188 protein-coding genes and 1 pseudogene are annotated in these 218,678 nt (G+C 49.3%); 40 read left to right on the top strand and 149 right to left on the bottom strand.

Features of this window, described 5'->3' with window-relative positions:
• Positions 1–429 precede the first annotated feature (429 nt).
• The 12 genes from cydC to KB559_RS16215 form a co-directional block, all read right to left on the bottom strand.
• Entirely contained in the window at positions 430–2,202 is a 1,773-nt protein-coding gene (cydC, locus tag KB559_RS16160) for a thiol reductant ABC exporter subunit CydC (RefSeq protein ID WP_211022980.1), read from the bottom strand.
• Positions 2,199–3,986 carry a thiol reductant ABC exporter subunit CydD gene (gene cydD / locus KB559_RS16165; RefSeq protein ID WP_211022981.1) on the bottom strand — a complete coding sequence of 596 codons (1,788 nt, stop codon included), beginning with the start codon at positions 3,984–3,986 and terminating at the stop codon, positions 2,199–2,201. The genes cydC and cydD overlap by 4 nt, the downstream gene beginning before the upstream one ends.
• On the bottom strand, positions 3,986–4,999 hold the full coding sequence (cydB, locus tag KB559_RS16170; protein WP_211022982.1) for a cytochrome d ubiquinol oxidase subunit II: 1,014 nt from the start codon (positions 4,997–4,999) through the stop codon (positions 3,986–3,988). Before cydB ends, cydD begins: the two co-directional genes overlap by 1 nt.
• Positions 4,989–6,392, bottom strand: coding sequence for a cytochrome ubiquinol oxidase subunit I (locus KB559_RS16175; RefSeq protein ID WP_211022983.1), 1,404 nt, complete (start codon positions 6,390–6,392; stop codon positions 4,989–4,991). Before KB559_RS16175 ends, cydB begins: the two co-directional genes overlap by 11 nt.
• A gap of 203 nt (positions 6,393–6,595) precedes the next feature.
• Complete coding sequence (locus tag KB559_RS16180; protein ID WP_211022984.1) at positions 6,596–6,970, bottom strand: nitrous oxide-stimulated promoter family protein; 375 nt, start codon at positions 6,968–6,970, stop codon at positions 6,596–6,598.
• An 87-nt stretch (positions 6,971–7,057) separates the two neighbouring features.
• On the bottom strand, positions 7,058–8,713 hold the full coding sequence (locus tag KB559_RS16185; protein ID WP_211022985.1) for a hypothetical protein: 1,656 nt from the start codon (positions 8,711–8,713) through the stop codon (positions 7,058–7,060).
• Positions 8,714–8,716: 3 nt separating this feature from the next.
• Entirely contained in the window at positions 8,717–9,532 is an 816-nt protein-coding gene (locus KB559_RS16190) for an ABC transporter ATP-binding protein (RefSeq protein WP_211022986.1), read from the bottom strand.
• A 126-nt stretch (positions 9,533–9,658) separates the two neighbouring features.
• The gene (locus KB559_RS16195) at positions 9,659–11,149 is read right to left on the bottom strand and encodes a catalase (RefSeq protein WP_211022987.1); all 1,491 of its coding nucleotides are present in this window, start codon (positions 11,147–11,149) and stop codon (positions 9,659–9,661) included.
• Between the two features lie 289 nt (positions 11,150–11,438).
• Positions 11,439–12,425, bottom strand: coding sequence for a siderophore ABC transporter substrate-binding protein (locus tag KB559_RS16200; protein WP_211023176.1), 987 nt, complete (start codon positions 12,423–12,425; stop codon positions 11,439–11,441).
• 72 nt (positions 12,426–12,497) lie between these two features.
• Complete coding sequence (locus tag KB559_RS16205; RefSeq protein ID WP_211022988.1) at positions 12,498–13,256, bottom strand: iron ABC transporter ATP-binding protein; 759 nt, start codon at positions 13,254–13,256, stop codon at positions 12,498–12,500.
• Positions 13,250–14,200, bottom strand: coding sequence for an iron chelate uptake ABC transporter family permease subunit (locus tag KB559_RS16210; protein WP_211022989.1), 951 nt, complete (start codon positions 14,198–14,200; stop codon positions 13,250–13,252). The genes KB559_RS16205 and KB559_RS16210 overlap by 7 nt, the downstream gene beginning before the upstream one ends.
• The gene (locus KB559_RS16215; protein WP_211022990.1) at positions 14,190–15,152 is read right to left on the bottom strand and encodes an ABC transporter permease; all 963 of its coding nucleotides are present in this window, start codon (positions 15,150–15,152) and stop codon (positions 14,190–14,192) included. The genes KB559_RS16210 and KB559_RS16215 overlap by 11 nt, the downstream gene beginning before the upstream one ends.
• A gap of 391 nt (positions 15,153–15,543) precedes the next feature.
• Here KB559_RS16215 and KB559_RS16220 point away from each other — a divergent pair, with 391 nt between their 5' ends.
• From KB559_RS16220 to KB559_RS16230, 3 genes are all read left to right on the top strand, one after another.
• Entirely contained in the window at positions 15,544–17,262 is a 1,719-nt protein-coding gene (locus KB559_RS16220) for an ABC transporter ATP-binding protein (protein ID WP_247681902.1), read from the top strand.
• Positions 17,259–19,193, top strand: coding sequence for an ABC transporter ATP-binding protein (locus KB559_RS16225; protein WP_211022992.1), 1,935 nt, complete (start codon positions 17,259–17,261; stop codon positions 19,191–19,193). Before KB559_RS16220 ends, KB559_RS16225 begins: the two co-directional genes overlap by 4 nt.
• Before the next feature lie 100 nt (positions 19,194–19,293).
• Entirely contained in the window at positions 19,294–19,422 is a 129-nt protein-coding gene (locus KB559_RS16230) for a DUF4023 domain-containing protein (protein WP_211022993.1), read from the top strand.
• 85 nt (positions 19,423–19,507) lie between these two features.
• Here the strand turns inward: KB559_RS16230 and KB559_RS16235 are convergent, their stop codons facing one another.
• The 3 genes from KB559_RS16235 to KB559_RS16245 form a co-directional block, all read right to left on the bottom strand.
• On the bottom strand, positions 19,508–19,693 hold the full coding sequence (locus KB559_RS16235; RefSeq protein WP_211022994.1) for a hypothetical protein: 186 nt from the start codon (positions 19,691–19,693) through the stop codon (positions 19,508–19,510).
• Positions 19,694–19,781: 88 nt separating this feature from the next.
• Positions 19,782–20,510, bottom strand: coding sequence for a DUF6081 family protein (locus KB559_RS16240; protein WP_211022995.1), 729 nt, complete (start codon positions 20,508–20,510; stop codon positions 19,782–19,784).
• A gap of 54 nt (positions 20,511–20,564) precedes the next feature.
• Positions 20,565–21,488 (bottom strand): prenyltransferase, encoded by a 924-nt coding sequence (locus KB559_RS16245; RefSeq protein WP_211022996.1) that lies wholly within the window; start codon positions 21,486–21,488, stop codon positions 20,565–20,567.
• A gap of 210 nt (positions 21,489–21,698) precedes the next feature.
• Between KB559_RS16245 and KB559_RS16250 the strand changes: the two genes are divergently transcribed.
• On the top strand, positions 21,699–22,208 hold the full coding sequence (locus tag KB559_RS16250; protein ID WP_211022997.1) for a hypothetical protein: 510 nt from the start codon (positions 21,699–21,701) through the stop codon (positions 22,206–22,208).
• 426 nt (positions 22,209–22,634) lie between these two features.
• Here the strand turns inward: KB559_RS16250 and KB559_RS16255 are convergent, their stop codons facing one another.
• Together KB559_RS16255 and menA are read right to left on the bottom strand one after the other, a co-directional pair.
• Positions 22,635–23,750, bottom strand: a complete 1,116-nt coding sequence (locus tag KB559_RS16255; RefSeq protein WP_211022998.1) for a Gfo/Idh/MocA family protein — start codon at positions 23,748–23,750, stop codon at positions 22,635–22,637.
• A 189-nt stretch (positions 23,751–23,939) separates the two neighbouring features.
• Positions 23,940–24,887 carry a 1,4-dihydroxy-2-naphthoate polyprenyltransferase gene (gene menA, locus KB559_RS16260; protein ID WP_211022999.1) on the bottom strand — a complete coding sequence of 316 codons (948 nt, stop codon included), beginning with the start codon at positions 24,885–24,887 and terminating at the stop codon, positions 23,940–23,942.
• A gap of 254 nt (positions 24,888–25,141) precedes the next feature.
• On the opposite strand from menA, the gene KB559_RS16265 reads away from it, so the two are divergent.
• The 3 genes from KB559_RS16265 to KB559_RS16275 all read left to right on the top strand — a co-directional run bounded on the left by KB559_RS16265 (position 25,142) and on the right by KB559_RS16275 (position 28,949).
• Entirely contained in the window at positions 25,142–27,808 is a 2,667-nt protein-coding gene (locus tag KB559_RS16265; RefSeq protein ID WP_211023000.1) for a putative bifunctional diguanylate cyclase/phosphodiesterase, read from the top strand.
• Positions 27,809–27,889: 81 nt separating this feature from the next.
• Entirely contained in the window at positions 27,890–28,183 is a 294-nt protein-coding gene (locus KB559_RS16270; protein ID WP_211023001.1) for an FXYD domain-containing ion transport regulator, read from the top strand.
• Between the two features lie 97 nt (positions 28,184–28,280).
• Positions 28,281–28,949, top strand: coding sequence for a DUF559 domain-containing protein (locus tag KB559_RS16275; protein WP_211023002.1), 669 nt, complete (start codon positions 28,281–28,283; stop codon positions 28,947–28,949).
• Positions 28,950–29,289: 340 nt separating this feature from the next.
• Here KB559_RS16275 and KB559_RS16280 read toward each other — a convergent pair whose 3' ends face one another.
• The 34 genes and pseudogenes from KB559_RS16280 to KB559_RS16440 form a co-directional block, all read right to left on the bottom strand.
• A complete protein-coding gene (locus KB559_RS16280) occupies positions 29,290–30,690 on the bottom strand; it encodes a sensor domain-containing diguanylate cyclase (protein ID WP_211023003.1) in 1,401 nt (466 codons plus the stop codon).
• Between the two features lie 125 nt (positions 30,691–30,815).
• Positions 30,816–31,376 (bottom strand): DUF4956 domain-containing protein, encoded by a 561-nt coding sequence (locus tag KB559_RS16285; protein WP_247681905.1) that lies wholly within the window; start codon positions 31,374–31,376, stop codon positions 30,816–30,818.
• Between the two features lie 137 nt (positions 31,377–31,513).
• Positions 31,514–32,224 carry a polyphosphate polymerase domain-containing protein gene (locus KB559_RS16290; RefSeq protein ID WP_244861348.1) on the bottom strand — a complete coding sequence of 237 codons (711 nt, stop codon included), beginning with the start codon at positions 32,222–32,224 and terminating at the stop codon, positions 31,514–31,516.
• Between the two features lie 2 nt (positions 32,225–32,226).
• On the bottom strand, positions 32,227–35,361 hold the full coding sequence (pelG, locus tag KB559_RS16295) for an exopolysaccharide Pel transporter PelG (protein ID WP_211023005.1): 3,135 nt from the start codon (positions 35,359–35,361) through the stop codon (positions 32,227–32,229).
• Positions 35,342–36,775 (bottom strand): GT4 family glycosyltransferase PelF, encoded by a 1,434-nt coding sequence (gene pelF / locus KB559_RS16300; RefSeq protein WP_211023006.1) that lies wholly within the window; start codon positions 36,773–36,775, stop codon positions 35,342–35,344. Before pelF ends, pelG begins: the two co-directional genes overlap by 20 nt.
• Before the next feature lie 5 nt (positions 36,776–36,780).
• Positions 36,781–38,616, bottom strand: coding sequence for a DUF2194 domain-containing protein (locus KB559_RS16305; protein ID WP_211023007.1), 1,836 nt, complete (start codon positions 38,614–38,616; stop codon positions 36,781–36,783).
• On the bottom strand, positions 38,600–39,508 hold the full coding sequence (locus KB559_RS16310) for a tetratricopeptide repeat protein (protein WP_211023008.1): 909 nt from the start codon (positions 39,506–39,508) through the stop codon (positions 38,600–38,602). Before KB559_RS16310 ends, KB559_RS16305 begins: the two co-directional genes overlap by 17 nt.
• A complete protein-coding gene (locus KB559_RS16315; RefSeq protein WP_211023009.1) occupies positions 39,501–41,690 on the bottom strand; it encodes an NAD-dependent epimerase/dehydratase family protein in 2,190 nt (729 codons plus the stop codon). Before KB559_RS16315 ends, KB559_RS16310 begins: the two co-directional genes overlap by 8 nt.
• Before the next feature lie 226 nt (positions 41,691–41,916).
• A complete protein-coding gene (locus tag KB559_RS16320; protein ID WP_211023010.1) occupies positions 41,917–43,953 on the bottom strand; it encodes a DUF1565 domain-containing protein in 2,037 nt (678 codons plus the stop codon).
• 579 nt (positions 43,954–44,532) lie between these two features.
• Positions 44,533–44,718: pseudogene (locus KB559_RS16330) on the bottom strand (solute carrier family 23 protein); the annotation flags it as partial.
• 387 nt (positions 44,719–45,105) lie between these two features.
• Positions 45,106–45,423 carry an RHS repeat-associated core domain-containing protein gene (locus KB559_RS16335; protein ID WP_348772933.1) on the bottom strand — a complete coding sequence of 106 codons (318 nt, stop codon included), beginning with the start codon at positions 45,421–45,423 and terminating at the stop codon, positions 45,106–45,108.
• 177 nt (positions 45,424–45,600) lie between these two features.
• Entirely contained in the window at positions 45,601–46,257 is a 657-nt protein-coding gene (locus tag KB559_RS16340) for a P-loop NTPase family protein (RefSeq protein ID WP_211023013.1), read from the bottom strand.
• 62 nt (positions 46,258–46,319) lie between these two features.
• The gene (locus KB559_RS16345) at positions 46,320–46,511 is read right to left on the bottom strand and encodes a hypothetical protein (protein WP_211023014.1); all 192 of its coding nucleotides are present in this window, start codon (positions 46,509–46,511) and stop codon (positions 46,320–46,322) included.
• Between the two features lie 291 nt (positions 46,512–46,802).
• Entirely contained in the window at positions 46,803–47,333 is a 531-nt protein-coding gene (locus tag KB559_RS16350; RefSeq protein ID WP_211023015.1) for a hypothetical protein, read from the bottom strand.
• A gap of 60 nt (positions 47,334–47,393) precedes the next feature.
• The gene (locus KB559_RS16355; protein ID WP_211023016.1) at positions 47,394–48,509 is read right to left on the bottom strand and encodes an RHS repeat-associated core domain-containing protein; all 1,116 of its coding nucleotides are present in this window, start codon (positions 48,507–48,509) and stop codon (positions 47,394–47,396) included.
• 198 nt (positions 48,510–48,707) lie between these two features.
• The gene (locus tag KB559_RS16360; RefSeq protein WP_211023017.1) at positions 48,708–49,247 is read right to left on the bottom strand and encodes an RNA 2'-phosphotransferase; all 540 of its coding nucleotides are present in this window, start codon (positions 49,245–49,247) and stop codon (positions 48,708–48,710) included.
• 7 nt (positions 49,248–49,254) lie between these two features.
• Positions 49,255–49,677, bottom strand: coding sequence for a hypothetical protein (locus KB559_RS16365; RefSeq protein WP_211023018.1), 423 nt, complete (start codon positions 49,675–49,677; stop codon positions 49,255–49,257).
• Positions 49,678–49,688: 11 nt separating this feature from the next.
• Complete coding sequence (locus tag KB559_RS16370; protein ID WP_211023019.1) at positions 49,689–50,855, bottom strand: RHS repeat-associated core domain-containing protein; 1,167 nt, start codon at positions 50,853–50,855, stop codon at positions 49,689–49,691.
• Between the two features lie 131 nt (positions 50,856–50,986).
• Positions 50,987–51,478, bottom strand: a complete 492-nt coding sequence (locus tag KB559_RS16375) for a hypothetical protein (protein ID WP_290405428.1) — start codon at positions 51,476–51,478, stop codon at positions 50,987–50,989.
• A complete protein-coding gene (locus KB559_RS16380; RefSeq protein ID WP_247681891.1) occupies positions 51,472–52,026 on the bottom strand; it encodes an RHS repeat-associated core domain-containing protein in 555 nt (184 codons plus the stop codon). The genes KB559_RS16375 and KB559_RS16380 overlap by 7 nt, the downstream gene beginning before the upstream one ends.
• A complete protein-coding gene (locus KB559_RS25200; protein ID WP_247681892.1) occupies positions 51,950–52,228 on the bottom strand; it encodes a hypothetical protein in 279 nt (92 codons plus the stop codon). Before KB559_RS25200 ends, KB559_RS16380 begins: the two co-directional genes overlap by 77 nt.
• The gene (locus tag KB559_RS25390) at positions 52,203–52,328 is read right to left on the bottom strand and encodes a hypothetical protein (RefSeq protein WP_282103172.1); all 126 of its coding nucleotides are present in this window, start codon (positions 52,326–52,328) and stop codon (positions 52,203–52,205) included. Before KB559_RS25390 ends, KB559_RS25200 begins: the two co-directional genes overlap by 26 nt.
• A 122-nt stretch (positions 52,329–52,450) precedes the next feature.
• Positions 52,451–53,188, bottom strand: coding sequence for an ATP-binding cassette domain-containing protein (locus tag KB559_RS16385; RefSeq protein WP_211023021.1), 738 nt, complete (start codon positions 53,186–53,188; stop codon positions 52,451–52,453).
• Positions 53,170–57,876, bottom strand: a complete 4,707-nt coding sequence (locus tag KB559_RS16390) for an RHS repeat-associated core domain-containing protein (protein WP_211023022.1) — start codon at positions 57,874–57,876, stop codon at positions 53,170–53,172. Before KB559_RS16390 ends, KB559_RS16385 begins: the two co-directional genes overlap by 19 nt.
• A gap of 11 nt (positions 57,877–57,887) precedes the next feature.
• On the bottom strand, positions 57,888–58,229 hold the full coding sequence (locus KB559_RS16395; protein ID WP_211023023.1) for a WXG100 family type VII secretion target: 342 nt from the start codon (positions 58,227–58,229) through the stop codon (positions 57,888–57,890).
• Positions 58,230–58,241: 12 nt separating this feature from the next.
• Positions 58,242–58,517, bottom strand: coding sequence for a WXG100 family type VII secretion target (locus KB559_RS16400; protein WP_211023024.1), 276 nt, complete (start codon positions 58,515–58,517; stop codon positions 58,242–58,244).
• A gap of 2 nt (positions 58,518–58,519) precedes the next feature.
• Positions 58,520–59,314: a hypothetical protein gene (locus KB559_RS16405; protein WP_211023025.1), complete on the bottom strand. Its 795-nt coding sequence runs from the start codon at positions 59,312–59,314 to the stop codon at positions 58,520–58,522.
• 27 nt (positions 59,315–59,341) lie between these two features.
• Positions 59,342–60,706 (bottom strand): protein kinase family protein, encoded by a 1,365-nt coding sequence (locus KB559_RS16410; RefSeq protein ID WP_211023026.1) that lies wholly within the window; start codon positions 60,704–60,706, stop codon positions 59,342–59,344.
• A gap of 20 nt (positions 60,707–60,726) precedes the next feature.
• Positions 60,727–61,017: an EsaB/YukD family protein gene (locus tag KB559_RS16415; protein WP_211023027.1), complete on the bottom strand. Its 291-nt coding sequence runs from the start codon at positions 61,015–61,017 to the stop codon at positions 60,727–60,729.
• A gap of 19 nt (positions 61,018–61,036) precedes the next feature.
• Positions 61,037–61,789, bottom strand: a complete 753-nt coding sequence (locus KB559_RS16420; protein ID WP_211023028.1) for a vWA domain-containing protein — start codon at positions 61,787–61,789, stop codon at positions 61,037–61,039.
• An 85-nt stretch (positions 61,790–61,874) separates the two neighbouring features.
• Complete coding sequence (locus KB559_RS16425; protein ID WP_211023029.1) at positions 61,875–62,147, bottom strand: WXG100 family type VII secretion target; 273 nt, start codon at positions 62,145–62,147, stop codon at positions 61,875–61,877.
• Positions 62,148–62,248: 101 nt separating this feature from the next.
• Entirely contained in the window at positions 62,249–66,280 is a 4,032-nt protein-coding gene (gene essC / locus KB559_RS16430; protein ID WP_211023030.1) for a type VII secretion protein EssC, read from the bottom strand.
• A 201-nt stretch (positions 66,281–66,481) separates the two neighbouring features.
• Positions 66,482–66,751 carry a hypothetical protein gene (locus KB559_RS16435; protein WP_211023031.1) on the bottom strand — a complete coding sequence of 90 codons (270 nt, stop codon included), beginning with the start codon at positions 66,749–66,751 and terminating at the stop codon, positions 66,482–66,484.
• Between the two features lie 14 nt (positions 66,752–66,765).
• A complete protein-coding gene (locus tag KB559_RS16440) occupies positions 66,766–68,157 on the bottom strand; it encodes a Tle-like phospholipase domain-containing protein (RefSeq protein WP_211023032.1) in 1,392 nt (463 codons plus the stop codon).
• Positions 68,158–68,287: 130 nt separating this feature from the next.
• Between KB559_RS16440 and KB559_RS16445 the strand changes: the two genes are divergently transcribed.
• From KB559_RS16445 to KB559_RS16455, 3 genes are all read left to right on the top strand, one after another.
• A complete protein-coding gene (locus tag KB559_RS16445; protein ID WP_211023033.1) occupies positions 68,288–68,626 on the top strand; it encodes a hypothetical protein in 339 nt (112 codons plus the stop codon).
• Positions 68,627–68,673: 47 nt separating this feature from the next.
• The gene (locus KB559_RS16450) at positions 68,674–69,009 is read left to right on the top strand and encodes a hypothetical protein (protein WP_211023034.1); all 336 of its coding nucleotides are present in this window, start codon (positions 68,674–68,676) and stop codon (positions 69,007–69,009) included.
• Positions 69,010–69,576: 567 nt separating this feature from the next.
• Positions 69,577–69,918: a hypothetical protein gene (locus KB559_RS16455; RefSeq protein ID WP_211023035.1), complete on the top strand. Its 342-nt coding sequence runs from the start codon at positions 69,577–69,579 to the stop codon at positions 69,916–69,918.
• A gap of 357 nt (positions 69,919–70,275) precedes the next feature.
• On the opposite strand, the gene KB559_RS16460 is transcribed toward KB559_RS16455, so the two are convergent.
• The 19 genes from KB559_RS16460 to KB559_RS16550 form a co-directional block, all read right to left on the bottom strand.
• Entirely contained in the window at positions 70,276–70,722 is a 447-nt protein-coding gene (locus tag KB559_RS16460; RefSeq protein ID WP_211023036.1) for a hypothetical protein, read from the bottom strand.
• A gap of 376 nt (positions 70,723–71,098) precedes the next feature.
• On the bottom strand, positions 71,099–71,467 hold the full coding sequence (locus KB559_RS16465; RefSeq protein ID WP_211023037.1) for a DUF7674 family protein: 369 nt from the start codon (positions 71,465–71,467) through the stop codon (positions 71,099–71,101).
• 14 nt (positions 71,468–71,481) lie between these two features.
• Positions 71,482–72,063 (bottom strand): hypothetical protein, encoded by a 582-nt coding sequence (locus KB559_RS25205; RefSeq protein ID WP_247681893.1) that lies wholly within the window; start codon positions 72,061–72,063, stop codon positions 71,482–71,484.
• An 8-nt stretch (positions 72,064–72,071) separates the two neighbouring features.
• A complete protein-coding gene (locus KB559_RS16475) occupies positions 72,072–72,755 on the bottom strand; it encodes a pre-toxin TG domain-containing protein (RefSeq protein WP_211023038.1) in 684 nt (227 codons plus the stop codon).
• A 77-nt stretch (positions 72,756–72,832) separates the two neighbouring features.
• The gene (locus KB559_RS16480) at positions 72,833–75,850 is read right to left on the bottom strand and encodes a DUF5704 domain-containing protein (RefSeq protein ID WP_247681894.1); all 3,018 of its coding nucleotides are present in this window, start codon (positions 75,848–75,850) and stop codon (positions 72,833–72,835) included.
• Positions 75,851–76,173: 323 nt separating this feature from the next.
• Positions 76,174–77,334: a copper amine oxidase N-terminal domain-containing protein gene (locus tag KB559_RS16485; RefSeq protein WP_211023040.1), complete on the bottom strand. Its 1,161-nt coding sequence runs from the start codon at positions 77,332–77,334 to the stop codon at positions 76,174–76,176.
• Between the two features lie 109 nt (positions 77,335–77,443).
• Entirely contained in the window at positions 77,444–78,427 is a 984-nt protein-coding gene (locus KB559_RS16490; RefSeq protein WP_211023041.1) for a hypothetical protein, read from the bottom strand.
• Complete coding sequence (locus KB559_RS16495; RefSeq protein WP_348772931.1) at positions 78,414–78,977, bottom strand: hypothetical protein; 564 nt, start codon at positions 78,975–78,977, stop codon at positions 78,414–78,416. The genes KB559_RS16490 and KB559_RS16495 overlap by 14 nt, the downstream gene beginning before the upstream one ends.
• Positions 78,974–79,360 (bottom strand): hypothetical protein, encoded by a 387-nt coding sequence (locus KB559_RS16500; RefSeq protein ID WP_211023042.1) that lies wholly within the window; start codon positions 79,358–79,360, stop codon positions 78,974–78,976. The genes KB559_RS16495 and KB559_RS16500 overlap by 4 nt, the downstream gene beginning before the upstream one ends.
• Positions 79,361–79,422: 62 nt before the next feature.
• Entirely contained in the window at positions 79,423–79,908 is a 486-nt protein-coding gene (locus KB559_RS16505; RefSeq protein ID WP_211023043.1) for an ABC transporter permease, read from the bottom strand.
• 17 nt (positions 79,909–79,925) lie between these two features.
• A complete protein-coding gene (locus KB559_RS16510) occupies positions 79,926–81,992 on the bottom strand; it encodes a hypothetical protein (RefSeq protein WP_211023044.1) in 2,067 nt (688 codons plus the stop codon).
• Positions 81,985–83,904: a P-loop NTPase family protein gene (locus KB559_RS16515; protein WP_211023045.1), complete on the bottom strand. Its 1,920-nt coding sequence runs from the start codon at positions 83,902–83,904 to the stop codon at positions 81,985–81,987. Before KB559_RS16515 ends, KB559_RS16510 begins: the two co-directional genes overlap by 8 nt.
• Entirely contained in the window at positions 83,905–84,744 is an 840-nt protein-coding gene (locus KB559_RS16520; RefSeq protein ID WP_211023046.1) for a hypothetical protein, read from the bottom strand.
• A gap of 1 nt (position 84,745) precedes the next feature.
• Positions 84,746–85,429 (bottom strand): hypothetical protein, encoded by a 684-nt coding sequence (locus KB559_RS16525; protein WP_211023047.1) that lies wholly within the window; start codon positions 85,427–85,429, stop codon positions 84,746–84,748.
• An 11-nt stretch (positions 85,430–85,440) separates the two neighbouring features.
• Positions 85,441–86,469, bottom strand: a complete 1,029-nt coding sequence (locus KB559_RS16530; protein WP_211023048.1) for an SAF domain-containing protein — start codon at positions 86,467–86,469, stop codon at positions 85,441–85,443.
• Positions 86,470–86,775: 306 nt separating this feature from the next.
• Entirely contained in the window at positions 86,776–88,026 is a 1,251-nt protein-coding gene (locus KB559_RS16535; RefSeq protein ID WP_211023049.1) for a hypothetical protein, read from the bottom strand.
• A gap of 2 nt (positions 88,027–88,028) precedes the next feature.
• Positions 88,029–89,108: a nucleotidyl cyclase domain-containing protein gene (locus tag KB559_RS16540; protein WP_211023050.1), complete on the bottom strand. Its 1,080-nt coding sequence runs from the start codon at positions 89,106–89,108 to the stop codon at positions 88,029–88,031.
• 514 nt (positions 89,109–89,622) lie between these two features.
• Positions 89,623–90,147, bottom strand: coding sequence for a hypothetical protein (locus KB559_RS16545; protein WP_211023051.1), 525 nt, complete (start codon positions 90,145–90,147; stop codon positions 89,623–89,625).
• Between the two features lie 389 nt (positions 90,148–90,536).
• On the bottom strand, positions 90,537–91,829 hold the full coding sequence (locus tag KB559_RS16550) for an NCS2 family permease (RefSeq protein WP_211023052.1): 1,293 nt from the start codon (positions 91,827–91,829) through the stop codon (positions 90,537–90,539).
• 228 nt (positions 91,830–92,057) lie between these two features.
• Here KB559_RS16550 and KB559_RS16555 point away from each other — a divergent pair, with 228 nt between their 5' ends.
• Complete coding sequence (locus tag KB559_RS16555; protein ID WP_211023053.1) at positions 92,058–92,807, top strand: SDR family NAD(P)-dependent oxidoreductase; 750 nt, start codon at positions 92,058–92,060, stop codon at positions 92,805–92,807.
• A 176-nt stretch (positions 92,808–92,983) separates the two neighbouring features.
• On the opposite strand, the gene KB559_RS16560 is transcribed toward KB559_RS16555, so the two are convergent.
• Positions 92,984–93,961, bottom strand: a complete 978-nt coding sequence (locus KB559_RS16560; RefSeq protein ID WP_211023054.1) for an aldo/keto reductase — start codon at positions 93,959–93,961, stop codon at positions 92,984–92,986.
• A 98-nt stretch (positions 93,962–94,059) separates the two neighbouring features.
• Positions 94,060–95,103 carry a YeiH family protein gene (locus KB559_RS16565; RefSeq protein ID WP_247681895.1) on the bottom strand — a complete coding sequence of 348 codons (1,044 nt, stop codon included), beginning with the start codon at positions 95,101–95,103 and terminating at the stop codon, positions 94,060–94,062.
• 204 nt (positions 95,104–95,307) lie between these two features.
• Between KB559_RS16565 and KB559_RS16570 the strand changes: the two genes are divergently transcribed.
• Positions 95,308–96,195 carry a LysR family transcriptional regulator gene (locus tag KB559_RS16570; RefSeq protein WP_211023186.1) on the top strand — a complete coding sequence of 296 codons (888 nt, stop codon included), beginning with the start codon at positions 95,308–95,310 and terminating at the stop codon, positions 96,193–96,195.
• Between the two features lie 282 nt (positions 96,196–96,477).
• On the opposite strand, the gene KB559_RS16575 is transcribed toward KB559_RS16570, so the two are convergent.
• The 6 genes from KB559_RS16575 to KB559_RS16600 all read right to left on the bottom strand — a co-directional run bounded on the left by KB559_RS16575 (position 96,478) and on the right by KB559_RS16600 (position 104,722).
• Positions 96,478–96,933, bottom strand: a complete 456-nt coding sequence (locus tag KB559_RS16575) for an ArsR/SmtB family transcription factor (protein WP_211023056.1) — start codon at positions 96,931–96,933, stop codon at positions 96,478–96,480.
• 2 nt (positions 96,934–96,935) lie between these two features.
• Positions 96,936–97,361 (bottom strand): SRPBCC family protein, encoded by a 426-nt coding sequence (locus KB559_RS16580; protein ID WP_211023057.1) that lies wholly within the window; start codon positions 97,359–97,361, stop codon positions 96,936–96,938.
• Between the two features lie 183 nt (positions 97,362–97,544).
• Positions 97,545–99,656 (bottom strand): glycoside hydrolase family 36 protein, encoded by a 2,112-nt coding sequence (locus tag KB559_RS16585; protein WP_211023058.1) that lies wholly within the window; start codon positions 99,654–99,656, stop codon positions 97,545–97,547.
• A gap of 140 nt (positions 99,657–99,796) precedes the next feature.
• Positions 99,797–101,116 carry an extracellular solute-binding protein gene (locus tag KB559_RS16590; protein WP_211023059.1) on the bottom strand — a complete coding sequence of 440 codons (1,320 nt, stop codon included), beginning with the start codon at positions 101,114–101,116 and terminating at the stop codon, positions 99,797–99,799.
• Between the two features lie 137 nt (positions 101,117–101,253).
• Complete coding sequence (locus KB559_RS16595) at positions 101,254–102,903, bottom strand: response regulator transcription factor (protein ID WP_211023060.1); 1,650 nt, start codon at positions 102,901–102,903, stop codon at positions 101,254–101,256.
• Complete coding sequence (locus tag KB559_RS16600) at positions 102,896–104,722, bottom strand: sensor histidine kinase (protein ID WP_211023061.1); 1,827 nt, start codon at positions 104,720–104,722, stop codon at positions 102,896–102,898. The genes KB559_RS16595 and KB559_RS16600 overlap by 8 nt, the downstream gene beginning before the upstream one ends.
• A gap of 206 nt (positions 104,723–104,928) precedes the next feature.
• Here KB559_RS16600 and KB559_RS16605 point away from each other — a divergent pair, with 206 nt between their 5' ends.
• The 3 genes from KB559_RS16605 (at position 104,929) to KB559_RS16615 (ending at position 108,893) form a co-directional block, all read left to right on the top strand.
• Positions 104,929–105,816 (top strand): carbohydrate ABC transporter permease, encoded by an 888-nt coding sequence (locus tag KB559_RS16605; protein ID WP_211023062.1) that lies wholly within the window; start codon positions 104,929–104,931, stop codon positions 105,814–105,816.
• The gene (locus tag KB559_RS16610; protein ID WP_211023063.1) at positions 105,816–106,646 is read left to right on the top strand and encodes a carbohydrate ABC transporter permease; all 831 of its coding nucleotides are present in this window, start codon (positions 105,816–105,818) and stop codon (positions 106,644–106,646) included. The genes KB559_RS16605 and KB559_RS16610 overlap by 1 nt, the downstream gene beginning before the upstream one ends.
• Before the next feature lie 1,197 nt (positions 106,647–107,843).
• Entirely contained in the window at positions 107,844–108,893 is a 1,050-nt protein-coding gene (locus tag KB559_RS16615; protein WP_211023064.1) for an LLM class flavin-dependent oxidoreductase, read from the top strand.
• 71 nt (positions 108,894–108,964) lie between these two features.
• Here the strand turns inward: KB559_RS16615 and cobA are convergent, their stop codons facing one another.
• The 4 genes from cobA to nirB all read right to left on the bottom strand — a co-directional run bounded on the left by cobA (position 108,965) and on the right by nirB (position 113,489).
• Positions 108,965–109,756, bottom strand: coding sequence for a uroporphyrinogen-III C-methyltransferase (cobA, locus tag KB559_RS16620; RefSeq protein ID WP_211023065.1), 792 nt, complete (start codon positions 109,754–109,756; stop codon positions 108,965–108,967).
• Complete coding sequence (locus KB559_RS16625) at positions 109,753–110,637, bottom strand: formate/nitrite transporter family protein (RefSeq protein WP_211023066.1); 885 nt, start codon at positions 110,635–110,637, stop codon at positions 109,753–109,755. Before KB559_RS16625 ends, cobA begins: the two co-directional genes overlap by 4 nt.
• An 18-nt stretch (positions 110,638–110,655) precedes the next feature.
• Entirely contained in the window at positions 110,656–110,973 is a 318-nt protein-coding gene (nirD, locus tag KB559_RS16630; protein WP_211023067.1) for a nitrite reductase small subunit NirD, read from the bottom strand.
• Positions 110,974–111,047: 74 nt separating this feature from the next.
• Positions 111,048–113,489 carry a nitrite reductase large subunit NirB gene (nirB, locus tag KB559_RS16635; protein WP_211023068.1) on the bottom strand — a complete coding sequence of 814 codons (2,442 nt, stop codon included), beginning with the start codon at positions 113,487–113,489 and terminating at the stop codon, positions 111,048–111,050.
• Positions 113,490–113,929: 440 nt separating this feature from the next.
• Between nirB and KB559_RS16640 the strand changes: the two genes are divergently transcribed.
• The gene (locus KB559_RS16640; protein WP_211023069.1) at positions 113,930–114,556 is read left to right on the top strand and encodes an ANTAR domain-containing response regulator; all 627 of its coding nucleotides are present in this window, start codon (positions 113,930–113,932) and stop codon (positions 114,554–114,556) included.
• 103 nt (positions 114,557–114,659) lie between these two features.
• Here the strand turns inward: KB559_RS16640 and KB559_RS16645 are convergent, their stop codons facing one another.
• Positions 114,660–115,802 carry a family 8 glycosyl hydrolase gene (locus KB559_RS16645; RefSeq protein WP_211023070.1) on the bottom strand — a complete coding sequence of 381 codons (1,143 nt, stop codon included), beginning with the start codon at positions 115,800–115,802 and terminating at the stop codon, positions 114,660–114,662.
• Positions 115,803–115,902: 100 nt separating this feature from the next.
• Positions 115,903–117,318: a glucuronate isomerase gene (gene uxaC / locus KB559_RS16650; protein ID WP_211023071.1), complete on the bottom strand. Its 1,416-nt coding sequence runs from the start codon at positions 117,316–117,318 to the stop codon at positions 115,903–115,905.
• Between the two features lie 100 nt (positions 117,319–117,418).
• Here uxaC and KB559_RS16655 point away from each other — a divergent pair, with 100 nt between their 5' ends.
• From KB559_RS16655 to KB559_RS16665, 3 genes are all read left to right on the top strand, one after another.
• Entirely contained in the window at positions 117,419–118,105 is a 687-nt protein-coding gene (locus KB559_RS16655) for a GntR family transcriptional regulator (RefSeq protein WP_247681896.1), read from the top strand.
• A gap of 66 nt (positions 118,106–118,171) precedes the next feature.
• The gene (uxuA, locus tag KB559_RS16660; protein ID WP_211023073.1) at positions 118,172–119,278 is read left to right on the top strand and encodes a mannonate dehydratase; all 1,107 of its coding nucleotides are present in this window, start codon (positions 118,172–118,174) and stop codon (positions 119,276–119,278) included.
• Positions 119,262–120,116, top strand: a complete 855-nt coding sequence (locus tag KB559_RS16665; RefSeq protein ID WP_211023074.1) for an SDR family oxidoreductase — start codon at positions 119,262–119,264, stop codon at positions 120,114–120,116. The genes uxuA and KB559_RS16665 overlap by 17 nt, the downstream gene beginning before the upstream one ends.
• A 157-nt stretch (positions 120,117–120,273) precedes the next feature.
• On the opposite strand, the gene KB559_RS16670 is transcribed toward KB559_RS16665, so the two are convergent.
• The 22 genes from KB559_RS16670 to KB559_RS16775 all read right to left on the bottom strand — a co-directional run bounded on the left by KB559_RS16670 (position 120,274) and on the right by KB559_RS16775 (position 143,762).
• Positions 120,274–122,340, bottom strand: coding sequence for an alpha-glucuronidase family glycosyl hydrolase (locus KB559_RS16670; RefSeq protein WP_211023075.1), 2,067 nt, complete (start codon positions 122,338–122,340; stop codon positions 120,274–120,276).
• Positions 122,341–122,546: 206 nt separating this feature from the next.
• The gene (locus KB559_RS16675) at positions 122,547–123,560 is read right to left on the bottom strand and encodes an endo-1,4-beta-xylanase (protein ID WP_211023076.1); all 1,014 of its coding nucleotides are present in this window, start codon (positions 123,558–123,560) and stop codon (positions 122,547–122,549) included.
• 1 nt (position 123,561) lies between these two features.
• The gene (locus KB559_RS16680; protein WP_211023077.1) at positions 123,562–125,127 is read right to left on the bottom strand and encodes a glycoside hydrolase family 43 protein; all 1,566 of its coding nucleotides are present in this window, start codon (positions 125,125–125,127) and stop codon (positions 123,562–123,564) included.
• Positions 125,127–126,074 (bottom strand): carbohydrate ABC transporter permease, encoded by a 948-nt coding sequence (locus tag KB559_RS16685; RefSeq protein WP_211023078.1) that lies wholly within the window; start codon positions 126,072–126,074, stop codon positions 125,127–125,129. The genes KB559_RS16680 and KB559_RS16685 overlap by 1 nt, the downstream gene beginning before the upstream one ends.
• A gap of 2 nt (positions 126,075–126,076) precedes the next feature.
• Entirely contained in the window at positions 126,077–127,036 is a 960-nt protein-coding gene (locus KB559_RS16690) for an ABC transporter permease (RefSeq protein WP_211023079.1), read from the bottom strand.
• A gap of 77 nt (positions 127,037–127,113) precedes the next feature.
• Positions 127,114–128,820, bottom strand: coding sequence for a type 2 periplasmic-binding domain-containing protein (locus tag KB559_RS16695; protein WP_211023080.1), 1,707 nt, complete (start codon positions 128,818–128,820; stop codon positions 127,114–127,116).
• 125 nt (positions 128,821–128,945) lie between these two features.
• On the bottom strand, positions 128,946–130,487 hold the full coding sequence (locus KB559_RS16700) for a response regulator transcription factor (RefSeq protein WP_211023081.1): 1,542 nt from the start codon (positions 130,485–130,487) through the stop codon (positions 128,946–128,948).
• Between the two features lie 3 nt (positions 130,488–130,490).
• On the bottom strand, positions 130,491–132,308 hold the full coding sequence (locus KB559_RS16705) for a sensor histidine kinase (RefSeq protein ID WP_211023082.1): 1,818 nt from the start codon (positions 132,306–132,308) through the stop codon (positions 130,491–130,493).
• A 15-nt stretch (positions 132,309–132,323) separates the two neighbouring features.
• On the bottom strand, positions 132,324–133,871 hold the full coding sequence (locus tag KB559_RS16710) for a response regulator (protein WP_211023083.1): 1,548 nt from the start codon (positions 133,869–133,871) through the stop codon (positions 132,324–132,326).
• Positions 133,872–134,129: 258 nt separating this feature from the next.
• Positions 134,130–134,606 (bottom strand): small multi-drug export protein, encoded by a 477-nt coding sequence (locus KB559_RS16715; RefSeq protein WP_211023084.1) that lies wholly within the window; start codon positions 134,604–134,606, stop codon positions 134,130–134,132.
• A 28-nt stretch (positions 134,607–134,634) separates the two neighbouring features.
• A complete protein-coding gene (locus KB559_RS16720) occupies positions 134,635–135,618 on the bottom strand; it encodes an aldo/keto reductase (protein WP_211023085.1) in 984 nt (327 codons plus the stop codon).
• A gap of 116 nt (positions 135,619–135,734) precedes the next feature.
• Positions 135,735–136,346: a flavin reductase family protein gene (locus tag KB559_RS16725; protein WP_211023086.1), complete on the bottom strand. Its 612-nt coding sequence runs from the start codon at positions 136,344–136,346 to the stop codon at positions 135,735–135,737.
• A 30-nt stretch (positions 136,347–136,376) separates the two neighbouring features.
• Complete coding sequence (locus KB559_RS16730) at positions 136,377–136,985, bottom strand: alpha/beta hydrolase (protein ID WP_211023087.1); 609 nt, start codon at positions 136,983–136,985, stop codon at positions 136,377–136,379.
• The gene (locus KB559_RS16735) at positions 136,982–137,932 is read right to left on the bottom strand and encodes a ring-cleaving dioxygenase (protein WP_211023088.1); all 951 of its coding nucleotides are present in this window, start codon (positions 137,930–137,932) and stop codon (positions 136,982–136,984) included. Before KB559_RS16735 ends, KB559_RS16730 begins: the two co-directional genes overlap by 4 nt.
• Before the next feature lie 13 nt (positions 137,933–137,945).
• Entirely contained in the window at positions 137,946–138,566 is a 621-nt protein-coding gene (locus KB559_RS16740; RefSeq protein WP_211023089.1) for a nitroreductase family protein, read from the bottom strand.
• A 22-nt stretch (positions 138,567–138,588) separates the two neighbouring features.
• A complete protein-coding gene (locus KB559_RS16745) occupies positions 138,589–138,990 on the bottom strand; it encodes a DoxX family protein (RefSeq protein ID WP_211023090.1) in 402 nt (133 codons plus the stop codon).
• A 167-nt stretch (positions 138,991–139,157) separates the two neighbouring features.
• Entirely contained in the window at positions 139,158–139,601 is a 444-nt protein-coding gene (locus KB559_RS16750) for a MarR family winged helix-turn-helix transcriptional regulator (protein WP_211023091.1), read from the bottom strand.
• A gap of 136 nt (positions 139,602–139,737) precedes the next feature.
• The gene (locus KB559_RS16755; protein ID WP_211023092.1) at positions 139,738–140,505 is read right to left on the bottom strand and encodes a GNAT family N-acetyltransferase; all 768 of its coding nucleotides are present in this window, start codon (positions 140,503–140,505) and stop codon (positions 139,738–139,740) included.
• A gap of 23 nt (positions 140,506–140,528) precedes the next feature.
• Complete coding sequence (locus KB559_RS16760) at positions 140,529–141,068, bottom strand: GyrI-like domain-containing protein (protein ID WP_211023093.1); 540 nt, start codon at positions 141,066–141,068, stop codon at positions 140,529–140,531.
• A 53-nt stretch (positions 141,069–141,121) separates the two neighbouring features.
• Positions 141,122–142,120: a helix-turn-helix transcriptional regulator gene (locus KB559_RS16765; RefSeq protein ID WP_247681897.1), complete on the bottom strand. Its 999-nt coding sequence runs from the start codon at positions 142,118–142,120 to the stop codon at positions 141,122–141,124.
• Between the two features lie 422 nt (positions 142,121–142,542).
• Positions 142,543–143,295 carry an SDR family NAD(P)-dependent oxidoreductase gene (locus tag KB559_RS16770; protein WP_211023094.1) on the bottom strand — a complete coding sequence of 251 codons (753 nt, stop codon included), beginning with the start codon at positions 143,293–143,295 and terminating at the stop codon, positions 142,543–142,545.
• Between the two features lie 41 nt (positions 143,296–143,336).
• Positions 143,337–143,762 carry a MarR family winged helix-turn-helix transcriptional regulator gene (locus KB559_RS16775; RefSeq protein WP_211023095.1) on the bottom strand — a complete coding sequence of 142 codons (426 nt, stop codon included), beginning with the start codon at positions 143,760–143,762 and terminating at the stop codon, positions 143,337–143,339.
• Between the two features lie 253 nt (positions 143,763–144,015).
• Between KB559_RS16775 and KB559_RS16780 the strand changes: the two genes are divergently transcribed.
• On the top strand, positions 144,016–144,735 hold the full coding sequence (locus tag KB559_RS16780; protein WP_211023096.1) for a 3-ketoacyl-ACP reductase: 720 nt from the start codon (positions 144,016–144,018) through the stop codon (positions 144,733–144,735).
• 58 nt (positions 144,736–144,793) lie between these two features.
• Here the strand turns inward: KB559_RS16780 and KB559_RS16785 are convergent, their stop codons facing one another.
• The 17 genes from KB559_RS16785 to KB559_RS16865 form a co-directional block, all read right to left on the bottom strand.
• The gene (locus tag KB559_RS16785) at positions 144,794–145,186 is read right to left on the bottom strand and encodes a heme-copper oxidase family protein (protein ID WP_211023097.1); all 393 of its coding nucleotides are present in this window, start codon (positions 145,184–145,186) and stop codon (positions 144,794–144,796) included.
• 93 nt (positions 145,187–145,279) lie between these two features.
• Positions 145,280–147,574: an ATP-dependent DNA helicase gene (locus KB559_RS16790; RefSeq protein WP_211023098.1), complete on the bottom strand. Its 2,295-nt coding sequence runs from the start codon at positions 147,572–147,574 to the stop codon at positions 145,280–145,282.
• A 265-nt stretch (positions 147,575–147,839) separates the two neighbouring features.
• Positions 147,840–148,295, bottom strand: coding sequence for a DUF6630 family protein (locus tag KB559_RS16795; protein ID WP_211023099.1), 456 nt, complete (start codon positions 148,293–148,295; stop codon positions 147,840–147,842).
• A 28-nt stretch (positions 148,296–148,323) separates the two neighbouring features.
• Positions 148,324–149,298 (bottom strand): hypothetical protein, encoded by a 975-nt coding sequence (locus KB559_RS16800; RefSeq protein WP_211023100.1) that lies wholly within the window; start codon positions 149,296–149,298, stop codon positions 148,324–148,326.
• A 10-nt stretch (positions 149,299–149,308) separates the two neighbouring features.
• Positions 149,309–150,745, bottom strand: coding sequence for a hypothetical protein (locus tag KB559_RS25210; RefSeq protein WP_348772932.1), 1,437 nt, complete (start codon positions 150,743–150,745; stop codon positions 149,309–149,311).
• 267 nt (positions 150,746–151,012) lie between these two features.
• A complete protein-coding gene (locus KB559_RS16810; RefSeq protein WP_211023101.1) occupies positions 151,013–151,483 on the bottom strand; it encodes an SMI1/KNR4 family protein in 471 nt (156 codons plus the stop codon).
• A 20-nt stretch (positions 151,484–151,503) separates the two neighbouring features.
• Positions 151,504–154,152 carry an HNH endonuclease gene (locus KB559_RS25215; RefSeq protein WP_247681898.1) on the bottom strand — a complete coding sequence of 883 codons (2,649 nt, stop codon included), beginning with the start codon at positions 154,150–154,152 and terminating at the stop codon, positions 151,504–151,506.
• Between the two features lie 15 nt (positions 154,153–154,167).
• Positions 154,168–155,103, bottom strand: coding sequence for a DUF4176 domain-containing protein (locus tag KB559_RS16820; protein ID WP_211023102.1), 936 nt, complete (start codon positions 155,101–155,103; stop codon positions 154,168–154,170).
• 25 nt (positions 155,104–155,128) lie between these two features.
• On the bottom strand, positions 155,129–155,401 hold the full coding sequence (locus KB559_RS16825; protein ID WP_211023103.1) for a WXG100 family type VII secretion target: 273 nt from the start codon (positions 155,399–155,401) through the stop codon (positions 155,129–155,131).
• A 629-nt stretch (positions 155,402–156,030) separates the two neighbouring features.
• Positions 156,031–156,549: a hypothetical protein gene (locus tag KB559_RS16830; protein WP_211023104.1), complete on the bottom strand. Its 519-nt coding sequence runs from the start codon at positions 156,547–156,549 to the stop codon at positions 156,031–156,033.
• A 1-nt stretch (position 156,550) separates the two neighbouring features.
• Positions 156,551–156,760: a CdiA C-terminal domain-containing protein gene (locus tag KB559_RS16835; RefSeq protein ID WP_211023105.1), complete on the bottom strand. Its 210-nt coding sequence runs from the start codon at positions 156,758–156,760 to the stop codon at positions 156,551–156,553.
• Between the two features lie 981 nt (positions 156,761–157,741).
• Positions 157,742–158,011, bottom strand: coding sequence for a hypothetical protein (locus tag KB559_RS16840; RefSeq protein ID WP_211023106.1), 270 nt, complete (start codon positions 158,009–158,011; stop codon positions 157,742–157,744).
• Between the two features lie 15 nt (positions 158,012–158,026).
• Entirely contained in the window at positions 158,027–158,386 is a 360-nt protein-coding gene (locus KB559_RS16845) for a hypothetical protein (RefSeq protein ID WP_247681899.1), read from the bottom strand.
• Positions 158,387–158,707: 321 nt separating this feature from the next.
• Complete coding sequence (locus KB559_RS16850; RefSeq protein WP_211023107.1) at positions 158,708–159,229, bottom strand: hypothetical protein; 522 nt, start codon at positions 159,227–159,229, stop codon at positions 158,708–158,710.
• The gene (locus KB559_RS16855) at positions 159,230–161,083 is read right to left on the bottom strand and encodes a CdiA C-terminal domain-containing protein (protein ID WP_211023108.1); all 1,854 of its coding nucleotides are present in this window, start codon (positions 161,081–161,083) and stop codon (positions 159,230–159,232) included.
• A gap of 278 nt (positions 161,084–161,361) precedes the next feature.
• Complete coding sequence (locus tag KB559_RS16860) at positions 161,362–161,982, bottom strand: CPBP family intramembrane glutamic endopeptidase (RefSeq protein WP_211023109.1); 621 nt, start codon at positions 161,980–161,982, stop codon at positions 161,362–161,364.
• A 16-nt stretch (positions 161,983–161,998) separates the two neighbouring features.
• A complete protein-coding gene (locus KB559_RS16865; RefSeq protein ID WP_211023110.1) occupies positions 161,999–162,547 on the bottom strand; it encodes a GNAT family N-acetyltransferase in 549 nt (182 codons plus the stop codon).
• A gap of 129 nt (positions 162,548–162,676) precedes the next feature.
• On the opposite strand from KB559_RS16865, the gene pdxR reads away from it, so the two are divergent.
• The 4 genes from pdxR (at position 162,677) to KB559_RS16885 (ending at position 168,603) form a co-directional block, all read left to right on the top strand.
• Entirely contained in the window at positions 162,677–164,158 is a 1,482-nt protein-coding gene (gene pdxR, locus KB559_RS16870) for a MocR-like pyridoxine biosynthesis transcription factor PdxR (RefSeq protein WP_211023111.1), read from the top strand.
• A gap of 109 nt (positions 164,159–164,267) precedes the next feature.
• Entirely contained in the window at positions 164,268–165,620 is a 1,353-nt protein-coding gene (locus KB559_RS16875; RefSeq protein WP_211023112.1) for a GH1 family beta-glucosidase, read from the top strand.
• A 185-nt stretch (positions 165,621–165,805) separates the two neighbouring features.
• A complete protein-coding gene (locus KB559_RS16880) occupies positions 165,806–167,011 on the top strand; it encodes an MFS transporter (RefSeq protein WP_211023113.1) in 1,206 nt (401 codons plus the stop codon).
• Positions 167,012–167,268: 257 nt separating this feature from the next.
• Positions 167,269–168,603, top strand: a complete 1,335-nt coding sequence (locus KB559_RS16885; RefSeq protein ID WP_244861346.1) for a helix-turn-helix domain-containing protein — start codon at positions 167,269–167,271, stop codon at positions 168,601–168,603.
• Between the two features lie 192 nt (positions 168,604–168,795).
• Here the strand turns inward: KB559_RS16885 and KB559_RS16890 are convergent, their stop codons facing one another.
• From KB559_RS16890 to KB559_RS16915, 6 genes are all read right to left on the bottom strand, one after another.
• The gene (locus KB559_RS16890) at positions 168,796–171,321 is read right to left on the bottom strand and encodes an ABC transporter permease (protein WP_211023115.1); all 2,526 of its coding nucleotides are present in this window, start codon (positions 171,319–171,321) and stop codon (positions 168,796–168,798) included.
• Between the two features lie 3 nt (positions 171,322–171,324).
• The gene (locus tag KB559_RS16895) at positions 171,325–172,017 is read right to left on the bottom strand and encodes an ABC transporter ATP-binding protein (protein WP_211023116.1); all 693 of its coding nucleotides are present in this window, start codon (positions 172,015–172,017) and stop codon (positions 171,325–171,327) included.
• A 134-nt stretch (positions 172,018–172,151) separates the two neighbouring features.
• Positions 172,152–173,186 carry a sensor histidine kinase gene (locus KB559_RS16900; RefSeq protein ID WP_211023117.1) on the bottom strand — a complete coding sequence of 345 codons (1,035 nt, stop codon included), beginning with the start codon at positions 173,184–173,186 and terminating at the stop codon, positions 172,152–172,154.
• The gene (locus KB559_RS16905; protein WP_211023118.1) at positions 173,170–173,868 is read right to left on the bottom strand and encodes a response regulator transcription factor; all 699 of its coding nucleotides are present in this window, start codon (positions 173,866–173,868) and stop codon (positions 173,170–173,172) included. Before KB559_RS16905 ends, KB559_RS16900 begins: the two co-directional genes overlap by 17 nt.
• Before the next feature lie 213 nt (positions 173,869–174,081).
• Positions 174,082–175,218, bottom strand: a complete 1,137-nt coding sequence (locus tag KB559_RS16910; RefSeq protein WP_211023119.1) for a hypothetical protein — start codon at positions 175,216–175,218, stop codon at positions 174,082–174,084.
• 23 nt (positions 175,219–175,241) lie between these two features.
• Complete coding sequence (locus KB559_RS16915) at positions 175,242–177,791, bottom strand: DUF2339 domain-containing protein (RefSeq protein ID WP_211023120.1); 2,550 nt, start codon at positions 177,789–177,791, stop codon at positions 175,242–175,244.
• 236 nt (positions 177,792–178,027) lie between these two features.
• Here KB559_RS16915 and KB559_RS16920 point away from each other — a divergent pair, with 236 nt between their 5' ends.
• The gene (locus KB559_RS16920; protein ID WP_211023121.1) at positions 178,028–178,627 is read left to right on the top strand and encodes a YkoP family protein; all 600 of its coding nucleotides are present in this window, start codon (positions 178,028–178,030) and stop codon (positions 178,625–178,627) included.
• A 190-nt stretch (positions 178,628–178,817) separates the two neighbouring features.
• Here the strand turns inward: KB559_RS16920 and KB559_RS16925 are convergent, their stop codons facing one another.
• Both KB559_RS16925 and KB559_RS16930 read right to left on the bottom strand, forming a co-directional pair.
• Entirely contained in the window at positions 178,818–179,372 is a 555-nt protein-coding gene (locus tag KB559_RS16925) for a class I SAM-dependent methyltransferase (RefSeq protein WP_211023122.1), read from the bottom strand.
• Positions 179,373–179,493: 121 nt separating this feature from the next.
• A complete protein-coding gene (locus KB559_RS16930; RefSeq protein WP_211023194.1) occupies positions 179,494–181,074 on the bottom strand; it encodes a bifunctional metallophosphatase/5'-nucleotidase in 1,581 nt (526 codons plus the stop codon).
• A 213-nt stretch (positions 181,075–181,287) separates the two neighbouring features.
• Between KB559_RS16930 and KB559_RS16935 the strand changes: the two genes are divergently transcribed.
• From KB559_RS16935 to KB559_RS16965, 7 genes are all read left to right on the top strand, one after another.
• On the top strand, positions 181,288–182,286 hold the full coding sequence (locus KB559_RS16935; RefSeq protein WP_481856467.1) for a phosphate/phosphite/phosphonate ABC transporter substrate-binding protein: 999 nt from the start codon (positions 181,288–181,290) through the stop codon (positions 182,284–182,286).
• Between the two features lie 3 nt (positions 182,287–182,289).
• Positions 182,290–183,063, top strand: a complete 774-nt coding sequence (phnC, locus tag KB559_RS16940; RefSeq protein ID WP_211023199.1) for a phosphonate ABC transporter ATP-binding protein — start codon at positions 182,290–182,292, stop codon at positions 183,061–183,063.
• A complete protein-coding gene (phnE, locus tag KB559_RS16945) occupies positions 183,060–183,875 on the top strand; it encodes a phosphonate ABC transporter, permease protein PhnE (RefSeq protein WP_211023123.1) in 816 nt (271 codons plus the stop codon). Before phnC ends, phnE (KB559_RS16945) begins: the two co-directional genes overlap by 4 nt.
• Entirely contained in the window at positions 183,872–184,678 is an 807-nt protein-coding gene (gene phnE / locus KB559_RS16950; protein WP_211023124.1) for a phosphonate ABC transporter, permease protein PhnE, read from the top strand. Before phnE (KB559_RS16945) ends, phnE (KB559_RS16950) begins: the two co-directional genes overlap by 4 nt.
• 73 nt (positions 184,679–184,751) lie before the next feature.
• Positions 184,752–184,934: a DUF2524 domain-containing protein gene (locus KB559_RS16955; protein WP_211023125.1), complete on the top strand. Its 183-nt coding sequence runs from the start codon at positions 184,752–184,754 to the stop codon at positions 184,932–184,934.
• Between the two features lie 189 nt (positions 184,935–185,123).
• Positions 185,124–186,383 (top strand): MFS transporter, encoded by a 1,260-nt coding sequence (locus KB559_RS16960; RefSeq protein WP_211023126.1) that lies wholly within the window; start codon positions 185,124–185,126, stop codon positions 186,381–186,383.
• A gap of 382 nt (positions 186,384–186,765) precedes the next feature.
• Positions 186,766–187,146, top strand: coding sequence for a DUF5684 domain-containing protein (locus tag KB559_RS16965; RefSeq protein ID WP_247681900.1), 381 nt, complete (start codon positions 186,766–186,768; stop codon positions 187,144–187,146).
• Positions 187,147–187,258: 112 nt separating this feature from the next.
• On the opposite strand, the gene KB559_RS16970 is transcribed toward KB559_RS16965, so the two are convergent.
• The 9 genes from KB559_RS16970 to rlmN all read right to left on the bottom strand — a co-directional run bounded on the left by KB559_RS16970 (position 187,259) and on the right by rlmN (position 199,643).
• Complete coding sequence (locus KB559_RS16970; protein WP_211023127.1) at positions 187,259–189,169, bottom strand: beta-N-acetylhexosaminidase; 1,911 nt, start codon at positions 189,167–189,169, stop codon at positions 187,259–187,261.
• 88 nt (positions 189,170–189,257) lie between these two features.
• Positions 189,258–189,752 carry a DUF2798 domain-containing protein gene (locus tag KB559_RS16975; RefSeq protein ID WP_211023128.1) on the bottom strand — a complete coding sequence of 165 codons (495 nt, stop codon included), beginning with the start codon at positions 189,750–189,752 and terminating at the stop codon, positions 189,258–189,260.
• Between the two features lie 162 nt (positions 189,753–189,914).
• Positions 189,915–192,236, bottom strand: a complete 2,322-nt coding sequence (gene yicI, locus KB559_RS16980; protein ID WP_211023129.1) for an alpha-xylosidase — start codon at positions 192,234–192,236, stop codon at positions 189,915–189,917.
• Between the two features lie 31 nt (positions 192,237–192,267).
• A complete protein-coding gene (locus KB559_RS16985; RefSeq protein ID WP_211023130.1) occupies positions 192,268–193,245 on the bottom strand; it encodes a 2-hydroxyacid dehydrogenase in 978 nt (325 codons plus the stop codon).
• A 40-nt stretch (positions 193,246–193,285) separates the two neighbouring features.
• A complete protein-coding gene (locus KB559_RS16990; protein WP_211023132.1) occupies positions 193,286–194,119 on the bottom strand; it encodes a carbohydrate ABC transporter permease in 834 nt (277 codons plus the stop codon).
• A complete protein-coding gene (locus KB559_RS16995; RefSeq protein WP_211023134.1) occupies positions 194,120–195,049 on the bottom strand; it encodes a carbohydrate ABC transporter permease in 930 nt (309 codons plus the stop codon).
• Between the two features lie 89 nt (positions 195,050–195,138).
• Positions 195,139–196,395 carry a sugar ABC transporter substrate-binding protein gene (locus tag KB559_RS17000; protein WP_211023136.1) on the bottom strand — a complete coding sequence of 419 codons (1,257 nt, stop codon included), beginning with the start codon at positions 196,393–196,395 and terminating at the stop codon, positions 195,139–195,141.
• A 191-nt stretch (positions 196,396–196,586) separates the two neighbouring features.
• Positions 196,587–197,621, bottom strand: a complete 1,035-nt coding sequence (locus KB559_RS17005) for a LacI family DNA-binding transcriptional regulator (protein WP_211023138.1) — start codon at positions 197,619–197,621, stop codon at positions 196,587–196,589.
• Between the two features lie 948 nt (positions 197,622–198,569).
• Positions 198,570–199,643, bottom strand: a complete 1,074-nt coding sequence (gene rlmN, locus KB559_RS17010; RefSeq protein WP_211023140.1) for a dual-specificity RNA methyltransferase RlmN — start codon at positions 199,641–199,643, stop codon at positions 198,570–198,572.
• Positions 199,644–199,891: 248 nt separating this feature from the next.
• Here rlmN and KB559_RS17015 point away from each other — a divergent pair, with 248 nt between their 5' ends.
• Complete coding sequence (locus KB559_RS17015) at positions 199,892–200,233, top strand: heme oxygenase (protein ID WP_211023142.1); 342 nt, start codon at positions 199,892–199,894, stop codon at positions 200,231–200,233.
• Positions 200,234–200,319: 86 nt separating this feature from the next.
• On the opposite strand, the gene KB559_RS17020 is transcribed toward KB559_RS17015, so the two are convergent.
• Positions 200,320–201,060, bottom strand: a complete 741-nt coding sequence (locus KB559_RS17020) for a Bax inhibitor-1/YccA family protein (RefSeq protein WP_211023144.1) — start codon at positions 201,058–201,060, stop codon at positions 200,320–200,322.
• A 55-nt stretch (positions 201,061–201,115) separates the two neighbouring features.
• Positions 201,116–202,372, bottom strand: a complete 1,257-nt coding sequence (locus tag KB559_RS17025; RefSeq protein WP_211023146.1) for an acyltransferase family protein — start codon at positions 202,370–202,372, stop codon at positions 201,116–201,118.
• Positions 202,373–203,004: 632 nt separating this feature from the next.
• Here KB559_RS17025 and KB559_RS17030 point away from each other — a divergent pair.
• Positions 203,005–203,676 carry a hypothetical protein gene (locus tag KB559_RS17030; RefSeq protein ID WP_211023148.1) on the top strand — a complete coding sequence of 224 codons (672 nt, stop codon included), beginning with the start codon at positions 203,005–203,007 and terminating at the stop codon, positions 203,674–203,676.
• Between the two features lie 615 nt (positions 203,677–204,291).
• Here the strand turns inward: KB559_RS17030 and KB559_RS17035 are convergent.
• Complete coding sequence (locus tag KB559_RS17035; RefSeq protein WP_211023150.1) at positions 204,292–205,704, bottom strand: hypothetical protein; 1,413 nt, start codon at positions 205,702–205,704, stop codon at positions 204,292–204,294.
• A 233-nt stretch (positions 205,705–205,937) separates the two neighbouring features.
• On the opposite strand from KB559_RS17035, the gene KB559_RS17040 reads away from it, so the two are divergent.
• Together KB559_RS17040 and KB559_RS17045 are read left to right on the top strand one after the other, a co-directional pair.
• On the top strand, positions 205,938–208,094 hold the full coding sequence (locus KB559_RS17040) for an S-layer homology domain-containing protein (protein WP_211023152.1): 2,157 nt from the start codon (positions 205,938–205,940) through the stop codon (positions 208,092–208,094).
• Complete coding sequence (locus KB559_RS17045) at positions 208,091–208,987, top strand: GNAT family N-acetyltransferase (protein WP_211023154.1); 897 nt, start codon at positions 208,091–208,093, stop codon at positions 208,985–208,987. The genes KB559_RS17040 and KB559_RS17045 overlap by 4 nt, the downstream gene beginning before the upstream one ends.
• On the opposite strand, the gene KB559_RS17050 is transcribed toward KB559_RS17045, so the two are convergent.
• Complete coding sequence (locus KB559_RS17050; RefSeq protein ID WP_211023156.1) at positions 208,974–209,525, bottom strand: hypothetical protein; 552 nt, start codon at positions 209,523–209,525, stop codon at positions 208,974–208,976. The genes KB559_RS17045 and KB559_RS17050 overlap by 14 nt on opposite strands.
• Positions 209,526–209,537: 12 nt before the next feature.
• Positions 209,538–211,052 carry a sensor domain-containing diguanylate cyclase gene (locus KB559_RS17055; RefSeq protein WP_211023158.1) on the bottom strand — a complete coding sequence of 505 codons (1,515 nt, stop codon included), beginning with the start codon at positions 211,050–211,052 and terminating at the stop codon, positions 209,538–209,540.
• A 212-nt stretch (positions 211,053–211,264) separates the two neighbouring features.
• Here KB559_RS17055 and thrC point away from each other — a divergent pair, with 212 nt between their 5' ends.
• Positions 211,265–212,656 carry a threonine synthase gene (thrC, locus tag KB559_RS17060; protein ID WP_211023160.1) on the top strand — a complete coding sequence of 464 codons (1,392 nt, stop codon included), beginning with the start codon at positions 211,265–211,267 and terminating at the stop codon, positions 212,654–212,656.
• A gap of 169 nt (positions 212,657–212,825) precedes the next feature.
• A complete protein-coding gene (locus tag KB559_RS17065) occupies positions 212,826–213,389 on the top strand; it encodes a DNA-3-methyladenine glycosylase I (RefSeq protein ID WP_211023162.1) in 564 nt (187 codons plus the stop codon).
• Between the two features lie 137 nt (positions 213,390–213,526).
• Here the strand turns inward: KB559_RS17065 and KB559_RS17070 are convergent, their stop codons facing one another.
• Both KB559_RS17070 and ypfJ read right to left on the bottom strand, forming a co-directional pair.
• Positions 213,527–213,808, bottom strand: a complete 282-nt coding sequence (locus KB559_RS17070) for an alpha/beta-type small acid-soluble spore protein (protein ID WP_211023164.1) — start codon at positions 213,806–213,808, stop codon at positions 213,527–213,529.
• 74 nt (positions 213,809–213,882) lie between these two features.
• Complete coding sequence (gene ypfJ / locus KB559_RS17075; RefSeq protein ID WP_211023166.1) at positions 213,883–214,716, bottom strand: KPN_02809 family neutral zinc metallopeptidase; 834 nt, start codon at positions 214,714–214,716, stop codon at positions 213,883–213,885.
• 178 nt (positions 214,717–214,894) lie between these two features.
• On the opposite strand from ypfJ, the gene KB559_RS17080 reads away from it, so the two are divergent.
• Positions 214,895–216,004 carry a C40 family peptidase gene (locus KB559_RS17080; RefSeq protein ID WP_211023168.1) on the top strand — a complete coding sequence of 370 codons (1,110 nt, stop codon included), beginning with the start codon at positions 214,895–214,897 and terminating at the stop codon, positions 216,002–216,004.
• A 277-nt stretch (positions 216,005–216,281) separates the two neighbouring features.
• Here the strand turns inward: KB559_RS17080 and KB559_RS17085 are convergent, their stop codons facing one another.
• On the bottom strand, positions 216,282–217,256 hold the full coding sequence (locus tag KB559_RS17085; protein WP_211023170.1) for an Abi family protein: 975 nt from the start codon (positions 217,254–217,256) through the stop codon (positions 216,282–216,284).
• A 121-nt stretch (positions 217,257–217,377) separates the two neighbouring features.
• Entirely contained in the window at positions 217,378–217,965 is a 588-nt protein-coding gene (locus tag KB559_RS17090) for an NAD(P)H-dependent oxidoreductase (protein WP_211023172.1), read from the bottom strand.
• Between the two features lie 131 nt (positions 217,966–218,096).
• On the opposite strand from KB559_RS17090, the gene KB559_RS17095 reads away from it, so the two are divergent.
• A complete protein-coding gene (locus tag KB559_RS17095; protein WP_211023174.1) occupies positions 218,097–218,534 on the top strand; it encodes a MarR family winged helix-turn-helix transcriptional regulator in 438 nt (145 codons plus the stop codon).
• The last annotated feature ends 144 nt before the right edge of the window (positions 218,535–218,678 follow it).

The following is a 218,678-nucleotide window of genomic DNA, read 5'->3' on the forward strand; positions in this document are numbered from 1 at the left end:
TACATTGAGTTCTTTTACAACCGCAAGCGCTCAAATAGCACAATTGGTTACATGTCACCGGTGCGCTTTGAACAGATGTACTACCAATTTACAGCTTAAGGGTGTCCACTTTGTTGACAGAAGAGCAAACCTACATGTAATATCACCAGTTTAGCCGAATTGGGCTCAAACGAGTGAAATTAGCGGGAGTTTTTACAGTTAATTCTCCGATTTATTCTCTCGGGCTAAAAATAGCTGCAGATTTTACACTTAATATACGGTTGGGTTGACCGTCACCGTGTGACCAAGCACCGCGCGCCGGAAAGGCGGTTAAGGCCTTGGCCGGCGATCTGGCCCGCGATCTGTTCGACGATCGGCCCGAAGACCTGTCCGGCGATCTGTCCGGCGATCGGCTCGGTAATCGAACCGCCGGACCGATTACCAATCCACTTATTCTCCCGGGCGGTCCAAATGGTACAGGTTGCGATACCGCGGTTCGCGTTCCATCAGTTCGGCATGGGTACCGCGCATCAGAATGCGGCCGTGCTCCATGAAGATGATCTCGTCCATCTCCTCCGCTCCCACCAGATGGTGGGTCACCCACACGAGCGTCTTGCCCGCCGTCGACCGGAATATGGTCGACAGCAGCTCACGCTCGGTACGCGGGTCGAGCCCGACGGTCGGCTCGTCGAGGATCAGCACCGGCGTGTTCTGTAGCAGGACGCGCGCCAAGGCGACGCGCTGCCGCTCCCCGCCGGAGAAACGCTGGCCGGTCTCCCGCATCGGCGTGTCCAGTCCACGCGGAAGACCGGCGACCAGCCCGCCGAGCTGCGCCTGCTCTGCCGCGCGGGCAATCTCCTCCATCTCCGCGTCCGGACGCCCGAGCCGGATATTGTTCGCCACCGTGGTGTCGAACAAGTGCGGGCTCTGGTTCAGCACGGAGATGATCCGCGGAATGCCGTCATCGCCGAAATCGGCGGCCGGCATTCCGTTAATCGTAACCGCGCCCTCCGAAGGCGCGATAGCCCCCTGGATCAGCTTCAGCAGCGTCGACTTGCCCGCTCCGCTGCGGCCGATCACCGCAACACGCTTGCCTTGGGGAATGTCCAGCGTTACGCCGTCAACGGAATTGCCGTCTTCGGCTCCGTAGGCAAAGCGGACACGCTCCAGCTTCAGGTGCGCGCTGGAAGCGGCCTTGGCAATCGTCTCCGGCGAAATGGAGTTATCGCCGCCGCCATCGCCTCCCGCATGCCCGCCACCCGAAATCCGATCGAGCCGGTTCAAGGACTCCCGGTATTCGGGAAGGCGCTGAACCGCCTCCGACACCGGGAGGAACGCATCGGCCAGCGGAAAAATAACCAGTACAAAAGCAGCGATTAGCGTATAGTCGATTCGCCCGTCCGCCGCTTGGCCGCCAGCCCAATAAATCATCGATACGACCGCGAGTCCGACCACCAACTGGCCGATTAACATCCGCCAGCGGGCCCAGGATCTGAGCTTACGCTCCTTGCGCATGACGGCGGCTTCATCCCGTTCGTACTCGCGCAGGAAATCGTCCGATCTTCCGCTGATGACCCAGTCACCGATGCCCATCACGGCATCGGTCAGCTTCTGGTACAAGCCGTTCCGCTCCCGCTTCACTTCCGTGTCCATCCTCCGGGTCAGCTTCAGCGAGATATATGGCAGGACGGCAACAAGAACGAAAATATACAAGGCGATCAATAAAGCAAACGTCCAGTCAAAGAAGCCGAGCGCGATCACCGCCGCGGCATAGAGCACCAAGGCGATGAGACTCGGGAACACCGTGCGTATATAGACATTCTGCAATTGTTCGATATCATCGGCCAGCGCCCCGAGAATGTCTCCGGTCCGATAGCGGGACCGGATAAACAAAGCTTGCGGTTCGAGAATGCGGTACAAACGGACCCGCATTTTGGAGAGAATCCGCAGCACCGCATCATGACCGACCAATCGCTCCACATAATGGATCACGGCGCGCCCTATACCGAAGGCCCGAACGCCGACGATCGGCACATATACAAGCAGGACGTTGTACGGCATGGTCGCCGATTTGGAGATCAGAAAGCCGGAGGTAAACATCAGCATCGACGCCGCGAGGAGCGTCATTACGCCGAGAATCAGGTAAAGAGCAAACCGGCCGCTATACATCCGGAAATAAGGAGTAATCCACGGTTCTTGTCTCTGCTGTCCCTGAGCCTTCATCGCAATCCCTCCCGCTGCAATGCCGTCAATTCATAATAAGCGCCTTGGCGTGCCAAGAGCTCTTCATGCGTGCCCGTTTCGGCAACCCGCCCCTGCTCCATGACAATGATCCGTTCCATGTCCTGCATCCAATGCAGACGGTGGGTTGCCAGAATGACGAGCTTCCCTTCGAAGAGGGGCAGCATCGTCTCCTTCAGTTCATATTCCGTCTCGATATCAAGATGCGCCGTCGGTTCATCAAGCAGGATGACCGGCCGTTCGCTCAGCAGCGCCCGAGCCAGCGCCACGCGTTGCTCCTGACCGCCGCTAAGCGGGCGTCCGCCGCCGCCGATAGGCTCGTCCAGCCCACATGGGAGGCTGCGGATCAGCGCGCCGAGTCCGGCGGCCTCCGCGGCTTGCTCCACCTCAGCCGATGAAGCATCCGGCTTGTTGAAGCAGATGTTATCCGCCAGCGAGCCGCTGAAAATATAAGGCTTCTGCGGAATATACGTAATCTGCTCCCGCCACGCCTCCGGGCTCAAATCGCCAAGCACCGTACCGTTCAGTTCAATGCTTCCTGTTGTCGGGCGCAGGAATCCGCCCAGCACATCGATCAGGGTCGATTTGCCGGCGCCGCTCTCGCCGATCACGCCGATCCGGCCCATTCCGCGAATCTCCAAATCCACGCCCTCCAAGGAAGGCTTGGCTCCCGATTCTATCGCATCATCTTCACCTTGGCCACCATCAGCCTGGCTTTCCTCAGCCTCATGTTTCACGCCCAATCCCCGCAGCACCAATGTGCTTTGCGGCGTCCAGCGCAAATCGGCTCCCGCCGGAACCGGCGCCGTCTTAGACGCCTCTTCCTCCGCTGCGGCGATGATAGATTCCATCGCTGCGCCAGCCTCTTTGCCGTCGAGGGTCGCGTGATAATCCGCGCCGACCATCCGCACCGGCAAGAAGTACTCCGGCGCCAAAATCAGCACCGTCAGCGCGGGCAGCAGCTCGATCCGGCCCTCTACCAGCGGCAGTCCCAAGCTTACGGCCACGGAGGCTACGGACAGCATTGTAAAGAAATCCAGCGCAAACGAAGACAGAAACGCCACGCGGAGCGTCCGCATCGTTGCAGAACGATAGGAATCGCTGACCCGCTCGATGGAATCAATGTGCGTTTTGCTGCGCCCCAGAAATTTCAGCGTCTCCAACCCGCGCAGCGAATCGACGAAATGATTCGACAGCGTACGGTAAGTTTGCCATTGCCGCTCCGTCTGTTTGCGGGCAGCCAAACCGATCAGAATCATAAAAATGATCAGAATCGGCAACGTCACCAATAAGATGACCGCCGAGGTTTTGTTCAGGGTAAAGACGTACAGCCAAACCAGCGCCGGGGTGATCCCCGTCGCCAGCATCCGCGGCAGAAAGAGCTCCAGGTAGTTACGAAATTTCGTTACGCCCTCAAGAACGAGGGTAACGAGATTGCCCGTACCTTCCTGCCCGGCAAACCGGGGCCCAAGTTCAAACAGCTTGGACAGCACTTGCTTCCGCAGGGATTGCCCGGTCTGCTCGGCAAACCGGTAGGCCGTCTTCTGCATCAGCACTCCACATCCCTGCCGGACCATAAAAGCAAGCAGGAACATGCCGATTCCACCGGCCTGTTCCTGCAGCTTAGCGCCGGCAAACAGGGCGGAGATGACCTCCGCCAGCCATTTAGCCTGCAATATAATTGCTATTGTTTGAATCAGGGTCAAGCCCGCCATAACGGCCATTACCGGCTTGATCCCTTTGTATTTCATTAGTCCCTGGCCCATTAGTACTCCAAATGCTCCTTTTCGTGAACACGTTTATGGAAAACAAAGTAGCTCCAGATCTGATATCCCAGTACGAACGGCAGCAGTGTCAAAGCAACGATCGTCATAACCTTCAACGAGTAATGACCGGAGGCCGCGTTATGAATCGTAAGCGAAAATGCCTCACTAATCGAGCTGACCATCACCCGAGGGAACAACCCGACGAATACGCCCGAGATCGAAAGCACGGTCAGAGCGCCCGTCATGCCGAATGCCCACCCGTCTTTGCGCTTGGTCATGAACATTCCCGCAAGCAGGAAGCAGACCAGACCCACTACGGCCATCAAACCGAGAGGCAAAGCTCGAACTTCGAATACATCCGTCTGGAAGTAAGTCATGACAGCAAAGATGACGAACAAGGCGGCCAGCGGAATCAGCAGCTTATGTGCCAGCTTCCGGGCGCGATCCCGTAAATCTCCGGTCGTGCGCAGCGAGGTGAACATGAGGCCATGCACCAGGCAAAGCACAACTACGGTAATACCGCCTACTAATGTATATATATTAACCATATCGAACAGTCCAGCCTTCATTTCCATGTCGCCGTCAATCGGCAAGCCCTTAAGCAGGCCGGAGAAAACGACGCCGAGCAGGAACGGAGGCAGCAGGCTGCCGAGGAAAATAGCGACATCCCACGTTCCCTTCCACTTTCCATTGTCGACTTTTCCGCGGAATTCAAACGCTACCCCGCGCGCAATTAAGGCAAGCAGAAGAACTACGAGCGGAGTATAGTATCCGCTGAACATGGTGGCGTACCAGTTCGGGAATGCCGCGAACATCGCACCCCCGGCGGTCAGCAGCCACACCTCGTTAGCGTCCCAGAACGGACCGATCGAGTTAATCAGGACGCGGCGCTCCATATCATTCTTGGCGAGAAAACGGGTACTCATTCCGACCCCGAAGTCAAATCCTTCAAGGAAGAAGAAACCGATGAACAATACGGCCACTAACACAAACCAGAGTTCATTAAGAGACATGGTGGTATCCCTCCTTCGAGAATGGATCTGACGAATGGTCATCAGAAGCGGCTATGGCGTTCGGACCCTTCTTGATTGTTTTCACGAACAGGTAAACCATCACGATAGCCAATGCAGTGTAAATTAAGCAATAAGCAATCAGGGAGAACAGCAGCTGCCCCGATGTAACGCTTGGCGAAATGCTGTCTTTCGTTTGCATCAATCCGAATACCGTCCAAGGCTGACGCCCGAATTCTGTCATAACCCAGCCCGCCGTATTGGCGATAAACGGAAGCGAGATCGCCCAAAGCATGCAACGGTAGAAAAATTTATTCGGCTGCTCCAGTTTTTTGCGCCATGCCAGATAGGCGCCGTACATCCCAAGCACAATCATCAGACATCCGGCGGCAATCATAATCCGGAAGCTCCAGAAGGTCGTGCGTACCGGAGGAATATAGTCCCCGGGACCATAAGTTTGTTCATACTCCGCCTGCAGCTGATGCATGCCTTTGACTTCGCCCGAGAACGAACTGTACGACAAGAAGCTGAGCAGATAAGGAATCTTGATTTCAAAATTGTTCTTTTCATTTTCAGAATCGATATGTGCATAAACCGTCCAAGGTGCAGGGTCGCCGCTCTTGCCCCACAAGCCTTCGGAAGCCGCCATTTTCATCGGTTGCGTTTCTACCAGATATTGCGCCTGCTGGTGCCCGAACAACGCGGTGGAGAAAGAAGCCACCAGGCCGACAATGACCGCAATCGTGAACGACTTTTTGAAAAATTGAACATCCTGCTTACGCAACAATTTATAGGCACTGATGCCGGTAATCATAAACGCGCCGGTGGCGAATGCACCGAGCACGGTATGCGGAAATTCTACCCACAACTGGCCGTTGCCGATCAAGGCGAAGAAATCATTCATTTCTGCGCGTCCGTTGTTGATCTCGAAGCCAACCGGTCTTTGCATGAACGAGTTGGCGGCCAGAATCCAGAACGCCGACATGGTCGTTCCGAGCGCTACCAGCCAAATGCAGAGCAAATGGACTTTTTTGGACAAGCGGTCCCAACCGAAGATCCACAATCCGATAAAAGTAGACTCCATAAAGAAAGCAAACAGGGCTTCCACCGCCAGAGGCGCTCCGAAAACGTCGCCTACAAACCGTGAATAGTCCGACCAGTTCATGCCGAACTGGAATTCTTGAATAATCCCCGTGACGACGCCCACCGCAAAGTTAATGAGGAATAGCTTGCCCCAGAACTTTGCCATCTTCTTGTATTCCTCTTTGCCTTTGACGACATACATCGTTTCCATGATGGCGATCAGAAGAACCAGACCGATGGACAAAGGCACGAAGAAGAAGTGAAAAATCGTCGTCGCCGCAAATTGAAGTCTCGCAAGCACTAACGGATCCATAATTTTTCTTCCCTACTTTCTTCAAACAAGATTAATTCTTAACTAATGTGAATTCTATCACGGAATTATGAAGATAGACGGGTAAAAAGTAATAATTTTGTGACAAGAATCACATGATAGATGTCACATTAGTGAACAAAGTCCTAAAAGCCCAGTGCTGGCGCGACTTTGCTTCTTATTTGTAGGGTTGTGAAAAAAATGTGTCAGCTAGTCACTGCTTTGGATTTCCGTCCGTCCAGCATGTGCCGGATCGTCAGCACGGGGTGGGACCACAGCATGCGGGGACCGGAATAGCGCATTACTTCCTTAATCATTTCTCGGGGATCCGGAGCATAGCAATGAACCGGACAGTCCACACAGGTGGACTTCTCTTCCCCGAAACGGCAGTAAGTCAGCCGGTTCATCGCATAACGGTGCAGCTCGCGGCAATCTTGGCATAAACCGCCTTCCTTCGTAACCTCTCTGTGCTTTCCTTTGCAAAAAATCAAAATCATATGCCCGACGGTTGCCTTCTCCCGGCTGATTCTAGGCCCGGCCTGGCGTCGTTCCTGCCCCGAGCCTTTAGTCAATGTGTCCATTTCCAACCCCCGCTTAAGTAATGTGAATTTGTGGGATAACCTCTGCCTTTTTCGTAAAAAATCCTAATTTGTGTTGCACGGGCTCCCTCACGGCAATTTAACGGAAAATGCTCTTTGCCATAAAACCCAGTTGGCCGCAAGCAGCAACGCTGCATATACATATACGCCAAAGCTGACCAAAGTCGCCGCATAATGCACCAGAGCGAAGCCCCCCAGAAGCAGCATCAGCGGAATCATGCGCATACCTTCACCCTGCTGCGCTGTTTCCAACCGTTCGGAGAATGGCAGCGCCTTGCTCAGATAAGCAAAACTAAGCACGGAATAGGCTAAGATAGCGAGGCCGGCCACAATCAAATCGGGTACAATTTCGGCCCCGAAAAGGATGACAAACACGACGGCCTCTACCGCATACAGAGGCAAAATGAGCCGGACCACAGCCGCCATCAGGGTTCCCCGGTATACCGGAACGCGATCGCCGATCGGCAGAACCCGGTAAATCCATGCCGCCTTGTAGCTGCGCGAATATTTCAGCATCAATATGACGTTCGGAACCAACAGGGCGCAAAAGTAAATGAACAGATGCAGCTTCGTCCCCGGTAATCCGGATAATCCGCGTTCCCTGCCGCTCGTAAACAAAAAGATGAAAGGGAAGATCAGCGAGAAGCCGATAGAGGGGTACACTTTAAGCTTAAATTCCCGTTCATTCCCCATCATCGTCCAGGCAAATCTGAAAAATACCTCTTCTTGCGGACTTGAGCCTAGCAAATGTGAAATGGATTTCAGCCATTTTCCGGCGCCTTCCTTTTTACGGCTCCCCGGGTCAGCAAGCTTTTGCAAATTCCTTTCCAGCGACGGCATCAGTTTAATGTACAACAGAAATGTCAGGATCGGCACGCATAAAGCCAGCAGCGAAAACAAAAGGTACGATATACTGTTGTCTCCGTGCAGCAGTGTCTCAAACGGCGCGCCGAACCAAACCGGGACGATGACAAATTGCCACCATTTCGGCTGAAACACCGCTTGCTGCAAATCAACAAAGTCGAAGAGCCTGATAAGCAACTGATACCCCAGCGCGATAACGATGGTGAGTCCGATTTGCACATAGTTGATGAAGTCCTTCAGCTTCTCGCCATCAAAAAATTTAAGCACAGCCAGGTAAATCAACGCCGTAATCACGACGATTAAGAGGTCCATCAAAATTAACTCGGCCACGAACAGCAGAAAGAATCCTATTCCATGCCGGACGAGTCCTACACCCAGCGGAACGATCGCAATTGCCCCTGTCAGGAAAAACATATAGAAGCAGATATGCAGCATCTTGGCCATCGCAATCGTTCTGCGGTTCACCGGCTTCGTGGACAAAATGTTCCGGTCCCGGATATCCAGCAGCACGGATGAGAAATCTGAAATCAGTGAGGTCATGATCATAAACATGAATATGCCGAAAATCAGGCTCATCTGAAAAATAAAGTTGTCGCCGAGCCCCACAAACATGGAGCTGAACGCACCGAAAATCAGATACAGCCACAAAGAGCTGAAAAACTGGTTTTTCTCCGTTCCGTTTATCTTTCCGCGGTCAGCCTGATCTTTGTTCCTGGCCTTGCCGATAATAGTGGGCACTCTTCTACCGTCCATCGTCAGCTTGATTTGGAGAATGCGGCGCATCACGGGGTAATCTACTCCAAATTTTCCGAAGACGCCTTTGAACCGGTCCAGCACCCATAACGTTCTCATCTCTTTCATCGGCTACACCTCTTGCACGATCGCCACAAATTGCTCCGCGATCTCTTGATGCTCGTTAAATCCGGTCAACTGATTAAAAATCTGCTCCAGCGACCCCTCTTGGCTCTGTCCCTTCAGCTCTTCAAAGCTGCCGTCCGCCACAATGCGCCCTCCGTCCAACAGAATGATGCGATCGCTGATCTTTTCCACGACGTCCATGATGTGAGACGAATAAAAGATCGTTTTCCCTTGGGCAGCCAGCAGGGCGAGAATTTCCTTCACCACCATCACGCTGTTGGCATCCAGGCCGCTTAACGGCTCATCCAGAAACAGAATATCCGGATTATGCAGGAGGCTGGAAATAATCAGCACCTTCTGTTTCATTCCTTTGGAAAAGGTAGCGATCCGGACGTTAAACACATCCTTCAACCCGAACATCTCCAACAGTCGCCTCGCTTTGCTCTCCGCATCCGCTGGCTTCAGGCCGTACAGCTCGCCTATAAACGTTAAATATTCTCGTGCCGTCAACGTATCGTACACTTCTGCAACCTCCGGCACATAGCCGATGCGCTTCTTGTAATCCACGCCCCCGTCGCTCGGGCTTTCGCCGAAAACCCGGACTTCGCCGGTATAGCCTTCCACCAGGCCAAGCATAATTTTAACGGTCGTACTCTTGCCTGCCCCGTTAGGGCCGATGTATCCGATAATTTGACCGGGGTTCACATCCAGATCGATGCCGTTCAAGACGTATCTGTCCGAAAATCTCATTCTTAAATCTCTAACGGTGATAACAGGACTGTCAGTCGATTTGTTCGATTTGTTCGAGTTGTTCGAGATCATATTCCCACCCTTTCCGTTTTGAATCTTCTCTTAACAGGAGGTCCCTTATATAACATTACTGCAAAAAAAGACGGAACCCTTCACGGATTCCGTCTTTTCTATTCTTCATATTGATTTCAATCCCGTTTATGCCTCTTGTTCTTGGCTTCCCGCAGCCGGAGCGGCCGGAATGAAACCGCTGATGTCCACGCCCAATCCTTGCGCAAGGCGCATGCCGTACTCGACGTCGGCGCGGAAGAAGTTGCAGATGGCGCGCAGCCGGGTTTGTTCCGTCGTCTGCCGCAGATCGTTCACCAGGTTACTGATCAGGTTAGCCTGCTCTTCAGGAGTAAAGCTGCGATACAATTCGCCGGCTTGCGTAAAGTCATCGGTCTTGGCGATTTTCTCGCGGCCGATATGCCCGGTTACAGGAACGACGCTATCCTGGTAACGCGGGTCTTCCTTCGGACTTTCTTCCAGGCTGTTCGGCTCATAATTAACCGGCGACGGATCCTGCATGACATTCATCAAGCCGTCACGCTGATGATTGCGGACCGGCGCATACGGGCAGTTGACCGGAATTTGCAGATAGTTCGCGCCGAGCCGGTAACGCTGAGTATCCGGGTAAGAGAACAGCCGGCCTTGCAGCAGCTTATCTTCGGACGGTTCAATACCCGGAACCAGTACGCTTGGAGAAAATGCCGATTGCTCTACTTCGGCGAAGAAGTTCACCGGATTGCGGTTCAGGGTCATCGTGCCGACTGGAATGAGCGGATAATGCGATTCCGGCCATACCTTCGTCGGATCCAGCGGATCGAAGCTCCAAAGATCGAGATCCTCTACCGGCATCAACTGCACATTCAGCTCCCACTGCGGGAAGTTCCCTTGCTCGATGTGATCATGCAGATCCCGTGTCGCATGGTTAAAGTCTCGCCCTTGTACTTCACGCACCTCATCCGCCGACAGATTGACGACTCCCTGTTTGGACTTCCAGGTGTATTTCACATAAGTAATCTTGCCTTCCGCATTGATCCACTTGAAGGAGTGAACTCCGAAGCCGTCCATTTGCCGGTAGTTCGCCGGCGTCCCGTTATCCGAGAACACCCAGGTCATCATGTGGGTGGATTCGGTCGACAGGGACATGAAGTCCCAGTACCGGGCCGGATCCTGAATGTTCGTATCCGGCGCAGGCTTCAGTGAATGAACCATATCCGGGAACTTGATCGCATCGCGGATAAAGAATACCGGCAGATGATTGCCGACGAGATCATAGTTACCTTCCTCCGTGTAGAACTTTACCGCGAAGCCTCTAGGATCGCGCGCCGTCTCCGGCGAGCCCTGACCGTGGATAACGGTCGAGAACCGAACGAACACCGGAGTTTCGCGGCCAGCCTCCTGCAGGAAATGCGCCTTAGTAAACTCGGACATGCTCCGCTCCGTAACGAACACCCCGTGAGCGCCGGCTCCTCTCGCATGAACGACCCGTTCCGGAATACGCTCCCGGTCAAAATGCGCGATCTTCTCCAGCAGATGGTAATCCTCCAACAAAGTCGGACCGCGTTGTCCTGCCGTCCGCGAATTCTGATTATCTCCCACTGGCGCTCCCTGATTCGTCGTCAATCTGTTGTTGCTGTTCATCTATAAATCATCCTTTCGGCTTTGATATTGTATTTAGACTTAATCTAAGTTCTGAATTAAATTCTACCATGCCCGCATGAAAAAGTGCATGAAGGTTAGATGAGGAAATCATGAACGCTCGAACTCCTGACTTCCGATTTCTCACTGCCATTATATAAGTAATCCCCGGTGAATATTCCAAGCGGACCCAAGGCTGATAAGTAAGACAAAGCCCAAACGCAAAAAAGCAAACCCTGCGCATAAGAGCGTAGGGCTTGCTTGCTGCATCACAGATATGGCCTGCGTTATATTACTGAATTCCTTCTTGCACTTCTTTCAACATTTCCGGTACGGACAACAGGCCGCCCCCGGAAAGGTACCAGTAGTTAGCGTCCAGGTAGACGATCTTGCCGTCTTTGTAGGCGTTCGTCTTTTTCACGAGGTCGTTCTCAACCAGCTTAGCGGCCGGTTCGGCTTGCTTGCCTTCTTCAGTTACGACAGCATCGCGGTCTACGACGAACAGATAATCCGGGTTCTTCTCCGCTACGAATTCGAAGGAGATGGAGTCCCCGTGCGTATCGGCTTTAAGATTTTCATCGACTGCTGGGATACCGAAAACATCATGAATGATTCCGAAGCGCGAGCCCGGTCCATAGGCGCTGACTTTGCCGCCAGTCGTCAGGATAACAAGCCCCTTTTTCCCGCTGGAAGTCGCCACATCGTTCAAAGCTTTGATCGAATCGTTAATCGCCGTAAGCTCTTGTTCTGCTTCAGCCTCTTTGCCGAAAATTTCGCCGAGCGTTTTCACGTTTTCCGTGAACGAGCCTATATAATTGGCAGTATCTACGCCCATAAAGATCGTTGGAGCGATCTTGTTCAACTCTTCATAAGCCTCGGAAGAACGGCCGGAGATGAAGATGACATCCGGGTCCAATGCATTCAGGCCTTCAAAGTCCGGCTCAAACAGCGTACCCGCATTTTTGTACTTGCCGTCTTCGTATTTCTTCAAATGGGTAGGCAAACTGGCTTGTGGTACGGCCGCCACTTCCACACCAAGCTTGTCGAGCGTTTCCAGCACGCCCATGTCGAACACAACCACTTTGGCCGGGTTCTTTTTGACCTTGGCTTCGCCCAGCTTGTGCTTGATCGTAAGCTCTTCATCCTCGGCTGGCGCGGCAGCTGCCGGCTGCGTAGTATCCGTGCTTCCAGTAGCTCCAGCGTTGCCGCCATTGTTTCCGCTATTTTTGTTCGCTCCGCAAGCGGCCAATACAAGAACCATAACCAGAGTAGTAAACATTAACGCTAACTTTTTGCTATTCACCTGAATTCCCCCATATTTTCACAATTTAAAGTCATTTCGAAAGAATGCTTAAGCAAAATACACGCATATTTTGTTGCCGCCGATCTCCTGGACCGGAATTTCCATATCGTAAACTTCACGCAGCACGGACGGTTCGATAATTTCATCGGTCGTGCCTTCCTTGACCACCTTGCCATCCTTCAGCGCGACAATATAGTCGGAATAGCAGGAGGCAAAATTGATGTCGTGGATCACCAGCACTACCGTTTTGCCAAGCTCATCGACCAATCTGCGCAGTACCTTCATGATTTGCACAGAATGATTCATATCCAGATTGTTGAGCGGCTCGTCGAGCAGCACGTACTCCGTGTTTTGCGCGATGACCATGGCGATGAACGCCCGTTGCTTCTGACCCCCGCTGAGTTCGTCGAGGAATTTATTCTGCATCGTTTCAAGGTGCATATAGCGAATCGCCTCGTCTACATAGGCTTCGTCTTCCTTATTCAAGCGTCCCTGCGAATAGGGAAAACGCCCAAAGTTTACGAGATCCCGCACCGTCAACCGAATATTGATGTGATTGGATTGCTTAAGAATTGAAATCTTTTTGGCAAGTTCCCCGCTTTTCCATTGCCCGATTTCACGGTCTTCGATCAAGACTTCGCCCTCGTCCTTGGCAATCAGTCTGCTGATCATGGACATCAACGTGCTCTTCCCCGCCCCGTTCGGCCCGATAAAGGAAGTAATCTTTCCTTTCGCGATCTCCAGCGAGACATTGTCGACGACCTTTTTACCGCCATATTGTTTGGAAACTCCTCTGACCTTTACCACGATTTATTCTCCTTTAGCAGCAGATAGATGAAGTACACCCCGCCGATAAAGTTGATGATGACGCTTAGCGAAGTGGAGAAGGTAAACACTCTCTCGATGATCAACTGACCTCCGGTTAAGGCGATAAAGCTGACCAGGGAAGCGCCGAGGATCAACGTTTTGTGACGGTAAGTATTCAGGAACTGATAAGACACATTGGCCACAAGCAGCCCCAGAAAAGTAATCGGTCCGACTAAGGCAGTCGAAATCGATATCAGGACAGCGACGACGATCAGCATCCGCTTGACGACATATTCATAACTGATGCCCAGGTTGACGGCATGATCCCGACCCAAAGCAAGCACATCCAGATACTTGGTAAACCTCGCAAAATAAAGCGCCACAAGCATCACGCCGACGAGCGACAGCCAAAGCAGATCGGAATTGACATTATTGAAGCTGGCGAACATTTTATCCTGGATGACCAGAAATTCATTCGGATCAATCAGCTTTTGCAGGAACGAGGTCACACTCGAGAAAAAAGTTCCGAAAATGAGCCCGATCAGCAGCAGATGATAAATGTTACGCCCTTCCCTGCGAAACAGCATTCTGTACAGCAGCATGGCGAACACGACCATCAGTCCGACCGCCAGTACAAAGCGCAAATTTTTGCTCATCATGGTTAAGGCCGTTCCCCCGATCAGGAAAACGATCACCGTTTGAAGGAGCATATACAGTGAATCCAGACCGATAATACTCGGCGTCAGGATCCGATTGTTCGTAATCGTTTGGAACACCACGGTAGAAAAAGCGATGGCTGTTCCTGTAAGGAGAATGGCGATCAGTTTTCTGCCCCGTCTTGGCAGTATGTAATCCCAATGTCCGCCCGCCTCGATCGTCATAAAGACGACGGCAAGCAGAACGGCGATACCGGCAAGGATCCATAGTTTGGTTTTATTGCTCATATGTCTTTCTCCTCAACAGCAGATACAGGAAGATACCGCTTCCGATAACCCCGACGGTCAGTCCGATCGACACCTCATACGGATAGATGATCAACCGTCCCAGAATGTCGCATGCCAGAACGAAGACTGCGCCCAGTAAAGCCGTGTAAGTCAGGTTTCCCTTCAGGTTGTCTCCGCGGAATATCGTGACCAGGTTTGGAATAATTAATCCTAGAAAAGGAATCGACCCGACCGTCAGCACGACGACCGAAGTAACGAGCGCCACCAAACCTAACCCGATGTTGACGACCTGCTTGTAATTCAAACCGAGGTTGACGGAAAACTCCTCGCCCATGCCCGCGACCGTAAACTTGTTGGCGTAAATATAGGAAACCGCCACTAGAGGCACGCTGATAAACAACAGCTCGTAACGGCCCTGCATGATCATGGAGAAATCCCCATACAGCCACGCGGACATGCTCTGAATCAAATTGTATTTATACGCAAAAAAAGTAGTTGCCGAACTGACGATTCCGCCGAACATTAACCCGACGAGCGGGATAAAGATCGTGTCCTTGTATTTCACCCGGTTCAGAATTGCCATGAATATATAAGTTCCGAGAAGGGCGAAGACAAAGGCTATGGACATTTTGACGAGCGCTCCCGCCGATGTAAACAGCAGCAGGGCCACCATAATGCCGAAGCTGGCGGAGTCCATCGTGCCCGCCGTCGTCGGCGACACGAATTTATTCCGGGTCAGTTGCTGCATAATCAAACCGACGATGCTCATGCTGACTCCGGCGATAATGATGCTGACTAGCCGGGGAATCCGGCTGATCCACAGCAGTTCCCAAGCTTCCCCGCCTTCCGGCCCGAACAGGTCAAACAGTGACATGCTGGAAGCTCCGATAAACAGGGATGTAATAGAGAGTACGATTAATAGTGCTATTAGAATGGTGAGAGTTTTCTTCATTATGAGATCGTCCTTACTTTGCCTCCTCTGGCCTGGAGGAAGCCCAAGTGATTCGCTGCCGGCAGGACAGACGATGAACAATTAATAATGATATTCATTATCAATTAGATTGAATTATACCGTGCGTATTTTCACACTGTCAACCGTTTTAAAATTTAAATTATTATAAGAGGCTCTTTATTTTGCTGCTGAAATCCTATTGTACGAACATATGTTTTTGTATAAAATAAATTGGAGAATATTAGGAACGGGCATAAAATTGACGCTCCTAGATTGAATGTACATCGATGCATGAATGGAAGGGGTGTCCGGCTTGGCTGAACAATCAAATGAACCGAACGAAAACAACAAACGAAGGACGAGGACGAAATCCTTGGGCCATTACCGGGAAATGCTGGGCCGGTACGTATTTACTCAACGCAGGCTGCTGATTTGGTTAGCGGTGCTGCTGCTGGTGTCCATCGCCCTGCAGCTCGTGAATCCGCAGGTGATCCGTTATTTCATCGATACGGCTCAAGGCGAAGGCAGCTTGAATGCGCTTTATTATGCTGCCGCCATCTTTATCGGATTCTCCCTGATCCAGCAAGTGATTTCCGTATGCGCGGCCTATTACAGCGAAAACCTGGGCTGGACGACGACCAATCGGCTGCGGGCCGATCTCGTTGAACACTGCCTCTCGCTCGACATGACCTTCCACAAATCTAACACCTCAGGCACCTTGATAGAACGGGTCGACGGCGACGTCAACGCGTTAGCCAACTTTTTCTCCAGCTTTATGATCCACCTGCTAGGCAACATTTTACTCATGTTAGGCATTTTACTTCTGTTATTCCGTGAAAATATTTGGATAGGCGCAGCGATGTCCCTATTCGTGGTAGGAGCTGTTTTTGCCATCCAGTGGATCCGCAAGTTCACCGTACCGGTTTGGACGAAATGGCGCGCCCAGAACGCCGAATTGTACGGCTTTATCGGCGAGCATCTGGAAGGAACGGAAGATACCCGCGCCAACGGGGCGGCCGGCTATGTCATGAATCGTTTTTACGACCTGTCGCGGCGGATGTTGCCCGTACGCATCCGGGCTTTCATGGGCTTCGGGATGATGTGGAGCACTACCATCTTCGTCTTCGCCCTCGGGAATGCCGCCGCCTTCCTCGTCTGCGCCTGGCTCTGGAAACGGGGCGAGCTCACGATCGGATCCGTCTATCTGGTCTTCTATTATACGGAGCTGCTGGCAAAGCCAATCGAGAAGATCCGCACCCAGCTTGAGGATTTGCAAAAAGCCGATGCCAGCCTGATCCGTGTCCGCGATTTGCTTAGCACGAAGCCGCAGATCACCGACGGCCCGGGAGCCCCGCTTCCCGCAGGGCCGCTGTCCGTGCAATTTAACGGTTTGACATTCTCTTACGAGGCGGATGGCGAGCCGACGCTGCGCCACTTGAACCTATCGCTGAAGCCGGGCCAAACGCTCGGACTCCTGGGCAGAACCGGCAGCGGCAAATCGACGCTGGCCCGCCTGCTGCTGCGCTTCTATGATCCCCAAGAGGGATCGATCGAGCTGTCCGGAGTCGATATCCGGGACTGCAAGCTCCATGAACTGCGCAGCGGCGTAGCCATGGTGACGCAAAATATTGAGATTATGGAAGGTACCGTGCGCGACAACCTCTCCCTGTTCGATGAAGAGATTAGCGATGCTGAAATTCTCTCCGTCCTGAAAGAGCTGGGCCTGGAAGAGTGGTTCGCTTCGCTTCCGGATGGCCTGGACACGGTGCTGGCCTCCGGCGGAGGAAGCTTGTCGGCTGGTGAAGCCCAGCTGCTCGCCTTCGCCCGGGTATTCCTGAGCGATCCGGGGCTCGTCATTCTGGACGAAGCCTCCTCGCGGCTTGATCCATTAACGGAGAACCGGATCGAAGCGGCGATCAGCCGGCTTCTGGAGGAGCGGACGTGCATTATGATCGCTCACCGTCTATCAACGGTACAACGGGCCGATCAGATTTTAATTCTGGAGAACGGGCAGATTGTGGAAAACGGCCCTCGGGCTGAACTGGCTCGCGATCCGCAGTCCCGGTTCAGCCGGATGCTGGCCGTCGGGCTTGAGGAGGTGCTGGCATGAATACAAGACATTTTTTCTGGAGATTACTCCTTTATCGCCCTGTCTTCTATTTCTCCAACCTGTTTGCGTGGATGGTCATACATATGGCCCCGCTGCTGCCGGGGTTGATTACGAAGGCTTTCTTTGACCACCTTGAGGGCACTTATGATTTCCCTTACGGAATTTGGGGGATCGCCGCCCTGCTGGTAGGCGCCGCGCTAGCCCGAATCGCGCTGATCGCCGGCGGCTTCTGGACGGACGCCAACTTCCGGTTCCGGATTAGCACCCTACTGCGGAGAAACATGTTGGCCCATGTGCTGAAGGAGCCCGGCGCCAAAGCGATTCCATGTTCTCCCGGGGAAGCGATCAGCAACTTCCGCGACGACGTCGATCATACGGAAGAAGCGATGAGCTGGTCTGTCGATATGTTCGGGCTGATTGGATTCGTAATCGTCTCGAGTTATATTCTGATCTCTATCGATGCGCAGATGACGTTCTTCGTGTTCGTGCCGCTGATTCTGGTCGTTACGGCGGCGCAAATCGCCACGACGCGCGTCCAGAAGTACCGCGCGGCGAGCCGGGCCGCGACGGCCAAGGTCACGAGCTCGATCAGCGAGATGTTCTCCAACGTCCAGGCGATCCAGGTCGCCGGGGCCGAGACGCGGATCGTGCGCCGTTTTGAACGGTTAAGCGATGAACGCCGCCAATCGATGGTCAAAGACAAGCTGATTACCGAAGCCTTGTCATCGGTGTTCACGAACTCCGTAAATCTTGGGACCGGCCTGATTCTCGTGCTTGCCGGTTATAAAATGCGCAGCGGTTCGTTTACGGTCGGCGACCTGTCCTTATTTATTTACTATTTGACCTTCGTTACCCAATTGATTTCGAATGTAGGTAACTTCATGACCTATTATAAGCAGATGGCCATCAGCTTCGGACGGCTGAAGGATATGCTGCAAGGGGCGTCCGCCCGGATTCTGACCGCGCCGGCCTTCATCGGGCTCGGCAAGCGGCGTGAAGCTGCGGCTGCCGCGGGTGCCGGGAGTGCGGGCACTAGGAGCGTGCGTGGCGGGAATGCAGGCGGCGAGGCTGTCGCTGGGACGACCGTTGGCGGTACGAAGAGGACGGGGGTGAAAGCGGCGACAGGGGTGAAAGCTAGGCGCGAGGAGGACCGACTCGGCGCCGATGTAGCGGGGACGGTACAGGCGGACCCGCTGCAAGTCCTGGAGGTGCGCGGCCTGACGTACCGTTACCCCGAGACGGGCCGGGGCATCCAGGGGATCGATCTGCGCCTTGAGCGCGGATCGTTCACCGTGGTCACCGGCATGATCGGCTCGGGGAAGACGACGCTGCTGCGCGCACTGCTCGGCCTCTTGCCGGCCGAAGGCGGCGAGATCGCCTGGAACGGCCGGCGCGTGGAGGCGCCGGCGGACTTCTTCGTTCCGCCGCAGAGCGCGTATACAGCGCAGATTCCACGCCTGTACAGCGACAAGCTGCGGAACAACATCCTGCTCGGGCTGCCGGGCACCGATGGCAGCCTGGAGCAGGCGCTGCACGCCGCCGTCATGGAAGACGACGTGGCGCAGCTCCAGCACGGCCTCGACACGATGGTCGGGCCGCGCGGGGTGAAGCTCTCCGGGGGCCAGGTCCAGCGGACCGCGGCCGCCCGGATGCTCGTGCGCGACGCACAGCTGTACGTGTTCGACGACCTGTCGAGCGCGCTCGACGTCGAAACCGAACGTAAGCTGTGGGAGCGGCTCTTCCGCGACAGGGGCGAGGCCACCTGCCTCGTCGTGTCGCACCGCAAGGCCGCGCTCTCGCACGCGGACCACATTATCGTGCTCAAGGACGGCACGATTGAAGCCGAAGGCACGGCGGAGCAGCTGCTCGCCGTGAGCCCCAGCTTCCGCCAGCTCTGGCACGGCGAAGAGAGCCATGCCGGAGCGAAGTAAAGCTCCGGCTCCAAGCCCCCTCCTTCCGGGATGAAACCGTCCCGATTGTGGCATAGTAACGCAAGAGATTTCATCATGTTCTTGCGAAGGAGGAAATTCTGTGGAGAACCTGCATGAGTTTGTCGAAAAAGTCCATGATAAGCAGGACAAGGACGAACGCAACCGGAAACGGGGCAAAGGAAATCCCGCCGGCCAACTGCCAACCAAACAGCATGGAACCCAGAAATAAATTGCACTATTAAACAAGAGCCGTCCCCTTCAGCACATTGCTGAGGCGGACGGCTCCTTTGATTCTTCAGGACAAATTAATAATTTTAGTGATCGTAAAGATCCTCGCCGGAGATGTACTCATTCGGAACGTCATCCCCCGGGCTAGCATGATTCTTGATTTGGCTAAGTCGCCCTGCCCGGCCTTCTCCGCCGTTGCCTGTTGAAGCATTTTGGGCGTTGCTGCTGCCGTTGCCGACCCGCCGGTTGTGCTGCTCGCGTTTGCTCGCCATGTCTGTAACCTCCCGATGTCAACTTCATCCTGTTGCATGTTGAAGCAGGCATCCTGCCCGTTTCTAGCCTTTGACATCGGGCCGGTTTTTATTCCTTAATCGTTACCGTTACAGGCGACCATTCCGCAATTACGGTTTGACCGTGAACCGATACGCTGCCTTCCGGGGTAAGGTCTTTTTCCGTCATAATTCCGAGCGCGATGGTAAACCGGTTGAATTTGATCGGTACCCCGCTCTCTCTGCGAATTTCCGTGCCGTTCACGTAGAAGACAACTTCGTCGTTCCCGCGGTTGTAAGTAATTTTATAAGTGTTGAATTCCCGCGCTTTGAAGTCCGTATCTTCCTTAAACACGCAAAAATACTTCGTCTTGTCGCTGGCCGGCACTTCCACGCCCGGGAAAGGCAAAACGGCATAGACGCTCGCGTATTTGTCGTTGCCCGCAAAGAAATCGAGCGCCGCGCCGGTCGTGAAGTCAAGCAGGTTCAACGATACATAGCCATCGTACAAATCGCCGGGCGCCGTATTTTGCGAGCGGGCACGGATTTGCAGCTCAAAGCTGACCTCGCCGGACTCAGGAACTACGACGTCCTCCACGGAATAGTACATATGCTTGGCATTGTCCAAAATTTGAATTTGATGATTCTGACGGCTAAGCGGAGCACGGCAGTACAGAATACCGTTACGAACGATAACTACGGCCTCCGGCTCGCGATATTCCCAAAATGACCCGTCGGGCAGCGGGAAGCCGCCTATTTTCCAAACTTGTCCCTCATTCAATATCGTATGAAAATCGCCGAATACTTTTTGTTGTTCCATGAATTGTCGCCCTCTCTCTTAGAAGTGATTTTTGTGAATGAGATTATTATAGTGTTAAAGCTGGATCAGTCCTTGCACCAACAGGGCCGCCATCATAATCAGCCCGCAGCGGATCGAAGCCTGCAAAGATGCACCCATCAGCGGCAAGTAGGCCGCGGAAGGATTATGCTCTTTCAGCCGACCGTACACCCGATACACGGGGATAATGGTGAATAGCGCCAACAGAGAATAAAGCGGCAAAGTCCCGATCACCGCGCAAAGAATCAGAAAGGCATAGGCCAGAAAAAGCATCATTTTCGAGAAGTTCAGCGCACGCTTTTCGCCCCAGACGACGACCAGCGTGTTTTTCCCGGCCTGCTTGTCCGCCTGCCAATGCAAAAAATGGTGGTTAAACAGCACCAGCGTCGTCAGCAAGCCGATCGGCATGGAGAGCAGCACGGAATCGATGCTTAAATCCTGTGTCTGCACATAATAAGCCCCCATTACCGGTAGCACGCCAAAAGACAGCAAAATAGCCACTTCACTCAGCCCTTTGCCCCGGTATCCAAACCGGATTGGCGGAGCCACATAAAAATAAGCGATTAACCCGCCCAACCCGCCAAATACGAGTACCGGCCAGCCGCTGTACACGCTGAGCACCACGCCGCACAGTACGGCCAGTCCAAGCAGCGACCAAGTAATCGCCGAAAAGGTCCGCTCGGACATCAGTCCGCCGGACAGAAAACCGGAGTTCGTCGAGATCACCTCCGGTGTTTCTTTGGCCGCGACGTCGGCTCCATTTCGGTAATCCCATAAATCATTGATCATATTCGAGAACAGATGGGCCGCCCCCGCACCGATCAGTGTAATGACAAACAGCACCGGGTGAAACACGCCTTTCCACATAAAGGCCCCCAGCGCGCCGAGAAATACAGGAACCAGCATCACGGGAATCACTTGAAACCGGGATGCTTTCCTGAAAGTTGTCCATATGTTCACCGGTTAATTCACGCTCCCATGTTATAGTGTGTTAAAAATATCACTATTCAATTATACATGATCTTTTTCATAGACGAGCGGGGAATTTTTAGAAAGCCACGAACTGGACCAAAGTCCAGGTTTTTACTTCCCCATAGACTGAAGATACCTGGCAATTTTTATAGTATGCTGTGAGAAGATGAATACATAGACGAAGGAGATACGATACGCATGAATAAAAGATCTTGGATCGGCCCCGTACTGATCCTGCTCGGCTGCTACTTATTTTTCTTCCGTAAGGAAGCAATGAGCACGGGCTCATTATTCGGGCATTTCTGGCCTACCATGTTCATCATACCGCTCGGACTGTTTTTCCACTGGCTCTACTTCTCCTTAACGGAACGGAGAGCCATCGGACTGCTGATTCCGGGAGGCATCCTGTTTACCGTCGGACTGGTTTGCCAGTTATCCACCCTGTTCGACAGCTGGCAGTATCTGTGGCCCGGTTTTATTTTAGCCCCCGCCATCGGACTGTTTGAGTTCTATTGGTTTGGAAATCGCAACAAATACCTGCTGATCCCAATCAATATTCTGGGCGCGCTTTCCCTACTATTCTTTGCCGTCTTCTCGCTCGGAACACTGTATAACCGGATGATTCTCGGGCAGCCTCTGCTGGCGATCGCCCTGATCATAATCGGCGCCGGCGTCATGATCGCCCCGAAATCAAAAAGACGCTTTTAGAACTCTCTACGAAAACCAGCCCCCGCGGTGTTGCTGCGGAGGCTGGTTTTTTAGCTTTTTGGGCGAAGGTTAAGGGACTCTCATCAACATTTAGCATATTTCATAGACTATTTCTCAATTTGTTCTCTTGTAGAGGACAAAATAGGAAAATGTCCACCAAAAGGTGGACACAAGCCTAAAATGGTTCCTCGATTATTTACTACTATATTTAGCATCGAATCCTCGATCACCTACCATATACAGACATCCATTGAAGGGGAGCAGTATATGTCTTCTACTGAATCGTGTCCACTCTTTGAAAGACATTTTCGTCAGTTTTGTTCGCCTCGAGAGGACATTGGGTTGTTCCTAGGTTCGGTTACGTATTAAGACTTGGTTTGGATCTGGTTCGGAGCTAGTTAAGACTTGATTCATATTAGTTCTGTCTTAACCGCGATCCGCCTTTATCGCCCACGGTTGCCGGACAGAGGTAACTGTCTTTCCGGTATTAATCGCTTCGGCCATAAGCAGGCTCAAATATTGATCCTGTGAGGCTTCCGCCAAGCTGTAGAAGGATGGTCCGCCTTCGATATATTCGCCCATGTTTCGCAGGCTGGTGGCGATGGCGATTTCCTCGTCGCTTAGACGGGCCAAGGGGAAGGGATTCCGGTACATCCATTCGGCCCCGGCAAGGATTCCTTCATGGAAATAACCTTCGAGGTTGCCGTCCTGACCGGCGTCGATCCTCCGGAGCTCCATCGTCACCGGCGTCCGGAAATCTCGAAGGTAGCGGACCTCCCGCCCTTCGAGCTCGCCGCGGTGCCCCCGGACGAGTACCCTATTCCGCCGGATCCAGGAGAAGTACTGGTCGTAGGTGAAATCAAACAGGGCACTGCGCCCGCCGAAGCTGAGCAAGGCCAAGTCCTGTTTGGAGTCGGCCAGTGTTTCTCGCTCCGGCAAGCCACGGCGGCTCGGCCCTTGCGTCAGCGGCGTCACGATTTGCCGGCCGCTGATTTCGGCGTCCTCGAAGCCGACTCCGAGCAGGTGCCGGATCAGGCTGATCCCGTGGTATCCATGGCCCGCCGATACCTGGACGTGGGATATTCCGCCCAGCAGCCCGGAGCGGACTACCGCCAGCCTTGCGGCATGCATCGGCTGGTAGATAAACTGTTCGGCCACCTGTACAAGATTGGTGCTGCCGACTTTATCGTGCAGCCGGAGCAATTCATCCAGGCTTCCCCCAGGCGGCGTCTCCGTGAGCACCGGAATCCCCCTGCCGGCCAGCTTTGCTATGTACTCCGCCGCTACGCTTCGGGATAAGGTCAATACAGCAAATGAAAAGTCTCGCCGGCCCAAAAACCCGTCCAGATCGGAGGTTGTTTTAATACCCCAGCGGCTTTCCATCTCCCGCGCTTTGGCTTCGTCGCGCATCCAGATTTCGCTGACCGCGAATTCCTCGGGAAGCGCCTGCGCAATCCGCAAATAAAATTCGGCCCGCCAGCCTCCGCCCATGATACCGAAGGTGATTTTCCGTTTTCTGTCACCCTGCTGTTCCTCGCCCATGTTCTCCATCTCCTTTACTTTTTTTCCATCCGAATAACCTCAAGCAAAGCTATCTTTTCATTTTACTACAAAAAACCGGAAGACCGCACGAACAGCGGTCTCCCGGTATTAGCTTCGATATGGACCCGCCCCAAGTCATCCGCATCTTCTCGCAGATTTCAAACCAAGGTCGGTCTTGCTGTAAGTAAGTTACATCGTGATCAGAACCGCAAGTCCCAATACCGCGATGCGCGCCAGGTTAGTTAGAACAAAGTTTTGCACCGATAACGCAAAGGTAAATTGTTTGGTCGGCATCTCCGAGAATTTGCGAATATTTTTACGGACAGGGATCAACGTCAACAACGCAAGCACTAGTAGGAATGGAGATACGCCTAAGAATAACAAGACCAAGATATCAGCGTAAGCCGCATAGTACAGAATCCGGAACAGCCGCAAAGCATGATTGCGTCCGATGTAGACCGGCAGCGTGTAGCGTTTATTCTCAATGTCCTCCTCCAGATCGCAAATGTTGTTCGCCAGCATGATATTTGCAATCCCCAGAATCGCAGGAATAGAGACGAGGAAAATCAGTATCACCTCCACAAGCTGAACCTGCAGCAGAACGGTCCCATTTTCAAGAGTCAGAGAAGCCAACTTCTCCTCCACATGGATATAAGCCGAGATAAACATAATGACAAATCCCATGAACAGCCCGGAAAAAATTTCGCCCAGCGGCATGCGGGAGATCGGGATCGGCCCGAACGAATACAAAATTCCGACCGCAAAGGACAATCCGCCAAGCAGGAGAATCAGCAGTCCTGTTTCCAAAAACAAAGCGATCCCCGCCCCAATGGCTATGCTCAGCAAAATAACAATAATGGCAACCACCGCACCGGGATTCATATTATACTTGACGATCGCGTTGTGGACCTCATATCCATACCCGTGCTTTTTGGAAGCTTTTCTAAAATCGTAATAGTTGTTGATCGCGGTTGTAGCCATATCAAAGCTTAGCAGTGAAAGCAGCATCAGAACGAAGTGTCCGACCTGGAATTCTTGAAAACGAAACAAGGCGTAGACCGTTCCCAACAAAAAGGGGATCATGCTGGCCGCTTTTGTCTGAATCTCCACCAGTTTGAAAAATTTTCGTATCGCCATCTCCATCATCCTTTTACTTATCTTAAAAAGATGATATCTAATTTTTGAAATATCTTCTGTTTTAAAAGTCCTTGACAATCCCAATCGGAAGTGTTTTCCATTTGAATTGTCAGAAAATAAAGGATATTCCGGGTTTGTGTAGAAAGAAGTTAGGTACTAAGCACTGCATCGTAACACTTTGTACCTCTTATCTCCTACTCACCTGAATCTAACCATTACTCTCACCACTTTTCGCTATAGGGGGATCGTCAGGTATGACGCTAAAGAGATTATCGTCTCTACTTCTGCCGGCTTTATTTCTGGCAGGACTAGCGCTCGCTCTGTTTTGTGAGTCTCACGAGTTGCACCTTATCTTCGGATTATCGCTGACTTTTACGAATATGGTACTATTACTGCTCACCCGGTATTATGGAACCATTTACGGATTCTCCGCTGCGACCGCCGTTTATGCCGTATCCATATTTGTTTGGGACAAGCCGTATTCCCAAGCTATATTCCTTCTGGAATTGATCGTACTCGGCTTGCTGATGCGCTGGTCCAAGCGGGACCGGATAGTTCTGGCGGACGGCCTGTTTTGGCTGTTGATCGGTGCCCCTGCCATGCTGTGCGTTTATTATCTTACCTATCAAACCATCTCTATAGAAATTGGTCTGATGGTCATTATATTGGCGGCCAACGGATTGTTCAATGTTCTGTTCGCGGATATTTTGTGGAGGTACCTGCCTAATCGACGGCTAAAAAAGGGCTTAGCCTTTCAACAAAGACCGCTTTATTTCAGCACGGTTCTTTTCCATATTATGATCGTTTCGATCGCCCTGCCCTTTCTGTTCTACATCGTCAATAATAGCTGGAATACGTATGCCTCGTTGTCCAACTATTCGCTTCAGCTTGCCTCAAACACCGGGAGACACATCTACGAGGAAATACGAAACTTTGAAGCGAATACTATGCAGCTAACATCCCCGGACACGCCGGAAGCCCGAAATTTGCAAACTCTTGCCCAGCGGTACGCGTCCGAAGACCAATATCGGATCATCATTACCAGCCTATCCGGGGAAGTGCTCGCGGATAGCGGAAACAACGACAATGCCGCGGCTTTGGCCCGTTTTGAACCCGCCGATTCGGACTATAAAATTCAAGATAACTTTTACTTGCACGTTCCTGAGAAAAAGGTCCGGATTCTGCCTGATCAGGAATGGCATGAAGCCGACTATATTTACAATACGGATCTGGGCCCGCTGCCCTTGCACCTGACGGTTCTGGTGCCTATGCGGCATTATCAAGAGCAAGTCTACGGGCAGTACACAGGCCAATTTGCGTTCCTGATTCTCTTCTTTATTAGCGCAGCTATTGTTGGCCAAATCATAAACCGCCAGCTGTTACGGGGTTTGACTGGACTGACGGCACTGACCACGAATCTGCCGGGAAAACTATTCACCGCCCACAAGACGGAATGGCCAAAAAGCCGGATTTATGAGATTCGGTCGCTGATCCGCAATTTCCGGGGAATGTCGAACAAGCTTGTCCATATGGTCCAGGATTCCGAGCATAACAATCTGCTGTTAAAAGAACAAACCAACCGTCTGCAGCAATCGGAAAAGAAGCTGCACAGCCTCGCCTACTATGACGAGCTGACCGGCCTGCCTAACCGGTTGCACTTTTTGGAGTACACCAAATCGCTGGATCTTGACAACTCTGACCGCACTTTGCCTTTTGCCGTGATGTTTGCCGACTTGAACCGCTTCAAGCAGGTCAATGACACGCTGGGCCATACCGTGGGAGACAGACTCCTGAATAAGGTCGCCGGCCGCTTTTCCGGCATCGTTTCCGAACAATGCAAAGTATTCCGGCTAAGCGGGGACGAGTTCCTGTTCGTCCTGCATTATGAGAATATTTCGGATGTTCAGCGGACCGCCCAAGTCATTTGTGACTGTCTGGATGAGCCATTTGATATTAACGGAAGAAGCTTATATATGTCCGTAAGCGTCGGGATCAGCGTATTTCCGTTCGACGGCGACGAAATGGATCAGATTATGCGCAACGCGGATATTGCTATGTATGTTGCAAAGGAACAGGGCGATGGATTCTACCATTTTTATGACAGCCTGATCGAAAATCAGCGCGCGGAAAATATGCAGCTCGAGAACGATTTGAAAAGTGCGCTGCACGGCGGGCAATTCACGCTGTATTATCAGCCTAAGATCGATGCGGGAAGCGGCGAAGTAATCGGCGCCGAGGCGCTGATCCGCTGGATGCACCCGGACTTTGGCGTCGTTTCGCCGGCGAAATTCATTCCTCTGGCGGAAAACTCGGGAACCATCCTCGACATCGACGAATGGGTGCTTCGCGAAGCCTGCCGGCAAAATAAATCGTGGCAATCCCAAGGACTCGCCAAGTTTCCGGTAGCGGTAAATATATCGGCGAGACATTTTTATCAAAGCAATCTTATTCCGATGATTACCCGCATCCTTAATGAAACGGGCCTGGCGCCGGAATGCCTTGTCCTGGAGATTACCGAGGGTACGCTGATCCATAATGTCGAGTACGGTGTACAGGTCATGGAAGACCTGCGCAAGATGGGCATTCATATCTCGATGGACGATTTCGGTACCGGCTATTCCTCGCTCAGTCAATTGGACCGTCTGCCGATCAACGAAATGAAGCTGGACCGTTCCTTCATTCAAGGCCTGGTGGAGGATTCGAAGAAGTCATCCATCGTCCGTGCGGTCATCGAGCTCGGCCATCATATGGATTTGCGGGTCGTGGCCGAAGGGATCGAGTCGCCGGATGAACTTAGATACTTGACCGAGCTGGAGTGCGACCAATTCCAGGGCTATTATTTCAGCAAGCCGCTGCCTAGTCAGGAATTCTCCTCGTTCGTTCGGCAATGGGACGGATCTGCTTTGATCCAGATCCCATGAATACTGAATTGCGGGGCTATCTCTCATAAGATACAATGCTTACAACAGACTCCATCCTAAATAAAGCGAGGTATCTGCATAATGGGCTCATTCCAAAGAGAAGATCTTATCGGCTCATTGATCTTTTTCCTTATCCTGGTGATCCTTGCCTGGATCAATCTGCGCAAATTAAGAACAGGAGATTATGATTATAAAGCGCTCCGCAAGCGGGGACTGATGTGGACGGAGATCGCTGTAGTCCTGTTCCTCATGCAGTTTATTTTACGCAAAGGGGACAACCGGTTTCTGCTGGTGCTGGGAATGTTCGTGCTGTTCGCCGCCAGTCAGTGGCTCGGCGCGATTTATTATGACCGCAAGAATAATGGGGAGCGATAGAATAATCCAATATAATAATCCAAAATGGCGAAGAACGCCCCGATTCATTCCATAAGAGTGAAGATGGGGCGTTTTATCTTTTTAGGAGGGATATCGTATGAGTTTTGAGACCGCACATGCAGCTTATGTTAAGCATCATTTACAAAGTCGGACCGGAGAACGTAAAGGCCGCTTGGAGCGAGGTCACCGTGAAGCTGAAAAACTATTTTGCAGCAACGTCTGGTGGCCACTACGGGGAGACTTTTCCGGATTGCATCCGGAATACGAAGTACTGGATTGGCGTGGATTTTCCTATTTCTGCGATTTTGTATTTCTCACCGAGCATATAAAGCTAGTCATTGAAATCAAGGGTTTCGGGGCGCATGTTCGAGATATGGACAGGCAAAAGTATTGTTATGAATTGAATAGGGAAACATTTCTGACGGCTTTGGGGTTTCATGTTATCTCTTTTGCCTACGACGACGTCGCTCATCGGCCTGACCTATGTATTACTTTACTAAGAATGGTGCTAAGTCGTTTTCACCCAGAAACTTCCCCCGTCAGTATCAGAACTGTAGCGGAACGAGAAACCCTACGGTTGGCCTGTCTTCTTGCGCGTCCTGTTCGTCCTATCGATGTGGAAACCCATTTAAGTGTGAACCATCGAACAGCAGTGCGAATTCTGCATTCTCTATGTTTGGAAGGGCTGCTCTCTCCTGTAACCGGAGCAGAAGGAAAATATGTCGTCAGATACGAGCTACAGCCCCATGCCTTGTCGAGATTATAAACCGGATTATGGAGTAGAATTGGAGGATAAATACTGCAATTATACATCCTTCGATCCGATTAACCCTTATATCGTAGAGCATTTCTGCAAAAATACATCATTTTTACCAAAAAGGCTCTTTTTACAGCGGTTGTGCTTGGAAATCCTGTACAAATGCAGAAATCCTTCTCTTACGACCCGATCCGGGGAATAATAGCTGCACTATCGCATCATTTTCTCATCTGCATAGCGTGGCTTAGCGCGAACTAGAATAATGCATATGATCTAGCACGACCTAACCCAAAAAGACCCAGTTTCAGCTCAACTTGCTGAGCTAAAACTGGGTCAATTGACTTTAAACTCAAGGATATGAACTCATACTGGAAAGAGCCGAATGTATAAAATACCGGTTGCGACCTTCCCGTTTCGCTTCATACATCGCCTCGTCGGCTTCCCGGATGAGCTGGTCCAAATCACATGGACCGCCCTCATATACGCAAATCCCTATACTTGGCGTAGCGATGAGTGAATAGCCTTGATAATTGAAAGGAATGGAAAGACTTGAAATGATCCGCTCTGCTACCTTGGAGGCATGCGTCGAATCGCTGTGGGTTAGCAGCAGTAAGAACTCGTCTCCACCAAGCCTGCAGACCATATCGGTATCCCGAATATGTCCGGTCAATCTTTCGGCAATTCCCCTCAAAAGTAAATCACCAGCACTATGGCCAAAAGCATCATTTACCTCTTTGAAGTTGTCCAGATCGATAAACATAATCGTTAGAGGATTCATACCTTCATTTATGTATTGTTCAAACCGCATATTGAACATGGCCCGGTTGGGCAAGGCGGTCAGTTCATCATGGTAGGCCAGGTATTCTACCTGTTCCTCCAGCCTCTTCCGCTCTGTTATGTCTATTATAACTCCCGCTAATCGCTCAAGATGCCCGGTACTGTTAAAAAAGGGGTTCCCCCGGATCTGCGTCCACCGGTACTCTCCATCGCTGCGGACAATCCGACATTCTACCGTAATGCTTTTCTTGTCCAAAACCATTTCTTTTTGGGCCTTCATAATCCGCGATTTGTCCTCAGGCAATACAATATCTGTCAACATCCGATAGTCGCCCTCAAAAGCTTCCGCAGGCATTCCGGTAATATGAATGATACCTTCGGACAGCTGCATGACGCCTCCGCTCAAATGATATGACCAGGTGGCGATTTCAACATTCTCCAAAATGTTGCGGAGTTGACTGCCGCTCTGTTCTGCCTTCAGCCAGAGAGATTTGATGAATTTGGTGAAATAGAGACAGAATGCGGTTGCAAACAATCCAAAAACGACGACATAGGCAATATCGCTGCGGTCAACTCCCGCAAACATTTCATCGTGCAGCACATTGAACATATAAATAGCGGTTGCAAGGTACAAAGCACCAGCGAGTAAGACAGCCCGATAATCAAGATATATTAAAGCAAACAAAGGAATCAGGCCTAGAAAAATGAAGTTGACCAAATAAGGATAGTTTAAAGTAAGCGCCAGCAAAAACACATATAACGAAGTAATCATCAAAAACATCGTCAGTTCCGAGAAACGTTTGCTTGCCACTAGCAGCAGCAAAACAATACCCAGCCCCAGGCCGACGGGGGGATATAGGACATAGATGCTCTGGTCCACAACCAGATTTACCACTAGAGAAATTGCATAGAAGCCCCACAGCAGCTTCAGTATCAATACATTTCGCCGGTGAATTTCTTGTTCCCTGTTCATAATCTAATTCACGTCTCCAAAAATAGTAATAAAGAACTAGATTTTCTTACTTCCATATTACACCTTTGGGAATTATAAGGGTACTGTTTTGTGAAAAATTATGATTTTCAGCAGTTTTATCTGCCTTATTGAGCGTAATCACCGGAATAATTGATCAAAGAAGCATCCTGAACTCCATTAATATCGGAAATCGAATGAAGGAACGCCGTATTGTCGTCCCTAAGTCGCAGTTCAACCGTAAGTTCGGTAAATTCCCTTCTTACCGTTTTTGACTTTAGGCGATACGGTAACTTGCGCAGTTGCTCCCTAACCTCATTCGCAGCCTCTTCTGTGTGGCGGATGATCAGCAGGAAAGGCTGCTCTCTGATTTTGCGGCGAGATAGCCATAACAAGGTCATTCCAATTAGTAACGAACCGAATAAGGCAATCGGATACAACTTCGCCCCCGATGCAATTCCTGCCGCAAGAGCCCAAAACATATATACGATATCCAGAGGGTCTTTTACAGCGTTCCGGAATCTCACGATGCTCAAGGCCCCTACCATTCCGAGCGAAAGCACGATATTCGTACTGATCGTCATGATGACCAATGCTGTAATCATCGTCATTAGAACAAAGGATACATTGTAGTTGTAACTATACACAACTCCTCGAAATGCCTTTTTATAAACCCAAAAAATAAACATCCCGATAATAAAAGCACATAGAAGTCCTAAAAAAACGTCAATATAAGATATATTACGAAAAGCCTCCAGATTTAGAACGCTCTTTTTGATAATGTTATCAAAATTCAGGTTATCTCCCACTTTGTTTCCCCCTGTAATTATTCTTTAAAGTGCCGATACCGGGCTTCCCGACAAATGACATACTTTGAAATAGAAGAACGGACATGTTTTTCCGTCTCAATGATTTGACGGACATGAACGGGCAAAAATGAGTCGTACTTCACTTCCATAATGGTCAGCGGGCCCATAATCGCTTCTCTTAACACCATGGCGTCGTCAAACAAGTCTACGGTATTAACACCTGCCGAAAGCATTTTATCGAAGGTAATTCTTACATTACCCAGATCGTATACATAAGCTTCCCTAATATAATCGACGATTACAACGGGGCGAAACGCTCGATGCACCAACGCTGTCCGAAATTGCTGTACCAACGCTTCTTCCCTCTTTGAGAGAATTTCTGCGTCTCCGTTCATGATAGACTCGTATTCCCTGTGTGTTAGCCGGGCTGCATCCTTACATACATAATCACCGTACTTACTTTTCCGCTCCAAAGAAATATGGTCCTTACTTCCGTTATATATGCGGATCCTGTACTTCTCTCGCGCAAAAACTCCATTGTTCTTATCGTGCAACGAATGGTCATGAACCCCGTCGAAATACAGGCTGCGTATGCCGTAGCCCTCCCGGCCGGGCGAATGGCTGTCCATCCGAAGCAACGCCGCGGCCTTTTGGCTGAGAGAAAGGTATTCGTGTGTGTTCAAATAATATTTGAATTCATGACGCAGCTTTCTTCCTTGAAATTGCACAGTTATTCCACCTCAAATTCCCTTATTCCATAATAGGGCTGTTCCTCAGTATCGAAATATTTGTCGAAGGCGATCTGCGAATGCCCCTGAGTATCACGCACGATTACCTTCCAGTAATAGATTCCTTTCGGCAGCCCGTCCAGCGTGACAGTATTATTAGAAAGGTCCTTTTTAGTAGTGACAACCTGAGTAAATTCAGGGTCTTTAGCTACGGATAAGTCATATAGAAGGTCATCCCCTTGGAAGTCATAAGACAACCCCCAACTATACGTCTGTTTACCGTCGGCTTCGGTCTTCACATCGTCCAAATAAAATGGCTTAGGCTTCTCCAAATCTTCTAGAAACAGCTTTTTCCCCATCTCCGGAACCTGGGCGATATACTCCATCTCCTCCGATAATCGGCTCGTCATTTGCGGCAGAAACTTAATATCAGGTGCGCTTTCCAAATAAGGTTTGACCGTACCTTCATAAAGCTTCATTTGGGCGGTCACCGTATCCTTATTAATGTATTTGGACACTTCTTCGATCTTATCCTTGAGCTGCTGAATATGAGCCTCACTTCGGAAATAACGATTGTGAAGTACGCTTCCCCAATAGTTACTGAGCCCGTTCTGGTAATCACTGATACTCTTCTCCATTCGCTGGACACCCCAAGCCCCGTCATAATCCCACGGGAGAAAGTACCATTTGTCCGAATTTAAAGGAGAATACAGATAGAAGTTATTCGCGTCCGTATCCATATTGTCCGTCAATATATTTACGGCCAGCCAGGTCAGGTAATTATCCAAATCAAAATGCTCTTCAATGACTTTATCAATAGGTATCGACATATCGTTGACATCGTTCAGCATAGCAATAAGCTTGTCATGGTCCTCATATCCTTTAATCTCGAGAATCGACTCAAAAGCTGCCTTGTCATACCCTGGGTCCGATAGTTCTTTGATTTGATCCGGATAACGAAAAAATTCGAAGAAAGCTACTTTATAAAGCTGACCGTAAGGGTCAAGCCAATGCGATTTTAAAAACATTTCATTCGGTTGTTCGATTTGAGTATAGAGTCCGTAATTTTCGTAGCCGCCAGGATTAGCCCCTTCGGATAAGTCCTTCACATACAGATGGACGAATTGAGTTCTCAAACTGGTGATATCCGGAACCTTCTCCAAGAGGTCGAACGTCAGTTTATTGCGAATTCTTGAGAAGTCAAAGGCATGTTTGTTCAAATTAATCGTCCGCTGGTTCAACCAGGTTCCCGCTTCTTCATTCAGGCGAATCTTATAAGACTTCTGCGAAGCATACCGAGCCGTATTACCACGCAGACTAATTTTGCCGTTGAACTCGCTGATTCCGTAACCGAACATCCCCTGCTGCGGTCCGCTGCCGTCGACGGCCCCCTCCTGAACAATGACCTTCATATTATCCTGACTGTAATGATCGGTAATCCGATTCAATGCATACCAATTGAGCCCGGTCTTCGCTTTCTCCTGGTTCTGCGGCAGAACCGTTACATACAACGCTTTTATCGAAGAATCTTCATCCCGTTCATAAACCCGCTTATCTTCTTGAAGACGACTGATATCCTGCTCCATCTTCTCCGATCCGACGACGGAGGCTGCTACCGCTTCGCCCGAGACAGTGCCGGAATCAATTGATGATGTTGCTGTACAAGCGCTCAGCAAAACAGCGAGTAGCGAGACCGAAACAATAATAGAGAGCGACTTTCCGGGAATTTTGCGGAATGTCTGGTTCTTTGGCCGCATAGTGTGCATGGGCTGCATACAGAAGGTAAAGTAATCAATATTGCCAAGCACTTGCATCAGCCTGTAGATCGCCGCAGCTAACCCTAAAAAGGAGGCGATAAACATCCCTAATCCGTCACTGTCTGTTTTATAAGTCGCATAAGAAATGGCCACGTTCAGAACGACGAACAATAGGCTAATCCAAAGAACTCCTTTGCGATCATCAAAGTACATTAACAAATGCAATAGGACGAACATGATGATGAATAGGAAATAACCAAGGGCCAGAATCGTAAAGATATCGATCTGCTCCATCGTAAATCCCGTTCCCGGCAGGAATTTCATTCCCAGAGCAAGCGAGATTATCGTAAACAACAACTGCACTTCGGTCAGAAAGCTGATTTCCAGCATCAAGGTTCTCTGCATCTCCTTCTTGGCCCTGCTCATCTCCTGATAAGTTCCGCCATGAATTACCTGATTGTAATACGTTCTGAATTTCTCATAAAAGCGGGTCTCCACAGAGACCACGAAGGTGACCAAGGTGGGAATGACCGAAACAAAAGCATAAAATACCGGCAAGTCATAAAACGGCGACGTCCAAAATTGATCTCTAACCAGCGTCCCCTTAGAGCTAAACCAGTACACAAAGCAGTGAACATAGATCCCGGCATACATAAATGTGCCGATAAAGAACAAGGACGGATACTTCCTAAAATACGAGAAGAAAGCAAAATAAAGCCGCTCCTGTCTCGCTGGAAATACCTGTTCAAAATGAAAGGATGACAACAGTGCGATTAGCACGAATCCAACATCAATGGCGACCAATGCCGCCGTTGCCGGGTTTATTTCCGTATAACTTAGCAGAATCCAGCCTGCGACTACCGAGACTAACACTCCAACAGCGAAGGTTCGCACTATTCTTACGTAATCCTTGAGAGCCGACAAATAAACCGACTGAAACCAGATCACTACCAGAATCATAAAAAATAAATACGCGGCTAATTTATAACCCGGAGTCGCCGCTACGCCCCGAAGAAAGAGCCAGGCCGTTAATCCGCTGAAAGGAAGACACACGGCTAAGGCCCCATAATAAGACGATAGGATCCGGTCATATTTCTTTTGGAAGATCATATCCGCGATATACCGGGTCAATACCATAGATAAACCGCTCGTAATAATAATCGAGAATATGAAGGCGTATTGCACCGTGGCAATGTACAATTCCCAATCCAAGTAGCTCGCCTCATTGAAGGTCATCAACCGTTGCAGCACTACAATCAGAAACATGCTTAGGATCATGGGCCCGACAGTAGTCAAGGCTGAGAATGCATAGGCCTTTACGTTGTTGAGAAGTCCTTGTTCACGAAACAACTTTCTTAATTCAAACCCGATGCCGGCCATAACGCACCTCCTTCAAAGAAGCGTATAAATTTCGGTAATTTTCAATAAAGTCGCGGTGCTGATAATGAAGCGTCACTCTTTGCAATGCGTTTCTCCCCATCTCTTCCCGAAGTTCCCGGCTCCTGCAAAGTTCGATAACCCGCTGGGCCATAAATTCATAATGCATGACGGGTACTATGAAGCCGGCAGGCCCGATGCCGTCATCAACTCCATAGAGAAGTTCCTTGCAACTACCCACGTTAGTGGATACGAACGGCTTGCCGCTGGCCATGCCCTCCAATACAGCCAAAGGCTGTCCTTCGCTAATACTGGAAAGCAGGAGAATATCCATATGCCCCAGATAATCCTTCACTTTGACTTCACCTGTAAACTCGATATCCTTAACCTGAAGGGATTCCACCATTTGAAGACACTCTTGGAAGTAGGTGTCGTCCTCTTCTGTTGGACCCATGATAGTCAATGTGGCATTCGGCACCTCGCGTTTAATCAAAGCAAAGCTTTGGATCATCGTTTTGATGTCTTTGATCGGAACAACGCGGACAACAGCGCCGATTCTTATCGTTTGTTCATCCGAATTTTGATTATTGGTATAGCCGCTATCTATGTGGACTCCATTCGGAATGATGGCGATCTTCGAACCGTCGCAGCCAAGTTCCATTTCAATTTCCTTATTGCGGTTAAACAAGGTAACCACTTGGTCCGCCGCTTCATAAATACTGCTCGACAAGGTATAGAAATACTTGATCCATAAATCTTTAAAATATCCCTTTACCCAATCCGCCTTAATGATTTCCTCTTCCCGTTCCCGTGAATAAATGCCGTGCTCCGTCAAAATAAGCGGTTTTCCATACAGATGCTTGGCTAGCGTTCCAATAACACCTGCATAACCGGTCGAGACGCTATGATAGATATCCGCCTCGGGAACTTCGTTTCGAATCGTAAGAAAAAGCGGGAGGATCATCGAACGAATCGTCCAAAACATTTCGGTAAACGGCACCAGTTCATACTCCGTCCGGCAAATCTCCTCAACCATATCGAAATAGTTCTTACTGGACAAAAAATCAGCCGTATGGTGAAATTGGCGGGAGCGAATCAAATCAAAAAATCCCCCCCAATCCACTGTCGCCCTGCCGCTGATTAGCGAACTCAAAATCTCTTCTTCCTGCTTGCTAATCCGGAATCGGCTTCCCCATTCGCCCGTTTCATCCAGATAGGCATCCAGAAACACTTCCTTCACCTCGATGATATTGGCCGGAAGCTGATATTTGAATTTTCCCCGATTTTTGCTCTGTGCCCCAATCGAATAAATAATGAATTCATGTTCCGACAACTGCGACGTCAAACTATGAATCCAGCTGGACACCCCTCCGGTGATATAGGGATACGATCCCTCGGCTATTATACAAATTCTCATAATGTTCAATCGCCCAATCCTATTTCAAATTTGTCCTCGGTCACTGTCACTAGAAATACCTGATCGTCGATTTTTGTTACAGTACAATTCTGAAGCCGGCCTATACGGCGCTCAGTCCGCAAAATGAAGAAATTATCCTGCTCAAGGTGGGATACTTCTCCCTTAATGCTGTTTGCGCCCTTCTCCCAACTCACTGTGGAGCCCAGTACATCCTCCATATCCAAGGCAGCTTCTGTGGAAGTCATGGCCCGGAGCCACGGATAAGTCGTCCGGAGTCGCTCCAATTTCAATGTAAATCCCTTATACAATTCCTCCCACGATAAACTTTGGCCTCTCATTTCATCGAGGATATCGTCAGGGTGAATAAAGTGTGAGTAGAACCCGAGAGAGGTAATCGCGTTTGCCTCCGCCCACTGTTCGAATGGAGAATCCATATAACCCGAAGAAATTCTCGGCATTTCAATAATTCCGTCCGGAGCGACCTCGAATTCTTGAACGTAAGACACCTTGTTAATATCTTCTTCGTACAAAGAAGAAATGACCGTTAAATTGGGCCAAGCCTGCTTCAAGGCTTCGCGTCCTACCGAATCCAGCATATTGGAAGGAGGAATATAGGACATGATCTGGTAATTAGGAAAAGCGCGATGCGCAAATTCCAGCACCTCGGCTACGGCTTGCTCCATCTTCTCTTGGGACTTCCAGACCTTATACTCGTAATAATCCGCAATTCGCAGATCCGTCTGAAGTGATTGGTGGTTATAGCCGTGAATTCCGATTTCACCGCCGCTCTTAATGACCTCTCGCCCGTACGAAATCAAGTTGTAACGATCTTCATCCGCAGGATATTGAAAAGGCCCTTCCACATCGTTCTGATATGATTGAATAATTCCCGCCGTATACTTTAACCCGGCTCTCTTGGCAGCCTTCAGCATGTCAGGCCACCAGATCTCCCTATAAAATTGCTTGATATCCTTGTGATAGACGTCATAGATGGAAGGCACGCTCCCTTCCGGGATGGGAGAAGGAAAATCGTCGATATAGATCAGCTTAGAATTAAAAACCGGGTAAATATAATCCGGTTCCAGCATGCTGATCGCCCCTGAGAATAACCCACGGTTCACCTTCTCCTGCAGCATCGTCCCGTTCATAACCAGGAATGCACCGTCGCCGTATTCCGTTCTCCAGATCAGCGGATTGCCGTCCATCGCCGACGCCAGTAATTCTGATCTCCCGTCGATTTCAACCACGTTAGAGATGTTTACGAAATAGGGATCATTCGACTTATAGCCCTTTTCTCCGATTAATATATTGGAATTCAGCTCAATCCCTTTAGCAGGATAAGTCCCCCCCACCGAAACGATGCCTAATTTCCGATATAATTGATAAAAGGCAGAGTCTGTCTCCAACTGGCTTGTAAACAGCACATAACCACCCTGTTGCACATAATCAGAAACAGCCAATATGTTTCCGATCGGATCCAGTTGTTGATTCGTTATGATAGCAGCCGCACAGCCCTCTAGACGGATCGCTGAGCCTGAGGATGTGTCCGTAACCGCTGTGTTCTTCTTCATGTACTGCAGCATCCGGCTCGTGTTATTCTTGACACTTACACTGTATTCATCCTCGGAATCATAGAAGATGCAGTAATCCGGACCCGAGAACTCCAGCGCCTGAATCTCCTCTGCAGTCGCCACGCGGAGTTGCCGTTCCTCCGCCATACTACCATTGCGGCTGAATTGCAGAACATACTGGGAACGGGCAATTTGCAGCGCCAATGCCAACACGATAACGGCAGCCAAGATGACGTAAACGTTTCGTTTTAAATTAAATCCGTCTTTCACTGTAGGCGCCTCCTGACCAATACCTCACCAGCGTTAAAGCCCGATTGGAAAGTGTAAGCGGCGATTTCTTCAGTAACTCCAGAACGGTTTGTACATTATCATAGGATCGCATATGATAGTAAATCTTTACCAAGCCAAGATACGCCTCCTCGCTTTGCGGGAATCTCTCCAGGTACAACTGCGCGGTACGCTCGGCTTCCCGCAAGAGCCCAAGCTCCAGCTCCGACTCCATTTTCCCTTGATAAGCCGATTCCATCCCCGGATCAATTCCGATCAATTCATCCAGGACTTGAATATAGGAGACTCTATAGTTTCTCAGCGTCTTCTCATCCAGAAACCCGCTATTCATATATTGATCCAGCACTTCTCCGTATGCCTGCAGCACTGCTGGATCCTGTTTATTCGATTCATATTGGACGGAGAGCTCCTGCATGGAAAGAGTCAGCTTTCTTTTGATTTCCATTACGGCGCTCACAGCATAATGAGAAGTCTCGGTATCTTCATTACTGATTGCCTTTTTAAGAATATCCATGTACTTAAAGGCGTCCTGTTTCAGCACTTGAATCATAACTCTGCGCCGGTCTGCATGCTCATTAACCAATAGCGCCTCCTCAATAGAGACCACGTTCAGTTCCTCCGCGGAATTAAACTCCATTTGGATCGCCGATAACTGCTGCCCCTTCCCGTCATGCTCGAACAATTCCTCCATTTGCTCCGGGCTCGCCGGCCGCAACCATGATTTAGGCCAAAATAACGGAAACAACCACCCGATCAGAGGGAAAGCGGCGACAAGCACCCATCTCAGAACCCAGTTACGCGGCGTTTGACGATAGCGTACCCATAACAAGATACCCGAGATGAGTATGTATACAATAAGCACCCACTCAACCATAGGTAACTTCCTCTTCAAGTATTTTCAAGAATATATTCCGTTCCGCGAAACGTTCCAAAATCCGTGCAACGTCCTCAGGTCCCGTATTCGATAACAGAATCATCAGCTCATTCGCCGCTCCGAGTCCGATATAATCCGTTTCCCTCAGCAGGCCTTTAAGCTTATTTGAAAAGTCTCTGAGTGAATCAACGTGACCGCTTTGGATTAGAAGTGAATAATTGATGTTAAGCTTCTCTTTGGCCATTCTCTTATTCCTCAGAATCGACTGAAACACTTCATTCGTCAGGATCGAAGAGTCTTCCACATAACGCAAACTTTCAGTCGCCTCCACATAAGAGAATGCTCTCGATAGAGAGGAGGATACCAGTTCAACCGTAATCTTGAACAAGTTTTGATAATACAGAGAAAAGTTCTCGAACGGAATATCGTCCAATGCAATGATGGCTACCGTCTCGCCGCGTCTTTGAACCGGAGCGACCATTAGTGGAACGCCAGGTTTGAGTTCCCGGTTGACATAAATCTGGTCGCCGAGAAACACTCGACCGACATAATCATGTTCCTCCACTTTCAGCGATTTTGCCGTTTCCTCACCGATATTCATTGAATGCGCCACCAGCCTCAAGTAGTCGCGATTCGAATTTGCGATGTAGATGGACACGGCCCGTGTATTCATAATAGATTCGATCACATTGACCGTAGAAACAAAGATTTCATCCGGTTCCAAGCTGTCCAATTCTTTGGTAATCGAGTGAATTTTACCGAAGCTGTCCCCGCTATTCATAATTCGCTGTTGCAGCTCGTTCTTAACTTCCCGGACCTCCCGGTACACGCCGTTAAGAAATTCATATTTCTCGCCAAGCTCTTTAATTTCGATATCTTGGGAGGCAATCTTACCGTTTTTGCGTTCAACCGCATAACCGACCACAAGGCCGATGCATAAATAAATGGCAATTTGAAAGAAAAAGTCCGTATCGTACAGCATGGAGACGAGTTCATGTCCATTAAGCAGCCGCTGATAGGTCAACAAACAAACGGACAACGCAACAGCCATAATCGACTGACGATTGCCATACAAAATTCCGATGATGGTTATGTAGAACATCTTGATGTCAATGAATGAATAGGCCATATCCCACTGACTTAAAGTGAGCCAAGATATCAAAATGAAAGCGAGTAAATTCTCAAGATAGGGTTTGAATACTTGGATAAAATAGCGAGTACGTGATGTGGGGGTTGGTGCTTGGTGTGTAGTTTCAAGGGATGCGGAGTGTTGCTGTTTAAACCATTCGTACGTTTTGGTTAAACCTTGCCTGAGCCCGTACATTGGCGTCCAGTCAAGGTCCTTCTTGATATTCTCGTTACTGAGCACGGACCGATGAATATCCCCGCTTCTGGCACCCTGATAAATAAGGTCCGGCTCCGTGCCGTGCAATTCTTCAAACAATCTGATCAGACTGTTTACAGAAGTCTCTGTTTGGGTAGATAGGTTATATACACCCATAAGCTGCGAATACGACGCCCTATAAATAGCATCGGCTATATCTTCTACATAGATAAAATCCCGGGTTTGCTCTCCATCGCCGTGGATATGTATGTTTTGTCCTGCAATGATCCGGTCTGCAAAAATCGAAATTACTCCACCTTCTCCAATGCTGTTCTGGCGCGGGCCATATACATTGGAAAACCGGAAACACAGCGTTTCAAGGCCGTACAGATCTCTCCACTTCTGACAATAAGTTTCGCCCACCCATTTGCTCATTCCGTAAGGCGAAATAGGGCTGCATGGTGCTGATTCCGGCAGAGGGACATCCTCGCTTGTTCCATAAACCGCGGCTGAGGAGGCAAATATAAACTTCTTGGCGCTATATTTACTTGCCAGACTGAGCATGTTTATCAGACCTAAGACATTCGATTTGGCATCCTGCCTGGGATTCTCAACAGAGGTAGCCACATTTACCTGTGCGGCCAGATGAACGACGGCATCAAATCGATTTGAAGAGAAGATTTCCTCGCATTTTTGATCCTCGACGGATAACTGATACCCCCGGTGCTTGAAGTTAACATTGTTCAGTTTACCGGAGGACAGGTCATCGATAATAAAGACCTCGTAACCCTCTTTATGAAACCTTTCCGCAACATGGGATCCGATAAAGCCATATCCGCCTGTTACTAAAACTTTCATTCTACCACCTCTTCTTACTGAGATCGTCAACTGAAATCTTCAATTTTGTAATATTTGTCACTGTCTTTGAATCCATATAATATCATAGATGTTAAATATGCACTACCAATTTTTAACTACAAAAACCCGACTCCAGACGGATTTCAGAAAAAAGACATATCCTGATCCGTCCAAAACCGGGCCAATTTATTCAGGTCCATTCAACTATTTTGAGGGAAGATCAAAGTTATTTGAGAATCTCCTGAACCGCGGTCATATCTCCGCTCTTGGGCAGCTTATATTTATCAGAGTCGTTCCATACGTAGCCTATTTTTACAATACTGTTTTGCGTGAGTTTTCCAAGGTCACTCCAGGGCAAGTAAACTTCCAACAGATCATCCGAGAGAAAATAATTCGGCGAATCTGAATAGCTCTTCAAAAATTCCCACTTCCAAACCGTGCCGTTCGATCCGTTATACCGGTACAATCTGCCGTTCTCAAGCAGATAATCCGCTCCGCTCGATTTCCAATAAGGCGCTTTAAATCCCGTATTTATATTATTATCCGTATTGATGAACAACTGGCTCTTGGTGGTTAAATCGCTCCCTTGAACAAGAATATACAAAGAGGAGGCATCCTTTGCCGCCTTCATCGACGAAGTTTTACCTGATCCAGTAGAATGTACAGCGATCTTGCTCCAGTCCTCGGCATCGCCGTCAATCGTAATTAACGGGGCGGGAGTGACAACATTCGACCCAGAGAACTCTACAGCTCCGATATCGATGGCTGTTCCTCGAATTCTGACGGATCCCGTCAGATCATATTCTCCCGGATTCAACGCCGACCCTTTATCGATGGCAGGCGAGCCCTTTTTCAACTGAATATCATGGGCCGCTTTATTCGCAAACAGCGGATTTCCGAACAAGGATCGGGTATCATTTCCCGTACCTTGTTTGAAAGAAGCCAGCGAGCTATAGCTCTTTCCGACCCATCTCCACTGGCTGCCCGCCGTTCCTGTCGAGTTATAGTACAAGTTATAATCAAATTGATTATTCGATCCGCTGCTATTCAGTTTATTAACCGACAGCTTTCTCGAATTACTAAAAATAATGTTGTTCTTGAACTGATTGTCGGTATTGTTCCATTGCAGGGTGATATCCCCATATCCTTGTCCCAAACTGTCATTCTCCACGAAAGTGTTGTTCACAATTACATTCTGCGACGCTCCGCCGTTGCTCGAGCTTGAGCCTCCCATAATCAGTCCGGCGCCGTAGTTGTCGTGAATATAATTATTTCTAACAACGATGCCGCTAGTCGTTTTCCCTCGCTTTTCACTGGCAAGTTCAATCCCAAAATCACTATTATAAATCTCGTTTCTCTCGATGATCACCTTAGTCGCACCATCGGCGTATATTCCACCTGCAGCGTGAATCCCGGTTCCATAAGCTTTATTCCCGGAGGAATCGATGCGGTAAACTATATTCCCGGAAACTACCCCATTTCGGGTCTGATCCACGCATGAACCAGAGCAAGCCCTATAAAATCCGGCTAGTTCAATGCCAATATTGTTATTCTCATAAACCCGGTTATTCGTTACCGAGAACCCATCGATATTGCCGCTTAGTGTCAGTGACTCGCTCTTTCCAGTTATCAAATGATGGACCTGATTTCCGCTGATCACCAATCCTGTAATTGCATTGGATGTATTCCCAAGTACGTGGATACCGTGCCCGTTTCCATCTTTGGAGGTATTCTCAATATGGTGAACATTATTATTCAGTATTTCAATCTGGCTGCTTCCGTCCTTTACCCGAATACCGGCCGGATCTGCTGAGGAGCTGGACGTGGATAAGTTTCGAATTTCAAAGCCGGCGATTGTAACAAAATTAACATTAGAAAGCTGCACCAAGGCCTGACTTCGCGATAACGAGAGCCCTGTCCCGTCGATAATCGGGGTTTCCTTTTCATAATTTCGAAACGTAATCCGGCCGGATTCCGCCGACCCTGAGACCTTAATGTTAACGAATTCGTTGTACACCCCACCCCGGACATACACGGTATCACCCGGTCTGACAGAATCCGACGCTTTCTGGATAGTTCGCCAGGGTGCCGACAAAGTTCCCGGATTGTTGTCATTTCCCGACGTAGCCACATAGTAGACGGTTCCCACTGCGTCAGCAAATACACTGTTGGATTCGCTTATATATAATGAAGCAGGATGATTGGCAAATAGAAGTAAGGCGAGGCACAATGCTCCGGAAATCCACCTTTTTAAAGTTCCCATCTCTCACACCTCTCTTCTTTGTTTCCTAGAAAATACCATCCTCATTTAGAGTTGTCCATAGGCAATGACTTGCCTCAATTAAATTCGGGTTTATTACCGAATGCGACTGTGTAAGTTCAAACGTAGGTTGTTAAGCTATATCTCATGAAAAATCCCCTTTCTCTCAGCAAGAAAGGGGATTCCTATACTTATGCCTTATATTCTTTCATATTCCTGCTCAATATATACTTGCTTAAGGCACGTATTGCTGGACGATGCTTGTTACCTGCCCGTTCTCTATCGTCAAATGATACGGAAACTCTCTTACATCGAGAACCCCGGTGTTCTGGAATAGGCTGAACAGCTTCTCCAAGCTTATTTGTTCATTCCACGAAATATCGACATCCTCAGGATTTCCTGTATGATCATAGATTTGCATAAGGACCTGGGCATTCGCAGCGACCGGATAGCGTTCCAGTCGGTCGTCCTCATTTACGATATAATAGCCGTCAGGCGGACCGTCGATGCCGGCATCCGGTTCCATTTTGGCGAACACGTCCTCGGCTTCCTTCCCGGAGTACCATTCTATAGGATCAACCGTGAGCACACCGCCGTCCGGCCGCCGGCAGCAACGCAGGTAGTCGATTCGATGAACGCGGTCGTCGGGCTCGTGCCGAACATGGAGCCGACCGTCGTTGCCGTTGCATCCGCCAGCAAAGCCGATTTGGCGCGCGGGAACTCCCCGTTCTACATGGTGCCGGTTTGTTCCGCCATGCCGATCAGAGTGTAATGCCCCCAAAGTCAAGAGACGATATTTCGAGGAATAAGTTAATCTTCCTCGTTTTGTAATCTATCAATTTAGGATGCGATTTGTCAGTTGAATGGGCATAGAATTGATCTGGCTTGGCGCCGCCAAGAGATTTATGAGGCCGTTCCTGATTGCAAAATTGGATATAACGCCAAAGTCTTTTGGATAATGACCCTGTGTTCCAGGTATCCGTCTATACCTCCCATCTTCCTTAAATAAATCCTGCCCCGGATACTTCTGTTCAGCACCTTGAAAATTCTGCCCTCTACCAAATTGGTCATTTTAATACTCGATGATGTATTTTTTCTGACCATTAAAATCATATTCATATACTCTTCTATCATTCGCCGAGTTTTTATAGTCTTTTACTTGCCCCTGCTTCGTAGGAGTTGCTGAATCAGGTTTAGCCTGATTAAAGGCTTGTTTTTTCTAGTAGTTTCACCCGTCCCCTCAATCTTACACTTAAACAACCCCAACGGATCCACATAACCCACCGGATCTCCGTTGACATAAACGAACCGGTTCAAGGTTTGCCCGTCGGTCAGGTCGCCGAGGATGACGTCGCGGTTCAGGAACCGTTTCAGTTGCGAGTCGTAGTACCTTGCCCGCATGTAGTACAGACCGTTAGGGTCGGTCATGACTCCGTCTCGGCCGTTGTATTGGAACGGTTGGTGAAGTGCTATCTAATCATAATAAATCTGTCATTAGGCATAAGGAGACCCAAAAGAAAAAGAGCCTTAATGGCATGAAACCAATCAAGGCTTATAGTGATTATCTTCTTCTAAACTACTTAATAATATAAGGCAACAGTGGCAACAGTTTTTCTTCACTAATTTCTCTTATACTTATTCCAAACTACTTTATGAAGACCTACTTTTCAAGAAATGTTCTACGACTTCTTTTGCTCGTTGAGAAGGTAAATGTCTAGAATTGTGAAGATATACGACTTCATCCACAAAAAAGTCTAAACTTTCTGCCATTTGAGTAGGGAGAATAATAATCGCTCCAGAACTTTTCAGCACCTCAATACAAATATGAATGCTACTATTCAGTATTAGGTCGTTAATCCACCCGGTACTCATCCAAGGGAAACAAAATATTTGTTTACCATAGGCATAACCAATTGCTACGGAAGCTCTCCATCTTTCCCAACTAAGCTCCTCTAATTTTAGGTTTAAACGATCTTGAGACAAATTGAAAATTTTAATAATCTCCTCAATACTGTGGGTGGCACCATTAGGATTCTGCTTAATTGCTTCCTGTAATTGATTAATAACACTATTACTTTTTAAGAAAAGCCTACGATTGGGTATTCCTTCTCCTACGTACCAGCCAATTTTCCGTAGTTCAGCTAACGTTATTATATTCCCATCAATCTTAATTTCCCCAGTAATAAACTGTTCTCTGCCTATTAAATTGTAAGATAGCCCCCAACCACCCTCTCCACACTGACCGATAATCCCATAAGATCTACCCTTTTTAAAAACATGATTGAAGTCCTTGATGTTATCGATCATTTGACCATAATTCTCCATCTCAGGATGATACAAGGCGTTTTCAATATTAACCTCAATTCGATTTACTCCCAGAACTCCCACCATCCTTTCTTAAATCCAACCTCTTTAACATCAAAAATATCAATTGGAACCCTCTGGGTATCTATAGTTTGTACAGTTATATTCTTTATTTTTGGGTTTACTATACCTACATCAGGTTCAAATGAAGCATTTGTGATGTTATAAGTATAGCGTGAGTTTCCTGATCTTACCAAGCGACTCCGGGCATCATATTCTACGAGGCAATGGATTCTCCGTTGCTCGCATATCTCCATTTTGTACTCCTCACTAAAAAAGAAACCTCAATAGGCAAAAGCCAATCAAGGTTATACGACCATTTATTATTCATACAACTTCCCGACACTTCCAACCATTAGAATCACTTCTCGTCCGCAAGCTTGTATAGCTAATACTAAAACATTTATGCATTTGTTTTTTATTAAAGTAGCCCGCAGGTTACAGCTGTCGGGGGAATAATACTGATATACAGAGTTAATGAAACATCATCATTTAAATATTTTTTTTAGCACTTTAAATATTAAATTATTACTTTTGTCTTTATAACGATAGAATTCTTTACCAGGCGGCAACTTTGTATTCAGTATATGAATATTTTGTTTTTTGAAGTTATCATATTTTTCACTATAGATAGACATAATATCCTCAATGAATACGTTGCTATCCTTAATTGAATAATAGTCCTTTAATGCTGGATAACTTAAGTGTATAGGACTAACTTCGTTATTTAAACTCCTTGCAAAAGAAACCATTGTATCCAATCCTTGTGGATACCATGATAAGCATCCTTGCAGTGTTATTGCTAATACAGAATTATTTTCACTAATCAATTCAATAATTATTGAATCATCGAATAGGTATTTGTCTATACCGATTTTTCTAGCTCCCTTTCCTTTTATATAAAATTCAACATCGTTAATTATTAGGTTTGTATTTCCAACAAATCCCCTACCACCAGCTTGCTTTTCTTGTTTTACTCCCTCAAAAACTAAATTTATAAAATAACTCTCTACACCCATTTACCCTCTTCCTTTTACACAATTATTAATTACTAGCAATTAGAAATTATCTTGTTATTGTCAATAATTAATTTTTTTTAATTTGACTGGAACATTTTTTAGTCCCAATCTTTTAGCTGCTTCCCATCTATGGTGACCATTTTGAATTTCATAAGTTCCATCTAATAATTTTTTCACTACGATAGGCCCATCAGTTACATCAATCTTTCCGTTTTCTGCAATATATTTCATATGTTTTGATATGGCTCTGTCTGAAGGACCAATGTGAGGCATAGAAAATTCGTCTAACGGATTTGCTACTAGTTTATCTGTAGATAATTTTTTTGTTGTCAACCGTTCCCATAAACTAGGCTTTGCATATTCACGTGGAGGATTACCCACAACATCGCACTTAAACAACCCCAACGGATCCACATAACCCACCGGATCTCCGTTGACATAAGCAAACCGGTTCAAGGTTTGGCCGTCGGTCAGGTCGCCGAGGATGACGTCGCGGTTCAGGAACCGTTTCAGTTGCGGGTCGTAGTACCTCGCCCTCATGTAGTACAGGCCGTTAGGATCGGTCATGACTCCATCTCGGCCGTTGTATTGGAACGGTTGGTGAGTGCTGCCTTCATGCTGCTCTAGTTCGCCATAGATTCCGTAGGTGTAACGGTCCGTTACGCTTCCTTGTTCATCGGTCAACAGCGTGGTGCTGCCGCGGATATCGCTGTGGTAACACACGTAGTTGCCGTTAGCATCCTCCCGGCCGATGAGGCCCAGGCCGTAGACATAGAAGGCTGTAGGCGTTCCTGCCTCGTCCAGTTCCATGAGTACCCGGCTTAGTTCTCCCAGATCGTCCACGACGTACTGCGTGGTCTTTCCCCTCCAGCTCATGGAGGTTCTCGTCCCCAGCATGTTATAAGTATAGCGTGCTTTCCCTGATCTTACCAAACGATTCCGGGCATCATATTCGTACGAAGCCATGGATTCCCCGTTGCTCTTGTACAGCAGGTTCCCATCGGCATCCATCTCTACCGGGTAGTCTTCAAGAGCGAGCAAGCGATTGTCGGGAGCATACTGGAAGGTTGTGCCCCGACTGTTCATGGAATCCTGGATGTGCGTCAGGTTGCCGCCCAAATCATACTCATAACTTACTATTCGTCCCTGGGAAGCGCCCGAGCTTAGACGCCGCATGTAATGGAGCGGCGTCAATTAAGTCAAATGCATTTCATGTGCGAAGAACCGAAATGATGGAATCTTCTTACAGGTATCACATGGGTTATATGTGCTATTGGTAGAATAATAAGTTCACTCGGTACTGGTTCAACCCCCACCAACAAAGAAACCTTGAAAGGCATTGAGCCGATCAAGGTTCACATTACTAATTTTAAACTAAATTATAGAGATGAACCTTGAAGGAACAAAATCCGCCAACCAAACTATATTATTGCCTTGGTAAAATCTGACCCCCTCAATTGAAGCCTTCTCCGCTTGAATTTTTAGAAGTACAGGGGTCGTATCCTTACGTTTTCCAACTAAATTGGCGGTATTAATATCCACTGATAAATGAACATACTGCCTTTCCATCGGTAGAAGCCCATCATTAAAAATTTGTTCCACTAAATGTCTTGCAGTCCCATGATACAGGAATGAAGGTGGCGTTGCTGCAGTTTTTATTATTTTTTGAGGTATAGAATGACCATAAATCGCTCTAATTCTACCATTCAAAATTTCATGTCGCTTTTTATCAGCCACTTCAATCATATTAACTAAATCGGTCTCTTTAACGGATTTCCAATGTTCATTTAATTGCAATCCAGTTAACAGTTGACGAATCTCCACCCACCCCTCATTATCTAGTTCAAGTTCATATTCCCAAGGTGCATGGCGTAATGCATAAGATATCTCCTTGCTTAATAATGAATAATTCATTCTCTCGTCAATCCCCTAATGTTATTTTCGTTTGATGGATAGGCAAGTTTTTGATTAAATTAATATCGTTTACAACATTTTCGGCAATAAACTCGTAGCATCCATAATCCTCAAAAAAGATTAAATAGTGTTTAAAGTTAAATTCTTCATCACCTCTAAAATTATTTTTCGTTTCTTCTATCCACCATGAATTTATAACTTCAACTAAAGTATCAAGTGTTCCAAGCATATATTCTTTTAAACAATCTTCACTGGTTACTTTAAAAGAAATTGTATTTTTAAACGTTAATCCTGCCCATTCATACGTCCCTATCTCCGTTTCGTAATCGTGCAATAACACAATATCTCTTCTCGCAGTTTTAATTAGTTGGGGGGCTTCAATGAATTCCTGCGAAGCCCCATTAATCTTTAATACAGATTTAAATTCCATAACTGCACCTCTTATTTCAGATTACTAGCTTTTCCACCAGCGCCCGTGATTCTTATTGTATCTGTTCCTGCACTTGTTAATCCATTTTTCGCTAATCGCTCAGTTATCTTAATTTCAAAATAAGAATCACCTGTTCTATTTACGAAAGTCCACTCACTCTCTGGAATACCTGCGCGTTTTAATGCTAGTGATGATCTAGTATTAATTAATAACTTATTTCCATCTCTCATTAGATATTCAACTGGTAAGTCACTAGCTTGTAGTTCTCCATTTCTTAGTTTTTGAGCGACCTCTCCATTGGTCATATTGGCAAACTTGCCATCTTTACTGAAATTAACTGATGCTGTAGTTTGAGTGAACTTCCCACTATCACCCTTCCCCCCAACATCACACTTAAACAACCCCAACGGATCCACATAACCCACCGGATCTCCGTTGACATAAGCGAAGCGGTTCAAGGTCTGGCCGTCGGCCAGGTCGCCGAGGATGACGTCGCGGTTCAGGAACCGTTTCAGTTGCGGGTCGTAGTACCTCGCCCGCATGTAGTACAGGCCGTTAGGATCCGTCATGACTCCGTCTCGGCCGTTATATTGGAACGGTTGGTGAGTGCTGCCTTCATGCTCCTCTAGCTCGCCATAGATGCCGTAGGTGTAACGGTCCGTTACACTTCCTTGTTCATCGGTCAACAGCGTGGTGCTGCCACGAATATCGCTGTGGTAACTCACGTAGTTCCCGTTAGCAGCCTCCCGGCCGATGAGGCCCAGGCCGTAGACATAGAAGGCTGTAGGCGTTCCTGCTTCGTCCAGTTCCATGAGTACCCGGCTTAGTTCTCCCAGGTCGTCCACGACGTACTGTGTGGTCTTTCCCCTCCAGCTCATGGACGTTCTCGTTCCCAGCATGTTATAAGTATAGAGTGCTTTCCCTGATCTTACCAAACGATTCCGGGCATCGTATTCGTACGAAGCCATGGATTCCCCGTTGCTCTTGTACAGCAGGTTCCCATCGGCATCCATCTCTACCGGGTAGTCTTCAAGAGCGAGCAAGCGATTGTCGGGAGCATACTGGAAGGTTGTGGCCCGACTGTTCATGGAATCCTGGGTGTGCGTCAGGTTGCCGCCCAGGTCATACTCATAACTTACTATTCGTCCCTGGGAAGCGCCCGAGCTTAGACGCCGCATGTAATGGAGCGGCGTCAATTAAGTCATGGTTATATGTGCTATTGGTTGAATAATAAGTTCACTCGGTACTGGGTAGCCCCCACCAACAAAGAAACCTTGAAAGGTATTGAGCCGATCAAGGTTAGTTAGTGTCAATAACTTTCTAATTCTTCCATTTGCAGCTGAGCAATTTTTCTAAACGGTTCGTATAAAACAGATATTTTTCTTTGAAAATCAGTGTCCTCTATGAGAATTTCATTCTTTTTTAAGTCACCGCTAATTGCATAAAACTCTTCACATTCAATAGATGCACCTTCACCACCATCTGCCTCGTCCCCGGACTTCAGTAATAACTCTTGAAGAGTAATTTTCTTAGACAAGTAATTGAGGTAAAAATATCCAATAACTGCATCGCTAAAAGGTGGAATATTTTTCATATAGTCTCTCTCTAAAATCATTAGATCACTCAAGACTTTACTTAATATATCAATATTACTTGCTAAAGAAACATCGATTAACCAAGGCTCTGGTCTTGTCAGACGAAGTATGCGTTCGTCAGCCCAATTTTGCCAATCTGCCTTACTATAATATTCGCTAAAAGCGATTGCAAACAAATAATGCGCAATAGGAATAATTTTTACCACCTCGGAGTTTCAGGATATATTCCCGGTGTACCTGGCCCATGTTGTCTTGGATTATACCATGGATTTGGATGGTAATGAGGAACTGTATGAGAAGGTACGTCCGACCGCCCATGATTAGTATAATCGTTATTACCTATCCTTCTGCCAAATTGATCAAAAATTGTTTCCCTCTCGTATAACTCACCAGTTTTACCATTGATCTTTTGATCAATGATACTTCTTGTACCTGGTGCCGTGTATGATCTTTCCCTTGTGGTAGGCTCGCCTTTATAAATTTCCTTATAGTCTTGTTCCCAGTATCTTTCATAACGAGCTGCTTCTGATGGGTCCATTTGTTCAACAAATGATTTCCCCGTCCCCCCAACATCACACTTAAACAACCCCAACGGATCCACATAACCCACCGGATCTCCGTTGACATAAGCATACCGGTTCAAGGTCTGCCCGTCCGTCAGGTCGCCTTGAATAACGTCACGGTTCAGGAATCGCTTCAATTCCGGATCGTAATAGCGGGCCCGCATGAAATACAAGCCGTTCGGGTCGGTCATCACCCCATCCCGGCCATTGTACCGGAACGGTTGGTTCGTGATTCCGATGTGCGTACCAGTCCGTGACTCGGCCGTTCTCGTCGGTGAGCAAGGTCGTGCTGCTCCGGATGTCGCTGTGGTAGCTGACGTAGTTGCCCTCCGCATCTTCCCGGCCAATGAGCCCCAGCCCGTACACATTAGGCTTTCGGCGTCCCGTCTTCATCCAGCTCCATCAGCACTCGGCAGTTCCCCCAGATCGTCCGTGGACGGTGCATGGTGTGGGCGGGTATAACCTCGGATTGAAAAGAAACCTTGAAAGGCATGAAGCCAATCAAGGTTAGTAATACTATTAAATCCACTTAATCATCTTTGTGGGCCCCGGATGGTTCCAATTAAAGATAGGCAACCGTCTTATTAGATAAATTAATTTCTGATCTAAAGGCTCTTACGTGCTCCTATTCCGCTTTCCTTCAAAATACTGCTCAACAAATTCTTTGGCCCGTGGGGAGGGGGTATGCTTTTCATTGTTCAAATGTATTATCTCATCGACAAAAAAATTTACACTTTCTGACTTTTGGGTAGGGAAAATGATGATTGCCCCTGCATTTTTTAAAATATCAATACAAATATGTATACCGCAATTCAGTATCAGATTATTTACCCAACTAGCATCACACCAAGGAAAACAGAAAATTCGCTTGCCATGAGCAAACCCAATAGCGATTGAAGCTCTCCACTTTTCCCAACTTAACTCTTCGAGAGGATAATGGATTCTATCTTTTGATAGGCCAAATAAATTGGTGATATCCTCTGCAGTAAAATTACTGCTCGTTTGTACTATACCTTCTTTGATCTGTCGATAAATAGTTTTTCTTTTTCTTATTAATCCTTTTGAAGTGATTCCGTCACCAACATACCAACCGTAATATTCTAGGATTTTCTCATCCGCTGCCTGCCCATTTAGCAATACTTTACCCTCATACGGTTTATCTCGTCCAGTTAAGATATGGGACAATGTCCATCCGCCTTCGCCACAGCCTCCTATAATGCCATATACTTTGCCACTTTGAAAACTTGTTGATAGGTTATTACAACTATCTGGCATTTTTCCATAGTTTTTTAGGAAGGGATAACCTCCAGCTGTCAGATTATCTATTTTAATCTCTATTTCCAAAATTTCCACCTACTTTTCTTAAATCCTACTTCCTTGACATCAAAAATTTGTATTGGAATATGTTGTCCATCTGTGGTTTCTACTGCAATATCTTTGATTTTTGGATTCACAATTCCACGATCAGGTCCAAATGAAGCATTAGTTTTAAATTCAAGCACAGTTTCAGTTCGACTTCCGATTCCAGCAGCTTTAGCTTGTGATTTAGTCGGTTGTTCTTTCCACGCAAAAACTCTCGATTCCCATAGGTTTCCTGGCCTTCCTAACGTCTGGGACTCCATGATTTCTTTAGCAGATTCTTTAGTCGTTACATGATAATAAGTTTTAGCATCACCCGTCCCCTCAACGTTACACTTAAACAACCCCAACGGATCCACATAACCCACCGGATCTCCGTTGACATACGCGAACCGGTTCAAGGTTTGCCCGTCGGTCAGGTCGCCGAGGATGATGTCGCGATTCAGGAACCGTTTCAGTTGCGGGTCGTAGTACCTCGCCCGCATGTAGTACAGGCCGTTAGGGTCGGTCATGACTCCGTCTCGGCCGTTGTATTGGAACGGTTGGTGAGTGCTGCCTTCATGCTGTTCCAGCTCGCCATAGATCCCGTAGGTGTAACGGTCCGTTACGCTTCCTTGTTCATCGGTCAACAGCGTGGTACTGCCGCGGATATCGCTGTGGTAGCTCACGTAGTTTCCGTTAGCATCCTCCCGGCCGATGAGGCCCAGGCCGTAGACATAGAAGGCTGTTGGCGTTCCAGCTTCGTCCAGCTCCATGAGTACCCGGCTTAGTTCTCCCAGGTCGTCCACGACGTACTGCGTGGTCTTTCCCCTCCAGCTCATGGACGTTCTCGTTCCCAGCATGTTATAAGTATAGCGCGCTCTCCCTGATCTTACCAAACGATTCCGGGCATCGTATTCATAAGAAGCCATGGATTCTCCGTTACTCTTATACAGCAGGTTCCCATCGGCATCCATCTCTACCGGGTAGTCTTCAAGAGCGAGCAAGCGATTGTCGGGAGCATATTGGAAGGTTGTGGCCCGACTGTTCAGGGAATCCTGAGTGTGCGTCAGGTTGCCGCCCAGGTCATACTCATAGCTTACTATTCGTCCTTGGGAAGCGCCCGAGCTTAGACGTCGCAATTGGTCGTACGTATACTGCTTGTCTTCTTCCTGAATAATTTGACTGATCTCGTTGTAGGTGAATCGGAATTGTTGGAGCATTATCCCATGCAAATTGCTGTCCTGGATCCGGACTAATCGACTGGCAGCGTCATACGATCTTCTCTCCCGAGTCCCGTTCGCCCGCGTCGTCTCCGCCAGTTTTCCGCTACGGTCATAGCTGTAGCGGGTCAACCGTCCCCGCCAGTCCTTGACTTCCACCATTTCTCCGGCGGCGTTATACCGGTAGTGAACCTGTTTACCATCCGGATAAGTAAGCATCGTAAGGCGGTCAGCAGCGTCATACGCATAACTGATCGCATGTCCCATCGTGTCTGTACTGGAAATCAAACGGCCGGCAGCATCATAGACACGAGACAACACGGACTCCCCTTCAGCGAGAGAAACAACACGCCCATTGGCATCATAGTCGAGTTGAATTTGGCCTACCTCGTCCTCAAGGCCGATCAGCCGGCCGGCAGCATCATAGCGGTAAGCAGTAGATTGCCGCCTTGCATTGACCCGCATGGCAAGAAGTCCCCGCAGATCATACTCATAAGCGATTCCATTGCCGGATGCATTCTTCACCTCAACCAGGAGACCCGTGCTATCGTAACGCAATTCGGTCCGGTTCCGGTTGGCATCCTCGTAAGCCGTAATTCTGCCTTCTGCATCATATTCCTGACGATAGAAGGCCTGTTCCGCTTCCACCACTTCCGCCAATCTAGCCAGTGCGTCATACTTAAACCGGGTTACACGTCCCGCAGCGTCGTTCTCCTCCGTAATCTGATGATTATGATTGAAACGGTAACGGTTCGTTTGGCCAAGCCCGTTCGTGACGGCAACCGGATTCCCCGCCGCATCATAAGTCAGTTGTTTAACCAACCGTCCTTCTCCGTCTATAACAGCCTGCAATCTTCCGGAATTATCGTAATTATAGTGAGTCTCCCGATCCAATGGATCAAGTACTGTAATCAGCCGGTCAACGGCGTCGTATTGGAGCTTTGTTGTGTCTCCTATCGGATTGACTTCAGAAACGAGCCGGTCCGCTTGGTCGTAGTCGTATTGAATAGTATGTAATAACGGGTTCGTAACACTCGCCAATTTCCCAGAAGCGGTGTAGGTATACATGTGTGCGGCTCCAGAGGGATCCTTGGACCCTACCAAGTGGTCGTCCGCATTATATCGGTACTCCCAGGTATGACCGAGTGCGTCGCTAGTGCGGATTAAATTGTCATTTCCGTCATATTCACGAGTGAACTCGAAGCCAAGCGCATTCTCCACCCTTGTGATCCGGCCGGCGCCATCCAGTCCTACCTTGGTCAGCCGTCCTTCGGCATCCTCCCATGCCTCTAGCTCTCCATTATTCTTATAATAGAATCTTCCGACCGATCCGTTAAAATCACGATAAAAAGACTTCTGCCCTTCTGCGGTATATCCCGTCTCCGAGGTTCTACCATCCGCTCTAGTGACTCCTATGAGACGAAGCTGTTCATCATAATGATAGGCCGTTGCTTGTCCTTCCGCATCCACTTCTTTGATGAGCAGATCATGTTCGTCATAATAGAAGTGTGTTTGATGCCCCAGTTCGTCCGTATACTGAACCTGACGTCCCCGTTCATCATAAAGGTAGGAGGTGCCAGTTCCATCCGAGTATCTCCGATCGACTTCCTGCCCGTACTCATTATATGTATAGTTAACTTTGCGGCCGTCCGGGTACTCGATTTCCTGTAACAGACACTGTTCATCGTGAACATACTTCGTCTGATGCCCCAGCGGATTAGTCCAGGTGGTCACCGTCTGCCCAGGGATGGATTCCGTATCATACTGCAGATGAGAAAGATGTCCATTAGCATCACGCTGAGCCACAATTCGGTGCTGGGCATCGAAGGTATTCTCGAATTGAAGCTGTCCGTCAACCGTCACGGACAAAATTCTGCCTTCCTCGTCGCAAATCATATCCGTAGCATTTCCGTTCGCATCGATAAAACGAGTCATCTGCGACTTGTCGTTATATACAAATCTAACTGTCCGCTCTGTATCTTTCACCGAAGTAAGCAATCCGGATTCATCATAAACAAAGCCCAAACTTCTCCCTGTAATCTTGTCAGTTAATTGCTCGATCCATCCCCGTTCATTATAAGCAGCATTTAACGCTTGTCCATCTTGATTCACATGCTCCAACAGCACCCCGGTCTCGGAAAAAAGGAATGTTTCACGATTCTTGCGGCATTCCAGCTTATATCCCTGTTCAACCGGATGGAGTTCGTCAAACCTGGCATCGATATCTTCTGTCCTGAATACTCCATCAGTATCCATACGATACTTGTTCAGTCTGGAAGCATTCCTGAAGACTGTAACCTCGGGGCTGTCCGATGAGGTTCCCTCCTCAATTTGCAAAGACATAGCATAATTATGGGTCCATGCGGCCCCCATTTCACTATACTGAAGCAAACCGGAGTGATAATGAATAACAAAAGGCCACGTAGCCGCTCCATATAACTTAAGCGCTGTATGGCTAATTAATTGATCCCCCGTGCCCATGTGGATCGGGTCACCGCCCAAGCTATCGCAATTACGGCCAGCGAGATCCTGGGTTTGTTTGCGCGTGGCGTCAGCCGTACCGGAGACCGCACTAGATCCGGCCTTCTTGGCATCATTCATATGATCTAACGTCTTGCTCGTTTGACTCGCCGCATCACCTACCGCCTCCACGGCTTTACCTGATTTCGAGGCTCCTGAAATAACCGCGCCTGCAGCTAACCCAGCACCGCCCGCAGCCGCAAGCGCGGCCGCTGTCTCCTGCCCCGCCTCACTCAGGACTTCTCCTGTCTTGGCAACGTTCCCGACATGGCTTCCCGTGCTGGCTACATCTGCCGTTGAATCGGCTAACTTGGAAGCATCGCTTAGTGCTTCGGTAGCATTATTCGCTTTGTTCGCCAGACCGGCGATGTCGTCGCCATAAGTTAGAACTTCCGCAGCGTCGTCCGCTTTACCCGCTAAGCCTGCTATATCATCGCTATGCTTAGCGACAAAATTGACTCCGTCCACAACCTCGTCGGCGAACTTTACTACCTTGACCCCGTTACGAACCGTCTTACCCAGCGGACCCACAACAGCCAAAGCACGTTCCCAAGGAGCCAGCTTGTCCCCCGTAATTAAATCCCGGCCAGTAACCGCTTCTACAAGTCCTTTAACATTTCCTATAATCGGACAGAAATCCAATGCTATGCTAACGCCCGTCTTGAATACGCTCCACCATTTACCGGTGTTAATCTTCTGACCGTAAGCGTCATCTTCCGCAAACTGCTCTCCTTTACGTACCGCCAGTTTGGAGAGCTCGGTCAGTTCCCTGTTCAGCTCATCGAGCCGTTGGTTGATCAACCGGAAATTGCTGTCCACGTCGGAACGCCTCCGGCTCTCCATCGTCAATCGACTCATCGCTCGCTGCAAACCGGATTGAATATCTTCAATTTCCCTGACTGCAGAACTTAAAGTTTTACCGGTTTGTTTCAAACTGGCAACATCCACTTCGATTTTCAAACCGCATCCCCCTATTTCCTCTTGCTTGCCGTCGAGCGAGCAGCCGCTTCACGTTCCCGCCGGGCTCTCTCCTCGGCTTCGCGTCTTCGATCTTCCTCGAGATCCGCCTGACGGAATGCTTCCGCAATTCTCTCCAGTTGATCCGCAAAGGCATCCATCTGTTCGCTGGTTCTCTTCAGTTTGACTTCGGTCTCCTGGAATCCCTTAGTAAACCTCTGATAGGAATTACCGGCCCACAGCATGATCTGCACGCTATTATGCATGCGTGATCCCTCGCTCTGCAATTGCCTGCTTCCGCTGCGGACTTGTCTGGCTATACTCTCCAACACCCCAACATCGACACGAATGGGCATGAAATTCCCTCCTTATGTACTCGCATCCGTTTTTCTGAACCTTTCGGATATGGCCTTGAGTTCATCCCCTACACTCTTCAGCAATGTAGAGACACTTTCCAATTGCTTATGCGCATCTTGATAGGAAGAATAGAACCTTTCACGCGATTTCCCCTCCCAATTTCCCTCCAGTCCATCGATTAGTGATTTCAACTCTTTAGCCATCTGCAGATTCTGCTCGCAACACTGCAGGAAACGATCCCCGATATTCTTAATCTGTTCCGGCTCGATTTTGATGCGATTTCCCATTCTTATGCCCCCTCATTGACCAAATCGAATTTTGCCGCCAATTGTTCCAACGCTGTAAGGACTGGCTCCGGGCGGTACTCCCTGATGCATAATTCCTTCTCGTCCGGCTCTGTAATTAAGAGAAGGTCGCTCCCTCGCTTACTGTAGCGGTAACTTTCCGTCTCCCAACCAATACCGTACCTGCTCCAGAATGACATCGTCGCTAACCGTTCCGGCACGGTCTCAACGCTAAGAATATCGGTCATTACATCCAATTCAATCTCCCTTGCCTCCAAAAGTTCCCTTTTTTCCTGGCTGCTCAAAGCATCCCAGGTACTTATGTTCATTTCATCCAATATGATATGGATCGGCTTCTCACCACGCACAGTAAGAGGGAGGAATCTCGCCAGGATATTCATGGTCAGTTCTGCATTGGCTACAGGTGTTAGGGCAATCCCATCTCTGTCCGACGTCCGCTCCACGACCAAATTAGGCGTAAAATGAAGGAAGGCCTCGTAGTCCCCGATCTCATGATCATTCTTCTTTAAGTAGACAGCCGTATCGGAACCGCAGCAGGTCAAGCAAAGCCCCAGCAATTCATCCATTTCCAGCTCATCCAATCCCTCAATCGGGATCAAAAATCCCCTGTCCATGAGACGTTGTCTCACCTTTTGATATTCTTCTTCAAGCTCTTCCATCAAATAGCCCTGAAAGGGATCCCCAAAACCGGCAATGTAGTTGATGCCCAGCATTTGAGTAAGAAAAAAGAATTCTTCTTGTGATAAATGAAAGATGATCTCTTCTTCCGATGTTGTCATCCCGTTCTCTCCTCCTTTTAAGGAAAGTTATAGTAAATACGTCAATAGAGCGACGATAATAATGACCACGGATGCTCCAAGCAGCACAATCCACAGCTTGGCATAAAGATTGTCGCCCCCGTCCGTCGTCGCCTTATACTGCTCCCGAATCTTGCCGATGTTCGTAATTTGTTCTTCTTCAGGTTCATCCAGCTTCTCTTGAATCAAGGAAATCACGATTTCGATTTCTCTATGCAGTGAGGATCCCGGCGGAATACCATCGATTAACCTGCCATATTCCCACAGGGCAGCGGTCAGCTTGCCTTGTTGTTCAATACTCCGGGCTCTAGCCAACCGATTCTCCCCTTCTGCGTCGAGCAAATGCTCCCTAGACTTCCTTCGCCCTTCGACAGCATTCTCATCATCATGAAAAAGGAAGGAGCTTGGTTCAACGCCCGGCGAATCTTCTTCGGATTCATCCGAATCCATTGCCACGGGGACCGCCGGCGCAGATAATGCTTCAAGAACAATGGACCATTCCCCGAAAGAAGGGCATTGCTGAATCTGCTCCGCATTCCACAACCGTTCAAATAATCCCGAGACCGGCAAGCCGTACAATTTCTCCAAAGTCTGAATCATTATGGACTGCCGCTCATTCTCCTGCTGCAATTCCCCTGGTGCAAAGAAGCTGTCCCCCCAGCATTTCTCGCGTATGCCCGGTTCGCACCAGGTCAGCATCTCGGCTATCAGGATTCCCCCAGAGAACCGGTCTACATAGGGGCTCCATTGCATATCCTGTTCGAGAAACGGCGCTCTATAGCCGTCGATTCCATCCGGCAAATCATCCGGCTCTTCAAGCTGAGGAGAGTAAAGGTCCTCCAAATCAACCAATTGAAAATTTAATTCTCCGGCGGTGGACTCTATCATGACATTGGAAGAGGACAGATCGGTATGCGCCAGGCCATGCTCTTCCAATTCCATCATGGTGCCGGCAAAATTCCCGGCCAACTTCCTGCAATTCTCCACTGAAAGTTCACGTCTCGATGTTAAAATATCGTTCCAAGTTTCCGCTTCAATCCAAGGCATTACTACAGCATAGAGAAGTTCAGGGTATGTACTGAGCAGTTCTTTACTCTCCTGTGGATGAATGATCCTTCTGGAGCCGGATTTTAGTCCCGCGAGGCTAGAATACCTTGAAATAACCTCCGATTTCTTCATAACCGTAGGATATCTGAAGGAAGGACGAAACACCTTTAAGGCAAAGCTCTCGTGATCTTCCTGCCGTACTATTTTGTATACCGTTCCTTGTCTGCCTTCTTGTCCGTAAGGTACGCCCGCAAAGCGGGGATGCTCTTCGATCCGGTAATCCTGGCCCAAGAGCGAAAACAAATAGTTATGTTCGGGTGGAAACAATTTGCGTCACCTTTCCTGCTTTAATCCTGAGAATGAGTTGAATAACTTTGTCTTTTTTCAAGTCTGATATAGGAACCGTCCATAACTCCCAGCTCGTTCAAGGTACGCCCCGGATCAATCGGCTTCCAGCGCTGATCCCCGTTGCTGATCAAATATTGATACTCCGTGTCCGTAAAAGGATACGGCCCCCATTCTTCCAGTCCCGGAAGCACCTTGGCAAGAACTTCTCTCAACGGCACTTCTCCCGGTAATTCCAAATCTACTGATCGTCCTGACGATTCTATGATCAGGGTTACCATTGTCGTATTCATCCGATTCTCCTTTCGCCCCTTACCCTATCGGCGTAGCAGCAGACATTTGGAATCCCAAAGCGATTAAATCTGCACTGGTACCGGGCAGCATCATTAGAGCTCCTTGCCTCAGGGAATAGGAAGACTCTATCATCATCTCGCGATAGGATTCCGGAAGTACGGAAGACATCCGCTTCAACTTCTCGGTGTATGGATCCCCGGAGAAGCTTCCCGGCTGCATACCTCCCCATGCTTTGATATCCCGAATCTTCCCTCCTACGGCCTCGTCCGTTATAAAAATATTCTCAACCAATACACGGCCATCCGGCACTTCCATCGCCTTGATCCGTTCGGCGATCGGCTCCGGATCTTCTCCCGTGTATACACCGTCAGTCATATGGCACACGAGAGGGGCCGGACTGTACTGCAAATTCGGTAGCTCCGACTGCAAGATCTTCTCCGCTTGTCTGAACGCTTTTGCCGTGTCGGTGAAACGTTTGGGATATAGCTGGGGCAGGCTGCCGCTATTGGCTATCCGGTCGATCGATTTCACGCCGTCCAGAAGGTCATAGACCTCATCGCTATAGGCCAAGATGGCTATTCTATATCTCGGGGAAAGCCTGGAGCCTTTCGTCGAACGGTAAACGATTTGGCGGATTGCTGTATTTAGCGCTTCATTAACGATATCCATTCTCCGCCTGCCTTCAAATTCCAATGTCATAGATCCGCTGATGTCCAATAAATAGATGATTAAGGCAGGGGTTTCGCTGGTTGCCTGAATTTGATAGCTCACAAGCGTTCATTCTCCTTTTATTGCGTACTGCAAATAAAGTAAAGACCAGGTAAACCAATACCTGGCCTTCTGTTTTGTAACTCGCTTAGCCTTGTTGATCCGCTTCTCTGAAGCGTGCGGCAATTTTGGTCAGATCAGCGGAAACTTCCTTCAACATATTTATGTATATCTCCATATTCTTCTTGTCTGTCTCATATCTTTGGAAGAACTTTTGTTGTGTCATACCGTCCCATTGACCTTGCATCGACTGGATCGCAGAGTTAAGCTTGCTGGCTAACTCTTGGCTTTGCTGGGCCCCCGTATTAAATTGTTGTGCTACCTTGTCAATCTCTTCCGGGGTAATTAAAATTCGTGCCATTCCATTTCCTCCTTAAGTATCAATAAATTAATAGAATATGCTAAAATAGTACCAATAACGCCAGTATTTATCAATACAAAATTTGGTAAATTGTGTCGAATCTATGACTGACTCACACTCTCGAACCATGCCGAATTCACTAGATGGACTTGCTCGACAAACCGCTCGTTCCCGTGGGCAAATGCATGAGCTATTTTGACACGTTCATATTTGCGCTTAATATAAAACCCTTCGCCTGGAGGCAAGATCTTCCCGCTTTGGTCGTACGGAATCTTGATATTGAACAGTTGGGCCTCGTTCAAATCTGTAGTTCCAAGCAGCCACCCCACTTGGGCGGATTTAACCTCCTTCAGCCAAGCATCCCAGTTCTGGTTCATGTCATTCGCTTGGCCCGCCGCGATAATATAGACCCCATTCTCCCGGCCATATCTAGTGATATACTCAAGTTGCTCCGTCAATGCAAAATTGGAGGAGATCCGCTTAGCCATCACATCTGCATCGTCTATCAACAGCATAAGACGCGGTAATCCGGGTATTGACGCTTCTGCCTGTGCCCGCTTTTCGATTTCCAGCTTCAAATCGCCGATGATCTTCTCCAATGTACGTTCGTCTGATGCAAAGCCCTGCGTATGGGCCAAGTCCTTTAGAGAACTGAGTCCCGGTGAAGAACGACGGATATCAAAAAGATACAGATGAAGTTCTGCTGGAGTGAAGTTCCGCGAAGCCATGATTCCAAGCGTCATCAACATCGAGGTCTTTCCGCTTTCCATCCGACCACCGAGAGTAAAATACGGACCGTCCTCCATACTCCACAAAAAGCTTTTTAAGTTTGAAACCTGAAGCCCCAAGGTTAAAGAATCTTTCTTGTCGTCCGTTTCTTGTTCCCATACTTCTTCCAAATAAACCGTGTCCGGTAGAATCCGGATCGGCATAGGCCTTGTTCCTTGCCAATTGGCATCCATGTGGTGAAAATGCTCTTTAACTTGTTTGGCACGTGTGGACTCATTGACCGCATCCAGCGATAAAGCCGTTTGAAATTCATAAGGAGGAAGATGGCCCTTAACGAACCCGCGCCCCTCGGGAAGTTGCCCTGGTGCTTTGGATAAACGCCCTACAGCATAATGATAATCACCAGCATCCGCAAGCAGGAAAGAAACCGCATTCGGGAAATTGCTTCGGATTTTGTCATAGATATCGGATACCCGGTTGGCCGTGAGCATAAAGTAGATTCCATATCCGGATCCTTCCCGGAACAATATTTCCAGCTTGTCATGAAGGGTTTCATATTGTGTCTTAAAGCTGACATATCCATCAATGATAATAAGGAAAGCCGGCAGTTTATGATGGGTATCCGCACAATAGGCCTGTCTCGACTTCACGCCCGCTTCCGCGAACAGAATTTTCCGGTTGGACAATTCTTCTTCGAGGAAAGCCACCAAACGGATGAGCTTCTCTTCTTCGTCATCAAGAAGAACATCGCCCGTATGCGGCATGAGAAGGTAATCCTTAAGCATTCTGCCGAAATCCAGCGCATAGATGTGCAGGTCTTCCGGAGTACAATTTCCGGCAAGAGAGTATAGGAGTGTCTGAATAAACGTAGTCTTCCCCGTACCCGGCATGCCGTGTACAATCCAGTTTCCCGACTCGATATCAAGCTTCAACGGAAACTGGGTCTGATTAGCAACATCATCCACCAATCCCACGACCGGATGTATGATTTTGTCCCCGATCTCCGCCGTTTCCGGAATTTGATCCAAAGTTAAGTATTGCGGTAATGGAGGCAACCACGGTCCTGGCAGACGGCGGATTCCTGCTTGTTGACAGTGATCGGCAATATAACGGATAAGAACGCTTAGCTGCTTCTCTTCAATACCAAAGTCATTATTCGCTTCTTGCTTCTGTCCGGATGAAACCTCATCTAAAGGATTACTGATTTTGGCTCTTCTTCCGTCAAGACTTAGCCTGTACGCCGTAAAGCTGGTTTGTTGAACCGATTTGTTCGGGTTATACGGCGCGCCGCTCCAAGCAAACTGCACCAGTTCGAACACTTCATTGCTCCCCACCTGCAGATAACCCCTACCGGGAGTGGTTATGTATGCCGCATCGCTGATTTTAAGCATTTCGCGGCTGTCCGCCTCATCCTGCACCCGGAGACAGACCCGGTATCTGGAGTTGCTCCAGATCTTGTCATCCACAATCCCGCCAGGTTTCTGTGTCGCAAGAAGAAGGTGAACGCCCAAAGTTCTGCCGATTGCCGCAATGGACACCAATTCGCTCATAAACTCCGGCTGGTCCTTCTTAAGCTGGGCGAATTCGTCAATCACGATGAACAAGTGCGGTAACGGTTCCTTTGTTCTCCATTCGGTCTTGTAGTACTCATCAATATGCTGCACATTGCCTGCCGCGACAAACAGCTTCTGTCTGCGATTCAATTCCGCCTTTAATGAAACCTTGGAGCGTTCGATCAGCCCCTCTTCTTCGAGGTTGGTGATCGTAGCGATGACATGGGGCAGATCCTCAAAGGTGTTCGACATGCCCCCGCCCTTGTAGTCAATAAGCATTAAAGCCAGATCATGCGGGTGGTATTGTACGGCCAACGAGGCGATCATAGACTGAATGACTTCACTTTTCCCCGAGCCGGTTGTACCGGCCATCAAACCGTGGGGGCCATGCCCTTTTCTCTCAATCTTATCGTGAAGATTCAGCAGAACAGGCTTCATCCCACCGCGAACTCCTACCGGGAAAGGAAGCGTATTGGGAAATCTTTGTTTGTCCCATTTGCCGGCGATATCCAGTTCATTGATCTTCTGAATGCCATATAAATCAAATAAGGTTAGAACATTGGCCACCTCATCCGCCGAGCTTGTCTTCACCCGGTACGGAGCGATTTGACGTGCAAAATGGTCCACTTCCCCCGAGGTCATATGATCGGGCTTAAACGACTGAACATAAGGCACTTCGTCTTTAGGCTTGGCATAAGCCGCTCCCGCTAAGCCACCCGTTACGTTCGTGGATCGCATAACAGCTTCGTCTCCATGCAACTCAACGACCAGTTGGCACTCCTTAGGAAGCAGGTCCCTTTGAGCGGCCAATACAATCGAAGTCGCGCCGATGCTGTCTCCGTCTTTCATTAACAACGGCAGGATAGGTTCATGTTCAAGCATTTCAATATAAGGAAGCAAACATACGAAGAAAGGAAGCGCCTGAGTCTGTTCCTGTTCTTTCATCCATGATCGGCGTTGAAGCAGTGAATGGAGTTGCTCCAGGACTTGAGTCTGATATCCGCCATCCTGAAACAAGTATCTGCCGGACCGCTTATCATCCCAAATATGCGGTAGCCAGCGTAGCCAGTCCCATTCCCCCGTTTGCATCTTGCTCATAAATGCGGCAAGCTTCACCTCATCCGGCGAATGGTGAGTTGCGATCTGGGTTACCAAGGCCCTGCAAAAGCCCTGAAGCTCCTCTTCGTTGCCAACAATCCCTACAACCCTGTACTTATTCAAATCCAGCAATGCAGGCGCATTGGCAATTGTAGAGAATCGCTCGGCTAACTCGTTGGCCTTCTCAACCAATGGGTCTTTCTCGATGCCTTCGCGCTTCGGGACCGTAATATCGAACCCGCTCGGTACCGTACCGATGCCGGCACGTATTTTCAAGAAGTCAAAGTCTTGCGGAATTCGATCCCATATCGAAGAACTTCTCTCGCTCATGGCTTGAATACAAAACAAGGGCTCCAGATGAGTCTGATGCCAATTTAGGATCAGCTCATTCTTCCAGCTCTGAAGCTTCTCCCGCTGTTCATTCAAATGCGCATCGTAGCTCTGATTACGTTTCTTGATAGTTCGTTTGTGCTTCCCCTTCTGCTGCAAATGCACCAGAATCGGTACAAAGTAGGAAACGACCATGGTGCAAAGCGAGATCATCTGGACAATAACATACGAACCGTTACCGGCCCTTTTATAGAACATCATCATAGCGGCCGAGCCCGCAACCGTAACGATGATAGGAACCATAATAGAGATCAGGTTCAGAGTCGGCGGCTGGGGAATGGAGGGCGGCCGAAAAACTTCAAGCTGGCGTTCGCCTTGATCTTTAATAATCCGGGGGGATCTGCGATAGTAAAAAGAAGACATGCCTCGAACAACTGCCTTTCATTAAAAATTTAAGAAATTTTACCTAAGTCAATAGTCATAAAAAATTATACCACCTAATTTCTGAGAAAAATGTCGAAACATGTAGCTAATTGTTTATTTGTGATAAACGAGAAAGAAAAAGCCTTGAAGGGAACTTGACCCTCCAAGACTCATTGTTGTAAGACTATAACACGGTAAATATTATGCCTGCTGATCCAATTGCTCCATCTTGTAGGCATACCTTGCTAATTCCACTTTCTGTTCCTCGATAAGCTGAATTTGTTTCATTAAGCCGTTGAAAAAAGACTCCAGCCTTTTTCGCAATTCATCCGCTGCACTCCCTGTCCAGTCCCGAATTCCGTCCGTAACGGTTCGGACATGCCGTTCATTGTCCCGGAGTGTTTGGAGCAATTGATTCAGTTCTCTCTCTGCTTTCATCAAATCCACAAGTTCGACAACAATTCTGCTCATGTATCCCCCTCCTGTCAACCCTGATCGGCGCGAATAAAATCATCGGCTTTTTTGTTGATGTAGTCCGCAATTTGCTGCCCCTCACCTACATACCATCTATTAAAAGTGAGCAAAGTTTGAGTCAGTCTCTCCGCGATTGGTTGGAGAGATCGGCTGCTGCTCGTCTCCACCAAATGCTGAATACTCCGAATCGCGGAAGGCAGCTCAGCCTGAAATTCTTGAACATGCCGGTTCAAGGTCTGTCCTGCCTCTTTAAGGGCTTCGGGTCGAAGCTGAATCTTAACTCCCGTAGCGGTCGCGAGAATGGTCCCGAATTTCCCCCAATTACTCCCGTAGCGGGCAATCAGATCCTGAACCGCTTCCTTCATTAATGTCTGATTAGCCATGCTCTCTTCATAATATTGTAATCTGGGCGATCCTGAGATTGGCTCCCCATCCATTGTGAACAGTGCATTCGATATATTCCCCGCCTCATCAAACTCGAAACGTTCAAGAGCATGTGTTCCTTCGCCCATAATCGAATTAAAAAATTTTGAAACCACTCCGAAATTCACCAGATCGTAAGTAACTGGTACAAATTTAATCCGAAATTCAGGGCCAAACAGGAAGTCTTGAAAGGAATTTGCTCTTTTTTCAGTTGTAATCAGAGGATAGTAAGCGGTTGAAGAATATTGGTACCTCTTATTGGCTTCTTCATAAGTTGAGTATGTATAAAAAGTTGAACCAACATGTCTATCAGCCTCTCTCAACCCTGAGCCTATGGCATCCCCAGGATCCACATAAGACACATTCGTTTTATCGAAAACGCCTCTGTTGCTCTTCTCCTGTAGTTCATCGGAAAGAAGATGATTGATACTGGGGGCATTGAAGGTAGTGGATGAAAGCCCGTTTCGAACCGCAACGTATTCTGCTTCTGCCCCGCCCAACGAATGTCCTGTTGTTGTAATCTGCGCGTTGGGATATGCCGTCCTGACCGTACGGTAAAGCTCCTCAGCTTGATGAAACTGATTGGTTTGGTAATCGTACTCCATCTTTTGATAAGTCCGAGCCGCTTCGGGCTGAGATAGAATCCAGGGGTTGTCTTTGATCTTCTCATACGATTGGTGAAACTCTTCTAAACCCTTGATTCTCCCACCGACCACATCCATCCCGTCCGTACCATAGTCCATAAACATACTCCAGAGAGGACGACCGAAAGGTTCCGTTCCCCGGTAAGCGATGATAATATCATCCGTATTTTTATTTTTAAACACCGTAGCATCGAATCCCGAGCCATTGGTATCATGCAGCAAAGCGCCATCGGGTTCGATGACTTCCCAGTCGGGGTTTGGATTATAAATTTGCTTCCCCCTGTTATATGCAAGGTTTGATAATTTCCAGTTTAACTGGTCATTTATATATCCCATAAACCCTCCGCTAGTTCCACAAAATTCAATATTAGTATATTATATTATAGTAATATATTACCATACTTAATTATTGCCTTATCACCAAATTATAAATAGGTAAATCTTCTTATGAATCGAGGCTATGACAATGAAAAAAATAAAAATATTCTTAATTGCTTTTATTCTTTTAATTTCGCTCAATGGATGTATGTCTAAATCTCAAAAGGAAGCCATTTATAACAAAGCTGTACCTATCGCAACTGAATATATGAAAACCCATTTTGATTCATCCATTGTTATTTCTAATGACTTTGATATTAACGACCCCGCAAATTCAACTATTGTTTTATATGGATATTTAGATAATCAGCCTGAGGCAACCTTCTCGATAAGTATTAGCCACAAAACCTACGAGGTCGCTCAAGTTGCCGGGTCAAGAGAACTATGGAATCATCAAGTTAACTCCGATAAGGATAAAACTCAATAACCTCACGGGTAGATGGGACAATCTCTAAATCTAGGAGGGGATGTCATGTGAGCAATAATCTTAAGATCTTATCTATCTTTATTCTGTTAATTCTTCTCTCGGGATGTATGACGAAGTCTCACAAGGAGAACATTTACAACAAAGCTGTACCTATCGCAACTGAATATATGAAAACCAATTATAACTCCGATGTATTTTTCACCCGAGACTACGATATTAATGACCCCGTCGACTCGGCAATTGTCTTATACGGATATCTTATTGAAGATGAGGACATTACATTTTCTCTTTATATGAACCATAAAACCTATAAAGTCAATTTTGTTATGGGACCTCAAGCCCTTATGGATAAAAAGGTTAATTCAGAAGATGTGGGCCCCTAATGTGCAACATCGATTACATTTTTGATCTTCTCATAAGACTCATGAAACTTCTCCAAAACCTTAATGCCAAAATATCTATTTATAGTATATGACTAATGGTGCTAAAGTTTAGTAATTTCATGTGACTGCGAATTGAGAAATGGAATTAAACTGTTAGTGAGGAAGCGGGGCGAGTATGAATAAATTCACAAAGGTATTTTATTTGATATTTATGCTCGCACTTATAGTCTTAATTAGTGGGTGCATGTCGAATTCTAAAAGAGAAACTATCTACAAAAATACCGTACCGATTGCAATAGAATATATGAAGGTCCACTATTATGCTTGAGGTGGTTATAGACAAATATTATGAAGTCAATGATCCTATGATTTCAGAAATAATGCTTTACGGTTATCTGGCGGACGAACCGGAGGCGAACTTTTTTATAAGTATCAATCATAAAACTCTTAAAGTCACTTGATGTGGGCGGATCAAGCAAAGTTTTAAATCGTAAAGTAGAAATTGAAAAGGCAACACCGTGAATTTAACTTTGAACTTTATAATCTGAATACATGTAGGTGTCTTTCATGGCTAAGAAACTAATTATCTGTTTCTGTGTTATTCTGTTAATTTGTCTTCTCTCGGGATGTATGTCAAAGTCTCAAAAGGAAGCCATTTATAACAAAGCTGTACCTATCGCAACTGAATATATGAAGACCCACTATAACGTAGAAGTGATCATTTCTGATTACTACGAAATTAATGATCCGGCAAACTCTGAAATCGTATTGTATGGACATATTGTCGAAGATGCAGATGCAAGTTTCACCGTCGGCATAAATCATAAGAGCTACAAGATTAATAGAGTGGGTGTGTCTAGCAAATTAAAAGACAGTAAAGTTATGACAAATGAGAATCCCACCCCCTAGGAATAACTCCGGCTAATTCATCCGTCTCTCTCAACACTATATCCATCGGGATATATATTCTCAAAGTTACGATTGTTTTCAAAAAATCTGTGAGTAAACGAAGATAACAAAAAACAGGTCAATTTCGGTGGTATCTGACCATAATCAACCTGTTTGATGTAAAGCAATAGCGTAATTTAGGTTATAAAGTTACAGCATTTGATGTGCGTACAATCAAAATGACGAAATCTTTATAAGGGTATCACAAGGGTTATTCATGTTATTAATTGAATGGTGGGTTATTCAACAATGGGTAGCCCCCCACCAAAAGTGAAATTTTAAGACGAAACCAATCATGGTATAAGGTACTATCACTAACTATTGCGGTAGAGTTGGTAACATAGGGCGTTTGTTTTCCAATTCAAACCACATTTCAATATGCTTACATAAAGAAGGGATATCTGCTATGGCTTGTTCACACAAAGTTTCATAACTTTCTCCTAAAATCCCTTTTAAATTATAGTTTACAGCATATTCATCACTTAATTTCGCCCTATAAACTTTAATTGGCTCAATAATATAATTCTTATGACGTGTGTTATTGCTGACATTTATGCACCACTGAAGTATACCTTTAAAAGCATTGATACAATCTTCTAAACGTGTATATACTTCATTCTTATTATGAAATCGAAAATAAAAACCCGCTGGACGGTCATAAATATTATCTGGATTATACATTGAAGTTCTTTGCCATTCAAATGACCCTAGTTTTGAGATAGTATAAGCCATTAATTCAGGATACGATACCTCTCCATTTTCCATAAAATAAATACTCTTAGAGGACATTGTTTCTCACCTACTTAAAATTTGTGTACTTACAGATATCTTTCCACCATTCAACTCACCATTATTGTAATAATTTCACCTTTACCTCCTGCCGCTTGCGCTAAATCTTCTGCTATTTCAGAACAATCATATTCTAAATTCGACTTGTATTTACCAGCATTGGCGGACATTTCACTAGAAACTTTCAACATCCCATTTAGCATTATTTGAGGAAGTAGTTCAATTCGATTTACATCGGTTATATGTGTTATTGGTTGAATGATAGGTTTATTTGGCACTGGCCCTCTCTGAATATAGCAAAACGGTTATCCATTACGGATAACCGCGTCAATATTTTATGAGTCTTTGCTGACTAGATTCTACCCAATGCCCTATCAGCTTCTATTTGAAGTTGTATCGTTTTAGTTCCCATGTATTTCTGTGCAATCCCTAGAATTGATCTGTCATTTCCAAGTGCTTCTAGCACCGTAATTGAAAAAATGTTCTTTAAGTGAGCATCTTCATCATTAGATACTTCTTCAAAATATTTAAAAATTCTTTCTAACAAATTGATGTTATTTTCCTCACTTAAAAGTTTAATTATTTCAGGAATGAAGATGTCCTCAATTATCACTGTTTCCAGTGCCTCACCGTAATTTGCGATTGATTTTCTATACGCATCGTTAGCAGACGGTATGAAATCCAACATTCTTCTCAAAAATTCTTCCGATTTTTTATTCATAACCACCAACTCCTCTATTCAAATAATCTTATTGCTTTCTCTAAATCATCTATTAAAGCATCAAGTATATCTAAATCATTAAGACTAAGTTTTTCAGATTTTGCTAGTGCATTTAACTGTTTTACCCGATCCTTTGCTTTTTGTAGGTGCGTTGAAGACCCCTCGTAAAACTCCTTTGTTAATATAGAAGCAGTTCCGCCATCTCCAACTGTTGCACCTGGTCTATAAAGTTCACTTACTATTTTTCTTAAATCTTTATTTTGAACAGCAGATAACAATTTTTCTCTAGTAGAACCAGTAAATTCAGGCATTTTGTCTAAAAGATTAGTAACTCCATCTACACCATTACCCGTCCCCTCACCCTTAATCAGCTGCACCAAGTCACTGGCACTCGAGCCTAAGTTGCCTGCTCCTTTTGTTGCTGTACTTACGCCGTGGGCAGCCAATGCGGCGGAGGCTATCATCCCCGGAACTCCAGCTATAGCCCCAACTCCGGTTGCATCAAGAACTACAGATCCAGCCTCCCCACCTAGCCCCGTTAGTGTCTCTAAAGCTCCAAATACAGTGGAGACGGTGTGTCCGGTCACTTCTCCCACCTGCGCCGCTATAGGATGATCATACGCCCTTTCCCGATCCGGCCCATGGTTATATCTTCTTGAATAGCGCCTTTTGCCCCTTGGATAAAATCCCAGCCTATACCCAAGCCCTCTTGGATGTTCTCTTTCGTATTCTCCCATACTGCCGGAATGCCCGCGATCACTTCCCCGGCCTGCCTGGTAACATAGCGGATTCCCCCGGCTAATTCATCCGCCACTCCCAAGAGTTTGGCCCCTTCATTAATTCCTTTGCCTAGCCGGCCTAACGATTGCAAGGCTCGTTCCCAAGGCTCCAATTTCTCCCCAGTCTCCAGCACTCTCCCCGTTACCGCCTCAACGATCCCCTTTATATTCCTAATCACAGGCATAAAGTCCAGAGCCTTGCCTAGATTCTTTATCCATTTCCAACCACTTGAGGTTTCAATGTGCTGACCGGAAGCATCATCCTTCGTGAACTGTTCCCCTTTTTGAAGGGCGAATTGGGACCACTGCTTCAGCTCCTTCTCTAACTCTCCCAGACGTTGATCTATGTACCGATAGGAACCATCCACATCCCCACGAGCCCGGCTCTGCATGGTTAAATTACTCATCGATCTCCGCAAGCTGCTCCGGATTTGATCAATGCTATGAACGGCGGAAGTCATCGTCTGACTGGTCTGCTTCAGACTGTTTACATCCAGTTCTATTTTCAAAGAGCCATCCCCCATTCTCTTATAGAACAAGAGGCCTCAATCTTCTTGAGACCTCCTTGTTCCGAACGAATATACCCTTAATGCGGTACTTGAGAGCTAAAGTCATCCCGGCTGGATTTATCCGCATGATAGAACACGACATCCCCGTACTCCAGCTTGAATAGGTTACCGTAAGAATCCCGGATCAGAGGTTGATATCCTTCCATCTCCCACTGATTCTGTTTCCACTTATTCATCAAGGGCGCATCAATGTACTGGAGATGAGGATCACTCAGTTTCCCGTCCCGGATTGTCTCCACATTGAAGTTGACGATAATATACCCGTCCTTCTTAAATATCGGAGATTTGTCATCCAGTCCCCCATGCGTCCGGCCGTATTCCGCAATGTTAGTCCCTGCCTCCACGACATAGGGATTAGCCGGTAAGCTGTACTCCCCATACCATTTTTGAATCGCGGCATTGGCACGTAACTCATCCACGGATAATGGCAAATTGGTCTTCGGTCCGATGAAGGTCCGCACTTGTTCGGGGAGTAACAGCAGACTGTAACTTCCCACCGGCGTTTTCTGTTTGGTCAGCTTCTCCAAGTACTGCTTCTCAAACTGCCATTTGGTCAGGCTCCCCGAGGTACCGTACCGCTCAAACTTGTAGTTGGCCGTATCCTCCAGTTCCTCGGTTGTCACATTTCTCAGCCGGTCATTCAGGATCACATAACGTTTCACCTGGTCTTCCGTAGAGCCAATCCTGACGAATTGCCTTGTGTTTGTCTTATAATACAAATCTACCGGGAATCGCTGTTTACCGTCCTTACTGACAAAATAAAAACTCGGGGTAATCCGGATCCCATCCTGTTTGCCAAACATATTGCCTTTGGTTTTGAAATCGAATTTGAAATGGTAGCCCGTTTTAATCGCTACATTCTTATAGCCTTTCAACGGGTGGCTGCCAGGATGAATAGGCAGGGTATAGATAGCTTTGTTGCCCCGCGGATCGCCGTCAATTTCCTGTTGTCCGATCCAATAGGAAATTCCTCTTAATTCTTTGCTTCCTTTTGCTGTACGGAAGACGGATTCCCAGTTATAGTCGGCAATATCCGTGACTTCAAAATCGTAGACCCGCCCGATCACTTCCACGGATACCTCGTCGGTAGCCATGTGATGAATCAAATTCAGGTTGGCATCCGGTTCGCCTTGATTCGTGTAATCGTACGGAGCATTTTCAGCTATATTCCTGAAATACACTTGATAATCGCCTTCATCCACCCATACCGGTAAAAAAAAGTTTGTATCTAGTTGATCCACCGGGATATCAATCCAGGTGTACTTCGGTATGAACTGGCTTCTGTCCTCGTTATACACATCAAAAGGGAACAATACCTGCTTTGCCCTGTAGTATTTGGCATAGTCCCGATCGCCGTATCCCGGGTACCATCCTTCGTTCAGATGTTGTCCGTTCGTAGGGATCCTAACCGTGAACGGACGCTCCAAAATTAAGGCTGACCTTTGCAGATTAGGAACGGTCTTCTGATTATGCGCCTGATCGTCCGAAACCGAAGAGTAATTGACGACAGGGGTATGAACCGTGACCGTATTGATTCCGTTGATATCAAATTCCAGGTCAGATCCTCCGTTTACGTTCTCCGGCAACAGATTATAGTAAATGGTTCCATAGCTCTCCGTATCGGCTTTATTCAGCAGCATGCTGCTGATCCACTGGCCGCCTTCGTAAAGCACGTAATCGTCAATACGCTCAGGGTAAGGAATTTCAGTGGGCTCCGGCCCATCGTTGACGACTTTGGAGTCGTCCATAATCGTTTCTCCATTAAAAATCAGCAAATCATTTTGCACTTCAGGATCCTCAGTTTGCGATTCGGCAATTGCCTTCAGTGCCTCCGTATCATCAGGCGCATCCGCTTCCGTAGGCTCCTGATTACCCCCGTCAATCTCGGTCGGGGTGAAACTGATCGTACCTGTTTCCTTTGGAAAAACATGATCCTCTACGGATTCACTATTGATTAGCTCCACCGAGGGTGGAGCATATCCATTCGGGTACAGCGTAACTTGTCCACCGGGCAAGGCATAGTTCTCCATTCTGGCCTGATCAATCTGGAAGACCTCCAGTTGATTGATTTGCCAGTAAGAATACTCTCGGGGATCCAGTTCAAACTCGTAAGTGATATCCAGTGTACCCGTTCTCGGAATCGGATCCTGCTGAACCGGATTCCCGTCCGGTCCTGGGATTGGCTCTTGCTCTTCCTCCCACTTCGTTGGATAAGTCACATCGACGGAGCACTTGTAAATAACCTCTCCTTCCATGTTTCCGAACGTATGCTGAAAAAGATAGTTCAATCCCCAAGCTTGGGCATACAGGTTTTCCGAAGTAGGAATCGCTCTTATGGCATCAAAATGCAAACCGCCGTTGGCTCCATCGTCCGCCAATATGTCTCCCGTTGCATTCGGGTCCATGACGGACGCTTCAGGTGCGGCAACTTGCTGCGGTGGTCCGATGGTAAAAGTGCATTCCCCTTCGCCGTCTGGGGGTTCCGAATCAGGTGGTTTAATCCTATACTGGGCTACCATGTTAACTCCCCCGACAAACACGTTAAAATTCCGCTGCACAACCTTTGGATCGCCCGCATCCTTTTTCTGGATATAGAATCGATCGCCTGGCCTTAGAACAGGAGACAGCCATGAAGTATAGATCTCGTACTCATTTTGTCCGACTGTTATTTTTTCAGGAAATGATTTTGTAATTTCATGTCCTGCTTTATATTTTCCTATCAACTTCTCCTCAAATACCGATCCATTAGACAATTTTAGGATCATGTTGACGGGGTATTCCCTTCCCTTAAAGGTCATCTCTACATCAAAATATTGCCTAAAGTCCGACTTATTTGCCCAAGACTCCGCATTCATTATGCCTTGCAAGGTATGGAACGGTCCCTTTCTTGGGGTCGGATTATCTCTTGGCCCGGTCACGGATCGCATGATAGCACTTGCGTAGATTTTTTGACCCTGTGAAAGTGCCTGCTCAAGCCTGGCTTTACCGATCGCATCTTCAACTTCATCCGCAGTCCATCTAAAAGTAGTGATCATATACTCACCTGTTGGATCCTCAACATTAGAAATTACATGACCCTTCCCGTCATCCTGCAATTTGAAATACTTATTGACTCCCAATTTTGTTGGATCGCATTGAGCAGTATAATCATACTTATCATCTGAAGTGCATGTATCTTTCAGATGTATATACCACCCAATAGTTTGGAAGCGGATGTTGGTAGTTGCCTTTGTGGATTTGGCAGTAAAGAAAAAGTTACCATCATCATCAAAGTCTGTATCCGGAGCGGCATACCCAATTTGAAAGGAAAACAAACTTAGTAAGATACTTGCTACTAGTATGGCACTTATTTTTCTCATCACTGTTTTACTTCATAAAGCTTGCAATTTTCGAATATGCTAGAAAAACTATTTGTTTTTAACGTATCATTAAAGGCATTGACATAATTCGTGGATATTTTTATATCGGCATAACCCTCATACCAAACACCCTTTTTCAGTTTCAAATGCTTTACAGACCACATATTATCGATAAAAACATCTTCGACATCATTAAACTTCGTATAGTTAATTATTTTAAACCTGACCTTTGCGCGAATATATCTCGCCCCTCCAGTATTAAAAATCATGGTTGGTTCAGGATCTACTGATCCCACAAGCTGAACCTTATTTCCTTTCAGTTTTTGTGCATACTCTTCCAGGTCCTGAACTCGGACGGAGATGGCTTGATTCTCATATTGAAATAAATTGGTCGCAAATGTTTTGGGATTCAGCGTTTTATAATCTACGTTAAGCCGCAATGCATATGCATCCTTTACACGAGTTACTAAGCCAAAGGTCTGCTCACTTGTCCACTTCACCCGTTGATCTAGTTCCGCTGCTGTATCTGCACCAGGTTCGTAGTGCATATACGGAGAAACCTTCATCTCATACATCTCGTTCGGAATATCCTCCAGAATATAGGGATAGTCCTTATAATTCTTCGGCAAGTTTGTAGTGCGGATTTTACGGCCAAAGTCGTCGACCGGGCCCAGATCGATGCCTGGAGTGAGAATATTAACAATCCCTTTATCCTCATCAATCTTAACTTCAGCAGACAATTGGTCCTTTACCAGATTCAACGGAATCATAGTATTTCCATCTCTTTGGGTTACCCGGCTATCCAGGATTACCGAAGAACCATTCATCATCGCCGTAGAGGAACCTACCGTAAGCACGATGTTATTTCCGTTTTGCTTGATTGTTAACGTTTTAGACTTAGCATCCCAATTTGATTGGATGCCTAACTTCCCGGAAATCATCCGGAACGGAATCATGGTTACCCCGTTATCAGAGTAGGGATAACCGCCAGTTAAAGGGTATTTGATTCCATCCATATGTACTTGAACCGGGACTTCTTCTGCCTTAACATTGCCAGCGAATACTACGAGCATCAGGAGAAAGGCTAAAGCCATTCCTAAGCTCTTAATCCATCTCGCTTGTGCTTTCTTTATTGTTCTATCAGAAAAATTACTTTGCATTATTATTCCCCTCTCTATCTTTCCATACGTTAAAACGATGTACGGAGAGTATACTTAGTGAGCTTCAATACACTACAAATAATGCCAACCCCACCCCCCTGACCCTCACCTATTCATTCACGCATTCCTTAGGGAAATAGCCGGCAGCGGCAGCGTCCTTGGCATTGTCGAAATTCTCTTCAGGGTCGTAAGGAAAGCTACACCTTGCTTTGTAGTAATATTTAATGCCTGTCTGCGGGTCTATAGCGCCAATGATATTTGTCTTCTTAACAAGACGTCCCCCGCCAAATGCGTAATTATTGTACGTCTGATGCCCGACGGGCATCCCTTGTATGAAAGCCATGATCCCAATGTCGCTGATCGTATTCGTCCATTCCTCTTGGGAAATCTCGGGGAGCTTAAACGTATAGCTAATCCCGTAACGCGTGGCATATTCGTTATAGGCATTAATGAAATAAGCAAAATCCTCTTGCATGCTTCTCACAATCGTACTGCGCCGGACCGTATCAAAGTTTGCGGTATCATTTAATAGCGGAATTGAAGTTTCCCCTGCAAGATCCTCCCGATACCCTTGAATCCACTCTCTTTGGTCAGCGTCATAAGCATATACATAGCTATCCAGGGTGAAGTTGATCGTATTGCCGCGGCTGTCGGAATAGGCGTATGGCTTCTTGGGTCGCCACATTGGTCTTGCTATCGTCTGTCCGGTCGTATCGGTATATTCGGTCATCGTATATAGATAGTAACCATCATAATCTGTGATCCCGATGACAGGGATATAGGAAGCAAGTGTACCTTGACCAATAGGATCGTTCTCCACGCCAAAATTTAAATATAAGGTTCGGAAAAAGGTATCCAACGCCAGTTCCTTATTCACTTTAAAGAACTTGTCCGACTCGTATGCCGCTTCATATTCCTGAAGTTCATTCATGTTCAGAACCTTGCCCGCATCCTGAATGGCCGTTCGCAATGCAGCCGAATACTGGACTTCCAACTGAAGCACCGTCTCCTGGTCTCTCGTACGCATATCCAAAACCAGCATAAACGGCAAGAATATGCAAACGAATAGAATGGCCAGATTAGTAATCTTCATTAATTACCATTCCTCCATACGGCATGTAGATCTTGGTGTTATCCCCCGTATTGCCGCTCAGGAAAAAATCCTGCAGAATCGTTGCCATAGTCCGGTTGATATTCTTAACCTTCACGGTAAAAAAATCGCCCTCAGCCATCACGTATCTCCGCTTTGGATCATCGATCGCCAGTGTGTTGTCGGGAAACAGCCTTTTCATAATTTCGTCTGTGTAATGACCGTCAAAGTAAGTCGTAAAGCTGTTCTTAAAGCCGGTGGGGTCCGCCGGATCTACATATTCTGGCATGTACTTCTTATGCAAATGCTCCATTGTAATATCATATTGATTACCGGTCGCCCCTAATTTCCGGGTCAGATCCGAATACATCGTCGGGGTAATATAGCCTTTGGTCCGGGATGCATCCACAAATTCGGTAACCGCCGATTGAGCTACGATTTGAGACAGATTATCCTGACGTTGCGCCTGCTGGTACAGCGGATATCCAAACATCAGAATCAATGCAATAAATACGCCCAGTATTTTTGATAATGATAATTCCAGTCCACTCACCCTCTAGAAAAAACAATAGTCTGAAGCGCTCCACTTGAATCGTAAATATAGTCGACCTGATAGGTTTGCCGCAGCGAGATCATAGAGGTATCCATCTTCTCAACCTCGGTATTTCGGGAAAAGTAGGTTCCGCTCACGCTAATATCCGCACCCAGCTCATGAATATGATAGAGGCTCATCAGCACCTCGGCCCCCGTGTAAGTCTCCTCGCCCTTATCCTTCAAATCCGTAAACAGCCGCCGCTCCTCTAACTCAGTTGATCTATGGGCAGCTTGAATCGCTTTGTCCTGAAGATTTATTCCGCCGATGGCAAACATACAAGCCGTAATGAACAGAAATACCTCCACGATCCAAAAAATAGACTTTTCAACGGTATCGCTCATCAAATCCCACCTGTGCAGAAGGGGATCCCTTTTATGAGAGAAAAGGGATCCCGGATTAGGGTTTATTGCTGCGTAAATACAATGCCACGTATCATATTGTTCGAGTCCCTAACAATATATGAATCGAATTTCCCACTTGGATTGATATATTCATCGGCAGATTCATTTAATGCATCCTCGATGGCGATATTTTTATTATCATCACTTCCTATAGAATCAATAAGGCCACCTTTCACAGAAAAAGTGGTGCCATAGATTTTAGACGTATTTTTAGCATTTTGCTTTCCAGTTGTTACTTGAATTCCAAATTGTTTTAAATTCATATACTGTCTTACTGCATTAAGCACCTGGCTTCCAGACAACGTCGTATTGTTGTATGTATTAAACTCCGTATCCGAAAGCTGGGTCGTGATCGAAGCCATCTTCGTCTGCCCCTGCTTGGCGGCGTCCTGGGATGAAATCGTAATAATAACAACAATCGTGATCAGCATGATGGTGAGGAATATCCCCGCCGCAACTCGTATACCAACGCCAGTATTCTCTTCCATACTTATCAATCTCCTTATTAAATAGTTTGTATTTTTGAAGATAGATCACTTAATTGACCAAACGACATGTACAGGAACGGAAAGACCAGATACAGGGCAATTAACAGCGCCCCTGGAGTCCAACCGATCATTTTACCCCATGACGTCTTCTTGCGGATCAGCCGCTCCAGCCGTTCCTTCTTCTGCTCCGCATAATATTCCTGCTCCATTTCCAAATCGTCGAACGCATCATGAATGGAAATCTTCTCGACCGCTTGCAGCAGCCTTCGCACAATTCGTTCAAAGGATTCAAACGGGGCTTCCTGCTGTAATGTCTTGAGCGCTTCTTCGGCGCCGCTGTCAAAGGTCAGCAGTGCACGCTGGATCGCAGGTTTAAAGATGATCCCGTAGCGCTCCATCCATTCCAGCACGGATTCTACGGAGATGCGTTCAAATTCGGACAGAATCGAGATCAGGACATGGAACTGGTCCACCTCGTTCTGCATTTCCAATGCACGCATCCTTCGCTGGAATTGAAGTATCCACAAGGGCAGATAATAACCCGCTGCGCCAACGGCTATAGCGATCAGCAATTCCCACCACTTGAGATATTCGTTATTGATGACCTGTATCTTGTCCATAATCCGATTTACGGTATTATTCAGGGTAACGTCTTCCAAGGCCCCATTTTGCTGGACCTCAGCTACAACCCGTTCCCTTGAAAGATCCCGTACATCCTTTAGCTCCTTGATCATGGAGTTATCCGCTTTCGTTAACTCCCGGGCCTCCTGAATCTCATTTTCATTCATGTAGCCCAATATGTTCATGTCTACCTTTGTCGGATCGGTAAAGATATGATGTACGGCGTTCCAATGCAGGAATAATGAAATCAGAATAACCGCTGCAAACCCGGCAACACTGACCAGGACCCGATGCAGAAAGAACCATTCCATCGTCAGCGGAGAGTTAGCCTCCTTCAAGAGAAGATCCAGCCGGTAATGCTGGCGGGTGTGCTTGGCAGGCACCAGACGATCCACAACCCATTGAAGAGGCGGCCATGAATAGACCTTCTTCTCCCATTGCTTCCGCTTACCTTTGGTAACATACTTAGCCTCATCATTCTCAGCTAACTTACGGATGAGGACGTAGCTAATAATGGCTATCGCAAATATGGATAATTGAATAATGAATCCAATCCGTCCTTCATAAAAGTCCTTCGTAATCGGAAAGTAATTCTCACCCCACCGTTTGAGGGGAAAAGAAAGAAGGATAGGCGCAAGTGCGATCATCGTCAGTCCGCCGAGCTTGTAACGCAATCGCTGCCGCCTCAACAAGTCGTATCTGATTTCCTGAACCAGCTTGTTGATCGCGTTCAAGTACATCGAGCCCTTTTGCAAAGTTCGGTCTCCATATTCCTGAACCAGATGCGAAATTCCCGAGAATACCTTCAAATATCGATTGGGAGCTACCGCATAATAAGCTTCCAACCCTTTGGTCGGATCATTCGAGGTTAGAATCTCGTGGATCTTCTCCACCTGCAGCTTAACTTCGTGAGCAGATGCCTGAGCAGCCTGATAAATCGATTCATCTACCATCCGATGTTCCTGATAATAATGGCGGTTATCCTCCAGAAATTGCGAAAACTGCTTTAACTGCTTATCCTCGATCCGGTTGACGAACAGATCCAGAAACATCTCGTTGACGACCACAGCAACCAGCACGCCGAAAAACACCGCTATCCAACTCCTGCTGAAAATGCCCAGCAAAACAATGACAAGCAAAAGCAAGCACAAGGAGAGAAAGGTAATTCGCATCGTTTCTTTGCGAAGTGTGTACTCATCATACGTATTGATCGCTGACAGCCTCTTGCGAATGCGCTTAATCTGATTGGCGAAAATAGGAACTTTCTGCAATTTGACATATGACTTTTGATAAAATCTAAGCAGCTGAGGGTGGGTTGCACGCCTATTCAGTGCTCCGGAATTCCAGACGCTTCCGAAATTCTTCTTGCGCCTTCTTTCCTTTAGAATCGTATAGATCAAGAATAAGCCCGAGCTGAGAATGGCTATTCCGCTGATTAGAAGGATCCAGAACCATTTATTCATGGCCATCCCCCCAATGCTGATCCAGAAATTGTTGAAAAAGAATCCGGTCTTCCGCGTTCATATTAAACATCATGTTCTCGATCTTGTCGCTGGAGATCGGGGATGTCGCCACATATTCTCCATCCCGATATTCGATGATATTACGGGCGACCCATACTCTCCCATTTGTTCGCCTGTAGACCTCTCTTTGTAGTTCCACCAGAGTGTCCAGCTTACTCTCCAGAGTATCCCCAGGATGCGAAGACCCGCCTCCTTCAAGCAGTTCCAAATCATAAGTAACAGGCATGATCTCGGTAATTCTCTCGACATAACGTCTTCCGTCGTTTTCCTTACGCAGATGGATATCCCACTTAACGGCATTCACCACCTGCTCCTCAGCAATTCTTTCATTCTGGAAAACGCCCGTCTTCAACAATGAATTTCTAAGCGACCAAATCAACTCTCTAGCAGATGTTGCATGGTGCGTAAATACTGTGAACAAACTGGCGACCTGAGACATCTGAATCATCCATGCAGCCACGGGATCGGTAGCGACCTCTCCCAGAATATTGACGGAACCGTCGGTCTTCTTCTGTAAGTCCAAACCGGCTTGTCCGGAGATACTATCCGTCTCCCTAAAGGAAAGCGTATTGCGTTCCGGGTAAAGTCTTCTCAAATGAAGCTCGAACGTCATCTCTTGGATCCGAAGCGTTAGTGTCGCGTATATGTACTTTACGGCAGCCATCACCAAACTGGTCTTCCCCGAGCCCTGCGGTCCGGTAAATGCGGTAACCTGTGCCCCCTTCATTAGAAACTTGATCATCTCTCTTGGAAGTTCAGCATTTTGCGCTTTCCGGGAGGAGATCAAGCTCTCGAGATTCATGTTGGGAAGGTCAAACTTCCGAACAAAGAAGGCCCAACTTTCCGCAAAAGGCGGACGAACGACAACCACGCGCGAGCCGTCCTTCATTTCATTTACTTTATAGCCGTTCGTTTCAGTTAATTGTCCCGGATTATCATACTTGTAAATATTCTGGCATACCCGTTTCAATTCGCTGTCCGAGCCAAAGCTCAGAAATGACAAATGAATGGACTTTCCTCGAAAGAATATCCAAACGCTTTGATAGCCGGGATGCTTGGATTGCTTCATTCCTTGCAGAAGCTCCATCTCATCCTCAATGACCTGCATACTGGTCGGAATACCGGAAACCCCGCCGGACACGCCGTCAATCGACATATCCCGAATATCATCAATAACTCCGAAGCCTTTGTAATACTGGTAAATCCGCTGAACCACAATATTAAGCTTATCTTCGTAGTCCATGGTGCTCTTGTATTCCCTTTTGAAGATCCTGTCGATTTCCTCTCCCGTAATAATGTAGGAATCCACGGTTCGGTCTTCGATAACCTTCTTCGGTACATCCAGTTCATACTTATCGATCCACTTGGTGAGCCCCTGAAATCCGTATTGCTTCTTGTATAAATGGAGCATGATATCAAATTTATCCTGATGCGTCAGTTTATCGATATCATCAAAGGGAATAACCCGGTTAATATTGTCTCCATTAAACCCGTAATTACGGTCAAGCAGGTCGTAAATGTACTGTTTTAGGTATACCTTCTCCTGGATGTCGCCGGAGGTCGCGTTCTTCATCGCACTTCTCAATTCGGAAACAATGGCCTGTCTTCGGTGATATTCTTCTCCCGTAAGCCCCATATCCAGAAGATTACTATTTACGTATTCATTGATCGTCCGTTTGACATAATCCAGAATACGGTCAAATTTAAAATAGTCTTGATCGATATTCTTCTTTGCCTTTGAGCCATGCTCGGCGGACGAGGGCTTTTGATTGAATTTCACGATCAGGAAAACGATCAGCATAATTAATATAAGTACGATAATCGTGAAGTTTAGAATAAAGGAAAGCCTCATCTATAAGGCCCTTCTTTCGTTCTGGTTGTCCGATATATAAACATCGGTTCGTTCCAGGATACGCCCGGCAATTTGACGGATTTCCTTCATAAAGACATTGTTCTCATGTTGCTTGTTCAAATTCTTGCTTCGCGAGAAGAACCCTCGGATATCGCCATCATTCAAGTGATCCCTGAAATCCGTATTGTAAGACAGCGGGAGAATCTCTCCTTTGTACTTATACTTGGCGGCAATATTTCTTAATTTATATTTGGAGCTATGATCATACTGCCCGATCACTAATAGATGAGGGATATGATGCAGGGCCTCCGGCCAGTATTTCTTCGACGGATCAAAGTATTTGTCTAACACATTCACATCCTGATTCAGACAAACCACAATCAGGTCGGAATTCTGCAGCAACGTGTTTGTTACCGATTGATCGGTTCCGCTTTGGCCGTCCAGAAGAATGACTTCGTAATATTCTTCGGCCTTGTCGAAGATGATCTCCATAACCTGATTGTCGCAATGCTGCTTGCCCGGCTTCTCGGAGGTCTGGAGTAAGTCCAGACGCCCGCGTTCAATAGGGAGTGTATGGTTCCTGACCGTGTCCTTCTCCAGTTTGTTGCTACGGGCGGCCCGCTCCAAAGCATCGATTCCCCGGGCGGATACCTCGGCAAACTGCTTGTTATACCGGGAAATCGCCCTGCCGAAGAATTTTTCTAAGGTAGTATCCCAGCACTGCGGCTGCGAGACTAATGTATGATTCTCATATTCAGATCCGATGAAGGCCGCGGTAGCTGCCGTTAAGCTTGTCACGCCCAAACCGTGCTGCATTCCCCAAAATGTCACTCTTCCCATCCTATTTACTCCTTTCTGCCTTTTTCCATAATGCGTTGATCTGGCCCGAATCCAGCTCCAAAATCGATTCTACGACGCTCTTGATCACATTCTTATACTCCGAAGAGAGCTTCTTGAGCTGTAGAGTATTGGAGAATTGATTATGGATTTTGCGGCTGATATTCCCTTCTTCCAGCAAATAAATCAGCGACTCCTCCCAATAGATCGGCAGATGATCATAGAGCTGAACCAGATAGTCTTCAGTAAAAGTACCGTTGGACTCGCATATCACCTTCGTCATCGGTAACGGGCGTCGTTCTTCTGGAAGGGACTGAACCAACGATTCAAGCAAAAGCCGGTTTCCCTGCATCACCGGATTCTCATAGGTAGTGACGAGGTAGAAGGTATCGGAAGCAACCACTTCACCTATCCTCGCCGGATCATCGGCATCAATGATGACGTAATCATATGAAGATAAATCGACCCGACCCTCCAATTCGGCAACTTTGTCCAATGATTCGGTAACATCGAAGTTGTCATACTGTTGGACGTTCTGATCGATATCTAATTTCGGATAGGCATAGCGGTACCGGCCAGAATCGGTCATATCCGCCAGCAACACTGTATGGTCCATACCAAGCAGCTTGCATACATAAAACAGAAAGTCTGTCTTGTCGTAATCTCCTATAAAAACTACCTGCTTCACTGTTCTCAACCTCACTTCTTGATGGGGACTGACTCATTATTGTCATTGAAAATTTGTTCACTGCTTCTTTGTGAAGTAGACTGGTTCATTCCTGAATTCTCGCCTTCCAAGCCTCCTGATCCGCTGTCCATCAGAGAATTCTGCTGAGTACCTTCTCCCTCTTCACCAGTTTCGATATTATACTCATAGGCCTTGGCATCGGTGGCGCTCTTACCGTTGATATAGCTCTGAACATCCTCCGGTTCCATCGATTTCAGATCCTGCTCGAGTTTGTCCCGGACTCTGCGTTCCATCTCAAACTGAGCTTTCTCCACGATATTGGGATCGGATGCTATCAGATCCTGAACCAATGGATTTGGAGGATAAGTAATGAACGCTTTCTCTTGCATGTACGGGTCAACATAGCTCAGGGCATAAATAGAAGCGTCGTTAATATAGGCATCGACAATGGCGCTGGACATCGTCAGAATCTCTTGCTCGTTCATTTCGTACCATACCGTACCGGTAAGAAGGTCTTCTACCTTCTTCTTGGACAAGACAATGTAGTCCTGACCTGTCGGAAACTTAATGCGAACATCGACAAATTCATCCTTCTTCAGCTTCAGCGGCAATTCGATCATTCTGAACTCCTGCATGCGCAGGTCATCGGGCGTAACGCCTTCTTCAAAGAGCATGGAGCCCGTTACAACGGCCTTCTCCTGAAGATCGATCTTGACATACTTGCCGACAATCGACGGCTTATCCACCACATCCGCCGGCACCGAACTAACCGGAACACGAATGGTTTGCAAGTCGGTTTCCAGCAGCCGTTCCCCGGCCAGTACACTTCGATTCACGACCGTCACGTCCACCCGTTCCTCATTGAGTTGCTTCTCAGCCGCCTCCAGCTTCAGTTCGATCTCGGACGTGTGCTTCTCGTATTTGCTATGTATATGATTGAAAACAAGATAACCGATAACTAAACAAATTAGTAAAACAACGGAGCCGCCGATAAGTGAGGCAATCAGCAACCTTTTTTGTCGAAATCGAATCCTAGACATTCTTCTGCTCCTTCCACATGTTCGGGTATGCTATTTTGGGGCTGATTATGTGTATAATCATGTCAACTTCATACAGCCTACCTCCATACGCGCTCCTGCCTCCTTCATGAAATACCTCCAATATACCTAGCAACAACCTAAATACAGGAAAATTATATCATAAGGGATTTGCAAAATTTGTCGATTATTGTATATTATTATGACTTCGAAGAAAAATTTAGGAGATTCGGACCGTGACATTAGGCCGATATAACAAAAAACACCAAATTCCGCATGAATCCGAAATTTGGTGTACGATTTAGAAGCTTATAATTTTATAAGAAGCACAATAACTAATAGAACGATGATCAGGATACATACCCCAATCACGCTATAGAGTATGTTTTTCGTGGACGCCTTCTTCTTCTCACCCATATATTTCTTAAGAAGGTTATTCATAAGAGCATCGCTGTCCGATTGGTTCTTATACGGATCCGGGTGAGGCGGGATACGATAGATCAAATTACCCGGCAGTTCTTTGCGGATATCCTTGATCCCCAACTTCTCGATAAAGGGAATGCAATAAAGCCAGTTGGACTGATCCATATGCTTATATCTCTCCCGAAACCGGATTAGTTGAGGCTGCCTCCATTCGCTGCCTGCTCCCAAAACAAGCTGTACACCCGCCCTGAAAAATTCCTGTCCCCAATCATTCTCGTCTACGGACCCGATATCAAGAATTAAATAATCATACCCAAGCGCAATCAATCCGCTCATGTCCTCGGAACTACTGCTCTTAAAATAATCAACGCCATTAATGCTAAAGCGGGTGGTTTGACTTTCGAAGTCTTTAATTCCTTCATAAGCGTGCTCAATCCGGGTGAAATCACGGGAATGATTAGCTTCTTTTAGCGCAACCCTGTATCCCTTGCTGCTTAAATAGTTGGCTATCATGAGACTGAAATGCGTGGCGCCCATTTTGGATTCCACTCCAATTACAGCAACTGTAATCGTTCCTATAATCCGATCCTTCAGAATGACACGTTCTTGGACCGGCAGGTCAGGTAGTTCCATTTCCATGATGTCTTCCCCGTATAACGGACGCGACTTCAGATTCGACGTATATCGATAAATGCGTTCCTTAACTCTCTCCAGATTAAATTCCGGGTCCTCCGCCGATAAGGGTGCCTGCGGTTGACCATTGGCCGGCTGAAGCTTAGACAAAGCGCGGACTATAGGCTTAGGGGACGTCCCGGGAGCGGTCGTAATTACCGTGATTCCCATATCCGCCAATTGATGAATGACCCCGTCATCATCCTGCCGATCCAGAGCAATTACAATGATCGGAACCTGGCTCCGATACGATTTATACTGCCGGATTCCTTCCATAAATGCCTTGGACTCCACGCAATCTAAATCCGTAATAAACGTCGAAATATTGATTCTTGCGGCCGCCTGGCAATGTTCCCAGTATTGTTCGGGAGTAAATCTCCCTACCTTCTCAAAACTGATATCTGAATTTCCGATGGCTTCGAGGACATAAGGTGCCGATTTGTTAGATATAATGATCGCGTTCATTGCTACACCCCGCCGTCCGTCAAAATTCTGCTTTGTTCCAATCCGTACACCTTATTCATTCCGTTCAATCTGGAACGTTCCGCCGACTTCTTCGCTTCCTCGATCACCCGTTCCAGATCAGCCTCGTCTCCAATCAGCATGATCCCGGTAAAGACACCCCCCGGCAGTTCCGTTTCAAGTCTCATCCGAATCCGTTCTGCCAAGTCCCCAATTTCAACATCAGGTTTAGTGATCAGAACCGTAATTCCTCCTTGATGATAGCGTCCGGAAAAGCCGTATTCCGAGGTATATTTTCTGATCACCGTTCCCACATTCTTGATTAGATTATCTTCAGAGGTCTGAGCTACCTCCTCCAGAGCGATATCAATGTAGATCAACCCCCGGGCCTGTTTACGGTTCAGCGAAAATTGGGCCTGCTGCATGAAATGCTTGCGCGTAAACAACCCTGAAATTTCGTCCCTTGTTGAAGTATAAGTGGCCGCCTGCATAATCCCGACAATCCGCTCAAAGAGCAGTGTAAACATTACGAGTAAAGACAGGATTAAGAATAAGTTACCGAACAAGAGCAACCGGTGGACTTTCGTAATCCCCCAAATAAACAGGCATAACACATAGACCGCAAATAAACCGATCGTAAGGGAATTCCTCATTCTCATGGCACTATCCTCGAATAGCTTAAACACGCAGTAAAAACCCAATCCCGAGACAATTAGAAGAAGTAAGAGAGAGGTCATCTCCAGTGGGAGAAATAGGGATGCCGCTGCAGTTAGCACACTTAAAAAGGTAGCCCCTAGATGAAAATACAGCTTGTCATCCCGCTTCGTATGAAATAATCGAAAACTATTTATTTGCTGCATCACGAAACCGCAGGTAAATAAAGATACAAAAAACAAATAAATCGCATTCGGTCTATGAGAAAAAATAGCCATGCCCATAGAGGATATCGCCGCCAGTAATGCGGCACCCGTGAAATTCAGATATAGCCGATTCTTCCACCTAAAATACATTAATCCGGTCATCAAAAATAAGACAAGGCTCATTCCAATAGCCAAGCCATCCTGTAAGGCCTGAAAATGATCCATTGAGGTATTCATCTCCTTGTGTCTTTAGTCATGGGGAGATTATACCACCTAATTAATGAGAAATTTGTCGAATTATGATTGTTGCTGTTTGATTATGAAAAATCAGGTCTAGAGATAACTCGATTGCTAGCGCTATCAATTATATGAATTCGCACTAGAGGATGCCGAATGAATAAAATACCGGTTTCGGCCTTCCCGCTTCGCTTCATACATCGCCTCGTCCGCCTCCCAATAGCCCGATTCGGCAAGCCGGTCAGTTCATCGAGGTAGGTTAGATATTCTACCTGCTCCTCCAGTCTCTTCCGCTCGGTATTGTCGATAGTGACACCTTCCAGCCTCAGGTAATGACTCGCCTATATAAATTCGGGTTTTTACAGACTTTGGTAGCACGTATAATTTCTCATGAAAAATCCCCTTCCGATCAACAAGGAAGACCATCCTGACAGATGTCTTCATATTCTTGTCTACTAGAAAGGGGACTCTATACTTATGCATTTGCTCAATATATACTTGCTTAAGGCACGTATTGCTGGACGATGCTTGTTACCTGCCCGTTTTCTATCGTCAAATGATACGGAAACTCTCTTACATCGAGAACCCCGGTGTTCTGGAATAGGCTGAACAGCTTCTCCAAGCTTACTTGTTCATTCCACGAAATATCGATATCCTCGGGATTTCCTGTATGATCATAGATTTGCATCAAGACCTGGGCATTCGCAGCGACCGGATAGCGCTCCAGTCGGTCGTCCTCATTTACGATATAATAGCCGTCCGGCGGACCGTCGATGCCGGCATCCGGTTCCATTTTGGCGAACACGTCCTCGGCTTCCTTCCCGGTGTACCATTCTATAGTATCAACCGTGAGCACACCGCCGTCCGGCCGAAGTTCCAACCGATCGATATAGACAGTTAAATTTTGTAATTCCCGGACAACATCCGGCGACTTATCCGACTTGGCGGCTCCAGAGCTGGACGTAGTTAGCGAAGACATTACGACGACAAGGAATATGGGGAGCAAAACCGTCATTAATTTTCTCATTGCTTAGTTCCCGCCTTTCCGGTCTTCGGCATGATCGCGAATGCACTTTCGCTTAACTCCGGGATTATGCCTTTTAGAGGTTGTTCAAAAAGTCATCTTTCCATGACGATGCAGACCATGAAGAGGGCTCGACGTCGAATCTTGAATTCAGCCGGGCCTTCCGTTGCTCACGTACCCCATGTACGCTCCGCTACTCAGTCCCTAACTTCATCCAACCTTCTTGGTCCTGAAAACCTGACTTATTGAATTCGTACTTTAAGTATAAATAACCATTTCCCAAACAATGAAACATAGCGTGTTGCTTCTATATTCATTATATGACCCGCCAAAGGGAAAAGGATCACAATGAGGTTAAATCTGGTGACAAAATTTTATTCATTGTATCCGTTTTAATGCGCCGGGAAGAATGCCAGCTGAATAATAAAGATCACCCCGAATACATAAAGCAGGGGATGAACTTCACGTCCTTTTCCGCTAACCAGCTTCATCACAGGATAGGTGATAAACCCGACGGCGATACCGGTCGCGATGCTTGCCGTCAGCGGCATCATCAGCAAAATGGCAAAGGCCGGAAAAGCCTCGTCAAACGATTTCCATTGAATACGGGCCAATCCTTCCATCATAAAGCAGCCGACGATGATGAGTGCCGGAGCGGTGATGGCCGGGAGGGAGGAAATCGCCCCCATCAGCGGCGACACAAACATCGACAGCAGGAACAGAACCGCCACGACCAGCGAGGTCAGGCCCGTCCGCCCGCCGGCAGCGACGCCGGTAGTCGATTCGATGAACGCGGTCGTCGGGCTCGTGCCGAACATGGAGCCGACCGTCGTTGCCGTTGCATCCGCCAGCAACGCCGATTTGGCACGCGGGAACTCCCCGTTCTGCATGGTGCCGGTTTGTTCCGCCACGCCGATCAAAGTGCCGGTCGTATCGAACAGCGTCACGAGCAAGAAGGCGAATACGGTGGAGTATAAGCCTTGAGTGAAGACACCGGCAATGTCCATGTCGAAGAAGACCGGCGTCGGAGGCGCCGAAACGAGGCCGCTGTCAAAATGGAGCTGACCCGTAAAATAGCCGATCAACGCGGTCAGCGCCATACCGATAAACAGGGCGCCCGGTATCCGGCGTGCCATGAGCACGAGCGTAACGAAGACGCCGAAAATCGTCAGCAGCGTTACCGAACGGTGCAGATCGCCAAAGGTGACGAGGTTGTCCGGGCTGGCGACGACGATGCCGGACATTTTCAGGCCGAGAAAGGCGATGAATAGCCCGATGCCGGCAGTGATGCCGAACTTCAGCGAGTCGGGAATCGCGCGGATCAGCGCCTCTCTGAGCCGGGTGAGGCTTAAGAGCAGGAACAGGACCCCGGCAATAAATACGGTGCCGAGCACGATTTGGTAAGTCAAGCCGGTAGATGCGACCACGCTGGTGAAATAAGCGTTGAGCCCCATCCCCGGAGCAATGGCGATCGGATGATTTGCGAACAGCGCCATGAACAGCGTGCCGACGACGGCAGCGATGACCGTCGCCATGAACACCTGGTCGAACGGGATCCCGGCGGCATGCAGAACGGCGGGATTGACGACCAGAATATACGCCATGGCCAGAAAGGTGGTCAGCCCTGCCAGCAGTTCGGTTTTCACATTGGTGCCATGCTGTTTTAATTTGAAAAATTTATTCATGTGGCTCTCCCTTCTTAGGTAAACATTTCATGTTGTTCAGCCCTTTAGTATTCTCCATCTATCCCCTATCGTCGTCAAGCGATTCGTGATTAATTCCACAAGACCTTCGATTTTAACAATTATTTATAAAAAAATAACTCCCTCCCCATGAAAATCAATGATATATTGGTCCTTATGAAATATTAACCAGTTTCATTTTCTATTTAGAGTCAAAGGAGACCGATTACTATGATCAGCAATGAAGCAAAACCTAAGGTCGCCTTGATTACCGGCGCCAGCCGGGGAATCGGCAAAGCGATCGCACTTGAGCTCGCCAAAGCTGGGCACCACCTGTTCATCAACTATTACGGTGATGATAAGGAAGCCGCCGACGTTCAGCGGCAAGCGGAAGCCCACGGCATACGGGCCGAAATCTACAACGCCGATGTCAGTGATCCTGTTCAGGTGCAATCCATGTTCGCCGCGCTGGACAGCGCGTTCGGCCGGATCGATATCCTCGTCAACAATGCGGGAATCGCCCAAACCTCCAGCCTGACGGAGATGACGAACGAACAATGGGACCGGATGATCAAAATTCATCTTTACGGCGCCTTTTATACTTCGCGCGAAGCGGCCCGCCGGATGCTGGAACAGAAGTCCGGCAAGATCATCAACGTCACCTCGGACCTTGCCAGCCAAGGCGCAGCCGATCTGTCGCACTATGCTGCGGCCAAGGGCGGAGTGACCGCCTTCACTAAGTCGCTCGCTCGGGAGCTTGCCCCTTATGTGCTCGTGAATGCTGTCGCTCCGGGCGGCACGTTCACCGATGTTCGTTCCTCTCTGGAGGAAAGCGACAAGAACGATGCCCGCTATTTGCTCGGACGGCTCGCATTCCCGCAGGAGATCGCCAAATCGGTGCTGTTCCTCGCCTCGGACGATGCGAACATCTATACCGGCCAGGTGCTCGGCGCCAACGGCGGCAGCGTTATGAACGGATAACAGGCTAACTGTTACCTCCTCGAATATACGTGATAAAACGAACAAATCCCGATAAGCATTCGCCTTTCCGGCGGAGCCTATCGGGATTTGTTCTATTGTTGCAGCATAAATTTATGTCGGCTGTTACGGCTCCCATATTACGGTGGGTAGCCCTTAACTGCTTATCTAAATTGAGATTACCAGGCGTATGCCTTTGGCGCCTCTCCGCCCGGTCCCGGGAAAATCTCATCCAGCGCCTTCAAAGTATCCTCGCTCAGCTCCAGTTCAACGACGCGCAGCGTATCCTCAAACTGCTGGAGCGTACGCGGCCCGATGATCGGCGCGGTTACCGCCGGATGGGCCAGCGTCCAGGCCAGAGCCACGTTCGCCTCCGACTCGCCGAGTTCCTTGCAGAGAGCAGTGAAACGCTCCAATTGCGGGCGCAGCTTCTCCTGGCGCTCGCCCTGCTTTGCCGTCCGCGAGCCCGGCTGCGGATTCCAGTTGCCGCCGAGCAAGCCTCCGTCGAGCGGGCTCCATGGAATGACGCCGATGCCAAGCTCCTCGGCGGCCGGGAGAACCTCCAGCTCCGGCAGGCGGCAGAGCAGGCTGTATTTGTGCTGCTCGGAGACAAGCCCCAGCAGACGGTGATCTTTCGCTTCGTATTGCGCTTTGACCAGATCGCGGCCGGCAAAGTTGCTGGAGCCGACATAACCGATCTTGCCTTGCTTTAACGGTATATCAAAAGCGTTCCAAAGCTCGCTCCAGGATACGCTCCGGTCTACGTGATGCATCTGATACAGTTCAATATGGTCAGTTTGAAGCCGGCGCAATGAGTCTTCGAGATGCCGGCGGATCTTATAGGCGGACAGCCCTGCGCCGCCGTTCGGGTCCTCATTCGGGTCACCCATTCCCCCATAAACCTTTGTCGCAAGCACTACCTTTTCTCTTCTTCCGCCGCCTTGGGCAAACCAGCGTCCGATAATTTCCTCGGTCCAGCCCCGGTGCGGCGTTCCGCCATACACATTGGCGGTGTCAAAAAAATTCACTCCTGCATCCACGGCCGCGTCCATGATTTTGAACGCTTCCTTTTCCTCGGTACTCGGTCCGAAATTCATCGTTCCTAAACATAGACGGCTTACTTTCAAACCGCTTCTTCCTAAATTCGCGTACTTCATCGTTACAACCTCCTCGAAATATGATGGCTGGCATAACAGAAGCAGACTACTTCTCCATTATATACCTGAGGGAGGCTTGAACAAAAATAACGGTATGTTTACGCGAATCCGAAGAGATGGACAGTCACGAGCCCGAGCCCGGACAGCACCAGCGAACCGAGCAGAGCGGCCCAGAAAGGCCGGATGCCTAATTTGCGAAATGCCGAGAAATCGACGCCCAGCCCCAAACCGGCCATTGCCATGGCGATCAGGAGATAGGCCGCAGTTACGATCATGCTTGCCGCCTGCGGAGGAACGATTCCCCAAGTATTTATGCCGCTCATCAGAAGAAAGCCGAATATAAACCAGGGGATGGTGCCGACAATTCCACTTCGCGCGGTTTCCCCTTGGTCCTCTTGGCGCGAACGCCGAGGGGTTTTGCGCTGCATCCAGGCTCCCACTAAAAGAGCCACTGGAACCAGCATCGCTACACGGGTGAGCTTCACCACGACCGCCAGGTCGACAGCCGATTCCCCGCCGGGTGCGGCCGCTGCGATAACGTGCGCAATTTCATGGAGCGTCCCGCCCGAGAAAACCCCGTATCCTTCCGGGGTAAGCCCCAGGATCGGATAGAGCAAAATATAGGCCAGCGTAAACATCGTTCCAAGGATGGCTACGATCGCGGCACTGATTGCCGTCTCTTCGTCTCCCGCATCCACTTGCGGGGCGATGGCCACAACGGCGGCCGCCCCACAGATTGCGGTGCCGCAGGCCGTCAGCACACCTAACTTGCGGTCAACTTTGAGCCATTTTGCAAGCCCGTATACGACGAGCAGCGTTACAGTTATATGAAGTAATGCAATGACGAACACACCGGGTCCGGCCCGGACGATATCTCCTAAGTTCAGCCGCATGCCGAGAAGAATGATTCCGAAGCGGAGACATTTTTTGCTCGAAAATGAAACGCCTCCCGCAGCCTTGACCGGAACGCCAAACACGGCCCGCCAAACCATGCCCAGGATAATCGCAATTACAAGCTGGCCCATAATATTTAAAAACGGAATTAGCGACAAGCATTTAGCTGCCGCCGCAAGCAGCAAGGTCAAGCCAAGTCCCTGCACAAAACCTGATTTTTGACTCCGTTTATACGGTCGTGCTTTCATTGATGTCTGTACCGTTTGTGCCATGTTGTTCACTCCAAGCCTGTTGAGTTAGAAAGGATCCGCGCGGTCTGTACGTTCATGTTATCTCCGCAGGCCAGGAAAGTGAAATACGAATCAGCTATCCCTATCATCAGAAATACTAATGATTGGATTGTTGCGATCATGGGGTAGAGATAAAATGGAGTGAGAGAGGAAGTGAAGGACTTGATCGTGGAAACACTTCGCGTATTTGTAACGGTGGCCGAGCAGTGCCATTTCTCCCGGGCGGCCGAACTGCTAAACTTGTCCCAGCCGGGGGTCAGCATGCATATCCGCAATCTTGAAAATGAATTCGGAGCCCAGCTGTTGAACCGCTCCCCTAAGCATGTGAAGCTGACGGAGGAGGGCGAGATCTTGTACCGCCAGGCGAAGCAGATTCTGGCATTGTATGAGGATGCGAAACAGGAAATCCGGCTGCTGCATGAGATTGTGACCGGCTCCATTCATATCGGCGCCAGCTTTACGATCGGAGAATATATTTTGCCGCGTCCGCTGGCGGAGTTTGCCGCAGCCTATCCGGAAGTGGAATTGCAAGTCATGATCGGCAATACGGAGGAGGTCACCCGGGACGTCCGGCTCAGCCAACTCGATCTCGGTCTGGTGGAAGGCGAAGTTCCCGATCAATCCGATCTGCAGGTTACGCCTTACATGAAGGATGAAATGATCGTGGTGGCCGCTCCCGAGCATCCGCTGTCCTCGCTTCGCCGGGCGGAATGGTCCGATCTGCAGGACAGAGTCTGGGTTTTGCGGGAAAGCGGCTCCGGCACCCGGGCATTCAGCGACCGTTTCTTGCAGGAGCGCGACCTGAGCATGAGACATTCCTATGTCTTCAATAGCAGCCAAGGCGTAAAGGAAGCGGTCGCCGCCGGTCTCGGCATCGCCCTGCTCTCCCGCTGGGTCGTCCGTAAAGAGCTCGCCGTAGGTGAGTTGCTCGAAATCGAAACCAACGGCGCTCCTTTGCAGCGCAATTTCTCCCTGATCCGAAATAAGCAGGCTTCCCCCACTTTAGCCGTGGATATGTTTCTTCAGAAACTGTTGCAGAAGGGTAACTAGCAGAACACTAGAAGGATTATGTACATAGGCGGCGCATAAGTCGGCTTTAAGAAAAATAACGGGAATTTCTGCAGTTAATTTCACCCGATCTCTAGATAAGAAAAAAATAACTGGAAAACCTCCAGTTATTTTTTGTGTTTTTATTACTTTGGGCTAAATACGCTCGGAATAACTGTAGGTTCTGCAGCTAATTCGGCAAATGAAGCATTTACGGACCAATTAGCTGTAGATTTTCCCGTTAATTTAATTCGTTGGCAGGCCAAGATTCAGTCGCGGAGCTATTCACTCCCCGGATCTCTCCTCGTTGTCCGATTGCGGCAATGTTGCCTTATTAGCCGGAGCCTGCAAAGACGAGGGCGAAGGCCCTGCCTCGGCCAGACGGAGAGGAGCGGCCGCTTCCGTTGCCATGCCGCTGTCCGAGTCCGCTTCGACATAATGCTTCAGCATAGAGAGCTTGTTCTCCCAGAAGCGATCGAAGTAGGACAGCCAGCGCTTCAGCTCTTGCAGCGGATCGGCGTCAAGCCGATAACGGGTCTCCCGGCCAACCTTCCGTTCCCTTACCAATCCGGCATCCGTAAGAACGCGCAGATGCTTGGAGACGGCAGTCCGGCTCATCGGAAAATGGCCGGTGAGGTCCTTTAGCGGCAGCTCGCGGTCGCCGAGCAGGCTCAACAATTTGCGCCGGGTCGGATCCGCGACCGCCTGGAACACATCCTGCTTCGGCGCGGCGGCCGGCATCGTCAACCCCCGACGTAGGCGGACAGCTTGTTGACCAACCCGCCCCAGCCTTGGTCCATACGGTCGCGCACGATTGTATGAGGCTCGCCGAACTCCGTAACCTGATCCGCCGTCCAGCCGCCATGAATCACCGTAAACTCAATTTGCCCCTCTATTTCCACCAGTTCAAAAGTAAGCGTCCAGTCTTTGCCCCAATTAAAGGACAACTTGTTCGGAGGATCTACTAGCGTTACTTTACACGGGGACTCCCCGAAAGGACCTGCCTGCAAATGAAACTCATGCCCGACCACCGGCTTAAGATCATTCGGCATAAACCAGGAGGACAACCCCTCCGCAGTTGCTACTGCTTCCCAGACCTTCTCTGCCGTTGCATGCAATAAAATCGTATGCCGGATGTCCGGCAATGTGCTGTTTGCGTTATGTTCCATAAATATAAATTCTCCCTTCAGATTGATATCAAAACCAGAACACACAAACCAGAAATCTAAAATTAGAAACCATTTGGTTTCATTTCGTGATTTCATTATATGAAACCAATTGGTTTCATGTCAACCCAAACGAAAGACCGTATTCCCCCATAGGTTGTGAATACGGTCCTTTCTTCATTCCGCTTATTCTTTTATGCGGATTTCAAACAATCTCGCCGTCTTCACGGCCGGCAAGCTGACTTTCAACTCCCCGTCCGCCGGGTTCCAATGAAACTCACCCGCAAAGCCCTGAGGATAAGCACAATGTACATCCAGCTGCTTACCCTTCAGCCAATTCAGCGGGATGACCTTCTCCGCCCGACTGCCCGACTCTTCGGACCGTACCCGCCAGACGGCCAGATACACGCGGTCATCCTTGCGGAGTCCGAGACTGACCCAATCGTCCTGCTGCGTCGGCAAGCCGAGCGGCCAGAACGGCAGCGCCTCCGGAATATCGCCGCGGATCGTTTTGTAGTAATCGAGCGCTTCCTTGACCAGCTCCCGGCGCCGCGGGCTCAGTTCGGCAAGATGTCCGCTCTGATGGACACGAAGCAGCAGGGCGTTCACCATGTTGAACACGACCTCTTCGTCATCGCCCTCCCGCAGCGGATACGACCAGATCGCCGATTGCTCCGGAGTCAGCGCGGACGGTGATGCCGCTGCAATGGCCGCATAGTTCACGTAGTCCTCCTGATCCGAGGTGGACTGGATGCTGTGCCGGCTAAGCATGGCATAGTCCATTCGCATACCACCGCTGGAGCAGTTCTCGATGACCAGATCCGGGTAGCGGGCGAAGATTCCGTCCAGCCATTCCAGATAGGCCCGGTTATGCTGCAGAAGCCCGTCTCCGAAGCTGTCCGCTTCGCGCTCGGTCCCGATTCCCGCATTAATGTTATAGTCCATCTTGATATAGCCGACCCCGTAATCCTCGACCAGGCGGCGGATCACTTCCGTCGCGTGCGCGGTCACCTGCGGATTGCGGTAATCCAGTTGATAGCGGCTCCGGTCCTTAACCCGTTTGCCATGCCGCATGAAAAACCAGCTGTCATCCGTTTCCTTCAGCTTCGGACTGTTGATGCCCATGACCTCCAGCTCCAGCCATAACCCCGGGATCATTCCTTTGGTGCGGATGTAATCCAGCACGTATTTGATTCCCTCAGGGAATCGTTCCTCGGACGGCAGCCATTCTCCTACGCCATCCCACCATTCACCCGGCGCATACCAGCCGGCATCGATACAGAAATACTCACTCCCTACCTCAGCGGCAGCATCAATAAGCGGCAGCAGCTTGGCCGTTGTCGGGCTGCCCCACAGGCAGTTCATATAGTCGTTGAAGATGACGCGCAGCTTACGGTTATCTTCATTGGGTCGGCGAATCACCCGCCGATACCGGGTCAACGCCCCGATCGCTTGCTCAAAGCCTCCGCTTACCGTCCCCACAGCAACCGGTACACTTACAAATTCTTCTCCAGGCTCAAGCTGAACCCACCAGTGATTATCATGCTCAGTCGGGCCGCTGATGAGCAAATTAAGATGATTATACTGATCGATGATTTCCCAGTGCCAGGAGCCGTTATGCTCAATTTGCCAAAAGAGACTCGATCCCGCTTCCTCGTTTTCCAGCACCGCCATCGGGATGTGCTCGGCGGCCGACCAGGAGCCGGTATTGCTGCAGGACACCCGCTTAGAAGTACGGTCCGTCAAATGCGACAAACCGAGCTCCGGAAGACGGTAGGATCTCCATTGAAGTTCGCTCTGCCACCCGGTGTGCGGAAGGAACAGCTTCATTTTGTCATCCCGGGAAGCTTGGCCCTCTTTATCGATCCCAGTCAATGCAAAGCTGGAAACGTACTCCACGCCCAAGGCTTCCGTTCCGTCATTGCTCAAGACCGCCCAGACCCGCGCAACCGGAATTCCATCATAAAATTGAAAATGCTGAACCGCCCGCAGCGAAGTCACCGGGTCCTTCAAGCTGATTTCCAGCTTGCGCCCGATTGAATTCCGGGTATCCTCATGACCGTCATATTGCATGCGCAAGCCCGGATAGGTCGCCCGATGCGTTCTTCCGTGATACTCCGCTCGGTCTTCTCCGGTAAGCTGCAGTTCCATCAGCCGGAAGCCCGGCTTTTGCGCTTCAGTCACCGTCTGCGCATCATAGGGAGTTGCCCCGAAATGAAGCAGCCGCACATCTTTCTCCCCGGTCACTTCGAGAACCAGATAAAGTCCGTTTTCCGAAAAATTATAAATTTGGGACATTGTCGTTCACACCTGCCTTCTTTGTAATCCTCCGTAAAGGTGACGTAATCCTATGAAGCTAATTTTATTACTACCGTATCCAAAAATAAACAAAACGCAGCACCGCCCGGTGCTGCGTTTTAGTTTAAGCGGCCTTTGTGTTATTGAGCAGAGCCCAATTGCACCCAAGCTTGCTCGATTTCAGTTACGGCTTGGTCTTTGTTTTTGCTGCCGCCGATGTATGCTTGCATAATTTCACCGAATTTTTGATGGAACGTATCCAGCGAGTAGTTGATGGCCAGATCGCCCGACGCTTGAGTCTTCAAAATTTCGTCCATTTGTTTCGGCATATCCAAATCCGGAAGCGGAGCATCCTTGATTGGAGGAATTACTTTGGCTACGCCGGAGAACCAGTTTTTCCCGTATTCCGAAGTGTACAGCCAGTTAAAGAATTCGATCGTTTCTTTAGCGACCTTGGAATCTTTGTTAATCCGCAGCGCTTGGTCGGCACCGGTAATAATCATGGATTGCTCGGCCTTGTCGCTGACAGGGTAACCTGCGATGCCGATTTGGATGTCCGGCGTAATTTTCTTGATCGCTTCTTCATCCCATGCGCCTTTACCGTTCAGAATCGCGGCTTTACCCGAAGCAAAGTCGCTGACTTGCGCGTTGCTGTCGCGTTCGAGCGGCTTATCCGTACCATGTTTAATCGTAGTGTCTACATAAGCGAAGAAGTTGTTGTAGAGAACCGGATAATCTTTGATTTTTGCGTCACCGGCAATGAACTTGTCAACGAGCTCTTTTGGAGTCACGCCTGCGTCTTGAGCGGCGGCATCAACAAAATGTTGGAAAATGTGTTTCCATACCCACCATTCTTTATAAGCATTGGCGAAAGGCGTAATTCCTTTGGCTTCCAGCTTGGAGATGGCGTCGTCCATTTCAGCTGTTGTTTTTGGGAACTCCGTAATTCCCGCTTCGTCAAAGAGCTTCTTGTTGTAAACCAGCGAGAACAGATTGCCCTTAACCGGAAGTCCGAGCACCTTGCCGTCCGTGGAGCTCATGTTGGCGCGAACGGCGTCGGTCATGGCTGCCGCCAGCGGCTCATCGGTAAGATCTGCGCTGTACTCGGCATAGGTGTCGATGTCCCCGCCTGCCGTCGTCTGGAATACGTCAGGCGTACTGCCTGCTGCGATTCTCGACTTCAGCACCGTGTTGTAGTCGGCTTGCATGATTTCCAGATTAATCGTAACGTTCGGTTTTACCTTTTTGTATTCTTCGATGTAAGCATTAAACGCATTCGTATATTCCGGAGAAGCGGTGAACATGTTGATCGTAACTTTCTTGTTGTCGTTAGCGGCACCGTTGTTTCCGGTATTTGCTCCGTTTGCCCCTTCATTGGCACCGTTATTGCCGCCGCAAGCGGACAACAGTCCCATGATCAGAGTCAAGCTGAAAAGGCCGGCCCAAATCTTCTTTTTCATAAATTCAAACCCCGCTTTCTTGTGTATGTTGTCTAGAGGCCTTGCCTGCTATGGTCCTTATTCTAATGAAAAGGCAGCAGGATAAAAATGTAGATAAGTGATGATTTAAGGGTAAAAAAGTGAAGTTGTCATCCAGTTCACTTTTTGCCCTCTCCGGCACGTTGATTTCGGTATTCGGACGGCGAAACGGAATAATAATTCCGGAAGGCTTTGCTGAAATAGTTCTTATCCTTGTACCCGAGCATCTCTGAAATGTCCTGAATTTTCAGGGATGAATCGTCAAGCAATTGCTGGGCCTTGTCCATCCGAACCTTTTGCACATATTCATGAATTCCGTAACCGAACTGCTGCTTAAACAGCTTCATCAGATACTCCCGGCTGAGAAAGTACTTCTCCGTAAACATGGAAATCTTAATATCCTCAAAATAGTGGTTATCAATATACTCCTTGATATCATCCACGTTGAACGAGCGATCCCCGGCTATCGACTTGCGGATTTGCTCGCTGTAGTATTCCAGTATTCGCATGAGCAGGCTCTCGAATTCATCGAAAGTAGCGAAATCGGTTTGCAAACGGAAGGACCGAAGTGCCCGCTCTCCTCCGGAAGAAGGCATTTTGTCGGCAGGCACGCCCAGTTCCAGCGCGATATCGTTAAAAAGCACCACCATCTCGCGGATCATGCGATCGGCATCCCCCAAGCTGAACAGCCCGGAAGTCCTTACTTTCTTAATAAATTCTCCGAGTATGGTTTTTGCCTGATTCAGGTTCCCGGCTTCCAGTGTACTGCGCAGTATCGATACCCGCCCCGTCAAGGAATGAACATCCCGGTTCGGCAGCTTGTCCTGAGGACCGATAACCGCCTTACCTGTCAGCTTCAACAGATCGACCGCCTGCACCGAGGAACTGGCCGCTTCATAAGAATCGGCAAGCTCCAGGGCGTCGGAACAGGGCGTCCCCACCCCGCCAGCCGAGATAATGCCGAATAGCGAGCTTAAGGTCGACACCACTTTTTTTAATAATTGTTCCGATTGAAACAGAAGCTCTTGAGGATATCCGCCACGTGAAGTATAGACGGCTATGACTTCCCGCTCCTGCTTGGGATTCGCGAAGCTGAAGCACTGCAGACGATCGTCCGACATCTCGTTAATGACATTGGCGACGGCAAAATACAGCAGCTCGGTATCGGAGTTAAAGCGGCTGTCGCGGATCGACTCCATATTAAGAATGCGCAGCACAAACGCTCCGTAACGGAGGTTTTCGTCCTCCGCCCCGATCAGCGCCAGAAAGGCTTTGTTGCTCTGTTTTTTCAAACTGCGTTCTATAATCGATAAATAAATTTTTTCCTTCAGCTTCGGCAGCGACATATTGTAGGCGATATTGCGGGTAATGGATTCACTTCGAACCTGCCGCTTCGCCTCCAAAAGCCCGATCGCTTTGCGCAGCGCCTGATTCAAATCCTGCCGGTTAATCGGCTTCAGCAAATAATCGACCACCTTGGAGTGAATGGCCTGCCTGGTAAATTCAAAATCGTTGTACCCGCTGATGACGATCGTCAGCAGCTCCGGGTATTCCGACTCCACGATCCGCAGGAATTCCACCCCGTTCATCTCCGGCATTTTCATATCGACGATGACCAGATCCAGCTTGTGCGCCTTCAGCATTTCCAGCCCGGACACTCCATCCGTCGCTTCCAATACCTCGTCAACCTGCAGCCCTTCCCAATCGCCAAGAATTGAAATCGCCTCGCGCAGCGGCTCCTCGTCATCAATGATGAGCACTTTATACATGACTCTGGCCTCCCCGCGGAATCAGCATCCTCATTTTCGTTCCGTTTTCTCCGCTCTCTATCTCTAAACCGGCCTCTTCCCCATACAGCAGCTTCAGCCGGGTGTTCAGATTCTTCAGTCCGATATTCTCTCCTTCTTGCTCCTCCCATTCCGTGCGGAAGGACTGCAATACTTGTTCCATACGAGCCGGAGAAATACCGGGGCCGTTATCCTCCACTAGGATTACCGCATGACTCTCTTCCAGCCCGGCGCTAATTTTGATCGTGATTCCTATCGACACCTTTTCAACTGCGTGCTTGATCGAATTTTCAACTAACGATTGGATTGACAGTTTTGGAATTTGCAACTCCATCAACGACTCGTCCCACTCGACTTCAACCTCGAGCCGGCTGCCGAATCTCGCCTTTTGCAGAGCCAGATAACGGTCTATATGCCGCAGCTCTTCCTTAGCGTATACGATGTCTTTCCCGCTTATGCAATATCGGAGCGTGAAGGCCAGCGCGTCCACCATTTCCGCAACGTCATCATCCCCGCTCTTTAAGGCTTTGGTGGAAATGGCCTGAAGCGCATTATACAAGAAATGCGGATTTATCTCGGCTTCCAGCGCTTTCAGGATCGCGTTCTTCTCCACCAGCTTCATCTTGTACCGTTCATTGATCAAGTCGTTGGTGCGGGTGACCATCCGGTTGAAATGCCGGGACAGATAAGCCAACTCGTCACGTCCCTTCACCGGCGCCGTCACATCAAAGCTCCCTTCGCTGAAACGCCTCATTTGGCGGGACAGCTTCTTAAGGGGCTGAGTTATCGCGTTAGAGATCAACGTCACAAGAATTACGGATATTAAAAGAAACAATAAGCCTATGAGGTAATTCAGGTCCCGCGTTTTTCGCGCCGCCTCGTAGATGTTGCTGTAAGGGATCGGTTTGATCAGCTTCCACCCGTCCTGTTCACCGACGTTGTACACGATCAGGTACTTCTTATCCCCCGTAGTCCAGGTGATCGGCTCCCGCTCCTTCTGCTGCTCCAATCGAGGCAGCAAGTCCGCCTGCTTCATGCGGTTATAGAATTCCAGGTCGTCCGAGTGAAACGGGACGTTGTCGGGATCCAGGAACAAGAGATGCTCCCCGTTCTCAAACGGGATATCCTTCATAATTTCATTCTTCATGGTTGGCTTCAAATAAAAAGAAATAACCGCCCTGGGCTCCCTGGAAGCGATAGACCGGATCACGCGGTGATAAGCCATAAACCCGGGGTCGGTAATCGCGGAATACCCCGGGTTCTCATTCGGGTCGGCAAAGGATTGGTAGGACCGGTTGTTCGGACTTTCCATGGCATGCTTGTACCAGTCCTGATAAGGGATTTGAGCCTCATAGCTAACCTTCAGCTTGGTATCGTAAGCCTCCTGGGTAATTGAATAGTATTTTCCCTGGCCAATCAGGTAGATGTAGATACTGTTTAAATCATTGCGTGAATAAAAAAGGTTCCGCAGGTAATCCTCCAAATACATTTTGGAGGCGTAATCCTCATCTTCATTGATAATGGCCCGGACCAGATCGTCATAACGTATCTGCGGCAACGACAACTGCTCGATCCCGTCCAAATAATCCTCCAGGTTCTGATTGACCAGCTTTAAATTGTTTGCCGTACTGGACATATTGTGGTCGACGGATTCCCGTTGAATGATCTGATAGGAAATTATGGTCAAAGATCCGACAACGAGGATAATTATCGTGGAAAAAAACAAAATAAGCTTATTGACCAGCCGGCCCGACATTATGTCGACCAGGCTTCTGAAAGCTCTTCTTATGCGTTCGATCATGGCGCTCATCCTTCGGCGTAAAGCTTCGTGTTCACTCTTTTACAGTTCACCTTTTTACCCTTAACTGTTTTCTTAAATCCATTTAGGGCGGATTATTCCCTGCTCTATAATACATTATAGACGATGTTCAAAAAGTCAACTTTGAACCCGACATAAAGAAATCCATAGGCGACGCTACGTGTCGCCGGGAAAAAAGAGGTGCATTTATGTTTAAACAAGGGAGAAGACGGGCCGAAAGACTTGAATTCGGAGCATTTACGCTACCGATCCTGATTTGTGTAATCGCTGTATTTTATTATCCGTTCATTATGACGATTCGCTACTCCCTGACCAAATGGAACGGGATCTCCAAGCATCCGAAATTCGTCGGACTTGACAACTTTAAGCAAATTTTTATGGGAGACGCGAACTTCACGCACGCCGCCTGGTTCACCGTGAAATATGCCGTTCTCTATATCATTCTGGTTAATGTACTGGCCATTCTGCTGGCTTTGGTGCTGGACATGAAGCTGAAATCGACGAACTGGCTGAGAGCCGCTTTCTTTATTCCGTACATTCTCAGCTTGGTCATTGTCGGCTTTATCTGGAAATTTATTTTTATGCAAGGCTTCGAATCGTTGGGGGCAAGCACCGGCTGGGGCATTTTCCAGCTCAGTTGGCTCGGTGAACCGGGGCTCGCATTTATCTCTGTACTGTTCGTCTCCTTATGGCAATCGATCGGTTTTTACCTGGTCATTTATATTGCCGGTCTGCAATCGGTGCCGGATGACTTGAAAGAAGCGGCCACCGTGGACGGGGCCGGCCCGGTTCGCCGGTTCTTCAATATTACGCTGCCGCTGCTGGCACCATCCATTACGATTTCCGTATTTATGGCGCTGACCAACTCGATCAAAGTATTCGACGTCATCCTGTCGTTGACCGGAGGCGGACCCGGCGGAACTACTTATTCCGTGGCTTACGATATCTACCGCGACACTTTCCAGAACAATCTGTACGGATACGGCACAGCCAAAGCGCTTATTCTGTTCGTGGCCGTTCTCGTCATCACCGTCATTCAATTGACGATCTTCAAACGCAGGGAGGTTGAGGCCTAATGAAAACCAACAGAGCCGGACGCATCGTCCTTGAAGTCGTGATGGTCATTTTGTCCTTGATATTCCTGTATCCGTTGTTCCTGACCATAATCAATTCCTTAAAAAGCTTCTCCGAGGTCATGACCGACGTTATCGCGCTTCCGAAATCCCTGGTGTTCGAGAATTACTCATACGTTTGGAATTTCATCAACTACCCGCGGCTGTTCCTGAACAACGCCGTGATTACGATCCTGGGCCTGGCAGGGATCATTCTGGTCTCCTCCATCGCCGCTTATAAACTGGCACGGACGAAATCCAGAACAAGCTCGATCATCTATTTCCTGTGCATTATGCCGATGCTTATTCCGTTCCAGTCCATCATGCTGACCGTCCTCCAAATGGCGAAAAACCTGCATCTTTCTGAAAGTACCTGGGGACTGGGTATCATGTATTGGGGCTTCGGCGCACCGCTGGCTCTGTTCATCTATCATGGTTTCGTAAAAGGCATCCCTAAAGAAATCGACGAAAGTGCCACTATCGACGGCGCATCCGGATTCCGGCTGTTCTTCAGCGTAATCTTCCCGCTGCTCAAGTCCGTAACGACCACGATCATCATCATCGACGTCATGTGGATCTGGAACGACTTCCTGCTTCCACTCCTGATGGTCAACGGCTCGCCGGACACCAAAACGCTGACCCTGGCTGCCTACACCTTCGTCGGGCAGTACACCTCGGACTGGCAGTATGCAATGACCGCCATGGTGATGGCCGTCCTGCCTTCCATCGTCGTATTTATCTTCCTGCAAAAATACATCGTCAAAGGCGTTGTCGCCGGCGCGGTGAAAGGCTGATCCCTCCCGATCCGCTCTCGCGGATTGGAGAGAATGGGTTGGTGGATCGAACCGAATGGATTGAGAGAATAAGTAAAAGAAAAAGGATTGGCTAAAAACGGCTCAAAAGCACTTGGTGCTTGGCGGGCCGTTTTTTTTGTTGCGTAGGGTCGCTCGGTATATAGGACATTTGGGAGCTTGCTTAACAATCCGTTAGCCGACTTAAGATAAAGGCGGAAATCCCCGGACACACTTGGGACAAGTCCTTCGGGTGAGGGGATAGTTGCTTGGTGGCGGTGAGGTTGTTCGGGAGTGGGATAGTTACTTGATGCGGTGAGGTTGTTCGGGAGTGGGATAGTTACTTGATGCGGTGAGGTTGATCGCGAGTTGGACAGTTGCTTGATACGGTGAGGTTGCTTGGGAGCGGATAGTTGTTTGGCGGCGGTGAGGTGCTCGGGGGCAGGATAGTTACTTGATACGGTGAGGTTGCTTGGGAGGGGGATAGTTGCTTGGTCGGCGAGGTTGAATTGGAGGAGGATAGTTGCTTGGTGCGGCAAGGTTGAATTGGAGGAGGATAGTTGCTTGGTGCGGCAAGGTTGCTCGGGAGGAGGATAGTTACTTGATACGGTGAGGTTGCTTGGGAGGGGGATAGTTACATCGAGTAATTAGATTACTTTGGAACTGGCGCAAAGCCAATGCCTAACTAGCTTGGTGCAAAGTTGGAACTCAGGGATGATTATCCCTGCCTCAGGAGAAATTAACTGGATATTCTACAGTTAATTTCACTGATTCAGGCCAATATAACTAATTAGCTGTAAAACCTGCAGTTAATTCCCGCAATTAGCCTGCTAAACTGTAAAACATGCTAAATTAGCTGTAGGTTTTACAGTTATTTTTCTCAATCATTCCCTAATCCAAAAAATAGCTGCAGGTTTTACAGTTAAATTTGTTCATAAGGGGAGTTTTGCCCCATATAGACACGTACGCGCGGGATGCAAGCACTCAAACTTTGTGCAACTGCGCCAAACATCACCAACACAACACTAAAAACAAGGCATTTGCCTTTGGTTCCAGCCCATAACTTTCAATTCCCCAGTTACTTTTGGTATGATAGTGATCTAAAGTTCGTGAAGAGTGCATACCTTTCCTTAAACCGGAACCTAAAGTATGATCCCGCTGTTCACTAGCAAAACTAACTTATCAGGAGGTATCGAATTCATGTCTGATCTTAATTATGGTCTCCATTCCGCTACCGATTCCAATAACAGACGGCTGTCCACGATTCCCCTGTCCATATTGGATCTTGCACCGATTACCGCCGGAAGCACGGCGACTCAATCTCTGCAAAATACGCTCGACCTCGCTCAGCATGCCGAAAAATGGGGCTATCTCCGCTTCTGGCTTGCCGAGCACCACAGCATGCCCGGCATCGCAAGCTCGGCTACGTCCGTGGTGATCGGCCATGTCGCCGGCGGAACGAGCACGATTCGGGTCGGTTCCGGCGGCATCATGCTGCCGAACCATTCACCGCTCGTGATCGCCGAGCAGTTCGGCACGCTCGAGTCGCTGTACCCGGGCCGGATCGACCTCGGCCTCGGCCGGGCGCCGGGCTCCGACCAGCTGACCTCGCAAGCGCTGCGTCGCGGGCCCGGCAGCGACGGCCAGGATTTCCCGGAGCGGCTGCGCGAGCTCCGCGATTATTTCCAGCCCGTATCCGGCTCGTCGATGCGGGTCCGGGCCATTCCCGGCGAAGGCTTGAACGTCCCGATCTGGCTGCTCGGCTCCAGCGGCTTCAGCGCCCAGCTGTCCGCCGCGCTAGGCCTGCCGTTCGCCTTCGCCAGCCATTTTGCGCCGGATTACTTGCTACCGGCGTTCGATCTGTACCGCGGCCATTTCCGGCCGTCGGAATTTTTGGAGAAGCCGTATGCGATGGCCGGCGTCAACGTTATCGTAGCCGATACCGATGCTGAAGCACGCAGGCTGGCGACATCTCAGGAGCAGCAGTTCCTGAACCTGATCCGCCGCCGGACCGGGCAGCTCAGCGCCCCGGTCGACAGCATGGAGTCGATCTGGACACCGCAGGAAAAAGCGCTCGTTCAACGGCAGCTAGGCTTCGCCGCCATTGGCTCGCCCAAAACGGTACGCGCCCGGCTGGAGGAGATTATACAGGAGACCCAGGCCGATGAATTGATCGTCGCCGCCCAGGTATACGACCACAAGGCCCGCCTCCGTTCGTACGAACTGCTGGCCGAAATCAAAAACGGATAAGCTTTCGCAGCAAACACAAATAGACTCAAAATGCGTCTTGTACACAGATGCATTTTGAGTCTATTTTTTCACTAACCGATCCTAACCGCCGCTTGATGCTGAAGCTGGCGAAGCTGCTCCCGGATCGCAGCTGCTTCGCCAACCACGATCAGCGCCGGGTTGCTCAACTGGACGGCGGCGGCCAGCTTATGCACTTCCGCCAGCGTGCTAACGAACGTACGCTGGCGGCCGGTCGTGCCGCTCTCGATCAGCGCCGTCGGCGTGGTGCCGGCCTTGCCGTGCTTCAGCAGCTCGGCGCGGATCTCCCGCAGCTGGCCCACTCCCATGTAGATCACCAGCGTATCGACGGCATGGGCCAGCAAATCCCAGCGGATGGGCGGTCCGCCTCCGCCCGGCCCATCCGTTCCCCCCGGGCAGCGGCTGCCCGTAACGCAGGCGAACGACGCCGCTACGCCGCGATGTGTCAGCGGTATGCCGCTGGCCGCCGCCGCGCCGATCGCCGAGGTGATACCCGGGATCACCTCGTACGGAATTCCGCGGGCGGCCAGTGCCAGCGCCTCTTCCCCGCCGCGCCCGAAGACGAACGGATCGCCGCCCTTCAGGCGAACCACCCGTTTTCCTTCCAGGGCGTAATCGATCAGGCGCCGCTGAATCATCTCCTGCGTCATCGCGTGTTGTCCCGGCGACTTGCCGCAATAAATCCGCAACGCCCGGGCATCGGCGTACGAGAGCAATTCCTCGTTCACGAGGCGGTCGTACAGGATCACTTCCGCCCCGCGAAGAGCTTTGAGCGCCTTGACCGTGATTAATTCAGGGTCGCCAGGACCCGCGCCTACGATACTTACCAACCCCGGCCGGATCATACCCCATCCCCCGTTCCGGGCGCCGCCGCCGGAGTCAACCGATGATCCGGCACTTCCGGGGTACTGCGGACAACCGCAAGCTTGGAGCCAGAAGCAGCTTTCTTTTTATAAGAGACATACAATCCCAGTCCCGTAAACAACACGCCGCCTACAAGGTTACCGACCAAAACGGGAAGCTGGTTCCACAGCCACCAATCGGACAAACTGACATCCGCCCCCAACATCATTCCCGCTGGGATGACGAACATATTGACGACCGCGTGCTCGAAGCCTTGGCCAAAAAAGATTAGAATCGGCAGCCACATCGCCACAATTTTTCCTGTCGTAGAACGTGAGGTCAACGCCATCACCGCTCCCAGCGTGACCATCCAGTTACACAGCACCGCCTTGATAACTACCAGCCCCATGCCCGACAAACCCATGGATGCATAACCGATCGTTTTGGTCTCGCTGGCCTGGATCAGAGTCTGCACCATGGGGTGACTCATATCGGTACCCATTTTCGTAATGGTCAGGCCATACAGAACCGCATATACAGCACAACCCAGCAGATGACCGAGAATGACCCAGCCGAAATTCGCCAGCATCCTTGAGAATGTTGTCTTTCGTTCCAGAACCGCGAGCGGGATGAGCGCAAAGCTGCCGGTCACCAACTCAAGCCCGAGCAGAATGATAATCACGAAACCGACGGGAAAAATCAGCGCTCCCACCATCCCCAGCGAAGTCTGTGCCGTAGCGGTAAAAGCAAGCGTCGTGGCAAAGGCCAAAATCGCTCCGGCCAGAAACCCTTTGACAAGCATCTGAGAAACAGTCAACGAAGCTTTGTTCGCCCCTGTCTCAACCATCGATTCCAGCACTTCGGCAGGCTTTACATAATCCATCGGTCTCATCCTCCTTCTTTAATCCACGGTGATATATACGGAGCCGGTCTCGGCGTCCACTTCGGTCTCATAAACGGTTACCATTCCATGATCCGGCTCTTGAACTCGGCCCGTGTGCAGATTGATTTTCCAATCGTGAAGAGGGCAGTGAACCGAAGAACCGCACACCATCCCCTCCGAAAGCCGCCCCCCTTTATGAGGACAACGGTTCTCGATTGCCCGAACGCTCCCGTCGCTAAGCCGGAATACGGCGATTTCCTTATCCCCGACCGCAAGCGTACGCGCTCCTTGCCCATCAATCTCCTGCAATTGGGCCACCTTAATTTTCGTTATCATCGCCGTTCCCCTCCTATACAATATGGATAACACTTTCCGTAACAAGCCCGTTCGTTCCTCGAGCCGCCAATCGGTTATCCGATTACCGGCTGAACACTGGCCAACGGCTCAAAGTTTTTGCGCAGCGACTCAGTTTCGATAATCTCCTTCCAAGGGTCTGTCGTGCGGCTTAGCGTCTCTTCGATCCGACCAGCAAGCTTCTCCCGTTCCTCGCGGTTCTCCAGCACCGCCTTGATCGTACCGAGCCCGACACGCTCCACCCACTGTGCCGTACGTTCGTTCCAGCTGGCCTGCTCCCGGTAATACTGCAAGTAGGCGGCCGTCCATTCCATGACTTCATCCTCCGTCTTCACCGTGCAGAGCAAATCCGACGCCCTTACTTTCACGCCGCCGTTTCCGCCGACATAGATCTCCCAACCTCCATCGATGGCCACGACGCCCAAGTCCTTGATCGTTGCCTCTGCGCAATTACGCGGACAACCGGAAACGGCAAGCTTCACCTTCCCCGGCGTGTTAAGCCGTTCAAAAGCTTTCTCCAACCGAATTCCCATGCCGATCGAATCCTGGGTGCCGAACCTGCAGAAGGTCGAACCTACGCAGGTCTTCACCGTACGCAATGCTTTGCCGTAGGCGTGGCCGGAAGGCATATCCAGCTCCGCCCATACTTTAGGCAAATCTTCTTTCTTCACCCCAAGCAGGTCAATCCGCTGTCCTCCGGTAAACTTCACCATGGGAACATCATATTTTTCTGCAACCTCCGCGATTTTTTTAAGGTCGGCCGGTGAAGTCACGCCGCCATAGATGCGGGGCACAACTGAGAAGGTGCCGTCTTTTTGGATATTGGCATGGTAGCGTTCATTTACGAATCGGGACTCCTTCTCATCCACGTATTCCGTCGGCCACAGCATCCCCAAGTAGTAATTCAAGGCAGGCCGGCATTTGGAGCAGCCTTCCGGCTGGTGCCATTCCAGTACGTTCATGACCTCTTTGACACTTTTCAAGCCCATCGTTCTGATGCTCTCCACGATTTCTTCGCGGCCCAAAGAGGTACACCCACAGATTCCTTCTTTGACCGGTTCACCGGATATTCCATCTCCGTACAACTGGAGCAGCCCCTCCACCAGCGGCTTGCAGCCGCCGCAGGAGCCGGAGGCCTTCGTGCAGGTCTTAATTTCACCGACCGTACTGCAACCGCCTTTCACCGCTTCGACAATCGTGCCCTTGCTGACACCGTTACAGCCGCAGATGATTTCATCGTCGGCCATAGCCGATAATCTTGCCGCTTGGGATTCTCCTCCAGCACCGGCACCTCCCGCAGGAAATCCGAGCAGAAGCTCCTTTTCCTTTCCGGCAATCGACTCCCCATTCTTAATTTTCGAGAACAGGGAAGCTCCGTCTGTGGTATCTCCGAACAGGACGGCCCCGACCAGCCTATCGTCCTGCAATACGATCTTCTTATAAGTTCCGTCCAGATCATCTTGAATCCGCAGCGACCGCGTTCCGGGCACATCTTGGAAGAACCCTGCCGAAAACACATCCACCCCGGATACCTTCAATTTCGTAGAGGTGACAGAACCCTCATACCCGCGTGTCTCCACCCCGGCCAGCCGTTTGGCAAGGACCTGGCCCTGTTCATACAATGGAGCCACTAGTCCGTAAGCGATCCCCCGGTGCTCCGCGCATTCGCCGACAGCGTATATGCCCGGCATGCTCGTTTCCAGATAATCATCGACCACAATTCCGCGCTCCACTTTCAGGCCCGACGCTTTCGCCAATGCTACATTCGGCTTAATACCTACGGCCATCACGACCAAATCGGCCAACAGGGAGCTGCCGTCCGCAAAATCAAGTCCCTCGGCCCGACGATCTCCCCGTACACCGGCAGTTTGTTTTTGCATTATAAATTTCATGCCTTGGGCTTCCAGCTCCAGTTGCAGCATTTTGGCCGCAGGCTCATCCAGCTGACGTTCCATTAAATAAGAGTGAATGTGGATCACCGTTACATCCATCCCGAGATGAAGCAGTCCTCTGGCCGCTTCCAATCCGAGCAACCCGCCTCCGATAACGGCCGCTTTTTTATATTTCTTAGAGGCTTCCATCATCCGGTTACAGTCCTGAATGTCCCGGAATCCGATCACTCCCTCCTTATCCGCACCGGGGATCGGGAGAATAAACGGATTGGAGCCTGTCGCCAGAATCAGTTCATCGTATCCCGCTTCCACGCCCGCTTTGGAAATGACCTTCTTATTCCCGGTATCAATTCGGGTAACAGCGTCCCCAGTGTAGAGTCGGATCCCATTCTCTTTGTACCAATCCCAGTCGTTGATCACGATGTCCTTCATATTGGACCCGCCCGCGAGTACCGATGACAGCATAATCCGGTTATAGTTCGGATAAGGCTCCGCTCCGAAGACAGTAACATCATAAGTATCCGGCGCCAATTTCAACACATGCTCAATCGTACGTACACCCGCCATCCCGTTTCCTACCAGTACCAATCTCTTTTTCTCACCCATATCCGGTTCTCTCCTCCCGATCTTTCCTCTTCCCGCGAACTAATAAGAAACAGAAAAAGCCCGCTCCGCCTGGGAACAGACATGAAAATATATCCTTCATGCTGATCCCTAAATTGCGAAGACAGGCTCCGTTGCCGCTTCATACCGACACGTCATTGTGTCCGTAAAGAATATTAAATTTAATTTATTGAGGTTAATATAACCAACAATTTAATCCATGTCAATATATATAACACAAATTAATAATTCACTGGAAATCATGTCACATTTTATAACATAAAGTACAAATTATTGGCTTGATGATTCATTCCCAACTCAGAAAAATAGCGAGAAAATATAAAGAAAGTTTCCTACAGGTTGATTCCATGTTAGGTTTGTTGCCTTTCAAATGATCTCGAAATGAAAATCGGCCAATGAAATAAAGAGGAGGCATCCTTCCGATGAATTTCCTGCTGATTATCCGCGATCAGACCTCCCCGATAGGAGAAAAAGCGTCTCCTCCGAGTGCTTCCGCTCCCTTTTGCGAGCCTGAACGCATACTGAAAGCTTACGGATACGATGTATTGGCCTCCAGTGTGGAGAGGGATATTCGCCGGAAGATCAGGGAGGCGGACGCAGTCGTCCTTCAAATGCCTATTCCTGGCATCCGTGTCTGGGCCAATCTAACGGCAAAGTTGAAGGCTGTCCCCTTAATGTGGTGGTGCAGTGAAATGACAGCTGTTTCGTCCTTAGCATCGAGTAAGAATGAGGGTGAGGGCGAGGACGACATTCCGGTTGACGGCATCCTGACTCCTTCCATGTCCGCCAATGAGCTTCATTGGGCGCTTCATCTCGGTGCCAAGCATTTCTTGGAACGCCGGCAATGGATGGAGGAGCGAACACAACTCGTATCCCGACTGGAGGAAAGGAAGTGGATCGATCACGCTAAAGGGATTTTGTGTGAAATAAACCGGATCTCCGAGGCGGAGGCTTACGAGGTGCTGCGTAAACGGGCGATGAATGAGCGTAAGCGAATCGTCGACATCTCGGCCCTAATCGTTAAAGCGCATCAACAATTAAAAACTTAGCCTGCAACCTGGGAGTATCTAGCCGCCACTATCAGACTGGATTCCTAACTAAACAGAAAAAAACGGGAGCCATAGGCTCCCGCTCTCCGTTTTCTATAGACTATCACGGCATCCAGATACGGAAATTTCCGCTTAGGGCAAGCAAGGCAAACAAATATAAACAGTTATCGTAATATCTGCGCACCCCTGTCCGTAGCGGCGTGTTCCAGAACAGTTCCACACTCGCCCGAGCGTTTGGCCCTTCTGCCGCAAGCGAAGCCATTGCATTCGTGGCAAGAAGTCCGACGGGATGCAGCGCTTTTTCCTCGAAGGGTTCTCCTTCAATTGTGTATCTGCGGTAATCGTCCGGCTGTTTATCCGCGAAAAACGCCTGAATCCGGTCCGCCGCTTCCCGTTCCCAACCATCCGCCCCAAACCATTCCCAGTCCAGCCCCAAATTGGCGGCCACTCTGTAAGAATCGCTGAAGAAGTGTCCGAAGCCCCGCACATGGTTCGGTGTCCCGTCATAGTGGGCATATTCCGGAGCTAGACCGGTAACGGGATGGCAAGCCTTTTTCAAATAATCGCGGCTGGCTTCGGCTGCCTCTTTCCAGAACGAACGATCTTCCGGATAGGCCCACAATGCGAACAATTCGTAAAAATGCGGCAAGTGATATGACGGGTCGGAAAATTCGCAGTTCGGAATGAACTTGATCAGCTTATTATCCGGGTTCCACATCGGGTAACCTACGCCGTCTTCACCCCGGTGAATACATGTCCGAAGCAAATCCCGGGCTTGAGTACCGTAATCGAACGGCGCTTCCCGATCTCCCCAGCGGTGGGACGCGAAAAATAACGCCATCGCGAAATACTCCTCCCCGTCCGGCGCCGGCCCGTCCGACAACCGCGAGCCATCGGTAGCGCAGGACCAGGCAAAATAGCCTGCATTTTCACCGGTCGTCATATACATATAAGTCATCGTCCATTTCCAGAGCCGGTCGAACACATCCTGGCGATCCATTTGGACGGCCATCATCATGCCGTAAGACATTCCTTCGGTACGCGCATCCAGGTTACCCGTATCCATCATGTAACCCATATCCTCACCGGATTCATGATAGATTCGCGTATCTTCGTCTCCCTCGAACATCTCCTGCCAGGTTTGTTCCAACCGTTCGGTGATCTCCTGCTCGCCATAGCCGTACTCCGCCAGCAGATTCCGGTATTGCCCTGTATAAAAAGCCCCCGATTGTTCCTTAGTGATCATAATTGTGCACCCTCTCCCTGTCCTGATGATAACGCTATCATCAAAGTACCAAACGATGCCGCTGCATTCCATGTGCAGATCGCGCCGAATTTTACCCAAATCAAGCTTCGTTCACCGGAATGCCGAAATAGCGCTGTGCATTGTGGAAGCAGATGTCTTGAACCATCTCCCCGATGTAATCGTAATCGGCGGGCAGCTCCCCCTCGTCGATCCATTCACCCAGCAGCCGGCAAAGGACCCGGCGGAAATACTCATGACGTGGAAACGACATGAAGCTGCGCGAATCGGTCAGCATGCCGACAAAGGTACTGAGCACCCCGGTCGAGGATAGCGCCTTGAGCTGCTGAAGCATGCCCTCTTTCTGATCGTGAAACCACCATGCCGCGCCCAACTGGAGCTTCCCGGCGATTTCCCCGGTTTGAAAATTTCCGATCGTTGTGGCGATAAGCTCGTAATGGTAAGGATACAAACTGTAGACGATCGTTTTAGGAAGACGATTCATTTTGTCCAATTCATTCAAAAAGGCATTTAAGGCCGCGCCCAGATGATAGTCGAGAATCGAGTCGAAGCCGCTGTTCTTGCCAAGACGCCCGGTCATCCGGTCGTTGTTATTGCGTATGGCACCGATATGCAGCTGCATGGCCCACCCGCGCGCATTATACATTTCACCCAGACGCAGCAAAGTTAAGGTGCGGTACTTCCGTTCTTCCAGAGCTGTTATGGCCTCTCCTTGAAGGACTTTAGCAAAAATCGTCCGGACTTCCCGCTCCGTGGCGGCTTCATACGGAAAATCTCCGAAGCCGTGATCCGCTAACCGGCATCCGTTATGGTGGAACTCATCCATCCGAAGACCTAGCACTTGAATTAGGTCGTCATAATCTTCGATCCGGAGCCCCGCCCGCCGCTCCAGTTCCTTTATGTATTGCACGAAATCCATAGCCTGAATGTCCAGCGCCCGATCCGGCCGGAATGTAGGCGCTACGGTAGTAAAGCTATCGCCTGTTCGGCGTAGCTTCTGATGCGCCTCCAGCCCATCCGCCGGATCATCGGTCGTACAGGCTACGCGAACATCGAACCGCCGCAAAATGCCGGCGGCATGAAGGGAAGTATCGGCAAGCTGTTCATTGCAACGGTGCCACACTTCTTCCGCATTGTCTCCGCTGAGCCGCTCCTTGATTCCAAAATGGCGCTGCAGCTCCAAATGACTCCAGTGATAGAGCGGATTGCCCGCCAACTTCGGCACAGCGCCGGCCCAGGCTTTGAATTTGGCCAGATCGTCGCTCTCCCCGGTAATCAAGGACTCCTCTATACCCAGCCAGCGCATGGCGCGCCATTTGTAATGATCGCCTTCCAGCCAAAGCTCGGTCAGATTGCGAAAGCGCCGGTTGGCGGCAATATCATCCGCATTTAAATGATTGTGATAATCGTAAATCGGCATCCCCGCTGCAAAGTCATGGTATAAGCGTTTGGCGCTTACTCCGTTCAACAGTAAATTTTCCAAATCCCACGGCTGCATTCCCCAACACCCTCCCTGGTACAGTAAAAATATATTCAACTTTTCAGTTCCATACTACCATACAAGTATGGTAGTATGGAACAAAATAGGAGGTGATCGTTTGAAGGAATTGTTGCATGCCCCGGCAGGCTCTGCGGGAAACAATGTTTACGCGCAATTAAAACAGCAGATCGTCAGCCTTGAATTGCCACCGGGAACGACCTTATCGGAAAAGGAAATGTCGATAGCCTTCCAAGTCAGCCGGACCCCGGTTCGCGAAAGCTTCGTGCGCCTGGCCCAGGAAGGACTACTTCTGGTCCTGCCTCAGCGGGGTACAAAGGTTTCGTTAATCGACCCCGACCTGGTCGAGGAGGCGCGATTTATGCGGGAGCAGTTGGAGCGCGCCGTGATCAAGCTTGCCTGCCAGAGCTTTCCGGAGGAACAATTGACCGCTTTGGAACGCAATCTGGAATTGCAGCAGGAATCTCTTCGCTTACATGATGGCCGGTCCATGTTTGAGCTGGACGAGGAGTTTCACCGCATTCTGTTCGAGGGCTGCCGCAAGCTCGGCACTTGGTCGGTGATTCAGCAAATGAACGCTCATTTAAACCGCAGCCGGATCCTCTGGCTGAAGACTGACCCGCATTGGGAGCATTTATATGATCAGCATCGGCAAATGTTCGAAGCGGTGCATCTGCGGGATGAAAGCCGGGCCGACAGCGTGATGCGCGAGCATCTGACTTTAAGCATCGCGAATCTGAGCGTGCTCAAAGAGAAATTCCCGGACTTTTTCGTTACCGTGCAGTAACTCCAATTTTCCCGACACATATTGTCATTCACATATTCATTCATACATTCATAAGGCGGTGGAATCATGCGTATGGTATTTCGCTGGTTCGGCGAGGGCAATGATACGGTTTCGCTGGATCAGATCAAACAAATTCCCGGCGTGGAAGGTATCGTTTGGGCGCTTCATGATATTCCGGCGGGAGAAGAGTGGCCGATGGAGCGCATTATGGAGATCCGGCGGCTGGGAGATCAATACGGTCTACATACTGAAGTAGTGGAGAGCGTAAATGTACATGAGGACATTAAGTTGGGTCTGCCTTCCCGCGACCTCTATATTGGCAACTACATCCGGACGATTGAAAAGCTGGCCAAGGCCGGCGTAAAAGTCATTTGCTACAACTTTATGCCCGTGTTTGACTGGGTTCGTACGGATCTGCACAAAGAGATGGAGGATGGCTCAACCGCCCTCTTTTTCGAGCAGGCTAAAATTCGTGGCGTCGATCCCTTGGAACTCGTACGTCTGATCAATCAGAACAGCGCCCTGACGATGCCGGGTTGGGAACCGGAACGGCTGGAGCATTTGACCTCGCTGTTTGAAGCTTATCGCCAGGTATCGGAAGAAGATCTCTGGGAGAACCTGAAGTACTTCTTGGATGCCGTCATCCCTGTAGCCGAACAAAACGGAATTTTAATGGCCATCCATCCGGATGATCCGCCGTGGCCGATTTTCGGGCTGCCTCGGATTATGACGAATCAGGCCAATTTCCGAAGATTTCTGTCCCTGCATGACAGTCCTTCCAACGGCATCACGCTGTGCACCGGATCTCTCGGCTCCAATCCGGACAATGACATCGTATCTATGATCCGCGAATTCCAAGGACGGATTCCTTTCACGCATATCCGGAACGTCCGCGTTTATGAGAACGGAGATTTCATCGAAACCTCCCACCGGACATCGGACGGCACGGTCGATATTAGCAGCATCGTCAAAGCTTATTATGATAGCGATTTCAAAGGCTATTGCCGTCCCGATCATGGCCGCCACCTATGGGGAGAGGTTTGCCGTCCCGGCTACGGCCTGTATGACCGCGCGCTTGGCATCATGTACTTATGGGGTCTGTGGGACGCCTTTTCCTCACAAAGCACGGGGTCTTCGTTAAAGGAGGAGCATGATCATGTGCCCACTGCCTAAACACAGTTCATTGGATGGAAAAACGGCGGTCATCACCGGAGGCGCAGGCGTGCTGTGCCGGGCGATGGCGCTGGAGCTGGCCCGCCAAGGAATGAAGGTGGCGATCCTGAACCGCACGCTGGAGCGGGGCGAACAGGTTGCGGAAGAAATCCGCATGAACGGCGGCTTGGCGATTGCGATTGCCTGCGATGTAACGGATGCCGCTAGCGTCCAGGAAGCGGAGCGCCGGGTGCGCGGGCAGCTCGGGCCATGCGATATTTTGATCAATGGCGCGGGGGGCAATCAACCCAGCGCCAACACGACCAACGAAACGTTCAAGAGCAGCGACCTGGTTGACCCGGGTGTGACGACCTTCTTTGATCTCAGCCTGACGGGAGTACGTAACGTCATGGACCTTAATTTCGTCGGAACCCTGATTCCGACGCAGGTGTTCACCAAAGAAATGATCGGGCGGCCCGGAGCGACCGTGCTTAACATTTCTTCGATGAGCGCACCGTCCCCCATGACCAAGGTACCCGCCTATAGCGCGGCCAAAGCGGCGATCAATAACTTTACCCAATGGCTGGCCGTACATCTGGCCGAGTCCGGCATTCGCATCAACGCCATGGCCCCCGGCTTTTTCCTGACGGAACAGAACCGCAGCCTGTTGACGAATGAAGACGGGTCGCTCACCGAGCGCTCCCGCAAAATCATCAGCCACACACCGATGCGCCGTTTCGGGGTTCCCGAAGATCTGCTCGGTACGCTGCTCTGGCTGGTCGACGCCGACACTTCCGGCTTCGTTACCGGCACCGTCATCCCGGTGGACGGCGGCTTCATGGCATACTCCGGCGTATAACTATTGCAATAGTAAAATAAAAAAGCAGCACCCGGAAATGCATCTCCGGGTGCTGCCTTTTGCATCGTCCTCCTCAGGAGGGACTTTGATTTAGATATCCCTTTGTCCTCCTTTTAGGTGGACATTTTTCGTTTTTGTGCGCCTAGGAAAGACAAAATTAATAAATTTGTCTCCCCTGCTCATCCGGTACCCCGGACTTGCGGTAGAAGTACGTATTAATCACGTCCCGCCAATGCTTGGCGTGTTCAGCCTGCTCCGCCAGTCTTGCCTCGACTGCTTCAAAACGCTCGGCATCGACCCGGTCTTTCAAGACAGACCAGACCATTCCCAATCCTTCCGCCGCTTCAGCTCCGGCAAAATGCGTATCATAAATATGCTGAATAACCGTGCTGCCGGAGTGTAAGCGATGGCTGTAGGGCACGTGGTGGAAAAATAACAGCAGTTCATCCGGACAATTCTCCAGCGAATCGTACATCTCCCGATTCGGGCTAAAGTATTGAGCGGTATAGCCCGTACCCGAAGCTACGGTGCGGTCGACGCCGATACCATCGCGGTCAGCGAAATGGTAGGTCCCCCACCGCGAGTACTCGTAGCCGTCTACATCCGGACCGTAATGGTAATGAGGAACGACCATCCAACCGACGCCCAGAGGGGACGTATAGCTTTCATAAATTGACCAGGAGGCCATCAGCATATGTAACACTTTATCGATGACAACCTGGTGATTGCCAAAGGTCAGCCTCGCCCACTCCTCCGCAATCTCCTCGGCGGAGAGGTCGGGATTCCAGATTAAGCGTCCATATCCGTACAGATTAGCTTGGGCAAGCGGATGCCCGGTCCAGCACTCATCGTTCCCGATGTTGGACACCGCCGCCACCCCGCTGATCTTCATGCCGAACAGCGAGCCTTCCACGATATTCTTGACTTCTCCGCCGCTAGTTACCGCATGCGTGTCAAAATCCAACACCTGCTTCCACTGCGGAACCAGGTAACACAAATGCCGCTGCTGCCCGGTGTACTCCTGAGTAACCTGAAATTCAAGCACTTGATTGGTTCGGGTCAAAGCCCCAAACAGCGGAGATACCGGCTCCCGCACCTGAAAATCCATCGGGCCGTTCTTGATCTGGAGCAGCACATTGTCGCGGAACTTTCCGTCAAGCGGCTTAAAGTGGTCATAGGCAGCACGCGCTCGGTCCGTGGACCGGTCCCGCCAGTCCTGCATGCAGTTATAGACGAAACAACGCCAGATGACGAGCCCGCCGTGCGGCTCCAACGCTTCAGCCAGCATATTCGCTCCATCGGCATGATCGCGGCCGTAAGCAAACGGTCCCGGCCGGTGCTCGGAATCGGCCTTGACCACAAATCCGCCGAAATCGGGAATATGTCGGTAGATCCGATTTGCCGTCTCTACCCACCATTGCCGGACTTCGTCATCCAGCGGATCAGCGGTGCCGACACCTCCAATTGCAAGCGGTGCCGCAAAGTTAATGCTGAGGAACAGCGCAATGCCGTATTCCCGGAACACGTCCGCTACGCGGGCTACTTCAGGCAACCCCTCTTCCGTTATGAACCGGGTTTCTATTTCATGCACATTCACGTTATTAATCGAAATCGCGTTGATTCCTACCGAAGCGAGCATCCGGGCATAATCGCGGATGCGCGACGTATCTTGGACGATTTCCCCGCCTTCATAGAAGATCGAGTTGCCCGCATAGCCGCGCTCAATCGATCCATCGGCATTATCCCATTGGTTGATCATCCGCAGCCGGTTGACCGGCGCTTCCTCCGCCGCAAGCTCTTTCGGATTCAGCCCGAGAGCAATGGCCCGGAGCAAATAGAATACACCGTACAACACGCCTGAAGAGGAGCCCCCTGTCAGCTCAAGCCGAAGACTATCGTCTGCCGAGAGCCCTTTCAACGAAAAAGCCTCTTCTTCCTTCCCCCAGGCAGAGACCGCCCGATCCTCGCTCGAGGCTCCTCCCGCCTTGATTCCGATCCGTAAATAAGAACCGCTGGAGGGAGCCGCGTTCATAAATTCAGGATTTATTCCCAGCATGGACTTGGTGCCTAGTTCGAGTTCGCGCAACGCCGCGGCAAAAGCTCCCGAGGATTCCCCCGCAACGACGATCCGGCCAAGCAATTCTCTGTACATGCCGCGAAATCCATTCTCCCCGGCTTCGTTATACTGAAGCCAAGTTCTATACAACGTACTCCCCACTCCCATGCTGTTTTCCTCCTGCAAAATAAATTATTTATAAAATGGAAAGAAACACCCCTTTAGGGGGCGCTCCTTTTTACTGTACAGCTATTCTAATATCCTACTTTGGTCTCCTGCTCTGATTTTCTAATCAGATCTTCTATTCAGATTTCCTATTCAAAATCTCCTAGTCAGATCTCTTAGTCAGATCTCCTGCTCTGATCTCATAGGGATCAGTTCCCGGCGAGGTTGACCAAACGATCATAGGCGGGTTTGGGCTGATGCTGTTCGTCAAACAGGAACGGCCAGTTTTTCCGGCCGCGCACCGGGAAATCGTCCAACCACGTATAATCATCGGCGGCTCCCCAGAAAGTAACCGCGCTGATCACCTCGCGGTACTCTTTCAATAGCCGGAATACAGCCTCATACCGTTCGGCCTGGCGTTCCAGCATGCCCGGGGCAGGCGCCTGGAGATCGGTCCGCTTGTCCTCAAACTCGAATACCGACATATCCAGCTCGGTCAGCTGCAATTGCAACCCCAAGGAGGCGTACTTCTCAATAGCCGCCCGGATGTCATCCAGAGAAGGATCGAACAGGTTCCAATGGGCCTGTAAACCGATCCCGTGAATCGGAACTCCCTGTTCGAGAAGCGACTTGACCAAAGTATAGATCTTGTCGCGTTTGTGCGGATGAGATTCGTTGTAATCGTTATAAAACAACAGCGCATTGGGGTCTGCCTCATGAGCGTATTCGAACGCTTTGGCGATAAAATCAGGACCGGCAATATCGAGCCATTTCGATGGGCGGAGCAAAGCGTCGCCTTCATCGGCGATCACTTCATTGACCACGTCCCAGGCATAAATATCCTGCTTGTAGCGCCCGACCACGGTTTGGATATGGGAGCGAAGCCGTTCCATAAGCAAGGCTTTGCTCGCAGGTCCGCCCTGGCTATCCTTGAACAGCCAGTCACCGGTTTGGTTATGCCAAACCAGGGTATGGCCGCGCAAGGCCATACCGTGCTTGCGGGCGAAGGCGGCGAGTTCATCGGCTTCATCGAAGGTATAGGTTCCTTCCTCCGGATGCACGCTGACAAACTTCATTTCATTCTCTGCAGTAATACTGTTATAGTGACGTGCCAATAAATTCTCCTGCGTCCGGATCGTGCGCGGATTGACCGCCGCACCGATCCGGAAATCATTTGCAAACAAATCCTTAAGAGCAGGCACCGTCAATTCGGATGAACTCACTTCAATTACCTCCTCTTATCTGCCGGGTCACAAACCAGTCGAAATGGGCCTTGCCTGAAGCGATTTTTCCGTTCCCGCTGGCGTAAAGGCCGATGACGATACCGGTAAAACACATTTTATTTACAAAGTCTTCCGGTGCCAAGGCCCGGGCAGGCCCGCCGCTGAGCCTAATCCATTCCTGTCCGTCCAACGAGTAGTACATCGAATACTCAGTGACATCAGAGCGGATTTTTAAATATACCCCGTCAGAATCCGTAGGCACTTCGGCCGCCATCAACCATTCGCCCCTCACCGTCAGCCTGACACCGATCGTTCTCAGTCCGGCCTCCTGCTTCATGAAGATCTCGTAGTGGGCATCCTCATCTCTTCTGGCGCAAATTCCGGCCTCTTCCCCGTCCATGATCGAACCATAATCAAGATAGGTGCTCCATTCCGCTTGTACATGCTGCTGTCTTCTGCCGACAAAAGCCACCTGGCCGACATCACTCAGCCCTGCGGACTGTCCGCGCAAAGTAAGCCAACCTGGCCGCTCCTCCAAGGACCAGCTTCCCTCTGCAGGATTGCGAAGGAACGTCCAACTATGCGATAACCCGCTTTTATCAAAATCGTCGCTGCCTTCCGAAAACGCCGTCGTCCGCGCCTTTGTCGACGAACCCCCCGGCAGCCGCGTTACCCGCATTTCAAGGTTCACGGTGCCCTCATTGTTATCGATCATCGGCCAATCCTCTTCATTCCAGATCACCGGCGCGAGGAAAGTTTCTCTTCCAAGCACGCTATAGCCCGAATCGACGAGACGCACTCCAAGGAATACGGCCCACCAGTCTCCATTGCCGTCCTCCACCAGATCGGCGTGTCCCAAATATTGAATCGGATGTTCAATGCCGCGGTGTGTCAAAATCGGATGTTCATACAATTCGAACGGCCCATAAGGGCTGGAGCCCCGGCCTATAATCTCCCGATGCTCCTTCGCGGTGCCTCCGGAGGCGGTCATGATGTAATACTTCCCGCCTATTTTGTACAAATGGGGCCCTTCCGTCCACGGCCCGCCATCGCCTCTCCATATGACGACCGGCTCGGACAAAGCCTTACCTGTAGCAATGTCGATCTCATACTGAATCGCATGCGAGTCATAGTCCGCGCCTTGCTGAGCAGTTACATACACTTTGCCATCATCGTCAAAGAACAGGGACGGATCAATGCCGCCATACGGAACAAGGATCGGATCCGACCAAGGACCCGCCGGATTCGTAGCCGTTACATAAAAGTTGCCGATCCCCCGCACATCCGTGGTAATCATATAGAAAGTGCCGTCATGATATCTTAGAGTCGGCGCATAAATACCGTCCGAGCTTTTTCGGTCCGCTACATTTAACTGGCTGGGCCGATCCAGCACATGCCCGATTTGCTCCCAATGAATCAAATCCCTGCTGTGAAAGATCGGCACTCCTGGGAAGTATTCAAAGGAACTGCATATCAAATAATAATCATCCCCGGCCCGAGCGATGCTCGGGTCGGGGTAGAATCCCGGAAGTACCGGGTTGGAATAGGTTATCGATGGTTTAGTCATTATTCTTTTACGCTCCCTACGTTAAGTCCGACTACAAAGTATTTCTGCATGAACGGATATACCAAAAGGATTGGCACAGAGGCTACGACGGTTACCGCGGCACGGATCGAAATCGGCGTAACCATGTCGGTTTTCACTCCGATGCCGTTAGCAACTGACGGATTACTGTTCGAGTTCATACTGGATGATAACAGCTTCATCAATTCATATTGCAGCGTACTCAGCTCTTGATGAGATGAAGTGTAAATGAATGCATCAAACCAGGAGTTCCAGGCACCTACAGCTACGAACAACGCAATGGTAGCCAACACCGGTTTACAAAGCGGGAAGATAATCCGGATGAAGATTTTAAAATCTCCGGCCCCGTCGATTCTCGCCGATTCAACCAAGCTTTCCGGAATCGTTCCGATATAGGTCCGGATGACGATCATATTAAATGCGCTGATCATCGATGGAATAACGTATACCCAGAAGGTATTAAGCAAATGCAAGTCTTTCATCAGGAAGTACCCCGGAATCAGACCGGCGTTAAAGTACATTGTCAGGATAAAAACCAGGGTAATCGGCTTGCGGAACACATACTCCTTCCGGCTCAGTGTATAAGCCAGCATGGTCGTCAGACCCAGATTGAGCAGCGTCGAAAGCACCGTTCTCGCCACGGAAATCCAGAATGCGTTATAGATCGTTCCCGAAGCGAATACCGCCTTGTAGTTCTGCCAAGTAAATTCTCTCGGCCAGAGGTAGATGCCACCGCGGATCGTATCGTTCCCTGCGTTCAAGGAAACGACGATCGTATTCAGGAAAGGATATAGTGTAACAATAACAAGACCAATCATAAACAAGGTATTAAACGTATTAAAAAGAATTGGTTCAAGTCTGCTTCTTCCGATAGGTCTAGACACTGCGGCAGTTGATGCCGGTCCAGGGCTGATGGTTTGGTTTGCCATAACTATAATAGCCTCTCTTCCCCTAGTCGTTTGGAGACTCCGTTTGCAATCAGGAGCAACGTCACACTAACGACCGTTTTAAATATACCGGCAGCAGTTGCTAAGGAATAGTTGCCTTGAGCGAGCCCGTATTTCAGGACGAATATATCAATCGTTTGCGACCAGTCGACAACGAGACCGTTGCCAAGCAAGTACTGAATTTCAAAACCCGCCTCCAGAATATGGCCGACCTGCATAATCAACAGAATAATAATTGTAGGCTTGATACCCGGCAATGTTACATGGAACATTTTCCGGTAACGGCTTGCACCGTCAATATCCGCGGCTTCATAAAGCGCCGGATCAATGGATGACATCGCAGCCAAATATATAATCGTACTCCAGCCGACTTCTTTCCAAACATTCGACACCCCGACGATTCCCCAGAAGTATTTGCCATGACTGAGCCATTGGATCGGCTCACTAATCAGGTGAAGCTTCATCAGAACATCATTGACGATCCCGTCCGAAGCCAAGCTTGTCGCCACAATCCCGGTAACGATAATCCAGGACAAAAAGTGCGGAAGATAGGAAATCGTTTGTACGGTTCTTTTCCAAAATATTTTTTTGATTTCATTCAACAGTAACGCCAATATAATAGCGGTTGTAAACCCTAGAATCAGGTTAATGACACTCATCGCCAACGTATTGCGTAACACCTGCAAGAAATTGTCGTCTTTAAATAGAAACTCGAAATGCTTAAATCCTACCCATTTCTGATCGCTAAAATCCTTAGCCGGTTTGTAGTCCTGGAAAGCCATTGTCCAGCCCCAGATCGGATAATAGGCGAACAATAGGATGTACGCCAGCAGAGGCACGGACATATAAATCAGCTGGCTCTGATCCTTGATGAGGGACCAGGTGATTTTCTTATCTTTTTTCGGCGTCCGATCGGCTCGATTTTTCTTCAAGGTCTGCTCCATAGTTTTTTTCTCCCCAAAACCTATTATTTCGGAAAGTGGAAGGCTTATGACCGCCTCCCACTTTCCAATTCAAAACCTTATTTCACTGTCCAAGAGTCCTTTCTCCATTGCAGCACTTCATTAATACGGTCTTCGTAGGCTTTGATGTTGACTTTGCCGATTTCATTGACATAGTCAGCCCATACGCTGTCGAACTCTCCCGGTTTTGCCAGGATTGCCTTTGGCAAGAACTTCGTTTGCAACTCGTTTAGCTTCGTGTTTGCGATTTTTGCCTCAGATCCGTCAACCAAATCAACAGACCATGCCGGGTAGGCAATATCGTTCTCAGGAGCCGGGCTGAAGAAGTCAACATAAGTGCTGTATCCGTATTTGGAGAGGAATTCCTTATCATAATCTCTCAAAGCAGCCTGCATTTCCTCAGGCTGAGCAGCGCCGTCGGTAGCATTTCCGTCCGAGAATAAACCCTCCATTTTTGGAGCTTGACCGAAGAAGGAATCGGCTTTATTCGCCAGTTTCCAGGTTGCATCGGTAAACTGATCGCGTTGTTCTTGCGTTTTCATGAAGCGGCCGTCTTTGACAATGTAATCTTCGCCTTCGATACCCCAGGCCAAGATTTTTTGCCAATCTTCTTGAATCAACGTATCCAACAGCTTGATGATTCTAATTTGTTGTTCTTCGGATGCGTTGACAGTAATGCCGAAACCGTTATTCAGGTTCAGAGCCGGACGATCTTTGTAATGATCCTTGATGCTTTCATCAAATACAAGCGGAAGACCGACGTAGGTGCGATTATCTTTCTTTTGGGTAATCAGTACGTCTTCTGCTTTTTGGAAGTTCCAGTGTTGGTCAAACATACCCAGAACTGCGCCGCTGGAGAGTTTGGCCATATATTGGTCAAAGTTTTGAGTGAACGTTTCTTTGTCAATGACGCCTTCGGCATTCATTTGGTTCAACTTTTGATAATAACGTTTTGCAAAGTCCTTATCGGCGAAAATTTCTGCTACTCCGTCTTTAACGACTACGCCGCCATCATTCGGATGACCGATCAAATGCTGAGGCGGGTTAAACAGACCCCAGTTTTTCCAGTCATAGTTCAGAATTTCAAAGCCAACCGTCGGCGTTCCGTCGATTTCCGGATGTTTTGCCTTGTATTCTTTAATCAGGTCAAAGTATTGATCCAATGTTTTAACTTGTGGATATCCTGCTTCTGCCAAAACGTCCTTTTGAATCCAGAAGGCTGGACCAGAATACCAGGAAGAATTAACGTCTGCATTCGTCGCACCGTAGTTAGGAAGATTGTAAATGTGACCGTCGTTAGGGTCTTTCATCATGTTCCAGTACTTCTCATAATGCTTCTTCAAGTTCGGAGCATGTTCTTCAATCAAATCTTCGAGCGGGATAAACGCGCCTGCCGCCGTCAGCTTTTGATTCGCTGTCATCATGTCCGGATAGTCGCCGCCTGCGATCATAACGCCAAGCTTTTGGTCAATGTCGCCTGCCAGGAACTCGAATTTAAAAGATGCGCCAGTCTTTTCTTTAATTAATTTGTAGATCTTGTTGTCGGGTGTTGGTTGCTGGTCGGGCTGACCAATGAAAACAGAAATTTCAAACGGTTCCACTCCATTTGCGGCATTCTCCCCGGTTACTTGTCCGCTATTGCCGTTATTGCCTTTTCCGGAATTTGCAACTTTGTTATTTCCGCCGCCGCATCCCGACAGGATAACACTGAGCGATAACAACATGATTACGCCAAGCCGGAAAATCGATTTGGACTTGCCCCCCATGTAAAGCACCTCCGAATATATTTGTTACATCTAGACTTGAAAGCCCTTTCATGTAACTTATCTTTATTGTAAAAGCGCTGCCAAACTGGAACTATATCGCAATTAAAGCATTACCCCTAAAAATATTAGTTCCTGTTTTTGAATTCATTTGGGGACATACCCATCCTTTTTTCGAACTGTTTTAAAAATTGGCCGTAATTGGCGTAACCTACTTTCTCTGCGATTTCACTGTTTTTTTGCCGATTTTGCTTAAGGTGTGTGACGGCTTCTTCGATCCGAAGGTTGTGGACGAACTCGTTAAAGCTAATGCCGTTCTTCCGCTGCAGAAGCTGCCCCAGGTATACCGGATGCAAATAGAAAACCTCCGACAGCCTTTTGATGGTCAGAGCTTCCCGGTAATGTCCGCGGATGTATTCATTGATCTCCTGAATAATGCCTTGCGACTTGAGCGACTGTTCGCGGTGCATCATTTGGATTGTATCCCTGCCGCAATTAAGCAGATGGCCCATTAAGTCATCCAGGAGAAGCACGGCGTCCGACAGCCCCGAAAGCAGAAGATTATATTTCGCTAACAGGGACTCGACCTGTTCCCCGTCCGATTCCCGTAAATACTCCATGATTTTGTACATCAAATGAATCACGATTTTCTTGACGATCTCCGGTACAATCTCCATCTCCCGGAAACTTCGCGCCGCCGATTCCACCGCCTCCTCAAAACCGGAGACATCCAGCAGATTCATCGCGCCCGCTATGCCGTCGATCAGCCGGATCTGGTCGTAGTCGTACTGAAATCGGCAGCTCCTGACCGCCTCATACTCCTTGATGGCGGCGTATGCAGGATCGTAAAAGTTATGAACGATTGCTTCTCTAGCCGTCCTATAGCAGTTTTGCAGATGGAACAGCGATGATTCGCCGGCCCCAACAGACATAAAGACGTGATAAGAGGAGTAGATCTGTGACAGCTCCCTTAAAATTTCCCACGATTCGTCCCTCTGTCCCCTTGCAGGATCATACCCGAAAACAATACCGAAGCAATGCATCTCAAGATCAATCAGATAAATACCTTCCCGATCGGACAACAACGAAGCCGCCGTTTCCCGTAGCTGCGAGTAGACCGGCGGATCGCATTTCACCAGGCAAAGATTCCAGGTCTCCCGGATGCCGGACAAACGTTCCAGAACCGTCAGCTCGCTCTGGGTAGGCGGCTCTTTGGTTACCAATTTCTTTAACAGGCCGACAGTTTCTTCATAAGAGGCAACTTGGCTGATCTGTTGGCGTTCGTATTCGTGCAGAATTTCCTGATAAACGGTCTGCAGCTCCTTCTCGGCTTCATCCTGGTCGATCGGTTTCAGTAAATAATGCAGGATGCCGAAGCTCATTGCTCTCCGCGCATAGTCAAATTCGCTGTATCCGCTCACTATGACAAAGTTGACCTTCCGATCACCGTTCTTCTGCCAAGCGCCGATCATTTCCAGTCCGTCCATCAGCGGCATATTCACATCGGTGACCACGAGGTCCGGCTTCAGCTCCTCAATGCTTCTTAAACCTTCGGCCCCGTTGCTGCAGGTGCCGCATATTTCAAACCCGAGCTTCTCCCAATCGATCCATAACTGCATGCCTTCCAACGCAGCGGGTTCATCATCGATCAAGATCACTTTAAAGCGCATGCTTTATTCCCCCTTGTCCAGTCCTTCTTGTTGGTTTAGTTGTTTGATGGGAATTTCAAAGGAGACCTCCGTTCCTTTATTCGGCTGGCTCACAATGTCAAAACGGACCAGATCGTCATAATAAAGCTCCAGTCTGCGGTACACATTCCGAATTCCGATGCTGTTGCCGGAGACATTCTCGCTGCGAACGGCAAGAATCATTTCTCTTAGCTTGACCGGCTCGATCCCCTTTCCGTTATCGGAAACGGCAATTCGAAGCCGACCGTCGGCGAGCTCCGCGCTGATCGTGATGATTCCCGCCTCGTCCACGGCCTGAATGCCGTGCTTGCAGGAATTTTCAACAAGCGGTTGAATGCTCATCTTCGGAATCTTGTAATGCAGCACATCCTCTGATATATCAAACCTGTATTCAAATTTATCCCTGAATCTGAACTTCTCGATCTTGAGATACATTTCGGTGAACAGGATCTCTTCCTCCAGGGTCACCAGATCTTCCTTCCAGCTAAGCAGTCTCCGGAGCAGCTTGGACAGGCTCTTGATAATATCCGTAACTTCGGAATACTCGTATTTCGTACAGACGACGAGAATTGCATTCAGCGTGTTGAACAGAAAGTGCGGATTCATCTGGCTTTGCAGGAAATTCAACTCCGCCCGTACCCGCTCCATCTCCAGGCTTTTCTTCTGAATCTCCAATTTATAAACATTGTTGATCAGGGAGTTGATCCGCGCGGTCATCATATTGAAATTCTGAATCAATCCGCCGATCTCGTCGCGGCCTTCATCGATCCGAATCAGGTCGAACTTCTCGTTCGTGACCTTCTGCATGTGCCGGGACAGCCTCTTCACCCGGTAATTATAAGATCTAAGCATGATATAAATAAAAACGGACGTAAACAACGTAATTACCGCGGCAAGCACGCCGATCGATACTTGCATTTCGAACATGGCCTTCGCCACTCTCTTGCCTTGTGGGACGCCGACCAGCTTCCAGCCCTTTACGTACCGGGCCGTACCGATAGACACCGTACGAACGTCTTTATCCTTCTGATCGCCGGTTAACTGAAATAACGGATAGTTATCGGTAACTTCCCGCTGATAGCCGCTCTCTGCCGACATAATGATTTCGTTATGTTCGTTGACCAAGTACAGATCCAAGTACTTCTGCTCCCGGACAATTACGTCATAAATTTTACTGAGGTCGATATCGATACGAAGCAATTTGAAATATCTATCGTAAACGTCGAAGTAATCCAATTCCTCGATCACGCTTAAATAAGGGACCGTTGAGGTCCGGTTACTCACTTCGGTTGCCCGGTAGGCGGCCACCAGAACCGGGTCGCTGGATTCATTCCATAACCGGTACCAATCGCTGTTTCGAACCTCATCATCAATCACATGGTAATTGCCCCCCGACACGATCGTGGGATTGTTCGTGTAGATGCCGATCCGTTGGAGCTGATTGTTTACCGGAATATAGCTGCTTACCCGGTTGCGAAGCTGTTCATCGAACGTCTCGTAGAAATCCACCTCGGATTTATAAGTCCGGTCCATCATTTCATAGAGCGTCTTATCCGTATTCAGGGCATGGCTGACGGCCACTCCGCCGTCCATGAAATCATGGATGTCCTTTCTGGCCCGTTCCAGCGAGATTTCAAGGTTCTGCTGCTCCCGAGCCTTAATGAGGTCAGACATGCGGTTCATCACAACGAGATTAATAATGATAATGGGCAGCAGTACGCCGATCAGGTAAATCAGAATAAATTTATAATTCAAGGGTATGTCGTTTACAATTTTTCTGAACTTGAATCGCCTCTTCAACATTTGCGCACCATCCTGCTATTGATCTGCCTGTTTCTTCTCAGCCTCGTGTTTATATGCCGAAGGCAGCATCCCGGTGCTGCTCTTAAATTTGCTAATAAAATAATCCGTATTCGGATAGCCCACCTGCAGCGCAACCTCGGATATTTTGATCTGCGTTCGCTTGAGCAGACTTTTCGCTTCCTCAATCCGCTTCTCATTCAGATATTCGTTGAACGGCTTGCCGGTTTCTTTCTTGAATAATTGCCCCAGATAAGTGGCGTTCATATGAAAATGTTTAGCCAGGTCCTGAAGCTGCAGCTTGTTCTTGTATTCCCGTTCCACGTATTGGATGACATGAAAAATCGTGTTGTTCTCATTTTGCAGGTCTAGCCGGGAAAGGAGCGAGGCCGCCTCCAGACATAGAGCTTGCACGTACTTCTTCAGGCCGGGATAGTTGTCTATGCCTGTCAAGCTGCCGTACTGTTCCCACATGCTTTTCATTAAAGCATCGGGTTCCCCGTTCTTGGCCGCAACCCGATTGCACAGCGTCAGCTCCAGATCGGCAATATGGGACTTGGCGATTTCGATGCTGTACAGCCCGGATACAAAAAAGGCCTGTAATTCATCAACCAGACAGCGAATCTTGTCCTTATCATCAGCAAGCACCTTTTCGATCAGCTGCTTTACTTTCTCTTTGAAGATATCGTCCGCTCCTGCCGGTTGTTTGCAATATTTATAGTAAAAGACGCCCTCTTTGCCATGACTGCGCTTACATTTAACGACCTCCAGCGCCTGCAAATACAATTCCCGAATGGACGGGATTCCGTCCCGTGAATCGCTAAACGTTATAATGACAGGCCGATTCAAATCGGCGGAAAGCTCCCTGTGCATCCGCAGGCCAATTTCCTCCAGGCGCGCCGAAGAGTAAACATCCACCGGGAGGATCACCCCGACTCTTCCCGCGCTGTCCAGAAACGACCGGTCCCTCTCTTTCGAGAAATATTCCCGTACCCGATGTCTTAAATCATCCGTACCAGGAACGGCTTCAATCAGTACGCAGGTTAGCTTGGCTCCAGGCTCCAAATCCAGCGAGCGTACCGCCTGCCGTTCCAAATTCTCGTTATATTCCCCTTGGATGAACCGGTTCAGGAGATTATTCGTGAACAGGAACTGCACGCGGCTCTGGTTCTGTTCCGTGGCAAGCTCCTCCCGGATCGTTCTCCCTACCCGCTCCAATATAGTTCCGATCTCTTCCTCGTCGATCGGCTTAAGCAAATACTCCGTAACCTTGTGTCTCATTGCTGTAAGGGCGTAGTTGAAATTGTCATACCCGCTTAATATGACAAATTTGGGTGGCCGTGTCAGCGTCTTGTTGGATTGTTCCACAAGCTCCAAGCCGCTCAGAACAGGCATATTGATGTCGGTAACGACAAGCTCAGGCCGCAGTTCCTGGATCATCTTGAGCGCATCGGGCCCGTTCAGAGCTTCCCCGCATACCTGAAACCCGTGAGTCTCCCAATTCACCATGGTGCGGAGTCCCTCCAGCACCCAGGGCTCATCATCTACCAAAAGCACATTCATCATTTTTTATCCGCCCCTTCAGTTGAACTTTTCAATTCCCATGAAAGCGTACTCACAAGTTAATGCTACCATACTTGTATGGTAGTGAAAACTAAAACATGCAGCGAACCTGGCTGGAGGAAGGCACCTTTTGGTTCGTCAGGCACCAAGAATATACAAAATGGCGGTGCATAGATTATCTATATCTCCATAGCACCGCCATTTGATTTTCTTTATTTACTTTTCGGTAAGCCTATGGTTTGCGCTCATCGGGTCATGCGGTCAGATCCAGTTAATATAACTGAATCCATACACGGACCCCAGCGTCATGATGACCGTCCAAACCGCCAGGCTGACACCCATCCAGCCGATCACCCGGGTGCGTGAGGAGCCGAAGGTCAACGCCATCAAAGCCGCAAGATCCGTGCCTACGAGCACCGGCGCCAGCAGCGCCAACCCCGGAAGACCAAAGCGCTCCCACAGGTTCTTCGCTCTCGTCTCCCTTTTGCTCTCCTCAACAATTCCCTTCTTCAACCTTCGCTTATCCCGCCAATTCCGGTAAGTATGAAATAGTAGTCCCAGCAGTACGATCATGATAAAGTTGCCTGCAAAACCGACGACCGCGACGGCGACAGGCGATAACCCCCATACAATACCGGCCGGAACGACGATAAATACATCCAGCCAAGGCGCCGCCGCCAACAAGAATAGCGCGACGTATTGCCAGATTCCGTCCGTCTGTTCTGCCCATTCCAGCATTCGTTTCTCTCACTCCCTCTTGTATATCTTAATATGCTCCGCGAATATGCTCTGCCACCTGGCTGAGATAATAATCACGTAAGCGTTCCAGTTCTTCAGGAGTAAAAGACGGTACCTCCAGCGTACCCAAATTGTCTTCGACCTGGCGAACGTTCTTGAAGCCCGGGATCACACAGCTGACTTCCGGATGATCCAGAATCCAGCGCATCGAAGCGCGGGCCATGTCGCCCCGGCCTTCGGCGATCCAGGACAACCCGGATGCCAGCTCCACGCCCTTGGCAAACGGCAGCCCCGCGAACGTCTCGCCCACATTGAATGCCTCGCCGTTGGCGTTAAAGTTCCGGTGATCGTTCGAATTGAACGTCGTCTCCTTCGTAAACTTGCCGGTCAGCAGCCCGCTGGCCAGCGGCAATCGGACAAGAATGCCGACCCCCGACTGCTCGGCCTTAGGAAGCAGCTGCTCGGCCGGCTTTTGCCGGAACAGGTTAAAGATCACCTGCAGCGCCTTCACGCCGGGAACATCAAGACAGAATAACCCTTCCTCCACCGTCTCGACGCTCACGCCGTAATGGCGTATTTTGCCTTCGGCCTGAAGCTTATCCAATTCCTCAAACACCCGGCCATCCTTCAATATTTCAAAAGGAGGACAATGAATTTGGTACAAATCGATGCGCTCCCGTTGCAAGCGCTTTAAACTGCGTTCGCAATACTCACGGATCGAAGCTTCGGAGTAGGTGCGGGGGTCATGAATGTCTCCTGCCCGGCAGAACTTGGTGGCGATATGTACTTCGTCTTCCTTGCCCTTGGTCGCCTTCGCCAGCAGCTCCTCCGCATGACCTCCGCCGTAAACGTCCGCGGTATCGAAGAAATTGACGCCCTGGCCAATGGCATAATCAAGGCCCCGCAGCGCCTCGGCATCATCCGAGCCTCCCCAGTCTCCGCCAATTCCCCACGTCCCGAAACTGACCTCGCTGATCTTCAGCCCTGTATTTCCCAATGTCCGATACTTCATCTGTCTTCCCTCCTGATTTAAATCTTCATAATTTAAAGCTCGTTCTCTATGAGATTAATCAAAAAAACGTTTTCCTGCAACCACGGCTACAGGAAAACGCTGCTTGACTTACAATCTTATTCCGGCCGGCGAATGGAGAAGACCGGCCCAAGGGCGGCGTAATCGTTGCCCGCGAGCCGGCTTATCGCCTTCAGCTCCGCGGCAGTAATCCGCCCGCCCTCATACACGGATTCGGCGATATGGAAGCGGACCACCCGCCCGATCAGCAGATCGGCCGCCGGGTGCTCCGCCGTGCCGCCGAGCTGAATCGCCCGTTCCAGCACGCATTCCATCCGGACCTTCGCCTCGGCGACGCCCGGAACCGGAATGCTCTCGCTCGGAACCGGTGTTAATCCCGCCAAGGCGATCTCGCTCTCATCCGGAGGCAGCGCGGCCGCCGCCTCATTGATCTGCTCGATGTTGGACTCATCCGAGATGTGAACGACGAAGGCGCCCAGCTCCATCGCATTCCGGGCCGTGTCCTTGGGGAGACCCTGTTTGCGCTGGACCGATACCGAAATCATCGGCGGGTCGGCCGTCACGATGTTGAAATAGCTGAATGGCGCCGCATTTAACACGCCGGTCCCGGACAGCGTAGTTACAAACGCAACGGGTCTAGGGATGATGCTGCCCGTCAACAGCTTGTAATTGTCCCGCTCGCTTTGCAGATTCGGATCGATGGATAGCATGGTGGATTCACTCCTTACGGTACGGTTACGTTACGAAAAAGTCCGTTGGTACCAGGCCGATGCGGCGTCGATTTCCGATCCGGTCAACTGGTGGCCGGTGGACTCCCAATGGAGGTTGACGACAGCTCCCGCTTCGCTCAACAACTGTTCCAGATCTTCCGATTCCTGCGGCGGACAGATCGGGTCATTGCGTCCAGCTCCCATAAACACGGGCACTCCCGAGAGATCCGGCAGTTGAATGCCCCGACGCGGCACCATCGGATGGTGCAGAATCGCCCCGCGCAGCGCATCGCTATAATGGAACAGCAGGCTTCCGGCGATATTCGCGCCATTGGAGTAGCCGACGGCCACCAGGTTGCGGCGGTTAAAACCGTAAGTTTCGGCCGCCTCATCCAGGAAATCATAGAGCTCCTTCGTGCGGAGCACGAGATCCTCCTCATCGAATACACCCTCCGCCAGCCGTTTGAAGAAGCGCGGCATGCCGTTCTCCAGCACATTCCCCCGGATGCTGAGCACCGAGGATTGCGGCGAGATCATCCCGGCCAACGGAAGCAGGTCCCGTTCCGTTCCGCCGGTACCATGCAGAAGCACCAGCACCGGCGCTTCCGCATTGGTTCCTTGCTGATAAATATGCTTCATTCCTTATCCTCCTTCAATATACGAACCTCGATCGGTTCCAAGTTCGCTTCGATCAGCGCCCGCTGTTCCTCGTACCAATCCGGCAGCATCAGCTTCTCGCCAAGCTTATCTGCAGGTTCATCCCGGGCAAATCCCGGCGGATCGGTGGCAATTTCAAACAGGATGCCTCCTTCCTCACGGAAGTATACGGCATTGAAATACTGGCGGTCGACAATCGGCGTGACATGATACCCGAGGCTCGCCAATTTATTTCTCCAAGCGACGTGATCCCCGTCATCCTTGGCTCTCCAGGCGATATGATGGACGGTTCCGGCACCACCGGCACCGTATTCCATGGGCTGGATGTTGATATCGATAATATTACCTAAATTCCCCTCCGATTTAAATCGTGCATAGGACCCTTCTTGTCCTATTTTTTCCATCCCGAGCTCTTGCTCCAGAAGATGGGCCGTTTTTTCGGGCGACACGCTGTAAAGGACAGCTCCCCCAAACCCTTTAATCGCTTTATCGACAGGGACGCCGCCGAACGCCCAAGTGCTTGCGGGGCCTTCCGCCCGTTCAACAAGCTCCAACAGCAATCCGGAGTTGTCCCGGAAAAGCAAGGTTTTCTCGGAGAAACGTTCTCTTGTTTCGACGGACACATGAAATTTCAGCAATCGTTGATGCCAGAAATCAAGAGTATCCTCTGGTACGGCATAGGTGGTAACCCCGACCTGACCTCCCCCGATCCGGCCACGCCGCGATCCCGGCGCCGGGAAGAATGTAATGATGGTGCCCGGGCTTCCCTTCTCATCGCCAAAATACAGATGATATACCTCCGGAGCATCAAAGTTTATAGTTTTTTTAACGAGGCGCAAACCAAGCACCCCTGAATAGAAATCGACGGTTTCCTGAGCATTTTGTACAAAAGCGGTAACGTGATGAATTCCTGCTGTGCGTTGTGACATATTGTTTTCCTCCTTATAGGTATTTAACGAATTCGGCGACCGGCTTCCGGTAGCCGCGCGGACGCTGACTGGATGTGTCTTCTTTGCCAATGGCGACAAGCATGACCGGCACGTAATCACTCGGAATCTCCAGTGCTTCTCTCAAAGCATCCGGATCAAATCCGATCATCGGACAAGTATCCCAACCCAGCTCCTTGGCAATCAGCATCATCTGCATTGCGGACAGGCTGGCGTTGCGAATCGCATCCTCCCGTTGGAACGTCTCTCCCCGCTCCTCGTAGAATGCGAGCGTCGATTCAACCGTCATATCATATTCTTGTTTATTGATGACTCCTAAATTCAACAGCCCTTCATTTAACGCAGCTACGTCCTTGTAAGCCTTAGGATCTCCCAGAACGGCGATCACGGCGGATGCGGTACGCACCTTATATTGTTTATTGGCGACTTCGTATACTTTTTCCTTAAGCTCCGGGTCCTTGACCACGACATAACGGGTATGCTGCAAATTGAATGCCGAAGGCGCGTACTTGACCAGATTGAAGATCGTATCCAGATCCTGCTCCGGGATTTCCACGTCTTTCAAAAATTTGTTGGCCGACCGGCGTTTTTTTACTAAATCAATAAATTCGCTCATTTCACAGTCTCCTCTTTCCGAATTAGAACAACAGAGCGTCCAGCGAGTAATCGCCGGCACCGATCAAAGCTACGCCAAGGGCAACCGCGATAATGAGCAAGTTGTATTCATACCCGTTCGCCGTGGACCAGTATCCGTTCTTGCCGTGCACCGTAACGATCGCCATGATCATCGTAATCACAATCAACGCAGCGCCGAGAGGAGTAAGCAATCCCGCCGCGAACAGCAGCCCGCCGATAAATTCTCCAGCTCCAGCCATTACGGCCATCAGCACCCCGGGCTTCAATCCCAGCGATTCCATCCATCCCCCTGTCCCCTTCGGACCGTAGCCGCCAAACCAACCGAACAGCTTTTGCGCCCCATGCGCCATAAAAGACAACCCGACCACCAACCGTAAAATCAACAAGCCCAATGCTATACTCATCATTCATTTCTCCTTTGATTATAATTTTAAATAAAGAATCTTGATATTAAGATATATGATCTAAAAAGAGTCCCCAAGCCTTCCTTCCTCCGGGCCAATCCCGGCTCTGTATCGACTCGGGGTTCGTGTTTTTTTTCTAATCGACTCACCCGCTAACCCGCCGGCCGCTATTTGAAGCCCTCCTGGGCATACTTCCCCAGCTTTTTCAGCAGGTCTGAAGCGATCTTCTTCTCTTCTGCATTCAGTCCCTCAGTTGCCTTAGCGATCACTTCCGCATGCTTGGGAAATACCTCTTCAATGAATCTCGAGCCTTCCTCCGTGATTTCGGCAAAGGTCTGGCGGCGATCTTCCTCACAAGCTCTTCTGCGAACATAGCCTTTCTTCTCCAGCTTGTCGACGACATAAGTAATGTTGCCGCTGCTCATAAGTACTTTACCGCCGATTTGCTGAATCGGCTGAGAGCCTTTATGGTAGAGCAGTTCCAAAACGCCGAATTCCGTACGGGTTAAACCGTGCTGCCGGATATCCCGGTCCGTATGGGCATTCACCCATTGGCTGGCCCGCGATAAGGCGATATGAAGATTCAGGGCATCCTCCTGATTATAAGTCATGCTGCATTCCTCCTTTGCGTATGCTCAGCGTTTATCTCAATTTGTTTTATCTCGATGTCATTTATCTTGATATTAAGATAATTTATTTTCGGTCTATTGTCAAGCGCTATTTAAAAAAAGAAGCCTAAGCGGCTAATTATTGATCCCCGCCAGGCATCCCATCAAGCATCCGTTCGAACTTTCCCCGGCTCATCATTTCATGGCTGACATACTGTCCATTATAGAAGAAGGCGAAGGTCGTCCACGGTACCGGTGCCCGCTGCGCTTCCTCCCTGGATTTCAAGAGATGCGCACAAAAGGGAATTCCTCGTTCTGCTGCTGTATCTCTCCATTCTTGCAATACGCCGAAGGCAAACGGGCACTGTTGCGTATAGTAAACGACGATCCCGGGTTGATCCACGGCAAGCGACCTGGCCTCCTGGCGAAAAAGCGGCTGCGGCGCGGAATCGTTCCATTGCAGCACGGCCAATTGATAGTAAGGGCCTGCCTCGTCAACGATCCGAAAGCCATGGTGCAGGAAAAACTTGCGTTCGCTCAAATAAGGCATTTTTTTGCCGGCAAGCACATGCACAATCCCGTCCATCCCCCTGTTCCGGGCATCTTCAATGCAATGCTCCAAAAGACGGCGTCCATAGCCCTGACCTTTATATTTTCCACTAACCCACAAACAATTAATCATCATAAAATTGGGGGCATCCACAGGAACCCATGCCGCTTCAGCCGGAAGATATTCGATGAACACTTTGGCACGCTCATTTAACCTGTAGAAGACGAGACCTTCAGCCATCCGGTCCTTCAGCCAGCTTTTTTTGCCGCTTACCGCTTCTTCATAAGCTTTGGCGCCCAAGGCGCAGCAAATATGCTCCGTCTCCAGCAGCTCCGGCGTCATGGTCATGAATTCCATGCTTAGTCCTCCCTTATCCAAGCTTAGGATTGTACTGCAATATATATCGAAACGACCGCATTCCCGGGATCGAAGTCCCTCAAGTCGTAAAGCTCATAATCTCCGGTAAAAGCCCGCTTTTCCTGCGCATCCTCAAAATAAGCCCATATCCGTCCCCAAGCTTCCGCCACTACGGTTTGTACCGGACCCCTGCGGGTCTCGAATACGATAAATTCGGAGGCCGGTATAACGGCTTGCAGCAAGCCGCTCTTAGTGAGATCGGTGTATTCAATTCCGGACTCGTGCAGCTCTTGATCCCCAGCTTTCTCTGTCCCTTGCTCATGACCGATGATCACCGTGTATGCTCCCGAAGCGTCGCTCTCATAATCGGTATAAAGCGCATAGAGCGTATTATTTCCCGTTCCGTTCTCTCCGGCAGCCGCCGCGATGATCTCCCTCTCCCGAAAATAACGGTCCCACAACTCCGGAAGGCGTCCATTCGGCCCTGCTTCCTCCGCATTCGTCGTCCGTACGCTGATCCCGGTCAGTCTGATATCTTTTTGTTGAACATAGGTTTTTGGCATCTTATATAGTCTCCCTTCATTCCTACGCCCATTGTAATTCGGGAATGTGGACATCAGTATGTCCAGTTAGAAATCGGAGGATCGCTCTCATACAGCCGGACAATCCGCTCCGCCCGCAATTTCATTTCCTGTACCAGCGAACCGGGGGTCAACACCCTGACCAGATCGCCAAAACTGAGCAGCATGGAGTAAAACCACTCATCCCGGGAAAACACCCCTTGGACAAGGATATTCCCGTCCTCCTGCAGTCGAATCTGTTCCGGGAGAAACACGTCCCCTATGCGGTAGCGGGCTTCGGGCCGAAAGATCAGACTCACCTCGCACTCATCTTTGCGGGACCAGGCCGGATCCCAGCTATAACCGTCCAATACGGGAGCCTCGCGAGGATTAAAGCACTCCTGCAACAAGGAAAATTCCATGACCCGCGAAAGGCGGAACACTCGAAAATCACCGCGCATCCGGCAATAAGCCTGCAGGTACCATACCGAGCCTTTCATAATTAAGGATGCCGGCTCAACGACGCGGATATGTTCAGTTCCGTCCTGATGTATGTAAATTAAGCGGACCAATCGCTTGTCCACAATCGCCTGTCTTAACATGGCAACGTTTTGCTTTATCGCCGGCCCTTGACCCCAGGGTTGAAAGTCAAAAACCAGTTCGGAACCGCCGGACTCCCAGGCGGTCTTCCCGGAAGGCTGCAACAGGGCTTTGAATTTCTCAAGCAGATCCGCATAAGTCCGGTCCTCTAACGCTTGGCTTGCCCCTCTGAGGGCCGCAAGCAGCGAGGCGATCTCCCCTTGCGAGACCAAGTGCCGGTCCAGCGTATATCGATCCATGATCTCAAAACCGCCGGCCGTCCCTTGCAGGGCCGTTACGGGAATTCCCGCCAGGCTTAGGGTTTCCATATCTCTATAAATTGTCTTGACGGACACCTCGAACCGTTCGGCGAGCTCTCTGGCGCTCATCCGCCCCCGGTTCAGCAGCAGGACCGTCATGGCTAACAAGCGTTCCGTTTTCACCTCAGTATGCACCTTCTCTACTCGGGTACTCAATCATGTCATGAAATCATGTCACGAATCATGGCGTGAACTTACACCCTTTAATTTCGTCCCTTGATGGCTGAAATCCTATTTGAGATTAACATTTAACTGTATTTCCTCCAGCTAATTTGTTTCTAAATGGGGTAGGGGGCTAATTTAGCTGGAAAAGATGCATCTAATTTGGCCCTGTTGCACAATATTCCATATAATCCGAGAAAATAGCTGGAGGTTTTACAGTTAATTCAGTGAATTTGATGATAACTGCGGAATTAGCTGGAGGTTTTACAGTTATTTATATTTAATACCGTGCGCCAGCACCAGCCTCAATATAAACTTACATTTTCTAACCTTACACATCCTGTATTTATTAAAAAAGAAAGAACCCGGCACCTATGCCGGGTTCTTATCCCATAAAAGTATATATCGTAATTCATTTACTTGGCCGTGTAACCGCCATCGATCGGAAGCTCGATTCCGGTAATGTACGAGGACTCGTCCGAAGCCAGGAACAGCACGCCGGCAGCAATGTCTTCCGCCAAACCAAGACGCGGAAGCGGAGTTACGGAGTTGAACCAGGCTTTCATCTTCTCGTCCTTCATCAAGCCTTCTGTCATCGGAGTTTGAATAATCCCCGGATGCACCGAGTTGGCGCGGATGTTGTGTTTCGCAAAGTCTACGGCCGTCGCCTTCGTCAGCATGCGGACAGCCCCTTTACTTGCGGTGTACGGGCCTGCCCCGTTGCCGCCGGTCAAGCCGGCGATCGAGGAAATGTTGACGATCGAACCGCCGCCGCCTTCGATCATATGCGGAATTACATATTTTTGACCCAAGAACACGCTCTTGATATTAATATCCATAACTTTGTTCCAGAGCTCGACCGTAGTATCCATCATTGGGGTAGGACTGGAGATGCCTGCATTGTTGACCAGAATGTCGATCTTGCCAAACTTAGCGATCGCTTCTTCTACTACACGCTTCCAGTCTTCTTCGGAAGTGACGTTGTGAACTACGCCGAGAGCCTCACCGCCATTTTGATTGATTTCTTCCGCTGCGGCCAGAATCTTTTCTTCCTGGATATCCGTAATGACTACCTTGGCACCCTCTTTGGCAAAAAGAAGCGCATCGGCCAATCCCATGCCGCCGGCGGCACCCGTAATGATTGCTACTTTATTATCTAATCTTCCCATGTTCAGTTCCTCCTGATGAGTTATTTCGAATCTTTTGGTTTTCATTTTGAATCCGAATCCGGATCCTGGCTTTGGATGTGTTGAAAGCTGTCGATCATCTTCTGGTAAGATGCCAATAACAAATCCAGCTCCTGCTCCGTAAAGTTGGACCACATTTGCTGAGTAAGCTCTTTATATCTGGCCACAAGCCGCCTTTCGACTTCCCGGCCCTGATCCGTTAAATGCAGATTTACGCTCCGCCTGTCCGCATCGGATGTCCTCCGTTCAAGGTACCCTTTGCGAACTAATTTATTCGTTAGATTCGTTATGGCAGGCAAAGTTACGTCCAGCTCTTCCGCCAATTCCGAGCTATTGCGCTGCCCGGTACCGCTTAAAATCTGCAGAATCAGATACTGCTGAGCAGTAACATCGGGATCGAGCAGTTTACCGTACGAAACGACAAACTTGGTCATCTGCTGCGATAACATGAACGAAAGTAAATCGCCCTTTTCCAGCCTCGATCACCTCTATCTTTAAATAATAATTATTAGCTTTTAATAGTTAATACCTCTTAACTATTATGCTCTAATGATACTTCTGATATACATAAGAGTCAAGAATCTGTCAGAAACTGCCTTGGTTATCGTCCGGCATCGTTCCTTGAATAGAATTTCAGTCGGGCAATCCATTATAATGGAGGAGCAGCAATGAATCGAAATCAATTATCCAGGAGGTAAAAGAATGGAACTTCAAAATAAGAAAGCCATTATTACGGGAGCGGGCAAGGGAATCGGTAAAGCGCTGGCCATCGCGCTCGCTAAGGAAGGCGTACATCTCGGCTTGATCGCTCGGACAACTGCGGATTTGGAGACTCTGCAGCAACAGCTTGGCAGCGAGTACGGGATTAAAGTACATATCGCCTCCGCCGATATCTCCGAACAAAGCGAAGCGACTTCCGCTGTTTCGAAGCTGATTGAAGAACTCGGTTCTATAGACATTCTGATCAACAATGCGGGGATCGCCAAGTTCGGCACCTTGGCGGAAATGGATCCGGCTGACTGGGAACGGATTATCCGGGTCAACCTAATGGGGACCTATCATGTAACCCGCGCCGCCCTGCCGCATATGCTTGAACAACAAAGCGGAGATATCATCAATGTCGCCTCAACGGCCGGAGAACGCGGATTTGCAACCGGCTCGGCTTATTGCGCTTCCAAATTCGCGCTGCTCGGGATGACCGAATCGCTGATGCAGGAAGTCCGCAAATCCAACATCCGTGTCGTGGCTCTTACGCCAAGCACGGTGAATACGGAACTGGCCGTAAACACCGGCCTCAAGATCGGGGATGAGGACCGGATGATGCAGCCGGAAGATGTGGCTGAACTGGCATTGGCTACCCTCAAACTGCCGAAGCGGGTGTTCGTTAAGACCGCGGGCATTTGGACCACCAATCCGCAATAAAAATAACGCCCGCCGTCCAAAGCCATGGACGGCGGGCATTTTTAAAAGTGCTTTCCCTTTATTTACGGATGCCGGCCCGAGGTCCGACATTCATAAATACATTGATGGCGAACAAAATTACGCTCACCACCACCAGTGTCGCTCCGATCGGGATGATCGACTCGAACGATGTCTTGCCTTCCAGTACAAAAGCAAGGCCGATCATCATAATCGGTAAACCGATCGAATGGGCCCAGAACTGGATCTTGCCTAGTACACTTGCCGCCGCTCTTGGAAATAACCAATAAATAACGCCTGCTAGCGCAAACGAAGCCCAGCCCAGCAGATTAAGATGAGCGTGTACCCCGGTCAACGTGTAATCATGGGCTATGGACATGTACATCCCTAGCAGCACCCCGATTACAAAGTAAACAACCGAAACTTTAATATACGTGACTCCCGTGATCGTCATGTGCGCCTGCCTCCTCTTTTCACAAAAAGTTCAAACGCTTGATTCCCCACATTCTATTCACGTATACATGAAAACATGCTAGAGTATAGCCTTCTATCGCCATTCTTCGGGCAGCAACCTATTGTAGTGCGGATGAAGGTAACGGTCGTCTATTAGTAACAGCACTCCATGATCATTCTCCGAGCGAATAAGCCGGCCTCCGGCTTGAAGCACTTTGTTCATTCCCGGAAAAACATAAGCATAATCGAACCCGTCCTTGCCCTGTTCATTAAAATAATCCCGGATGATGTCCCGCTCCAGGCCGATTTGCGGCAGCCCGACACCAACCACTGCAACCCCGGTCAACCGGTCGCCGACCAGGTCGATCCCTTCGGAAAATATGCCGCCCATCACCGCAAAACCCACCAGCGTTTCCTTATTATCCGCATCAAAGGCGGCAAGAAAATCCTCCCGTTCCTGTTCGGACATCGCCCCTTGCTGCACCAGGAAGCGAACGTTCTCCATGGGCTCGGCGGTCACTAGTTCATAGATAAGATTCATATAAGCGTAGGAAGGAAAAAAATACAGATAGTTGCCGGAACGCCCGAGGGCCAGCTGTCTCAGTAACTCCGCAAGCGCATCTTTGGTCTTCTCCCGATCCCGGTACCGGGTCGAGAGCGGATGGATGGTCACGTCCAATTGCTCGCGGGCAAACGGCGACGGAATCGAGACCGTATAATCCTCCGGCGTTGCGCCCAGCATGTCCCGGTAATAGGACAACGGCGACAAGGTAGCGGAGAAGAGAATCCGGGAACGGAACCCTTTTCCCATTTCCCGCAATAGGTGCGAGGGATCGAGGCAGAACATTTTAATTCTCAGATCCTTGGCCGTGACCTCCGCATAAGTAACATAGCGTTCGTCATACAATTTACCGGTTCGGACGAAGCTCTGTGCGGAAAAATAGGTTTGCAGCAGCAGCGCCGCATCCTCAGCGGCCGCCCCGGCTCCCGGTCCGGGTGAGGCCAGCTCCTGCTCCGCATGGAAGATGAATTCCTCGACCAGGTTGAGCAATTCCTCCGGCTTGTTCCGGTCGATGCGGTGCGGTCCTTCCGTCTCTTTCCGCAGGGCGATGAAGAAGCCGTTGACCGCTTTGGCCGCGTGGTATAATGCGGCATTCATCCCTTTGTATCCCCGCTGCAAGGCCAGAAAGTCGGCTTTGTTCAATTCCGCCGAGTACATCTCGCGCGCCCGGTCCACGAGGTTATGGGCCTCGTCCACCAGCAGTGCCGTCCGGCTCTTTTGCTCGCCGAACATTCTTTTTAAGGACACTTTGGGGTCAAAAATATAGTTATAATCGCAGATCACCGCATCCGCCGCATAGGCGAGATCCAGCGAATATTCAAACGGGCAAACCCGATGCTTGCGGGCATACTTCTCAATCACTTGCCGCCCGATTAACGTCTCATGAGTCAAAATATCCAGCACGGCGCCATTAATCCGGTCGTAGTATCCATCCGCAAACGGGCAGTCCTCTTTTCGGCAGCTAATCTCTTCTTGGAAGCAAACTTTGTCCTTTGCCGTAATCGTAACGGCATGCAGATGCAGCCCGCCCGCCTGCATAAGCGCGAAAGCCTCCTCGGCCGCGGTCCGGGTAATCGTCTTGGCGGTCAGGTAAAACAGATGCTGCAAATGTCCCTCCCCGATCGCTTTGATTGCAGGAAACGTGGTGGAGATCGTTTTTCCGATTCCGGTAGGCGCCTTGGCGAACAGACTGACTTTCTCTTCAATCGTTTTATAGACGGCTCCCGCCAGTTTCCGTTGTCCGGCGCGGTAGTTCTTGAACGGAAAGGAGAGTTGTGAGATGCTGCGATCCCTGGCTTCCCGGTGTGTGCGAATCATTTCGGCGTATGGAGCGTATTGCCGAACCACCTCTTGAACGAAAGACTCCAATTCGGCATAATCCGCCTCTTGGCGATATCGTTTCAGTTCACCGGTCGGAAGCTGCATGTATGTCAGCTGAATCCTCATCCGCGGCAAGCCGCGCTCCCTGGCTACCATATACGCATAGCATTTGGCCTGCGCCCAATGCACCGGATACGTCTCTTCCGTGATGAGCGCCAGATCGCCTGAAGTAGACTTGATCTCATCAATCGTCATCAGCCCGTCTTCTTCCGCAAGCAGCCCGTCGCAACGTCCATCCACGACAAAGAGGAAATCCCCGCAAGGAATCTCCGCCGATACATAAACTTCTTTCTGGTCTGCCTCCCCATACTGTCGCTGTACCTGTTGATGGGCCTTCGTCCCCTCGACCAACGTGGTCATAGTGCGGAACCCGCTGGACAGATCGCCACTGCTAAACACATACTCCACCAAGGGTCTTACCGCTATATTTATCACCGGATTGGTCATCTTTTCACCTGCCGTACTTTAGTAGAACATTTGTTCTAAGTATAGCATAGGTGGGGGAGGAACTGTAATGTGGGGGCAATTCATTATACGGAAATTACATAGTTTATATGTGTTATTGGTTGAATGACGGGGTCATCGGGCACTGGGTAACCCCCATTGAATTTCATTAAACATAGTACATATAATAGAAACTTCCTTACACTAAAAAGCGATGAATGGTATTCCATTCACCGCTCTAATCCACAGTCAAGATAGAAAATCTCAGCTAGCTATAATATTGTATGTACCTCTCTCGTTCAGGTATCCAATCATCTACAAGCAACTCCACTTGAAGCAGTTTGTCCTTGTTCTCCAACTTTGTAATAAACAAAGCATAGAAGTCGCCTTCCGTTGGATACGAAAATAATCCATAATCCTTTGGAGAGAGGAGTTTGTTCGTTTCAGTTATTTTATCAGGAAGATATTCATACTCGATGCTCCCCAATTCCTCAAGCTCTTCCATCGTAGCTAACGTAATCTGATGAGAGAGTTCATAATCCATAATGTAATTTACGATTTCCTGATCGTGCTCTCCTTTATAATCCAGATACAGAAACCTTTTGGTAGCGAGTCCATGATCTAATATCAAAGAATACACACTCTGTGGTGCCGTGCTATTTAAAATCAAATCGACATCCTGTCCATCTTCAAAAATAATCGGCACAATATCCTCTTCCCTCACGTTTTACACCCCCACCTGATCTTAGAGATTATTCAAATAAGTTCCCCAGCTTATTGGGAATGTACTCTAAGTAGTTCTTGCGGTAAAAATGATCAATTTGCCGAAGTAGCGGATCCCATTCCGGATAAGGCTCTGGGTCTCGGATTTCCATATTAGCTTCAGGAGTACTCATCAAAAAATCGTCGAAGGACTCGGGATTGGGTAAACCCCGCTGTTTACGAACATAAAGAAGGAATAGAATTTCGTACGGATAGAAAGCATACCGAAAATCGCCAAATTCAATCGATTGACCTAGTTCTGAGGCAAAATTGGAATGGTATTCTATCATTTTACGAAGCAACGCTTCAATTTCCCCTAGATCAGATGTTGACCAATGCGCCAATACTTCATCGTAAATATCAAGGTTTTCAGGTATTAAGTCATATCGCAAGCCTGATCTTTGAAGCTCTCCCATCACGGCAGGATATACATTACTTTTGGTTTGAAAAATTGTTTTGTCTCTATACTGAAGATATAATTCAAGTAAAAACCAAGTATGTCTATTACAGTCGTTCGCACTTAAAAACGGGCTGCCCAGATGCTTCTCGATGAACCCAAAAAACTCAACCTCTTCTTTCTCCCAGCCATACATCGTGAAATGAACCAGAGCTGTAATGACATCAACAAAAGTGTACTCTGCCATCATATTGGGATATCGTTCTTTATAAAGATCCTGAGCCATGCATTGATAAAAGACTACCATTTGCATTTTCTTTAGATCCTCAGCGCAATTTCCTTGATTAATCAATACTGCGTTTTTCCATTTCGATAAGTAATACGAGAAAATGGAGTCCAAATCTATTAACAATATATGATCATTCTCTGTGGAGTTCTTATCTATAATCGAATTAATTTCGTCCTGAATCTCTTCATAATCACTCTTTACATCTTCAAATTTTATTCCCTCTACAAAATTTTTACTATATCTTCTGAAGGCGAATTCTAGTTTCTTAGAGTTTACCATTATATCCTCCTTAAGAACCGTCAATTTTCTTATTCCAATCCCTAATCTTTAGTTCATCTACTCCAAATCCAATCCTAGTAATTTTAACATCTGTTTCTACCCTAATATAATCATATATCAATCCAGGATTCTCCTTCTTTAATTGTTTTAGTTTTCTATTAAAATCCCCGTATCTCGGATCTTTACTCTTTAGCATATCTTGAAAATATGCTTCTCCACCCAGCTTTTGTTTATCAGAATATTGAAAATTGGCAGAGGCCGAAGCTTTTGATTCTATCAACGTTAACTTTGGGGGTGGACCCTTTGACAGGAATGCCGCATCTATTCCATTTCTCCCCACTTGGAACATTTCTGAAATGTCGTCACCCAGACCACTATCTCTGGCTACTATTTTCGCAACTTCTTCTCCAAAGTCACCTTTATCGTGACTGAAATTTTTTGTATTATCGATTTTACGTTCATACTCCTTTCCACCTGATAAGACAAAGCTGTCGCTAATCTCATCCACGGTGTTTAGCTTGTTGGCTAGCTTTCTTCTTTCGCGTTCAAGCTTTTTAAGTTCTGCGGTATTTCCTTCTAATTTCAAATTAGCTATCTTCTCATCTAAATCATTAATTTCCTTCTCGATCGCCTGCGTCTTACTAACAGTCGAGCCACCTTCAACCGTCCCCTCAATCCCCTTCCCCTCCACCTTCCCGCGCTTAGGATTAAATATATCCGAGAGGCTCGGCGGCACGATGCCCATTTGGCTTTGGCGGATCCACCACTCGCTGAAGGCGATGTTCAGTTTTTCGGTTACGGCGTGAACCTTCATCTGGAGTTGGTCGTGGCCCTTTTTGACAGCGGCGATCAGGTCCTCGGCCTTTTTTGCCACATCGAAGATTTGAATACGGCTCCAGACTTCATTGCCCTTTTTGGTAATGAACGCTATGGCCTGCTGGCCAAGGTTTATCGCCGCACTCCCCATCTCTTTGGCCCGGTCTACCACTTTGAGAATATCGACTTTATTGACGAGTTTGGAGATTTTGACCCAAAGCTTGCCCCCGGTGGCCGCCCAGCCGGCAAACGGAATACACGCAGCAAGGGAAAGGCCGGCATTGACGTAATCTTTCCTTAATAAGTAGATTAGCGCATTAAGTCCATCAGCAATTTCACCTATGGCCGGAATTAATCCGAGGATATCTAATGCAAATTGTACGGTATCCAATACAGCGATACCAACCTTTTTTAGACCGTTCAGCAGTTTGTCTTTGTTATCAACAATCCAGTCGACCATCTGCTGCACGCTTGCCGCGATCTTTTCATAGCACTTTTGGATTTCGGCGGCGAACCTGCCGTAGAGATCCGTAAACGCATCCTTCGTCTTATTAAAAAAGCCCACCGTGTCCTGGGCAAAATTGCCTAGTTTGTTCTTGATCTGCTCCCCCAGACTTACCACGGTTTGCACGGCGGTGTTCGGAACCCGGCCTGAAGCTGACTTCCACTTCACTCGCTGAGCTAGGAAGCGAAGAATGGACGGATTTTGGGCAGGCAAAAAAAAGCTCATTCCTACTCATAAAACAAGTTGGAAAGAGCTTTTGAAGTTTATCAAGTGTTTGAATTGTTTTGTGTTTGATTTGTTGGTTGTATTGGCGATCTTGTTACTGGGATTGTAAATGCGCTTACACAAATCTCGACAGACGTGAAGATTTATTAATGGTCTGAAATGCACTATTTATTGGATCTTTGAAATGAACTCACTAAAAGTATCTGCTACAAAATATGTTATTGGTTCTAGCTCAGCAGATTTTTCATTATCCCACACGCACACACTAGGATTTTTTCTGTCTTTTGTAAAATCCAGACATACAAAATCACCCGCAAACAATACTAAAATTGGTAAAATATCAACACCAATTAGGTCTTCATTATCAGTCAATCTATCCTCAAGTTGAGTCAGTGTCACATCAATATCATACATGCCTAACACACTTTCTCTAGGTGCATTCAATAAACATAGAAAACGGTCGATCGCATACTCACGACCATTACATTCAAAAGCCCCATCTTTCGTTCTGGCTCCATTATTTTCTTTTAAAAACTTCACATAATCTATTGGGAGGGCAACTCTCCAATATTTCTCTTTTCTTTCGAATAGCTCATCCGTTGGTAATGGATAAATTATACTGGCTTTATCAATTAACATAATCATTTCCTCCTTTTATTTTACCTTGGAGTATCTGCCCACATACCAGTTGACCTGCCACCATTATGGAGTGTAATATTATGAATCCCAAACGGAACCAATTCCATCTTTCCAGGTATCTCAGTGTGATGCCAAGTATACCCCTCACGGTAACCTCCAATTTGTTCATCTAGCCATTTAAATTGCTCTCTATCTGACAATTTCCAAAAACTTTCTGGTAGATAAACTGTTTCCTTAACTACACCTGCACCAGCAAAATCAGCAAATCCATATCGCATGCCTTCTACTTCTTTTACTTTGATTTCTGGAATTAGTCCCTCCGAAACAGCTTTTCCTTTAATAAGGCGTTTTTGTTTTATTGTTAAATTCTCGCCACCTAATATATCTTCGTTCCAAGACCAAGGTTTATTGGAATTTATTCGTTCTGTATATAATTTAGCATAATCATCCAAGACCTCGTCAAATTTCTTTGCACCCTTAACAAAATCCTCTATATTATTTAGATTAGCTTCTTTATAACCTTCACCCGTCCCCTCAATCCCCTTACCCTCCCCCTCAAGCTTCCCGCGCTTAGGATTAAACATATCCGAGAGGCTCGGTGGCACGATGCCCATTTGGCTTTGGCGGATCCACCACTCGCTGAAGGCGATGTTCAGTTTTTCGGTTACGGCGTGAACCTTCATCTGGAGTTGGTCGTGGCCCTTTTTGACAGCGGTGATCAGGTCCTCAACCTTTTTTGCCACATCGAAGTGTTGAATACGGCTCCAGACTTCATTGCCCTTTTTGGTAATGAACGCTATGGCCTGCTGGCTAAGGTTTATCGCCGCACTCCCCATCTCTTTGGCCCGGTCTACCACTTTGAGAATATCGACTTTATTGACGAGTTTGGAGATTTTGACCCAAAGCTTGCCCCCGGTGGCCGCCCAGCCGGCAAACGGAATACACGCAGCAAGGGAAAGGCCGGCATTGACGTAATCTTTCCTTAATAAGTAGATTAGCGCATTAAGTCCATCAGCAATTTCACCTATGGCCGGAATTAATCCGAGGATATCTAATGCAAATTGTACGGTATCCAATACAGCGATACCAACCTTTTTTAGACCGTTCAGCAGTTTGTCTTTGTTATCAACAATCCAGTCGACCATCTGCTGCACGCTTGCCGCGATCTTTTCATAGCACTTTTGGATTTCGGCGGCGAACCTGCCGTAGAGATCCGTAAACGCATCCTTCGTCTTATTAAAAAAGCTCGTCACGCCCTGGGTAAAGCTCTCAAACTTGCTCTTGATGCTCTCTCCGGTGCTGACCACCGTTTGCACGACATTGTCCTTGAAACGGCTGAAGCTCGTCTTGACCTCCTTGGCCGCAGTGGAAATAGCACCCTCTATGTTCGAGAATACCTCTTTCCCCTTCTTCTTAATCATGTCCAAGGCCTGCTTGCCAAAGGCCACGGCTGCATTTCCAACCTCCTTGGCTTTATCCACTGCAAACTGTACGGTATCCTGAACAGCAATACCCACCGTCTTTAGACCGTCTACCACGAGGTCTTTTTTTTCTAGGAGCCAGTCGACCATCTGCTGCACGCCAGCCGCGATTTTTTCATAGCACTTTTGAATTTCAGCGGCAAACCTGCCGTAGAGATCGGTAAACGCATCCTTCGTCTTTTTAAAAAAGCTCGTCACGCCCTGGGTAAAGCTCTCAAACTTGCTCTTGATGCTCTCTCCGGTGCTGACCACCGTTTGCACGACATTGTCCTTGAAACGGCTGAAGCTCATCTTGACCTCCTTGGCCGCAGTGGAAATAGCACCCTCTATGTTCGAGAATACCTCTTTCCCCTTCTTCTTAATCATGTCCAAGGCCTGCTTGCCAAAGGCCACGGCTGCATTTCCAACCTCCTTGGCTTTATCCACTGCAAACTGTACGGTATCCTGAACAGCAATACCCACCGTCTTTAGACCGTCTACCACGAGGTCTTTTTTTTCTAGGAGCCAGTCGACCATCTGCTGCACGCCAGCCGCGATTTTTTCATAGCACTTTTGAATTTCAGCGGCAAACCTGCCGTAGAGATCGGTAAACGCATCCTTCGTCTTTTTAAAAAAACTCACCCTGCCCTGGGCAAAACTCCCCAGTTTATTCTTGATCTGCTCCCCCAGGCTGACTACGGTTTGCACGGCCGTGTTCGGAACCCGGCTGAAGCTGACTTCCACTTCTCTCGCTGCGCTCGGTACCGAAGAATGGACATCTCCTATCTTTGTATCTCCTAGCCCGCTTGGGCCTCCCACTCTTTTAGACAAGTTCGCGGCGCCAGGGGACAAGTTACTTGCTACAGGGTTGATCGCGACTGTAATTTTATGCTGGCGAATCAGCTGTTCCTCTCTTTTCGCTTGCTGAGCGTATTCCCTTGCGACATTGTTCAATCGTCGGCTTAACTCACTACTGCGATCCTGAAGCGCTTTGACGGTCTGTCTCGTCTGATTCAATTGATGCTGCAATTCATATGCCTTACTGGTGACGCTGCTGTAAGAGGAGTAGTTTCTACGGATGGATTCGAGTTCTCTTTCAACTCGGTCTGAGGTTGTTCTGCAGGTGTGAGTGACTTGTTCTCCATATTTCTCGTAATTTTTCGACAAATTTTCCAGAACGTTGATTTGCACATTAATTTTCGTTCCCATAGGAGACCCATCCTTTTACGACTCAGGATGCAGCGCAGCGCTGAGCGTTTTGACGAATTGGACTTCTTCCTGGTCTTTTAAGCCGAGATGCTCAATGACCTCGATTTGCTCGCGGTCGAACAAAAAGGTATATTCCGGGCCTAAATTCCCCTCCGGATACAAGCAGCCGGCGTAATCCCACACCTTGCCGCTGTGCGCCTCGCTCTGCCCTCTGCCGTAAATCATCAGACGCTTTCCGGTATCCTTCAGAAGAACCACCGTACCGATGGGCAGCAGCTCCGGCGCACGGTCTTCCTTCATCCGCTCAGCCGCGATCTGAATCCGGTCCTCCAGAACAAAAATACCGTCGATCCACACCTTGAGCTGCCATTGGCCTTGAGGCAAGTCGGCTTCGAGGGGCAGCCAGAACCACAGCTTCGCTTCCTTCTCATCCTCCGGCTGGATTAACATGCTCTCCGCAAACCGGTCCAATTCTCCGTGGGGCGTGTACCACCCCACCGTTACGCTATGTATGCCCGTAATATTCTGAAACCCTAGGCCCAACACCGCCTTTTGGTCCGCATCCAGAAAAAAGCTCCGCTTGACGGCCTCCAGTCTTTCGCTGATATAGTTATTCAAGCTGTAGGAACTGACCTCGACATTGTATTGTTCATGGTTATAAAGACGATCGCCGGTCTCCTCATCCACGAGCATCACTGACATGAGCTCTCCCGTTTCGTGAGGGATGTACAAGTTCGCTGTAGGATCATTAATCGTCATCTCGCCATTGATCACCAGCTTATACAGACTTTGTCCGGCCGGAAAATCAACTTCGATTTCCCACTGTCCCGCCTCGTTTCTCTCAAACAAATGGGTATCCTTATTCCATTCATTAAAATCCCCTGCCACACTCAGTGTGCTAATAGGAAGCTGTTCTGCTTCTTCGTAAACCAGCTTCTGCTTGTGCTTCACATGATCCACCTCTCCCGTAATAAGATTATGTTTTGGCCGAGACCTTGGCCTTAAGGGCCTTATCCCTGTCTGCCGCTTGGATGCTGGCTTCCAACGCCCTGGCCACTCTTTTCAATTGGTCGATTTCCCTTTGAACCTGATCGGCGTTCGCTTTTAACTCTTCATGACACTCCTCGAATTGCTGCCGCGCTGCGCCCGACCATTCGCTTTTTGTCAGATTGGCCTTCCGATTCATGTCCCGGGTCTGTTGTTCTATATCATAGCCCATCCTGCTGATCAAGGAATCCAGATTACTCATGCGCAAGCCCCCTTGAATCTTCATCTTTATGCCTGAAATAGGTTTGGAAAACATTGGAACCTACCAAAATGATTACATTTGTATGGGGTGCTGTAAATAGGAGTTAGGTCCTACTTCTGGGTAATTAAACGGAATCTTGATTGTTGCGGGCAATTACAGATAATTCCTGACATTATTAATGGTCGGTCTATCCATCCTAGAAGGTGCGATGGCATAGACAGCTTATCTATCGGGGCGGCGTATTCTACAGTTGCATAGCATTTTCAAAAACCTGTGAGAAAACGAACATAACAAAAAACAGGTCAATCATGGTGGTAACTGACCATAATCGACCTGTTCAAAGTAAGGGAATATTCCTATTTAGGTTATAAAAGTGCGTACAACCGAAATGGAGATGCCTTATACGAGTATTACATGGGTTGTATGTGTTATTGGTTGAATGACGAGTTTATTCGGCACGGGGTGAACCTTTTTGAACAGCCGCCGCTTGTACGTTTAGGTTGTTTGGAATATAACAGCAAATAAAAAAAAGAAACCACAATCGGGCGGCTAGCTCGCATTGTGGCGTTGTTGGTTGTGATAAAGATTTACAAACCCTGATGCCATTCTACAAACAAAAGTAATTTACATTATTCTTCACTATTCTTTAAAAAATCTTCTTCTTCATAAGGATAATTCAATAGTTCTAGATTTTCTTGAGTCAAATACCATGTCCGATAATCTAAATTACTATTAATAATTAAACGCCCTTTAATTCTTTTCAATAGTGGATATGAGGTATGATCTTCAATAACCAAATCCAAATTGTTCATTCGCAATATTTTACCAATTAACTCCAACATTTTTAACCAACCAATATCAAAAGTGCTCGTTATAAATTGAATACTAATAAGAACATTTGTAGTCACACCATACGCTTCAAAATTCATTTCCCGAAAACGCTCCAAATATTCATCCTCATTATCTAAATCAATACTTATTGAAAAATAAGTGCAACGAATACTCACTTCTTTATTATCAGACCTATCTCGCACTTCTGCCTCATAGTCAATTAATTCTACAAAAAATACTTCACATATCATATCATAAAGCAACTTTCTCAAGGATTCTCTAGGTAAATCAAAACCAATAGATAACCTAAAATCCATATTATTCATACCTCCAGTACGCTCTAGTTACTTGACGATCTTCAATAATTAATAGTTCATCTAAATGTTTCAAGTCCTTGTGTGTCTGACTTATTAAATGATCAATAAGCTCCGTCCTTTTCTCAACAGGATAATCATTTAAATTTAACACTATTCTTCTTGCTTGCTTTGTAGTTTTCGCTCTGAGGGTTCTGAGAATATCCATTTCCATTGGGGACTTCATCAAGCATTGTCGTACGATATTCATTTTCCGATAGCACATCCGCAGCTTCATTTTGTCTTTCTAATCCTCGTGTATCCTTATCCTTATCCTTACCTTAGTTTGCTCCTGTTCTGTTCTCTTCGCTCCCGCTCCTCCAGTTCCCTTTTCTTCGCCTCAATTTCCTCTGGAGTTTGCTGTCTTACCTCCATCATGCTTAAAACCATCTGCTTTGGGAGCTTTCGGCGGGGTAATCCCGCTCACTTTGGATGGATCAGGTATCGGGCTTTTTAATGCCCGGGCTCTCCCAGCGGGTCATTTGTAATTTTCGTGTTAATCTCTGGTATATCCGCGTCGATCTTGGGCATGATCAAGCTTACGTTGTTGACGACTTGACCCTCGGCTCCCCCCAATAAGACTCGAGACGATTGAATATGTTGCTACTCCCGCCATCTCGCCAATCCCCTCCCATCGCTGAATTTCGGGCTTAATTAGAGGGCAGGTGGCTAGCCTTATACGTTCCCTGCCTGTTATATGTTTAACTGCTCGTCAGCAGAGTTCTTTCTTCCTGTAACAATCGCTGAAAGGTCCAATTAAGTTGCGGACGATATGAAAAAACCTTCGTTTTAGCCTTCCTACTCTTAATAGTGGCGGTATCTACCTTGAAAGATGCAATTTATTGCTACATTTCATCCTCCCTATCGGGGCGGCGTATTCTACAGTTGTATAGCATTTTGAAAATCCTGTGAGAAAACGAACATAACAAAAAAACAGGTCAATCATGGTAGTATTTGACCATAATCGACCTGCTCAATGTAACAGAATAGCGTTATTTAGGGTATAAATTTAAAGCATTTGATGTGCGTACAACCGAAATGAAGAAATTTTTATATGGGGATTTCATGGGTTAAATGTGTTATTGGTTGAATAATGGATTCGTTCGACACCCACCCCTAAAATCATGCTCCAACTCACAAAAAAATTTATTGAAGACTAGGAAATAGTATATACAACTGACCCTAATGGTATATCTATGGGTTTTATTGAATTACCAAGACATATACCTACCATTTTTTTATCAGTGGGTGAATTAGATATTTGAACTGAAACAACTTTTAATCCTAACTCCTTATGTTCAGGTGTCCGAACAACAATATTGTCTCCAATCTTATTTAATGAAGTCAGAACAGGACTAAGTCCAACTATAATAGTTCCATATTCTTTGGATTCAAACACATCTTCAACATCCATTACCTTTTCCATTGGATTCCTCCCTTATCATCTGCTTTGGATGAATAATTCATCCTTGACGTCTCGAATACGAAGCCCACCATTATTCAATCTTGTAATTGCATCCCTAAGTAGTGTCATTCTCTCAGTTGATGTTAAATCAGGAGCAAATCTAGCCGCCCTAATACTAGCCTGAGCTTCATCTAAAGCAAAGTTTCTTGCATATGTTACAGGATCAACATCATAAAGATTAAAAGCTTTTCCATTTGCGAACGCCTCGTAATGTCCAACAATTTCATGAGCTATGGTCGCTTTTCCTGAGACACGACTATTCGCACTCAAAGTTCCTAATCCGGGAGATTTAGCAGGTAATACGTCAGTATTTATATAAAGCCTGTCATACATCATACCCGTATTCCAACCATCTCTAAATACAATATTTTCTTCAGGAAGACCTAAACTCTTCGCATAATCAACCAGTTCGCTTTTTTGAGTATTGGTAATTCTAATTCATTCCTCAATCCTCTTGAAGAATACGAGTATTACATGGGTTATATGTGTTATTGGTTGAATGACGAGTTTATTCGGCACTTGGTGAACCTTTTTGAACAGCCGCCGCTAATAAAAAAAAGAAACCACAATCGGGCGGCTAGCTCGGATTGTGGCGTTGTTGGTTGTGATAAAGATTTACAAACCCTGATGCCATTCTACAAACAAAAGTAATTTACATTATTCTTCACTATCTTTAAAAAAATCCTCTTCTTCATAAGGATAATTCAGTAGTTCTAGATTTTCTTTAGTCATATACCACGCTCGATGTTCATCTAGCCTACTATTTATAAATAAACACCCATCAATTCTCTTCAATAGTGGATATGAGGAATCATCTTCAACAACCAAATCCTGACTACTAAATTGTAATAATTTCCCGATAAGTTCAAGGAATTTTAACCAACCGGTATCAAAAGTACGTGATATAAATTGGATACTAATATCAACGTTTGTATCTACACCATGCGTTTCAAGATTCAGCTTACGATAACGTTCTATATATTCATCCTCATCATCTAAATTAATGCTCATTGAAAAATATGTACAACCGACTCTTACGCATTGAGTATCAGAGTTATCCCTTACTTCTGCCTCATAATCAATTAATTCTACAAATAAAACTTCGCTTATCATATTATAGAGTAATTTACTCAATTCTTCTCTAGGCAAATTAAAACCAATAGATAGCCAAAAGTCCATTTACTCAAACCTCCAGTACGCTCTAGTTACTTGGCGATCTTCGATGATCAGTAGTTCATCTAAATGTTTTAAATCTTTGTTCGTTTGACTTTTTATAAATTCAATAAGCTCAGTTCTTTTTTCAACAGGATAATCATTTAAATTTAATACTATTCTTCTCGCTTGTTTTGTAGTTTTCTCTCTGAGGGTTCTGAGAATGTTGTTTAGTTTCGTATCTATATCCGGCGCATAACAATCATAAACCTGCCTTTCAATAATGAAGTCTGGACTTTTACCAGGATCAATACCGTAGCCGTTTCCATCAAATCCATTTCCATTGGGGACTTCATCAAGCATTGTCGTACGATATCCATTTTCCGCTAGCACATTCGCGGCCTCATTTTGTCTTTTTAATCCTCGGATATCTTTACCTTTAATAGGAGCATAATTTCCTTCTGGTTTCCCTCCCTTAGGTAAAGATGGCTTAGTGATTACAGCATTTGGTCTAATTTTAGGTGTATAAGGAATATACTTATCACTATATAGCTTGTACTCAGAGTCAGTTTTCCAGTCTACGTTTTCATCACCATATTTTGAACGGAAATACTCATCCCATTCTGTTCCAGTTCTTGGTGTCTGTGCATCACTACCCGTCCCCTCAATCGACTTATTCACCTCTGGAGTCTGCGGTGCCTCAACTGCTTTTGGCGGTTTAGTCACATCAGGACTTTGGAGTTCAGAAGGCGCCTTCGTTTCATTTCCTGTTATTTTGTCGATATCCTTAATCGGTATATTTATGTCTATCTTCGATTCTATTATAATAAATACCTTCTTAAGTCCCGCCCCAACAATACCTCCTCCAACTGCACTTGTTGCTGCGGCTATAATATTCTCCCCCACCATACCGCCGATGCGTTCCCATCTCTGGCTCGGTTTGAGTTCCTGCAGTTCTACATATACATCCTTAAGTGAGGTCCATTTATTCACTGCCGCCTTCTGAATATAACTTAGCGGATCCTTATTGAACTTACCCGCTTCCTCATTCAGATTTATATAGACCTGCTTAATTCCTTGAAGTAGAGCCTCTCCACTAGCAACCGGATGTGAAACGATTTCTGCGAATTTATCTGCTATATTGTTGATGCTATTGTCCAGCCCTATATAGAAGCCTTTGCCAAATGCCAGTACCTCATAACCGTCCAGCATGGATTCCTTATAGGATTCCTGGGCCGATCTCAACTCGTTTATTTTTTCTTCCATTCGCCGATACGCTTCGGATCGTTCCCAATATTCCAAATAATCATAAGTTACAGGATCATATCCTTTAGCCAAAGCAAATTCCCAGAAATCAAGAACATGCTCATCCATTGTAATGTCCACGCTTACTTCTCCAGGCATAACCTCATAGCCGAATTCATCCAAAAACTGACGAAGAAGCATCTTCAAATTGGCATCATTGGGTTTTACATCGTCAAGGCTTTCTACCGTCTTAACCTTCACTACCTTCTGTACCCGCTTATTCAGTTCCACCGAATTACCTGCACGAAGTTGTACCGTTTTCATGGCACTTTGGATCTTCTGTTCTGCTTCCTTTTCTACTCTGACGTAATCCTGCGCTACCCGGCGAAGCGTCTTTGCTTTACTACCTAGACGGTCATCAATGGATTGCGATAACTTTCGAATCTCCTGAAGCACCCGATCGACCTCATTTACCGCTGCTTGGACAGAAGATTCGGAATAAGCAGAGCGGGTGTCTCTAATCAATTGTGAGATATCCCGGTATACTTTAGCTGTGCTTTCCCCAATGCCCATGCGCAAACGCTCCATATGGTTTGCAAGCCCCTTGATTTGATCCGGATCTACTTTCTGATTCAACATGGCCCTCCTTTCCGAGCTTGTATTTGTCCTGACTTTCCTTCCGCATAAATACCCCTCCATTACTCCGTGTCTCTTTCAAAGTGAGGGTGATTGACAAGGATGTAATGAAAGGGGTTAATTGAAGAGATAAATTTTTCCATTTAACAGTATCTAACTGGGTATTTTACTAGAATGACCCATTTCATACAATAGCTAAGTCAAAAACAAAAAAGCCTATTCCCGCTCCTTATTTGGATGGAAATAAGCTTCTATATGATAGGATCTGTTTTCAGATTTCACTCTTTTAGTCTGATCCAATTATATTTAAAAAATAGAGTCATCAGCAGGTTCGAGAGGAAATGAATGAAGAAAGGGACTAGAATATTATCGGTTTCGGCATAAACCCAACCAAAGACCAATGCGGGCACGGTTATATTCAAGAGCATTAGCGGCTTCTTATAATATTGCACATGGAAGGCCAAGAACAGCAGTGCTGTTGCCAGAATCGCTAACCATTCCTTTTTCAAAAATAACAGCAGTCCGTTTTGAATGAGGCCACGAAACAACAGTTCTTCGAACAAGGCTGCCGAGAACATGAACAGCACTATTTTCATTAGTGAAAGATGTTGATAATTCTTGTTGGCGTCGTCAATATGCTCGGAGGATAGGCGCTTCGTGAGAATCACCCCGAGCAACAGGATTCCGGTTAAGGGAATTAAGGTATAGAGCGCCCACTCCAACGGAGACTTTTTGAAAGATAAGATATTGTGCAGGCTATACGTCCCTTGAACGACCAGAAGCATAATAACTGCAGCACAAACCAAGGAAAAGGAAAAGAACACTCCAATCGCCTCTTCCGGTTTGGATTCCCTTCTTTTTCTTTGGCCGGTCTGATCCTTCTTCAACGTTTCCTTCATCTATATATTTCCCTCTTCACTTCCTTGCCCGGAATTCATCCTCCAGCAGGCTCATTGTAATTGAATCATGATATTCATGATTATAATACAAGGCCTCTCTCTGAACACCTTCCCGTTTGAAGCCTAGCTTCTCATAAACATGCAGCGCCCTAGGGTTGTAATCAAACACGTTCAGTTCAATCCGGTGCATATTCAGAATGCCGAATCCGTAATCCAACATCAGATTTAACGCCTCCGTGCCGTAGCCTTTGCCGGTCTGGGCCAGACTGCTTATAGCAATCCGGATATTGCAGTTCCGATTATAGGGATCGATGTCCTGCAACGCGATGTCTCCTATCAGCTCGTCATTCTCGCACAGGGCAATCAGTAACAACACGCTGGAGTCATCCTGGATTTTACGCTCGATATAAGCGGAGATGCCCTCCTTCGTAAAATGCCGTTGGGTTCCTGTCAGCCTTCTTGTCTCCGGGTCGTATAAATTGTGAAAATACCATTCCGCATCCTCCGCGCCAATGGGGCGCAAATAGACCTGCTCCCCTTCCAAAAACCTTGCTTGAACCGTCATCTTTTTCATATCTCCTTCAATATAATTCTCTATAATTCTCTTGTCCCAACTATATCAAGCTGTTGTATATTAAAAAATATACAAATCTATTTAGAATTAAAGGACAGATTGATTAGCTGAGGTGATGGGATGTACCACTTACCGCGTCCGTACACGGCGAGTTCCAAGCCTGCCTTCCGGTACATGGAAATTTACGAAACGATGAAACAAGACATTATTTCGGGCGTTCTGCCGGAAGAACATCGTCTGCCTTCCATTCGGAAACAGGCTGAGTTTCTGTCCGTCAGCACCACACCCGTCGAGCTCGCGTATCAGCAACTGATTGCCGAAGGTTTTATTGAGAGCCGGCCGCGAAAAGGGTACTTTGTCGTCAAGCTGCCGGAAAGCTACGGGAAATTGAGCCTGAACAGCAGCTTTAGTGAAGGACAAGAACAAAATCAGAGAACCGGGCGCAGTCCACTTGCATCTTCCGCCGTTGAGCCTGCCTCTCTTCCGAAGCGAAAAGATTGGACATACGACTTTCATTTGTCTAAAAACGACTTCAGCCCGTTTCCTTTTTCCATCTGGAAAAGGTTATTCAACCAGCTGTTTCAACCGGAGACCGGAGACTTGCTGTTTTATGGGGAAGCCCAGGGGGAGCCTGGTCTGCGACAGGAAATTGCGTCGTATCTTCGCCAGTTTCGCGGCGTCGTCTGCCACCCCGACCGGATCGTCATTGCAGCGGAGCAGCATTTGCTTATCCAGTTTCTCGGGCAAATGTTGAAGCCTTATGGCAATGCCGTAGCCGTAGAGGATCCCGGGTATCGAATCATCCCGGCAACCTTGCGCGCCATCGGATACCATGTACACCCGATCTCTCTTGATGAGGAGGGATTGCGTCCCGATTTACTTCGCCTGAGCTCCGCACGAATCGCCAGCGTCTCTCCCTCTCACCAGTTTCCGCTGGGCATCGTCATGCCGCTCACCCGCAGACTGGAATTACTGGAGTGGGCTAAGGAAACTGACGGATTTCTGATCGAAGACGACTATGGCGGAGAATTCCGTTACCAGGGCAAGCCGGTTCCCTCTCTCCAAGGACTCCTACCGAACGATCACGTTATCTACCTTGGAGGTTTCTCTCAGGTACTGGCTCCGGATTTTTGCATCCATTACATGGTCCTTCCCGAACGATTGGTTCCGTCCTTCCATGAAATGCGGCGGGACATCATGTTCGAGGCCTCGGCTTCACGAATCCATCAGCGTACCCTGCAATTGTTTATGCAAAAGGGCTACTTCGAAAAGCATGTCCGGAGAATGCGAAACGTGTACCGTAAAAAGAACCAGCAGTTGACGGCCTCCATCCGAAATCACTTCGGAAGCCATGCCGATATCCTTGGAGACAGCGCCGGACTGCATATCATCCTGGAAGTCCGGTCGCCGCTGCCGGAGGCTGAACTGATTGCGCTGGCCGATCAGGCCGGTGTCCGGGTCTCCTCCGCCGCATTTTTTTGGAACAAACCGGAGGAACGCATAGAAAAACGCTTTATGATCGGGTTCGGAGGCATCAATATGGACCTGATCGACGAAGGCATACGTCTATTACGAGACTCGTGGGCACCCCATTTGCTTTGATTAACGTTAGCGCCATTCCTCGCTCTATCAATGTTCGGTTCAAGTCGTGTTATTTTGTTATTACATATACTATAATTAACGATAACAAACGCATACAAAGGAGATCGTTATGAGCTTTCAACCTAATTTCGTCTGGGGCGCAGCAACGGCCGCTTATCAAATTGAAGGGGCGGCAAGAGAAGACGGCAAGGGCTTGTCCGTGTGGGATATGTGCTCCCAAATTCCCGGATTCGTAAAAAGCGGGCACACCGGAAATACCGCTTGCAATCATTACTATCGTTATAAAGAAGACGTTCAACTGATGAAGGAAGTCGGGCTCCAAGCCTACCGGTTATCGATTTCCTGGCCGCGTGTGCTGCCTGAGGGAACCGGAAGAATCAACGAGAAAGGCCTTGATTTCTATGATCGCCTGATCGACGAGCTGCTTGAGAACGGCATTGATCCTTATGTAACCTTGTTCCACTGGGACTACCCTCATGAATTGTACAAAAAAGGGGGCTGGCTGCATCCCGACAGCTCCGACTGGTTCGCGGAGTACACCCGGGTCATCGCAGACCGTCTGTCCGACCGGGTCACCCATTGGTTCACGCAAAACGAGCCGCAATGCTACTTAGGGCTGGGTCACTTTACCGGAGAGCATGCGCCGGGGCTCAAGCTCGGCATGGCCGAGTTCCTGCAGGCGACGCACAACTCGCTGCTGGCTCACGGTAAAGCGGTTCAAGCACTGCGCCAAACCTCTAAACAACCATGCCAAATCGCCTACGCACCGGTGGGCATCACCTCTTTCCCGGTCACGCCGACACCGGAAAATATCGAAGCCGCACGAGCACGAACCTTCGGTATTACGGATCCGGGCTTCTGGATGAATACGTGGTACATGGACCCGGTATTCCTCGGGAAATATCCGGAAGACGGACTGCGCGTATTCGAGCCTTGGCTGCCGGAAATTAAGCCAGGCGATATGGAGACCATTTGCCAGCCGCTGGATTTCCTGGGTCTGAACATTTATCATGGAACTCCCGTGCAAGCGGGGCCGGACGGACAGCCGGAAATCATCGGCAATGCGGTCGGTCATCCGGAAACGATGATCCGCTGGACGGTAACCCCGGAATCGCTGTATTGGGGACCGAAAATGTTCCACGAACGATATGGGCTGCCGATCATGATCACCGAAAACGGCCTGTCGAGCATGGATTGGGTGAGCCTGGACGGACAGGTGCATGACTCTCAGCGGATCGACTTCTTACACCGCTATTTGCGGGAATACCGCCGGGCTGCAGCCGAAGGCGTGCCGCTCAAAGGGTACTTCTGCTGGTCCTTTATGGACAATTTCGAATGGGCCGAAGGTTACCATGAACGGTTTGGGCTCGTCCATGTCGATTACGCCGACGGAAAACGGACGATCAAGGACTCCGGCCGCTGGTACCGTTCGGTGATCGAGAGCAACGGCGCCGACCTGTAAACCATCCAATAATGAAGCCTCCGAACTCATCCGTATGGGATGAATCGGAGGCTTTTTGGTCCCCGCTAAAATGTTTATTCCATTAAAGCGTTATCACCCAGAATTTGCCCTTGATCTTATTCCGGTTAAGCTCAATAATTAGGAACTGAACTTACTTTTTTACAGTAAATTGAAAGGTGTACACCATGAATACAACCCCACTCATCTCTGAAAAACCTGCCGTAAAAGAACCATTCCCGGTCGCTCTACTGTCCCTGACTGTCGGATCGTTCGCCATCGGCATGACCGAATTTGTAATTATGGGACTCTTGCCAAATGTTGCGGACGACCTGCATGTCAGCATTTCTTCGGCAGGGCAGCTGATTACCGCTTATGCCATGGGCGTCGCCATTGGGGCACCCATTTTGACACTGCTGACCCAGCGCATTCCTCAAAAGGGATTGCTTTGCCTGCTGATGATCCTGTTCATTCTCGGCAACGGGATATCGGTCTTTGCTCCGACCTATGCCGTACTGATGGCGGCGCGGATTCTGACGGCGCTGACACACGGCACCTTTTTCGGCGTCGGTGCCGTTATAGCCGCCGGACTTGTCCGGCCGGAAAAGCGTGCCGGAGCCGTATCCATCATGATGGCCGGCCTGACCATTGCAAATATCGTCGGCGTCCCGCTTGGAACCTTTATCGGACAGCAGCTCGGCTGGCGGGCTTCCTTCGGCGCCATCGCCCTGATGGGCGTAATCGCCTTGGGAGGAATCCTGCTGTTTGTCCCGCATTTGCGCCAAGAGCAGCAAAGCGGCGTAGCCCAGCAAATTCGCGCACTGCTCCGTCCCAAGCTGCTGCTGTTCCTGCTGATCGGAGCGCTCGGCAACACGAGTCTGTTCGCTGTCTTTACCTATATCGCCCCTTTGCTCCAGCAAATCAGCGGCTTTGCCGAGCATAGCGTCACCTGGATTCTGGTGATCTTCGGCTGCGGCGTAACGCTCGGCAACATGATCGGTGGGCGGCTTGCCGACTGGAAGCTCATGCCTTCCCTGCTCGGGCTCTATCTAATGGTGGCCGTGATTTTAGGCGTCTTAACCTTCACGATTCAGAGCCCTGTCCTTGCGGTCATTACGATCTTCTTCTGGGGCGTCGCCTCCTTCGGCGTAATGCCCGGCCTACAGGTACGGATCATGAATCTGGCCCAAGCGGCCCCTGCGCTCGCCTCGACGTCCAGCCACTCGGCCGGGAATTTCGGAAACGCCGCAGGCGCTTTTATCGGCGGACTCGTGATTACCCATATGGGGCTTGCTTCGCTCCCTTGGGTGGGAGCGGCGATCGTAACGCTGGCTCTTATCATTGGTGCCATCAGTTATGCCCAGGAGCGGAAGCAAGGTAACGGAGCCGCTTAACTCCATTTCTCCAGAAATTCCCTATAACAAAAAAGGCCCGCTTAGGGCCTTTTTTGTCTGTTTGACCTCTAAAAACGCCCCTTATTTCTCTAATCTCTCATTTCACAGTAAATTAATTGACCGCATCCCAGTATATGGATATATTAGTGTTATACCAGATATAAATCCTCCAATGCATTACTAGTAATTTTCATATCCTTGGTATGAGAATGACTCTAGGAGTGGTGCCATTGAATTCTCACTCGATTCTATCGGAATTGAATTTATTTATGAAACGTAATGAGCTTAGTGTAAGTCAATTAGCAAAGAAGCTGGATTTCAATGTAGGAACGGTTAGTTACATATTAAGCGGTACACGTAAGCTGACGATTGATCAGTTGGACTCCATTACTGAGGTGCTGGGTTATCCTAGAGGCCATTTTTATACCAACTACATTCGTGAGTACCTGGATGGGAATCGCTCCGATTGGCGCCGCATCCGCCCTCTGCTATTAAATTGCGCAGAACTGGACCAGCTGGACTGCATTCAGGATGTCGTAAATTTACTGCTGGATCATTTGATTTATGCCGGACCCCTGTTTGATATGGCAGAGGAATTATTCCAGGCCGGCAATTATAAAGCAGCGGAAATCCTCTATGAAAATGTGGCAGACAGTGAGCGGAAACAGCATTCCGAGCGGTTGGCGATGTGCCAGTATCGGCTGTTTAAGATCCGGGTAGGAAAAGACCAAATGCTGAATTTCAAAACCGTCTGTCAATTTGAACCTTACGTAGATCGACTGGATGAAGTATTTCAAATTGAGGCCCTTAAGGATTTAGCCAATGTGTATCGATCTCTTCAACAGTGGGACAATGTAGAAACTTTCACCCGCGAGATGGAGAATAAGGCCAAAATATTATATTTTCATAAGCCGGGTTCCGAGCGGGTGTTCTTGGAGTACCAGAACAAATTAGGCAGGCCGATGTTTACATATATCGCTTATGCGAGTCTTCTTTATGCTTGTGTTGCCGAAGGAAGGGGAGATTATGATCTGGCCTTAAAATACACCTATGAATATGCCGATTTAAGCTGGGTGAGAGAATCCGATAAAGATACGGAACATTGGAAACTGCTTTTTGCAGAATGGGCACAGGCCAACATCTTCGCAAATCGGATTATGAGCGGAGATTCCAGTGTACTTCCGGATTACGTTGATTATATTGAAACTAAGCCTGATGAAATTATTACGGCGCTATTAAATATGTTATTCGCCGCAAATCGGCATCATTTCGATTTAAATTCCGTTCTGCTTAAATTTGATTCAGAAATCAAAGCATTTGCTCCCCAAAAGAATCAGCTATACAGAACCGAAATTATGTTTGATTACTATGACAGTTTCTTATACGAACTGACCCTATATTATCTTCGGACGGGTGATTTCGAAAATGGTTTTACAAATTTGTTACAAGGTCTGGATTTTTCATGTAAAATAAATAATGAGCAGCATATTTTAAAGTATGTCGGGTTATTTGAGGAATATAGGGATCAGGCATCCAGTGAAATACACTTATCATATAACCATCTTATTAGAAAGGTGTGTGCGGCCGTATGAAAAGAAAGGCGGCTTTATTAGCAGGTGGCTTGGTTTTAGCGGTGGTATTTCTTGTATCCGATCCTATTTTCACAACTCTTGGCCAACATGGAAGCCTTTAATTAGAACTCCCTACATATCAAATTAACGTAACATGATAAAGAAAAACCTCCAATTACTTGGAGGTTTTCTTCATTTTAACGCCTATCTCCCTCACTCCGCCTCCCGCAACCTTTCCACAATCGAAGCCTTGGACAGCCAACGATATGCGATCAGTGTTATGGCAAGAGAGATCACAGCCAGCAGCGGGATCGCTGAAGCGACGGGCCATACGGACATATGGAACACCGTGAACGCAAGATTCACGGAAATGGTTTTGGCAACGACATAGGTCAGGTACAACCCGGCGGTGCCGCCGATCAACGCGACTAGCACAACTCCATATAATCCTTCGTAAATCAGCGTCTTCTTCAACTGTTTGCGGGTCATGCCCACGCTCTCCAGAATCGCGAATTCATTACGCCGGGTAATGATACTCGTGATAACCGTGTTGATATAGTTCAGGATACCGATTAGCGCAATGATGAGGCTGAGTCCGTAGCCGATCGTTTGGAAGACACGGATAAATCCGTCCATCTCCTTCTGGTAATCTTCCCTGGATTTCATCATCAAGTCCGGATACGAGTCGACCAATGCTTGAGAGCTCCCCAATACTTGCTCCAGCTTGGCGGGATCGGCGTGCAGGGTGGCTGACAGGATGCCGGGATCCGCAACAGATCGTGCAAACTCCTCCCCCGGTATATAAGCATTGAATCCGCCCGACGTATAAGACTGAGTTCCTGCGGCATAGAGCGCTTCTTGCTTGAGCACCGCCATTACCTCATAGCTTTTATCCATCCCCTCTAGTTGAATGCGATCACCCGGCCGGAAATAGGAAGCCGTTTCGTCTTCTCCCAGAGTTGCTACTGTGATCAGCATGTATTGGCCTGAGGCAAATTTCTCCGGGTCAAAGGAACCCGAGAGAATATCGCCTTTCTGGAGGACATCATTCCAATCCGGATCAATTCCATGAAGTTGCACCCAGACCGCGCCGCTACCAAGTACGGAAGTATATATAGGCATTCTCGGATCTTCGTCTTTAGCCAATGGCTCTAAATACCGCTTGATCTTCTCGTCGATTTTCAGACTTTCGCTGCGAAAATACACCTTATCCAAGTGCTCAACGCCATCGATTGCCGCAAGCGATTGGATAATGTCCTTTGTGATCGCAGTAGTCCCTCCCGCCGAGCCGCGCTGGGATGGATCCGGCATTTCCTTCACAACGACATCGCCCGAAATAAACGTGCTCAGATACTTGTTTACGTCAAAAGACGAAATCACCGTATATATGATGCTGAACAGGATCAGGCTCAGAGACAGCGAAGCCAGCATCAAAACCAGCTTTTTCTTATGCCGGAACAGGTTCGCCCAGGCCATGCGGAGCAGTTTGGCCCCTTGCGTCGAGCGTTTTTTCTTTTTACGGCTGACATCGCCCAACCCCGTATACCTGACGGCTTCGATGGGAGATATCCGCGCGGCAGTTCGACCAGGTTTGCTGGCGGCAATCCGGACGGTGAGATACGAGAACACCGCCGCTCCGATGAAAATCAACGGGCTAACCGAAAACGCCGTTTCCTCTTCCATCGAGGAAAAAGTGCTCATCATCGGCGTCAGCCAGACACCGATCCCATAGCCGGCGGCCAGGCCGAAAGGCAACGCGATCAAGAACAACCGGTTCGCCTGCATCGTTATGATCCTGCGGAGCTGCGTTGGCGTCGTCCCGATCGTTTTCAGCAAGCCATAAAATTTAATGTCCCGGACCACGGAAATATGAAAAATATTATAAATGAGCAAATATCCGCTCAGCATGATGATCAGTACCAGCCCTACATAAGGCAGCACATTCATGGGATCTTCAAAAATCCCAACGCTGGCGTACGCCCAGTTTACTCCATATTCCGCCTTGATTCCGGTGTCCGCCAGGACCTTCTTAATTTTATCCTCAATGCCAAAAGAATTGTTAAACATGACGGACAGATCCGTCGTATTCGTGTAGGTTCCCGTAAGTCTTGTCTGCTCAGGATTGATCCCCGAAAGATTCTCCTGAACAAATGCCTCCGAAACAAAGGCTAGTCCCGCCATGGCGACGAACTGATCCGCTTCGTAGAAGCCGGACAACTCAAACGTCTTCGACATCCGCTCTCCGTTGATCTCCATCTCCAGCGGCACCTTGGCCCCCAATTGATGCGAAACGCCCAACAAATCCAGCGCCCAGGTGTTCATGGCGATTTCATTCTCGCCGTCCGGCAGCCCGCCTTCTTTAAAATGGATAAAGCTATGTTTGGCGGTGTTTTCATCGAACTGGCTAATTTCCATACGTGAGGTCCGGAACACCTCATTCATAGCATCACCGACATGGATGAACTTGCCGTATTCTTTGATCGAAGGGTGATGGGCAATTTTGTCCGTCTCTTCCGGCGTAAGATACTTGAAGCCCCCGTGGTAATCGCTGCCCACCGTCTTCATTTTCGAAAGCTCCATAGAACGATTAATGCTGAAGCCCATCGTGAACACAGAGGTGATCAGCAGCGTCGTCAGTACAACGGCGCAAACAATGATCAGGTTGCGCATGCGGTTGGTCCGCAGGCTTCGCTTGGCCAGCCGGTAAATCCCTTGTCCGTTTTTATTACGTATTCTCATAGCCTACCTCCCCGCTCCGCCGGCTCCGGGACGGGGTGCAATCCGACCGTCCTCGATCCGGATAATCCGGTCCGCAGTTTGGGCAATTTCCTCATTGTGAGTGATCATCACTATGGTCTGATTGAACTTTTCGCTGAGCTGCTTCAGCAGAATCATCACTTCCTGGCTTGTCTTACTGTCCAGGTTCCCCGTAGGCTCGTCCGCCAGCACGATGGACGGCTTCGTCGCCAGTGCTCTGGCGATCGCTACCCGCTGCTGCTGCCCCCCCGACAAGCTGGACGGTAAATGATGTACCTTCTCCTTCAACCCTAGCGCACCAATAATCCGGTCCACATGCTCCTTGTCCACCCGGGTGCCATCCAGCTCGATCGGCAGCACAATATTTTCATAGGCATTCAAGATCGGAATAAGATTATAACTTTGAAACACAAAGCCCACCGACCTCCGCCGGAATATGGTCAGATGCTCGTCGTTCATGGCAAAAATATCATTGCCGTCCACATGCACTTTCCCTTCCGTCGCGCGGTCCAGGCCGCCCATCATATGCAAAAGCGTGCTTTTGCCGCTTCCGCTTGTTCCGACGATTGCTACAAATTCGCCGCGATCTACCGTGAGCGATATTCCATCCAGGGCTTTGACTACCGATTCGCCTTTGCCGTAATATTTTTTCAATTGATCGATTTGCAATATCGACATTCGTATTCTCCTCCGGGTTTATTGATGTCCGCGTTACATAAATAAGAGTCCGCACCTGACGGTACAGACTCAATATAGCAAATCAATCTGACACCCCGGTGTCCGAAATATAACGGAATGGTCATATTGTCTCCTCAAAGCGCAGGCAGGAATACCGTGAAAACGGAGCCCTCGCCAAGTGCGGCGGATACCTTAATGTATCCGCCTTGGGCCGTGAGGATTTCACGGGTCAGGTATAAGCCGATACCGACGCCTTCGTAATCCGCCGTTCTCGGGCTGCGATAGAACCGCTTGAAGACGGCATTCCACTCGCCTTCCTCAATCCCGATGCCGTTATCGGCGATGTCGATCCGGGTGAACATCTCGTTCGCCCGGGCGGTAACGGAAATCACCCCGCCGGTAGAATAGCTGTATTTCACCGCATTCTCCAGCAGATTGAACAGCGCCTCCGCCGTCCATTTCGCGTCATGCCTGGCCATCGTTCCGGGATCACAATCGATCCTGATTTCGATCCCTTTGCGCTCCGCCGCGGCATAAATTTGCGAAACAGCCCCCGATACCGTTCCGATCAATGGAGCGAGTTCCGTATGGATCGCTATGACGCCTGTCTCCAGCCGCGACATTTTGATCAGGGAACGAATCAGCCAATCCAGCTTGCCCGATTGATCCTTAATCCTTGCAATATATTGGCGGGCCTCTTCATCGAGTCCCGGAGTTTCTCCGAGAAGATCGGTGTACAGAACAATGTTGGTGAGGGGCGTTTTGGTCTGGTGGGAAATATCCGAGATCAGCGCCTTAATGCTGCTCTTCTCGGCCTCCGCCTTTCGTTTATGAGTGTTAGACAACTCGACATAACGCATAACTTTGTGCTCAAGAGAGGAAACCCGGCTTTCCGTATAACCGGTTTGCCGCGGCTGTCCGCCCATGGCCCGGTCCATCATCTCGTTTAGCGCCGTGACGGTTGCGGATGCCTCCGACCTCATCGTTCCCACAAGGAGCCCCCCAAGCAGAAGCAATAGAATAACGAACGCCGCCGAAGCCCATCCTACCGCCGTATCGAGGCCGGTAAAATACGTCACGGCTCCGATATATCCTCCTGTCACCAGCACAAAAAGCCCCGCAAATACCGCATATATGATGCCCCAGCGGGAATCACTCTTTTTTCTCATCGCCCGCTCCTTCAGTCCATACATAACCCAACCCATAAACGGTTTTAAGATAGACCGGCGAGGACGGATCGTCTTCGATTTTGGCACGCAGTCTCTTCACCGTAACCGTCAGTGCGTTCTCATCCACAAATTCCGCTTCCCGGTCCCAGATCTGATCCATAAGCTGCATTCTCGTCAAAATCCGGCCCCGGTTGGACACCAGCGCCTTGAGCAATTTCTGCTCCGTTTTGCTTAGAGACAGGCTGCAGCCCTGTTTACGGAATTCCATGTTCCCAAAATCGAGTTCAAGCGGACCGATGACCAGCTTCTCCTCATAGAGCGAACGGCTTCTGCGGAGCACCGCCATCACGCGCGAGCGCAGCACCATCAGGCTGAAGGGCTTCGTGATATAGTCGTCACCGCCCAATTCGAAGCCCAGCACAATATCGGACTCCATATCATTGGCCGTCAAAAAAATGACGGGCACCTGCGAGGTCCGTCTGATTTGTTCGCAAAAATCCAGCCCGCTTCCGTCCGGCAAGTTTACATCCAGCACGATCAAATCGATGCCGCCTTGGGCAAACCGGCGTTCCGCCCCGGCCAAATCATAGGCTTGTTCGATCGCGATTCCGTCTTGCGCTAAAGTAAGGGCGATCCCTTTATTCAAGCTAGTGTCATCTTCCACAATGAGCAACGTAGTCATGCGCAGACTCTACCTTCCTTCTTCATTGGCCTTATTATACACAAAGTTCCATTCCCGTGAAGCATCATCCGTTTCATTCCTATTTCCCGTAATACCTGTTCTTCAAACGAATTAGATGCAAATTTAGTTACACAAAAGCCCCGCACCACGCTTGGCATTGTCGATAACTTATGCCAAGCGTGATACGGGGCGAAGCCGCATAACTCTATTCGGTTAATCAAACAAACTGCTGCTTACCCGGCCCGAGGCACGGTCTACTTCCAGCCAGTCACTGGTGGCGGTGTGTTCGTCATCTTCCCCGTTTCGAACAAGCTCGTAAAGGTGAACGACCACGGTTGCTTCATCCGAGCGGTCAACCTCCATAATAAAGATCGACCCGATATTGTCTTCTCCCCGGGCGTTATTAACGTACCTGGTCATGTTGTTCAGTCCAGTTGCAATATAGAAGGCCTCTTGCTCACTTAATTTGTACTCCTCCGTATTCAAAAATCCCGGCTCGCCCTCATCAAACTTCTGCATTTCCAAATCGATGAGCCGATCATGGTAGGATTTGCGGAGCACCCTGTAGACAAGATCCTTATCCGCTCCCAAGGACTGCAGCTTATCCCGGTTATCAGCCACATTGTAGTCCGCTGCCTCCCCCAAATTCTCCAGGCTTCGGGCCGGAATATCATACAGAGCCAGATGTCGCTCGGCTACTTCGCTCTTATCGAGAGTGTTTTGAGACTCTACAAGCAACAAAAGCCGTGTGTCGTCGAGCTCGAAGGTGTAAACGTCGGAATAACCGCTGCTATAGGCTTCCGGCAGCCCAAACAATTCATATAGCTTCGTTAGAAACGACGCCTCCTTGCTATCGGAATTCGATAAGTAGTAAGTCCCCTTCGGCTCGGCGTTCATGCCGCCATATCCTGTGCCCGGATAATCCACAGTAAGTGAATTTTCCGTAAATCGTAAGGAGACATCCTTGAACTCCTCATCCTCCGGCTTAAATTCGGACATGTCAGCGTCCCATCCGAAATCAAATTCCATAGCGCCGTTATGGTGGCTGAATCCCCTGACGACCGACAAGCTTAAATGATATCGGCTCTGTTCTGCGTTCAGGGCGGTCACTTCAGCGAAACCCACATTTACAGGACTGTAGTTTGAAATCAAGTATCGTCCAGGCACCACGGTCGCAGCTGTAGAATCCGGGGCTATTTTATCAGGAGCTATAGAATGTGGGGCCGGGGAATTCCCGGCCGCTTTATCACTCGAACACCCTGTTACCACAATCATAAGCGCCAATGACAGCAGCAGGGTGGAAATTAAGCGGAAGCCTTTTGCCGCCCCCGAACTCCAGTTCATGTTCATCAGGAGAGTCTCCCTTTATCTTTTTAACCTTGCGAGTCCGCCGAGATGTTCTCCTCTTCTGCTCCCAACTTGTTGGATACCTTCTGATAAATGTAGGAAATCCCCAGCAGCACGACTCCGAAACTGAAATAAGCCACAATTTTGCTGCCCGTCGACATCAGGTTCAAATCGAACAGCAGCATTTTACCGGTTGAAAGCAGGGTCAAGCCCAATCCAACCCGCCGGATCACGAGATATTTATGCCGGAACCCGTAAACGATGTATCCGATCGCAAGCAGCAAATACGTCAGGCTAAACAGCCATCCGATATGCCCCAGCCTGAATTGCACGCCAAGGAATGCCGTAATCGTACCGAACAGGTACACCGCAAGAATGACCGGAATCCATTCCCGCATCCCCATTTGTTCTTCAAAAATGCTGATGATCAAATCGCGTCCGCTGAAAAAGACCAGTAAATTAAAGCCGATCAGAATCACCAGGGCCATTATATTCTCAGCTGAATTATAGGAACCGGACGGATTTAGCGCCGGGATCGTAAAGGTGACCGCCATACAAGCAAGATATCCGATACCGTACAAAATACGGGTGTAATACTTGACGAAACGATCATAGAGAACCGTTGTCTTGGACAAGGCGTAAGCCGCAACCAACGTGACGGCGCCGATCAGGAGCACTCTGTAGAAGTCGTACAGGTCCGCTCCCCCAGGCATAAGCCGTTTATAGATACGGCCAGTTTCATACAGCAGGTACAGCCAGGTATTGACGAGCGCCACATATTTCATAACCGAAAGCAGAGTCGTTTCTCCCGAACCGTAGCGTCTCGCATCTCCCGCATCCTGCAGCCGAATGGCATAGAACAAAATGAGCCCCAGCAGCCCCAGCGAGACAAAGGTGTACTTCCAGGAAAAATCAAGCGCATCCTGATTAAACAGGCTGACCCAGGAATCGACCAGCAAGAAGGCGCCAAGGCAAAGCCCCACGATCCCCCAGCCGATCCGCTCCAGCTGCTTGTAACGGTAAAGGTGGCCGAGTACCGACAGTAGAATCCCCTCGATTAGCCATGCCAGGGACATATAAGCAATGCCGAACTGGAACGGAACGATTAGCAGTGAGAACGTAAGCGAAGTTCCGTAGAACAGCAGTCGGGTTTCTTTTTCCGGCTCCAGATACTTGCGGGACATCCGGGCAAGCCCAAAATACGCCGCGCAGAATACCAGTGCCAGCAAGCCCCTGAGATGGTTCCAATCCGCACGCTCCAGCAAGCTGTACAGGGTCGCGCAATTGATGACCGTATTCAGCGTGAGCAGGGCGAAATCCCACCAGGAGAGTTTGGTTCTATTTCTAAACGGAACATACAAGGTAATGCCCAGATACATCAGGAACGTAACGACGGAATACAGCATGCCTACCGCCGGAAGATCCGCAATGAACACGAGCACCAGCATCGACACGATATTAAAAACAAAGCTTATGTAATTGACGACCAGCCAATGCTTGCGGAATGAAATGATCAGAATCAGCGCATTCAACAGGAAAAGGTAGCCCATCGAGACATATACGGCGCTTCCTTCCAGACCGTATGCCGCCATGTAAGAAAAGAAAGGCAGATATCCGCCTACCAGCCCGAAGGAACAGATCGTTCGGGATTCATACCTGAGCGACAGCAAAATGGCCGTGGCCGTGATCAGGATCGAAATGGCCAGCGCCACAAATAAACTGAGGATTTCCAATAAAAAATAGCTGTAAAATACCGATCCGTACAATACCGAGATGCCTCCGCCGAGCAGCCCCAGCGCGAAGACCTGTTTGTTTTTCCGGAACAGCCATGCTCCGCCGGCCAGCATCAGCGCCCCCAGCAAGAAGATGACTCCACCCTTCATATAGTCGTTGAACCAGGCGGAAAAGGAATATCTAAAAAATGTGCCTACCGCCAAAATGATGAGCAAAATCGCCAGCTTGTTGATCCAGCTCATTCCGATTTTCATTTCCAACCGGTTCTGTTTCATCCGGCGCTGCATCGTCTCTTCGCTAACGCCTTCCGTTACCAGCTGCTCATATCCCTGCGCCGCTTCTTGCCGGATTTTCCGGTCCTCCTCCAATACATGCCGGCGATGGTCCGCCATACGGTGGTTCAGTTCTTCCTGGAACTGTCCCAGTTTGGCGGTGATGACCTCCTTATCCGCTCCCAGATGTCTCTCCGCTTGCTCGTAAAGCGCATGCATCCGTTGTCTGGCGCCATACTCCACCGCATCCAAACGGTTCATATGCCCAGGCCCCGTAGTTGCAAAATAAGTCTCCAGCTTTTCCCGCGACGCTTTGATCAAATTAAGCTTCTCGTCCAGAATCTGTTCGGAGAGGGCGTGGCGGAGCCCGCCGTTTTCTTTTTCCAAAACATGCAGCCTAGCCTCCAATACGCCGACCCGCTGCTTGTATTCTTCATACTCCCGGCGCAGCTTCTCGTTCTCCCTTACGGCATCGTTGGCTTCAAACTCCGCCATAAGGTCCTGATATTCCTTGCTCAGCTGATTTTGTTTATCTCTGATGGAACTGAATCGATCCCTAAAATCCTTCATCCCTTTCCTCCATTACCGGCTTGATGTTTTATTTATTTTACTACAAAACCGCGATCTTTCCCTTGATTTTACAAAAATGTTTCTTGTCGATTTCTTGCGCACGAGGCACAGGGTCTAGTATACAGACTGGACTTCAGTCCTGCCGGGATTGCGACATCCGGCCGGTTTCATAAGCCCCGGCAGTCGTTATACTGAAGACGGCATTACGATATGTATAGTGAAAGAGAGGATCAAAGATGCAGCCTGCGAACGCCACATATTTAAAACGGTTCATTCAATGGGCCTGGATGGGCTGGGAGCAATGGTTCGACCGTTTCGGCAGGGCCCGCTCTCTTTATTCCGGGCATTACGGCATATGTAAAATGTTCGTGATCAAATACCATGGGCCGAGCATTGCTTGTCAGGATGGGACCTTGATCCGTACGGGCGATTGGATCGGGGAGCTCCATCTGGACAACCGGTTCATTCTGGATATGCTACGTACCCACGATGCCAACCAGGTCGCGCTGCGGGTAGCCCGGCTGACGCGCAGTTCGATGCGCCAAATCAGCGAGGAAGTGAAAAACCTTCCCCAACTTAGGCATGTAAAAGCACTGCAGGGGATCACCTTGCTGCACAGAGGTATTACCCACGGATTAGGTTTTGAAACGCATCCTCTGAAACAAGGCACCTTCCGGTCACTGACCACCTCTTACCTACGGCTGCTGCTTACGGTTTTCCACCCGCGGAACGGAGCCCGCATCGGCCCTCATGCCGAGAAACTGATCCCCCTGCGGCTGATAATGACCCGGGCAGCGTTGATCGAACGATTCTCCCCAGCACCTAAGACGGCGTAAGAAAACGTCTACCCGACGTACCTTCAACCGCTGAACACATATAAATTTTGAAAGCTAAAATAAATACTTAGAGCTATACAAGGAGCCCCGCAAAGCGAGGCTCCTTGTCGAAAAATGTTCCACGTGGAAGAATTATGTCGAATTATGCAATTAATGAGGAAATTTTTGGTGCCGAGTCCTTTGCGGAGTTCTAAAGCGGAGTTTTATATAGGTAGATTTTCGTCCGGTACATATCTCTGCAAGTGACCACCCGTTCCGGCGTCCAGCCGGGAAGCGCGAAGCAAATACTGATCACGTAGGTTCCGGAAGCCAGCTTTTCACGAAAAATCGGGTCAAGCCGGCTCATCGCTCCGGGATATAAATAACAGAGGACCGCATCCGCTTCCTCAAAGGCATACTCATACAAATCCTTGTTAATAAAAACGGTATTCCGGTTAGACTGCCATCTTGATATCAAGCGGGAAACCGCGAGCGGCACGGGCGAATTCTCGATGCCGATGATACGCCATCCAGGATTTAGACGCGAGGCCTGAAAAGCAAGCGTCCCCCAGCCCGACCCGGCCTCAATGATCGTTTCGATGCCGCTCAGCTTGCTGAGTTCGGTAATGACCGCTTGTCGTACGGGGGCCGAGGTAGGCATAGGCGAGATCCCGTTCCTCCAACTGGAGAAGACGATGGATAACGCCGCCAGTAATGCGATGAATAGAAAAAGGCCCGAGAGCAAGGTATGGCCGGAGATCGTCATAGATGTTACAGCCCCTTTGGTTATCACTTAAGGCGAGCACGGAACTGCTGCCGGGCGCCATAATTCCATTCTAAACGGATCTCAAAAAGGATGACAGTGCTGATTGGCCGTTGGTCGCGGTTTAAGGCTCCAGCACCACCTTCCAGTTGTTGTTGCAAAGTGCTGATATCGTCATATGCCGACCGATATACTCCTCGACCAAGTCGGCGGTATCCGCGGAAATCTCCCTGATGACCTCCTTGCCCCGGAACATATCGTAATCCCCGCCCCCGCCTGCCCGGTAGCTGTTCATGACGACATCCAGCTCCAGCTCATCCGATAGCTCAGCGCCTTCATACAGCAATCGGATTACCCGGCTTCCCTCAGGCTTAGCCACATTCAATACGTATTCGATGCCTTCCCACATATCGTAATTGTAATGCTGGGCTTTCGGCTCCAGATAAACCGGATTCACTTCTAGGTCCCCGTCCTTCCCCACCGTGAAATAACAGGCCGTCTGCTCCAGCGCCGCCCGGATATCCCGTCCGGTCAGCCGCAGCACGACCAGCGTATTCGGATACACGAAATTCGCAAGCACATCCCGCCGGGTGATGACCTCCCCGAATCCCGGTGATTCCTCGTGAAGCAGCGCCGTACAGGAAACTGTAACGCCCGCCTTCTCCATCTGAACCCGGTTGACGAATTCGATAAAAGGATGCTCCGCAAGCCGGCATCCCAGCGGGCTATCCAGCGTCATGTCGCCCTGGGTCCGCCCGATTGGCTCATCCAGCCACCGCTGCGTCCGCTCCTCCAGCTCCCGGCTCAATGCAAGCACGGCTGTATCGGCTTCCAGCGGCCCATCGGGCTTCAAAAGCTCCGCCCGCTTATGCCGTATCGTCCATTGGCCCTGTTCATGGACCAGCTCCACGCTGACTTTGCCGATCGCCTGGCCGTTGCAGCCCGGCTGGATGATCGTTACGCCGCGAACCTCTCCGGCAAGCAACCGGTGCTGATGCCCGGTGATCAGCACATCGATGCCGTCAACCTCGGCGCACATCGCATACCCCTGATTCTCGCCGGTTAATTTCTCCGCCGCCTCGCCGGTCCGCAAATCCCGCTCGAATCCGCCGTGATAGGCCACAATCATCACGTCCGGCTGCTCCTCCATCCGGATGCGGGGTACCCACTCCTTCACCGTTACCAGCGCATTATGAAAACGAAGTCCCTGGATGTTCGCGGGATTTTCCCAGTTTGGAACGTAATGCGTGGTGACGCCCAGTACCGCGATTTTAATGCCTTCTATCATTTTAATGAGATACGGCTGGCCAAAAGCAGGCTCCGAACTCCCTTGCATCGTTATTCCGGCGGACAACCAGGGGAACGAAGAATCTTTCATTATTTTGCTGAGCGGTTCAAGGCCGTAATTAAACTCATGGTTACCGGGTACGGCGCCATCGTAACCGAGCGCGTTCAGCGCCTCGATCGCAGGATGAACTTCAGCTCCATGCTTTATCGCATACGCAGCTAACGGCGAACCTTGAATGATATCTCCATTGTCCAGCAGCAGCAAATCAGGGTCTTGCCTGCGTTCTTCGCGGATGATGGCCGCCAGTTTCCCAAGGCCTAGGTCTACTTCATCCCGCGTCCGGTAATTCGTCGGATAGAGATACCCGTGAATATCGCTGGTCGCCAGCAGCGTAATTGTCTTCTTTGTCTTGGCCATATTCCTCGTTTCGAACTCGGCTTCCATCTTCATCGGGATCGCCCCTTCCTTAACATTCATCTCAAATTCTAGCAATCAAAATGCAGGTTTATATTAAATTTCTTGAATTTTACAAAAAATTATCATTTCTCTGACGGTCCGTTAATAGTCCAACTTTATAGTGAAACCAGCAAGACCCGATTCATCCAATAAAAAAAGTGGAGGTCATACCGTTTGAAAAAGATCACGAAATTAATGATGCCCCTGTTTTTGTCCATTGCCGTAATCAGCGGCTGCGGCGCTAATGAAGCCGCCACCAACACCGGAGGAAAAGCTGCGGCAAATGCCGGCCAGAATAACTCGCAGGGCGAGAACGCCAAGAACAACTCGGCACCGGAAACGACGGGCTATGTTCCAGAGAAGCTGACCGTGCAATTCGTTCCTTCCCAGAACGCCGATACGCTTGAAGCCAAGGCCAAGCCGCTTGAAAAGCTGTTGTCGGACAAAATCGGTATCCCGGTAGAGGTCAGCGTATCGACCGACTACAACATCATTGTTGAAGCCATGGCTTCCAAAAAAGTCGATGTCGGCTTCCTGCCGCCGACCGCTTATGTGCTTGCCAAGGAAAAAGGCGCAGCTGAAGTAATCCTGCAAGCGCAGCGTTTTGGAGTTAAAGACGAGACCGGCGAACCGACGGACGAACTGGTCGATTTCTATAAAGCGATGATCATCGTGAAGAAAGACTCGCCGATTCAAAAGGTAGAGGACCTCAAAGGAAAGAAGATCGCTTACCAAAACGTGACTTCCTCCGCAGGTTATGTATGGCCGGCAGGAAAACTGCTGGAAGCGGGAGTGGATCCGTTGAAGGATGTTGAACCGATCACCGTTAAGGGACATGACCAAGGCGTACTCGCCGTACTGAACGGGGATGTCGATGCGGCGGCGATTTTCCAGGATGCCCGTAATGTGGTGAAGAACGATTACCCTACTGTGTTTGAAGATACCCGCGTGCTGACGTATACGGAGAAGATTCCGAACGACACGATCAGCGTCCGCTCCGATATGAGCCAGGAATGGATCGAGAAGCTGCAAAACGCCTTTATCGAGATCGGCAAAGACGAAGAAGGCCACAAGATCATTTCCGAAATCTATACGCATGAAGGCTATGTAAAATCCGAAGACAGCATTTTTGATATCGTCCGTGAATACGGCGAAAAGGTGAAAACGGAGTAAATGATGATTGAAATCCGAAATGTATCCAAAACCTACGCTAATGGAACCAAGGGACTGAACCATATCAATCTGACGATCGGCCAAGGGGAATTCGTGGCCGTCGTCGGATTGTCCGGCGCCGGCAAATCCACCCTGCTGAGGTCGATGAACCGGCTCCACGATATTACCGAGGGAGAAATTCTCATTGGCGGCAAGTCGATTACAGCAGCCAAAGGTAAACAACTGCGCATGATCCGCCGGGATATCGGCATGATCTTTCAGAGCTTCAATCTCGTGAAGCGAACCTCCGTGCTCCGCAATGTGTTGGCGGGGCGCGTCGGCTATCACTCTACCCTGCGCACCGTGTTAGGCCAGTTCCCCAAACAAGATGTGGAACTGGCCTTCCGGGCGCTGGACCGGGTGAACATCGCCGAGAAGGCTTATGTCCGGGCCGACGAATTGTCCGGCGGGCAGCAGCAGCGAGTGGCGATCGCGAGGGTGTTGGCGCAGGAGGCCAAAATCATTCTGGCCGATGAGCCGGTCGCATCTCTGGACCCGCTAACGACCAAGCAGGTGATGGACGATTTGAAGCGGATCAACCAGGAATCCGGTATCACGACCATCGTAAACCTGCATTTTATCGATCTGGCCCGGCAATACGCCACCCGGATCATCGGCCTTAGAGCCGGGGAGATCGTCTTTGACGGCCCGGTTTCGGAGGCGACGGATGAGCGGTTCGCCGAGATTTACGGCCGGCCGATCGGCAAGGAAGAAATGCTGGAGGAAGCAGCCGTATGAATACCCAACCCGAACCGGCTAACCCGCCTTTGAGTTCTGTTGTCCGCCCAAAGGCGCCCGGCAAACTCAAACATTATTTGACCCTGGCCTTTATTCTGCTACTGATCTGGGGCAGCGCCGCTCAGACGGATTCGACTCTGAAGGAGCTTGTTCAAGGCTTTCCGAATATGCTCGATCTGCTGCGCGAAATGTTTCCGCCGAAATGGAGCTATCTCGATAACATAGCGGAAGCGATGCTTGAGACGATCCGCATGGCCCTGATCGGAACGACGGTCGGAGCCATCTTGGCCGTCCCTGTCGCGCTTTTATGCGCGGCCAATCTGATCAGGAACCGATGGATTACCTATCCGGCCCGTTTCGTGCTCAACTTGATCCGTACGGTTCCCGATTTGCTGCTGGCCGCTCTTTTTGTCGCGGTTTTCGGTCTTGGGCCTTTGCCTGGTATGTTTGCCTTATCGGTCTTCTCGCTAGGCTTGATTGCAAAGCTGACTTACGAAGCGTTGGAAGCCATCGACCCCGGGCCGCTGGAGGCCATGACCGCAGCCGGTGCGAATCTGATCCAAATTATCGTCTATGCCGTAATCCCCCAGATCCGGGCTCATTTCGTATCGTTTACCCTGTATACGTTCGAAATTAACGTCCGCGCCGCGGCCGTGCTGGGTCTCGTCGGGGCCGGCGGCATCGGCCATTATTATGAGGTGACGCTTGGCTTTTTCGAATACGACAAGACTTGCATGATCATCATGTTCACCCTTGCCGTCGTTTTAATCATCGATTATGCCAGCACTAAACTGCGGGGGAAATTGCTATGACGACCAAACCATGGAACGAAATCGCACCCAAGCCGAAAAAGAAGGCTTCCCGTTGGCTGATCTATGCCGCGCTGGCCGTGATTTATATATGGGCATTTGCGGGGATTCCGTTCAACGGCATTAAGGAAACGGCCGGGCAAGTCACAAAAGCGATCTTGTCCGGCCTGTTCTCCCCCGATTGGGATTATGTCTACTTGCCGGACGGCGAGGATTTGCTGCGCGGACTGCTCGATACGCTGGCTATCTCCATTTTGGGAACGTTCATCTCTACCCTGCTCTGCATCCCGTTTGCCTTTTGGGCGGCGGGCAACATGAGCAAATTCAGAGCGGTTTCCGGCTCCGGCAAAATACTGCTTAGCCTGATCCGGACGTTTCCGGAGATCGTGATGGCGCTGCTGTTCATCAAAGCGGTCGGTCCCGGATCGTTCGCGGGCGTGCTCGCGCTGGGACTCCACTCCGTCGGCATGCTCGGCAAGCTGTTCGCCGATGAAGTCGAACAGATCGATCCCGGTCCGTCGGAGGCGCTGATCGCCGCCGGAGCGACGCGGCTGCAAATATTGCGCTTTGCCGTTCTGCCGCAGGTACTGCCCGGCTTCCTGTCCTACACGCTCTACCGATTTGAAATCAATCTGCGGTCCGCTACCATTCTCGGCGTTATCGGCGCCGGGGGCATCGGTACTCCGCTTATTTTTGCGCTCAGCTCCCGCAATTGGGACCGTGTCGGGATTATCCTGCTAGGGATCATTGTCATGATAACGGTAATTGACCTGATCTCGGGAGCGATTCGGAAAAGGCTCGTGTAATCCGTGAATAGCTGCGGAATAATTCTCCATAATAGAAAGGACTACACGCTTACCAAGGAGGATTTAAGACGCGATGCTGGACAATCTTGAAAGCAACTACGACTGCGCAAGCGCCGGAGACGATCTCCATCAACTCAAGCAGGAGCTTGCGACCCTTCGGGGACAAAACGCCGGGGATCAAGAGTCTCAGGAACGGATCAACCGGCTGGAGAACCAAATCTCTTTTATTATGAACAAATGCGATATTAACCAGTAGTACAGAGACCCTCTTTTTCCGGCTATCCGGGCTAAAGGGGGTCTTCCTGTGTGGAAGCACTTATTTGAAAATATCTCAAATAGTTATATGGTCTTTATCCTGAACATTGTGATACGATTTCCCTTGTGTTCGGCAGCTGTGGCGAAAGCCCCAAGCCCGGACCTAAATTTTCCGCTTCTTGGAGGACACATGGCAAATCTGCAGCCTGCTCAGGCTAAAACAAAACGCAGCATAAAAGTTCTATTCCCGATGCTAACCGTCTTTATCGGTTTTTTTATTTTCGGATTCTCTGAAAATGTGAAGGGCCCTGCGATACCGCGCATCCAGACCGACTTCCATTTGGATGAAATGCAAATCGGGACCCTCTTATCGCTAAATTCGCTCGGCTACCTGCTGGCTTGCTCCTTTACCGCCTTTCTTGTACGCAAATGGGGCGTCAAGTGGGTCAGCGCACTTTCGTTCGGCCTCATGGCCTTGACGGGCGTGTTGATGTTCTTTTCCCGTACGTATCCGGCTCTGTCGGGCTCCTATTTTCTCATGTACATCGGCAACGGCATGCTGGAGATCGCGCTGGCGGTCCTGGCCGCACAAATTTTCGTAAAAAACATGGGGACGATGATGAATCTCGCCCACTTTTTCTACGGTCTCAGCTCCATCGTCGCGCCAATGCTCGCCACCGGGCTGATGACGCTTAGCATCGGCGGCCATACACTCGATTGGAGAGGCATGTACCTGATTATTCTGCTGCTCTCCCTCATTCCTATGATCCCTGCCGTGCTCGGCCGTTTTCCAGCCAAGGAACTGGCTGAGGAGGACCGGATTCCGGTCAAGTCCCTGATGCGCGACCCGGTGATCTGGCTGCTGGTAGCGATTCTTTCGTTCGGCGTCATTTCCGAAATGGCGGTCGGAGGCTGGCTGGTCAACTTCCTGGAAAAGGCGTACCACTGGGAGACCGGCGCGGCATCCGGGATGCTGTCCGCATTCTTCCTTTGCTTCACCTTTGCCCGGCTCATTGCGGGCCCGATCACGGATAAAATCGGCTATACCCTCTCCCTCATCCTATTCGCGGGATTTACGGGGATCTGCACCTTTGCTGCCATTCTGGCAGGCGAGCCGGGGGCGGCATTGTTCGCCATTGCCGGGATCGGTATTGCGCCGGTATACCCGACCATTATGGCCTTGATTGCGGATCGATATCGCGGAAACAGCGATACGGCCATCAGCTTTATCGTAACTTTAATGGGGGTAGGCAGCGTCCTCGGCAACTATCTGATCGGAGCGATTACCGACGGGATCAAGCAGCTCTTCGTAACGGGGCACGGATCGGAGATTGGCTTGCTGCGCGGCCTCCAAGCCGGGTATGCCTTCATCGGCCTGTGCGCGGTGATCTGTTCCTTCGCCAGCCTGATCCTGTATATCTATTTAAAGAGACGAAAAGAGCTTCTTTAAAAGTTAAATTTGTTCCCCCCCGGCCATAAGGTCCATACTGGCCCTTATTTCCATGAAATCTGAACATCACCCGAAAATAAGGTCCTTTTGGGCCTTATTTATTTATATTTTGCTAATAATCGTCTTTGAGGCCCCCTATCTGCGAAATAAGGCCCTGAAAGTCCGCTATTTTCCACCACTCGCTGATCATCAAGCAAATAGCGCCCTGAAGGGCCCTTATTTCTTCATCTAGCGAGACGGGAGGCTGTGTCATTAGAATGGACTCCGATTCATATGAATATTAAAATTCCTTCATTTAAATAAGAGGAATTCATAAAAACCTGTCGAATAAGGTTGAAGGATTTGACTATTTTCCAAACATTTTTGAAGGAGGATTTTTTGTATGTGGTTTGTTGTTTTACTCATTCTGGCACTCTATGTTTTGTTTGCCGGCGCTTATTTCTCTCTGGCCAAGAAGGCGGGACTGGACCATATCGCATGGTTTGCTTTCGTCCCGGTGCTGAGTAACATCCTGCAGCTTCGGTTGATCAAGCAAAGCGGCTGGTGGGTGTTGATGCTGCTCGTTCCCGTCGCCAATTTCGTATTCCAGATCATCTGGCAAGTGAAACTGCTGAATGCATTCGGCAAGAACGGCGCTCACGTCCTGTTCTGCATCTTCCTGCCAATTGTTTACGCGATTCAATGGCTCGTATGGGGCTATTCCAGCAACACTACATACCGGCTTAACGATCCGTTTCCGCCGCACAACAATTTCGCGGCCTAAGCAGCGTCTAGTACATACTTAGTTGTCTAGAAAGTCTAGCCAAAACAAAAAGACCGATTCCATTTCAAACGGATCGGTCTTTTGTTATGTCCGGATGTCTTTATTTACGAGATCAGAACGGATTCAGAACGTGGAAAAATACGTTAGGCGAGGCCATCCGATAATAATAGCTGCACCAGCCCGCTCCTTTTTGATTGAAGCGGTTGACTGAGCTGTACACCAGACGTTCTTGCTCCAGCTCTTCGATTCGCCCGATCCGCCCTTCCACATAATCAAGCAGCCGGACGGCAGCCGTATCCAGCCGGGTCAAGACCCCGCCGTAGCGGATGTCGAGCACTTCCCAGCCGAACGGCTTGAACATGCGCAGCCACTGACTCCGGTGCGCGGCCCGGAGCTCCTTCACCGCCTCCGCGATGGCCGGGAGCACCTCTTCCGCGATCGCTTTCAGCTCCGCGCAATCCCCCGCGTCGTAAGCCCGCTTCAGCTCGATGCCGATCTCGCTTTTTCGCCTCAGCACCGCACATAGCTTCTCCGGCACCTCAAAGATGTAATCCAGCTCCGCGTCCTTCGTCCTCCGGTCCCGGATATCCTGCTCCAGCTTTGCATAGTGGGCGGACATGTCCAGCCCTTCGATCTGTTTGTCGAACAAGCCCAGCAGCACGTCCTGGTACAGCAAGAACTTCGAAGGATTACTTTGCTTCCGGTTATTCGGCTCCGCTCCCGGCGTCTCGTCGAGATCCTTCAGCTTCAGGAACGTCTCGGCATCGATCCCCGTACAGAACTTGACTCGCTCCGTTACCTGCTCCCAGGCCGGCTTCCCGGCCGAATACGCATGCTCTGCATAAAACTGCAAGCCCAGCAGCGCCCCGAACGGGTTGCTTTCCATGCCGTCGTCACCCCACATGGTCGCGTACACCTCACGGATGCCCTCTCTCTTACAGACCTGCAAGGCGGCATCGGTCGCGTTCAGCGAGAGACCGTAGTTGACCCCGAAGGTGTTGAATACCCATACGGCGCCGGCAAACACCAGATTGCAGCCGAGCGGCTTATGTTTGGCGATCAGCTTTTCATAATCCTCTTGCTCCTGATGCGCGTAATCCCAGTAGACCATGTCCACATCCTTAGGAATGCGGCGGGCCATTTCCTCCGGAATCGGAGTCTCGGCATCGTAGTGCTCAGTGCCGTCGGCCGAGGCGAACTTGAGGAACATGTCGCTCCACATCATCGGCTTTAGGCCGCGGCTGCGCGCGGCTTCAAGCACACGCTCCAGATGTCCCGCCATAATGTCGAACCGGGATTGGTAACCGTTCCGGTCCAAGTATTTTCCCCGGCCCAGCTCTTCGGCTTCGTCCATACCGACGTGAATTTTACGGCTCCGGAACGGCGCGCTTGCCGCCTCCAGCATATTCACAATCAGTCGTTCCACCGCTTCATCGCCGACCAGGAGCGCCCCTTTTGTATCTTTATACTTCGATACCGGCTCCCATTTCAGAAATTCCTCCAAATGCGCCAGCGTCTGAATGCTCGGAAAAGCCTCGATGCCGAACTGATCCGCATAATCGTCGATCTCCCGGAGCTCGGCCTGCGAATACCGTCCCCGCATATAACCAAAGTAAGGCTCGCCCTCGATTTCGTAGGTATCCTCCATATACAGCATGACCGAATTCAGGCCCATCAGGGCCATTTTGCGCAGCATAAATTTGAAGCTGTCCACCGTCAACACGCCGTTGCGGGATAAATCGAACATCGGCCCGATCGTGTCGAAATGCTGCTCCTCTTTTATATGAAAAGGTCTTCCGTTCCGCCCATACTGCACAAGCAATCCGAGCCCGCGGAAAAATTGATGTTTCTGCGCATAGCGTATGTAAGCCGCTCCATCTTCGAGCCCAACCTCCAGCCCCCCGCCCGACAGCTCCACTTGAATCTGCTGCCCGTCTCCGGCTTCAATGAACGACAACTCCTGCGAAAGCTCCCGGATGCCTGGCAACAGCCCTGCCACGTCCCCGGTAAAATGAAGCTTCATTCGTTCTTCCTCCTCGTATTGAAACGTTTACACAAATTGTATCTTCATCCCGGGAGTCTGGGTAGGGGTAAAATCCGCTTATATATCGCTATACTGCTACTTTCGTAAACTTTTCCTTCTTAACATATTTGGCAAACATCTTACGTACCAGAGGACCGACGATCAGCAATTGCAAGGGATAGGCCATAACCAGATTTTTTGCGAAAATAACAGGATATTGCTTCACAATTCCACCCAATCCCATACCTGTTTTATGGCTTAGCCAGAAGGTGAACAGTCCGTAGAAGGACATGCAGAAGGCCATCCCGGCCACCATGCAGGACGAAATGGCGATAATAACATGAACTTTCTTCGATTTATTGATTGGCAGCTTCAGGGCCAGCTTCTTGGCCGCCGGGCCTACAAGAAACATATCCAACACAAGGGCGATAACGAACCCTGCGAGAAATTCGAGGATGAGATTCAGGGCGGATATCTCGCCGATGACCCCGTTGATAAGCAGATTGTAAAACGTCATACCTACTACCATTCCGAAACACATCATCAATCCAAAATAAAAGCTGTCTTTTCTTGTTGTCGGCAATTGAATAATCTCCTTTAGAAGTTTTGATCAGTATAGCCGTCCCTCTTCCAACCTCGTAAGTGAACGTTCTGTGACAATTATCTCATTCCGTACATCGCAAAAAGACGGCTTTCTGACAAATCAGAAAGCCGTCTCCATTAATAGCCGAGCTATTTGTTACCTCTAAAGTTCGATTTCCATGCTGCGGACGCCCGGCTCAGCGAGAATGCGCAATCCCATCGATCCCTCCGACGAAGTACCGCCGCGAACCGTCTTCACCTGTTGTATGCCGCGCAGTACCAGCTCCCAAGGTTTATCCGCTCCCTCAGCGGTAACCGTCATCTTGCCTCCCTGATGTGTCACCTTCACTTCCAGTTCATGCTCGCCTTTAGCGTTGCATACGGAAGCGGATGCCGTCTCGCCGTCGCCGAGCTCGAACAGATGCAAGGCCACGCCGTCGGCGTAATCGTAGTCCGGCCGCATATCGTTCGCGCCCACCGCGATCAGACTGCCCGGGCGGACCATCAGCGGCAGGCTGAAGTAATCATGCCGCTCCTGTACCCAGCGGCCGCCTTCCGTGACGGTGCCGCTCAAGAAGTTGGTCCACCGGCCTTCCGGCAAATAATACTTGGCCGTGCCTTCGTCGTTGAAGATCGGGGCGACGAGAAGCGAGTCGCCCAGCATGTACTGGCGGTCCAGCGTTTCGCAGGACGCGTCGCCCGGGAACTCAAGGACCATGGCGCGCATGACCGGCACGCCCGTCCGGGTCGCCTCCACGCTGGTACCGTACAGATACGGCATCAGCGTGGATTTCAGCTTCGTGAAGTAGCGCAGCACGTCGCTTGCTTCATCGTCGAACAGCCATGGCACCCGGTAGGACTGGCTGCCGTGCAGGCGGCTGTGCGAGGACAGCAGGCCGAAGGCGGACCAGCGCTTGTACAGGTCCGGGGTGGCCGTGCTCTCGAAGCCGCCGATGTCGTGGCTCCAGAAGCTGAAGCCCGACAGACCTAGCGACAGACCGCCGCGCAGCGTTTCGGCCATCGAGTTGTAAGTGGCCGAGCAGTCGCCGCCCCAATGAACCGGGTACTGCTGCCCTCCCGCCGTAGCTGAGCGGGCGAACACCATCGCTTCATTTTTCCCCTTCGTCTCTTCCAGCACTTCGAACACCGCTTTGTTGTACAAATGCGTGTAATAGTTGTGCATCTTGACCGGATCCGAGCCATCGAAATATACCACGTCCGTCGGAATGCGTTCGCCGAAGTCGGTCTTGAAGCAATCGACGCCCATGTCGATGAGCGCTCTCAGCTTGTCCTGATACCAGCGCACCGCGGCCGGATTCGTGAAGTCGACCAGCCCCATGCCGCCCTGCCAGCGATCCCATTGCCAGACGTCGCCGTCCTTCGTTTTCACAAGGTAACCGTTCTCCTTGCCCTCATCAAACAGGTACGACTGCTGCGCGATGTAGGAGTTGATCCAGACGGAGATGTTCAGGCCCTTGCTTTTTAAGCGGTTCAACATGCCTTGTGGATCCGGGAACACGTCCTTGTCCCACTGAAAATCGCACCAATGGAACTCCTTCATCCAGAAGCAATCGAAGTGGAACACGTGCAGCGGAATGTCGCGCTCGATCATGCCGTCGATGAAGCTGTTTACCGTGCCCTCGTCATAGCTGGTTGTAAACGACGTCGTCAACCACAGGCCGTAAGACCAGGCCGGGGGCAGCGCCGGTTTTCCGGTCAGCTTGGTATAGTTGTTCAGCACTTCCTTCAGATTGGAACCGCCGATGATATAATATTTTAACGTTTCGCCAGGTACGCTGAACTGCACCTTGGATACGACCTCGGAAGCCACTTCATAAGAGACGCGCTCCGGATGGTCGACGAACACGCCATAGCCATAGTTGGAGAGATAGAAAGGTACGTTCTTGTAAGCCTGCTCACTGCACGTTCCGCCATCTTCGTTCCACAGGTCGACGACCTGCCCGTTTTTCACGAACGGCGTAAAGCGTTCGCCGAGCCCGTAAATGTATTCACCTACGCCCAAATCCAGCTGTTCACGAATGTAGGTAGATTGGTCGGGCATTTTCATATGCCCAGGGCTCTTATAGCCGCTTCCGGTCAGACGCTTGCCATTGTACATGAAATGCGTGCTCCAGCCCTCGTTCTTATGGACCTCAATACTAAGATTTCCGCTGGTCAGAGTAGCGATCTCCTCGCCATTTTCGACCGATACCTGTACCCCTTCGTCGACATGCTTTTCAAATACCGGCCCCTTAGGCAGCTTGCCGCTGTGATGAACCAGTTCCACCGCAATAACGTCCGGCATGGGGGAAGTGTAGTTGACGGTCAGAATCGCGGTATTCAGCGTGTCGCCCCGTGTGATGATTTTTTTGCAGGAAGCCAGTACGGTCAGTTGCTCCGGCGTTGTACGTACGCTTCGAACCTCCACCGGATAGTTGAGCGTAACCCCAGGTCTTACGTGCCAATACCCATCAGTAAATTTCATCCCTGTTCCTCCACCTGTCTATATATATTTATTAAAAATACGGCCTAAGCTCCGGCACAATATCGAGCGGCGATTGGCCGGTCAGTGCGTTCACCAGATTTCTTGCGGCGGACATCGCCATATGGATCCGGGTTTCGGCCGTAGCCGACCCGATATGCGGCAGGGTTACCACATGGTCCATCCGCAGAAGCGGATGGTCCGGCGATACCGGCTCCTGCTCGTAGACGTCCAGCCCCGCGCCTGCGATCCATTTCTCCTCCAGCGCTTTGACGAGCGCTTCTTCCCGTACCGTCTCCCCGCGGGAAACGTTGATAAAAATAGCATTTTGCTTCATGAGCTTGAACTGCGCCTCATCCATCAAATGCCGGGTTTCCGGCGTCAACGGGGTTAGAAGGAGAACGAAATCCGAGGTACTCAGCAATTCCTCCAGTCCGCAGTAGGCCAGGCCTAGCCGTTCCTCCGCTTCCGACTTGCGCCGCCGGTTGTAGTACGCCACATCCATTTCGAAACCGAGACTGGCCCGTCGGGCCACCGCCTCGCCGATCCGGCCCATACCGATGATGCCGAGCCGTTTATGATGCACATCCAATCCGTACAGTTCCGCATCCATGCCCTTTTTCCATTGTCCTGCCTTCACCAAGCGGTCGAGCTCCGGCACTCTGCGGGCGGACGCCAGGAGTAACGCCATCGCCAGGTCGGCTACCGTATCGTCCAAGACGTAAGGCGTATGGGTGGCTACGATTCTCCGTTCTTTTAGGGCCTGTAAGTCCAAGTTGTTATATCCCGCCGACAAATTTGCTACGACTCTCAGGTTGGGGCCGGCGGCGAGTACCTTTTCATGAATCGGCGTTCCCGTCACCAACAGCCCTTCGGCCTCCCCGACTTCCTCCGCCAGCTTGGCATCGGTAATATCTCCCGGCCCTTGCCAATACCGGCATTCGCAATGTTGTTCCAGGAACTCCGCCGCTTCCTCAGGCAATTCCCGCGCAATATATACCAAAGGCTTCATGCCCTCTCCCCTTTCATAGGCAGGCGGTGCAATTCCGCCTTTAATCCTTCATGGCCCCGGCCGTAACGCCGCCGACCACATATTTCTGCATAGACACAAAGATGATGATGATCGGCAAAGCCGCCAGCGTAGCCACTGCCATCAGGTTGTTCCATTCAGTGCCGTACTGCCCGATAAAGCGGTACAGTCCGAGCGTCAACGGACGAACTTCGTTGCTGGAGGTCAGCGTCAGGGCGAAAATAAAGTCTCCCCACCCGAACAGGAAGCAGAAGGCGCCGACCGTCATCAAGCCGGGTTTTACCAGCGGCAAGATGATTTTAGTAAACGAAGTGAACTTGTTGCAGCCGTCGATCTTCGCCGCTTCCTCCAATCCGCCCGGCAAAGCCAGGAAAAACGGACGGAGTGTTATGATGGCAAACGGCAGCGAGTGAATCAGATCCGCGAAGATCAGTCCGGCAAAATTGTCGATCAGCTGGACCTTGGAAAACATGATATACAGCGGCATCGCCATCATAATTCCCGGCAGCATCTGAATCGACAGCACCGAAATCATGATCAGCGCTTTTCCTTTAATGGAGAGCCGTGCCAAAGCGTAGGCTGCCGGAACCGACAGAAGCAGCGATAGAATCATGGTTCCCGCGGCGATAATGAAGCTGTTTCCGATATAGCCAATCATGTCCTGGTTGCGGACAAAGTTGTTGATATACGATTCAAACGTAGCCGCGACCGGCAAAATATGAGGCGGATTGTGATAAAGCTCCGTAACCGGCGTGACCGAGGTTTTAACCATCCAATATACCGGGAAAAGAAAGACGATCATAATCAGAATGCCGATCAAGGTTCCACCGGCGGAACGCCATTTTGTCTTTGTCATTTAGTGGACCTCCTCTTTGCTGGACATTCTCAGGTACACGATGGAAATGACGATCAGAATCAAGAACATGATCATCGACACCGAAGCGCCCTGACTGAATTCAAGCGTCGTGAAGGACATTTGATACGCGTAAATCGGCAGTACAGTCGAAGACGTTACCGGCCCGCCCGAGGTCATGATGAAAATCAGGTCGAACACTTTGAAGGTATTGATGATCCCCAGAATCAGCAGCACGAGAATCGTCGGACGCATCAGCGGGAGAGTAATATGCCGGAATTGCACGAGCCGGTTGGCCCCGTCCAGCTTGGCCGCTTCATACAAGTGGTCAGGCAAGCCTTGCAGACCGGACAACAGAATGATCATGTTGAACGGAATCCCGATCCAGATGTTCGCTACCACCGTACCGAGCAATGCGGTGCTTCCTTCGCTCAGCCAGTTGATCGGATGGTCAATGATTCCTAACGTTTGCAGAAAATAGTTGATGACCCCGAAATCCCCGGACATCATCCACTGAAACACGGTACCGCTGATGACCACCGGCAGCATCCAGGCCAGCAGCATTAAGGAACGGAACAGATTGCGTCCCGGAAATTTCAAATTAAAGAACAACGCAAGCGCAAAGCCGATCGTAAATTGAAAAAACAAGCTCAATACCGTAAATACGACGGAATTTTGCAATGCCGTATAGAATACGGGATCTTTTAAGGACTTCATATAATTGGCGAAACCGATAAAATCATGTTTCCCGCTCAAGTTGTAAACGTTGACGTTCTGAAAACTCATGATCAGGTTGTAGATCAGCGGAAAGCCGATGAAAATCACCATAAATACTAACGCAGGCAATACAAACAAATAACTGTTCCACGATGAAAACCATTTCGCTTTACGGGACAGCGTATAACTCCCGCTTGCTCCTGACTTGTGGGACATAACCTCTCCCCCTATTTCTGTTGGTATGAGGGACACGCAGAGGTTTTCTTTCTCGACCCTGCGCATCCCGCCTAACTATTCGAATGTTGTTATTTTTTCAGGAGCGGCTCAATTTTGTCGCCCGCTTCTTTCACTGCTTGCTCCGGTGTCTTGCTTCCGGAAATGACTTCTTGAATCATAATTTGGATGGCTTCGGACATTTTCGGATATTCCGGTCCGTACGCTCTCGCTTTAGCGACTTCCATCGCATCGGCAAATACTTTCAGATCTTTGTCATCCTGCCAGAACGGATCCTGCAGCAGGTCGGAACGGCTTGGGAGGCGTCCGGCAGCCTGATCAAACGCTTTCAAACGTTCTGGCTCGTTGGCGAATTTGATAATGTCGAAGGCGATATCCTTGTTTTTGGATGCATTCGTAATCGCCCAGTTTTCCCCGCCAAGAATGGTGCCGCCTTGCTTGTTCTCCGGCAATTGGACAACGCCCCAGTTCACTTTGCCTTCTTTTTTCAGGAGCGGAATCTGCCAGGTACCGTTGATCATCATCGCCACTTTGCCTGTCGAGAACTGCACTACGGTATCGGATTGCTTCTGGTTAATGACTTCCTTGGACATATAGCCGTTCTTCACCATATCCTGGAGCAGCGTAGCCGCCTCGATCGTACCCTCGCTGTTGAAGTTCGGGATATCCGAACCGGATTGGTACATCAGCGGAAGGAACTGGAAGGTGCCTTCTTCGGTTTTCACCGCGGTCATTGCAAAACCGTACACATCCTTCGTAGTCAGTTGCTTGGCGGCTTCTTTCAGTTCTTCCCAGTTCGTTGGAGGCGTCAAGCCTTTGGCTTCAAACATATCTTTGTTGTAATAGAGGGCCAGGTTGTTGCTTCCGATCGGCACCCCATAGTTCTTGCCATCATACACGGTCGAGGACCAAGGACCTTCGTAATATTTATCCGCTTGTCCCCATTCCTTGATCGGTTCAGTCAAGTCCGCCAGGATGCCTGCAGCGGCAAATGCTTGGTGATCGGGATTGTCTAGCCAAACGATGTCCGGCATTTGATTGCCGACCGATCCGAGCAGCAGTTTGTTTTTAATATCCGCAAAAGAAATATAAGTCCGTTCGATTTTTACGTTCGGGTTAGCAGCTTCGTAATCGGCGATGATCTCTTTCAACGCACCTTGAGTGGCTTCGCTGGTCATCGAATCCCACCATTGAATGACGACCTTGTCTCCGTCTTTGCCTGAGCTTCCCGAATTGCCGGAACCCGACTCCGTTTTTGGAGCGCATGCCGATAACAAGACAACCAATGCTACCATTGCCACCATGAGAGCCCTTACATTTTTGAACATGACCTTTCCCCCTACTGTGTTGTTTATTTGCATGCACTGCCGTTTGTCCTGATGTCTTAGAAAACGGTAGGCAGTTATGCCGACATCAAACTCTGCCATAACATCACTCATATTCAAATCATATTGCCAATCATAAAATGATGTACGTACATCATTTTAAGGTAAAAAACAGCGTTATTACGAATAGCCGCTTAGATGTAATAACGCGCGTTTTCTCTGGTCACCAGCTCCAGCTTGGTGATGTTTTCTTTCATGCCGACTTTGTCGCCGGTCACAAGATGGTCGAACATCGATTTGACCGTCAGATATCCCTGATTCACCGGGTCCTGGCAGATTGTTGCGGTGACGATCCCTTTTTTCATATACTGATAGGTCTCGTCCGTCATGTCGTGACCGATCAGAACCGGTCGGTTCTCTGCGGGATACTCTTCCAGATGTTTGGCGACGACGTCGAGCCGGGCACTGGATACGTAAATACCGTCCGCTTGCCGGAAGTAATCGGCGAAAGCCTCGGGAGATTCATAATCCTCCTGGCTTAATTTGAGCGGGCCGACCATTTCAATATGGTCGTATTCCGCAACGACTTCACGGAATCCCGTCACCTTCTGCTGCATCTGAAAATTGGTGTAGGACATTACCAAGCCTACCCGGGTCTTACCTCCAAGAAACTTGCACAACGCATCCGCCGCAAGGCGGCCGGCAATCCGGTAGTCGCAGCCTACGTAGAACAGTCTCTTGCTGAGCGGCGAGTCGCTGTTGAACGTACAGATGGCAATCCCTTGATCCACACCGCGGTCGATCAGATCGGCCATTTCCTGCGGATCGTTCGGCGACAGTGCAATCGCGTCATATTTTCCGGAATCGATCAATTGCTGCACAATTTTCTTTTGCGGATCCAGATCGTATTTCTCGGAGCGGATGATAGTGACATTAAGACCGTAATCGCGGAATTCATCGATTGCAATCTGAACGCCCTTCTCCACCTGCTTCCAGAAATATTCCGGAAGTTCAGGGAACACTATCGCCATGGAGTAATCATTCATCCGCGACAAGAAGCTCGCAGATTTGTTGGGCATATAATTCAATTCTTTGATCTTATCCATGACCTTATCGTAGGTTTGGCGCTTTACGTTACCCCGGTTATTCAACACCCGGTCCAGCGTAGCAACGGAAACCCCGATTTGCTTGGCCAATTCCTTGATCGTTAAACGTCTCTCTTGTTCCATACTCTATCCTCTGCCATTCTATTTTTCTTGGCTAAAGAGCTTGTTCAGGGGCCGCTCTCCGTGCACGAAGTGATAACCCGACTCTTTGAACACCTCTTTGATGGTTTCATAATAACAACCTGAGAAGGAAGTGTCAACGCTTTCATGATTGAATTTTAGATATTTTTGATGTACGGACATCATTTTAAAATTTAAAATAATTGTTGAGACTGATTTTGCTCGTCTACTGATTGTCTACAGCCCTTCTACAGTCCCGGTCAGTTCTCTACAGTAATTTGTTACTCCAACTCAACTCCTGCGGTACTGGTTCTATTTACTCGCCCAATCTACTCGGTGTTGTGAAGCTACTTCTGCTGGGCTTCTTGTTACTCTAACTCCTGCGACACTGTTACTATTTGCTCGCTCTATCTACATGATGCTGTGAGGTTACTTCTGCCGGGGGTTCTTCTTACTCCAACTACTGCGACACTGTTACTATTTGCTCTCTCCATCCATTCGGTGCTGTGAGTTACTTCTGCAGGGGTTAAGTTACTTAAACTGCATAGTGAGATTAATTAACTGTATAACCTACAGTTATTTAATCCCATTCGGCTCATTTGCAGCATTTAGCTGGAAAAACTACAGTTAATTGCACGCAAATAGCCCGATACCTTCGGAATCCATTGAATTAGATGTAGGTTTTACAGTTAATTATCGCGCAACCCTGCAAATTCAAATATTAGCTGTAGATTTTGCAGTTAATTGGGGACCACCACTGGACCGCCACTGGACCGCAACTTGCCCACCACTGGACCGCAACTTGCCCACCACTTGCCCCGATGGGCCTTACCCAACCCTACCTACAAAAAAACTGCCTCGGAAATGTGAATTTCCAAGGCAGTCCAACGCCAAATGATTGTGCTAGCACGATTATGCCAGCGCAAATACATCGGCATTATCGTGATATGCTTATGACGGCGTTTTCTCCATCCGTTTAATTTGTTTGCTTCTAAGCTGGCCGCATGCGGCGTCGATGTCCGTTCCGTGCTCCAACCGGACGCTGACGCTGACGTTCTGCTTCTTAAGCTCGTCGTAGAAGCCAAGAATTGCATCCTGGTCGCTGCGCTGGTATTGGCTGTGCTCGTCGACGGGATTGTACGGGATCAAGTTGACGTTGACCGAAGGTCTCCGGTCTCCGATCAACTCCGCCAGTTCCAGCGCATGCTCGCGCTGGTCGTTGACCTCCCGAAGCAAAATATACTCCAACGTGACCCGCTGGTTCGTTTTCTCCATAAAGTAGTCGATCGCCGGCAACAATTCTTCGATTGGAATAGCTCTGTTAATCTTCATAATCCGCGTGCGCAGTTCATTGTTCGGCGCATGCAGCGACACGGCCAGATTGACGCGGAGGTTGAGATCCGCGAATTCTCTGATCTTGTCCGCCAGTCCGCTGGTCGATACGGTAATATGTCTAGGTCCGATCGCCAGGCCCTTGGCATCCATCACCGTGCGCAGGAAGTTCACGAGATGGGTGAAATTATCGAACGGTTCGCCGATCCCCATAACCACGATATGGCTGACCAATTCTCCTTGACCGGCCTCATCCAGGAATAGCTGTACCTTCATGATTTGTTCCGTAATCTCCGCCGACGTCAAATCTCTGCTCTTTTTGAGCAATCCGCTAGCGCAAAAGCTGCAGCCGATATTGCAGCCTACTTGCGTCGTCACGCATACGGACAACCCGAATTTATGTCTCATCAACACCGTCTCAATCAGATTGCCGTCCTCCAGCTTGAACAGGAATTTGACGGTTCCGTCGGTAGACTCCTGTTTCGTATGCACAGCCAGCGTTTGAATGGAAAAGTGCTCCTCCAGCAAAACCGCAACCTCCGGCTTCACCGAATTCATCATCCCAAATTCGGTTACCCGTTGACGGTACAAGCCGTCCCATACCTGCAAGGCCCGGGATTTTTTGTGGCCGTGTTCCTCCAGCCAAGCCCCGAGCTGATCTAAAGTTAATCCATAAATGGATGGTTTATTCATGTGCCTGCCTCTTTCTTTTGAAAAACTATGAATTATCTCCTGTTACTTTTGTTGCAATCTGTTCTATTGTCCCAAATTTTTATTATGAACACAAGCAAGTTCGGGATACCAGATTATTGCTTGGCGACTGAGGTTTGGGCAAACTTTTATTCCACCTTCAAAAGCTCTATACTAGTCATGAATCAGGGTACAGGCTGTACACCCGAGGTTACGACACATTAACGTCCCAAAGAAAGGAGCTGTTCATGATGATCGTAGTAACTAACCGGATTAAGGTTAAAAAAGGCATGGCCGCAGCGATGGCTCCCCGCTTTACCGCAGCGGGCCCGCTAGACTCGTCAAAAGGCATCCTTAAGGTAGAGGTGCTGCTCACCCAGAACTTGAGTGATTACGACGAGCTGAACGTCAACACTTACTGGGAGTCGATGGAGGACTTCAACGCGTGGAAAGACAGCGATGCTTTTAAAGCCGCGCACCAGCGTCCCGGCGCAGGTTCGGGCCCATCGGACGGCGAGGCCAAGAAGGAATCTCCGATTCTCGGGAGCGAACTCATCACCTATGAGGTGGCCGGAGTCAAAGAGATCGGTTAAAACGGATCCGATGCAAAAAAAGGCTGGCGGGAGCATAACTCCCGTCAGCCTTTTCCTATGAAATTTCAGGCGAGCGATATGCCCGATTAATCGCGGCTCGCGATTTTGGCGAGCAGACGTACCATTTCGAGGTACAGCCATACGAGTGTGACCATCAAACCAAATGCTCCGTACCACTCCATGTATTTAGGAGCTCCTTGCTCTGCTCCTCTTTCGATAAAGTCGAAATCGAGCACGAGATTCAATGCGGCCACGATAACGATCACTACCGAGATCCCGATGCCGATTAACGAGCTGTCATGCAGATACGGCATGGTGATGCCGAACATTCCCAGAATAAAGCTCAACAAATAAACAAGTGCGATCCCGCCAGTAGCGGCGATGACGCCCAGCTTGAAGTTTTCGGTAGCTTTAATCAATTTCGTCTTGTACGCGATCAGCAAAGCCAGGAATACGCCCATCGTCAGCAATGCGGCTTGCAGCGTAATTCCGTTAAGAAGCGATTCGTATTGCGCGGAGATCGCGCCCAGGAACATCCCTTCCGCGATGGCATAAATCGGCACCAAATACGGCGAAGCTTTAGGGACAAAGCTGGTAATCAGGGCCAAAATAAAGCCGATGATCGCGCCCCCGATTGCCATAGGAATCACATTGTAACCGTCAAAATAAAGCATCCATGTGCTGAACGCGCTGCCCAAAAGGATAACCAACGTAATGAAAGCTTTGTTGACTGTCCCTTCAATCGTCATCGCATTCATGCCGGAGAATTGCTCGTGCCTTTCAAAAGTGCTTTCTTTCAAAGTAGGATTACCACTGCGTCCGATCAAGAAATACTCACCTCATTTATGAATTTCTTTCATAATATCATATTTTCTCTAAGTATTAAGCAGCTTTTTTTGCTCCGTTCTTTGGCACCCTGTGTGAACCCTTATACCGATGGGAACGATCCAAAATCGGCTTCTCTAAAAGAAAATACGATAATGAAGCAATTGCGTAAGAAACCGCAAGGACGCCAAGCGAAAGCCAAATCCACCGGCCCAGGTCCACGATGCCTCCAAAATGGAAATCCTCGATCCAATACTTGACCGCTAACGTCATTAATAGGTTATGCCAAATATATAATCCGAATGACACCTTGGCCGTATACCGGAAAAAAGGATTGTCCATGCCTTTGCCGATCCAACGGGAGAATGGCACAGTCATCAGGAAACAACCGATGAGGATCGTGAAAAAAGGAAAGAAAAACGGTTGCTGCTGGATGCTCAAGCTGAATTCCGGTTTATGGCGGGCCAACCAGAGAAAGAGCGCGGCGGCGATCAAACTGACTGCGCTAAGCGCATCAAAGAGTCCGGAGGCTCGAAGCTTTGCCGTTACCTCGGCTTTCTGAAAACGGCAAACCAGACCGGACGCGATGATTCCAATAGAAAAGTGGCCGAATAATCCGATCGGATTGTAATTAGGCATCCAGAATTTAGCGCCGCCGATGAGTCCATACTGCCAGCCGCGCAATTCCTCACCCGTCGTGAAAAACCGGTGAATCAACTGGTTGACCACCACAATCACTAGCAGCACGCCGACCCAGTAAAGCATTGCTGCCGGAAAAGATCTCTTTTTGCTAAACAGCTTAAACAGACCACACATAAAAAGAGGCATAAGAATATAACTGAACACTTCAAAGCTGATCGACCAGAACGGTCCGTTGATTTCCGAAGGGAAAAAGGTGGTGTAGTGAAATCCCGAGGTGAAGGTCAAACCGGTTAAGGAGCGGAGCCAAAAATGCGGTGAGTCTATGTTGAGGGTCAGCACCAGAATCATGCAGAGGATAAAAGCGAAGTAATAACCGGGTATGATTCTTGCCGCTCTGCGGACGACGTACTGTTTGATGCTGGGATATTCCCCTTCATGAAGGTAGCGCTTCCAAAAAGGATATGCCAACAAAAAACCGCTAAGCACGAAAAAGATACTAACGCCGACGTTGCCCAAAATCAGAAAGGATTGCCACTCCTGAACCGGGGGCTTTTGCTGCGATACTGCCATGGTTTGTGCAAGATGATGAAAAATAACGCCCAGACACGCCAAGGCTCGGAGCCCATCGGCACCGGCTAAATGGTTCGGCTGTTCTTTTAACGTTTGTTTCAACGTAGATCCTCCTTTTATGTACTGTTTTACTAACGTTCCGTTGTTCTAATCTTCCTATTTCTTCCTATCCTATCACATCTCCTTTATTCCGGAAGAGAGGAAGTTCTTCTTATTGGAAGTGTAATTTTTTCTTGTGCTCAGGCCCGTGTTCATTCCCCGCCCCCTGCGCCCTGTAGCCTGCACCCTGCCCATTTCTTGTCCCTATCCAATCCCTGTCCAATCCCTGTCCAATTTTCCTGTCCCTATCCAATCCCTGCCCAATCCCTGTCCAATTTCCATGTCCCCCTCCACCCCAATTAACGGGAAAAACTACAGCTATTTTGCTCGTTTGGGGCGTTTCGGAGCAATTAGATGCAAAACCTACAGTTAATTGGGCTGTAATGTTATAAAAGGGCTTGTTTAGGCAGAAATAACTGCAGGTTTTACAGTAATTTTCTTCTCGTAATAGATTTGTGCAAAATTAACTGTAGATTTTACACCTATTTTTATTATTTATTTTTAAACACCAGATCAAATATAGTTACCGAAGGGAATTTAGCATATACTGGATATAGAAGAGACGAAGAACGTCCCGTTTCACTCGGAAGAGTGAGGCGGGGCGTTTTTATTTTTTAGCGAGAGGATGTTTAACTATGAGGTTTGAGGAAGCGCACGAAATCTGGATTCATGAGCATTTGGCGAATAGAAAGGGAGAACGCCGGGGACGGCTGGAGCGAGGTCATCTTCACGCTGAAAAGCTATTTCTTCGAAATGTTTGGTGGCCATTGCGAGGCAACTTAGAACATCTCCACCCGGAGTATGAGGTTTCCGATTGGCGGGGCAGGCCCTATTTTACGGATTTCGCCTGGATACCGGGGTATGTGAAACTCATGATCGAAATCAAAGGGTATGCCTCCCATTCCCGGGACATGGACCGACAAAAGTTCAGCAACGAACTGAACCGCAAAACCTTCCTGTATGCGATGGGCGGCCACGTGATCTCCTTTGCTTATGATGATGTGGAGCAGCGTCCCGAGCTTTGCATAACCTTATTGCGAATGGCCTTGAGTCGATATCAGGCAGAATCGGCCCCGTCTGACCGGGCTATTTTCGCCGAGAAGGAGCTCATTCGACTCGCCGTCCAAATGACCGGACAAATTCGCCCAAAAGATGTAGAACTCCACTTTGGAGTCAATCACAGAACAGCCGTCCTGATGCTGCAAAGGTTATGCGACAAAGGCTGGCTGCTCCCCTCTCTCCGCGGAACCGGCCAAAGGCTCGTCCGATACAAGCTGGCTCACAATGTTTTGGATTACTTTAATTGACTGGATATAAGTTGGGCAGACGCTGGGAAAGTGCGGGGTAGGCACTGGAAAAGTGCTAAGAAAGTGTTGGGATGGAGCTAGCGAAATACAGGGAGGAAAGGCAACTTTGGGGATAAAGGGGGAAGTTGGTTAGAGTAGAGTTGGGTGAGTTGGGTGAGTTGGGTGAGTTGGGTGAGTTGGGTGAGTTGGGTGCGTTGGGTGCGTTGGGTGCGTTGGGTGCGTTGGGTGAGTTGGCTGAGTTGGCTGAGTTGGCTGAGTTGGTTAGTAGAGTAGGTTGATTTAAGTGGGTTGTGGTGAGGTGATGGAGGGAGGCGCTCCTTTTAGGCGATTCCCAGCAACTTTGGGACTATTCGAAGAAATTAGATGTAAAACCTACAGCTATTTTTCTCGTTTAAGGCGTTTTGGAGCAATTAGATGGAAAATCTACAGTTAATTCCGCCGATATACAAGGATTAGCTGAATTTGACCTGAAATAACTGTAGGTTTTACAGTTATTTCAGCGTCAGGTCTCTCTTATTTGAAAATTAGCTGTAGAAAATCCAGTTAATTAGGGACAGGACTGGGCTGGACCGGGCTAGCCTAGGAAAGCGAAAGCCCGCTGTCACTGGCCAGTCGCTACAGCAGAAACATCGCGACTACCGTTGTGACGCCAAGGCCGATTAGCACGGGCTTCAGATTGCGCCGCGCCAGCTCGAACGGGCTGACACCGCAGATGGCCGCGGCGGGGATGAGCGCCCACGGGATCAGCGTACCGCCGCCGACCCAGATGGCGGAGATCTGCCCGAGCGCCGTCAGCGTGGCGGCACCGGATTGAGTAGCGACCGCGAACAGCTGGGCGATCGAACCTGCGAGGGAGATGCCGGAGAAGCCGGAACCGTCGAGGCCGGTGATCGCGCCGGTCACGGTCAACGTTACGGCTCCCACCGCGCCGTTCAGCGGAACGCTGTTCGCGAGTGCAACCCCGAGGTCGTTGACGATCCCGTGCGAGGCTTCCGGAAGCACCTTGCCGAACAGATCCGTAAACGCCGCGTCGCCCAAATAAAAGAACGCAGCGATGGGAATGACAGGGCCGAACACCTTAAATCCGAAAACGAATCCGTCGATCATATATGACGTCACTTGTTCAAGTCCCCGGTTCCGGTGAGCCAGCAAAGTGACGGCAATCAATATCAACACGGCGGTTCCTCCAACGAGTGCCGTCGCGTCCCCGCCCTGCAGGTTCAGCCAAAACATCGCTACCACGTCAGCCAGAAACAGGAGAGGAATGAGAACCGCCAATGTTTTTCTTGTGCCCGGCGATATCACCGCGCGCTCCTCGATCCGGATATTGAGGGAAAGCAACGCGGAGGACGAATTTTCCGTGACGAGCCCATCCCTCCATGACCCCCGCTTCATATCCCTTCGCATCATCCAGAATGCCGTCACCGTAGTCACTAGACCCATCACTATCACCAACGGCACACTGGCTGCCATGACCTCGCTAACCGGCAGACCGGCCGCATCGGCCGTCAATTTTGGAGCTCCTTGTATAATATAGTCCCCGGACAGCGCGATGCCATGACCAAACAAATTCATCGCCACGGCGGCTCCCAGAGCGGGAAGTCCGACACGAAGCGCAACCGGTAAAAGCACGGCGCCGATTAAAGCAACGGCAGGTGACGGCCAGAAGAAGAACGAGGTCACCATCATAATCAGGCCGATCCCCCAAAAAGCGACGGTCGGCGTACGGATAAAACGAGTCAGCGGCGCGACCATCGTTTCATTAATTCCTGTGATGATCAGAACCCGGCTCATCGCCACGATGATCGAGATGATCATGATCGTCCCCATCAATTCTTTTGTCGCATAAATAAAAGAGTTGAAAACCCCCGAAACCGAACCGCTCAGCGTCTCCGTCGCAAGCAGGCCGAGCAGAAAAATACCCGCCACGCAGATCATCGTCGTATCCCGCCGTTTGATCAACAATGCCAGAATAAACACGATGAATGCCAAGTACACGTAATGGATTGCCGTAAGCTGAATTCCCATTACTAAACCACGCCCTTCCTTTACTTCCAAAGTGGTTGTATATGCTATGCGGAGGCCTGGGCATGGGTTCGGATGGCGAGGAAGATATCGCTTTAATATTGAATTTTTAAATTTTGAAAAAAAATAATTACAACAATTAAGCAATCCATTATGATAAAAGCTGGAAACTACAACTTGAGAGACAGATTTTAATAGAATCATATTCATAGAATCCTAAGGGGGATCACACGAGAATGAAGAATCAAAAGCTCGTAATCAAGGTAATGACGACCGCGGCACTGCTTAGTGCCCTCGCGCTTCCCGTTTCGGCGGCGACGACGCTGTCCGATATCGACGGCTCCTACGCAAAGAACGCGATCCAGGAACTGGTTGAGAAGGGTATTATCAATGGAAAAGGGGACGGCAAATTCGATCCTACGGGAAAAATCGAGCGGCAGGATTTCGCGATCATTTTGGCCAAAGCATTGAATCTGGATACGCAATCCGTACCGCCGACGGCAACCTTCTCCGACGTTCCTGAACCTCATTATGCGTTCGCTTACATCGAGGCAGCCGTGAAGGCCGGCCTAATTAATGGCGTAGGGGACGGCAAATTCGGTACGGGAGCGAACTTATCCCGCCAGGATATGGCCGTGCTTTTTGTGCGCGCACTGGGTGTAGATGCTACGGGAAAAGGCGCAGAGCTGAAATTCTCCGATGCCAGCAAGATCGCCGATTACGCCAAAGATGCGGTAGCCGCAGCCGTCGAACTGGGGCTAATTTCCGGCAATACTAACGGTACCTTCAACCCCTCCGGCAACGCGGAAAGACAAGCTGTAGCTCAAGTAGCTGCCAAGTTTCTCAAGAAGGCTGAAGAATTAAAAAATCAAACCACTCCTCCTTCAGAAGAAACAGGAACAGGTTCGGGAACAACCCAGCCTCAAACCCCTGCTCCAACGACACCTCCAGCGAATACTGGAAACAGCGGCGGCGGTAGTAGCAGTGGCGGCGGAAGCAACAGCGGCGGTGGAAGCACCAACCCGGGTACGCCTGTGGAAACGGAATTGGCGCAGCCGACGCTTTCTTTTTCCAATGCCGATACCATTGTCATTACGTATAGCGAAACACTCGACACCACGCACGTACCGACTACGGAAGACATCAAAATCACGGGCAAAGACGGCAACGAGCCATTCCCGATCTCCATACGAAACATCTCCATTGAAGGCAAGTCCGTCTTCGTGAAACTGGCACATCCACAATCTTTGGATGAAGAGGTGGAGGTATCTTACAAGCCTCTTGAAACCACTCGCGCGATTCGCGGTACATCCGGCAAACTGTCACCTGAATTCTCAAATAAAAAAGTCGTACTCCAAACGGAAGATCCGCGGGTGCTGTTAAGCCAAGTCATCGAACAGGCTCAAGCACTTCTTGGTGCAGCTGAGGAGAATACCGGAAACACCACCGGCAAATATCCTCTGTATGCGGTTCAAGCCTTGAACAACGCTGTTACTACCGCCATTGAAGTTCAACAAGATTCCATGGCTACGGAAGACCAGATCAAGGGAGCCATTAATGCGTTGAATCATTCCCTTGTCGAGTTCGAAGGTTCACTGATCCAGCCTCTGGAGGTCGTTCAAGTTGCTGATGAGTTTGTATTAAAGCCGGGCAGTTCGATAAAAATTGTTGCTGGTGATAGTGATTATTCGTTTAACAAACAAAGTATTAAGGATTTCATAAAACTTCAGCGGGCCGGGGAAATTCAAGATGTCTACTTAGCTAGTGGGGAAGGACCAGCGTTTGAACTTTACGAAAGTAGTAACGGCGAGACCATCGGCCGCATAGAGCTTAGCTCTTCGGATAGTCAACTGGTTAATGTAATAAAGCAGTCTGACGGGATTTCCATTCTTGCGGCTGAATCCGCCACCGAGCAAGCCCAGGCCGACTTGACCTTTACCGTAACCGAGGCTGGAACTGTAGTAAAGGTGGTCAACATTCCAGTAAGATTCGACAACACCAAGCCGACCGTGACCAGTGCCACTTATGACAACGGAACAATGACGGTCACTACGGATGAGCCGTTGTACAAGCGAATCGGATCGAACTCTCTTCTTCCTGCGTTGGTCAATGTATCCTATTCTCCTTTCGGCATGATAGGCGATACTCCCGACCCTCACGCCGTTCCTTTGTCGGAAGGCACTGATTTCACCATTTCATTTGAAGAAGGAGAGAATACATTCTCGATTAATCTAACATCGGAATTTTTCCAAAAGTTCCCTCCAGTTATCCTTCCTATCTCTGATCCGGCTTTCCAAATCGTATTTAATCGAATTGGTGACTCCGCCGGGAATAAACCGGACCCGGTGATCATCAGAGTCCCGGCCCCTCCGCTCCCAGAACCTCTCTCATGAGCAAGATTGAGGTTCGCGCCTATCGCGGCGCTGTCCCGGCCGCTTTTAGCGCGCTGACGCCGAAGGAGCTCCTGCCCTTGATGCAGGAGCTTCCTCCGTCTTATGCGGCGCTTGGAGCAAGCCTGGATGGCCGGCCGGTCGGCTTGGCGGTAGCCAGCCTGCAGGCAGGCCACCCGGCAACCGGCGGCGCCAAAACGGCGCAGCTGCGCGCGCTGGCGGTCGACCCGCCGTATCGCCGCAAAGGCGTGGGCCGCCAGCTGCTCGGCATGCTGGAGTCGCTGCTGCGGCAGAACGGGGCCGCTCTGATGCGCGCGGAGTATGTCGGCGAGACGGAGCCGGGCTCCGTCAGCGCAGCTTTTTTGCAAAGCTGCGGATTCGCTGCGCCGACGCCGGGCATTCATATCTGGAGCGGTCCGCTGCGGCGGGTCGTCGAAGACCTGCCGAGAATAGAGCGGCTCCGGCTGCCGAAGGAATTCACCTTCGGCCCGCTCTCCGGGCTCACGGAAGAGGAAAGGTCCGTCATTGCACACGGAACAGGGATCTGGTATCCCCCGATCCTGGACCCGTTTGCGGAAGAGGACCAAATCGACAGGGAGCACAGCTTGATTTTACGATATCATCAGGTGCCTGTTGGATGGATCATCGTGGAGCAGTTTGATGCGCGAACCGTACTCTTAAAAAGTATGTTCGTGAAGGATAAGCATCAACGGCTTGCCCGCGCCATATCGCTGGGGGCCGAAGCCTGCCGCCGGATCATCCGGGAAGGGAAACTTACGGAAGCTATATTTTTCGTAGAGGCTGAGAATGCGGAGATGGTCCGGTTCATGAACCGGCAGATCGATCACCCTGCGATTCATAAAGAAATTCTTTGGAGAACGGTCAAATCGCTTTGACCGTTCTTTCTTTTGAATCGGCTGTGTCTGCCGCAGCAGGCTTGCGTCCTTTACGGCCGACTTGAATTTGTTGAAATACTTCTTCCGAGATCTCTTTTAATGTAGCCGGGTGGATCAATTTGCATATGCTTATTTTCTGGTAGTCGGATTCATTGATCTTCCCCTGCTCCAAAACTTGATCCAGTACAGGCAGCCGGAAATCCTTGATCGGCAGGTACGCCAGGATGATCCGCTCCGTATCCGTCTTGATATAGATCTTAAGCCCGGACAACCGGGGGAAAAATAACGATTTGTAGTCCAGCTTGATGACCAAATTGTCCCGGCTCGCATTCCGGATCGACGGGATGTTGCTGGGCAAAGATGCGAAATAGACGATTTGCTCAAAGGAATAGTCCAGCTTCGGGATTTCCAGATTCAGAGCTCGAGTCAGCCTTCTGGCACTGGTTCGGAGTTCCAGACCGTAAAAATACCTGCCGCTTGCGACAATCGTCAGAACGAACAACAGCACAATGAAAAATGTAGCGAATCCGGTTGTCATTGTTCAGCCCTCCTAGGAAACGACCCTGTTTTTGCCCTCCGCCTTAGCCTGGTACAGCGCCTGGTCCGCAGTATCGACTAGCTCTAGCGGAGTTAATGGTGAAGATTTGTCCGATGAGGAGGCTACTCCCAGGCTTACTGTCAATCGTCCTGCCGGCTGCTTATTTCCGCCCGGAAAATCTTCTTTTTCCACCTGGGTTCTGATCCGTTCAGCCACAAGCGCTGCTTCTTCTTTGTCCGTATCCGGAAGCAGAACTACAAATTCCTCTCCGCCAAAACGGAATGCCTTATCATTCTTCCGGATGGAAGAGCGGATGACCTCAGCCAGCCGTACCAATACTTCATTTCCGAGCAGATGTCCGTTCGTATCGTTGAAATGTTTAAAATAATCGATATCCAAAAGGATGAGCGCCAGCGGCGACTCCCCGGAACCCGGCCAGAACTGGGTCAGCAGGGATTGAAAAGCACGTTGGTTATGCAGTCCGGTCAACCCGTCTTTGAGCGCCATATCCTCCAACGCCGTGTATAGCCGGGATTGCTGAATCGCAATCGCAGCTTGGTTGGCAAGCGGAAGCACGCTGTCGATATCGGTTGCCGTAATCGGCTTCTTATTGACCGGATTGTCGATCAGAAGCACCCCGACCTTAATCCCTTGGCTTACTAAAGGGAATACCGCCATCTCACCCATATTAAATTCCCGTGCGAACATTTGCAGCGTCGAATCGCTTTCCCCGTTTGATATTTCCTGAATATGAAGCGGGGTGCCTTTCTCCAGAACTCTCGTTAGAAAGTTAGGCTTGTCCAGCGGAATCTCTATCTTTTTCACGCGTTCGTTCAGCTTTAGATCCGAAGACTTCTCCTTCTCCTTGATCTCGATTAGCTCCACGAGCTTGTACTTATGCTTGGTAATCCGGTCCCAGATCGCGTAACCTTCCTCGGCCGACATAGGTCCGGTTCCCATGATGCCGTGCAGCTTCGTGCCCTGCTCATTCATGAGCATGATCAACGCCCGGTTGAAACCAAGCCCGTGACCGGCTGTCACCGACGTTAATATCGTCTGAAGCAGCTTGTCCAGATTGAACGTTTGCTGCATGGACAAGCTGACCTCTTTGAATACATTCAATTGTCTCGAGTTGTCCGTAAGCTTGCCGAGCCAATCATCGCCTTCTTTCCGCAAATGGTTTATATGCCGGATAAGCAAATAAACTCCGGTCGCAAATAAGATGTAGGTCGGCCAAATGGAAAGCTCCCGCACGCTGCATTGAGCGAACAGAATCAACCAGGAGGCAAACGTGCTCATCAAACCTCCGCGAATGCCGAAGCACAGCACCGAGATGCCTATGAAAACAAGCAGCATCCAATTCGTATGCCGGAAATCGAACAAATACCCCTCCACCTCGACCAGAACGAGCGTTGCCATAATAAGAATCCATTTATTCAGCGTATCATTCAGTTTGAAACGGAACATATTGGTCGATGCGGCTAGCAGTACGGTACAAAAAAAGACCAGACTATAGTGTGCAATCATCGGCAATCTCTCCTGATTCTGAGGTGACTTAGTTGTAAAGACCTGAGTATATTGTACCATCAACGCCTGGCCGTTCACTATATATTTCGGTTTGAAAATGGCCAGTTTCGGTCTATGCCATGACGGCTGCTGTTTTTTCTGCAAAATCGGTTGGGAAACGGAACGTTTTTTGTTACAATGATTGAAAATCGTTGAATGTAAAGGGGATCATTATGGAATATATCAGCACCAGGGGGAAAGTGGCGGGAATCGGCTTCGTGGAAGCAGTTCTGATGGGACTGGCCGACGACGGCGGTTTGCTCGTTCCAAAGCATATCCCGCAAGTATCGCAAGACACGCTGGCCCAGTGGCAACAGCTCTCCTACCCGGAGTTGGCTCTTGAAATTTTCTCGCTCTATATCGACGGGGAAATTCCGCGTGAAGATTTGAAGCAGCTTGTAAATGACAGCTACGCTACGTTCCGCGACCAAGAGGTAACGCCTCTCCGCAAAGTTAAGAACAATTTGTATGTTCTCGAATTGTTCCACGGACCGACGTTTGCCTTTAAGGATATCGCTCTGCAGTTTTTGGGTAACTTGTACTCGTATATCTCCCGGAAACAAAATTCCATCATCCATATTCTCGGCGCCACCTCTGGAGATACCGGAGCTTCGGCCATCGAGGGAGTCCGCGGCAAAGAGGGCATTAAAATTTGCATCCTGCATCCGAACGGCAAGGTCAGCAAGGTGCAGGAGCTGCAAATGACGACGGTGGATGACGCCAATGTGCTGAATCTTTCGGTCGAAGGCAATTTTGACGATTGTCAGCGTATCATCAAGGAACTGTTCGCGGATGTGGCGTTCAAGCAGGAGTACCATCTGCGGGCGATCAACTCGATCAATTTCGCGCGTATTCTGGCGCAAACCGTATACTATTTCTACGCTTACTTCCAGCTCGCGAACCAAGGCGCGGCAACAGGTGCTGTGAATTTCAGCGTTCCGACAGGCAACTTCGGAGACATCTTTGCCGGCTTCCTTGCCAAAAAGATGGGGCTCCCGGTCAGCAAATTGATTCTCGCCACTAACGAGAATAACATTCTGGAACGGTTCGTCAACGAGGGAATCTACCAGCCTGGAGAATTCCATATGACTTACAGCCCGTCGATGGATATTCAGGTGGCCAGCAACTTCGAGCGCTACCTGTATTACCTGCAAGGGGAAGACGCAGCCTCCGTTGCCTCCCTAATGGACAGCTTCCGCCAGGAGGGTCGGATTACCGTATCCGGCGACCGGCTCACCCAGGTGCAGCGTGATTTCACCGCGGCCAGCGTGGAGAACGACGACTGCCTCGCCACGATCGGACAGGTGCACGACGACTTCGGTTATCTGCTTGACCCGCATACCGCTTGCGGCGTGGCCGCAGCAGACCGCTTCACCGCTAAGGGTGAAGTCACCGTGGCCTTGGCGACGGCACATCCGGCCAAGTTCAATGAAGCGATCGAGCTGATCCAGATCGAACAGACCTTCCCGCCGCAAATTCAGGCCCTCTTCGACAAGCCGCAGCATCAAAAGCTCGTCGATGGCTCGAACGACGCCGTGAAGGAAGAACTGTTGAAGTTCTTTTAACTGATAACACTAACTTAAAAAGGCTGGTCCTTCGTCATTTAAAAATGATGCTGGATCGGCCTTTTTTGCACCCGAATATTAGGTATGGGATTTTCTTTTTTACGGATTCCATGTATGATGAACGAATTAGCCTATACAAACAAACGTTCGAAGGGAGTATATAAATTCCATGAAGGAGAATGCGATTCGTTGCGCCTGGGTCAACGCGGACCCGCTATATATTGCCTACCATGACGAGGAATGGGGCAAACCGCTTTACGACGATCAAAAGCTGTTTGAATTGCTCACACTAGAGGGGATGCAGGCAGGTCTGAGTTGGTACACGATCTTGAAGAAACGTGAAAGTTTCCGCGAGGCATTCGACCATTTTGACCCCCATATCATCGTTAAATACGGACCGGACAAAGTGGAGGAGTTACTGCAAAATCCGGGAATTATCCGCAACCGGTTAAAGGTCCAAAGCGTGATCACCAATGCTTCGGTTTATTTCGATATTATCAGGGAGCACGGCAGCTTTGGCGGCTATTTGTGGAGCTTCGTGGACGGTACGCCAATCATCAATCACTGGGAGTCGATTTCCGACGTGCCCGCCTCCACCCCAATCTCCGATTCGATGAGCAAAGCTTTGAAGAAAAAAGGCATGAAATTCGTCGGCTCGACCATCCTCTATGCGTTCATGCAGGCTTCCGGCATGGTAAACGATCACACACTGGATTGTTACTGCCGAGCTTGATCCGAGGATCGACATCATTTGAACGTTATTCCGCTATGGAAAGCCCATCCCGCAACGGTTTATGTCCCGAGCAGAATGGGCTTTTTAGGTCTGAAAATATATGAGACCGCTGTATGAAGGTGCAGGTGACAGTATTCCTAAGATTCCCTGTCCGCCAGCTGCTGCTGGGCAAGCCGAATCATTTCACGGACCATCGATCCGCCGATTTTTCCGCCGATCTGACCGGCCGATTCGGTAGTCAGGTTGCCGTTGCCGCCTTGCTGGAGCGGAACGCCCAGCTCCTTGGCCACTTCATATTTCACATCGTCCGGCCGGTTCGGATCCACATCATATCCTTCACGACGCATCACTTCCGCTTTAAACGCCTGCATCCCGCGCTCCGCTCCCGGGACGGCGTATTTTCGGTTTCGTCTAGACATTTCGCCCACTCCTTTTGGACTGTTTGAACCTAACATGCCCAAGGAGGACGAAATTGATTCTTTAACACCCTTCTTTAAAGTGTTTTGGCGTTGAACGTATCTCCGCCTTCGATCGTGCCATTCTCAAAGCCCTTATAGAACCAGCGCTTCCGCTGTTCGGACGTTCCGTGCGTGAAGCTCTCCGGCACGACATAGCCCTGAGCCTTCTTCTGCAGGGTATCGTCGCCGACCGCCGTCGCTGCGGTCAGTGCTTCCTCCAAGTCTCCTTGCTCCAGCACACCCAGATCGTCCCGGGCATGATTCGCCCATACCCCGGCCAGATAATCGGCTTGCAGCTCCAGCCGGACGGACTGCTCGTTGGAACGTTTGCTGCCCGACATCTGCTTTTCCGTCGTTCCAAGGAGCGTCTGGACATGATGGCCTACCTCATGCGCGATGACGTATGCCATAGCGAAGTCGCCCGGAGCCTGGAACTTCTGTCGCAGCTCATCGTAAAAGCTGAGATCAATGTAGAGCTTTTTGTCGCCTGGACAATAAAAAGGCCCTACGGCTTTCCCGGCAGTCCCGCAAGCGGATTGGACGCTGTCCGTGTATAAGACAAGAGTCGGCTTTTCATAGACCAGCCCTTCTTCCCTAAACAGCTCGGTCCACACGTCCTCCGTATCCGCCAGCACCACGGAGACAAACTGGGCGAGCTCCTTCTCCTCTTGCGTCTCCTGGTAGGGAGCGCTCGTCTCCGAGCCGACGGAGGTCAGCGAACTCAGCAAGTCTCCGGCATTTCCCCCGCCGAGCAGCGTCACCACCAGCAAAATGATGATACCGCCGATGCCGCCGCCGATCATGGCGCCGCCGCCTTTGCCCCGGCGATCCTCTACGTTCGAGCTTCCACGTCTTCCTTTCCACTGCATGGTCATCCCCCCTAGCCCATTTCGATCCTGGTAAATCAGATTGTCTTATTTAATACCCACATTTGGCTAGGGAACCGTCAAACCGAAAAAAATCACAGTTACCAACATTTAGCACCACAACTATATCCGTTCCAATTCGTCCAATTAAGTAACAAATAACGACAAGGTGATGAAAAATATGACAACACAAAAAGCCACGATCCTTCTTTTGCTTGCTGCGTCTCTTCTCGCTTCGACCCCAGTTCATGCCGAATCGTCGGCCTCGGACTCTACAAATACAACTCTTCCTATAACCGAATCATCAGTTGATCCTGCAACCGGTTCAGTACCCGGTCCAGTATCCGTATCCGTCTATTTGGACGGACGCCAGCTGCAGCCCGAGACGAATCCGCTGCTCATAGACGGCACCGTGCTCATCCCGATGCGCGGACTGTTTGAAGCCCAAGGCGCTAAACTGACTTGGGAAGAAGCCAGTAAAACGGTCACCGCTACTAAAGATAACACGGAGCTTATCTATCGGATCGGCGAACAAACCGCGCAATTGAATGGGAAAGCCCTGGACCTGACCGTTCCCGGACGGATTGAGAACGGCTATTCGCTGGTTCCCCTGCGTTTTGTCAGTGAAGCGCTCGGCAGCACGGTAAAATGGGAAGCCAACACAAAGACCGTTATGATCACTTCCCCAGACCCGATCAATTATGAAACCAGTATTCTATGGGGCGTCAACCTACGCAGTGCGCCGGATGCGGAGAGTCCAGCCGCGGAGAATTTGCTGCCCGCCGGAGAGAAGGTCCACGTCGTTCGCGAAGTCTCCCCGCTCTGGTTAGAAGTACGCACGCAGGATAACCGGACCGGCTTCATCTCGGCCAAGCCCAAATATACCGACTACTCCAGTACCGCATTGCGGGAGAAACAGGCGGATGAGCTCATCGCCTACGGCATGAAGTATCTGGGCACGCCATATGAGTTTGGCGCCTCGCCGACACAGACGCAAACCTTCGACTGCTCGTCGTTCGTCAAGCGCGTTTTCGGAGATACCCTATCGATCGAACTCCCACGAGTTTCTTACGACCAAGCCAAAGTTGGAAAAGAAGTCAGCCTGGATGATCTTCAAAAAGGGGATCTGCTGTTTTTCGATTCGCGGGGACTGGATATCGGCCACGTAGCCATGTATGCGGGTGACGGCCAACTGCTTCACACCTACTCCGTCAAATACGGCGTTCGTCTGGAGAATTTCTCCGACTCTTGGAAGAAGCGGTTTGTTACGGCTCGGAGAGTGTTAGAGTAACCTAGAAAGACTAACTGTTCAGTGAGGAAGAATCGTGTGGGAGGAACTGATTCTAAGGTTTTTACGAAAACCTGGTGGTTAGAGCTCGTACACAGGGGGCATCCCGGGAGAGATGATGGTTGTACAGACGCTAAGAGTGGATGTTACCTCGAGCGTCTCTCCCTATATAAAATTAAAAGAGGATTGGACGCATCCAATCCCCTTAAGTGTTAGCCGAAGCTTAACACCGCTATTAGTTATAATATATACTACCACAATTCCCCATATGCGTAAACAGCTAAACAAAATTTCCCAAAGCGCCTATCTTCCTTCTAAAATCCGAACCTACTATGGAGGTATATACCGGGATAGGGATCTTACTCCTTAAGATCTCTGACTCATTAACGAATGCTCTTATTAGCTTCCTTAAATCAGTTTTGGAGCTCCCTAACTTTTTTAATATAAAAACTACTATAACAATATAATCTACAATAGAATGAAAGGTAATGTTGTCTACCTTTGTTTCGTGCTGAAGGTACTCCTTCAATCTGGCCGGCGCATCCGCTTTACTAAATCTACAGTCAAAGACTACCCCGTTATGGGCTATTGCATTTCGCAAATCTTTGATCAAAAAGATAATATCCTCGAGGATTCTCCCATTTTGATTATGAGAAGTACTATGAATATCGAGGTCCTGAGCAATCAGAATGCGAGTATCAATGTTTAAACATTGTATAAAGAAGCCGAAAATCCCCAAGGTAATAACTTCAAAAATCGCCCAGAGCGGGATAGGTTCATTTTTATGAAAGAAATGTTGAATAACAGCTTTTTTATCTGAGAAGTTATAGCTAATGGAGCCATATATCTTATCTCTCAGATCTAATCTGCTCTTCATTTTTTTGTGATACTCCTTGCTTTTAACATCATGCTTTTTGTAATCATTCAAGAGATTAGAAAAAATGTACTCGAAATCAATCGGGCCGACTTGAACCAATCTTTCAAGGGTATAGTTTTTCAAAGCCGTTTCAATAAACATAATTTTAGAGTATAATAGCGACTTTAAATTTGAGTCATATTCATATACTGCCACCACTTCGTCGAAATGAGTATAGGATATTTTATTCGTATTATTTCCGACGAACCTATAGCCTTTGTAGCCATGGTAATAACCTATATTGAGCAGTTGCTGCTTATGCGTACTCCCCTGTATGGTAATTCCATGATTGTCACGCAAGTGCCGCATGAGACCATTGGTTGTTTTCCCTTGAACCATCCTATTTACACCTCAGTAAAAGACGAAATAATTTACACTAATAAGATTCTATCACAACCATTAAAATAAAATCTTAATTACCGTAAAATATTTACAGGAGTGAGCCGTTCGGATCTCCCTCTCACTTGGCCACCGTCTTAAAATACCGGTAAACCCGCTGCAGTTTCTGCTCATGCCGGCCCCGGGGGCTTTCCATCGATCCGAATTCAAAAAATTTAACCGGGCGGATGCCCACATATTGAAGCAGGGCCTTGCGCATCAACACTTTATGGGCGTTATTAAGCCAGTAGAGCGGGTACAGCGCAGGCCCTTTCATCGTTGACACGTAGACGGCGGATTTTCCTTTCAGCAGGCCCTCCGGAAGCAGCTTGCCGTTATCCCGGTAGGCAAAGCCGGAGGCAAACATTTTATCGATGTAGCCGAGCAGCATAGCCGGGGGGCGGCCCCACCAAATCGGATATACGAATACGATTTTGTCCGCCCATTGAATCTGCGCGCGGTATTTTTCCAAAGCCGGATCGGCATGCATATCCCGTCTGCGCTTCTGCTCATGGAACACGAGCACCGGATCAAACTCTTCCTCATACAAATCGAGCACCTGGACCGCTGAAATCGCAGGATTCTCGCGGCTGCCTTCCAGAACCTTTTGCAAAAAATCATAATTCAAGCTTCGATGATTCGGATAGGTGTAAATCACCAGCAGGTTCATGAGTGCCACTCCCTTTAGTTATCATTTGATAATGATATGTTATCTCCGATCATAAATGTAATGCTATTTACTTGTCAAATGATAATTGTTTTATGATAACAACCCTGTTATCTTGGGAGGGAGGTGATATCGTGGATAAGCATCAGCTATTCCGGCAATTTGTCGGTTTTACGACAGCCGTGCATGAAGTGAAGCATGAAATGACCAAAGACGTGAAGACTGCGGACATTACGCCGGTGCAGTATGACATTCTGGAATATATCGCAGTCAGCCAGCCGGTCACCCTAAGCCAAATCAGCGATTGCCAGCATCTCTCCATGCCGAATGCGAGCCGGGAGATCCGGAAGCTTCAAGACAAAGATCTCTGCGAAAAATATACTTCAGCGGAAGACCGCCGCGTGCAATATATCCGTCTGTCTCCTGAGGGGCAGTCTTTAATGGACAAGGCCTTTCAAGTGATCGAGGGCCGTTTTCTGGAGCGGATTGCGGGGTTATCGGATGGGCAATTGGGCGAAATCAGCCGGGCGCTGGATGTCCTGCAAAGTCATGTCTTTTCTCAAAAACAATAAAAAGAACCTGTCCGGAATAAACTGGTACCCATAGTTTGGACACTTTGAAAAAAGGTGTTCAGGCTGTGGGTACCTTTTTGTATACTGGAATAAGCATCGGGGGGGATTGCATGAGCAAGAAGAGATTTACCGAAGAGGACCGTG

Origin of the sequence: Paenibacillus sp. Marseille-P2973 (assembly GCF_018101095.1) — a bacterium.
GTDB lineage: Bacteria > Bacillota > Bacilli > Paenibacillales > Paenibacillaceae > Fontibacillus > Fontibacillus vini.

What these genes read in the sequence shown, in the direction of transcription:
- cydC (WP_211022980.1), bottom strand. Translation starts at nt 2,202, where the DNA reads ATGAAGGCTCAGGGACAGCAGAGACAAGAACCGTGGATTACTCCTTAT.
- cydD (WP_211022981.1), bottom strand. Translation starts at nt 3,986, where the DNA reads ATGGGCCAGGGACTAATGAAATACAAAGGGATCAAGCCGGTAATGGCC.
- cydB (WP_211022982.1), bottom strand. Translation starts at nt 4,999, where the DNA reads ATGTCTCTTAATGAACTCTGGTTTGTGTTAGTGGCCGTATTGTTCATC.
- KB559_RS16175 (WP_211022983.1), bottom strand. Translation starts at nt 6,392, where the DNA reads ATGGATCCGTTAGTGCTTGCGAGACTTCAATTTGCGGCGACGACGATT.
- KB559_RS16180 (WP_211022984.1), bottom strand. Translation starts at nt 6,970, where the DNA reads ATGGACACATTGACTAAAGGCTCGGGGCAGGAACGACGCCAGGCCGGG.
- KB559_RS16185 (WP_211022985.1), bottom strand. Translation starts at nt 8,713, where the DNA reads ATGAAAGAGATGAGAACGTTATGGGTGCTGGACCGGTTCAAAGGCGTC.
- KB559_RS16190 (WP_211022986.1), bottom strand. Translation starts at nt 9,532, where the DNA reads ATGATCTCGAACAACTCGAACAAATCGAACAAATCGACTGACAGTCCT.
- KB559_RS16195 (WP_211022987.1), bottom strand. Translation starts at nt 11,149, where the DNA reads ATGAACAGCAACAACAGATTGACGACGAATCAGGGAGCGCCAGTGGGA.
- KB559_RS16200 (WP_211023176.1), bottom strand. Translation starts at nt 12,425, where the DNA reads ATGTTTACTACTCTGGTTATGGTTCTTGTATTGGCCGCTTGCGGAGCG.
- KB559_RS16210 (WP_211022989.1), bottom strand. Translation starts at nt 14,200, where the DNA reads ATGAGCAATAAAACCAAACTATGGATCCTTGCCGGTATCGCCGTTCTG.
- KB559_RS16215 (WP_211022990.1), bottom strand. Translation starts at nt 15,152, where the DNA reads ATGAAGAAAACTCTCACCATTCTAATAGCACTATTAATCGTACTCTCT.
- KB559_RS16220 (WP_247681902.1), top strand. Translation starts at nt 15,544, where the DNA reads ATGCTGGGCCGGTACGTATTTACTCAACGCAGGCTGCTGATTTGGTTA.
- KB559_RS16225 (WP_211022992.1), top strand. Translation starts at nt 17,259, where the DNA reads ATGAATACAAGACATTTTTTCTGGAGATTACTCCTTTATCGCCCTGTC.
- KB559_RS16235 (WP_211022994.1), bottom strand. Translation starts at nt 19,693, where the DNA reads ATGGCGAGCAAACGCGAGCAGCACAACCGGCGGGTCGGCAACGGCAGC.
- KB559_RS16240 (WP_211022995.1), bottom strand. Translation starts at nt 20,510, where the DNA reads ATGGAACAACAAAAAGTATTCGGCGATTTTCATACGATATTGAATGAG.
- KB559_RS16250 (WP_211022997.1), top strand. Translation starts at nt 21,699, where the DNA reads ATGAATAAAAGATCTTGGATCGGCCCCGTACTGATCCTGCTCGGCTGC.
- KB559_RS16255 (WP_211022998.1), bottom strand. Translation starts at nt 23,750, where the DNA reads ATGGGCGAGGAACAGCAGGGTGACAGAAAACGGAAAATCACCTTCGGT.
- menA (WP_211022999.1), bottom strand. Translation starts at nt 24,887, where the DNA reads ATGGCGATACGAAAATTTTTCAAACTGGTGGAGATTCAGACAAAAGCG.
- KB559_RS16265 (WP_211023000.1), top strand. Translation starts at nt 25,142, where the DNA reads ATGACGCTAAAGAGATTATCGTCTCTACTTCTGCCGGCTTTATTTCTG.
- KB559_RS16270 (WP_211023001.1), top strand. Translation starts at nt 27,890, where the DNA reads ATGGGCTCATTCCAAAGAGAAGATCTTATCGGCTCATTGATCTTTTTC.
- KB559_RS16275 (WP_211023002.1), top strand. Translation starts at nt 28,281, where the DNA reads ATGAGTTTTGAGACCGCACATGCAGCTTATGTTAAGCATCATTTACAA.
- KB559_RS16280 (WP_211023003.1), bottom strand. Translation starts at nt 30,690, where the DNA reads ATGAACAGGGAACAAGAAATTCACCGGCGAAATGTATTGATACTGAAG.
- KB559_RS16285 (WP_247681905.1), bottom strand. Translation starts at nt 31,376, where the DNA reads ATGTTTATTTTTTGGGTTTATAAAAAGGCATTTCGAGGAGTTGTGTAT.
- pelG (WP_211023005.1), bottom strand. Translation starts at nt 35,361, where the DNA reads ATGGCCGGCATCGGGTTTGAATTAAGAAAGTTGTTTCGTGAACAAGGA.
- pelF (WP_211023006.1), bottom strand. Translation starts at nt 36,775, where the DNA reads ATGAGAATTTGTATAATAGCCGAGGGATCGTATCCCTATATCACCGGA.
- KB559_RS16310 (WP_211023008.1), bottom strand. Translation starts at nt 39,508, where the DNA reads ATGGTTGAGTGGGTGCTTATTGTATACATACTCATCTCGGGTATCTTG.
- KB559_RS16315 (WP_211023009.1), bottom strand. Translation starts at nt 41,690, where the DNA reads ATGAAAGTTTTAGTAACAGGCGGATATGGCTTTATCGGATCCCATGTT.
- KB559_RS16320 (WP_211023010.1), bottom strand. Translation starts at nt 43,953, where the DNA reads ATGGGAACTTTAAAAAGGTGGATTTCCGGAGCATTGTGCCTCGCCTTA.
- KB559_RS16340 (WP_211023013.1), bottom strand. Translation starts at nt 46,257, where the DNA reads ATGATCGATAACATCAAGGACTTCAATCATGTTTTTAAAAAGGGTAGA.
- KB559_RS16350 (WP_211023015.1), bottom strand. Translation starts at nt 47,333, where the DNA reads ATGGGTGTAGAGAGTTATTTTATAAATTTAGTTTTTGAGGGAGTAAAA.
- KB559_RS16355 (WP_211023016.1), bottom strand. Translation starts at nt 48,509, where the DNA reads ATGCGGCGTCTAAGCTCGGGCGCTTCCCAGGGACGAATAGTAAGTTAT.
- KB559_RS16360 (WP_211023017.1), bottom strand. Translation starts at nt 49,247, where the DNA reads ATGAATTATTCATTATTAAGCAAGGAGATATCTTATGCATTACGCCAT.
- KB559_RS16365 (WP_211023018.1), bottom strand. Translation starts at nt 49,677, where the DNA reads ATGGAATTTAAATCTGTATTAAAGATTAATGGGGCTTCGCAGGAATTC.
- KB559_RS16370 (WP_211023019.1), bottom strand. Translation starts at nt 50,855, where the DNA reads ATGCGGCGTCTAAGCTCGGGCGCTTCCCAGGGACGAATAGTAAGTTAT.
- KB559_RS16380 (WP_247681891.1), bottom strand. Translation starts at nt 52,026, where the DNA reads ATGACCGACCCGAACGGCTTGTATTTCATGCGGGCCCGCTATTACGAT.
- KB559_RS25200 (WP_247681892.1), bottom strand. Translation starts at nt 52,228, where the DNA reads ATGAAGACGGGACGCCGAAAGCCTAATGTGTACGGGCTGGGGCTCATT.
- KB559_RS25390 (WP_282103172.1), bottom strand. Translation starts at nt 52,328, where the DNA reads ATGCCTTTCAAGGTTTCTTTTCAATCCGAGGTTATACCCGCCCACACC.
- KB559_RS16395 (WP_211023023.1), bottom strand. Translation starts at nt 58,229, where the DNA reads ATGCCCATTCGTGTCGATGTTGGGGTGTTGGAGAGTATAGCCAGACAA.
- KB559_RS16400 (WP_211023024.1), bottom strand. Translation starts at nt 58,517, where the DNA reads ATGGGAAATCGCATCAAAATCGAGCCGGAACAGATTAAGAATATCGGG.
- KB559_RS16405 (WP_211023025.1), bottom strand. Translation starts at nt 59,314, where the DNA reads ATGACAACATCGGAAGAAGAGATCATCTTTCATTTATCACAAGAAGAA.
- KB559_RS16415 (WP_211023027.1), bottom strand. Translation starts at nt 61,017, where the DNA reads ATGAATACGACAATGGTAACCCTGATCATAGAATCGTCAGGACGATCA.
- KB559_RS16425 (WP_211023029.1), bottom strand. Translation starts at nt 62,147, where the DNA reads ATGGCACGAATTTTAATTACCCCGGAAGAGATTGACAAGGTAGCACAA.
- essC (WP_211023030.1), bottom strand. Translation starts at nt 66,280, where the DNA reads ATGTCTTCTTTTTACTATCGCAGATCCCCCCGGATTATTAAAGATCAA.
- KB559_RS16435 (WP_211023031.1), bottom strand. Translation starts at nt 66,751, where the DNA reads ATGAGCAGAATTGTTGTCGAACTTGTGGATTTGATGAAAGCAGAGAGA.
- KB559_RS16440 (WP_211023032.1), bottom strand. Translation starts at nt 68,157, where the DNA reads ATGGGATATATAAATGACCAGTTAAACTGGAAATTATCAAACCTTGCA.
- KB559_RS16445 (WP_211023033.1), top strand. Translation starts at nt 68,288, where the DNA reads ATGAAAAAAATAAAAATATTCTTAATTGCTTTTATTCTTTTAATTTCG.
- KB559_RS16455 (WP_211023035.1), top strand. Translation starts at nt 69,577, where the DNA reads ATGGCTAAGAAACTAATTATCTGTTTCTGTGTTATTCTGTTAATTTGT.
- KB559_RS16460 (WP_211023036.1), bottom strand. Translation starts at nt 70,722, where the DNA reads ATGGAAAATGGAGAGGTATCGTATCCTGAATTAATGGCTTATACTATC.
- KB559_RS16465 (WP_211023037.1), bottom strand. Translation starts at nt 71,467, where the DNA reads ATGAATAAAAAATCGGAAGAATTTTTGAGAAGAATGTTGGATTTCATA.
- KB559_RS16480 (WP_247681894.1), bottom strand. Translation starts at nt 75,850, where the DNA reads ATGATCACTACTTTTAGATGGACTGCGGATGAAGTTGAAGATGCGATC.
- KB559_RS16485 (WP_211023040.1), bottom strand. Translation starts at nt 77,334, where the DNA reads ATGCAAAGTAATTTTTCTGATAGAACAATAAAGAAAGCACAAGCGAGA.
- KB559_RS16490 (WP_211023041.1), bottom strand. Translation starts at nt 78,427, where the DNA reads ATGAAGATTACTAATCTGGCCATTCTATTCGTTTGCATATTCTTGCCG.
- KB559_RS16500 (WP_211023042.1), bottom strand. Translation starts at nt 79,360, where the DNA reads ATGAGCGATACCGTTGAAAAGTCTATTTTTTGGATCGTGGAGGTATTT.
- KB559_RS16505 (WP_211023043.1), bottom strand. Translation starts at nt 79,908, where the DNA reads ATGGAAGAGAATACTGGCGTTGGTATACGAGTTGCGGCGGGGATATTC.
- KB559_RS16510 (WP_211023044.1), bottom strand. Translation starts at nt 81,992, where the DNA reads ATGAATAAATGGTTCTGGATCCTTCTAATCAGCGGAATAGCCATTCTC.
- KB559_RS16515 (WP_211023045.1), bottom strand. Translation starts at nt 83,904, where the DNA reads ATGAGGCTTTCCTTTATTCTAAACTTCACGATTATCGTACTTATATTA.
- KB559_RS16520 (WP_211023046.1), bottom strand. Translation starts at nt 84,744, where the DNA reads ATGGGAAGAGTGACATTTTGGGGAATGCAGCACGGTTTGGGCGTGACA.
- KB559_RS16530 (WP_211023048.1), bottom strand. Translation starts at nt 86,469, where the DNA reads ATGTCTAGGATTCGATTTCGACAAAAAAGGTTGCTGATTGCCTCACTT.
- KB559_RS16535 (WP_211023049.1), bottom strand. Translation starts at nt 88,026, where the DNA reads ATGAACGCGATCATTATATCTAACAAATCGGCACCTTATGTCCTCGAA.
- KB559_RS16540 (WP_211023050.1), bottom strand. Translation starts at nt 89,108, where the DNA reads ATGGATCATTTTCAGGCCTTACAGGATGGCTTGGCTATTGGAATGAGC.
- KB559_RS16545 (WP_211023051.1), bottom strand. Translation starts at nt 90,147, where the DNA reads ATGAGAAAATTAATGACGGTTTTGCTCCCCATATTCCTTGTCGTCGTA.
- KB559_RS16550 (WP_211023052.1), bottom strand. Translation starts at nt 91,829, where the DNA reads ATGAATAAATTTTTCAAATTAAAACAGCATGGCACCAATGTGAAAACC.
- KB559_RS16555 (WP_211023053.1), top strand. Translation starts at nt 92,058, where the DNA reads ATGATCAGCAATGAAGCAAAACCTAAGGTCGCCTTGATTACCGGCGCC.
- KB559_RS16560 (WP_211023054.1), bottom strand. Translation starts at nt 93,961, where the DNA reads ATGAAGTACGCGAATTTAGGAAGAAGCGGTTTGAAAGTAAGCCGTCTA.
- KB559_RS16565 (WP_247681895.1), bottom strand. Translation starts at nt 95,103, where the DNA reads ATGAAAGCACGACCGTATAAACGGAGTCAAAAATCAGGTTTTGTGCAG.
- KB559_RS16575 (WP_211023056.1), bottom strand. Translation starts at nt 96,933, where the DNA reads ATGCCGGCCGCCGCGCCGAAGCAGGATGTGTTCCAGGCGGTCGCGGAT.
- KB559_RS16580 (WP_211023057.1), bottom strand. Translation starts at nt 97,361, where the DNA reads ATGGAACATAACGCAAACAGCACATTGCCGGACATCCGGCATACGATT.
- KB559_RS16585 (WP_211023058.1), bottom strand. Translation starts at nt 99,656, where the DNA reads ATGTCCCAAATTTATAATTTTTCGGAAAACGGACTTTATCTGGTTCTC.
- KB559_RS16590 (WP_211023059.1), bottom strand. Translation starts at nt 101,116, where the DNA reads ATGAAAAAGAAGATTTGGGCCGGCCTTTTCAGCTTGACTCTGATCATG.
- KB559_RS16595 (WP_211023060.1), bottom strand. Translation starts at nt 102,903, where the DNA reads ATGTATAAAGTGCTCATCATTGATGACGAGGAGCCGCTGCGCGAGGCG.
- KB559_RS16600 (WP_211023061.1), bottom strand. Translation starts at nt 104,722, where the DNA reads ATGATCGAACGCATAAGAAGAGCTTTCAGAAGCCTGGTCGACATAATG.
- KB559_RS16605 (WP_211023062.1), top strand. Translation starts at nt 104,929, where the DNA reads ATGTTTAAACAAGGGAGAAGACGGGCCGAAAGACTTGAATTCGGAGCA.
- KB559_RS16610 (WP_211023063.1), top strand. Translation starts at nt 105,816, where the DNA reads ATGAAAACCAACAGAGCCGGACGCATCGTCCTTGAAGTCGTGATGGTC.
- KB559_RS16615 (WP_211023064.1), top strand. Translation starts at nt 107,844, where the DNA reads ATGTCTGATCTTAATTATGGTCTCCATTCCGCTACCGATTCCAATAAC.
- cobA (WP_211023065.1), bottom strand. Translation starts at nt 109,756, where the DNA reads ATGATCCGGCCGGGGTTGGTAAGTATCGTAGGCGCGGGTCCTGGCGAC.
- KB559_RS16625 (WP_211023066.1), bottom strand. Translation starts at nt 110,637, where the DNA reads ATGGATTATGTAAAGCCTGCCGAAGTGCTGGAATCGATGGTTGAGACA.
- nirD (WP_211023067.1), bottom strand. Translation starts at nt 110,973, where the DNA reads ATGATAACGAAAATTAAGGTGGCCCAATTGCAGGAGATTGATGGGCAA.
- nirB (WP_211023068.1), bottom strand. Translation starts at nt 113,489, where the DNA reads ATGGGTGAGAAAAAGAGATTGGTACTGGTAGGAAACGGGATGGCGGGT.
- KB559_RS16640 (WP_211023069.1), top strand. Translation starts at nt 113,930, where the DNA reads ATGAATTTCCTGCTGATTATCCGCGATCAGACCTCCCCGATAGGAGAA.
- KB559_RS16645 (WP_211023070.1), bottom strand. Translation starts at nt 115,802, where the DNA reads ATGATCACTAAGGAACAATCGGGGGCTTTTTATACAGGGCAATACCGG.
- uxaC (WP_211023071.1), bottom strand. Translation starts at nt 117,318, where the DNA reads ATGCAGCCGTGGGATTTGGAAAATTTACTGTTGAACGGAGTAAGCGCC.
- uxuA (WP_211023073.1), top strand. Translation starts at nt 118,172, where the DNA reads ATGCGTATGGTATTTCGCTGGTTCGGCGAGGGCAATGATACGGTTTCG.
- KB559_RS16665 (WP_211023074.1), top strand. Translation starts at nt 119,262, where the DNA reads ATGTGCCCACTGCCTAAACACAGTTCATTGGATGGAAAAACGGCGGTC.
- KB559_RS16670 (WP_211023075.1), bottom strand. Translation starts at nt 122,340, where the DNA reads ATGGGAGTGGGGAGTACGTTGTATAGAACTTGGCTTCAGTATAACGAA.
- KB559_RS16680 (WP_211023077.1), bottom strand. Translation starts at nt 125,127, where the DNA reads ATGACTAAACCATCGATAACCTATTCCAACCCGGTACTTCCGGGATTC.
- KB559_RS16685 (WP_211023078.1), bottom strand. Translation starts at nt 126,074, where the DNA reads ATGGCAAACCAAACCATCAGCCCTGGACCGGCATCAACTGCCGCAGTG.
- KB559_RS16690 (WP_211023079.1), bottom strand. Translation starts at nt 127,036, where the DNA reads ATGGAGCAGACCTTGAAGAAAAATCGAGCCGATCGGACGCCGAAAAAA.
- KB559_RS16695 (WP_211023080.1), bottom strand. Translation starts at nt 128,820, where the DNA reads ATGGGGGGCAAGTCCAAATCGATTTTCCGGCTTGGCGTAATCATGTTG.
- KB559_RS16700 (WP_211023081.1), bottom strand. Translation starts at nt 130,487, where the DNA reads ATGCGCTTTAAAGTGATCTTGATCGATGATGAACCCGCTGCGTTGGAA.
- KB559_RS16705 (WP_211023082.1), bottom strand. Translation starts at nt 132,308, where the DNA reads ATGTTGAAGAGGCGATTCAAGTTCAGAAAAATTGTAAACGACATACCC.
- KB559_RS16710 (WP_211023083.1), bottom strand. Translation starts at nt 133,871, where the DNA reads ATGATGAATGTGCTTTTGGTAGATGATGAGCCCTGGGTGCTGGAGGGA.
- KB559_RS16715 (WP_211023084.1), bottom strand. Translation starts at nt 134,606, where the DNA reads ATGCTGGAATGGGCAGAACAGACGGACGGAATCTGGCAATACGTCGCG.
- KB559_RS16720 (WP_211023085.1), bottom strand. Translation starts at nt 135,618, where the DNA reads ATGAAGTATCGGACATTGGGAAATACAGGGCTGAAGATCAGCGAGGTC.
- KB559_RS16725 (WP_211023086.1), bottom strand. Translation starts at nt 136,346, where the DNA reads ATGCTATCCATCGATCCGAATCTGCAAAGCGAGCGGGACAATTACAAG.
- KB559_RS16730 (WP_211023087.1), bottom strand. Translation starts at nt 136,985, where the DNA reads ATGAAGCATATTTATCAGCAAGGAACCAATGCGGAAGCGCCGGTGCTG.
- KB559_RS16735 (WP_211023088.1), bottom strand. Translation starts at nt 137,932, where the DNA reads ATGTCACAACGCACAGCAGGAATTCATCACGTTACCGCTTTTGTACAA.
- KB559_RS16740 (WP_211023089.1), bottom strand. Translation starts at nt 138,566, where the DNA reads ATGAGCGAATTTATTGATTTAGTAAAAAAACGCCGGTCGGCCAACAAA.
- KB559_RS16745 (WP_211023090.1), bottom strand. Translation starts at nt 138,990, where the DNA reads ATGAGTATAGCATTGGGCTTGTTGATTTTACGGTTGGTGGTCGGGTTG.
- KB559_RS16750 (WP_211023091.1), bottom strand. Translation starts at nt 139,601, where the DNA reads ATGACTTATAATCAGGAGGATGCCCTGAATCTTCATATCGCCTTATCG.
- KB559_RS16755 (WP_211023092.1), bottom strand. Translation starts at nt 140,505, where the DNA reads ATGGAATTCATGACCATGACGCCGGAGCTGCTGGAGACGGAGCATATT.
- KB559_RS16760 (WP_211023093.1), bottom strand. Translation starts at nt 141,068, where the DNA reads ATGCCAAAAACCTATGTTCAACAAAAAGATATCAGACTGACCGGGATC.
- KB559_RS16770 (WP_211023094.1), bottom strand. Translation starts at nt 143,295, where the DNA reads ATGGGAAGATTAGATAATAAAGTAGCAATCATTACGGGTGCCGCCGGC.
- KB559_RS16775 (WP_211023095.1), bottom strand. Translation starts at nt 143,762, where the DNA reads ATGTTATCGCAGCAGATGACCAAGTTTGTCGTTTCGTACGGTAAACTG.
- KB559_RS16780 (WP_211023096.1), top strand. Translation starts at nt 144,016, where the DNA reads ATGGAACTTCAAAATAAGAAAGCCATTATTACGGGAGCGGGCAAGGGA.
- KB559_RS16785 (WP_211023097.1), bottom strand. Translation starts at nt 145,186, where the DNA reads ATGACGATCACGGGAGTCACGTATATTAAAGTTTCGGTTGTTTACTTT.
- KB559_RS16790 (WP_211023098.1), bottom strand. Translation starts at nt 147,574, where the DNA reads ATGACCAATCCGGTGATAAATATAGCGGTAAGACCCTTGGTGGAGTAT.
- KB559_RS16800 (WP_211023100.1), bottom strand. Translation starts at nt 149,298, where the DNA reads ATGGTAAACTCTAAGAAACTAGAATTCGCCTTCAGAAGATATAGTAAA.
- KB559_RS16810 (WP_211023101.1), bottom strand. Translation starts at nt 151,483, where the DNA reads ATGTTAATTGATAAAGCCAGTATAATTTATCCATTACCAACGGATGAG.
- KB559_RS25215 (WP_247681898.1), bottom strand. Translation starts at nt 154,152, where the DNA reads ATGGGAACGAAAATTAATGTGCAAATCAACGTTCTGGAAAATTTGTCG.
- KB559_RS16825 (WP_211023103.1), bottom strand. Translation starts at nt 155,401, where the DNA reads ATGAGTAATCTGGATTCCTTGATCAGCAGGATGGGCTATGATATAGAA.
- KB559_RS16830 (WP_211023104.1), bottom strand. Translation starts at nt 156,549, where the DNA reads ATGGATTTTAGGTTATCTATTGGTTTTGATTTACCTAGAGAATCCTTG.
- KB559_RS16835 (WP_211023105.1), bottom strand. Translation starts at nt 156,760, where the DNA reads ATGGAAATGGATATTCTCAGAACCCTCAGAGCGAAAACTACAAAGCAA.
- KB559_RS16840 (WP_211023106.1), bottom strand. Translation starts at nt 158,011, where the DNA reads ATGGAAAAGGTAATGGATGTTGAAGATGTGTTTGAATCCAAAGAATAT.
- KB559_RS16845 (WP_247681899.1), bottom strand. Translation starts at nt 158,386, where the DNA reads ATGATGTATGACAGGCTTTATATAAATACTGACGTATTACCTGCTAAA.
- KB559_RS16850 (WP_211023107.1), bottom strand. Translation starts at nt 159,229, where the DNA reads ATGGACTTTTGGCTATCTATTGGTTTTAATTTGCCTAGAGAAGAATTG.
- KB559_RS16860 (WP_211023109.1), bottom strand. Translation starts at nt 161,982, where the DNA reads ATGAAGGAAACGTTGAAGAAGGATCAGACCGGCCAAAGAAAAAGAAGG.
- KB559_RS16865 (WP_211023110.1), bottom strand. Translation starts at nt 162,547, where the DNA reads ATGACGGTTCAAGCAAGGTTTTTGGAAGGGGAGCAGGTCTATTTGCGC.
- pdxR (WP_211023111.1), top strand. Translation starts at nt 162,677, where the DNA reads ATGTACCACTTACCGCGTCCGTACACGGCGAGTTCCAAGCCTGCCTTC.
- KB559_RS16875 (WP_211023112.1), top strand. Translation starts at nt 164,268, where the DNA reads ATGAGCTTTCAACCTAATTTCGTCTGGGGCGCAGCAACGGCCGCTTAT.
- KB559_RS16880 (WP_211023113.1), top strand. Translation starts at nt 165,806, where the DNA reads ATGAATACAACCCCACTCATCTCTGAAAAACCTGCCGTAAAAGAACCA.
- KB559_RS16890 (WP_211023115.1), bottom strand. Translation starts at nt 171,321, where the DNA reads ATGAGAATACGTAATAAAAACGGACAAGGGATTTACCGGCTGGCCAAG.
- KB559_RS16895 (WP_211023116.1), bottom strand. Translation starts at nt 172,017, where the DNA reads ATGTCGATATTGCAAATCGATCAATTGAAAAAATATTACGGCAAAGGC.
- KB559_RS16900 (WP_211023117.1), bottom strand. Translation starts at nt 173,186, where the DNA reads ATGAGAAAAAAGAGTGATTCCCGCTGGGGCATCATATATGCGGTATTT.
- KB559_RS16905 (WP_211023118.1), bottom strand. Translation starts at nt 173,868, where the DNA reads ATGACTACGTTGCTCATTGTGGAAGATGACACTAGCTTGAATAAAGGG.
- KB559_RS16910 (WP_211023119.1), bottom strand. Translation starts at nt 175,218, where the DNA reads ATGAACATGAACTGGAGTTCGGGGGCGGCAAAAGGCTTCCGCTTAATT.
- KB559_RS16915 (WP_211023120.1), bottom strand. Translation starts at nt 177,791, where the DNA reads ATGAAGGATTTTAGGGATCGATTCAGTTCCATCAGAGATAAACAAAAT.
- KB559_RS16920 (WP_211023121.1), top strand. Translation starts at nt 178,028, where the DNA reads ATGCAGCCTGCGAACGCCACATATTTAAAACGGTTCATTCAATGGGCC.
- KB559_RS16925 (WP_211023122.1), bottom strand. Translation starts at nt 179,372, where the DNA reads ATGACGATCTCCGGCCATACCTTGCTCTCGGGCCTTTTTCTATTCATC.
- KB559_RS16930 (WP_211023194.1), bottom strand. Translation starts at nt 181,074, where the DNA reads ATGGCCAAGACAAAGAAGACAATTACGCTGCTGGCGACCAGCGATATT.
- phnC (WP_211023199.1), top strand. Translation starts at nt 182,290, where the DNA reads ATGATTGAAATCCGAAATGTATCCAAAACCTACGCTAATGGAACCAAG.
- phnE (WP_211023123.1), top strand. Translation starts at nt 183,060, where the DNA reads ATGAATACCCAACCCGAACCGGCTAACCCGCCTTTGAGTTCTGTTGTC.
- phnE (WP_211023124.1), top strand. Translation starts at nt 183,872, where the DNA reads ATGACGACCAAACCATGGAACGAAATCGCACCCAAGCCGAAAAAGAAG.
- KB559_RS16955 (WP_211023125.1), top strand. Translation starts at nt 184,752, where the DNA reads ATGCTGGACAATCTTGAAAGCAACTACGACTGCGCAAGCGCCGGAGAC.
- KB559_RS16960 (WP_211023126.1), top strand. Translation starts at nt 185,124, where the DNA reads ATGGCAAATCTGCAGCCTGCTCAGGCTAAAACAAAACGCAGCATAAAA.
- KB559_RS16965 (WP_247681900.1), top strand. Translation starts at nt 186,766, where the DNA reads ATGTGGTTTGTTGTTTTACTCATTCTGGCACTCTATGTTTTGTTTGCC.
- KB559_RS16970 (WP_211023127.1), bottom strand. Translation starts at nt 189,169, where the DNA reads ATGAAGCTTCATTTTACCGGGGACGTGGCAGGGCTGTTGCCAGGCATC.
- yicI (WP_211023129.1), bottom strand. Translation starts at nt 192,236, where the DNA reads ATGAAATTTACTGATGGGTATTGGCACGTAAGACCTGGGGTTACGCTC.
- KB559_RS16985 (WP_211023130.1), bottom strand. Translation starts at nt 193,245, where the DNA reads ATGAAGCCTTTGGTATATATTGCGCGGGAATTGCCTGAGGAAGCGGCG.
- KB559_RS16990 (WP_211023132.1), bottom strand. Translation starts at nt 194,119, where the DNA reads ATGACAAAGACAAAATGGCGTTCCGCCGGTGGAACCTTGATCGGCATT.
- KB559_RS16995 (WP_211023134.1), bottom strand. Translation starts at nt 195,049, where the DNA reads ATGTCCCACAAGTCAGGAGCAAGCGGGAGTTATACGCTGTCCCGTAAA.
- KB559_RS17000 (WP_211023136.1), bottom strand. Translation starts at nt 196,395, where the DNA reads ATGTTCAAAAATGTAAGGGCTCTCATGGTGGCAATGGTAGCATTGGTT.
- KB559_RS17005 (WP_211023138.1), bottom strand. Translation starts at nt 197,621, where the DNA reads ATGGAACAAGAGAGACGTTTAACGATCAAGGAATTGGCCAAGCAAATC.
- rlmN (WP_211023140.1), bottom strand. Translation starts at nt 199,643, where the DNA reads ATGAATAAACCATCCATTTATGGATTAACTTTAGATCAGCTCGGGGCT.
- KB559_RS17015 (WP_211023142.1), top strand. Translation starts at nt 199,892, where the DNA reads ATGATCGTAGTAACTAACCGGATTAAGGTTAAAAAAGGCATGGCCGCA.
- KB559_RS17030 (WP_211023148.1), top strand. Translation starts at nt 203,005, where the DNA reads ATGAGGTTTGAGGAAGCGCACGAAATCTGGATTCATGAGCATTTGGCG.
- KB559_RS17035 (WP_211023150.1), bottom strand. Translation starts at nt 205,704, where the DNA reads ATGGGAATTCAGCTTACGGCAATCCATTACGTGTACTTGGCATTCATC.
- KB559_RS17040 (WP_211023152.1), top strand. Translation starts at nt 205,938, where the DNA reads ATGAAGAATCAAAAGCTCGTAATCAAGGTAATGACGACCGCGGCACTG.
- KB559_RS17045 (WP_211023154.1), top strand. Translation starts at nt 208,091, where the DNA reads ATGAGCAAGATTGAGGTTCGCGCCTATCGCGGCGCTGTCCCGGCCGCT.
- KB559_RS17050 (WP_211023156.1), bottom strand. Translation starts at nt 209,525, where the DNA reads ATGACAACCGGATTCGCTACATTTTTCATTGTGCTGTTGTTCGTTCTG.
- KB559_RS17055 (WP_211023158.1), bottom strand. Translation starts at nt 211,052, where the DNA reads ATGATTGCACACTATAGTCTGGTCTTTTTTTGTACCGTACTGCTAGCC.
- thrC (WP_211023160.1), top strand. Translation starts at nt 211,265, where the DNA reads ATGGAATATATCAGCACCAGGGGGAAAGTGGCGGGAATCGGCTTCGTG.
- KB559_RS17065 (WP_211023162.1), top strand. Translation starts at nt 212,826, where the DNA reads ATGAAGGAGAATGCGATTCGTTGCGCCTGGGTCAACGCGGACCCGCTA.
- KB559_RS17070 (WP_211023164.1), bottom strand. Translation starts at nt 213,808, where the DNA reads ATGTCTAGACGAAACCGAAAATACGCCGTCCCGGGAGCGGAGCGCGGG.
- ypfJ (WP_211023166.1), bottom strand. Translation starts at nt 214,716, where the DNA reads ATGCAGTGGAAAGGAAGACGTGGAAGCTCGAACGTAGAGGATCGCCGG.
- KB559_RS17080 (WP_211023168.1), top strand. Translation starts at nt 214,895, where the DNA reads ATGACAACACAAAAAGCCACGATCCTTCTTTTGCTTGCTGCGTCTCTT.
- KB559_RS17085 (WP_211023170.1), bottom strand. Translation starts at nt 217,256, where the DNA reads ATGGTTCAAGGGAAAACAACCAATGGTCTCATGCGGCACTTGCGTGAC.
- KB559_RS17090 (WP_211023172.1), bottom strand. Translation starts at nt 217,965, where the DNA reads ATGAACCTGCTGGTGATTTACACCTATCCGAATCATCGAAGCTTGAAT.